At 69.3% G+C, this 225,774-nt stretch carries 210 protein-coding genes, 1 pseudogene and 1 riboswitch (2 of these 212 only partly in view); of the genes and pseudogenes, 108 read left to right on the top strand and 103 right to left on the bottom strand.

Features of this window, described 5'->3' with window-relative positions; all coding sequences use genetic code 11:
* The 8 genes from fliP to ACLF6J_RS06820 all read right to left on the bottom strand — a co-directional run.
* A protein-coding gene (gene fliP, locus ACLF6J_RS06855; protein WP_134353118.1) for a flagellar type III secretion system pore protein FliP crosses the window boundary here: on the bottom strand, positions 1 to 510 show its 5' portion. Its footprint begins 306 nt before the window's first position; 510 of the gene's 816 nt are visible here — the first part of the coding sequence; the start codon lies at positions 508 to 510; its stop codon lies off the left edge, out of view.
* Positions 507 to 980, bottom strand: a complete 474-nt coding sequence (fliO, locus tag ACLF6J_RS06850; protein ID WP_261812675.1) for a flagellar biosynthetic protein FliO — start codon at positions 978 to 980, stop codon at positions 507 to 509. The genes fliP and fliO overlap by 4 nt, the downstream gene beginning before the upstream one ends.
* A 23-nt stretch (positions 981 to 1,003) precedes the next feature.
* On the bottom strand, positions 1,004 to 1,663 hold the full coding sequence (fliN, locus tag ACLF6J_RS06845; RefSeq protein ID WP_134353119.1) for a flagellar motor switch protein FliN: 660 nt from the start codon (positions 1,661 to 1,663) through the stop codon (positions 1,004 to 1,006).
* Positions 1,660 to 2,592 carry a flagellar motor switch protein FliM gene (locus ACLF6J_RS06840; protein ID WP_134353120.1) on the bottom strand — a complete coding sequence of 311 codons (933 nt, stop codon included), beginning with the start codon at positions 2,590 to 2,592 and terminating at the stop codon, positions 1,660 to 1,662. Before ACLF6J_RS06840 ends, fliN begins: the two co-directional genes overlap by 4 nt.
* 48 nt (positions 2,593 to 2,640) lie before the next feature.
* A complete protein-coding gene (locus ACLF6J_RS06835; protein WP_047524795.1) occupies positions 2,641 to 3,450 on the bottom strand; it encodes an OmpA/MotB family protein in 810 nt (269 codons plus the stop codon).
* Positions 3,447 to 4,259, bottom strand: a complete 813-nt coding sequence (locus tag ACLF6J_RS06830) for a motility protein A (protein WP_131491838.1) — start codon at positions 4,257 to 4,259, stop codon at positions 3,447 to 3,449. The genes ACLF6J_RS06835 and ACLF6J_RS06830 overlap by 4 nt, the downstream gene beginning before the upstream one ends.
* A complete protein-coding gene (locus ACLF6J_RS06825) occupies positions 4,259 to 4,510 on the bottom strand; it encodes a flagellar FlbD family protein (RefSeq protein ID WP_134353121.1) in 252 nt (83 codons plus the stop codon). The genes ACLF6J_RS06830 and ACLF6J_RS06825 overlap by 1 nt, the downstream gene beginning before the upstream one ends.
* Positions 4,511 to 4,650: 140 nt before the next feature.
* Positions 4,651 to 4,992 (bottom strand): ArsR/SmtB family transcription factor, encoded by a 342-nt coding sequence (locus ACLF6J_RS06820; protein WP_244093601.1) that lies wholly within the window; start codon positions 4,990 to 4,992, stop codon positions 4,651 to 4,653.
* An 84-nt stretch (positions 4,993 to 5,076) separates the two neighbouring features.
* Between ACLF6J_RS06820 and ACLF6J_RS06815 the strand changes: the two genes are divergently transcribed.
* Positions 5,077 to 6,414: an FAD-dependent oxidoreductase gene (locus ACLF6J_RS06815; protein WP_134353123.1), complete on the top strand. Its 1,338-nt coding sequence runs from the start codon at positions 5,077 to 5,079 to the stop codon at positions 6,412 to 6,414.
* On the opposite strand, the gene ACLF6J_RS06810 is transcribed toward ACLF6J_RS06815, so the two are convergent.
* From ACLF6J_RS06810 to ACLF6J_RS06800, 3 genes are read right to left on the bottom strand one after another with little or no spacing between them, the layout of a single operon-like run.
* Positions 6,365 to 7,165 carry an ABC transporter permease subunit gene (locus ACLF6J_RS06810; RefSeq protein WP_134353124.1) on the bottom strand — a complete coding sequence of 267 codons (801 nt, stop codon included), beginning with the start codon at positions 7,163 to 7,165 and terminating at the stop codon, positions 6,365 to 6,367. The genes ACLF6J_RS06815 and ACLF6J_RS06810 overlap by 50 nt on opposite strands.
* Entirely contained in the window at positions 7,158 to 8,096 is a 939-nt protein-coding gene (locus tag ACLF6J_RS06805; protein WP_134353125.1) for an ABC transporter ATP-binding protein, read from the bottom strand. Before ACLF6J_RS06805 ends, ACLF6J_RS06810 begins: the two co-directional genes overlap by 8 nt.
* A 50-nt stretch (positions 8,097 to 8,146) precedes the next feature.
* Positions 8,147 to 8,836 carry a TetR family transcriptional regulator gene (locus ACLF6J_RS06800; protein WP_134353126.1) on the bottom strand — a complete coding sequence of 230 codons (690 nt, stop codon included), beginning with the start codon at positions 8,834 to 8,836 and terminating at the stop codon, positions 8,147 to 8,149.
* Positions 8,837 to 8,916: 80 nt separating this feature from the next.
* Here ACLF6J_RS06800 and ACLF6J_RS06795 point away from each other — a divergent pair, with 80 nt between their 5' ends.
* The 3 genes from ACLF6J_RS06795 to ACLF6J_RS06785 are packed head-to-tail and all read left to right on the top strand — an operon-like array spanning position 8,917 to position 10,999.
* Positions 8,917 to 9,474: a TetR family transcriptional regulator gene (locus ACLF6J_RS06795; RefSeq protein ID WP_166804704.1), complete on the top strand. Its 558-nt coding sequence runs from the start codon at positions 8,917 to 8,919 to the stop codon at positions 9,472 to 9,474.
* Entirely contained in the window at positions 9,471 to 10,235 is a 765-nt protein-coding gene (locus tag ACLF6J_RS06790) for an ABC transporter ATP-binding protein (RefSeq protein ID WP_244093602.1), read from the top strand. The genes ACLF6J_RS06795 and ACLF6J_RS06790 overlap by 4 nt, the downstream gene beginning before the upstream one ends.
* On the top strand, positions 10,232 to 10,999 hold the full coding sequence (locus ACLF6J_RS06785) for an ABC transporter permease (protein WP_134353128.1): 768 nt from the start codon (positions 10,232 to 10,234) through the stop codon (positions 10,997 to 10,999). Before ACLF6J_RS06790 ends, ACLF6J_RS06785 begins: the two co-directional genes overlap by 4 nt.
* An 81-nt stretch (positions 11,000 to 11,080) precedes the next feature.
* Here ACLF6J_RS06785 and ACLF6J_RS06780 read toward each other — a convergent pair whose 3' ends face one another.
* From ACLF6J_RS06780 to nhaA, 3 genes are all read right to left on the bottom strand, one after another.
* Entirely contained in the window at positions 11,081 to 11,653 is a 573-nt protein-coding gene (locus tag ACLF6J_RS06780) for a PIN domain-containing protein (protein ID WP_134353129.1), read from the bottom strand.
* Positions 11,654 to 11,688: 35 nt separating this feature from the next.
* On the bottom strand, positions 11,689 to 12,222 hold the full coding sequence (locus ACLF6J_RS06775) for an excisionase family DNA-binding protein (protein WP_244093604.1): 534 nt from the start codon (positions 12,220 to 12,222) through the stop codon (positions 11,689 to 11,691).
* A gap of 116 nt (positions 12,223 to 12,338) precedes the next feature.
* The gene (gene nhaA, locus ACLF6J_RS06770; protein WP_134353130.1) at positions 12,339 to 13,637 is read right to left on the bottom strand and encodes a Na+/H+ antiporter NhaA; all 1,299 of its coding nucleotides are present in this window, start codon (positions 13,635 to 13,637) and stop codon (positions 12,339 to 12,341) included.
* Positions 13,638 to 13,855: 218 nt separating this feature from the next.
* Between nhaA and ACLF6J_RS06765 the strand changes: the two genes are divergently transcribed.
* Both ACLF6J_RS06765 and ACLF6J_RS06760 read left to right on the top strand, forming a co-directional pair.
* Positions 13,856 to 15,241 (top strand): TrkH family potassium uptake protein, encoded by a 1,386-nt coding sequence (locus ACLF6J_RS06765; RefSeq protein WP_244093606.1) that lies wholly within the window; start codon positions 13,856 to 13,858, stop codon positions 15,239 to 15,241.
* Between the two features lie 127 nt (positions 15,242 to 15,368).
* On the top strand, positions 15,369 to 15,854 hold the full coding sequence (locus tag ACLF6J_RS06760; RefSeq protein ID WP_134353132.1) for a hypothetical protein: 486 nt from the start codon (positions 15,369 to 15,371) through the stop codon (positions 15,852 to 15,854).
* Here ACLF6J_RS06760 and ACLF6J_RS06755 read toward each other — a convergent pair.
* On the bottom strand, positions 15,847 to 16,251 hold the full coding sequence (locus ACLF6J_RS06755) for a MerR family transcriptional regulator (protein ID WP_372492645.1): 405 nt from the start codon (positions 16,249 to 16,251) through the stop codon (positions 15,847 to 15,849). The genes ACLF6J_RS06760 and ACLF6J_RS06755 overlap by 8 nt on opposite strands.
* 164 nt (positions 16,252 to 16,415) lie before the next feature.
* Here ACLF6J_RS06755 and ACLF6J_RS06750 point away from each other — a divergent pair, with 164 nt between their 5' ends.
* A complete protein-coding gene (locus ACLF6J_RS06750) occupies positions 16,416 to 17,939 on the top strand; it encodes a SulP family inorganic anion transporter (RefSeq protein ID WP_134353133.1) in 1,524 nt (507 codons plus the stop codon).
* Between the two features lie 32 nt (positions 17,940 to 17,971).
* On the opposite strand, the gene ACLF6J_RS06745 is transcribed toward ACLF6J_RS06750, so the two are convergent.
* From ACLF6J_RS06745 to ACLF6J_RS06665, 17 genes are all read right to left on the bottom strand, one after another.
* Positions 17,972 to 19,438: an alanine/glycine:cation symporter family protein gene (locus ACLF6J_RS06745; RefSeq protein WP_134353134.1), complete on the bottom strand. Its 1,467-nt coding sequence runs from the start codon at positions 19,436 to 19,438 to the stop codon at positions 17,972 to 17,974.
* Positions 19,439 to 19,498: 60 nt separating this feature from the next.
* Positions 19,499 to 20,659, bottom strand: a complete 1,161-nt coding sequence (locus tag ACLF6J_RS06740; protein WP_134353135.1) for a flagellar hook protein FlgE — start codon at positions 20,657 to 20,659, stop codon at positions 19,499 to 19,501.
* Between the two features lie 31 nt (positions 20,660 to 20,690).
* A complete protein-coding gene (locus ACLF6J_RS06735; RefSeq protein WP_134353136.1) occupies positions 20,691 to 21,128 on the bottom strand; it encodes a flagellar hook assembly protein FlgD in 438 nt (145 codons plus the stop codon).
* Positions 21,129 to 21,143: 15 nt separating this feature from the next.
* Positions 21,144 to 22,544 (bottom strand): flagellar hook-length control protein FliK, encoded by a 1,401-nt coding sequence (locus ACLF6J_RS06730; protein WP_134353137.1) that lies wholly within the window; start codon positions 22,542 to 22,544, stop codon positions 21,144 to 21,146.
* Positions 22,541 to 22,963, bottom strand: coding sequence for a hypothetical protein (locus ACLF6J_RS06725; protein ID WP_131492584.1), 423 nt, complete (start codon positions 22,961 to 22,963; stop codon positions 22,541 to 22,543). The genes ACLF6J_RS06730 and ACLF6J_RS06725 overlap by 4 nt, the downstream gene beginning before the upstream one ends.
* Entirely contained in the window at positions 22,960 to 24,255 is a 1,296-nt protein-coding gene (locus tag ACLF6J_RS06720) for a FliI/YscN family ATPase (protein ID WP_134353138.1), read from the bottom strand. Before ACLF6J_RS06720 ends, ACLF6J_RS06725 begins: the two co-directional genes overlap by 4 nt.
* Positions 24,252 to 24,857: a FliH/SctL family protein gene (locus ACLF6J_RS06715; RefSeq protein ID WP_134353139.1), complete on the bottom strand. Its 606-nt coding sequence runs from the start codon at positions 24,855 to 24,857 to the stop codon at positions 24,252 to 24,254. Before ACLF6J_RS06715 ends, ACLF6J_RS06720 begins: the two co-directional genes overlap by 4 nt.
* Positions 24,847 to 25,851 (bottom strand): flagellar motor switch protein FliG, encoded by a 1,005-nt coding sequence (gene fliG, locus ACLF6J_RS06710; RefSeq protein WP_134353140.1) that lies wholly within the window; start codon positions 25,849 to 25,851, stop codon positions 24,847 to 24,849. Before fliG ends, ACLF6J_RS06715 begins: the two co-directional genes overlap by 11 nt.
* Positions 25,848 to 27,473, bottom strand: coding sequence for a flagellar basal-body MS-ring/collar protein FliF (fliF, locus tag ACLF6J_RS06705; RefSeq protein ID WP_134353141.1), 1,626 nt, complete (start codon positions 27,471 to 27,473; stop codon positions 25,848 to 25,850). Before fliF ends, fliG begins: the two co-directional genes overlap by 4 nt.
* On the bottom strand, positions 27,473 to 27,775 hold the full coding sequence (gene fliE / locus ACLF6J_RS06700) for a flagellar hook-basal body complex protein FliE (protein WP_047524145.1): 303 nt from the start codon (positions 27,773 to 27,775) through the stop codon (positions 27,473 to 27,475). The genes fliF and fliE overlap by 1 nt, the downstream gene beginning before the upstream one ends.
* A complete protein-coding gene (locus ACLF6J_RS06695) occupies positions 27,775 to 28,167 on the bottom strand; it encodes a flagellar basal body rod protein FlgC (RefSeq protein ID WP_047524146.1) in 393 nt (130 codons plus the stop codon). The genes fliE and ACLF6J_RS06695 overlap by 1 nt, the downstream gene beginning before the upstream one ends.
* Positions 28,164 to 28,505, bottom strand: a complete 342-nt coding sequence (flgB, locus tag ACLF6J_RS06690) for a flagellar basal body rod protein FlgB (protein WP_047524147.1) — start codon at positions 28,503 to 28,505, stop codon at positions 28,164 to 28,166. The genes ACLF6J_RS06695 and flgB overlap by 4 nt, the downstream gene beginning before the upstream one ends.
* 112 nt (positions 28,506 to 28,617) lie before the next feature.
* Positions 28,618 to 28,908 (bottom strand): hypothetical protein, encoded by a 291-nt coding sequence (locus tag ACLF6J_RS06685; RefSeq protein WP_231555080.1) that lies wholly within the window; start codon positions 28,906 to 28,908, stop codon positions 28,618 to 28,620.
* A gap of 2 nt (positions 28,909 to 28,910) precedes the next feature.
* Entirely contained in the window at positions 28,911 to 29,297 is a 387-nt protein-coding gene (fliS, locus tag ACLF6J_RS06680; protein ID WP_047524149.1) for a flagellar export chaperone FliS, read from the bottom strand.
* A 2-nt stretch (positions 29,298 to 29,299) separates the two neighbouring features.
* Positions 29,300 to 30,688 carry a flagellar filament capping protein FliD gene (gene fliD, locus ACLF6J_RS06675; RefSeq protein WP_047524150.1) on the bottom strand — a complete coding sequence of 463 codons (1,389 nt, stop codon included), beginning with the start codon at positions 30,686 to 30,688 and terminating at the stop codon, positions 29,300 to 29,302.
* A gap of 75 nt (positions 30,689 to 30,763) precedes the next feature.
* Positions 30,764 to 31,594, bottom strand: coding sequence for a flagellin (locus ACLF6J_RS06670; RefSeq protein WP_047524151.1), 831 nt, complete (start codon positions 31,592 to 31,594; stop codon positions 30,764 to 30,766).
* Between the two features lie 109 nt (positions 31,595 to 31,703).
* A complete protein-coding gene (locus ACLF6J_RS06665; protein ID WP_047524152.1) occupies positions 31,704 to 32,504 on the bottom strand; it encodes a sigma-70 family RNA polymerase sigma factor in 801 nt (266 codons plus the stop codon).
* A 196-nt stretch (positions 32,505 to 32,700) separates the two neighbouring features.
* Here ACLF6J_RS06665 and ACLF6J_RS06660 point away from each other — a divergent pair, with 196 nt between their 5' ends.
* Genes ACLF6J_RS06660 through ACLF6J_RS06615 form a run of 10 tightly spaced genes read left to right on the top strand, consistent with a single transcriptional unit; the run spans position 32,701 to position 40,899 of the window.
* A complete protein-coding gene (locus tag ACLF6J_RS06660) occupies positions 32,701 to 33,183 on the top strand; it encodes a flagellar protein FlgN (RefSeq protein WP_047524153.1) in 483 nt (160 codons plus the stop codon).
* A 13-nt stretch (positions 33,184 to 33,196) separates the two neighbouring features.
* Complete coding sequence (gene flgK / locus ACLF6J_RS06655; RefSeq protein WP_047524154.1) at positions 33,197 to 34,606, top strand: flagellar hook-associated protein FlgK; 1,410 nt, start codon at positions 33,197 to 33,199, stop codon at positions 34,604 to 34,606.
* A gap of 13 nt (positions 34,607 to 34,619) precedes the next feature.
* The gene (gene flgL, locus ACLF6J_RS06650; RefSeq protein WP_134353142.1) at positions 34,620 to 35,501 is read left to right on the top strand and encodes a flagellar hook-associated protein FlgL; all 882 of its coding nucleotides are present in this window, start codon (positions 34,620 to 34,622) and stop codon (positions 35,499 to 35,501) included.
* Entirely contained in the window at positions 35,498 to 35,869 is a 372-nt protein-coding gene (locus tag ACLF6J_RS06645) for a flagellar assembly protein FliW (protein WP_047524156.1), read from the top strand. The genes flgL and ACLF6J_RS06645 overlap by 4 nt, the downstream gene beginning before the upstream one ends.
* A gap of 60 nt (positions 35,870 to 35,929) precedes the next feature.
* A complete protein-coding gene (tsaB, locus tag ACLF6J_RS06640) occupies positions 35,930 to 36,547 on the top strand; it encodes a tRNA (adenosine(37)-N6)-threonylcarbamoyltransferase complex dimerization subunit type 1 TsaB (RefSeq protein WP_047524157.1) in 618 nt (205 codons plus the stop codon).
* Positions 36,544 to 37,032 carry a ribosomal protein S18-alanine N-acetyltransferase gene (rimI, locus tag ACLF6J_RS06635; RefSeq protein WP_131492569.1) on the top strand — a complete coding sequence of 163 codons (489 nt, stop codon included), beginning with the start codon at positions 36,544 to 36,546 and terminating at the stop codon, positions 37,030 to 37,032. The genes tsaB and rimI overlap by 4 nt, the downstream gene beginning before the upstream one ends.
* The gene (tsaD, locus tag ACLF6J_RS06630; protein ID WP_134353144.1) at positions 37,029 to 38,096 is read left to right on the top strand and encodes a tRNA (adenosine(37)-N6)-threonylcarbamoyltransferase complex transferase subunit TsaD; all 1,068 of its coding nucleotides are present in this window, start codon (positions 37,029 to 37,031) and stop codon (positions 38,094 to 38,096) included. Before rimI ends, tsaD begins: the two co-directional genes overlap by 4 nt.
* Positions 38,093 to 38,581 carry a hypothetical protein gene (locus ACLF6J_RS06625; protein WP_134353145.1) on the top strand — a complete coding sequence of 163 codons (489 nt, stop codon included), beginning with the start codon at positions 38,093 to 38,095 and terminating at the stop codon, positions 38,579 to 38,581. Before tsaD ends, ACLF6J_RS06625 begins: the two co-directional genes overlap by 4 nt.
* Positions 38,582 to 38,585: 4 nt before the next feature.
* Positions 38,586 to 39,740, top strand: coding sequence for a hypothetical protein (locus ACLF6J_RS06620; RefSeq protein ID WP_134353146.1), 1,155 nt, complete (start codon positions 38,586 to 38,588; stop codon positions 39,738 to 39,740).
* A complete protein-coding gene (locus tag ACLF6J_RS06615) occupies positions 39,724 to 40,899 on the top strand; it encodes a hypothetical protein (RefSeq protein ID WP_134353147.1) in 1,176 nt (391 codons plus the stop codon). The genes ACLF6J_RS06620 and ACLF6J_RS06615 overlap by 17 nt, the downstream gene beginning before the upstream one ends.
* A 7-nt stretch (positions 40,900 to 40,906) precedes the next feature.
* Here the strand turns inward: ACLF6J_RS06615 and ACLF6J_RS06610 are convergent, their stop codons facing one another.
* The gene (locus ACLF6J_RS06610; RefSeq protein ID WP_421076892.1) at positions 40,907 to 42,112 is read right to left on the bottom strand and encodes a THUMP-like domain-containing protein; all 1,206 of its coding nucleotides are present in this window, start codon (positions 42,110 to 42,112) and stop codon (positions 40,907 to 40,909) included.
* Positions 42,113 to 42,281: 169 nt separating this feature from the next.
* On the opposite strand from ACLF6J_RS06610, the gene groES reads away from it, so the two are divergent.
* From groES to ACLF6J_RS06595, 3 genes are all read left to right on the top strand, one after another.
* Positions 42,282 to 42,578 (top strand): co-chaperone GroES, encoded by a 297-nt coding sequence (groES, locus tag ACLF6J_RS06605; RefSeq protein WP_047524164.1) that lies wholly within the window; start codon positions 42,282 to 42,284, stop codon positions 42,576 to 42,578.
* A 110-nt stretch (positions 42,579 to 42,688) separates the two neighbouring features.
* A complete protein-coding gene (gene rarD, locus ACLF6J_RS06600) occupies positions 42,689 to 43,621 on the top strand; it encodes an EamA family transporter RarD (protein ID WP_134353149.1) in 933 nt (310 codons plus the stop codon).
* A gap of 144 nt (positions 43,622 to 43,765) precedes the next feature.
* Positions 43,766 to 45,019, top strand: a complete 1,254-nt coding sequence (locus ACLF6J_RS06595; RefSeq protein ID WP_047524166.1) for an ABC transporter substrate-binding protein — start codon at positions 43,766 to 43,768, stop codon at positions 45,017 to 45,019.
* A 121-nt stretch (positions 45,020 to 45,140) separates the two neighbouring features.
* Here the strand turns inward: ACLF6J_RS06595 and ACLF6J_RS06590 are convergent, their stop codons facing one another.
* From ACLF6J_RS06590 to ACLF6J_RS06575, 4 genes are read right to left on the bottom strand one after another with little or no spacing between them, the layout of a single operon-like run.
* The gene (locus ACLF6J_RS06590; protein WP_047524167.1) at positions 45,141 to 45,908 is read right to left on the bottom strand and encodes an ABC transporter ATP-binding protein; all 768 of its coding nucleotides are present in this window, start codon (positions 45,906 to 45,908) and stop codon (positions 45,141 to 45,143) included.
* On the bottom strand, positions 45,905 to 46,900 hold the full coding sequence (locus ACLF6J_RS06585) for an ABC transporter ATP-binding protein (protein ID WP_052193800.1): 996 nt from the start codon (positions 46,898 to 46,900) through the stop codon (positions 45,905 to 45,907). The genes ACLF6J_RS06590 and ACLF6J_RS06585 overlap by 4 nt, the downstream gene beginning before the upstream one ends.
* Positions 46,890 to 47,867, bottom strand: a complete 978-nt coding sequence (locus ACLF6J_RS06580) for a branched-chain amino acid ABC transporter permease (RefSeq protein WP_131492557.1) — start codon at positions 47,865 to 47,867, stop codon at positions 46,890 to 46,892. The genes ACLF6J_RS06585 and ACLF6J_RS06580 overlap by 11 nt, the downstream gene beginning before the upstream one ends.
* A gap of 3 nt (positions 47,868 to 47,870) precedes the next feature.
* A complete protein-coding gene (locus ACLF6J_RS06575) occupies positions 47,871 to 49,157 on the bottom strand; it encodes a branched-chain amino acid ABC transporter permease (protein ID WP_134353964.1) in 1,287 nt (428 codons plus the stop codon).
* Positions 49,158 to 49,476: 319 nt separating this feature from the next.
* Here ACLF6J_RS06575 and guaB point away from each other — a divergent pair, with 319 nt between their 5' ends.
* The 16 genes from guaB (at position 49,477) to ACLF6J_RS06495 (ending at position 69,117) form a co-directional block, all read left to right on the top strand.
* Complete coding sequence (gene guaB / locus ACLF6J_RS06570) at positions 49,477 to 50,979, top strand: IMP dehydrogenase (RefSeq protein WP_047524169.1); 1,503 nt, start codon at positions 49,477 to 49,479, stop codon at positions 50,977 to 50,979.
* A 150-nt stretch (positions 50,980 to 51,129) separates the two neighbouring features.
* Positions 51,130 to 51,444: a DUF2277 domain-containing protein gene (locus ACLF6J_RS06565; protein WP_134353150.1), complete on the top strand. Its 315-nt coding sequence runs from the start codon at positions 51,130 to 51,132 to the stop codon at positions 51,442 to 51,444.
* Positions 51,445 to 51,587: 143 nt separating this feature from the next.
* Positions 51,588 to 52,631: a response regulator gene (locus ACLF6J_RS06560; protein ID WP_131492552.1), complete on the top strand. Its 1,044-nt coding sequence runs from the start codon at positions 51,588 to 51,590 to the stop codon at positions 52,629 to 52,631.
* Positions 52,631 to 53,620, top strand: a complete 990-nt coding sequence (locus ACLF6J_RS06555; protein ID WP_134353151.1) for an ATP-grasp domain-containing protein — start codon at positions 52,631 to 52,633, stop codon at positions 53,618 to 53,620. Before ACLF6J_RS06560 ends, ACLF6J_RS06555 begins: the two co-directional genes overlap by 1 nt.
* On the top strand, positions 53,617 to 54,333 hold the full coding sequence (locus ACLF6J_RS06550; protein WP_134353152.1) for a PHP domain-containing protein: 717 nt from the start codon (positions 53,617 to 53,619) through the stop codon (positions 54,331 to 54,333). The genes ACLF6J_RS06555 and ACLF6J_RS06550 overlap by 4 nt, the downstream gene beginning before the upstream one ends.
* On the top strand, positions 54,330 to 55,817 hold the full coding sequence (locus ACLF6J_RS06545) for a glycosyltransferase family 2 protein (RefSeq protein ID WP_134353153.1): 1,488 nt from the start codon (positions 54,330 to 54,332) through the stop codon (positions 55,815 to 55,817). The genes ACLF6J_RS06550 and ACLF6J_RS06545 overlap by 4 nt, the downstream gene beginning before the upstream one ends.
* Complete coding sequence (locus tag ACLF6J_RS06540; protein ID WP_165875444.1) at positions 55,814 to 55,957, top strand: hypothetical protein; 144 nt, start codon at positions 55,814 to 55,816, stop codon at positions 55,955 to 55,957. Before ACLF6J_RS06545 ends, ACLF6J_RS06540 begins: the two co-directional genes overlap by 4 nt.
* A complete protein-coding gene (locus ACLF6J_RS06535; RefSeq protein WP_047524175.1) occupies positions 55,954 to 56,301 on the top strand; it encodes a response regulator in 348 nt (115 codons plus the stop codon). Before ACLF6J_RS06540 ends, ACLF6J_RS06535 begins: the two co-directional genes overlap by 4 nt.
* Positions 56,298 to 58,103, top strand: coding sequence for a sensor histidine kinase (locus tag ACLF6J_RS06530; protein ID WP_134353154.1), 1,806 nt, complete (start codon positions 56,298 to 56,300; stop codon positions 58,101 to 58,103). Before ACLF6J_RS06535 ends, ACLF6J_RS06530 begins: the two co-directional genes overlap by 4 nt.
* Positions 58,104 to 58,190: 87 nt before the next feature.
* Positions 58,191 to 59,879: an ABC-F family ATP-binding cassette domain-containing protein gene (locus tag ACLF6J_RS06525; RefSeq protein ID WP_047524177.1), complete on the top strand. Its 1,689-nt coding sequence runs from the start codon at positions 58,191 to 58,193 to the stop codon at positions 59,877 to 59,879.
* Between the two features lie 103 nt (positions 59,880 to 59,982).
* A complete protein-coding gene (locus ACLF6J_RS06520) occupies positions 59,983 to 60,498 on the top strand; it encodes an adenylyltransferase/cytidyltransferase family protein (protein WP_134353155.1) in 516 nt (171 codons plus the stop codon).
* Positions 60,499 to 60,592: 94 nt separating this feature from the next.
* Complete coding sequence (locus ACLF6J_RS06515; protein WP_047524178.1) at positions 60,593 to 61,708, top strand: GuaB3 family IMP dehydrogenase-related protein; 1,116 nt, start codon at positions 60,593 to 60,595, stop codon at positions 61,706 to 61,708.
* A gap of 58 nt (positions 61,709 to 61,766) precedes the next feature.
* A complete protein-coding gene (locus ACLF6J_RS06510) occupies positions 61,767 to 62,525 on the top strand; it encodes an SURF1 family protein (RefSeq protein WP_131492589.1) in 759 nt (252 codons plus the stop codon).
* Between the two features lie 267 nt (positions 62,526 to 62,792).
* Positions 62,793 to 67,382 (top strand): ExeM/NucH family extracellular endonuclease, encoded by a 4,590-nt coding sequence (locus tag ACLF6J_RS06505; RefSeq protein WP_244093608.1) that lies wholly within the window; start codon positions 62,793 to 62,795, stop codon positions 67,380 to 67,382.
* 179 nt (positions 67,383 to 67,561) lie between these two features.
* Complete coding sequence (locus tag ACLF6J_RS06500) at positions 67,562 to 67,843, top strand: helix-turn-helix domain-containing protein (protein WP_134353157.1); 282 nt, start codon at positions 67,562 to 67,564, stop codon at positions 67,841 to 67,843.
* Complete coding sequence (locus ACLF6J_RS06495) at positions 67,840 to 69,117, top strand: HipA domain-containing protein (RefSeq protein WP_134353158.1); 1,278 nt, start codon at positions 67,840 to 67,842, stop codon at positions 69,115 to 69,117. The genes ACLF6J_RS06500 and ACLF6J_RS06495 overlap by 4 nt, the downstream gene beginning before the upstream one ends.
* A gap of 10 nt (positions 69,118 to 69,127) precedes the next feature.
* Here the strand turns inward: ACLF6J_RS06495 and ACLF6J_RS06490 are convergent, their stop codons facing one another.
* Positions 69,128 to 69,751 carry a glyoxalase gene (locus ACLF6J_RS06490; RefSeq protein ID WP_134353159.1) on the bottom strand — a complete coding sequence of 208 codons (624 nt, stop codon included), beginning with the start codon at positions 69,749 to 69,751 and terminating at the stop codon, positions 69,128 to 69,130.
* A gap of 68 nt (positions 69,752 to 69,819) precedes the next feature.
* A complete protein-coding gene (locus ACLF6J_RS06485; protein ID WP_131492536.1) occupies positions 69,820 to 70,626 on the bottom strand; it encodes a DeoR/GlpR family DNA-binding transcription regulator in 807 nt (268 codons plus the stop codon).
* 230 nt (positions 70,627 to 70,856) lie between these two features.
* On the opposite strand from ACLF6J_RS06485, the gene ACLF6J_RS06480 reads away from it, so the two are divergent.
* The 11 genes from ACLF6J_RS06480 (at position 70,857) to ACLF6J_RS06430 (ending at position 82,749) form a co-directional block, all read left to right on the top strand.
* Positions 70,857 to 72,155: an ABC transporter substrate-binding protein gene (locus tag ACLF6J_RS06480; RefSeq protein WP_131492534.1), complete on the top strand. Its 1,299-nt coding sequence runs from the start codon at positions 70,857 to 70,859 to the stop codon at positions 72,153 to 72,155.
* A gap of 180 nt (positions 72,156 to 72,335) precedes the next feature.
* Positions 72,336 to 73,259 carry a carbohydrate ABC transporter permease gene (locus tag ACLF6J_RS06475; RefSeq protein WP_131492533.1) on the top strand — a complete coding sequence of 308 codons (924 nt, stop codon included), beginning with the start codon at positions 72,336 to 72,338 and terminating at the stop codon, positions 73,257 to 73,259.
* Positions 73,260 to 73,261: 2 nt separating this feature from the next.
* Positions 73,262 to 74,107, top strand: a complete 846-nt coding sequence (locus tag ACLF6J_RS06470) for a carbohydrate ABC transporter permease (RefSeq protein ID WP_131492531.1) — start codon at positions 73,262 to 73,264, stop codon at positions 74,105 to 74,107.
* Positions 74,108 to 74,156: 49 nt separating this feature from the next.
* The gene (locus tag ACLF6J_RS06465) at positions 74,157 to 75,020 is read left to right on the top strand and encodes a ketose-bisphosphate aldolase (protein WP_131492529.1); all 864 of its coding nucleotides are present in this window, start codon (positions 74,157 to 74,159) and stop codon (positions 75,018 to 75,020) included.
* Between the two features lie 37 nt (positions 75,021 to 75,057).
* The gene (locus ACLF6J_RS06460) at positions 75,058 to 76,266 is read left to right on the top strand and encodes an ADP-dependent glucokinase/phosphofructokinase (protein ID WP_134353160.1); all 1,209 of its coding nucleotides are present in this window, start codon (positions 75,058 to 75,060) and stop codon (positions 76,264 to 76,266) included.
* On the top strand, positions 76,263 to 77,240 hold the full coding sequence (locus ACLF6J_RS06455; RefSeq protein ID WP_134353161.1) for a class I mannose-6-phosphate isomerase: 978 nt from the start codon (positions 76,263 to 76,265) through the stop codon (positions 77,238 to 77,240). Before ACLF6J_RS06460 ends, ACLF6J_RS06455 begins: the two co-directional genes overlap by 4 nt.
* Before the next feature lie 53 nt (positions 77,241 to 77,293).
* Complete coding sequence (locus tag ACLF6J_RS06450) at positions 77,294 to 77,806, top strand: DUF3817 domain-containing protein (protein ID WP_047524182.1); 513 nt, start codon at positions 77,294 to 77,296, stop codon at positions 77,804 to 77,806.
* Positions 77,803 to 79,389, top strand: a complete 1,587-nt coding sequence (gene guaA, locus ACLF6J_RS06445) for a glutamine-hydrolyzing GMP synthase (protein WP_134353162.1) — start codon at positions 77,803 to 77,805, stop codon at positions 79,387 to 79,389. Before ACLF6J_RS06450 ends, guaA begins: the two co-directional genes overlap by 4 nt.
* Before the next feature lie 8 nt (positions 79,390 to 79,397).
* A complete protein-coding gene (locus ACLF6J_RS06440) occupies positions 79,398 to 80,786 on the top strand; it encodes a glycosyltransferase (RefSeq protein ID WP_244093610.1) in 1,389 nt (462 codons plus the stop codon).
* Between the two features lie 226 nt (positions 80,787 to 81,012).
* Positions 81,013 to 81,438, top strand: coding sequence for a YciI family protein (locus ACLF6J_RS06435; protein WP_047523649.1), 426 nt, complete (start codon positions 81,013 to 81,015; stop codon positions 81,436 to 81,438).
* 15 nt (positions 81,439 to 81,453) lie between these two features.
* Entirely contained in the window at positions 81,454 to 82,749 is a 1,296-nt protein-coding gene (locus ACLF6J_RS06430; RefSeq protein WP_134353164.1) for an RNA polymerase sigma factor, read from the top strand.
* 64 nt (positions 82,750 to 82,813) lie between these two features.
* Here the strand turns inward: ACLF6J_RS06430 and ACLF6J_RS06425 are convergent, their stop codons facing one another.
* The gene (locus ACLF6J_RS06425) at positions 82,814 to 83,740 is read right to left on the bottom strand and encodes a Bax inhibitor-1/YccA family protein (protein ID WP_047523646.1); all 927 of its coding nucleotides are present in this window, start codon (positions 83,738 to 83,740) and stop codon (positions 82,814 to 82,816) included.
* Positions 83,741 to 83,830: 90 nt separating this feature from the next.
* Between ACLF6J_RS06425 and ACLF6J_RS06420 the strand changes: the two genes are divergently transcribed.
* A complete protein-coding gene (locus ACLF6J_RS06420; RefSeq protein ID WP_134353165.1) occupies positions 83,831 to 84,817 on the top strand; it encodes a glycerophosphodiester phosphodiesterase family protein in 987 nt (328 codons plus the stop codon).
* A 26-nt stretch (positions 84,818 to 84,843) separates the two neighbouring features.
* Here ACLF6J_RS06420 and ACLF6J_RS06415 read toward each other — a convergent pair whose 3' ends face one another.
* Positions 84,844 to 85,242 carry a YccF domain-containing protein gene (locus ACLF6J_RS06415; protein ID WP_131492512.1) on the bottom strand — a complete coding sequence of 133 codons (399 nt, stop codon included), beginning with the start codon at positions 85,240 to 85,242 and terminating at the stop codon, positions 84,844 to 84,846.
* An 89-nt stretch (positions 85,243 to 85,331) separates the two neighbouring features.
* Between ACLF6J_RS06415 and ACLF6J_RS06410 the strand changes: the two genes are divergently transcribed.
* The 6 genes from ACLF6J_RS06410 to ligD all read left to right on the top strand — a co-directional run bounded on the left by ACLF6J_RS06410 (position 85,332) and on the right by ligD (position 95,491).
* Positions 85,332 to 86,327 (top strand): ABC transporter ATP-binding protein, encoded by a 996-nt coding sequence (locus ACLF6J_RS06410; RefSeq protein WP_134353166.1) that lies wholly within the window; start codon positions 85,332 to 85,334, stop codon positions 86,325 to 86,327.
* Positions 86,324 to 87,346 carry an ABC transporter permease gene (locus ACLF6J_RS06405; protein ID WP_047523644.1) on the top strand — a complete coding sequence of 341 codons (1,023 nt, stop codon included), beginning with the start codon at positions 86,324 to 86,326 and terminating at the stop codon, positions 87,344 to 87,346. The genes ACLF6J_RS06410 and ACLF6J_RS06405 overlap by 4 nt, the downstream gene beginning before the upstream one ends.
* Before the next feature lie 141 nt (positions 87,347 to 87,487).
* Positions 87,488 to 90,562: a lamin tail domain-containing protein gene (locus ACLF6J_RS06400; protein WP_134353167.1), complete on the top strand. Its 3,075-nt coding sequence runs from the start codon at positions 87,488 to 87,490 to the stop codon at positions 90,560 to 90,562.
* A 102-nt stretch (positions 90,563 to 90,664) separates the two neighbouring features.
* Positions 90,665 to 93,142: an ATP-dependent helicase gene (locus tag ACLF6J_RS06395; protein WP_134353168.1), complete on the top strand. Its 2,478-nt coding sequence runs from the start codon at positions 90,665 to 90,667 to the stop codon at positions 93,140 to 93,142.
* A gap of 63 nt (positions 93,143 to 93,205) precedes the next feature.
* Positions 93,206 to 94,348 (top strand): SseB family protein, encoded by a 1,143-nt coding sequence (locus ACLF6J_RS06390; RefSeq protein WP_165875442.1) that lies wholly within the window; start codon positions 93,206 to 93,208, stop codon positions 94,346 to 94,348.
* A 69-nt stretch (positions 94,349 to 94,417) separates the two neighbouring features.
* Positions 94,418 to 95,491 (top strand): non-homologous end-joining DNA ligase, encoded by a 1,074-nt coding sequence (ligD, locus tag ACLF6J_RS06385; protein ID WP_134353169.1) that lies wholly within the window; start codon positions 94,418 to 94,420, stop codon positions 95,489 to 95,491.
* A gap of 6 nt (positions 95,492 to 95,497) precedes the next feature.
* Here the strand turns inward: ligD and ACLF6J_RS06380 are convergent, their stop codons facing one another.
* Together ACLF6J_RS06380 and ACLF6J_RS06375 are read right to left on the bottom strand one after the other, a co-directional pair.
* A complete protein-coding gene (locus ACLF6J_RS06380) occupies positions 95,498 to 96,541 on the bottom strand; it encodes an ATP-dependent DNA ligase (protein WP_134353170.1) in 1,044 nt (347 codons plus the stop codon).
* Positions 96,542 to 96,690: 149 nt separating this feature from the next.
* Entirely contained in the window at positions 96,691 to 98,142 is a 1,452-nt protein-coding gene (locus ACLF6J_RS06375) for a phytoene desaturase family protein (protein WP_134353171.1), read from the bottom strand.
* Between the two features lie 72 nt (positions 98,143 to 98,214).
* Here ACLF6J_RS06375 and ACLF6J_RS06370 point away from each other — a divergent pair, with 72 nt between their 5' ends.
* Positions 98,215 to 98,703: a hypothetical protein gene (locus tag ACLF6J_RS06370; RefSeq protein WP_134353172.1), complete on the top strand. Its 489-nt coding sequence runs from the start codon at positions 98,215 to 98,217 to the stop codon at positions 98,701 to 98,703.
* 1 nt (position 98,704) lies between these two features.
* Entirely contained in the window at positions 98,705 to 99,238 is a 534-nt protein-coding gene (locus ACLF6J_RS06365; RefSeq protein ID WP_208526517.1) for a GNAT family N-acetyltransferase, read from the top strand.
* Between the two features lie 21 nt (positions 99,239 to 99,259).
* Here ACLF6J_RS06365 and ACLF6J_RS06360 read toward each other — a convergent pair whose 3' ends face one another.
* Entirely contained in the window at positions 99,260 to 100,495 is a 1,236-nt protein-coding gene (locus ACLF6J_RS06360) for an acyl-CoA dehydrogenase family protein (protein WP_134353173.1), read from the bottom strand.
* Positions 100,496 to 100,558: 63 nt separating this feature from the next.
* Entirely contained in the window at positions 100,559 to 101,221 is a 663-nt protein-coding gene (locus tag ACLF6J_RS06355; protein ID WP_134353174.1) for a TetR/AcrR family transcriptional regulator, read from the bottom strand.
* A gap of 59 nt (positions 101,222 to 101,280) precedes the next feature.
* On the opposite strand from ACLF6J_RS06355, the gene ACLF6J_RS06350 reads away from it, so the two are divergent.
* From ACLF6J_RS06350 to sucD, 3 genes are all read left to right on the top strand, one after another.
* Positions 101,281 to 101,634: a DUF2510 domain-containing protein gene (locus tag ACLF6J_RS06350; RefSeq protein ID WP_134353175.1), complete on the top strand. Its 354-nt coding sequence runs from the start codon at positions 101,281 to 101,283 to the stop codon at positions 101,632 to 101,634.
* A gap of 115 nt (positions 101,635 to 101,749) precedes the next feature.
* Positions 101,750 to 102,916 carry an ADP-forming succinate--CoA ligase subunit beta gene (gene sucC / locus ACLF6J_RS06345; protein WP_047523104.1) on the top strand — a complete coding sequence of 389 codons (1,167 nt, stop codon included), beginning with the start codon at positions 101,750 to 101,752 and terminating at the stop codon, positions 102,914 to 102,916.
* An 18-nt stretch (positions 102,917 to 102,934) separates the two neighbouring features.
* On the top strand, positions 102,935 to 103,837 hold the full coding sequence (sucD, locus tag ACLF6J_RS06340) for a succinate--CoA ligase subunit alpha (RefSeq protein ID WP_047523105.1): 903 nt from the start codon (positions 102,935 to 102,937) through the stop codon (positions 103,835 to 103,837).
* Between the two features lie 94 nt (positions 103,838 to 103,931).
* On the opposite strand, the gene ACLF6J_RS06335 is transcribed toward sucD, so the two are convergent.
* Positions 103,932 to 104,507, bottom strand: coding sequence for a TetR/AcrR family transcriptional regulator (locus ACLF6J_RS06335; protein WP_134353176.1), 576 nt, complete (start codon positions 104,505 to 104,507; stop codon positions 103,932 to 103,934).
* 74 nt (positions 104,508 to 104,581) lie between these two features.
* Between ACLF6J_RS06335 and ACLF6J_RS06330 the strand changes: the two genes are divergently transcribed.
* On the top strand, positions 104,582 to 104,983 hold the full coding sequence (locus ACLF6J_RS06330; RefSeq protein ID WP_134353177.1) for a VOC family protein: 402 nt from the start codon (positions 104,582 to 104,584) through the stop codon (positions 104,981 to 104,983).
* 186 nt (positions 104,984 to 105,169) lie between these two features.
* On the opposite strand, the gene ACLF6J_RS06325 is transcribed toward ACLF6J_RS06330, so the two are convergent.
* Entirely contained in the window at positions 105,170 to 106,645 is a 1,476-nt protein-coding gene (locus tag ACLF6J_RS06325) for an NCS2 family permease (protein WP_047523108.1), read from the bottom strand.
* A gap of 90 nt (positions 106,646 to 106,735) precedes the next feature.
* On the opposite strand from ACLF6J_RS06325, the gene ACLF6J_RS06320 reads away from it, so the two are divergent.
* From ACLF6J_RS06320 to purH, 3 genes are all read left to right on the top strand, one after another.
* On the top strand, positions 106,736 to 108,136 hold the full coding sequence (locus ACLF6J_RS06320; RefSeq protein ID WP_134353178.1) for a DUF6350 family protein: 1,401 nt from the start codon (positions 106,736 to 106,738) through the stop codon (positions 108,134 to 108,136).
* Between the two features lie 63 nt (positions 108,137 to 108,199).
* Complete coding sequence (gene purN, locus ACLF6J_RS06315) at positions 108,200 to 108,787, top strand: phosphoribosylglycinamide formyltransferase (protein WP_047523110.1); 588 nt, start codon at positions 108,200 to 108,202, stop codon at positions 108,785 to 108,787.
* A gap of 35 nt (positions 108,788 to 108,822) precedes the next feature.
* Positions 108,823 to 110,430, top strand: coding sequence for a bifunctional phosphoribosylaminoimidazolecarboxamide formyltransferase/IMP cyclohydrolase (gene purH, locus ACLF6J_RS06310; protein ID WP_047523111.1), 1,608 nt, complete (start codon positions 108,823 to 108,825; stop codon positions 110,428 to 110,430).
* A 154-nt stretch (positions 110,431 to 110,584) separates the two neighbouring features.
* On the opposite strand, the gene ACLF6J_RS06305 is transcribed toward purH, so the two are convergent.
* The 10 genes from ACLF6J_RS06305 to ACLF6J_RS06260 are packed head-to-tail and all read right to left on the bottom strand — an operon-like array spanning position 110,585 to position 121,144.
* Positions 110,585 to 111,109 carry a hypothetical protein gene (locus ACLF6J_RS06305; protein ID WP_134353179.1) on the bottom strand — a complete coding sequence of 175 codons (525 nt, stop codon included), beginning with the start codon at positions 111,107 to 111,109 and terminating at the stop codon, positions 110,585 to 110,587.
* A gap of 1 nt (position 111,110) precedes the next feature.
* On the bottom strand, positions 111,111 to 112,202 hold the full coding sequence (locus ACLF6J_RS06300) for a C45 family autoproteolytic acyltransferase/hydolase (RefSeq protein ID WP_134353180.1): 1,092 nt from the start codon (positions 112,200 to 112,202) through the stop codon (positions 111,111 to 111,113).
* Positions 112,199 to 112,876 carry an FMN-binding negative transcriptional regulator gene (locus tag ACLF6J_RS06295; RefSeq protein WP_134353181.1) on the bottom strand — a complete coding sequence of 226 codons (678 nt, stop codon included), beginning with the start codon at positions 112,874 to 112,876 and terminating at the stop codon, positions 112,199 to 112,201. Before ACLF6J_RS06295 ends, ACLF6J_RS06300 begins: the two co-directional genes overlap by 4 nt.
* A complete protein-coding gene (locus ACLF6J_RS06290; protein WP_244093611.1) occupies positions 112,846 to 113,865 on the bottom strand; it encodes a P1 family peptidase in 1,020 nt (339 codons plus the stop codon). Before ACLF6J_RS06290 ends, ACLF6J_RS06295 begins: the two co-directional genes overlap by 31 nt.
* Positions 113,862 to 114,632 carry an ATP-binding cassette domain-containing protein gene (locus tag ACLF6J_RS06285; protein ID WP_131494456.1) on the bottom strand — a complete coding sequence of 257 codons (771 nt, stop codon included), beginning with the start codon at positions 114,630 to 114,632 and terminating at the stop codon, positions 113,862 to 113,864. The genes ACLF6J_RS06290 and ACLF6J_RS06285 overlap by 4 nt, the downstream gene beginning before the upstream one ends.
* The gene (locus ACLF6J_RS06280; RefSeq protein WP_081996984.1) at positions 114,629 to 115,624 is read right to left on the bottom strand and encodes an ABC transporter ATP-binding protein; all 996 of its coding nucleotides are present in this window, start codon (positions 115,622 to 115,624) and stop codon (positions 114,629 to 114,631) included. Before ACLF6J_RS06280 ends, ACLF6J_RS06285 begins: the two co-directional genes overlap by 4 nt.
* Positions 115,621 to 116,505, bottom strand: coding sequence for an ABC transporter permease (locus ACLF6J_RS06275; protein ID WP_134353183.1), 885 nt, complete (start codon positions 116,503 to 116,505; stop codon positions 115,621 to 115,623). The genes ACLF6J_RS06280 and ACLF6J_RS06275 overlap by 4 nt, the downstream gene beginning before the upstream one ends.
* Entirely contained in the window at positions 116,502 to 117,467 is a 966-nt protein-coding gene (locus ACLF6J_RS06270) for an ABC transporter permease (protein ID WP_131494453.1), read from the bottom strand. The genes ACLF6J_RS06275 and ACLF6J_RS06270 overlap by 4 nt, the downstream gene beginning before the upstream one ends.
* Before the next feature lies 1 nt (position 117,468).
* Positions 117,469 to 119,079, bottom strand: coding sequence for an ABC transporter substrate-binding protein (locus ACLF6J_RS06265; RefSeq protein ID WP_134353184.1), 1,611 nt, complete (start codon positions 119,077 to 119,079; stop codon positions 117,469 to 117,471).
* Between the two features lie 37 nt (positions 119,080 to 119,116).
* Positions 119,117 to 121,144: a primary-amine oxidase gene (locus tag ACLF6J_RS06260; protein WP_134353185.1), complete on the bottom strand. Its 2,028-nt coding sequence runs from the start codon at positions 121,142 to 121,144 to the stop codon at positions 119,117 to 119,119.
* A 141-nt stretch (positions 121,145 to 121,285) separates the two neighbouring features.
* Between ACLF6J_RS06260 and ACLF6J_RS06255 the strand changes: the two genes are divergently transcribed.
* Together ACLF6J_RS06255 and ACLF6J_RS06250 are read left to right on the top strand one after the other, a co-directional pair.
* On the top strand, positions 121,286 to 122,305 hold the full coding sequence (locus tag ACLF6J_RS06255) for a LacI family DNA-binding transcriptional regulator (RefSeq protein WP_165875511.1): 1,020 nt from the start codon (positions 121,286 to 121,288) through the stop codon (positions 122,303 to 122,305).
* Positions 122,302 to 123,453: a CaiB/BaiF CoA transferase family protein gene (locus tag ACLF6J_RS06250; protein WP_134353186.1), complete on the top strand. Its 1,152-nt coding sequence runs from the start codon at positions 122,302 to 122,304 to the stop codon at positions 123,451 to 123,453. Before ACLF6J_RS06255 ends, ACLF6J_RS06250 begins: the two co-directional genes overlap by 4 nt.
* On the opposite strand, the gene ACLF6J_RS06245 is transcribed toward ACLF6J_RS06250, so the two are convergent.
* Complete coding sequence (locus tag ACLF6J_RS06245; RefSeq protein ID WP_134353187.1) at positions 123,450 to 124,787, bottom strand: PucR family transcriptional regulator; 1,338 nt, start codon at positions 124,785 to 124,787, stop codon at positions 123,450 to 123,452. The genes ACLF6J_RS06250 and ACLF6J_RS06245 overlap by 4 nt on opposite strands.
* Positions 124,788 to 124,876: 89 nt before the next feature.
* On the opposite strand from ACLF6J_RS06245, the gene gabT reads away from it, so the two are divergent.
* The 8 genes from gabT (at position 124,877) to ACLF6J_RS06205 (ending at position 136,017) form a co-directional block, all read left to right on the top strand.
* A complete protein-coding gene (gene gabT, locus ACLF6J_RS06240; RefSeq protein WP_134353188.1) occupies positions 124,877 to 126,202 on the top strand; it encodes a 4-aminobutyrate--2-oxoglutarate transaminase in 1,326 nt (441 codons plus the stop codon).
* A complete protein-coding gene (locus ACLF6J_RS06235; protein WP_134353189.1) occupies positions 126,199 to 127,377 on the top strand; it encodes an acyl-CoA dehydrogenase family protein in 1,179 nt (392 codons plus the stop codon). Before gabT ends, ACLF6J_RS06235 begins: the two co-directional genes overlap by 4 nt.
* Complete coding sequence (locus ACLF6J_RS06230; RefSeq protein ID WP_134353190.1) at positions 127,377 to 128,828, top strand: aldehyde dehydrogenase family protein; 1,452 nt, start codon at positions 127,377 to 127,379, stop codon at positions 128,826 to 128,828. Before ACLF6J_RS06235 ends, ACLF6J_RS06230 begins: the two co-directional genes overlap by 1 nt.
* A gap of 175 nt (positions 128,829 to 129,003) precedes the next feature.
* Complete coding sequence (locus tag ACLF6J_RS06225) at positions 129,004 to 130,524, top strand: DNA-3-methyladenine glycosylase 2 family protein (RefSeq protein WP_134353191.1); 1,521 nt, start codon at positions 129,004 to 129,006, stop codon at positions 130,522 to 130,524.
* On the top strand, positions 130,521 to 131,018 hold the full coding sequence (locus ACLF6J_RS06220) for a methylated-DNA--[protein]-cysteine S-methyltransferase (protein ID WP_134353192.1): 498 nt from the start codon (positions 130,521 to 130,523) through the stop codon (positions 131,016 to 131,018). The genes ACLF6J_RS06225 and ACLF6J_RS06220 overlap by 4 nt, the downstream gene beginning before the upstream one ends.
* A gap of 319 nt (positions 131,019 to 131,337) precedes the next feature.
* Positions 131,338 to 133,269 (top strand): ABC transporter ATP-binding protein, encoded by a 1,932-nt coding sequence (locus ACLF6J_RS06215; RefSeq protein ID WP_131492481.1) that lies wholly within the window; start codon positions 131,338 to 131,340, stop codon positions 133,267 to 133,269.
* The gene (locus tag ACLF6J_RS06210) at positions 133,266 to 135,080 is read left to right on the top strand and encodes an ABC transporter ATP-binding protein (protein WP_047519850.1); all 1,815 of its coding nucleotides are present in this window, start codon (positions 133,266 to 133,268) and stop codon (positions 135,078 to 135,080) included. Before ACLF6J_RS06215 ends, ACLF6J_RS06210 begins: the two co-directional genes overlap by 4 nt.
* 121 nt (positions 135,081 to 135,201) lie before the next feature.
* Entirely contained in the window at positions 135,202 to 136,017 is an 816-nt protein-coding gene (locus ACLF6J_RS06205; RefSeq protein WP_047519848.1) for a hypothetical protein, read from the top strand.
* 102 nt (positions 136,018 to 136,119) lie between these two features.
* Here the strand turns inward: ACLF6J_RS06205 and ACLF6J_RS06200 are convergent, their stop codons facing one another.
* Positions 136,120 to 136,578, bottom strand: a complete 459-nt coding sequence (locus tag ACLF6J_RS06200; protein ID WP_131492478.1) for a GNAT family N-acetyltransferase — start codon at positions 136,576 to 136,578, stop codon at positions 136,120 to 136,122.
* 176 nt (positions 136,579 to 136,754) lie between these two features.
* Between ACLF6J_RS06200 and ACLF6J_RS06195 the strand changes: the two genes are divergently transcribed.
* Positions 136,755 to 138,974, top strand: coding sequence for an NADP-dependent isocitrate dehydrogenase (locus ACLF6J_RS06195; protein ID WP_134353193.1), 2,220 nt, complete (start codon positions 136,755 to 136,757; stop codon positions 138,972 to 138,974).
* 247 nt (positions 138,975 to 139,221) lie between these two features.
* Here ACLF6J_RS06195 and ACLF6J_RS06190 read toward each other — a convergent pair whose 3' ends face one another.
* Both ACLF6J_RS06190 and ACLF6J_RS06185 read right to left on the bottom strand, forming a co-directional pair.
* Positions 139,222 to 140,718 (bottom strand): L,D-transpeptidase family protein, encoded by a 1,497-nt coding sequence (locus ACLF6J_RS06190; RefSeq protein WP_134353194.1) that lies wholly within the window; start codon positions 140,716 to 140,718, stop codon positions 139,222 to 139,224.
* Between the two features lie 99 nt (positions 140,719 to 140,817).
* Positions 140,818 to 141,222 (bottom strand): RidA family protein, encoded by a 405-nt coding sequence (locus ACLF6J_RS06185; RefSeq protein WP_134353195.1) that lies wholly within the window; start codon positions 141,220 to 141,222, stop codon positions 140,818 to 140,820.
* Positions 141,223 to 141,247: 25 nt separating this feature from the next.
* On the opposite strand from ACLF6J_RS06185, the gene ACLF6J_RS06180 reads away from it, so the two are divergent.
* From ACLF6J_RS06180 to nagB, 5 genes are all read left to right on the top strand, one after another.
* The gene (locus ACLF6J_RS06180) at positions 141,248 to 142,465 is read left to right on the top strand and encodes an alanine racemase (protein WP_244093612.1); all 1,218 of its coding nucleotides are present in this window, start codon (positions 141,248 to 141,250) and stop codon (positions 142,463 to 142,465) included.
* On the top strand, positions 142,456 to 145,722 hold the full coding sequence (locus ACLF6J_RS06175) for a family 20 glycosylhydrolase (RefSeq protein ID WP_134353196.1): 3,267 nt from the start codon (positions 142,456 to 142,458) through the stop codon (positions 145,720 to 145,722). Before ACLF6J_RS06180 ends, ACLF6J_RS06175 begins: the two co-directional genes overlap by 10 nt.
* 79 nt (positions 145,723 to 145,801) lie before the next feature.
* Positions 145,802 to 146,989: an ROK family transcriptional regulator gene (locus ACLF6J_RS06170; RefSeq protein WP_134353197.1), complete on the top strand. Its 1,188-nt coding sequence runs from the start codon at positions 145,802 to 145,804 to the stop codon at positions 146,987 to 146,989.
* 43 nt (positions 146,990 to 147,032) lie between these two features.
* A complete protein-coding gene (locus ACLF6J_RS06165) occupies positions 147,033 to 147,998 on the top strand; it encodes an ROK family protein (protein WP_208526518.1) in 966 nt (321 codons plus the stop codon).
* Positions 147,991 to 148,770, top strand: coding sequence for a glucosamine-6-phosphate deaminase (gene nagB, locus ACLF6J_RS06160; protein WP_047519835.1), 780 nt, complete (start codon positions 147,991 to 147,993; stop codon positions 148,768 to 148,770). The genes ACLF6J_RS06165 and nagB overlap by 8 nt, the downstream gene beginning before the upstream one ends.
* A 15-nt stretch (positions 148,771 to 148,785) precedes the next feature.
* On the opposite strand, the gene ACLF6J_RS06155 is transcribed toward nagB, so the two are convergent.
* The 6 genes from ACLF6J_RS06155 to ACLF6J_RS06130 all read right to left on the bottom strand — a co-directional run bounded on the left by ACLF6J_RS06155 (position 148,786) and on the right by ACLF6J_RS06130 (position 156,304).
* Positions 148,786 to 149,193, bottom strand: coding sequence for an NUDIX hydrolase (locus ACLF6J_RS06155; protein ID WP_047519834.1), 408 nt, complete (start codon positions 149,191 to 149,193; stop codon positions 148,786 to 148,788).
* Complete coding sequence (locus tag ACLF6J_RS06150) at positions 149,186 to 150,550, bottom strand: FAD-binding oxidoreductase (protein ID WP_134353198.1); 1,365 nt, start codon at positions 150,548 to 150,550, stop codon at positions 149,186 to 149,188. Before ACLF6J_RS06150 ends, ACLF6J_RS06155 begins: the two co-directional genes overlap by 8 nt.
* Before the next feature lie 24 nt (positions 150,551 to 150,574).
* Positions 150,575 to 150,946, bottom strand: coding sequence for a YrdB family protein (locus ACLF6J_RS06145; protein ID WP_047519832.1), 372 nt, complete (start codon positions 150,944 to 150,946; stop codon positions 150,575 to 150,577).
* A gap of 9 nt (positions 150,947 to 150,955) precedes the next feature.
* Entirely contained in the window at positions 150,956 to 152,929 is a 1,974-nt protein-coding gene (locus ACLF6J_RS06140) for a sigma-70 family RNA polymerase sigma factor (protein WP_134353199.1), read from the bottom strand.
* A gap of 697 nt (positions 152,930 to 153,626) precedes the next feature.
* The gene (locus ACLF6J_RS06135; protein WP_134353200.1) at positions 153,627 to 154,796 is read right to left on the bottom strand and encodes an N-acetylglucosamine-6-phosphate deacetylase; all 1,170 of its coding nucleotides are present in this window, start codon (positions 154,794 to 154,796) and stop codon (positions 153,627 to 153,629) included.
* Complete coding sequence (locus ACLF6J_RS06130) at positions 154,793 to 156,304, bottom strand: family 20 glycosylhydrolase (protein ID WP_134353201.1); 1,512 nt, start codon at positions 156,302 to 156,304, stop codon at positions 154,793 to 154,795. The genes ACLF6J_RS06135 and ACLF6J_RS06130 overlap by 4 nt, the downstream gene beginning before the upstream one ends.
* 106 nt (positions 156,305 to 156,410) lie before the next feature.
* Positions 156,411 to 156,495, top strand: a riboswitch (ZMP/ZTP riboswitch).
* Between the two features lie 40 nt (positions 156,496 to 156,535).
* Between ACLF6J_RS06130 and glyA the strand changes: the two genes are divergently transcribed.
* Together glyA and ACLF6J_RS06120 are read left to right on the top strand one after the other, a co-directional pair.
* On the top strand, positions 156,536 to 157,810 hold the full coding sequence (gene glyA, locus ACLF6J_RS06125; RefSeq protein ID WP_047522668.1) for a serine hydroxymethyltransferase: 1,275 nt from the start codon (positions 156,536 to 156,538) through the stop codon (positions 157,808 to 157,810).
* A complete protein-coding gene (locus tag ACLF6J_RS06120; protein WP_131492459.1) occupies positions 157,807 to 158,685 on the top strand; it encodes a bifunctional methylenetetrahydrofolate dehydrogenase/methenyltetrahydrofolate cyclohydrolase in 879 nt (292 codons plus the stop codon). The genes glyA and ACLF6J_RS06120 overlap by 4 nt, the downstream gene beginning before the upstream one ends.
* 46 nt (positions 158,686 to 158,731) lie before the next feature.
* Here ACLF6J_RS06120 and ACLF6J_RS06115 read toward each other — a convergent pair whose 3' ends face one another.
* From ACLF6J_RS06115 to ACLF6J_RS06075, 9 genes are all read right to left on the bottom strand, one after another.
* Positions 158,732 to 159,295, bottom strand: a complete 564-nt coding sequence (locus tag ACLF6J_RS06115; RefSeq protein WP_134353202.1) for a phage holin family protein — start codon at positions 159,293 to 159,295, stop codon at positions 158,732 to 158,734.
* A 32-nt stretch (positions 159,296 to 159,327) separates the two neighbouring features.
* A complete protein-coding gene (locus tag ACLF6J_RS06110) occupies positions 159,328 to 160,050 on the bottom strand; it encodes a DUF6882 domain-containing protein (protein ID WP_047522678.1) in 723 nt (240 codons plus the stop codon).
* 22 nt (positions 160,051 to 160,072) lie between these two features.
* On the bottom strand, positions 160,073 to 161,320 hold the full coding sequence (locus ACLF6J_RS06105) for an MFS transporter (RefSeq protein WP_134353203.1): 1,248 nt from the start codon (positions 161,318 to 161,320) through the stop codon (positions 160,073 to 160,075).
* Between the two features lie 111 nt (positions 161,321 to 161,431).
* The gene (locus ACLF6J_RS06100) at positions 161,432 to 162,232 is read right to left on the bottom strand and encodes an HpcH/HpaI aldolase family protein (protein WP_134353204.1); all 801 of its coding nucleotides are present in this window, start codon (positions 162,230 to 162,232) and stop codon (positions 161,432 to 161,434) included.
* Positions 162,217 to 163,002, bottom strand: coding sequence for a fumarylacetoacetate hydrolase family protein (locus ACLF6J_RS06095; protein WP_134353205.1), 786 nt, complete (start codon positions 163,000 to 163,002; stop codon positions 162,217 to 162,219). The genes ACLF6J_RS06100 and ACLF6J_RS06095 overlap by 16 nt, the downstream gene beginning before the upstream one ends.
* A gap of 9 nt (positions 163,003 to 163,011) precedes the next feature.
* Positions 163,012 to 164,178 carry a 3,4-dihydroxyphenylacetate 2,3-dioxygenase gene (gene hpaD / locus ACLF6J_RS06090; protein ID WP_047522686.1) on the bottom strand — a complete coding sequence of 389 codons (1,167 nt, stop codon included), beginning with the start codon at positions 164,176 to 164,178 and terminating at the stop codon, positions 163,012 to 163,014.
* A 93-nt stretch (positions 164,179 to 164,271) separates the two neighbouring features.
* Positions 164,272 to 165,771 carry a 5-carboxymethyl-2-hydroxymuconate semialdehyde dehydrogenase gene (gene hpaE, locus ACLF6J_RS06085; RefSeq protein ID WP_131492449.1) on the bottom strand — a complete coding sequence of 500 codons (1,500 nt, stop codon included), beginning with the start codon at positions 165,769 to 165,771 and terminating at the stop codon, positions 164,272 to 164,274.
* Complete coding sequence (locus tag ACLF6J_RS06080) at positions 165,768 to 166,454, bottom strand: GntR family transcriptional regulator (RefSeq protein WP_134353206.1); 687 nt, start codon at positions 166,452 to 166,454, stop codon at positions 165,768 to 165,770. The genes hpaE and ACLF6J_RS06080 overlap by 4 nt, the downstream gene beginning before the upstream one ends.
* Complete coding sequence (locus ACLF6J_RS06075) at positions 166,451 to 167,920, bottom strand: fumarylacetoacetate hydrolase family protein (RefSeq protein ID WP_244093614.1); 1,470 nt, start codon at positions 167,918 to 167,920, stop codon at positions 166,451 to 166,453. The genes ACLF6J_RS06080 and ACLF6J_RS06075 overlap by 4 nt, the downstream gene beginning before the upstream one ends.
* A gap of 141 nt (positions 167,921 to 168,061) precedes the next feature.
* Between ACLF6J_RS06075 and ACLF6J_RS06070 the strand changes: the two genes are divergently transcribed.
* A complete protein-coding gene (locus tag ACLF6J_RS06070) occupies positions 168,062 to 169,441 on the top strand; it encodes an MFS transporter (protein WP_131492443.1) in 1,380 nt (459 codons plus the stop codon).
* Between the two features lie 145 nt (positions 169,442 to 169,586).
* Here ACLF6J_RS06070 and ACLF6J_RS06065 read toward each other — a convergent pair whose 3' ends face one another.
* On the bottom strand, positions 169,587 to 170,297 hold the full coding sequence (locus ACLF6J_RS06065) for an IclR family transcriptional regulator (protein WP_134353208.1): 711 nt from the start codon (positions 170,295 to 170,297) through the stop codon (positions 169,587 to 169,589).
* A 145-nt stretch (positions 170,298 to 170,442) separates the two neighbouring features.
* Here ACLF6J_RS06065 and ACLF6J_RS06060 point away from each other — a divergent pair, with 145 nt between their 5' ends.
* The 6 genes from ACLF6J_RS06060 to ACLF6J_RS06035 all read left to right on the top strand — a co-directional run bounded on the left by ACLF6J_RS06060 (position 170,443) and on the right by ACLF6J_RS06035 (position 176,701).
* A complete protein-coding gene (locus tag ACLF6J_RS06060) occupies positions 170,443 to 172,314 on the top strand; it encodes an FAD-dependent monooxygenase (RefSeq protein ID WP_134353209.1) in 1,872 nt (623 codons plus the stop codon).
* Positions 172,315 to 172,652: 338 nt separating this feature from the next.
* Positions 172,653 to 173,627, top strand: a complete 975-nt coding sequence (locus ACLF6J_RS06055; RefSeq protein ID WP_081996988.1) for an ABC transporter ATP-binding protein — start codon at positions 172,653 to 172,655, stop codon at positions 173,625 to 173,627.
* 1 nt (position 173,628) lies between these two features.
* Positions 173,629 to 174,384 (top strand): ABC transporter permease, encoded by a 756-nt coding sequence (locus ACLF6J_RS06050; protein ID WP_047522701.1) that lies wholly within the window; start codon positions 173,629 to 173,631, stop codon positions 174,382 to 174,384.
* Between the two features lie 28 nt (positions 174,385 to 174,412).
* A complete protein-coding gene (locus ACLF6J_RS06045) occupies positions 174,413 to 175,615 on the top strand; it encodes a sensor histidine kinase (RefSeq protein WP_047522703.1) in 1,203 nt (400 codons plus the stop codon).
* A complete protein-coding gene (locus ACLF6J_RS06040; RefSeq protein ID WP_134353210.1) occupies positions 175,612 to 176,241 on the top strand; it encodes a response regulator transcription factor in 630 nt (209 codons plus the stop codon). Before ACLF6J_RS06045 ends, ACLF6J_RS06040 begins: the two co-directional genes overlap by 4 nt.
* Positions 176,242 to 176,326: 85 nt before the next feature.
* A complete protein-coding gene (locus ACLF6J_RS06035; protein WP_047522708.1) occupies positions 176,327 to 176,701 on the top strand; it encodes a VOC family protein in 375 nt (124 codons plus the stop codon).
* A 27-nt stretch (positions 176,702 to 176,728) separates the two neighbouring features.
* Here ACLF6J_RS06035 and ACLF6J_RS06030 read toward each other — a convergent pair whose 3' ends face one another.
* Together ACLF6J_RS06030 and ACLF6J_RS06025 are read right to left on the bottom strand one after the other, a co-directional pair.
* Positions 176,729 to 177,583 carry a PhzF family phenazine biosynthesis protein gene (locus ACLF6J_RS06030; RefSeq protein WP_134353211.1) on the bottom strand — a complete coding sequence of 285 codons (855 nt, stop codon included), beginning with the start codon at positions 177,581 to 177,583 and terminating at the stop codon, positions 176,729 to 176,731.
* A gap of 27 nt (positions 177,584 to 177,610) precedes the next feature.
* Positions 177,611 to 179,260 carry a thiamine pyrophosphate-binding protein gene (locus ACLF6J_RS06025; protein WP_134353212.1) on the bottom strand — a complete coding sequence of 550 codons (1,650 nt, stop codon included), beginning with the start codon at positions 179,258 to 179,260 and terminating at the stop codon, positions 177,611 to 177,613.
* A 163-nt stretch (positions 179,261 to 179,423) separates the two neighbouring features.
* Between ACLF6J_RS06025 and ACLF6J_RS06020 the strand changes: the two genes are divergently transcribed.
* The gene (locus ACLF6J_RS06020) at positions 179,424 to 179,933 is read left to right on the top strand and encodes a phosphoribosyltransferase (RefSeq protein ID WP_134353213.1); all 510 of its coding nucleotides are present in this window, start codon (positions 179,424 to 179,426) and stop codon (positions 179,931 to 179,933) included.
* Positions 179,934 to 179,940: 7 nt separating this feature from the next.
* Here ACLF6J_RS06020 and ACLF6J_RS06015 read toward each other — a convergent pair whose 3' ends face one another.
* The 8 genes from ACLF6J_RS06015 to ACLF6J_RS05980 all read right to left on the bottom strand — a co-directional run bounded on the left by ACLF6J_RS06015 (position 179,941) and on the right by ACLF6J_RS05980 (position 186,610).
* Positions 179,941 to 181,464 carry an ATP-dependent DNA ligase gene (locus tag ACLF6J_RS06015; RefSeq protein ID WP_134353214.1) on the bottom strand — a complete coding sequence of 508 codons (1,524 nt, stop codon included), beginning with the start codon at positions 181,462 to 181,464 and terminating at the stop codon, positions 179,941 to 179,943.
* A 76-nt stretch (positions 181,465 to 181,540) separates the two neighbouring features.
* Positions 181,541 to 182,311 (bottom strand): enoyl-CoA hydratase/isomerase family protein, encoded by a 771-nt coding sequence (locus ACLF6J_RS06010; RefSeq protein ID WP_134353215.1) that lies wholly within the window; start codon positions 182,309 to 182,311, stop codon positions 181,541 to 181,543.
* Positions 182,312 to 182,324: 13 nt separating this feature from the next.
* Positions 182,325 to 183,488, bottom strand: a complete 1,164-nt coding sequence (paaE, locus tag ACLF6J_RS06005) for a 1,2-phenylacetyl-CoA epoxidase subunit PaaE (RefSeq protein ID WP_047522723.1) — start codon at positions 183,486 to 183,488, stop codon at positions 182,325 to 182,327.
* A gap of 1 nt (position 183,489) precedes the next feature.
* Entirely contained in the window at positions 183,490 to 183,984 is a 495-nt protein-coding gene (gene paaD, locus ACLF6J_RS06000; RefSeq protein WP_134353216.1) for a 1,2-phenylacetyl-CoA epoxidase subunit PaaD, read from the bottom strand.
* Positions 183,978 to 184,829 carry a 1,2-phenylacetyl-CoA epoxidase subunit PaaC gene (gene paaC, locus ACLF6J_RS05995; protein WP_134353217.1) on the bottom strand — a complete coding sequence of 284 codons (852 nt, stop codon included), beginning with the start codon at positions 184,827 to 184,829 and terminating at the stop codon, positions 183,978 to 183,980. Before paaC ends, paaD begins: the two co-directional genes overlap by 7 nt.
* Positions 184,826 to 185,131: a 1,2-phenylacetyl-CoA epoxidase subunit PaaB gene (gene paaB / locus ACLF6J_RS05990; protein WP_029262355.1), complete on the bottom strand. Its 306-nt coding sequence runs from the start codon at positions 185,129 to 185,131 to the stop codon at positions 184,826 to 184,828. The genes paaC and paaB overlap by 4 nt, the downstream gene beginning before the upstream one ends.
* On the bottom strand, positions 185,131 to 186,105 hold the full coding sequence (paaA, locus tag ACLF6J_RS05985; RefSeq protein ID WP_134353218.1) for a 1,2-phenylacetyl-CoA epoxidase subunit PaaA: 975 nt from the start codon (positions 186,103 to 186,105) through the stop codon (positions 185,131 to 185,133). The genes paaB and paaA overlap by 1 nt, the downstream gene beginning before the upstream one ends.
* A gap of 85 nt (positions 186,106 to 186,190) precedes the next feature.
* On the bottom strand, positions 186,191 to 186,610 hold the full coding sequence (locus ACLF6J_RS05980; RefSeq protein ID WP_421076843.1) for a pilus assembly protein CpaE: 420 nt from the start codon (positions 186,608 to 186,610) through the stop codon (positions 186,191 to 186,193).
* Positions 186,611 to 186,671: 61 nt separating this feature from the next.
* Between ACLF6J_RS05980 and ACLF6J_RS05975 the strand changes: the two genes are divergently transcribed.
* Complete coding sequence (locus ACLF6J_RS05975; protein WP_134353220.1) at positions 186,672 to 188,795, top strand: RecQ family ATP-dependent DNA helicase; 2,124 nt, start codon at positions 186,672 to 186,674, stop codon at positions 188,793 to 188,795.
* Between the two features lie 20 nt (positions 188,796 to 188,815).
* Here ACLF6J_RS05975 and ACLF6J_RS05970 read toward each other — a convergent pair whose 3' ends face one another.
* A complete protein-coding gene (locus tag ACLF6J_RS05970) occupies positions 188,816 to 189,583 on the bottom strand; it encodes an IclR family transcriptional regulator (RefSeq protein WP_047522738.1) in 768 nt (255 codons plus the stop codon).
* 158 nt (positions 189,584 to 189,741) lie between these two features.
* Between ACLF6J_RS05970 and dhaK the strand changes: the two genes are divergently transcribed.
* The 8 genes and pseudogenes from dhaK (at position 189,742) to ACLF6J_RS05930 (ending at position 197,902) form a co-directional block, all read left to right on the top strand.
* A complete protein-coding gene (gene dhaK, locus ACLF6J_RS05965) occupies positions 189,742 to 190,734 on the top strand; it encodes a dihydroxyacetone kinase subunit DhaK (protein WP_047522754.1) in 993 nt (330 codons plus the stop codon).
* Positions 190,734 to 191,375, top strand: a complete 642-nt coding sequence (dhaL, locus tag ACLF6J_RS05960; protein WP_047522755.1) for a dihydroxyacetone kinase subunit DhaL — start codon at positions 190,734 to 190,736, stop codon at positions 191,373 to 191,375. Before dhaK ends, dhaL begins: the two co-directional genes overlap by 1 nt.
* A pseudogene (locus ACLF6J_RS05955) lies at positions 191,375 to 192,109 on the top strand (HPr family phosphocarrier protein); the annotation flags it as partial. The gene dhaL and the pseudogene ACLF6J_RS05955, both read left to right, overlap by 1 nt.
* Positions 192,110 to 192,217: 108 nt before the next feature.
* Positions 192,218 to 193,888: a phosphoenolpyruvate--protein phosphotransferase gene (ptsP, locus tag ACLF6J_RS05950; RefSeq protein ID WP_421076891.1), complete on the top strand. Its 1,671-nt coding sequence runs from the start codon at positions 192,218 to 192,220 to the stop codon at positions 193,886 to 193,888.
* A 146-nt stretch (positions 193,889 to 194,034) separates the two neighbouring features.
* Positions 194,035 to 195,321 (top strand): sensor domain-containing protein, encoded by a 1,287-nt coding sequence (locus ACLF6J_RS05945; RefSeq protein ID WP_134353222.1) that lies wholly within the window; start codon positions 194,035 to 194,037, stop codon positions 195,319 to 195,321.
* 113 nt (positions 195,322 to 195,434) lie between these two features.
* On the top strand, positions 195,435 to 195,863 hold the full coding sequence (gene paaI / locus ACLF6J_RS05940) for a hydroxyphenylacetyl-CoA thioesterase PaaI (RefSeq protein WP_134353223.1): 429 nt from the start codon (positions 195,435 to 195,437) through the stop codon (positions 195,861 to 195,863).
* Positions 195,864 to 195,887: 24 nt separating this feature from the next.
* A complete protein-coding gene (paaK, locus tag ACLF6J_RS05935; RefSeq protein ID WP_421076842.1) occupies positions 195,888 to 197,213 on the top strand; it encodes a phenylacetate--CoA ligase PaaK in 1,326 nt (441 codons plus the stop codon).
* 80 nt (positions 197,214 to 197,293) lie between these two features.
* Positions 197,294 to 197,902, top strand: a complete 609-nt coding sequence (locus ACLF6J_RS05930) for a TetR/AcrR family transcriptional regulator (RefSeq protein ID WP_081997108.1) — start codon at positions 197,294 to 197,296, stop codon at positions 197,900 to 197,902.
* A gap of 265 nt (positions 197,903 to 198,167) precedes the next feature.
* Here the strand turns inward: ACLF6J_RS05930 and paaZ are convergent, their stop codons facing one another.
* The 8 genes from paaZ to pdhA all read right to left on the bottom strand — a co-directional run bounded on the left by paaZ (position 198,168) and on the right by pdhA (position 208,196).
* Complete coding sequence (gene paaZ / locus ACLF6J_RS05925; RefSeq protein ID WP_134353224.1) at positions 198,168 to 200,252, bottom strand: phenylacetic acid degradation bifunctional protein PaaZ; 2,085 nt, start codon at positions 200,250 to 200,252, stop codon at positions 198,168 to 198,170.
* Between the two features lie 14 nt (positions 200,253 to 200,266).
* Complete coding sequence (locus tag ACLF6J_RS05920) at positions 200,267 to 201,133, bottom strand: 3-hydroxyacyl-CoA dehydrogenase family protein (protein ID WP_134353225.1); 867 nt, start codon at positions 201,131 to 201,133, stop codon at positions 200,267 to 200,269.
* Complete coding sequence (locus ACLF6J_RS05915; RefSeq protein ID WP_208526520.1) at positions 201,130 to 201,885, bottom strand: enoyl-CoA hydratase/isomerase family protein; 756 nt, start codon at positions 201,883 to 201,885, stop codon at positions 201,130 to 201,132. Before ACLF6J_RS05915 ends, ACLF6J_RS05920 begins: the two co-directional genes overlap by 4 nt.
* The gene (locus ACLF6J_RS05910) at positions 201,885 to 203,075 is read right to left on the bottom strand and encodes an acetyl-CoA C-acyltransferase (protein ID WP_134353226.1); all 1,191 of its coding nucleotides are present in this window, start codon (positions 203,073 to 203,075) and stop codon (positions 201,885 to 201,887) included. Before ACLF6J_RS05910 ends, ACLF6J_RS05915 begins: the two co-directional genes overlap by 1 nt.
* 130 nt (positions 203,076 to 203,205) lie before the next feature.
* Positions 203,206 to 204,525, bottom strand: coding sequence for an MFS transporter (locus ACLF6J_RS05905; RefSeq protein WP_047521704.1), 1,320 nt, complete (start codon positions 204,523 to 204,525; stop codon positions 203,206 to 203,208).
* A 133-nt stretch (positions 204,526 to 204,658) separates the two neighbouring features.
* Positions 204,659 to 206,056: a dihydrolipoamide acetyltransferase family protein gene (locus tag ACLF6J_RS05900; RefSeq protein ID WP_134353227.1), complete on the bottom strand. Its 1,398-nt coding sequence runs from the start codon at positions 206,054 to 206,056 to the stop codon at positions 204,659 to 204,661.
* A complete protein-coding gene (locus tag ACLF6J_RS05895; RefSeq protein ID WP_134353228.1) occupies positions 206,053 to 207,081 on the bottom strand; it encodes an alpha-ketoacid dehydrogenase subunit beta in 1,029 nt (342 codons plus the stop codon). The genes ACLF6J_RS05900 and ACLF6J_RS05895 overlap by 4 nt, the downstream gene beginning before the upstream one ends.
* Positions 207,078 to 208,196, bottom strand: a complete 1,119-nt coding sequence (gene pdhA / locus ACLF6J_RS05890) for a pyruvate dehydrogenase (acetyl-transferring) E1 component subunit alpha (RefSeq protein ID WP_134353229.1) — start codon at positions 208,194 to 208,196, stop codon at positions 207,078 to 207,080. The genes ACLF6J_RS05895 and pdhA overlap by 4 nt, the downstream gene beginning before the upstream one ends.
* A 152-nt stretch (positions 208,197 to 208,348) precedes the next feature.
* Here pdhA and ACLF6J_RS05885 point away from each other — a divergent pair, with 152 nt between their 5' ends.
* The 3 genes from ACLF6J_RS05885 to ACLF6J_RS05875 all read left to right on the top strand — a co-directional run bounded on the left by ACLF6J_RS05885 (position 208,349) and on the right by ACLF6J_RS05875 (position 212,342).
* Positions 208,349 to 208,786, top strand: a complete 438-nt coding sequence (locus ACLF6J_RS05885; RefSeq protein ID WP_194239192.1) for an Lrp/AsnC family transcriptional regulator — start codon at positions 208,349 to 208,351, stop codon at positions 208,784 to 208,786.
* A gap of 649 nt (positions 208,787 to 209,435) precedes the next feature.
* Entirely contained in the window at positions 209,436 to 210,875 is a 1,440-nt protein-coding gene (locus tag ACLF6J_RS05880) for an aldehyde dehydrogenase family protein (protein ID WP_244093615.1), read from the top strand.
* A gap of 3 nt (positions 210,876 to 210,878) precedes the next feature.
* Positions 210,879 to 212,342, top strand: coding sequence for a GMC family oxidoreductase (locus ACLF6J_RS05875; protein ID WP_134353230.1), 1,464 nt, complete (start codon positions 210,879 to 210,881; stop codon positions 212,340 to 212,342).
* A 92-nt stretch (positions 212,343 to 212,434) separates the two neighbouring features.
* On the opposite strand, the gene ACLF6J_RS05870 is transcribed toward ACLF6J_RS05875, so the two are convergent.
* Positions 212,435 to 213,046, bottom strand: a complete 612-nt coding sequence (locus ACLF6J_RS05870; protein WP_047521698.1) for a TetR/AcrR family transcriptional regulator — start codon at positions 213,044 to 213,046, stop codon at positions 212,435 to 212,437.
* A 150-nt stretch (positions 213,047 to 213,196) separates the two neighbouring features.
* Here ACLF6J_RS05870 and ACLF6J_RS05865 point away from each other — a divergent pair, with 150 nt between their 5' ends.
* Genes ACLF6J_RS05865 through ACLF6J_RS05845 form a run of 5 tightly spaced genes read left to right on the top strand, consistent with a single transcriptional unit; the run spans position 213,197 to position 218,923 of the window.
* Complete coding sequence (locus ACLF6J_RS05865) at positions 213,197 to 214,201, top strand: ABC transporter substrate-binding protein (RefSeq protein ID WP_134353231.1); 1,005 nt, start codon at positions 213,197 to 213,199, stop codon at positions 214,199 to 214,201.
* Positions 214,202 to 214,206: 5 nt separating this feature from the next.
* Positions 214,207 to 214,986, top strand: coding sequence for an ABC transporter permease (locus tag ACLF6J_RS05860; protein ID WP_208526521.1), 780 nt, complete (start codon positions 214,207 to 214,209; stop codon positions 214,984 to 214,986).
* Complete coding sequence (locus ACLF6J_RS05855; RefSeq protein ID WP_134353232.1) at positions 214,986 to 215,822, top strand: ABC transporter permease; 837 nt, start codon at positions 214,986 to 214,988, stop codon at positions 215,820 to 215,822. Before ACLF6J_RS05860 ends, ACLF6J_RS05855 begins: the two co-directional genes overlap by 1 nt.
* A complete protein-coding gene (locus tag ACLF6J_RS05850) occupies positions 215,819 to 216,607 on the top strand; it encodes an ABC transporter ATP-binding protein (protein ID WP_134353233.1) in 789 nt (262 codons plus the stop codon). Before ACLF6J_RS05855 ends, ACLF6J_RS05850 begins: the two co-directional genes overlap by 4 nt.
* Positions 216,608 to 218,923 (top strand): arylsulfatase, encoded by a 2,316-nt coding sequence (locus tag ACLF6J_RS05845; protein ID WP_134353234.1) that lies wholly within the window; start codon positions 216,608 to 216,610, stop codon positions 218,921 to 218,923.
* Between the two features lie 72 nt (positions 218,924 to 218,995).
* On the opposite strand, the gene ACLF6J_RS05840 is transcribed toward ACLF6J_RS05845, so the two are convergent.
* The 5 genes from ACLF6J_RS05840 to ACLF6J_RS05820 are packed head-to-tail and all read right to left on the bottom strand — an operon-like array spanning position 218,996 to position 223,770.
* Positions 218,996 to 219,379: a DUF202 domain-containing protein gene (locus ACLF6J_RS05840; protein ID WP_166804707.1), complete on the bottom strand. Its 384-nt coding sequence runs from the start codon at positions 219,377 to 219,379 to the stop codon at positions 218,996 to 218,998.
* A gap of 13 nt (positions 219,380 to 219,392) precedes the next feature.
* Positions 219,393 to 219,749: a YidH family protein gene (locus ACLF6J_RS05835; protein WP_134353235.1), complete on the bottom strand. Its 357-nt coding sequence runs from the start codon at positions 219,747 to 219,749 to the stop codon at positions 219,393 to 219,395.
* 27 nt (positions 219,750 to 219,776) lie between these two features.
* Positions 219,777 to 221,420, bottom strand: coding sequence for an amidohydrolase (locus tag ACLF6J_RS05830; protein WP_134353236.1), 1,644 nt, complete (start codon positions 221,418 to 221,420; stop codon positions 219,777 to 219,779).
* 1 nt (position 221,421) lies between these two features.
* Positions 221,422 to 222,261, bottom strand: a complete 840-nt coding sequence (locus ACLF6J_RS05825) for a molybdenum cofactor biosynthesis F family protein (protein WP_134353237.1) — start codon at positions 222,259 to 222,261, stop codon at positions 221,422 to 221,424.
* A 51-nt stretch (positions 222,262 to 222,312) separates the two neighbouring features.
* Positions 222,313 to 223,770 carry an APC family permease gene (locus ACLF6J_RS05820; RefSeq protein WP_047521683.1) on the bottom strand — a complete coding sequence of 486 codons (1,458 nt, stop codon included), beginning with the start codon at positions 223,768 to 223,770 and terminating at the stop codon, positions 222,313 to 222,315.
* Positions 223,771 to 224,014: 244 nt separating this feature from the next.
* Between ACLF6J_RS05820 and ACLF6J_RS05815 the strand changes: the two genes are divergently transcribed.
* Together ACLF6J_RS05815 and ACLF6J_RS05810 are read left to right on the top strand one after the other, a co-directional pair.
* A complete protein-coding gene (locus tag ACLF6J_RS05815; protein WP_134353238.1) occupies positions 224,015 to 224,761 on the top strand; it encodes an SDR family NAD(P)-dependent oxidoreductase in 747 nt (248 codons plus the stop codon).
* A 53-nt stretch (positions 224,762 to 224,814) separates the two neighbouring features.
* Positions 224,815 to 225,630, top strand: a complete 816-nt coding sequence (locus tag ACLF6J_RS05810; protein ID WP_047521679.1) for an SDR family NAD(P)-dependent oxidoreductase — start codon at positions 224,815 to 224,817, stop codon at positions 225,628 to 225,630.
* Between the two features lie 12 nt (positions 225,631 to 225,642).
* On the opposite strand, the gene ACLF6J_RS05805 is transcribed toward ACLF6J_RS05810, so the two are convergent.
* On the bottom strand, positions 225,643 to 225,774 hold the final stretch of the coding sequence (locus ACLF6J_RS05805) for an HAD-IA family hydrolase (protein ID WP_208526522.1). Its footprint extends 519 nt past the window's final position; the window shows 132 of its 651 coding nt (coding positions 520-651); its start codon lies beyond the right edge, outside the window — the gene reads right to left on this strand; it ends in the stop codon at positions 225,643 to 225,645.

Genomic DNA, 225,774 nt, shown 5'->3' with positions numbered 1-225,774 from the left:
GTCCTCCTCGCGCGTGAACCGCAGCATCCACTCCTGCAGCGGCAGTTGGCCGAAGTCGATGGCCTGGGCGAACGTGTACGTGCCGTCGATGTACGGCTGCACCGCGACGGTGTTGATCTCGGTCAGCACCGGCCACATGATGAACAGCGACAGGAACAGCGACAGTCCTGCCAGCACCTGGTTCGGCGGGATCGTGGGCAGGGACAGGGCGTTGCGTGTCATCGCGAGCACGACGAAGATCTTCGTGAACGACGACATCATCAGCAGCAGCGCAGGCGCCACCGAGAGCAGGGTGATGCCGAGCAGCGTCAGGATCGAGCCCGAGGGGGAGCCGTCGACACCGTTGATGTCGATCGTGACGCCGTCGCCGGGATCGTCGGGGGTCACGGCTGCGTGTGCCGGGCTGCCGGCGGCCAGCGTCAGCACGAGCACCAGAGCGAAGGCGACGGCGAGGAGCAGCGCGACCCGTCGCAGCGCGCGGCCGTCGGCGGCCCCACCGGGCATGCTCATCGCGTGCGCCGGATGGCCTCGGCGGTCTGCCGCCAGGTTTCGGGGGAGAGGATGGAACCGCGCAGCGGATCGTTCCGGTGGCGCACGCGTCGCTGCGGCACCTGCGCCGCGACGGCGGAGGTCGTGTCCTCGGTGCGCGCGGTCGCGGCGAGGATGCGGTCGAACTCGGCCGCGTCGGAGGCCGCTTCGGACGTCGCGGCCGACCACACCGGTGTCGCCGGATCGTCGGGCAGGGCCGCGGGCTTGACGGGCAGACGGTCCACCACGTTGACGCCGTGTTCGGTGACGCCCAGCACGTAGCGGGCGTCTTCGGTCTGGACCACGACGATCTGCGCCTTCGGGCCCACTCCCTGGCGGCCCAGCACCGTGATGACCTCACCGTCGCGTCGCCGCGCGGCGGTGCGCGAGACCCGGCGCTGCAGGAACCAGAGCAGCCCGAGCACCGCTGCGAGGGAGAGCGCGACCCGCAGCCCGAGCAGGAGGTCGTCCAGGATCAGGCCTCGACGTTCTCGAGGATGCGGGTGATCCGCACCGCATAGTCCTGGTCGACGACGACGACCTCACCGTGCGCGATGACCCGGCCGTTGAGCTTGACGTCGGCAGGTGCACCGGCCGAGCGGTCGAGTTCGACGATGCGTCCCGGCTCGAGGCCGAGCACGTCGCGCACGGCCATCCTGGTGCGGCCGATCTCGACCGTCAGCTCCATCTCGACGCCGGCGATGCGGTGCAACCGGCGGGAAGAGCTCGCGGTGCCGGCCGGCGCGCGCGTGACGATCACGGCGAGGCGCCCGATCGTCCGGTCGGCGTCGTCCTGCAGATCGAAGAGCTGGGCGGCGGGGTCGGCGAACAGCGCGGAGGCGTCGCCGATCGTGGCGTCACCGAGGGCGCCGGCCCCCAGCGCGCTCGCTGCGGCTTCGAGGGCATCGCGCAGCCGATCGCTCAGAGACGCACCCCCGAGGCCGTCGACCAGGGCGTCGGGGTCGAACACCTGCACCGCCAGCTGCGCGCTGGCCTCGCCCACGAACGGGACGATCACGGCGTCGCCGGTGTCTCCCGACACCTGGGAGGCACGCGCGGAGGTCGCCGCGGCGGTCGGCAGCTTCGCCGCGAAAGCGGCGGCGACGGCGGACTCATAGGTGGTGGTGCTGGTCACGCGGGCTCCTCGGCGATGGCGGGATCGGGGATGGTGGTGGCGACGACGCAGGCCAGACGCGCCCCGGCGCTGCCCACGGCCGCGGTGGCGACGGTCTGATCGCCCACCGCGAGGATCATCGGTCGATCGGCGGAGTGCGGGAAGGAGACGATGTCTCCGACGGCGAGATCGAGCACCTCGCGGGGCAGCACGGCACGCGGGGCGAGCCGGAGCGCCACCTCGACGGGGGAGACCTCGACCTGACGGCGGACCAAGTCCGGCGCAGCCGAGCGATCCGCGTCCGAGGTGCGCACCGTGAAACCGGCGAGGACCGAGGCGGGCAGCATCACGCTCGCCGGGACGGCCCGACCGGCCAATCGCATCGAGAACCGCGCGACGATCACCGGTTCCCCCGAGGCCGCGACCTGCGCGAACTGGGAGCTGTACTGGATGCCGCTCACCGTGATCCCGGCGGGCAGCAACCCGTCCAGGGCACCGGTGAGGTGATCGAGGGCATCGACGATCAGGGAGCGGATCAGCGCCTGCTCGATCGGGGTGAAGGTGCGGTCTTCCGAGGCGCTGGACGAGCGTCCGCCGACCATCTGCACGATCCAGGTCGTGGCGGCGGAGGTCGGCAGCTGCACGATGAGGCGTTCGTCCGAATCGGGTAGCGCGCACACGATCATGGTGGTCGTGGTCGGGAGCGACTGCGCGTACTCGCCGTACGTCAGCATGCCGACATGCTCGACGGCGATGGTGGCGCGGACGTGGATCTTCGCCGAGAGCTGGGTCGACCACTGCCGGGAGAACGTCTCGAAGGCCAGTTCCAGGGTGCGGGTGTGCTCGCGCGAAAGGGTCGCCGAACGGCCGAAGTCGTACACCTCGACTTCGGCGGTCTTCGTCGCCGTCGCTGCGCGCGCTTCGGAGCGCACGCTGTCCTGGATCACCACGAACCCGACTATCGGGCGGCGACCTGCGTGCGTTAGGAGAGGAGGGGGTCAGGAGGACGGCTGCGCCGCCTGCGCTTCGGGAAGGAGGGCACGCACCTCCTCGTTCGCATCGGACAGGACGACGATGTCGACCCGCCGGTTCTGGGCCAGAGCCTCGCTGCTGTTGCCGGCGGCGATCGGCCGCGTATCACCGAACCCGACCGACTTCAGGTGGCTCGGCGGCAGCCCCGACGACTCGACCAGGTGCCGCAGCACCTGGGTGGATCGTCCGGCCGACAGTTCCCAGTTGGTGGGGTAGGGAGCGACGGAACCGCGCACGTCGGCATGACCCTCGACGGAGATCTCGTTCGGTGCGGTGACCAGCACCGAGCCGAGCGCGTCGAGGACCAGCACGGCGGTGGGGCTGAGTGCGGTGCTGTTCGTGGTGAAGAAGGTTTCCGCACTGACGAGACCGATCGTGAGCCCGCGCTCGTCGATCGTGAAGGTGACGTCGGCCTCGAGACCGTTGTCCGCGAGCACCCGCCGCAGCTTCTCCCGGAGAGCGGAGAGTTCGCTGAATTCGGTCTGTGCGGCGGCCAGGTCGACATCGGCGAAGTCGTCGCCGTCTTCGTCGACCAGTTCCGGAGGGACCACGACACCCGTGACCGCATCCACGTCGTCCGACGGTTCCTGACCGAAGCCGGTCGCGAGGGAAGCGCTGAGGGCCTCGAACTTCTCCTGGTCGACGGTCGACATCGCGAACAGCACGATGAACATGCACATGAGCACGGTGACCATGTCGAGGTACGAGGCCATCCAGCGCTCGTCCGGTCCGCTGTGCTCCTCTTGCGGCACCCGACGGCGGGCGCGCACGCTCATGGGGCGGGCTCCGTCTCCTCCGCGGCGCGAGTGCGGGTGCGCGACCGGGCGGATCGCGCCGAGGGGCGTTCGGCGACGAGTGCACGCAGGCGTTCTCCGACGAACTGCGGCGGGGCGCCGGCCTGGATCGCGAGCATCCCCTCCATGAGCACGGTCATGCGTTCCAGCTCGAGTTCGCCGAGGCGCTGGAGCCGTCCGCCGATGGGGAGCCAGATGAAGTTCGCGGACAGCAGCCCCCACAGTGTCGCGACGAACGCGGCGGCGATCATCGGGCCGAGCGTGTCCGGCTTGTCGAGCTTCTCGAGCACGTGGGTCAGCGAGACGACGGTGCCGATGATGCCGACGGTCGGCGCGAAGCCACCGAGGGTCATGTAGAAGCGCGAGGCGGTGCGGTTGCGGGCGGCGGTCGAGGTGAGTTCGTCTTCCAGCAGGGTCCGCAGGTCTTCGGCATCCGTGCCGTCGGCGATGCTCTGCAGCGCCTGGCGGAGGAACGGGTCCTTCTCCTCGTCCAGACCCTGCTCGAGGGCGAGCAGACCTTCCGCGCGCGCCTTCTCGGCGTATCCGACGACCGTGTCGATCGTGCTCGCGGCGGTGCGGCGTTCCCCGCGGAACGCCCGGGGGAGGGACTTGAGTGCGTGCAAGGCGTCGCGCAGGGTGCCGCTCGCGAGGCCGACCGCGATGGTCGCGCCGAACACCAGCACCATCGGGGCCGGCAGCAGCAGGGAGCCGACGGTCGCGCCTTCGATGTTGATCATGGCGACCAGTGCGCCGAAGGCGAGGACCAGGCCGAGGATGAGGGACGGATCCATCAGAGGCCCGCCTCGGTGTCGGCGGCGATCGCGGGATTCTTCTCCTCCGCGGCGATCAGGGTGGCGGCGGTCGCGAGCACTCCGGCGCGGAACCGGGTGATCTGAGCGATCACGTCGTCCATCGTCTCGGTGACGACGAAGGTCGCGCCGTCGACCATGATGAGCGTCGTGTCCGGCGTGGCCTGGACACGTTCGATCAGGTCGGGATTCACCGCGAACCGCGAACGGTTCAGGCGCGTGAGGACGATCATGGGCTCCATCCTGGAAAGATCCGTCCGCGTTCCGGGGAACACGGACCCGACGGCCCGTCCTGGGCTGTCGGGGGTGACTGTCGGACGGAGGGCGCCGGTCGTTAGCCGGGAGGACCAGCGACGTCTGCCGGTGTGCGCGCTCAGACGGCGCGAAGGGCGTCGGCCGCGGCCGCCATCACGTTCGCATCGAGCGCGAAGTACGCCCACTTCCCCCGCTGTTCACGAGTGACCAGGCCGGCCTCCGTCAGGAGTTTCATGTGATGGGAGACCGTTCCCTGGGAGAGGCCCACGGGTTCGGTGAGGTCGCAGATGCAGGCTTCGCCGTCGGGTCCGGCGGCGATGAGGGACAGCAGTCGGACCCGCGTGGGATCGCCCAGTGCCTTGAACACCCGCGCGATGCGCTCCGCGTCCTCGACGCTCACCGAAGGGGTGAGCGGAGGGACGCAGCACGAGGGCGCTTCGATCGTCGTCGGCAGGGTCACGAATCCATTGTGCCACGTATTGACAATCTTCGATAGATGCGCGACAGTCGCCATATTGAAGATTTTCGATTTGAGGAGAGTGTGATGTCCGAGCTTCCCGTCGTCGTCATCGGAGCGGGCCCGCAGGGGCTCGCCGCCGCGGCGCATCTCGTCGAACGCGAGCAGGACGTGATCGTGGTCGAGCGCGGGCGCGGTCCTGCCGCCGCCGTCTCCGAATGGGGACACGTCCGCCTGTTCTCGGCGTGGCCGGAGCTCACGGATGCCGCCGGCCGTCGGCTGCTCGAGCCGACCGGGTGGACCGCGCCCGTCGCGGGATATCCCACCGGCGCGGAGTGGGTCAGCGCCTACCTCGCGCCTCTCGCAGAGGTCCTCGATGAGTGGATCCGCTACGAGACGACTGTCACCGGAGTCGCTCGGCAGGGCCGCGACAAGGTCGTGGACGGAGGGCGGCGGAGTCAGCCGTTCGTGGTGCACACCGTCGACGCCGACGGCCGGGAATCCCGCCTTCTCGCTCGTGCCGTCATCGACGCGAGCGGCACCTGGGCGCTTCCCAATCCGGCAGGCGCCGACGGCTTCCCCGCGATCGGGGAGTCCGCGTCGAGCCGACTGATCTCGTATCGCATCCCGGCGGATGTCTCGGAGCTCGCAGGCGCGCATGTGGTCGTGGTGGGATCAGGGCACTCCGCCACGCACACCGTCCTCCGGTTGAGTGAGATGGCGCGACGGAACCCGGGCACGCGGGTGACGTGGGCGCTGCGCCGGGGGAGCACCGCGAACATCTTCGGAGGGGGCGCCGGAGACGATCTGCCGGAGCGGGCCGTGCTGGGCTCTCGTGCGCGCACGGTGATCGATGACGGGGCCGTGGATCTCGTCACAGGATTCCGAGTCGCCGAGTTCCGCCAGGAGGGGTCCGATCTGACGATCCTCGCCGAGGACGGGCGTGAGATCAGCGGGGTCGGACGCGTGTTCGCGCTCACCGGGTTCCGGCCCGATACGGAGATCCTCCGAGAAGTGCGGGTCGATCTCGATCCGGCGCTCGAGGCCGTCGCCGGCATCGCATCCGAGATCGACCCGAACATCCACTCCTGCGGGTCCGTGGGGGCGACCGGTGCGAGAGAGCTCACGCACCCGGAACCCGGGCTCTTCATCGTCGGGGCGAAGTCCTACGGCCGGGCGCCGACCTTCCTCGCGATGACCGGATACGAGCAGGTGCGCAGCGTCGTCGCCCATCTCGCGGGCGATCAGGAGGCGGCGGCTCGCAACGAACTGGTCCTCCCGGCCACCGGAGTGTGCGGGGGATCCGGTGATTTCGATGCTGCTGCGGGTGGGTGCTGTGCCGCTCCCTCCGTGCTGCAGATCGGGGCGCCACCACTCAGCCGATCACGTCACGTCGCTGCAGCGCCCATGCGCTCCCCGCGATGAACGCGAGGCTCAGCGCCCACAGGGCGACTGCCCCGCTCGGGCTGAGCCCCTCGGCGAGCGGAGGCTGGTGGAAGGCCCAGGAGTAGGGCGAGATCGTGCGCAGCCATTCGACCGCCTCGACCTGGTTGGCAATGGCGTTGAAGGCGTATCCGGCGAGCGCGATGCCCGCACCCGCTGCCACCGCCCAGGAGCGGCGACCGACCAGCGCGCCGACGAACAGCGCGGTGCTCCCCGCCAGCGCGGTGAGCCCGACGAAGACGACCGTGGCATCGACGATGTGGATCGGCGTGATGTCGAGTGCGGCGGAGTCGTTGAGCAGCGCGACGACCGCCCCGGCGAAGACGCCCAACCAGGCGAGCCTGACCAGGATCGCGGCGGCGGACTCCAGTGCATACCTCATACGCCCGACCCCGTGGGCGAGATCGAGTTCGAGTCGGCCGGACTCCTCCGCGCCGGCGATGGCGCCCGCGCCCCAGGATGTGGCGGCGATGGTCAACAGCAGGAAGCCGATGAGCCCGTAGAACGTGCCCTGCGCGTATCCCGCACCGGTACCGATCTGGTCGTAGCCGAGTGCTCCGACCAGCTCAGGCGGGAGGCTGTCGATGATCTGCTGCATCTGGCCGTTGCCGCCGATGCTGGGGAAGAGTGGCAGGTACATGAACAGCACGGCGGCGACGCCGATGGTCCAGCCCAGGGTCCCGCGCCAGTCCTCGCGGAGGGAGCGCCGGAAGACGGGGAGTGCATCACGCATCGCGACCACCTTCCTCCGACTGCGAGGGTTCGCCGTAGAGCCTCAGCACGGACTCCTCCAGGTCTGGTTCCTCGATCGCCAGGTCGATGACGCGGTGATGGGCGAGCACCTTCACCAGCGGATCGATGTCGCCTTCGACGGTGGCGCTCACGCGCACGGTCTCGGCCGCGCCGCGCGCCTCGAGATCCGTGACCTGCGGCAGTGCGCCGAGCTGCTCGCGGATCGTCGACTCGTCCGTCGCGAGGAGGCCGGCCCGCACTCGACGGACGGCCCCCAGTCTCAACGACGCCACGTCGCCTTCCGCGACGACCTTCCCCTGACTGAGGACGGCGACGACGTCGGCCGTCTGTTGGATCTCGCTGAGGACGTGTGAGCTCAGCAGCACGGTCTGGCCCCGATCCCTCGCGTCGGTGATGAGGTGGAGGAACTCGCGCTGCACGAGGGGATCGAGTCCGCTGGTCGGCTCGTCCAGCACCAGCAGCGGCGGCTCATGCATGAAGGCCTGGACGACACCGAGCTTCTGCTTGTTGCCTTTCGAGAGTGCGTGCACCGGGCGGCTCAGATCGAGGTCGAGTCGGTCCGCGAGTTCGCCGATCATGCCGGGCCTCACGGGTCCGGACACCTCGGCGTAGAAGTCCAGCATGCGCCGTCCGGTCGCTCGGCCGTCGAGTCGGAGTTCACCCGGGATGAACCCGATGCGCCGTCGAAGGGCAGGGCCTCCTCGGCGCGGGTCTTCTCCCAGGACCCGGATGGTCCCCTCGGTGGGGCGGATGATGTCGAGGATCATGCGCAGCGTCGTGGTCTTGCCTGCGCCGTTGGGGCCGATCAGGCCGAACACGGTGCCGGGCTCGATGCTCAGATCCAGGGAGTCGACGGCCGTGTGCCGGCCGTATCGCTTGCGGAGGCGGGTCAGTTCGATGGCAGGGGTCATTTCCCTGCTCCTTTCGGATGGGTGGAGAGGAATCGGGTTCGGTCTGCGCGTCAGCGCGGCGGATCCGGATCCTGATTCGGGTCGTTCTCTCCTTTGTCGGACCGAGGGCCGCTGCGTCTGGACAGCGCTTCCTTGGCGGCGACGAGCAGCCGATCGTCGGCGTAGAGGCCGTGCGTGTACAGCTCCAGGACGGGGATGGTCGAGCGTTCCAGCAGGGAGGTCGTCAGCGTGGTCTCGCCGAAGGCGCGGGCGAGTTGGCGTCGCAGGATGACGGGGCCGAGGCCGTAGAGGGTCATGTACACGGCGGTCGCTTCGAGGTCGGATTGTGGGCGCATCGTCCCCTCGGCGATCTGCTCGCGCAGCATCTCCCTGGTGCTGGAGAGGAACGTATCGAAGAGCCGGTCGGACGCGCCGGAGTCGTCGACGAGCATCCGAGCGAGGTAGTCCAGACCGGCGTTGCGCTCCTCCAGCGAGTCCAGGGCCTGGCGCATCAGCCGGGAGGCGTCAGCGCCGGTCATGCCGTCGCGCTCGGCCACGAACTCGTTCACGACGTGGGCGTCGCACACTTCCCTCAGCCCCTCTTTGCTGCCGAAGTGGTGGAGGATGAGCGCCGGGCTCACGCCGGCATCCTGTGCGATCTGTCGCACGCTCGTGCTCGCGAAACCCTGCTGACCGAACCGCGATATCGCGGCGTCGCGAATGCGCGCCCGTGTCGTGAGGTCCTCGGATGCTGAACGCATAGTCAGGATGCTAAACGGTTGTTCAGTCACGCGCAAGAGGTGATTGCATGCCAGTGATGTTAGTGACTAACATGACTGGCATGGCCCGCACCTCCGCCACCGCCGAACGCCTGCGGGCGTCCGCCCTGCGATTGTTCTCCGAGCACGGCTTCGACGACGTCACGGTCGAGCAGATCGCTCGCGATGTCGGAGTGTCGCACATGACCTTCTTCCGGCACTTCCCGACGAAGGAGGACGCGATCCTCGACGATCCCTATGATCCGTTCATCGCGGAGGCGGTGGCGGCACAACCCGCCGACCTGCCCTCCGTGGAGCGGGTGCGAAGGGGCCTGTTGCGCGCGTGGGATTCCGTGCCGGCGGCAACCCCGGAGGAGACGCGCACCCGAGTGACGATCATCGCGGGTCACCCGCGGCTACGTGCCAGGGCCTGGCAGAACACGCAGCAGACGGAATCCCTCATCGTCGAGGCCCTGACCGCTCAGGGGACGCCGAGGCGCGAGGCGGTCGTCGCCGCGGGCGCCTGTCTGGGGGCAGTGATGGCGGCGCTTCTGGAGTGGGGGTCGGAAGCGTCCGATGCACCCCTCGGCCCGACGATCGTCGATGCGCTCGGCCTGCTCGCCACCGGGGCGAAGCCGTGACCGCGACGAGAGCGCTGCCGGTGATGATCGCCGCCCGGCAGGTGCACAAGCGGTACGGAGACGAGGTCGCGCTGCGCGGGGTGAGCCTCGACGTGCACGGCGGCAGCATCCACGCGCTCGTCGGCTTGAACGGGGCGGGAAAGACCACGCTCATGCGCTCGATGCTGGACATGATCCGCCTCGATGCCGGACGGGTGAGTATCCGGTGCGAGGACGACCTGGTCCCGGTGGAGAGGCTGCCGCGACGGGAATGGCGTCACGTCGGCCACATGATCGAGACGCCCTTCACCTACGCGGAACTCACGGTCACGGAGACGATCGTCGCTGCGGCCCGACTGCACGGGGTGTCGCGTGCGGATGCTCCGAAGGCCGCGCAGGCCATGATCGATCAGCTCGAACTCGGTCAGTGGGCGCATCGGAGAACGCACTCCCTGTCGCTCGGGAACAGGCAGCGCCTGGGGCTGGCCGGAGCGCTGGCACATCGACCCCGGCTGCTGATCCTCGATGAGCCGGCCAACGGTCTCGACCCCGCAGGGGTGCACGTCGTCCGCAGGATGCTGCAGCAGGCCGCGGCGAGCGGTGCCGCGATCCTGATCTCGAGCCATCACCTCGACGAGATGGCCCGCATCGCCGACACCATCAGCGTGATGCACCGCGGGTCGCTCATCGGAACCCTCCCGCCGCAGGGTGTCGACATCGAACGGCAGTTCTTCGACATGGTCTCCGTCCAGGACGGCGTCGACGGGGGAGGAGCAGGATGAGGGCTGCGCTCGCCGTGGAATGGATCAAGTTCCGCAGGGCGACGACGGTGCGTGTCGCGACCGTCCTCATCACGCTCCTCGTTCCCGCGATGAGTGCGGGTTTCCTCGTCGTGGTGCGTTCCGACTCGGACGGCGCGCTCGCGATCAAGGCTGCGGCACTCTTCACCGATGTGGGGTGGACGGGCATCACCGGTTTCTCGGCGCAGATCATGTCGGTGGGCGCCCTGCTCGCGGTCGGCGTCGTCGTCGCCTGGGTGTTCGGACGGGAGTTCACCGACCGCACGTTCGGGGCGCTCTTCGCCGCTCCGACATCTCTCGGCGCCCTCGCCTCCGCCAAGATGCTCATCACGATGGTGTGGGGCATCCTCGTATCCTGTGTCGCCGCGACGCTCACCCTCGTGGCCGGCGCGCTGATCGGACTCGGTGTCCCCGACGCGGACGCCGCGGCCGGGGCGGGGCGGATCGCCGTCGTCGGAGCGCTCACCGTCGTGCTCACGCTGCCGCTGGCACTGGTCGCCAGCGCTGCCCGGGGCTATCTCCCCGCGATCTCCGCGCTGCTCGCCGTGGTCGTGATCACTCAGGTCGTTGTTGCGCTGGGCGCCGGGGCGTGGTTCCCGTATGCCGCTCCCGGCATGTGGTCCGGGTTGGGCGGGGCGAGTCTCGCCGAAGCGGTCACACCGCTCCAATTGCTCCTCGCGCTGCCGATCGGAGCAGCCTCGGCCGCCGCGACCTGGTGGTGGTGGCAGACGGCCGAGGCGCGGTGACGCCACGCGGTCCACGCTGTCGGGGTGCAGCCCCGTAGGTCCGTGGCCTTGCATCCGAGGGGGGATTGCTGTGCCGGCGACTCAGAGTAGCGGGCGGAGGATCTCATCGACGCCCGTCATGCGATAGCCGTCGCGAAGGTCGTCGAGGATATCTGTTGGTGTCGTGCTGCGTCGCGAAGCGATCTCCTGGAGCGCGCTCACACCTGCTTCAGGGTGAGCAGCGACGGTGTTCGTGGCGAACTCGATGGGGTGGACGGTCTCGATGTTCGCCTCGAGCAGCACGTGAGAGGTTCTGAACCCCGCGCGCCCGTCGTTCGTGACGATCGCGTCTGCCTTGCCGATGATCGCCGTGTGAGCGACGTGTCCGTCGTGAAGGTCGTTCAGCGCGTACGTGTAACTACCGTCTTTCGGCGCGTTCACGGTCGCTCCGGGGAACGCCTTGTGCATCTGCTCGAACAGGCGCACGCGATAGCGATCGCTGGGCGCCTGCTCGACGCCCCGTTTCCTGTCGATCCGTTCGAGCACGTAGTCGAGTTCGAACAAGATGCCGGTCCCCCAGCGCGGTGCGTAGGCTCGCTCAGCGGCAAGTTGCAGCAGCAAGTCGCGCTGGAGACTCGGGACGAGAGCGCAGGTGTCGAGGACAGCCGTGTACACCCGATGAGTGTGGCACACGCATCGTTGCACTCGAGCTACTGGGCCTCGCGGGCCTCAGCGACGAGCGCGTCGACATCTTCGAGATCCGCGTCGCCGTAGCGTGCGGAGCTTTCGGCGATGAAGGCGTTTCGACGGGCCCGAATCTCGTCTCGGTACGTCAGTACATCGGAGAGGTACAACTTGCGGCGTACAGTGCCGGGTACGTGAGCGGGAATCTCGCCGGATTCGATGAGGTGCACGACCGTTGGTCGGCTGATGCCGAGAATCTCGCCGGCCTGTTGAGTGGTGATCTCCTGATCCCTGGCGGACAGGCTCACGGACTGGCCGCGGCTGAGAGCCTCGACAGCCTGCTTCAGTACGTCGTACAGCTGCTCGTTGAGTTCGACGCGGTCGTGCTCGCCAGCTCCGCTGAGGAAGAATCCGGCTGCGGGTACGGTGCCGCGCTTCGCTTCGTGAGCTTCCATGAAGCTCAGCAGCGTGGCGATGTTCTCCGCCTGTTCAGGCGCGGGAGAGACAGTGACGTCCTGTGCTCGCGTGGCGGTCATCGCTTCGTCCTCCTTTTGGCTCATCCATCGCGTCTGCGAGGAGCGGTACCTACACAGCCTAAACGAGAAACGAAAGATGCGAAAGAATCGAAGGAAGCGAAACCCGACTTTGCGCGGGTCGTCCTGACGGGGTCCGAAGGTCAGGACTGAGCGTCCGCAGCGTCGAGTCGGCGGTAACGGCGGTTGCGGATGCCGAGCAGCACCGAGGCGGCGAGGGCCGCGACGACGGATGCCGTGAGGATGGCGACCTTGGCGTGGTCGTGGTGCTCACTGCCGGCGGCGAAGCTCAGCTCCGCGACCAGGAGGGAGACCGTGAACCCGATCCCGGCGAGAAGGCCGACACCGACGATGTCCATCCACCGCAGTGAGGGATCGAGGTTGATGCGCCGGATCCTGGTGATGATCCAGGTCGCCGCCGTGATGCCGAGGGGCTTTCCGACCACGAGGGCCACGACGATCCCGACGACGACGGGGTCCGTGAAGGCCGAGACGAAACCTTCGCCTCCACCGATCGCGACGCCGGCGGAGAAGAACGCGAACACCGGTACCGCGAACCCTGCGGACAACGGACGGAAGCGGTGCTCGAACACCTCGGCGAGACCAGGACCCGAGTCGGGTCCTCGGTCGGCCTTCTTGTGGAGTACTGGGATGGTGAAGCCGAGCAGCACGCCCGCGATCGTCGCGTGGACGCCGGACGCGTGGACCAGTGCCCAGGCGACCAGGCCGATCGGCAGGAGGATGAGCCAGGCCGCAGTGGGGCGCAGGTGGAAGAAGTCGCGATACCGCTGCGCGATCACGCCGTAGACCGCGATCACGACGAGGGCGAGCACGAGGGGGAGGACGTCGATCGTCTCGGTGTAGAACAGCGCGATGATGCCGATCGCGATCAGGTCGTCGACCACCGCGAGGGTGAGCAGGAAGATCCGCAACGCGCTCGGCAGGTGGGATCCGATGATGGCGAGCACGGCGACGGCGAACGCGATGTCGGTCGCCGTCGGGATCGCCCACCCGTGTGCGGCTTCCGGCGAGCCTGCCACCACGGCGAGGTAGATCACCGCGGGCACGATCACGCCGCCCACTGCAGCGACGATCGGAACCACAGCCGTGCTGAACCTGCGCAGATCGCCGGCCACGAACTCCCGCTTGAGCTCGAGACCGACGAGGAAGAAGAAGATCGCGAGCAGGCCGTCCGCGGCCCAGGCGCCGAGACTCAGACGCAGATGCCAGGGCTCGTATCCGATCTCGAAGTCGCGCAGCGCGAAGTACGACTCCGCCCAGGGCGAGTTCGCCCAGAGCAGCGCGATCGCGGCGAGCGACACGAGGAGGATGCCGCCGACGGTCTCCTTGCGCAGGATCTCGCCGATGCGGCGGGACTCGTCGCGGGAGGAGGAGGGGAAGACGGCGCGGACTTTGGCGAGTCGCGGGGAGGGCTTGACCATGCGGGAGCTTTCGGGTCGATGAGCGTGTGTTCGTCGACCAGGCTTCCCGACACTCCGCCTCCCAGCTTACCCGAACGGTGGAAGCCGGCGTGCGCACCCAGGAGCCTTCCCGGGGCGCGCAGCCCCGTGTCGCCACCCGTTTCCGCGTCCGACCGCTGCTGTACTGTGAATGGTCGGTGCGCCGGGAGTCGGCTCGGCGACCCGACAAGGAGCCCGTGGTGACCACCAGTCAGCCGAACGTCCGGACCGCGCGATTGTGGGCGCCGATCCGCTGGATCGCCGACTTCCCCCGTCGTTCGCCGGCCCGTGCGTCGATCGCGGTGTTCGTGCTCGCGGCGGTGCTCTTCACCGCGCTGTTGCGCCTGCCGTTCGCCGCGGCGGACGGTGTCGCCGCGCCGTGGGAGGATGCGACGTTCACCGCGTCGTCCGCCGTGACCGTGACGGGTCTGACCTCCGTCGACACCGGGACGTCCTGGTCGCTGTTCGGGCACATCGTGATCCTGCTCGCCATCCAGACCGGCGGGCTCGGCATCGTGACCGTCGCGCTGCTGCTCACCCAGGCCGTCACGCGCAGGCTGGGGCTCGGCGGACGCGTCTTCGCCCAGCAGGTGATGGGGGCGACGCCCCTGGGCGACGTCAAGCGGCTCCTCAAGATCGTCGTGCTGACCACGTTCATCATCGAGGGTGCGCTCTGCGCGCTGTTGCTGCCGGCGTTCATCGTCGAGGACGGCTGGGTGCGAGGCCCGTGGCACGCCCTGTTCTACAGCATCTCGGCCTTCAACAACGCCGGGTTCGTCCTCGATCCGGGCGGTCTCGCGGTCTACAGCCACAACGTCTGGATCATGGGGGTGCTCATGGTCGGCGTGATCGCGGGCAGCCTGGGATTCCCGGTGTACCTCGCCGTCATCGCTCATCTGTGGGGGCGCGGACGGTGGTCGCTGCACACCAAGCTGACCGTCACGACGACCCTCGTGCTGTTCCTGGTCGGCGCGGTCAGCTGGGGGGCGAGCGAGTGGAACAACACCGCGACCATCGGCACCCTGAATCCGCTCGATCGGATCCTCCATGCGCTGTTCGCGTCGACGATGATGCGCTCCGGGGGGTTCGCGATCGTCGACACGGAGCAGTCCACCTCGACGACCCTCCTTCTCACGGACGCGCTCATGTTCGTCGGCGGCGGTTCGATCTCGACCGCCGGGGGTATCAAGGTCACCACGCTCGCCGTGCTGTTCCTCGCCATCGTCGCCGAGGCCCGAGGCACCAGGGACATCGCGATCTTCGAACGACGACTCCCCGAGAGCGTTCTCCGTGTCGCGATCTCCGTCACCTTCCTCGGGGCGTCCCTCGTCCTCGCGGGGACGGTGCTCCTCACCCTCACGAACAGGGCGCCGCTCGACCACATCCTGTTCGAGGTCATCTCCGCGTTCGCGACCTGTGGGCTTTCGGTCGGACTGTCCGCCGACCTCGACCCCTTCGGCAAGTTCGTCCTGTCCGCACTCATGCTCGCGGGACGAGTGGGCCCCATCGGTCTCGCCGCCGCCCTCGCCGTGCGACAGCGCACCGAGCACTTCACCTATCCCACCGACCGTCCGATCCTCGGGTAGTCGCCGACACGCCTGAGCGCGATGAGGCGTCCGATGCATCCGGCCTAGACTTCCGTGCAAGCCCGCAGGTCGGGCCGGAGAGCCGGGAAGCCTGGTCGGCACCACTCTTCGACGACCGGAAGACCTGATGCACACCACGATCGCGTACAGGGGCGACATCGCAGACGCCCATCCCTCGCCGTCCGCCGCGCCCGAGGTGACTGACGCGCGCTGTCTCGTGTGGTCGATCGACCTGACCGGCGTCGAACGCCGTCGCGAGGCGGGACGCCTGCTGCGTGCGGGGGCGGCCGAGGCGCTCGCGGCCAGCGGCGCGTACGGAGACCTGAGGCACCTCGTCCTCACCTATCGCGGCCCCGACGCGAGGCGCCGATCGCTGCGCTTCACCGCTCGGGGTATCGCGCGGCGGCTGCACAGCGAGCTCGAACGAACGCGGGGGCGCTACGTCGACGTCGTCGTCATCGACCTGTCAGGGATCGATCGTCGCGGGCTGCTCGCGCAGCGCGTCGACGAGCTCGCGAGCACCGGCCGAGGCATCGTCGGGTACGCCGCCATCCCCTGGGAGGACCTGCGCGGCGAGAGCATCCGCGACACCTGCACGCGCGACGTCATCTAGCGGGGCGCGGCGGGCTCTCGGCCGCCGAGAACTGCGCGAGCTGGGCGAGGAATTCGTCCGCCATCCCCACCTGGTTCGCGAGGCGTTCGCGCCGGGCTGTCGCTTCCTGGCGAAGCGCGCTGAGCCGTTCCTGGAGATCTTCGCTGTCCGGCTCGTCGGCGAGGGCGTCGACCACGTCCAGGACCGCTCGCATCTCATCCAGCGTGTAGCCGAGCGGCTTCATCCGTCGGACGATCATGAGGCGGCCGACGTCTTTCGGGGTGTAGAGCCGGAAGCCGCCGTCCGTGCGGCCGGTCGGGGTCACCAGCCCGACATCCTCGTAGTGACGGAGGGTGCGGAAGGACAACGACGTCTGGTCGGCGACCTCGCCGATGCGCATCGTCTCTTCGTGCTCCACGGATCGGCGTCCTTTCCCTGACTCGACAGCAAACCTCACGTTACGTTAGAGTCTGCGTGCGCGCATTTCTGCGCATCCCCCATTCTTCCGTGCCGAGCTCCGTGGCGCATGCGCACGGTCCGTGCGCGCCCTCCGCTCCTTCGCAAGCCCTTCCAGGAGAGCACATGACTGCTGTCGTCCCCGCCCCGGAACGCCCGTCTCGCTACCGCATCGAACCCACCGTCATGCAGGCGCTGCGGAACCCGCGTCTGCTCACCCGTGAGGTCCTCGCCGGGCTCGTCGTGGCCCTCGCGCTAATCCCCGAGGCGATCGCCTTCTCGATCATCGCCGGGGTCGACCCCCGGGTCGGCCTCTTCTCCTCGTTCGTGATGGCCGTCGCGATCTCCTTCCTCGGCGGACGCCCCGCGATGATCACGGCGGCCACTGGGGCCGTCGCCCTGGTGATCGCGCCGGTCGCGCGGGAGTACGGGATGGACTACTTCATCGCCACCGTGCTCCTCGGCGGCGTCATCCAGATCGGCCTCGCCCTGCTCGGTGTCGCCAAGCTCATGCGATTCATCCCCCGCTCGGTGATGGTGGGTTTCGTGAACGCGCTGGCGATCCTGATCTTCACCGCGCAGCTGCCCCAGCTCTGGGACGTGCCGTGGCTGGTGTATCCCCTCGTCGCCGCGGGCCTCGCCATCCTGTTCCTCATGCCGCGCATCACCAAGGTCGTGCCGGCCCCGCTGGTCACGATCGTGCTGCTCACGGGCGCCGTCGTCGTCTTCGGGTGGACCGTGCCGAACGTGGGCGATCAGGGTGAGCTTCCCCAGAGCCTGCCCGAGCTGTTCATCCCGAACGTCCCCTTCACCCTCGAAACGCTCGGGATCATCGGCCCGTTCGCTCTCGCCATGGCGGCGGTCGGCCTGCTCGAGACGCTCATGACCGCCAAGCTGGTCGACGACATCACGGACACCCACTCGCGCAAGACCCGTGAAGCCTGGGGCCTGGGCGTCGCGAACGTGCTCTCCGGAGCCTTCGGCGGGATGGGCGGATGCGCCATGATCGGCCAGACCATGATCAATGTGAAGGCGTCCGGTGCGCGCACGCGCATCTCGACGTTCCTCGCCGGTGTCTTCCTGCTCATCCTCGTGCTCGCACTCGGCGACGTGGTGGCGGTGATCCCGATGGCGGCCCTCGTCGCCGTGATGATCCTCGTCTCGATCTCGACCTTCGACTGGCACAGCATCCGCCCGTCGACGCTGCGCCGCATGCCGAAGAGCGAGACCGCGGTCATGGTGATCACCGTCGCCGCGACCGTCTGGACCCACAACCTCGCGATCGGTGTCGTCCTCGGAGTGCTCACGGCGATGATCATGTTCGCCCGGCGGGTTGCGCACTTCGTCACGGTGACCCGCACCGTCGCCCCGTCGGAGTCGGGGGACATCGCGCACTACGAGGTCGTCGGGGAGCTGTTCTTCGCCTCGAGCAACGACCTCACGACCCAGTTCGAGTACGCGGACGACCCCGAGCACGTGGTCATCGACATGACGCGCTCACACATCTGGGACGCCTCGACGGTGGCTGCGCTCGACGCGGTGGCCACGAAGTACGAGCGTCTCGGGAAGACGGCCACCATCCAGGGGCTCAACGACACCGCAGCAGCGTTCCGTCGCCGTCTGAGCGGGAACCTCGGCGCCGGGCACTGAGCAGGGGCGTCCCCTATCCGGCCTTCCGCCCCTCAGCGCCGACGAGCCCGGGGCAGGTCGATCGGACCCGTCACCGACAGCTCGTTCTCCCAGACCTCGATCCCGCGCACCCCGGGCAGTCGCGCCTGGGTGAAGACGGGATCCAGTCCCTCTCGTCGTTGCTGCGTGTAGTCCTTGAGGAGCTTGAAGGCGACGCCGGAGAGCAGAGCGATCGCGACGAGGTTCACGATCGCCATGAAGCCCATCGCGCCGTCGGCGAAGTTCCAGACGACGTCGGCCGAGACCAGCGCACCGGCGAACACCGCGGCGATCGCGAAGAGACGGTAGCCGAGCAGCACACCGGGGTTCGAGGTGATGAACTCGATGTTGGTCTGTCCGTAGTAGTAGTTGCCGAGGATCGAACTGAACGCGAGCAGGAAGATGATCACGATCAGCAGGATGTTCGACCAGCTCCCGAGGGCGCCGACGATCGCCCCTTGCGTCAAGTCGATGCCGCGCTCCGCGTTCGCGAGGTCGGGGACCGAGACGAGGATGATGAACGCGGTGATCGAGCACACGAGGAACGTGTCGAAGTAGACGCCCAGCGTCTGCACGAGGCCCTGCTTGACGGGGTGCGTCACGGCGGCGCTCGCGCCGGCGTTCGGCGCGGAGCCGAGGCCGGCCTCGTTGGAGAACATCCCGCGCTTGACGCCGGTGAGGATGATGTAGCCGAGGGCTGCTCCGACGATCTCGTTCGGCCCGAAGGCCTGGGTGAAGATCAGGGAGAAGACCTCGGGGAGTCGCTCGATGTGCATCGCCACGATCACCAGTCCGAGCAGCAGGTACAGCAGCGCCATGACCGGCACGAGCGTCTGGGTGACCGACGCGATCCGGCGCACACCACCGAAGATGACCAGACCCATGAGCAGCGCGAGTGCCGCGCCGATGACGACGGGCAACCAGGCGGCGGACTCGTCGCCGAAGCTCCCCGAGATGGTCGCCTTGATGGTGTTCGCCTGCAAGGAGCTGAAGGCGATGGGGAAGCAGATGATGAGGATGACGGCGAACAGCACGCCCATCCATCGGGCACCGAGTCCGCGCTGCATGTAGTACGCGGGTCCGCCCAGGAATCCGTCCTTGTCACGCGTCTTGTACAGCTGCGCCAGGGACGACTCGATGAATGCGGATGCACCACCGATGAAGGCCATCAGCCACATCCAGAAGATCGCCCCGGGACCACCGATCGCGATCGCGGTTCCCACTCCGGCGATGTTGCCCACTCCCACTCGGGAGGCCGCGGAGATGGTGAAGGCCTGGAACGCGGAGACCGATTGCGGCTCGCCGGTGTCGGTGCGTGGCGTCCGATCCCTCAGGGTGCGGAACATCTCCGGGATCAACCGGAACTGTACGACGCCGGAGCGCACCGTGAAGTACAGGCCGAGGAGGACCACGATCGGCAGGACGAGCCACGTCCACAGGTTGTCGCCCCAGGTCAGCAGCCACTCATTCACAGCATCCATCCGCACAGTATGGCAGGGCGGCGACCCGCGATGTCACGGGCCGCCGCGCTTGCCCGCCGCTCAGCGCTTGAGGTTGGTGAGCTCCTGCAGCACCTCATCGCTGGTGGTGATGATGCGGGCGTTCGCCTGGAAACCGCGCTGCGCGACGATCAGGTTGGTGAATTCCTGCGACAGGTCGACGTTCGACATCTCGAGTGCACCGCTGATGATGCCGCCCAGGGCCTCGGTTCCGGCCTCTCCCAGCGTCGGCTCCCCGGAGTTGCCGCTGGGGCGGAACTGCGAGGATCCGGCCTTCTCGAGTCCGCCCGGGTTGACGAAGCCGGCCAGTGCGACACGAGCGAGCACCTCGGTGTCTCCGTTGCTGAAGGTACCGACGAGGCTGCCGTCGTTCAGGAGCGCGTACGAGCTCAGCGTGCCGGCCGGCTTGCCGTTCTGCTCCTTGATCGCGACATCGCTGACGTCCGCGAAGCCGGTGACCGCCGAGAGGTCGACCGTGACGCCCCCGGACACGATGGAGGACGCGGCCGTCTGCGCGCCGTCGGTGAATGCGAGGGCGGTGGTCGCACCGCCGGGCTCGGTGACGTCCCAGCCCGTGGCGGTGCGGGTGAAGGTGAGGCGCAGCGACGTGGCTGCGCCCTCGGCGTCGTAGGTCTTGATGTCGCGCACCAGCTGCTCGCCGACGGCGGCACCGGAGGGCAGGTTGCCGGTGACGCGGGCGGTGGTGGTGGCGGTGGCGGGGCTCAGGGCTCCGACGGGGAGCCGGATGTCGCCGATGCCCTGGCCGGGGACGATCGCGCCGTTCTGAGCCGTCCATCCCTGCACGAGCGCGCCGTCGGCAGAGACCAGCTTGCCGCTCGCGTCGAACGAGAACCCGCCGTTGCGGGTGTACAGGGTCTCGCCCCCGGAGCGCACGACGAAGAAGCCATCGCCCGCGATCATGAGGTTGGTCGGTACTCCGGTGGGCTGCGGGGCGCCGGAGGCGAAGTTCGTGCTGATTCCCGCGACCTGCACGCCGAGGCCGACCTGCGCGGGGTTCTGACCGCCGGAGGCCTGCTGCGGCATCATCGAGTTGCGGACGAGCTGCGAGAGCGAATCCTGGAACTGCACGGCCGAAGCCTTGAACCCGGTCGTGTTGACGTTGGCGATGTTGTTGCCCGTGACGTCGAGCATGGTCTGGTGCGAGCGCAGACCCGAGATTCCGGCGAAGAGGGAGCGGAGCATGATGATGCCTTTCTGGGATGTGCGGGGCTGGTCAGGACTGGGGGCGGGAGACGAGGGAGACGCCGGAGACGGCATCGAGCGGGATGGACGCTTCGCCGATGGTCACGAGCGGGACCGGGCCGGCGTACGACACCGACGTGACGATGCCCTTCTGCGTGACACCCTCCTCGTCGACGTACTGCGCCTCGTGGCCGATCAGCGCGGCGGCCGTCTGGCGCATGCTGAGCGCGAAGTTCTCGGTCGACGTCGCGGAGAGTGCGGTGAGCTGCTCCATCGAGGCCAGCTGGGTGGTCTGCGAGATCATCTCGTTGGTGTTCATGGGGGAACTCGGGTCCTGGTTGGTCAGCTGCGTCACCAGCAGCTTCAGGAAGACCTCGGAGTCGAGCGTCTTCTTGCGCTCCGCCGGGGGTGTGGTGCTCCCGGTGTGCACCCCGGACGCGGGGAGGGTGCCGGAAATCGGGTCGGTCATGGGATTCCTCTCGGATCAGGCGAAGACGTCGATGCCGCCGTGCGGCGAGCGGAGGGGGAGGGGGCCGGGTCGGTCGGCCAAGGCGGTGGGCGGCTCCGGGGTCGCGCGAGCCTCGGCGGCTTCCCGGTCGTCGGGGGCATCGCCACGGGAGTGACCGCCGCCCGCGCTCGCCGCGTTGCCGTTCGAGGTGCCCCCGTTCAGAGCGCCTCCGTTCGGCGCGCTCTGCGGGTGCAGGGGGCCGGGTCCGTCGTCCGCGGTCGAGAGCATGAGTGTCGCGTGCGGGGCGGCAGCGGCCAGGTCCCGGCGGAGGTCGGCGAGAATCACGCGCAGAGCCTCGCGCCCGAGATCGTTCGGCGCATGCAGCTCGATGTGGATGGCGCCGCCGGAGATGTGCGCCCGCACGGTCACGGGACCGAGGTTCTCCGGGGACACCGTGAGGGTGAGGCTGTGATCGCCGTCTGCGGCTTGCGCGAGCGAGACCACCGGTGCGGCGAGCTGGGGGAGCAGGACGGGTCGGGCGATCGCTGCAGCCGCCGCCGGGGTCGTGGGGGCGAGCGGGGGCGGGATCGACGGGGACCCCGTGAGTGCCGGCACGACCGCTTCCCCGGCCGAGGGCGTGGAGGCGGGCGCTGGGGTGGTCGATACCGGAGGCGCGGGTGAGGGTGACACGCGCGGGGCATCCGGCATCGGCTCCTCCGCAGCAGGGAGAGGGGGAGCCGCCTTCGCGTCTGCGCCCGACACGAGTTCCGTAGCGGGCGGGGAAGCCGGCACCGGGGGCATCGCCACGGACGCAGACGCGCCGCCCTCGACCCCCGTGCGCGCGGAAGCGGCAGCCGAGACGCCCGCGGTGGTGTCTGCGTCTCCCGAGGAATCGACGACGGCTGGAGCCGGTACGCCGAGGGGGACGGCCGCCGCCGAGACCCGCGACGACGATGCGACGGCCGGGGCGGTCGATTCGCGCACGGCCTCGACGACCTGCGCCGCGACGAGCGTCCCCGCGGCGGCGGGCTCCTGGCTGCTCTGACCGAGCGGAACGGACGTGCTCGCGATCGTAGACGTCTCGGTGGTCGCCGCCAGAATGCCGTCGGCCACGGCCGATGCCGCCTCCGGTCCGTCGGCGGGGGTGGGCGGAGCGGACGGGACGAGCCCGACCGTCTCGGGAACGACGAGAGCGCCGTGGAGCGGCGCGGTCGGTGGAGGATCGGAGAGCGTGCTCTCCGGAGAGGCTTCGTGCTCCGGGGCGCCCTCCGCTGCGGCGTCCACCGGCAGATCCTGCGCGCGCTCTGCGCGTGAGGCATCGTGGATCACATCGGCGAACGCGGCGGCGCCTGCCGTCGCGGTGCGGGCGGGCGCCGTGCCGCCGCTGGGCCGCGCGGCACGCGGGTCGAGGACGTCGATGATGCCGAGAGCTGTCATGACTGCCCCTCCGTCGTGGTCCGTACGCCGATCTCGTCCAGCTCGGCCTGCTCGGCGTGCAGCTCGGCGGTCCGCGTCTTCTCGGCATGCGCTTCGGCGAGGCGATCGAGTCCGCGCATCGCTCTCCGCGCCTCGGCATGCTCCGCGCGGGCCTGTGACACCGTCTGCTCCTGCAGCTCCGAGAGCGTCGTCAGATCGGCGAGCAGCGTCCGGCCTGCCACGCGCGCCGCAGCGAGGGCCGCGAGGGAGCGGACGTCGACGGCCTCGTTCCCGCTCCCCGCCAGGTGCGCACGCAGCGACCGGTCGCGGGCTTCGGTGTGCTGTGCGTCGATCACCGCCCGGGAGAGCCGCTGCGCAGCGGCTCTCTCCTGGATCTCGCGCACGCGCAGCAGACCCGCCAAGGAGAAGGACCGGCTCATGCGACAGCTCCGAACGTCGAGACGAGCTCCTCGAGTCGACGCCAGGACTCGTCGATCCCGCTCGTCTCATCGAGGGACTGGGTGAGGAAGGCGGAGATCGCCCGCTCATGGGTGATCGCGGCGTCGATGCGCGCGTCCGCTCCCGCCTGGTAGGCGCCGATGTCGATCAGGTCGTTCGCCCGTCGACGCGCGGCGAGCACGGCACGCAGGGTCGCCGCATCCGACCGTTGTCCGGCGGCGGTGATCTTGCCCGCCACGCGGGAGACCGAGCCGAGCACGTCGATCGCCGGATGATGTCCGGACAACGCGAGCGCCCGATCCAGCACGACGTGACCGTCGAGGATCGATCGCACGGTGTCCGCGATCGGTTCGTTGTGGTCGTCGCCGTCCACGAGCACGGTGTAGATGCCGGTGATCGAACCACCGCGATCGGTGCCCGCGCGTTCGAGGAGGCCCGCGAGGAGCGAGAAGGTCGACGGTGGATACCCGCGGGTGGCGGGGGGCTCGCCCGCGGAGAGACCGATCTCACGTTGCGCCATCGCGACGCGGGTGAGGGAGTCCATCATGAGGATCGCGTGCGCGCCGTCGTCGCGGAAGGCTTCGGCGATCCTCGTCGCCGTGTAGGCGGCACGGATGCGCGCCATGGCCGGTTGGTCGGAGGTGGAGACGACGACCACCGAGCGGGCGAGGCCTTCGGGACCCAGATCGTCCTCGATGAACTCGCGCACCTCGCGACCGCGCTCACCGACCAGGGCGATCACCGTCACCTCGGCGTCGGTGCCGCGCGCGATCATGGACAGCAGCGAGGACTTGCCCACACCGGAGCCCGCGAAGAGCCCGACGCGCTGCCCTCGGCCGACGCTGACGAGGGTGTCGAGCGCCCGCACCCCGAGCGGAAGCGGGGAGTCGATCCGATCGCGGCCCATGATCGACGGCGGAGCATGATCCAGGCTCACCTCGGTGGCGCCGTGCAGCGGCCCCTTCCCGTCGATGGGACGGCCAAGCCCGTCCAGGACACGTCCGAGCAGGGGCGTTCCGGTCGGCACGCGCAGGGGTCCGCCGCGACCGCGCACCGGTGCCCCCACCGTGAGCCCGCTGACGGCGCCCAACGGCATGCACCGCAACCCGCCCTCGCCGACCGCGACCACCTCGGCGTCCATCCCGCCGAGGGTCACCACGTCGCCGACCGCGCCGTCGAGGCCGCGCACCTGCACGCTCAGTCCGCGCACCTGCGAGACGACCCCGACGCGTTCGGGCCGCACGGCCTCGCGCACCGCCTCCCAGGCCGTCATGATCCGGCCTCGGCGAGTGCGCGACGAGCACGTTCGAGCGCGCTCCCGACCCGGGCATCGATGCGGCCGTGGTCCAGGGTCGCGACGGCGTCTCCGCGGTCGAGCGTGTCATCGGCGATCAGCAGGAGACCGGCGATCGTGCCTTCCGTGCCTTCCAGCGTGCGGAGGTCGTCGGGGTGCAGGCGCACTTCGCGGATCTCGTCGGGCTCGCCGACCTCGAGGGCACGACGTGCCGCGGCGGCGGCGGCGGCACCGGCATCCGTGAGTTCGCCGAGCAGGATGAGCTCCGCGAGCTCGATCGCGCAGCGCAGCACGTGGTCCTGTGCGGCGGAGGTCAGCTCCCGCTCCCGCTCGCCGAAGGAGCGCGCCGCTGCGTGGAGTGCGGAGACGGCGTCCTCGACGCGGCGGGCGGATGCCTGCTCGCGGGCGGCGCGTTCCGCATCTGCGACGCGCTGGGCGGATGCGGCCTCCGCGAGCCCGGCGCGATATCCCTCCGCGTGACCGTCCGCGTAGCCGCGCAGCCGCGCCCGCGCATGCTCCGAGCCGTCCTCGCGTCGGTCGAGACGAGGGAAGAGCACGGGAGAGAAGGCGTCAGTAGACATATTCGTCCTCGTCGGTGCGCTGCACCGTGATGTCGCCGGCGGCTTCGAGCGCGCGGATGGTGCGCACGATCTCGGCCCGGGCCTCCTCGACCTGCGACATCCGCACGGGGCCGAGTGTCCGCGCCTCCTCGTCGAGGTTCTCGCGGTTGCGCTCGGAGACGTTGCGACGGATGAGGTCCGCGATCCCTTGATTGGCACCCTTCAGAGCGAGTGCGAGGGAGCGGATGTCCATGCCGCGCAGCACGCGCTGCGTGTCTCGATCGTCGAGCTTGACGATGTCGGCGAAGGTGAACATGCGTGAACGGATGTCCTCCGCGAGCGCGCTGTCCCGATCTTCGATGCTCGCCAGCAGAGCCTTCTCGACGGTCGCTCCGGAGCGGGCGATGATCTCGACCAGCGGCTCGACGCCGCCGAGGGTCTCGGGCGCATCACGGCTCGCGAAGGTCCCGGTGCGGGTCTTCAGCGCATCGGCCACGATCGCGATCGCCTCCTGGGACGCGGTCCCCATGGTGGCGATGGCGTGCGCCACGTCGGTGCGGGTCGGGTCGGGGAGAGCCGCCAGTACGGCGGCGGCGCGTTCGGTGGGCAGGTGCGCGAGCACGAGGGCCACGGTCTGCGGGAGCTCTCCGTCGAGCAGCGTCGCCAGCTGGGCGGGGTCGGCGGAGCCCAGGAAGTCGAACGACGAGTTCATCGCCGTCGAACCGACCCTGCCGAGGACGGCGGCCGCGCGTTCTGCGCCGAACGAGGCCTCGAGAAGTCCGGCGGCGATGTCCCGACCTCCGCGCGCGGGAGGGAGGTGCCCGCTCGCGATGCGGTGGAACTGGCCCAGCGCCTGCGCGGTGGTGGCGGCATCCAGGTCTTGGAGGCCGATGATCTCGGCGGCGACGGCCTCCGCCTCCGACTCCGAGAGGTGCTTCATGACCTCGATCGCCTGTGCACGATCGAGGTTCATCAGGACGACGGCCGCGGTCTGCCGATCGGTCAGCCCGCTCATACGTGCTGCCTGTCGTCGATGAGGGTGCGCAGCAGCTCGGCCGTGCGCTTCGGGTCCTGCCGGGTGAGGGAGTCGATCTCGGCACGACGACGCTCGAGGCTGACCTGCGCGGGTTCCGGATCAGGCTCGGGCTCGGGGTCGGGGGTCGTCTCGAGGAAGGCGAGCGGGGTCGTGGCAGCCTGGTCGATCGCTGCCGTCGTGGCGCCGGCGCCGATGGCCGAGAGCGGCGCCGGGCGGTCGCCGAAGAGCTGGTCGAACTCGGTCGCCGAGTTCGCGCGGCGGCGCATGCGCACCAGAGCGGCGATGACGGCGAGCAGCAGCGGCAGGGCGATCGCGGCGGCGATGATCAGCGTGTTCAGCAGGACCGCCTGGCGCTCGGCGGCCTCCGTCTCCTTGGCGGCCTGCAGCGCGGCCTGCGCTGCTTCGGAACTGGTCTGGTTGAACGAGACGAGTTCGACCGCGATCGAGTCGCCGCGCTCGGTGTCGATCCCGGCGGCGGTCTCGACGAGGTCGCTCAGCTGTGCGGCGCTCAGGTCACCGCCTGCTCCCGCATCGACCGCGACGGAGACCGACTGGCGAAGCAGCGAGCCGGCGGGCGTGGAGGTGCTCTGCGTGCTCTTGTTGACCGCGTTGGTCTTCGAGGTCTCCGTGGACTCGGAGGTGCCGTCGCCGTCCGTGGACGGCACGGCGATGTTGTCGGGGCCGAGCACTCCCGCGTTCGAGCTCGATCCGTCCTGCCTGTCGGTCCTGGTCTGCTCGGTGAGCGGCGGAGCGCCCTCGGCCGGGGTGTAGGTCTCTTCGACGCGCTCGTTGACGGAGTGATCGATCTCGGCGACCACGGTGACCTTGGCGTTGCCGGGCCCGACCACGGTGTCGAGCATCTGCTGGACGTTCGCCGTGACCCGAGCCTCGTAGTCGCTGGCCTGCTGGTCCACGCCGCCGGTGGTCCCGACTCCCGCGGCCGAGAGCGTCTGTCCGCTCTGGTCCACCACGGCGACGTTCTCGGGCTTCATCCCGCTGACGGCCGCGGAGGTGAGATGCACGATGGCCTCGACCTGCTTCGGGGTCAGCGTCGCGTTACCGGATGTCTCCACGAACACCGAGGCCGTGGCGTCGACGGTCTCCGAGACGAAGACGCTCTCCTCCGGGATGGCCAGCTGCACCGAGGCCGCCGTCACTCCCTCGATCGACGAGATCGTGGCCGCGAGCTCGCCCTCGATCGCACGCTTGTAGGTCACGGACTGCTGGAACTCGGAGGTCGTCACCCCCATGTCGTCGAGCAGCGAGTAGCCGCCCGAGCTCGCGCCGGGAAGGCCGGCGGACGCCGCGGCGAGCCGCTGGTCGTAGACGTCCTTCTCGGGGACGAGCACGGTCGCGCCGCCGTCCGCCAGCTCGTAGGGCACCGACGACGACCGCAGCTGCTCGACCACGGCGTTCGCGTCGGAGGCGCTCATGCCGGAGAAGAGCGGGGTGTACGTGGGGCGGGTGAGCCAGCTGGAGAGCGCGACGATACCGAGGGCGAGCACGGCGACGCCGATGATCGCGATCGTGCGCTGCGCGAGCGAGAAGCCCGCGATCACGCGTCCGATCCGCTGGAACACGGTGGTGACGGCCTGGGGCATCAGGCTTGCATCCGCATGATCTCATTGAACGCGTCGACGCCCTTGTTGCGCACGGCGGCGACCAGCTCGAGCGTCACCGAGGCGCGGGAGGAGGCGATCATCGCGGCGTGGATGTCGTCGAGGTCACCGGTGACCGCGGCGACCTTGAGGGCATCGGACTCCGACTGCAGTGAACGCAGCTCGTCGATCGCCCCGGTGACGCTGTTCGCGAAGGCGGTGTCGTCGGTGCCCTTCGTGGGGGCGACGGGTGGCGTGAGCGTGAAACCCGAGGAGATGCCCTCGATGCCGGCGAGCGGGTCCATCAGTTGCGTCCGATCTGGAGAGCTGCTTCGTAGGCGTTGCGCGCACGATCGACGATGCCGGCGCTGGCCTGGTAGCCGCGCTGAGCGAGGATGAGCTGGCTCATCTGATCACCCAGGTCGATGTCCGGGTAGCGGACGTAGCCGTCCGCGTCGGCGAGCGGGTGGTCGGGCTGATGGACGACCCGTCCCACGGCGCTGCCCTGCACGGTGCCCGCAACGTACACACCGGGCGACTGATCGCTCGGCTGGGCGAGGATGTACCGTGCCCGGAACGCCGCACCGTCGGTCGAGGTGGCCGTGTTGATGTTCGCGATGTTGTCGCTGATGGCGTCGAGCCACTTGCGGTGCACGGTGAGTCCGGTGCTCGCGATCCCGATCGCATCGAAGGTCATGAGGTCCTCATCGCCGTGCGCATCGAAGAGAACGAGCCGTTCACGGCCTGCGTCGCGAACTGGTAGCGCAGCATCGTGTCGACGCTGGAGAGGGTCTCGGTGTCGAGGTTGACGTTGTTGCCGTTCAGCCGGGTCGGTTCGAGCGAAGTGCCGACCGTCGCGCCGACCCGACCGTCGCCGGCATCGACCGAGCGGGCGAGGGCCTCTTCGAACTGCACGCGCTTGGCGTGATAGTTCGGGGTGTTGATGTTGGCGATGTTGTCCGCGATGGCCCGCTGACGCAGCGCGAGGCCGTCGAGCGCACTCGTCAGTGCGGTGATGGTCACAGAATCGAACACGAACCGGCTCCCCGTGTGTGGCTGGTGTGGCCGATCCCTGGCCGAGTCATGCGAGCCATCCGTGCTCTCCCTGCTCTATCGGCAGGTTCGTGCGTGGCGTTAGGGAGCGGTTTCAGCCGTCCACATCGAGGTAGGCGGGCTCCTCGGGGCGCCGGGTGCCCGGGATGCGGCTCACGGCGCCGAGGTGCTGCCGGAGACCGTCGAGGTCGGTGCGGGTTCGTTCCATCGCCGTGCGCTGCAGCTCGACGACCTGTCTGGCGCGATCCGCGAGCGCGGGGGGAAGCGGAGCGGCGGGCGGTGTCCAGGGGGCCAGGTCCGCCGCATCCGCGGTGCCGGGGGCAGCGGCGAGGATCCGTTCGGCGTCGTGCTCGAGCCGATCGAGCAGCGCGGTCCACTCGTCCATGCTCACGCCCGGCTCTCCGCCACGGTGCGGGCGGCCTCGTGCCAGGCATCGCGCAGCGGGGCGACGATGCCGTGGCAGGCGCGGGTGCGCTCGGGATCGCGGCCGATGTTGGCCCCGATGAGCGTCTGAGAGAGGAAGACGTAGACCGAACGCAGTCCGGCACTGCCGTTCCAGTCGTCGGTCAGCGAGGAGGACAGCTCCGAGACGATCGCCTGCGCGTGCTGCAGCTGCGCGTTCGCCTCGGCCCAGTCCTCGGCCCGCTGAGCGGTCTCGCCACGCTCGATGTCCAGCAGCAGCCGGTCGTAGAGCATGGTCACCAGGCGCTCCGGGGGTGCCGACAGCACGGCATCCTCGCGGTAGCGCTGCTGTGCGCGCAGGGCGGCGTTCATGCTCACTTCCCCCCGTTCGAACTCGAGCCCGGGAGCGCGGCGATCTGCGACGAGAGGTACGTCGACTGCGACTGGAGCTGCGACAGCATGACTTCGAGTCGTGCGTACGTGCGCTCCAGAGAGGCCTTGCGCTGCGCGAGCCGCACGTCCCAGCGCTCCATCTGCTCGCCGAGCCCCTTGACCTCGCTCTCCTGTCCCGTGATGCGGGAGGTGAGGAGCCCGTCGTACTTGTCCGAGTAGATCTTCGCGGTGTCCTGCACGCGCGCGGCGACGTCGGAGAAGAGGCCGGCCACGGCATCCGGATCCTTCGCGAGCGCCTCGGCGAACTTCTCCTCGTCGAAGCTCAGGACGCCGTACATGTCGGTCGAGATGCCGATGGATGAGGGGGAGACCCCGTCGACGGGGTGCTGCACGGCGTCGGCGAGCGCATTGCGCAACCCGCGGACGGTGCTGTCGCCCGTGAAGACGCCGAGGGTGGTCTTGTCTCCCGGCTTCGCGGCGACGGTCGTCTTCGAGCCGTTGTCGATGCGGGTCAGGATGTCCTTGACGGCGGCGATGAAGTCCGCCGACGCCTTCGTCCGTGCTTCGGTGTCGACGGCGACGCCGATCGTGACGGGATCGGCGGAGCGTGCGGTGACCGTCACGTCCACACCGTCGAACAGATCGGTGAACGTGTTGCTCGACGAGGTCAGCACCTGTTCGGCGCTCGTTCCCGCCCAGAGGCGCAGACGGGCGTCGGCGCCGGTGGCGATGACGGCGGCTCCCGCTTCGGTGGAGAGGTCGGATGCCGTGCCGCTCTCGACGGCGGCGATGTCACCGCGATAGGCGCGGAACTGTCCGGCCTCTCCCGAGTCCGCGGCGCGCAGCTGCAGGCGGTGCATCACGTTCCCGTCGGCGTCACGCCCGGCGGGGACGGCGGCGGCGACGATACCCGCGCCCGCTTCGTTGATCGCCTGGGCGACGTCCTGCATCGACGCGGAGTCGGCCGTGACCTGCACGCGCTCGCCCGTGGCGTTCTCGAGCGTGATCACGGGGGGATCGACCGGCCAGCCCTGTGTGGCGGCGGAGACGATCGTGTGGTTCGTGGCGACCTGATCGACGACGATGTCGGCGGAGAGCGGAGCAGCGCCGGCGCGCGTGGCGACGGTGACCGAGGGCGACGAGGAGGTGGTGGTGAAGCGGGCGAGTCCATCGGGGACCGCGGCTTTCTCGGCTGCGGTCGCGAGGTTCTGGATCGCGGTGTTCAGGGTCTGCAGCTGGGAGACGATGCCGTTCTTGTCGTCCATCTTCGCCTTGAGCAGCGAGCGCGGGATGGCGTGCACGTCCATCAGCGCCTTGATGACCTCCGTGGTCTTCAGGCCGGAGACGAGACCGTCGAGCGAGAGGGACATGATCGCCTTTGCGGATCGGGAGCGGACGGTGTCCGGGCGACGGGCGGAACCGCCGCCCGGACACTACGGCGTGGGTCAGCGCAGGAGCTGGAGAACGCCCTGGTTGGACTGGTTCGCCTGGGCCAGCATGGCCGTGCCCGCCTGCGACAGGATGTTCGCCGACGTGAACTTGACCATCTCGGACGCCATGTCGGTGTCGCGGATCCGGCTCTCGGCGGCGGCGAGGTTCTCCGCCGACACGTTGAGGCTGTTGATGGTCGACTCGAAGCGGTTCTGCAGCGCACCGTAACCGGCACGTGCGGTCGAGACCGCCTGGATCTCGGTGTCGATGTCGGCCAGCGCGGCACCGTAGGTGGCAGCGTCCGTCATCGTGGCCGCGTATCCCTTGATGTCGGCGCCGAGGCTGGCGAAGTCGGTCAGGGCGACCGAGATCTGGTCCTCGGCGGCGACCGCGCCCGCACCGACCTGGAACGTCAGCGTCGTGCCGCCCGAGAGCAGCTTGATGCCGTTGAAGTTGGTGCTCTCGGCGATCCGGGTGAGCTCGTCGCCCAGGGCGCCGATCTCGGTCTGGATCGCTTCGCGCGACTTCGCGTTGTTCGAGTCGTTCGCACCCTGAGCGGTCAGGTCGCGAACGCGCTGAAGGATCGAGTGGACTTCGGTCAGGGCGCCTTCTGCGGTCTGGATGACCGAGATGCCGTCCTGGGCGTTGCGTGCCGCGACGTTCAGGCCGTTGACCTGCGAACGCAGACCCTCGGAGATCGCCAGGCCCGCCGCGTCGTCCGCCGCGCGGTTGATCCGCAGGCCGCTCGACAGCTTCTCGAGCGACTTCGACAGGTCGTTCTGCGTGTTGGACAGGTTGCGGTAGGCGTTGAGCGCCGACACGTTGGTGTTGATCTGCATACCCATAAGGGTTCTCCTCCGTGAATGGTGTTGTACGGGTGACCATCCGTGGTCTCCCGCCCACACCTATCGGCGGAGGTGGCGTGCCCGTTAGCCGGGCGATGAGAAGCGCGGGTCAGGCGGGGGCGGCTTCGCGGAAGATGTCCGCGATCCGCGGACTGCTCGCATCGGCGATCCGCGAGAAGTAGGCGTCGCGGGCGCCGGCAGACACGCGCGTGGTCGTCGTCGGTGCCGCGCCCTCGGCGAAGTACCGATCCAGAGCGTCGCGGAGGAGCCGGATGGCTTCCGAGCGCTGCTGCGACACCGCCGAGTGGGTCACCCCCAGTTCCTCGGCGATCTCCTTCACGGGCCGCTCGTCGAAGTACACGGCCTGCACGATCCGGCGCATACGTTCGGGGAGCGCCGCGACGGCCTGCTCGAGGATGTCGCGGCGTTCGCCGACGAGGGCGGATTCTTCGGGCAGGGGGATCTCGGTGGCGACGTCACGGGCCGCGGGATCGTCCAGGGTGGTCACGGTCCGCGCGGCATCGCCGAGTGCTTCGACGACGACGTCCTTCGTGACGCCCATGGCTGTGGCGACCTCGGTCGGGGTCGCGGTCCGGCCGAGACCGGCGGTGAGCGTCTCGCGGACGGCGACCGTCTCTTTGATGCGCTTGCGGATGCCGCGCGACGCCCAGTCCATGGAGCGCATCTCGTCGGCGAAGGCGCCGAGGATGCGACGACGCGCGTAGGCGCCGAAGGGGACGCCCAGGTCAGGATCGAACGCGTCGGCAGCGGTCACGAGCGCGAGCGCGCCGACGGCCGCCAGCTCGTCACGGGGGATGTGGGTGGCGCGGGAATGGGTTTCGGCGGCGAGGTATCCGACCAGGGGGAGGTTGCTCTCGATGAGGAGATTGCGCTCAGCGCGCGAAGGCATGGGGGATGATCCACCTCTCTGGATGCACTCCGGAAGATCCGAGGAGATGAGCAGATGTATATATCACAAGGAGCGAGATATGTACATGGGGAGAACTACCCATCGCCGTTCCACATAGTAACCTTAGGGGCGCGGCAGCCGATAGTGACCTTTGGCCGCGTTATGAGGCGTGGCGATCACTGGGGAAAAGGGGATCATGGGAGCCAACGAACTATCGATACAGCTGTGGCGAGAGCGTGAACTGCTCGAGATGCTGCTCTTCAAGCTCGACGAGCAGCAGTTGCTGCTCGCCGCCGGGCGATCCCAATGGATACAGTTTGCCGCGCGTGAGATCGATCAGGTACTCGACAGGCTTCGTGGCGCGGGACTCGCACGCGCCGTGGAGGTCGCGACCGTCGCCGAGGAGTGGGGGGCTCCCGAGGGCGCGACGATTCGCGAACTGATCGCACACGCGCCGGAGGGTGCGTGGCAGGAGGTCTTCGCGGACCACATGCGGGCGCTGACCAAGCTCGCCGCCGAGGTGGAGCAGATGCGCGACGCCAACGCGGAACAGCTCAGCGGAGTGCTCCGCGCGACCCAGGAGACGATCGCCGCATTGGGGCACGACACCGGGGAGTACACGACGACGGGTGATCGCGCTCGCGACGACGCTGCGCGCATCATCGACACCGAGATGTGACCGGAAGGGGATCATGTCGACCTTCAGTGGATTGAACACCGCGGCCAGCGGCCTCGCGGCGGCCCGACGGGGCATGGACGTGGTGGGACAGAACATCGCGAACCAGAAGACCGAGGGGTACACGCGTCAGCGTGTCCAGACCTCGGCCATCGCCGCCATCGCCCAGACCGGCCGCTTCAGCGTCGGCGCACAGCCGGGGCACGGTGTGTCGATCGACGGCGTGGCCCGTCTCGGCGATGCCCTGCTCGATGCCCGCGTCCGCGATTCCCTCGCCGCGTCCGGCTTCTGGTCCACCCGTGCCGTCGCCGCCACCACGATCGAGGCCTCCCTCGCCGAACCGACCGAGAACGGGCTCGCGGCCCGACTGTCGAAGTTCTGGTCGGGATGGCAGGACCTCGCGAACACCCCCGACTCGGGGGCCGCGGCGTCCAGCATCCTGGAATCCGCGAAGGAACTCGCCTCGCAGATCGCGGGTGGGTACCGGACGGTGGCCGGACAGTGGAACGATGCCCGCGCCGCGGCCGACCGGACGATCACCCAGGTGAACGCGGCGGCGGACCAGATCGCCGTGCTCAACGGCGAGATCCGTGATGCCCTGGCCTCGGGGCGCTCGGCGAACGAGCTCATGGACCAGCGCAGCGTGCTCGCGCAGAACGTCGCCCGCATGTCGGGTGCCGCCGCCACCCTCGAGACCGACGGCACGATGACCGTGCGCATCGGCGGCAACGCCCTCGTCGCAGGCTCCGACGCGCGCCATCTCGTCCTGGACGGACCGGCCACCATCGACGCCGGCCAGCGCTTCACGGTCTCCTGGGCGTCCGCTCCCGGTCTGACGGCATCGATCGACGGCGGAGAGCTCGGCGGTTCGCTCGCCGTCCTCGCCCCGGCCGCGGATGGAGGGATGCTCGCGCAGCTCGCTTCCACCTACGACGCGGTGGCGACGCGGCTGGCAGAAGCGCTGAACACCCAGCATCGCGCGGGGGTCACATCGTCGGGACAGCCCGGCGGCGACTTCTTCACGATCCCCCCGACCGGTTCCGCCGCACTCGGGCTGAGCGTCGCCATCACAGCACCGTCGGACCTGGCGCTCGCCGCCCCGGGCGCCGGTGCCTGGGACGCGAGCAACGCCGACCTGATCTCCCAGATCGGGCGGAGCGCGACCTCGCCCGACGCGCTCTGGTCCGACCATGTCACCCGGTTCGGTGTGGCGACGGCGGCCGACGTGCAGCGCGCGAAGGTGTCCGACGCGGCCGCGGTCGCGGCGGTCGGCGCGCAGCAGTCCGTCGCCGCCGTCGACGGCGACGAGGAGACCATCAGTCTGCTCACCTACCAGACCGCCTATCAAGCCGCGGCCCGGGTGATGACCGCGGTGGACGAAGCGCTCGACGTGCTCATCAACCGCACGGGTCTCGTCGGACGCTGATCGAAGGAGCATCATGATCTCTCGAGTCACCTCCTCGGCCATGACGCAGACGGCCATGCGGCAGCTGCAGTCCAACCTCTCCGAGCTCGCGCGTCTGCAGGAGCAGGCCACCTCGCAGCGTGCCTTCGCCGCGCCGTCCGACGATCCGGCCGCCGCGGCAGCCGCGCTCGCGCTTCACGCCGAGCAGCGACGCAACGACCAGTACGCGCGCAACATCGACGACGGGCTCGCCTGGGTCACGGCGGCCGACGGTGCGATCACCGCGAGCACCTCACTGCTCGGGCGGGTCCGCGACCTCACCGCGCAGGGTGCGAACGACGGCGCGCTCGACGCCGTGGCCAAGGAAGCACTGGCCGTGGAACTCGAAGGCCTCCGCGAGGAGCTCTTCGCCCAGGCGAACACCCGGCTGCTCGGACGCTCCGTGTTCGCGGGAACGTCGGACACGGCAGCCTTCGCCGCTGACTACAGCCACAGTGGCGTAGCGGGCGCGGAGGTGACCCGACGGGTCTCCGACGGTGCCTCCGTGCGCGTCGACACCGATGGCGCCGCCGTCTTCGGAACCGGGGACGACTCGGTGTTCGCGTTGGTGGACCGGATCGTCGCCGATCTCCGTTCCGGTACCAACGTCGGACCGCGACTCGCGGAGATCGATGCGCGTCGCACGGCCATCCTCGGGGTCCAGGGGTCGGTGGGCACCCGTCAATCTCAGATCGAACGCGCCAAGGAGGCGGCAGTGCAGAATTCCGTGTCCCTCGAGTCCCGCCGCACGGCGGTCGAGGACGTCGATTCGATCGAAGTGCTCGTGCGCCTCCAGGCGCAGGAACTCGTGTATCGCTCCGCGCTCGCGGTGAACGCGCGGGTGCTCCAGCCGTCGCTGATGGACTTCCTCCGATGACCGCGGCGCTGACTTTCCTCGCCCCGCCTCCCGGACTCGCGCCGCATGTCGACTTCGCCCTGGCCCCGGTCGACGGCGCCGACGGACTGTTCGCGATGCGGGCCGTGCAGGACGCGGAGCTGCGGCTCTACCTCGTCGATCCGCGGACGGTGCTGAGCGAGTACGCGCCGATCCTCACCGACGAGCAGGCCGACGCACTCGCTCTCCGCGACGCCGAAGACGCACTGATCCTCGTGGTCGCCCACCCGTCGGCGGAGGGCGTGAGCGTGAACCTGCTCGCGCCGGTGATCGTGAACCGCACGACGGGGGCCGCGTCGCAGGTGATCCTGGAGGACCAGGACTACCCGTTGCGCGCACCCTTGGGCTGAGCCGTCGTTCCCGGCCGGTCCAGGCCGTTCTCCCAGCGGAACCACGGCTAATCTGGAAGGGTGATCCTCGCCGTCGACACCTCCCTGGGTACCGCTGTGGCCCTCATCGATGCCGACGGAGACCTCCGCGCCGAGGCGAGTGCAGCCGACCCGCTCGGCCATGCCGAGATCATCGGCGACCTGCTGGTCGAGGTGCTCGCACAGGCCGGAGCTGGAGCGGTGACCCACGTCGTCGCCGGCATGGGACCCGGACCGTTCACCGGACTGCGGATCGGCATCGCCGCGGCACGAGCCTTCGCGCTCGGACGCGACATCCCCGTGATCGCGGTGCCCAGCCATTTCGCGGCCGCGCTCACCGCGACCGAGACCGAGACGGGGCCGTTCGCCGTCGTCACCGACGCGCGCCGACGCGAGGTCGCGATCACGGTCTTCGACGGGATCGACGCCGACGGGATTCCGCACGTCGTCGCCGAGACGGTCCTGGTGCGCGCGGCGGACGCCGACGCACACCTCGACGGCATCCGACGCATCGACGTCGCGACGCTCTCCGCGCGGGACCTCGCCCGGGTCGGCGCGCGCGCCCTCGCCGCCGGTCGTGTGTTGACGGACGATGAGCCCCTCTATCTGCGGAACCCGGATGTGACGCTGCCCGGTGCCCCGAAGAAGGTGGGGACGTGACCCTCCGCGACGCCGTGCCCGACGACCTCGACGCGATCATGATGATCGAGAACCGCTCCTTCCCGACCGATGCCTGGAGCCGGGAGACCATGGCGTCCGAGCTCGCCAGCCTGCACGGCCGGTACCTGGTCGATGAGCACGAGGGGAGTGTGATCGGCTACGGCGGGGTGCGGGCCCTGCGCGGGAGCGCCGACGCCGATATCCAGACCATCGCGCTCCTCAGCGGATATCGCGGCCAGGGCCGTGGCCGGGCGCTCCTGCGTGCGCTGCTCGCCGCCGCGGCGGAGCGCGGTGCCGGCGAGGTGTTCCTCGAGGTCAGGGCCGACAACCCCGCGGCCGAGGGTCTCTACCTCGCCGAAGGCTTCACCGAGATCGGCCGTCGTCCCCGCTACTATCAGCCGGATGATGTGGACGCGATCGTGATGCGCCTGGACCTGCGCCGCCACCCGATCGCGCGAGACCAGTCCGAGGAGGCGACGGCATGAACGAGCCTCTGGTCCTCGGCATCGAGACGAGCTGCGACGAGACCGGCATCGGAATCGTCCGCGGGCGCACCCTGCTGTCGAACACGATCGCGTCGAGCATGGACGAGCACGCCCGCTACGGCGGCGTCGTGCCCGAGGTCGCGGCCCGGGCGCATCTCGAGGCGCTCCAACCCGCCATCGATGCGGCGCTCGCCGAAGCGGGTGTGGGCCTGGATGAGCTCGATGCGGTGGCCGTCACCAGCGGGCCTGGTCTCGCGGGCGCGCTGATGGTGGGCGTGGGCGCGGCGAAGGGCCTCGCTGTCTCGATCGACAAACCGCTCTATGCCGTCAATCACCTCGTCGGCCACATCGCCGCCGACATCCTGACCGGCGGCTCCGCACCGCTCGAGTGTCCGACGATCGCCCTGCTGGTATCCGGTGGGCACACCTCGCTGCTGCATGTCCGCGACCTCACGACCGACGTCGAACTGCTCGGCGAGACCATGGACGACGCCGCAGGCGAAGCGTTCGACAAGGTCGCCCGGCTCCTCTCGCTGCCCTACCCGGGTGGTCCCGAGATCGACCGCGCGGCGGCCGACGGCGATCCGGAGGCGATCCGCTTCCCCCGTGGCCTCTCCCGGGCCTCCGATCTGGCGAAGCATCGCTATGACTTCTCGTTCTCCGGACTGAAGACGGCCGTGGCCCGCTGGGTCGAGCGCTGCGAAGCGGAGGGTGTGGAGGTTCCGGTGGCCGACGTCGCCGCGAGCTTCCGTGAGGCCGTCGTCGATGTGCTCGTGACCAAGGCGCTCGCCGCCTGCGCGGATCTCGGCGTGCCGAGACTGCTCCTCGGCGGCGGGGTGATCGCGAACCGGCGCCTGCGCGAGGTCGCCCTCCGACGTGCCTCCGAGGCCGGCGTCACCGTCCGCATTCCCCCTCTCTCGCTGTGCACCGACAACGGCGCCATGATCGCGGCCCTGGCGTCGGAGCTGATCTCCTCGGGACGTCCGCCGTCGCGCTTGACGTTCGGCGCGGACTCGACCCTTCCGGTGACCGAGATCCAGATCGCGGAGGGGGCGCCCGCATGAGCGACACCTCGGGTGGGGCCGAGGCGAAGGCCTCGCCCACGCCGCCGACGCGCATCGAGAGCCCGAGCGAGCAGGTCGAGCAGCATCCGGCTGCGGCCGCGCGGCTTCCCGGAGCCCGCCGGGAGGGGTATGCCAAGTTCCCCACCGGCCCTGTCGGCATCGAACCCGTGGTCGCGAGCGGTCCCGACATCGACGCGCGAGACGACGTGGAGTGGGAGCCGTCGACCGATGCCTCGCCCATCGACGACACTCGACTCGCTCCGTGGGCGCTGCTGGCGGCGATCGTCGCGCTCGGAGCCTCGTTCTTCGTCGGCTGGGGGATCCCCGTCGCGATCGTCGCGGTCATTGCCGCGGCCATGTCGTTGCGTCGTCCGGTCGAGAGTCGGGCGATCGCGCGGTGGGCGCTCGTGCTGGGTCTCTGCGCGACCGTCTACAGTCTGGGGTGGCTGGTTTGGGCGGGCATGCAGTTCGAGAAGCTCGGGTGACCGGATGCTCGACGCCGAGGAATCGGAGGAGCTGCGCTCCCTGCACGCACGGGCCTATGGCCGCGACTCCGCACTGACGGCCGCTGAGGCGGTGCGGCTCCGCGAACTCGAGGACCGCCGGCGGACCACGGCCGCTGCGCCGAAGAGCGAGGAGCCGACGCAGGTCGAGGAGCCGACGCAGCTCGAGGAGCCGGCGCAGCTCCAAGGCGCGGCGCACGTCGATGGGACGGACTCCGTCGGGCCGTCGCCGGGTGAGCGCCGCGATGAGCCATGGCCGGCGGATCGGTCGGGAGGCGAGATGTCCGAGCCGATCGCGGAGGCACACGCCTCGCCGGGATCGTCGCTGCGGTCGTTGCTCGCCGTGACGCGGTCGCACTGGCGACCGGTCGCCCTCGCCACCGTGGCCGTACTTCTGGTCGGGTTGGGCGTGGGGTGGCTCGCCTTCGGTCGGTCCCACGACGCACCCGTCGCGCTGTCCCCTGAGCAGCAGCAGTGGGAGGACGACCTCGTCGCGGGTGGGGACTACGATCCCGGCTCGGTCCGTGCGCTCGGGGTGGAGGAGGGAGCGGTCATCTGGACCGCGACGAAGGACGGTCGCGAGCGCACCTGTCTGATTCTGAGCACGGGCGATGTGACCCTGCCGAACTGCGACGAGACGGAGTCCGTGTCCGCGCAGGGCATCTACGGTTCGATCACGGTGCGCTCCGAAGAAGACCTGCAGCGGCAGATCAGCGCGCAGATGCTCTTCACCGCGTCGGGTGAGCCTGCCGTCGCGGTGAACTCGTACGACTACGATCCGACGCAGAACGGGATCACGTATGCGAACGAGGAGGAGTCGCAGACCGCGGCGCGCCTGACGCGCGAGGGGTTCGACGCCGGTTCCCTCTGGGTGGTCGGCTACGACGGTGACGTCCCGCTCTGGACGGCCGTGCAGAGCGACACGCAGAGCTCCTGCCTGATCTATGACGGATCCACCGACGATTCCCCGCAGACGTGCCTCGATCCCGAGACGATGCAGGAGCAGGGGGCGAGTCTGGTCCTCAACGTCGTCGACGCCGATTCCGGTGCCGTCACGCACTTCGAACTGGCCTCGAGCACGGGCCCCGGCTACCTCGTCATCACCCACGAAGCGGACGCCACCGGTGCAGCCGAGGACTGACGCCGAGGAGCTTCGGGCGCTGCAGCAGCGGGCCTACGGCCGCGGGACACGGCTGACGGAGGGGGAGGCCGAGCGCCTGCGCGAACTGGAGGAGCAGCGCCGCTCTCCGATCGAGCCCCCGCCGTCGGCAGTCGACGAGGCCGGTGCAGATCCCTCGGCGGACGACGAGGATCCCGCTGCGGAACTAGCGCCTGCGGACGCGTCGGTCGAACCTTCCGTGCCGGTTGCGCCTGCCGTCAGCGACGAACCCCTGCCTCGCCGGGGCGCGCTGCGGCAGCACGTCGTGGCTGCGATCGCGGGGGTCGCCGTCGTGCTCTCGGTCGGCATCGGAGCCGGCTGGGCACTGTTCTCGCCGCGGGTCGCGAGTATTCCCCTGACCGGAGAGCAGCAGCAGCGACGTGCCGAACTCTCGGCCTCGACGTTCGATCCCGGCTCCGTCCGTGCGGTCGCCGCGTCGGACGACGCCCTGGTCTGGTACGCGACCAGGGAGGACGGCGCCCTGAGTTGCATGGTCCTCGATGTGAGCGGTCGGGAGCAGACGGACTGCCTCCCGGTCGACGAGGTCGACAACGGGTTGACCGCGGTTCTCCCCGTGGAAGCGGACGGGACGATCGGCGAGGAGTCTTCCGGCGAGGGGGCCTTCGGCGTGGAGACGGTCATCGCCACGTTGCGCCTGTCGGTCGACGGTGAGCCGATGGTGGGGATCCAGCGCTGGGGCGGACCGTCGTCGCTGGCGGCGGAGTTCCCGGAAGAGGTGCGCGATCGCGCCGAGGAGCTGGCGGCAGACGGCTTCGGCTTCGGGCTCTCATTGATCACGATGTTCCGCGGGGAGCCGGTCTGGCTCGCCGACCGCCTCTCGGCGCAGGGCACGACGGACAGGTGCCTGATCGTCGACGCGGGCGGACCCATGGCGTGCGTACCGTTCGAGACGGCGGTGGAAGGAGGGCTCGCCACGCAGGTCGTCGACGACGACACGCGCGACGGCAGGGCGACGATCACGGCGCTCGAGCTGAGGTTCACGGGGCAGCAGAACGCGTATCTGGTGGTCGCCGAGGGCGTGCCCGTCGCCACCGTCCCGCCGGGCGAGTCGTTCTTCGTCGAGGCGCCACCCGGAGACCCGATCGAGATCGCACCGCCGGGGGCGGGAACCGGCGGCTGAAAACGGATCAGCTCGCGGCGGAGACCCGGTCGGCGAGGATCGCCACGCGTCGATCGCCGATGCGGGCGAGGATCAGCGTCGCCTCCTGGTCTCCCCGCAGCGTGAGCTTCTTGCGGAAGGCCGCCGGGTCGACGTCGACGCCGCGCTTCTTGATCTCGAGTCGCCCGATGTCGTGCGCCTTCAGCGCTGTGCTGATCGCCTTGGGGTTCGCCGGCATCGTCTCGCGCACGCGGAAGGACTGCACGAAGGGGCTCGTCAGCGCCGAATCGGAGGTCAGGTAGGCGATGTGCTCGTCGAGCATCCCGGCGTCGAGGCTCCTGGCCACATCGCCGATCAGACGCGCACGGATGACGGCACCGTCGGGTTCGTGCAGGAAGGCGCCGAGCTCACGCACCGGCTCATCGGCGGCATCTGCGGGTGCGGTGAGCTCGTGGGACCGGTCGTCGCGGATCACCAGGGCCGCGCGGCGGACCCCTTCACGGGCGAGGGCGCCGCTCCACACCACGAGCTCGACGACACTGCCGTCGGCGCTCACCCACTGCGACTCCGCGTCGGCGGGCAGCGCATCTCGGTCGTGCGCGGGGCCGAGCTTGATGCCCGTGGACACGCGGCGTGCGACGTCGAACGCCCAGTCGAGGGAGGGGGAGTAGTCGTCGGCCGACACGCGCCGCGTCTCACCGTGACCGGAGGTGCGTCGGGCGGGATCCATCCAGATCGCCCGGTCGTCCGCGGCGGGCATCGTCTCGAAGGCGTCTTCGGCGGTGTCGTGGCGCACCCTCGCGCTGTCACCGAACGGCGCGAGGTTGTAGGCGGCGATCGCGGCGGTGACCTCATCGGCGTCGACCGCCAGCACGTCGAGCCCGGCCCCGGTGAAAGCCAGAGCGTCGCCGCCGATCCCGCAGCCGAGGTCGGCGACAGCGGTGAATCCCGCGCCGCGGATCCGCTGCGCGTGGCGAGCGGCGACTCCGAGCCTGGTGGCCTGCTCCATGCCCGCCCGGGTGAACAGCATGCGTCCGGCGAACGGTCCGAACTTGGCGGAAGCCTTGGAGCGCAGGTGAGCCTGCCCGACGACCGCGGAGACCAGGTCGGGGGAGTGGCCGGCGGCGCGCAGCCTCGAGACCGCGCGAGCGACGTCGGCACTCGATCCGACCGTCCCGACCGCGTCGAGGAGTTCGAGACCGGCGGGGGTCAGCAGGGCGCGCAGCTCGGACATCTCCACGCCCTCAGCCTAATTCCCCGCCACGCGCGGAGCCGTGTCGAGCGGGTGTGCTGGCACTCGCATTGCGTGAGTGCCAGCACACCGCCTACACTGGCATTAGCACTCTCGGGTTGAGAGTGCGAACAAGTCTTTCGTGTCAGCGTCAAGAAAGAAGAGGTAGACCGTGTCGGTTTCCATCAAGCCGCTCGAGGACCGGATCGTCATCAAGCAGGTCGAGGCCGAGCAGACCACCGCGAGTGGCCTGGTCATCCCCGACACCGCCAAGGAGAAGCCCCAGGAGGGCGAGGTCGTGGCGGTCGGCCCCGGCCGTATCGACGACAACGGCAACCGTGTTCCGATCGACGTCGCCGTCGGCGACCGCGTGCTCTACAGCAAGTACGGCGGCACCGAGGTGAAGTTCGGCGCAGACGAGTTCCTCGTCCTGTCCGCTCGCGACGTCCTGGCGGTCGTCGTCCGCTGATCTGCGGAACCTGATCCGGCCCCTCCGCGGGGCAGGGTCGAGGTCCTCGAAGGGGCCCGGATGCATCGGCATCCGGGCCCCTTCTGCATTCCCGGCGCTAGTGTTGTGCGGTGACCCCTGAGACGACCCGCGCCACCCGGACCGCGGGGGTCGCGTACGCCGGAGCCGCCTACCTGCTCTGGGGCGTGCTTCCGCTCTACTTCCTCCTGCTCGCGCCGACCGGGCCGTGGGAGGTCGTCGCCTGGCGGGTGCTGCTGTCGTTCGTGTTCTGCCTCCTGCTGCTCACCGTCACCCGCGGGTGGGCCGCGTTCCGAGCGATCCTCCGGCAGCCCCGGCTGCTCGGCTGGACGGCGCTCGCCGGGCTCCTGATCTACGTCAACTGGCAGGTGTTCCTGATCGGAACCCTCAGCGACAACGTGATCGAGACGAGCCTGGGCTACTTCATCAATCCGATCACCACGGTGCTGCTCGGGGTCTTCGTCTTGAAGGAACGCATCCGCCGGCTGCAGTGGGCCGCGATCGCCATCGCCGCGATCGCCGTCGTCGTGATCATCGTGGCCTACCGTGCCTTCCCGTGGATCGCGCTCTCGCTGACCGCATCCTTCGGTATCTACGGACTCATCAAGAAGAAGATCGGTCCGGCGGTCGATGCCGTCAGCGGGCTCACCCTCGAGTCGTTCTGGCTGATCCCGATCGCCGTCGCGCAGCTGATCGTGGTGTCGATGACCCCGGCGGGCATCACGATGGGCGCGAACGGAGGGGTGCACGCTCTGCTGCTGGCGTTCGCGGGAGTCGCGACGGCGGTACCGCTGCTGTTGTTCGCCGCGGGAACCCGGCGGATCAACCTCACGGTGATCGGCATGATCCAGTTCATCACCCCGGTGATGCAGTTCCTCATCGGCGCCGTCGTCCTGCACGAGCCGATGCCGCCGGAGCGCTGGGCGGGATTCATCCTCGTCTGGATCGCCATCGCCGTGTTCCTCGTCGATCTGCTGCTCGCCGGGCGCCGCGGACGTCGGATCGCCGCGACCGAACTCGTCTGAACCCGGGTCTCTTCTCCGCCCGAACCCGGTCTCGGATCGTTAACGCACCGAGATACTTGCGATCCCTGCGCGCGCGTATCACGGCCTAGTGTTAGAGCACCCGCCTGTGGTCACAATCCACGTTCAGTTACGCAAGGGAGCATCATGAACGCACTGAAGGGCTCGCGCACCGCGAAGGTCTTCGCCGGGATCGCTTTGATCAGCGCATCCGCCATCGTCGTCGCCGGCTGCAGCAGCACGCCGAACGCCGAGCCGAGCGAGGGTGGTGAGAAGCCGGCCGTCGATCTGACGCTCAAGCTCGGCTCGCTCCTGCCCGCGACCGGTTCGCTCGCGTTCCTCGGCGCTCCGATGGAGGCCGGTGTCCAGCTGGCCGTCAACCAGATCAACGAGGCCGACGCCGGCGTGACCATCGACCTCACCACCGCCGACGAGGGCGACCTCGACAACAAGGCGTATGAGACCTCGATCACCAACCTGCAGAACGCCGGCATCACGGCCATGGTCGGTGCCGCATCGTCGAGCGTCACCAAGCTCATCCTCGACGGCAACGCCGGTGCGGGCATCCTCACCGTCTCGCCGTCGAACACGTCCCCGGACTTCACGGGCATCAACCCGCTGTACTTCCGCACGGCGCCGAGCGACAACCTCCAGGGCGAGGTCCTCGGCAACGAGATCGCCGAGGACGGTCACAAGACGCTCGGCATCATCTACCAGAACGACCCGTACGGCACCGGTCTCTTCGAAGCCATCAAGGCGACGTTCGAGAGCACCGGTGGCGAGGTCGTCGCGGATGCGTCCTACAACCAGGGCGACGGCCAGTTCAACGCGCAGGTCTCGGAGATCGCTGCGGCGAACCCCGACGCCGTGGCCGTCGTGTCGTACGACCAGTTCGCGACCATCGCGCCGCTCCTCGGCAACGCCGGGGTCGACACCGGGTCGCTGTACCTCGTCGACGGCAACCTCAAGGACTGGGGAACCGACATCCCGGTCAGCCTCGAGGGCTCGAAGGGCACCCGCGCCGGCGCCGAGCTGCCGCAGGACTTCCTCGACCAGCTGAACGAGGTCTGGACGGCTGACGGCAACGACCCGATCGACGCCGTGACGTACTCCGCCGAGGCGTACGACGCCGTGGTCCTGATGGCGCTGTCGGCTCTGGCCGCCGGCTCGGTCGAGGGTGCGGACATGGCGGAGCAGATGCGCACCGTCTCCGGTGGCGACGGCGATGGCGAGAAGTGCTCCACGTTCGCGGAGTGCGCCGACATCATAAACGGCGGCGGCACGGCGGACTACGACGGCCTCTCGGGCGAGATCACGTTCGACGAGAACAACGACCCGAAGGGCGCCGCGATCGGCGTCTACGAGTTCGACGCCGACAACGTCACCTCGCGCATCAAGTAATCGCGCAGAAGAAGGCCCCGGATGCACGCCATCCGGGGCCTTCTTCTGTGCGGTCACCCTGCTCCGGTCGCAAAAAGGCTCGGTATCCACGCGGATACCGAGCCTTTTCGCGACCGGAACGTCAGGCGGCGTCGGTCCCGAGCGTCCCCAGGTAGAGGCCGATGACCTTCGGATCGTTCAACAGCTCGCGACCGGAACCCTCGTAGGCGTCCTTGCCCTGATCGAGCACGTAGCCGCGGTCGCAGATCTGCAGGCAGCGCCGGGCGTTCTGCTCCACCATGATCGTCGTCACGCCGGCCTTGTTGATGTCGGAGACCCGGATGAAGGCATCGTCCTGCCGCACGGGGGAGAGGCCGGCCGACGGCTCGTCGAGCAGCAGCACGGAGGGGTCCATCATGAGCGCCCGGGACATCGCGACCATCTGCCGCTCACCGCCCGAGAGCGATCCGGCGCGCTGCTTGAGGCGCTTGCCGAGCTCGGCGAAGATGCTGCTCACGAACTCGAGGCGCTCGGCGAAGATCTTCGGGTTCTGGTAGAGCCCCATCTCCAGGTTCTCCTGGATCGTGAGCGAGGGGAACACGTTGTTCGTCTGCGGCACGAAGGCCACACCGCGGCGGACGAGCTTGTCGGCCTTGAGGCCCACGATGCTCTCGCCCTTCACCGTGACGTCGCCCGAGCGGATCTCGACCATGCCGAAGATCGCCTTGAGCAGGGTCGACTTGCCGGCGCCGTTCGGTCCGATGATGCCGATCAACTCGCCCTTGTGGGCCACAAGGTTGGCTCCGTTGAGGATGTTCACTCCCGGCAGGTAGCCGGCGTGCACATCGGTCAGCTCGACGATGACGTCGTCGTTCTTGATCTCGTTGCGTTCGACGGGGGCGTCGGTCATGACTTCTTCTCCTCGATGTCCTCGGCCTCTTCTTCGGCCTCGACCTCGGTCTCGATCTTCTCCCGGATGCGGATCGCGTCCTCCTCCGAGATCACGGGGAGGCGACCGGTGACGGCACCGAGATCGAGATCCTGGTGCGCCCCGAGGTAGGCGTCCACGACGGCGGGGTCCTCCATGACCTGGTCGGGCGGCCCCTCGGCCACGACCCGCCCCTCGGCCATCACGACCACCCAGTCGGCGATGTGCCGGACCATGTGCATGTCGTGCTCGACGAACAGCACGGTCATCCCCTGCTCCTTGAGGTCGAGGATGTGCTCGAGCAAGGACTGCGTGAGGGCGGGATTGACGCCGGCCATCGGCTCATCGAGCATGACCAGGGTCGGATCGCTCATGAGCGCGCGGGCCATCTCGAGGAGCTTGCGCTGACCGCCCGAGAGCGATGCCGCGAAGTCCTGCTCCTTCGCATCGAGCTTGAAGCGGGTGAGGAGTTCGTGCGCGCGCGCCTCGATCTCCTGGTCCTGCGTGCGCCAGAGGAAGGGGAACAAGCCCGCCCAGAACCCTTCGCCGCGCTGGTCCTTCGCGCCGAGTTTCATGTTCTCGAGCACGGTGAGCAGCGACAGCGACTTGGTCAGCTGGAACGTGCGCACCTGTCCCATCCTCGCCACCTTGAAGGAGGGGATGCCCGAGAGGTTCTTGCCGTCGAACGACCAGGTGCCGGCGTTCGGCTTGTCGAAGCCGCACAGCAGGTTGAACAGGGTCGTCTTCCCGGCACCGTTCGGACCGATCAGGGCGGTGATCGCCCCGCGAGGGATCTCCAGGTGATCGACGTCGACCGCGGTGAGGCCGCCGAAGCGGCGCTCCACGGCATCGGCGATGAGGATCGGGTCGACCTTCTTGACCCCGGGGGCTGCGGGACCGGCGGCGAGACCGCCGGTCTTGGCGCGGGGTGTGGTCTTCGCGGGCGTGACCGCCGCGTCGTCGTTACTTGACAAAGGTCATCTCCCTCTTGTTTCCGAGGATGCCCTGGGGGCGGAAAATGACGATCAGCATCAGCACGACACCGATCACGATGTACCGCACGACGTCGGCTTGCGCGCTGGACATCGGGAGGTAGCCGGCGTTCGCCATCGCGGGGAGGAGCGCGCCGAGGAAGGCGAACACCACCCAGAACAGCACGGCGCCGAGTGTGGGTCCGAGCACGGTCGCCGCACCTCCGAGGAGGAGGATCGTCCACAGGAAGAACGTCAGCGACGTGGAGTAGCTGCCGGGGATCACCGCGGACGGCAGGATGAACACGACGCCGCCGAGGGCACCGATCACGCCACCCACCACGAGGGCCTGCATCTTGTAGGCGAAGACGTTCTTGCCGAGCGAGCGCACCGCGTCCTCATCCTCGCGGATGCCCTTGAGCACACGACCCCACGGGCTGCGCATGAGCGCCCACACCACGAGCACCGCCACCGCGAGGCTGATCAGACCGACGACTCGGACCCAGAGGTCCGTCGCGTTGTAGGTCCACGGTCCGAAGCCGTAGGTGCCGGGAGGGAACGGGTTCGCATCGCGGAAGCTCTGGTGATAGCCCGAGAGTCCGCCCGCCGAGTTCGTCCAGTCCTTGAACAGCTCGGTCACGAACAACAGGCGCACCACCTCGGCGGTCGCGATGGTCGCGATGGCCAGATAGTCGGCGCGCAGACGGAGGGTGGGGATACCGAGCACGAGAGCGAACACCGCCCCGCCGAGCAGGCCGACCAGAAGCGCCGCCCACCAGGGGAAGCCGAACGTCAGGATCGAGATCGCATAGCCGTAGGCGCCGATGGCCATGAAGGCCGCCATGCCGAAGTTGAGCAGTCCGGTGTATCCGAAGTGCACGGCGAGGCCCGTTGCCGCGAGCGCGTAGGCGATCGTCGTCGGGCTGAAGAGATAGGAGGCGGTGTTGCCGAAAATACTGCCGAAGTCCATGCGTCAGCCCAACCTTTCCTTGCGCCCGAGGATGCCCTGCGGTCGCACCAGCAGGATCACGATCAGTGCGACCAGTGCTGTCGCGTACTTGAGGTCTGTCGGTACGCCGAACAAGGTCGACACCTCGACCGCGAGGCCGACGATGATCGAGCCGATCAGGGCGCCGATCGCGGAGCCGAGACCGCCGAGCGTGATCGCACAGAACATCAGCAGCAGCATCTGCATGCCCATGTCCCACTTGACCCCGGGGCGGAAGTACGCCCACAGGATGCCGGAGATCGCCGCGAGCGTGCCGGCCAGGATCCACACCGTGCGGATCACCTTGTCGACGTCGATGCCCGATGCGGCGGCCAGCTGCGGGTTGTCCGAGATCGCTCGGGTCGCCTTTCCGGTGCGGGTCCTGGTGAGGAAGAAGGCCACGCCGAGGATCACGATGATGCTCGTCGCCATCGCGATCATGTCGATGTAGGAGAGCGAGATGGGCCCGAGCTTGATCGGCTCGGGACTCGCGCCCGGCAGCTGGTAGGTGCTCCCGCCGATCATGTACTGCATGCCGTAGCGCAGGGCGAGGGAGAGGCCGATGCTCACGATCATCAGTTGGACGACACCCAGGCCTCGGCGGCGCAGAGGCTTCCAGATCCCCGCATCCAGGGCCCAGCCGAGTGCCGCACCGCCCACGACCGCGGCGAGGATGCCGAGCCAGGGCGGAAGGTTCCAGAACGTGGTGAAGAGCAGCATGACCACCGCGCCCCACGTGACCATCTCACCGTGGGCGAAGTTCGACAGGCGGGTGGTCCCGTAGATCAGCGCGGCGCCCATCGAGGCGAGGCCGAGCAGGAGACCGAAGTTCAGTCCGCCCACCATGCGCGAGAGGAGCTGATCGAGGAAGGAGACCGTCACCCGTTCGCCGGCACCGAGGAAGAAGTTGACGATCTTGGTCCCGGTGAGGCCGAATTCGAGCTCGAACGAGGCCGTCGTCCCCGACACGGGCTGGATGCCTTCGGGGAGCTGGGTCGCGTCGACGATCACTCCGTCCGGAAGCGTGGATTCGTCGACCGTCAGGGTGTACGTCTCCTTCTCGGGCACGTACAGGCGCCACTTGCCCTCGTCGTCGGTCTCGGTCTCGGCCTCGAAGCCGTTGCCCTCGATGGACATGACGACGCCTTCGACGGGCTCGTCCGCGTTGGTGACGACGCCGGCGAAGTAGAAGTCGGTGATCTCCTGTCCGTCGTCCGTCGTCTCGGCCGAGGCCGATGAAGGGGGCAGGAGCAAGACGGCGCTGAGCGCCATGAGGATACCGAGGAAGGCGACCAGCCAGGGGCGCTTTCGATGCACGGCGATTGTTGTGGGTCCCACGCAACCTCCACTTTGAGTGCTGTGTCTCCGCGGTGTCGGGTTCGACCGCGGGGATGGACGACGCACTTGAGCGTAATGCGCGATCGGCGAATCACCTACCGTCGGGGCCAACGGTCCGGTAACGACGGGGATCTGGGAATGTTCTCGGGCGTGTCTCGCTTAGAATCTTCATACGGGCCGCTGCCCCGCGAACGGCCGACGTCGACCACCCCCTCGCACTCGGACATGCGCGACACGCGCAGAAGGAGACTCCATGGAACAGCACGATCCCTTCGGCTTCGTCGGACTGACGTACGATGACGTGCTGCTCCTGCCCGGGCACACCGACGTGATCCCCAGCGAGGCGGACACCTCGTCGCGGATCACGCGACGCATCTCGGTCGCCACCCCGCTGCTGTCGAGCGCGATGGACACCGTGACGGAGTCGCGCATGGCGATCGCGATGGCGCGTGAGGGCGGCATCGGCATCCTCCACCGCAACCTCTCCATCGCGGATCAGGCCGCGCACGTCGACCGCGTCAAGCGCAGCGAGTCGGGCATGATCACCGATCCCATCACGACCACGCAGGACGCCACGGTCGAAGAGGTCGACAACCTGTGCGCGAAGTACCGCATCTCGGGTCTCCCCGTCGTGGACGACGAGGGCAAGCTCGTCGGCATCATCACCAACCGCGACATGCGCTTCGTCTCCGGCTTCGAGCGTCAGAGCACCTTCGTCAAAGACGTCATGACGCGGGAGAACCTCGTGACCGCTCCGGTCGGCGTCGCCGCCGGCGAGGTCATCGCCCTGTTCGCCAAGCACCGTGTCGAGAAGCTGCCGCTGATCGACGGCGACGGCAAGCTCGCAGGACTGATCACCATCAAGGACTTCGACAAGAGCGAGAAGTACCCGCTCGCGACCAAGGACGACCAGGGGCGACTCCGCGTCGGTGCGGCCATCGGCTTCTTCGGAGACGCATGGGAGCGCGCGGAGGCGCTGCGTGACGCGGGGGTCGACGTGCTGGTCGTCGATACCGCCAACGGACAGTCCCAGGGCGTGATCGACCTCGTCCGCCGCCTGAAGGCCGACGCATCGTTCGAGCACATCGACGTCATCGGCGGGAACGTGGCGACCCGGGAGGGCGCGCAGGCTCTGGTCGACGCCGGCGTCGACGCGGTGAAGGTCGGCGTCGGACCCGGATCCATCTGCACCACGCGCGTCGTCGCGGGCGTGGGCGTGCCCCAGGTCACGGCCGTCTACGAGGCGTCGCTCGCCGCTCGTCCCGCCGGTGTCCCGGTGATCGCCGACGGTGGTCTGCAGTACTCGGGCGACATCGCGAAGGCCCTCGTCGCCGGCGCCGATGCGGTGATGCTCGGTTCGCTCCTGGCCGGCACCGACGAGTCGCCCGGCGAGATCGTCTTCCAATCGGGCAAGCAGTTCAAGCAGTATCGCGGCATGGGCTCGCTGGGTGCGATGCAGACGCGCGGCAAGCAGACCTCGTACTCCAAGGACCGCTACTTCCAGGCCGACGTCCCGAGCGACGACAAGCTGATCCCGGAGGGCATCGAAGGGCAGGTCCCGTATCGCGGGCCGCTCGCCGCCGTGGCCTATCAGCTGGTCGGAGGCCTCCGGCAGTCGATGTTCTACGTCGGCGCGCGCACCATCGAAGAGCTCAAGACGCGGGGCAAGTTCGTCCGCATCACCTCGGCGGGGCTCAAGGAGTCGCACCCGCACGACGTGCAGATCGTGGTCGAAGCGCCGAACTACAAGAAGTAACCCCTGCAGACGAGGAGGGACCGGATACCGCGGTATCCGGTCCCTCCTCGTCGTGGTTTACCCGCGGTCGGCGCCCGCACCATCCCCTCCGGACGCGGCACGGTCGCACGGACTCTTCCGCCCACGCGGCCCCAGGCGTAGCGTGCGGGTATGTGCCGAAACATCGTCCCGCTCAACAACCTCGAGCCTGCCGCGACCGACGACGAGTGCCACGACGCAGCCCTGCAGTTCGTGCGCAAGATCGCCGGGACGACGGCACCGTCCCGTGCCAATCGAGCCGTGTTCGATCGCGCTGTCGCCGAGATCGCTCAGGCGACCCGGGTGCTCCTGGACGAGCTCGTCACGACGGCGCCCCCGAAGAACCGCGACGAGGAGGCGGCCAAGCGTCGGGCTCGGTCCGCAGAGCGCTACGAGGCGATCCGGGTGTATCAGCAGGAGAAGCGCGCGGCACGTGCGACCTCGTGAGAACGAAGTCGCGGGGAAGACGGCCGTGTATGCCAGAATCGACATACCCCGCTCGACTTTCCCGGCGGTTCCGGTGATGAAGGCACCGAGATCGCAGGCCGATCCCCATCGGTCAGGGAACCTCCCCAAGGAGAGCTGTATCCATGCCTGAGGATTCTCCTCGCGTTCTCGTCGTCGATGACGATCCGGACGTCGCCCTGCTCGTCAAGACCGTGCTCGAGCGGCGGGCGGGCTGCATCGTCGATGTCGCGGAAGACGGTCAGGTCGCCGTCGAGCGCGTCGGGGCGCAGCGCCCCGACGTCGTCGTGACCGACATCGAGATGCCGGGGCTGAGCGGCCTGGAGTTGCTGGCCGAGCTGCGTCGAACGGTTCCGACCGTGCCCGTGCTGGTGATGACGGCCCACGTCTCCGTCGAGTACGCGGTCTCCGCGCTGCGTGCGCAGGCGGACGAGTTCCTCACGAAACCGCTCGACAACGCCAAACTCGTCGAGTCCGTCACCCGGCTGATCGAGGAGGGGCGTCGGCGCCGGGAGGGGGCCCGCCAACCGGAACGGGTGCTCGCGATCGGCGCGCACCCCGATGACGTGGAGATCGGCGTCGGCGGACTTCTCGCGGCCCACGCCAGGGCGGGCGACGAGATCACGATCCTCACCCTCTCCCGCGGTGCCAGGGGCGGTGACGCCGACAGCCGACAGGACGAGTCGCTGGCCGCGGCCGAGTTGCTCGGCGCCCGGCTCTTCCTCAAGGACCTCGTCGACACCGAGATCCCCGGCGGCGGATCGACCGTGCGCCTCATCGAAGAGGTGGTGCAGGAGATCCGCCCCACCATCGTCTACACGCATTCGGGTCACGACAGACACCAGGATCACCGGGCCGTGAGTGAGGCCACGATCGTGGCCACCCGGCGCGTCGGCACGGTCGCCTGCTATCAGAGCCCGTCGTCGACGATCGACTTCCGCCCCACGCGGTTCGTGCGGATCGACCAGTACCTGGACGAGAAGCTCCGGCTCCTGGAGAGCTTCCACTCGCAGACCGCGAGCCGGGAGTACCTCGCACCCGAGTTCGTCACGGCGACCGCACGATACTGGTCGCGGTTCGGGGGTGGGACAGCCGTCGAACCCCTCGAGGTCGTGCGTGAGACGGCGGAGTTCATCGGTGCCCACGAACTCAGCCGACGGGAGAGCTGATGACGACGCGCGTACTGGTGACCGGCGCGGGAGGCCCGGCGGGCGTGGCCGTGATCCGCTCCCTCCTCCGCCGAGCCGATCTGACCGTGTTCGCCGCCGACATGGACGGGTGGGCGAGCGGCATCTATCTGGTGCCCCCGGCGCAGCGTCGTCTGGTGCCACCGGGGCGGGACGTGGACTTCGTGCCGGCCATCGCGCGGATGGTCGAAGCCGACGCCCTCGACCTCGTGATCTCCACGGTCGATGTCGAGCTCATCGCCCTCGCCGGACGACGGGACGAGCTGGCCCCCGCGGTCCTGGCCGCGCCCTCGGCGGACACGTTGAACACCGCGCTCGACAAGCTCGCCCTCGCCGAGCGATGCGCCCCGACCGGTCGCACGCCCCGCACGGTCCTCGCCGGCCCCGAGGCGGAGGCCGTCGACTGGGAGTTCCCGGTCTTCGCCAAGCCTCGCCAGGGTGCGGGAAGCCGTGGCGTCCGACTCGTGCCGGATCGTGCCGCCCTCGAGGCGCTGCCCACGGACGAAGACCTGATCGTGCAGGACTTCCTCCCGGGGGAGGAGTACTCGGTCGACGTCATCGCCGATGCTGCGGGTGCCGTGGTCGCCGCCGTGCCGCGCACCCGTGCCAGGGTCGACTCGGGGGTCGCGATCGCCGGACGCACCGTGCGTGACCCCGAACTCGAGGAGACCGCCGCATCGATCGCGCGGGCCATCGGACTCGTGGGCGTCGCGAACGTGCAGCTGCGTCGTGACCGCACCGGCCGTGCCGTGCTGCTCGAGGTCAACCCGCGCTTTCCGGGGGCTCTGCCGCTCACGATCGCGGCCGGGGTCGACATTCCATCGCTCGTCGCGGATCTGTTCCTGGGGCGTGAGCTGCCGGTGAGCATCCCGTTCCGAGAGGTCGCTTCGGTGCGCTTCCTGGAAGACGTGATCGTCGAGGTCGAGGACGTGCTGGTCTCCGACCACGCGGGGCACCAGGAGGAGCTGTGAGCCACCCCCTGCTTCGCGGCGATCACCACGTCCATTCGACCTTCTCCGACGACGCCATCTCGACGCTCTCCGAGAATGTCGAGGCCGCGGCGGCGGCGGGCCTGAGCACGGTGCGGCTGGTCGACCATGTGCGTGAGAGCACCACCTGGGTGCCCGAGTACCTCTCCGCCGTGCGCGCTCTCCGGGTGCCGGACGGACTCGTGGTGCTCACCGGTGTGGAAGCGAAGATCCTCGACAGCTCCGGGTCCCTCGACATCCCGGCTCTGCCGGACGGCATCGACCGGATCCTGATCGCCGACCATCAGTACCCCGGTGTCGACGGTCCGCTCGGCCCGCCCGTCGTGCGCGAGCGGATCGCCGCAGGGTGGGCGGTGGACGACGTGCTCGACCAGCTCGTGAACGCCCTGATCGCCGCGATGCGCCGGTACCCGGGAAACCAACTCGCCCACTGCTTCTCCCTCCTGCCCAAGATCGGGCTGTCCGAGCAGGATCTCGGGGCGGAGCGGACGCAGGCCTGGGCACGTGCCGCCGTCGAGACCGGGACACGGGTGGAGGTCAACGAGAAATGGGCGTGCCCCGGGCCTGAAGCGCTGTCGGCCCTGCGCCGGGCGGGTGGAGAGCTCGTCGCCTCCACGGACAGTCATGAAGCGGCGGATGTCGGCCGATACTCCCGCGTGATCCCGCTGCTCGACGCGATCGAGGCCTCCTCATGACGGATCTGACCTGGCTCCAGACGGTGCTCGTCGTCGTTCTCCTGCTCTGCGTGCTGGTCGGCACGCTGCCCGTCGTCAACACGGGGTTGCAGTTCCTCGTGCTGCCGCTGCACGCGTTCCGCAACCATTACGGCAAGGCGGCCCCGTATCACCCGAACGTCGCGGTCATCATCCCGGCGTGGAACGAGGGGCTCGTCATCGGCCCCGCCATCGAACGGCTGCTCCAGCTGGAGTACCCCGGCGAGCGACTGAGGATCTTCGTCGTCGACGATGCGTCCACGGACGACACACCCACCATCGTCGCCGCGAAGGCGGCAGCACATCCTGGACGCGTCGTGCACCTGCGGCGCGAGAAGGGCGGCGAAGGCAAGGCCCACACGCTCAACCACGGACTCGAGATCGCGCTCGCGGACGAGTGGACCGAAGCCGTGCTCATCATGGATGCGGACGTCATCTTCGCACGCGACTCCCTCCGCAAGCTCAGCCGGCATCTCGCCGACGACGAAGTCGGTGCCGCGACCGCCTACATCGCCGAGGGCAGTCGCGACCGCAACTACCTCACGCGCTTCATCGCGATCGAGTACGTGATCGGGCAGCTCTCCGCGCGCCGGGTGCAGAACGTCGGCGGCGCGATCGCGTGCCTCGCCGGCGGGGCGCAGCTGCATTCCCGCGCGAACCTCGAGGCGATCGGCGGACGCATCCCGACGGGGACCCTCGCAGAAGACACCATGACCACGTTCGAAGGTCAGCTCAAGGGGCGGCGCATGGTCTTCGAGCCGCACGCCGTCGTGCTGGCCGAAGAGCCGCGGACGATCGACAGCCTGTGGAAGCAGCGCCTGCGCTGGGCGCGGGGCAACGTGCAGCTGACATCGATCTACCGGAAGCTGTGGTTCCGTCCGAGCCCCACCCATCGCCTGGGGAGCTTCTCATTCGGTCTGGCCTGGTTCACTATCCTGCTGCTGCCGGCGTTCATGCTCCTCGCCGCGGCGGGAATGCTCGCGCTGCTGGTCCTGCACAGCGACATCGCCGAGTTCGTGTTCCGCTTCATGTGGATCTCGGCGGCCTGCATCTATCTCTTCTCGATACTCTTCTCCGTGCAGCTCGACCCGCGAACGGGAAGGCATTCCTGGCGTGAGGCGATCATGTTCCCCGGGCTCGGGGCGCTCCTCCTCATGGCCATCGCCCTCTTCCCGTGGCTGTTCCAGGCGCTTCTGCAGGCGCTCGGCCAGCGCGCCACCGAGCAGACGTTGTTCACCTGGGCGGTGATCTTCTATCTGTGGGGTCCGATCTCGATGCTGGGGATCTGGCTCGCTCGCGCGGTGGAACCGCTCCCTGCCGGCCGCTTCTTCGCCGGCCTGCTCCTGTACATCTGCGGCTACGGGTCCCTGCTCTGCGCCATCACGGTGGATTCGTACATCAAAGAATGGCGTCGCGCCGACGCCTCCTGGATCAAGACCGAGAAGATCGGACGTGTGGACTCATGACCGCAGCACCGTCACACGACACCGAAGCGGAGGAGATCGCCGAGGATGCGCGCCGCGAGCGGCGACTGATCCCGCAGGCGATCATCGCTCTCGTCGTCGTCGTCGCCGTCGTCATCGTGCGAGAGCTGTTCCTTCGATGACCGGGAGGCCGTTGGCCCTGGTCGTGGAAGACGCCCCCGATCAGGCGGCGCTGCTGCGCCGCTATCTCGATCGCGAGGGCTTCGACGTGTTCATCGCCCGCGACGCCGAGTCGGCGATCGCCGCCTTCGATGAGATCGATCCGGTCCTGGCGGTGCTCGACCTGCTTCTGCCCGGGATCTCGGGGCAGGAGTGCGCGCGTCTGGTACAGGACCGGTTCCCTCGCTGCTTCCTCGTGATCAGCTCGGTGCTCGACGCGGCCGACTACCCGCCGGCGGATGCCGCCCTGCCGAAGCCCATCACCGGGGCCGACCTGCACGCCATCGTGGGGCGGGTCGAGCGATGAGGGCCACGCCGCTCGACCGGGCCGAGAACCGGTGGTATCGGATCTTCGACGACCCGAGCCCGTTGCTCAAGCAGGCACCGACGGTCATCGCAGCCGTCCTCGCGGGGCTGCTCACCTGGTGGGTGCCGGACCTGCCGGTCACTCATGCCGCGTCGGCGGTCGGCGGTATCGCTCTGGTTCTCGGGGCCACCGTCCTCGCCGCGGTGCTCACCGCACGGGGGATCCACGATGGGTGGGCCGTCCTGCTCATCCCGATCCTCGACATCGTCGGTCTCGGCCTCTTTCGCACCGGCACGGGAGGCCCCGGTGCTCTCTTCTCCGCTCTCATCCTCCTTCCCGTGGTCTGGTTGGCGGCGGCACCCGGCATCCGCTGGGTCTTCGTGGTCGCAGGCCTCACCTGCGTCGCGCTGCTCATGCCGTATCTGACCGATCCACCCCACACCTCGACCGAGTGGCTCCGTGGTGTCGTGGCCCCTCTGGTCTTCGCCGCGGTGGCGGCGGTCATCAACCAGCTCTCCCGACAGCAGCGTCTGCGCATCGAGCAGGCGGAGGAACTGGTGGCCGAGCGCACCAAGGCGCTGTCGGAGAACGTCGCGATGATCGTGCAGCTGCGCGACAAGGAGCGCCAGTACCGCGAGCTCCTGGATACGTTCGAGAGCGTCTGGTCGTCGATCACCGCGCAGGCCGTGATCGTCACGACGCGCGCGGGTGTCGTCACGGCCTGGAACCCCGGGGCCGAGCGCCTGCTGGGGCTCTCGGCCGGGGAGGCGCTGAAAGATGTGCGCGTCGATCGCTTCTTCTCCACCGCCGTCCTGTCGATGCTGGCGGCGGAGCACGCCGACCGCCTGCCGCCGTCCGATGACCGCCGCTCGGGGGAGAACGAGCTCTCGCCGGGGATCCAGGCCTTGTTCGCGCAGGCCGATGCAGGACTCACGGTCGACGGTGACATCGAGGTGACGACCGCGGGCGGCACGACCGTTCCCGCCCGCGTGACCGTGAGCCCCCACAAGGACGGCGCCGGTGCGCAGCAGGGCTACCTGTTCGTGCTCACCGACGAGACCAGGGCGGTCGAGGTCGCCCGGATGAAGGACGAGTTCGTCGGGATGATCTCGCACGAGCTGCGCACCCCGCTCAGCGCGATCATCGGATTCCTCGATCTGCTCCAGAACGATCCCGGTCAGCCGCTCACCGGCGACCAGCAGGAGTTCGTGTCCATCATCGAGCGCAATGCGCAGCGCCTGCTCAACCTCGTCGGCGACCTCCTCTTCACCGCACAGGTGGAATCCGGGCGGTTCCCGCTCGATCGCGAGGAGGCCGATGTCGCCGAGCTCGTCCGTTCGGCGGTGGTGTCGGCGGGCCCGCACGCGCAACGAGAGGGTATCGAGATCGACGCCGAGGTCGGCCCTGACCCGGTCCGCCTCGTGGTCGACTCCGGAAGGATCGGCCAGGCGCTCGACAACCTCCTCTCCAACGCCATCAAGTTCACGCCGAGCGGTGGTCGGGTCACGGCGCGGGTGCGCCTGGTGGACGGGGGAGTGGAACTCTCGGTGAGGGACACCGGGGTCGGGATCCCCGAGAACGAGCAGGGGATGCTGTTCACGCGCTTCTTCCGCGCGTCGACCGCGACACGCAACGCCGTACCGGGGGTGGGGCTCGGACTCACGATCACGCGAGCGATCGTCCTGGCGCACGGCGGCACCATGGACGTCACGAGTCAGGAGGGCGTCGGCACCGAGTTCCGGTTCGTCCTCCCCGTCGCCCCTCGCACTGAAGCGCTCACGGGCCTGGGTCACGTCGACTGACGCGGCCGGCCGCGGTTCGTGCCCGGCCGCTCGCGCTGATAGCCTGGTCGGCTCGGCACATGCGGGGCGGAAGGACGGCCACGCACCGTGGGCTACATCGATGTCTCCAGCGTCTCACTGACGCTCCCCGACGGCAGACCGCTTCTCGACGAGGTGACGTTCCGTGTCGGCTCCGGGTCGACGAGCGCGCTCATCGGCCCCAACGGCGCGGGCAAGACGACGTTGCTGCGCATCATCCGCGGCGATCAGTCCGCCGATGACGGGGTCGTGACGATCGAGGGCGGCCTGGGCGTCATGGACCAGTTCGTCGGTCACGGCGAGGCCGGGGAGACGGTCCACCACCTGCTCGTGCGCGTCGCGCCCGCGCGCATCCGTACCGCGGCCGAGACGCTCGAAGCTGCGGAGAACGCGCTGATCGAGCGCGACGAGCACGACACGCAGATGGCGTATGCGTCGGCGATCGCCGAATACGCCGATGCCGGTGGATACGAGCACGAGACCGTCTGGGATCAGTGCACGGTCGCGGCGCTCGGGGTGCCGTTCGAGCGGGCGCGGTTCCGCGAGCTCACGACGCTGTCCGGGGGCGAGCAGAAGCGGCTCGCACTCGAAGCGCTGCTGCGCGGACCCGACGAGGTGCTGCTGCTCGATGAGCCGGACAACTACCTCGACGTCCCGACGAAGCGCTGGCTCGAGGAGCAGCTGCGGGCGACGCCGAAGACCGTGCTGCTCGTGTCGCACGACCGGGAACTCCTGGCGCGCGCGATCGATCGGCTGATCACGCTCGAGCCCGGTGGCGCGGGTGCCACGGCCTGGGTCCACGGCGGTGGATTCGGTACCTATCCGCAGGCGCGGGCGGACCGGATGGAGCGGCTCGACGAACTGCGTCGTCGCTGGGATGAGCAGCACGAGAAGCTGCGCACCCTCGTCGCGAACCTCAAGGTGAAGGCGTCGGCGAACGACGGCTTCGCGTCTCGGTACCAGGCGGCGCAGACGCGGTTGCGGAAGTTCGAAGAGGCGGGTCCGCCCGAGGAGCGCCCGCCCGCGCAGGATTTCGACATGCGCCTGCGGGGAGCGCGCACGGGCAAGCGCGCCGTGGTGGTGCAGCGCCTGGAGCTGACCGGGCTGATGCGGCCGTTCGACACGGAGATCTGGTACGGCGATCGCGTCGCCGTGCTCGGCTCGAACGGATCCGGCAAGTCCCACTTCCTGCGCTTGCTCGCGCGTGGTGGCAGCGACCCCGACACCACGCTCGGTCACGTCACCTCGTCGGGGGAGCAGCTGAGTGTGGTCGAGCACACCGGCGCAGCGACGCTCGGAGCGCGGGTCGTGCCCGGTCTGTTCGCGCAGACGCACGCGCATCCGGAGTTCGTCGGACGCACGCTCCTCGACATCCTGCACCGGGGTGACGATCGTCGCACCGGGATGCCACGCGATGCCGCGAGCTCGGCGCTCGACCGCTATGGGCTCGTGCGTCAGGCCCTGCAGACCTTCGACTCGCTGTCCGGTGGACAGCAGGCACGTTTCCAAGTCTTGTTGCTCGAGCTCTCCGGGGCGACGCTGCTGCTCCTGGACGAGCCGACCGACAACCTCGACCTGGAATCGGCCGAGGCACTGGAACAGGCACTCGCGCGATTCGAGGGCACGGTGCTGGCCGTGACACACGATCGATGGTTTGCGCGATCGTTCGACCGGTTCCTGGTGTTCGGCTCGGGCGGGGACGTGTACGAGTCCGACGAACCGGTCTGGGATGAGCGCCGCGTGGCCCGCGCCCGCTGACGATACGGAGGCCGGAGGGGCGGGTACGGACACCGGGACTCGTCGGTACGGCAGATCATGCTGTCAGTGCTCGCCCGGACGCCGGCGAGGTTAGCGTCATCCGATGACTGTGCAGACCATCCAGAGCATCCATCCGCCCGACCGCGCCGACGCCACGCAGGCCAGACGCCACGACGACAACCCGGGTCCGCGCGTGGGGATCACCTTCTCCACGTTCGACCTGCTGCATGCGGGCCACATCATGATGCTGGCCGAAGCCAAGCGGCAGTGCGACTACCTCATCGTCGGCCTCCAGATGGATCCGACCTTGGATCGTCCGGAGAAGAACGCGCCGACGCAGACGGTGGTCGAGCGCTACATCCAGTTGCGTGGCTGCCAGTACGTCGACGAGATCGTGCCCTACTCGACGGAGCAGGACGTGGAGGACATCCTCCGCTCGTTCACGCTCGACGTGCGCATCGTCGGCGACGAGTACCGGGAGAGCGCGTTCACGGGGCGTGACTACTGCGAGGAGAGTGGGATCGATCTGTACTTCAACGGCAGGGACCACCGGTTCTCGAGCTCGGGACTGCGCAGGATCGTCGCTGCGAAAGAGGCCGGGCGCGTGGCCCGGGCCTGACCCTGTCGTCTCGGTCGTGGGCGAACATCAGCAGCCGGGCGGCGTGCGTCCGCCCGAGCCGACCCCCGCTCCCGGGTAGGCTGGACGGGTGACCATGGAGATCGAGCTCGGCCGAGGAAAGCGCGCACGTCGCGCGTACACGTTCGACGACATCGCGGTGGTGCCATCGCGGCGCACGCGCAACCCGGAGGACGTGTCGACCGCATGGACGATCGACGCCTTCGGCTTCGACATCCCGGTGCTGGGAGCGCCGATGGACTCGGTCGTGAGCCCGCAGACGGCGATCATGCTCGGACAGCTCGGCGGCCTCGGCGTCCTCGACCTCGAGGGTCTGTGGACGCGTTACGAAGACCCGGAGCCGCTGCTGGCGGAGATCGCCGGACTCGACGAGGGCGAGGCCACCGTCCGGATGCAGCAGCTGTACTCGGAGCCGATCAAGCCCGAGCTCATCACCCGCCGACTCGCCGAGATCCGCGAGTCCGGCGTCACGGTCGCCGGTTCGCTGACGCCGCAGCGCACCCAGGAGTACTACGACACGGTCGCCGCAGCGGGCGTCGACCTGTTCGTGATCCGCGGCACCACCGTGTCTGCCGAGCACGTCTCGAGCGTCGCGGAGCCCCTCAACCTCAAGAAGTTCATCTACGACCTCGACGTCCCCGTCATCGTCGGTGGCGCGGCGACCTACACCGCGGCCCTCCACCTCATGCGCACGGGCGCAGCAGGTGTGCTCGTCGGTTTCGGCGGCGGGGCGGCATCCACGACGCGTGCCACTCTCGGCATCCACGCGCCGATGGCGACCGCGGTCTCCGACGTCGCCGCGGCTCGCCGCGACTACCTCGACGAGTCCGGGGGCCGCTACGTCCACGTGATCGCCGATGGGGGCGTCGGCACCTCCGGCGACATCGTCAAGGCGCTCGCCATGGGGGCGGACGCCGTCATGCTCGGTGTCGCGCTCGCTCGGGCCACCGATGCGCCCGGCCGCGGCTTCCACTGGGGTCCCGAAGCCCACCACTCGAAGCTGCCGCGAGGCCGTCGTGTCGAGGTCGGGGGAATCGGCACGCTCGAGGAGATCCTCTACGGCCCGGCCCCGGTCGCCGACGGCACCGCGAACCTCATCGGCGCGCTGCGCAAGTCGATGGCGACCACCGGATACTCCGACCTCAAGGAGTTCCAGCGGGTCGAGGTCGTGCTCGCGCCGTACGAGGCCTGAGGCACAGCGCTCGACCGTGACGACTCCTGCTCTGTTTCCCCCGACCCTCCGCGAGGTCATGCTCCGGGGGCGCTGGATCGGGGTGCTGCTGCTGTGCCTCCTCGTCGCCGGGGTGTTCGCCTGGCTCGGTCAGTGGCAGTTGGAACGCGCGATCGACACCGATCCGCCTCCCGCCGGCCAGACCGAGCAGGTGCAGCAGCTCACCGATGTCGTCGAGCCGGGTGAATACCTCCCCGAGCCGCTCGTGGGCCAGCGCGTCGAGACCTCGGGGCGCTGGATCCCCGAGGACTTCATCGTCGTGTCGAGCCGTTTCAACGACGATGTCCCGGGGTACTGGGTGACCGGACAGCTGCGGGTCGCAGAGCGCACGTCGATCGCCGTCGCGATCGGGTGGACCCCCGATCGGGAGACCGCGGATGCGGCCGTGCGAGAGCTCGAAGCCGACGCGGACGGGTCGGAGGTCGAGGTGACCGGTCGGGTGATCTCGGACGAAGGACCCCGTGTCCCCCCGCACTCCGCTCCCGAGCAGTTGGACCGGATGTCGCCCGCCGCCCTGCTCAGCCGATGGCACGACATCGAGCAGCTTCACGTGTACCGCCCCTACCTCGCCTCGACCACGGCGTCCGCGGGGCTGGTCGACATCTCGTCGCCCGCACCCGAGGAGATGTCGCCGGTCAACTGGCTGAACGTCTTCTACGCGGTCGAGTGGGCCATCTTCGCGGGCTTCGCCTTCTACCTCTGGTACCGCCTGGCGAAAGATGCCTGGGAGCGCGAGGTCGAGGAGTTCGAAGACGCTCTCGGTCGGGAAACCACCTGATCATCGCGCGCATCCGCGCGCTCGACGGTGCGCAATTGTGTGCTCCCGTGCGGCGATAGCGACCTTCGTCAGGGGTCCCTCGGGCCATCCGGTGAGCGCTCGGTGACGAATCGGGAAACTCCGTTGAGGATGTCCTGACCGCTCCGTATGCTCGCACCATGTGAGCGCGCTGGGAGTTTTCCCTGTGTGCCGTGACAGTCCTGAGAAGTGTCGAACCCGACCGAGGAGACAGCACCGATGATGTCCGCCCCAGACGAGAGGAACCGCATGGTTCCGGTCTCGCACCGTAGAAGTCGGGGGCGCATCGGCGCTCTCGCCGTGACCTGCGTCGCCGCGCTGAGCTTCGGCTCGCTGGCCGCCGTTCCCGCCGCAGCCGACACCACGGGCACGGGGGTGGTGATCAACGAGGCGTATCTCTCCGGCGGCAGCGCGGGGGCGGCCTTCAAGAACAAGTTCGTCGAGCTCTACAACCCGACGTCCGCCGCGATCACCCTCGATGGCATGTCGCTGCAGTACCGGTCCGCCACCGGCACAGGCGCCTTCAACGGTGTGGCCGCCCTCACCGGGGAGATCCCCGCCGGCGGCTACTACCTGGTGCAGGGCAACAGCAACGGCGCGAACGGTGCCGAGCTCCCCACGCCCGATGCCGTCACCACCCTCACTCCGAGCGGTACCAACGGCACACTCGCTCTCGTCGAGGGCACCGCCGCCGTCACTCTCACGCCGGGTTCGACGGTGGGTGTGGACGGTGTGGTCGACCTGCTCGGCTACGGCTCGTCGAACACCTTCGAGACGAAGGCGGCCACGGCGCCGTCGGGGAACACCGACGTCAAGTCGTTGAACCGCACGGTCGCTGTCGACACCGACGACAACAGCGCGGACTTCACGCTCTCTGCGACGATCACCCCGCAGGGCTCCGGCGGCACCGACCCCGGAACAGACCCGGGTGAGGATCCGATCGCGGCGACGATCGCCGAGGTCCAGGGCACGACCGATGTCTCCCCGCTGAACGGCCAGACGGTCGAGGTCGAGGGCGTCGTCACGGCGGACTACCGCACGGGCGGCTACAAGGGCATCGTCATCCAGACCCAGGGCTCCGGCGGAGCGACGGATGCCACGCCGGGCGCCTCGGACGGGGTGTTCGTCTTCCTGAACGCGCTGTCCCCGACACTCGAGATCGGCGACCTCGTCTCGGTGACCGGTGCGGTGAGCGAGTACTTCGGGCAGACCCAGATCACCCCGGCCGCGGCCGGTGACGTCGCGGTGCTGACCGCGGGAGTCGGCGTCCCCGCCGTCACACCGCTGCCGGACTCGGTGCGCGGTGCCGATCGGGAGCAGTACGAGAACATGTACGTGGCACCGGAGGGAAGCTACCGCCTAGCCTCCAGCCACCAGCTGTACAACTACGGAACGCTCTGGCTGAACGCCGGTGAAGACCTCGCGGTGAAGAGCACGGAGACCACGCGCCCCGGCGACGAGGCCACCGCGATCGCCGCGGCCAACCGCGCTAACCGCATCCTCCTGGATGACGGCTGGTCGATCCAGGTCACGAACAGCGGCCACCCCGGCGAGCAGCCGTACTTCACGAAGGACACCGTCGTCCGCAACGGCGACGTCGTGGACTTCAGCGACAACGGCTACGTGCTGCAGTGGGGATTCGACGACTGGCGTCTGCAGCCGGTCGTGCCGATCGACGATTCCTCGTCGGCCGACCTCAAGGTCGGATTCGAGGCGACGAACCCGCGGACCGCGTCGGCTCCGGAGGTCGGCGGTGACGTCCAGGTGGCCTCGTTCAACGTCTACAACTACTTCACGACGCTGAAGAGCGAGAACTCGAACGCCCGGGGTGCGGCGAACGCCGCGCAGTTCGCGATCCAGAAGTCGAAGATCGTCGCGGCGATCAACGACCTGGACGCCGAGATCGTCTCCCTCATGGAGATCGAGAACTCCGTGAAGCTGGGCAAGCCGATCGACTCGGCACTCGAGGATCTGGTCGCCGGCCTCAACGACGACGCGGGCGCCGAGGTGTGGGACTACGTGCCCACGCCCGACGCGCTGAACGACGCGGCCACCACCGACTACATCACGAACGCCATCATCTACAAGAAGGATGCCGTCACGACGGTGGGCGACAGTGCCACCGTCACGGATGAGAGCGTGTGGGGCAACGCCCGCGAGCCCATCGCCCAGGCGTTCGACGTCGACGGCCGTGTGGTCACGGTCGTGGCCAACCACCTGAAGTCGAAGTCGCCGCCCCAGGGCGCGGGCGCTGAGCCGGCCGACGGGCAGGGCTTCTTCAACGCCGACCGCGTCGCGCAGGCGAACGCGATCCTCGCCTTCACGGAAGACCTGGAGGAGACGACGGGCAGCGGCGACATGCTGCTGATCGGCGACTTCAACGCCTACAGCGAGGAGGACCCGATCGACGTGTTCACCTCGAAGGGGTGGAGCGACCTGGTCGCCGATACGGCATCGGGGCAGTACACGTACACGTTCGACGGTGAGCTCGGTTCCCTCGACCACGTGATCGCGTCGCCGTCGCTGGCCTCGTCGATCACGGGCGCCGGAGTCTGGGGCATCAACTCTCCGGAGTGGAGCGACCGCGGCTACGCGTTCGGCGCCACCGAGGAGGGCACCCCGTACCGCTCCAGCGACCACGACCCCATCATCGTCGGCGTCTCCGCGGAGATCCCGCCGGTGAGCATCGACGTCGTCACGGTCAACGACTTCCACGGAAGGATCGAAGCCGACGGCGCCGCCGCGGGAGCCGCGGTGCTGGCAGGGGCTGTGAAGCAGTTCCGTGAGGCGAACCCGAACACGATCTTCGCCGGTGCCGGCGACCTGATCGGCGCCTCGACGTTCACCTCGTTCATCAACGACGACAACCCGACGATCGACGCCCTCAACGCGGCCGGTCTCGACGTCAGCGCAGCGGGTAACCACGAGTTCGACCAGGGCTGGGAGGACCTGCGCGATCGGGTGCAGGACCGCGCGGACTGGGAGTACATCGCCTCGAACGTGTTCGTCACCGAGACCGGTGAGCCGGCGCTCGCCCCCGCCTGGGTCAAGGAGCTCGACGGTGTGAAGGTCGGCTTCATCGGAGCCGTCACGGAGGACCTCGACTCGCTCGTCTCGCCGGAGGGCATCGCGGACCTCGAAGTCCGGAGCATCGCCGATTCCGTGAACGCGGTGGCCGACGACCTGCGCGACGGCGACGAGTCCAACGGTGAGGCGGATGTCATCATCCTGCTCGTGCATGAGGGCGCTTCCAGCGTCGAGCTGTCGAGCATCACCCCGGATTCGCCGCTCGGCGAGATCGTGTACGGGGTCGATGAAGACGTCGACGCCATCGTGTCGGCCCACACCCACCTCGCCTACAACCACGTGATCGACGGCCGCCCGGTCGTCTCCGCGGGGCAGTACGGCGAGAACCTGGGTCTGATGAACATCCAGGTCGACGCCACCACGAAGGACCTGATCTCGATCACCAACGAGATCAAGCCCCTCACCGAGGCCGGCAGGCCGCTCTATCCGGCAGTGCCGGAGGTGCAGACGATCGTCGACAAGGCGAAGGCCGAGGCCGATGTCCTCGGAGCGATCAAGGTCGGCGACATCACGGCGGACTTCAACCGCGCGCGTCAGACCAACGGCTCGGAGAACCGCGGTGGAGAGTCCACCATCGGCAACTTCGTCGCCGACGTGCAGCAGTCGTCCACCGGCGCCGACCTGGCTCTCATGAACCCGGGCGGCATCCGCGCGAACCTCACGTACGCGTCCTCCGGAGCATCCGATCCCGACGGCAACGTCACCTACCGAGAAGCGGCGACGGTCCAGCCGTTCGCCAACACGCTCGTGACGCTCACGCTCACGGGTGCGCAGCTGAAGAGCGTGCTCGAGGAGCAGTGGCAGCCGGCGGGTTCGGCACGTCCGTTCCTGAAGCTCGGGGTCTCGAAGGGGCTGGTCTACACGTACGACCCCGCAGCGGCACAGGGTTCGCGGATCACCTCGATGACGCTCGACGGCACGCCGGTGGATCCTGCGGCGGACTACACGGTCGCGGCCAACTCGTTCCTCGCTGCGGGAGGAGACAACTTCTCCACCTTCAAGGAGGGCACGGGCAAGCGCGACACCGGCAAGATCGACCTGCAGTCGATGGTCGACTGGTTCGACGCGAACAAGACCGCCAGCCCCGATTACGCCCAGCGCGCGGTCGGTGTGTCGGTCAGCCCGGCGGACGCCGACGGGTACAGCGCCGGTGACCAGGTCACGGTGTCGCTCTCGTCGCTGGCGTTCAGCGCGGGCGAGCCGGCTCCGGGAGAGGTGTCGCTCTCGCTGGGAGACACCGTCCTGGCGACGGGTGCGGTGGATCCGACGATCGTCGACACCACGGATGAGGGCGGTCGTGCCGCTCTGACCTTCACGGTTCCGTCGGGTGTCTTCGGCGAACAGGTCCTTTCCGTCGCGGTCGCCGGGACGGGGACCACCGCGCAGGTGCCGTTCACGATCGCCGGCGAGGAGGAGTTCGCGGGCACGATCGCCCTGGGCTCGTCCAAGGTGTCGGCGGGCAAGAACCTCAAGGTCGCCGGCCAGGGGTACGAGCCCGGTGAGACGGTCACGATCGAGCTGCGTCCGAAGAAGGGCAAGCCGGTCGAGGTCGGCACGGTCCAGGTGTCCGCGGACGGCACCTTCAGCACGCAGGTGACGGTGCCGAAGAGCGCTCCCTCGGGCAAGTACACCGTCGCGGCGGCTCAGGCCGATGGCGACGAGGCGACCGCCACGGTCAAGGTCAACCGCGCCGGCGGCATCATCGGTGCGATCCTCGACTGGCTCTGGGAACTCCTCACCAGGTGGTTCTGATCCGTTAGTCGGATGACACGCACGAAGGCCGTCGGGAGTGCTCCCGGCGGCCTTCGTCGCGCCATTGCCTGGAGTGTTCAGACCGCAGGTCCGAAAAGTGCGTTCACGCACACAATGTGGAGTGTTACTTTTACGACACAGACAAGATAGTGTGTTCAAACACACAGCTCGGAGGTGTCATGAGGAGTCAACCATTTCATTCGGCGCGGCAGCTGGGGGCCGTCATGCGGGCCGCGCGTCTGCGTCGCGGCTGGAGCCAGACAGAGCTCGCTGAACGGGCGGCCGTTGACAGGCCCTGGTTGGTGAAGTTGGAGACCGGGCGCCTCGACAACCCGACACTTCGTCGAGTTCTGCAAGTCGTGGAGTCTCTCGAACTGCAACTGAGCGTTCAGGAGCCCGTGGAAGGCAGCTCCGCGTTCGACCTGGGTGCGCTGTGGGATGAGGGGGAGCGCGGACGATGACCGTCGCACCCTCCTCTGCTCGCGTCGAGCTGGTCGCCTATGTCGACGGCCAACGCACGGGCGTTTTCTCTCAGAATGCGCACGGCGGGATCACCTTCACCTACGACGACGATCTGTCGCCCGTGGCGACGCCCCTCTCGATCTCGATGCCGCTCGTGGCCGGAGCGGAGTATGGCAACCGGGTCGCGCGACCGTTCTTGCAAGGCCTTTTGAGCGACAACCCCGCCACGCTGGAAGCCATTGCTGCGGCGCACCATACGAGTCCCCGGAACCCGATGGGGCTTCTCCGACATGTCGGACGCGATACAGCCGGTGCGCTCCAGCTGCTGCCACCGGGCGAAGCCTCCGACGATGCTGCGGCGCGCACGGGTGACGTGCATTTCGTCGACGACCTCGGCGAACTCGTTGCGTCCGTGGTCGACTCCGATGGCGATCGGTCGGAACGGTATGACGAGTTCCGGTGGAGCCTGGCCGGTGCCCAGCCGAAGCTTGCGCTGTACCGTTCAGACGACGGGCGATGGGGTGTTCCGCGCGATTCGACGCCGACCACTCACATCCTCAAGCCTGCAGCGCCTGGTGGCCGCCACGATGTCAACGAGTTCCTGACCATGAGGGCCGGGCGTGTTCTGGGGCTGCGGGTCGCCGACCACGGGCTCATGATCACGGACCGCGGTGACTTCGTCTTCGTGGCGAAGCGCTACGACCGCGTCCACGTCGGTGACCGGCTCCACCGGCTTCACCAGGAGGATTTTGCGCAGGCGCTCAGTGTCGACCCCGCCTTCAAGTACCAATCCGACGGCGGCCCCGGGCTCGAGAAGTTCGCTCAGGTGCTGCGGGCGTTCGCGCCGTCCGAGGGGAGGCGCGCGTCGCACGAACTCTTCGAAGCGCTCGTCTTCACCTGCGCTGCCGCGAACACCGACGCGCATGCCAAGAACTACTCGGTCATCCACGCCGGGGCGCAGATGCGGTTGGCGCCCCTCTACGACCTCGGGAGCAATGCGCTCTACAGAGGCGATCAGCCGATGCCTTCAGCGGTGTCCATCGGTGGGGAGCGCGTGATGGGACGCATCGGGATGACGCACTGGCTGAAAGCGGCCAAGACGCTCGGCGTCGATGCGCAAACGGCGCGGGATGCCGTCGAACGCATCCGAGGCGGAGTCGCCGCGGCCTTCTCGGCCGCGCGCGACGACCTCCTTGCGGACGACGACGGTCTGGCGTACGCCGATCGACTGGTCGAGGCGGTCGGGGAGCGCGCTCAGCGACACGGGTGGTGAGTGCGGGTGCTCAGGCGGTCACCGTGACCGGAGCCCACACGAACCCGTCGGGGTCGACGGCCGTGCCCAGCGCGCCGTGGACCGTGAGTCGATGCGAGCCCGACCCGGCCGCCGGAACACCCGCATCCTTGGCGAGCGAGGCATACCGGTACAGGCCGAGGCCGATCGGGCTCGCGCCCGTGTCGAACTCCACGTAGCTGCGGCCGAAGCTCTTCGCGACCGCGACGCCGCGATCCGTATAGAAGTTCTTCGACGCGACCACATCCTTCGCGCCGAGCAGGAGGATCATCTCGTCGATCGTGCGGCTCGGGGGCGCAGTGTCCTTCTTCGCCGATGTCGCGACCTTCCAGATCGCGCCGTCCGGTGCCTGGATCGTGCCTCCGACACCCCAGAGGGACTTCGAGACGGGGCTGATCACGCGGGCGCCGGCGGTGACGGCCGCGTCCACGAGGGCGCGGACGTTCGCCGGCTGCGAGACGACGAGTGACAGCGTGTACCCGCGGAAGCCGGAGGTCTCGGCATCCGCGGTGCGGAAACGCAGGCGGTCGCCGAGGTCGAAGGCCTGCGTGTAGAACGAGCGGGCGGCGTCCACGTCCGGGACGTCGAGGGTGAGGGAATCGATCGTGGTGTTCATGCAGGAGACGCTACGGAGGCTCCGCGGGGGCCGCTTCTCGATTCCTGATCGATGTGCGGAGGCCGATGTCAGGGGGTCAGGACCTGCACGTCCGCCTGCGCGAGCGCAGTGGCGATGCGCGGGGGTGGGGGAGCGTCCGTGATCAGGTAGTCCGCGCGCTCGAGCAGGGCGATCTGGGCGAAGAACCGGCGTCCGAGCTTGGTGGAGTCCGCGAGGATCGCGGTGCGCTCGGCACGCTGGATCATCTCCGACATCATCGCGGCATCCCCGAGGTTCGAGGTCGAGTACCCCGCCTCGTCGACGGCACCGACCGCGATGAGAGCGAGATCGCAGCGGATGTCGACCTCGGGGCCGCCCGGTGTCATCGTGAAGGTCACCGGTCCGGTCGTGGCCTGGGTGATCGAGCGCACAGCTCCGCCGAAGACGTAGAGATCGCGGAACGCCGAGGGGGAGAGCTCGCCGGGGATGCGCAGATTGTTCGTCGCGATCGTCAGGTCGTGGTGGTTGCGCAGGGCCCGTGCCACGGCGAGCGTCGTGGTGCCCGCATTCAGCATCACGACAGAGCCGTCCTCGACGAGGCCCGCGGCGACCCGGGCAATGCGCTCCTTCTCCTCGGTCTGCATGCGCAGTCGCACATCCAGGGCCCGATCCTTGAGCTGTCCGTTCGCTGCGCTGACCGCCCCGCCGTGGGTGCGGATCAGTACGCCTTCACGATCCAGTTGATCGAGGTCGCGGCGGATCGTGTCGATCGAGACCGCGAAGTGCTCGGCCAGATCGCTCACCGTCACCTGACCGGTCTGCTCGACGTACGTCGCGAGATCCGCCTTCCGTCCGGCGGGCAGTCGGCGTCGCTGTCCGGTTGCTGATGCGTCCATGCAGACATATTTAGCACAGGAACGCGAAGAACGCGGCAGACTCATGCACAAAACTGCACATCGACTTCCTGCGAGATATCGGCATCGACTCAACGATTCGCGCGGTATTCGTCGTGCTCGCGGGAAATCTGACGCTTGACGTTTCGGCAGATCACGGCATAACATGGCTCAAAACCGCATGAACAAGCATTGAAGCGCGTGATGCGGCACGATCTCAACGAGGAGAAGCGATGAGCACAGTGGGACGCGGGCAGCGACGAACCCGAAAGATCGTCGGCGCCGGAACCGCGGCGGTTGCCCTTCTGGCCCTGGCGGGTTGCGCGCCCGGCACGGACGGCGACAGCGGTGGCGAGGGCGGAGACGTCACGATCGAATTCGCGCAGTGGTGGGAGCCGGAGCTGCCCGACGGCGAGTTCCGGGCACTCATCGACCAGTTCGAAGAGGAGAACCCCGGTATCACTGTCGAGCTGGTCAGCGGTCCGTATGCATCGACCAAGGAACAGCTCTTCGCCGGCGCGGCCTCGGGCACGATGCCCGACGTCGTCGGCCTCGACGGTGCGTGGGTGAACGACTTCGCCTCCCAAGGCGTCATCGCCGACCTGAGCGCACTCATGGACGAGTACGACTACGACGACAGCGAACTGGCGAGCCAGATCCAGGTCGACGGCAGCACCTACATGATCCCGGTCGTGAACTTCGTCTACCCGATGTTCACGAACGACGATCTGCTCGCTCAGGCGGGTGTGACGGCGCCACCGTCCACGCGCAGCGAGTTCGCGGACGCGGCGTCGAAGGTCGCTGCGCTCGGCGGCGACGTGTCCGGCTGGGTGCTGCCGCTGTCGCTGGAGTCGCCGAACGGCGTGCAGAACGACGTCATGTCGTGGGTGTGGGCCTCGGGCGGTTCGATGCTGAAGGACGGGCAGCCCGACCTCACGAATGACGACGTCACCTCCGCCGTCGAGTACATCGGCGGGTTGTGGGACGACGGTGTCATCGCCTCGGGCTCCTTCACGATGAAGGAGCAGGACAAGGTGGAGGAGTTCACCAACGGTCGTGCGGGCATGATGATCGACTCGCTCGCGCACATCAACCTGATCCGTGAGACGAACCCCGACCTGAAGTTCTCGATCTCGGCGATTCCGGCTGAGGACGGCTATGACGGCGAACGCGGCATTCCCTACGCTTCGTGGGGCATCGGCGTGGCCGAGAACTCCGAGCACAAGGAAGCGGCCTTCAAGCTGGTGTCGTTCCTGATGAGCGAGCAGACCAACTCCGAGCTCTCCACGATGGCCAAGGCCTTCCCCGGGAACTCGACCTCGGTCCCGGACTTCGTCAACGACGATGAGCTCTTCAAGACGGCGTTCGACATCTACCAGGCGGGATACCCGGCGAACGAGTTCACGGGACTCCCGGTCGCGGAAGACCTGATGCGCCAGTTCGGCGAGCAGCTCCAGGCGGCGCTCGACGGGCAGCAGTCGATCCCCGACGCGCTCAAGAAGGCGCAGGCCTCCTGGGAAGCGGAGTTCTGAGCACCCGCCTCCCCGCCTGAACGGGGTGCCGCATCGCGGTCGCGATGCGGCACCCGACCAACCAAGGAGCTCGCGTTTCCATGAGTCTGAGAACGTCCGACGACACCGAGGTGATCGTCACCGGAGTCGCCCTCTCGCNTCGCGGGGCGCCACCCGACCAACCAAGGAGCTCGCGTTTCCATGAGTCTGAGAACGTCCGACGACACCGAGGTGATCGTCACCGGAGTCGCCCTCTCGCGGCGGCGACGGCAACTGCGCAAGACCACAGAGTCCTACGCCTTCCTCTCGCCGACGGTCATCCTGCTGTTCGTGCTGATGATCGTGCCGATCGTGATGGTGATCGGCTACTCGTTCCAGGACAACGTGATCCTGAACAAGTCGCCCGAGTTCGTCGGCGTCGCGAACTACGTCGAGATCCTCTCCGACCCGCGCTTCTGGAAGGCGACGGGCAACACCATCCTCTTCACGGTCACGAGCGTCGCCGCCCATCTCGTACTCGGGCTCGCCTTCGCAATGATGCTCAACAGTCCGCTGCTCGGGCGGGTCTCGCGGTCGCTCTTCCGGGCTCTGTACGTTCTCCCGTGGCTGTTCACCGTCGCCGTCATCGCCGTCCTCTGGCGCATGCTCCTCGCCCCCAACGGCGTGGTCAACTTCCTGCTCAACACCGACATCGAGTGGCTGGCCTCGCCGCAGCTCGCGCTGGGCACGATCATCTTCATCAACATCTGGGCCGGCTACCCGTTCTTCATGGTCAGTCTCCTGGCCGGGCTGCAGGGGGTTCCCGCCGATCTGCACGAAGCGGCACGCGTCGACGGCGCGAGCGCGGTGCAGCGCTTCTGGAACGTCACGATCCCGCAGCTGCGGCCCATCATCGTCAGTCTGGTGCTGCTCGACCTGATCTGGACCTCGCAGCAGTTCGCCCTCATCTGGATGACCACGGGCGGTGGCCCGATCGACGTCACCGAGGTGCTCAGCACCTTCACCTACAAGCTGGCATTCGCCAAATACGACTTCTCGCTCGCGTCGACCTCGGCCGTGCTGGTCCTGCTCATGTCGATGGTGCTCGCCGTGTTCTACGTCCGTCACCAGAAAGCGAGGGACTGACCATGGCTCTCACCGCGCGCACCCAGCGTCGGGTCGGCAAGACCGGCCTCATGATCGGCCTCCTCATCGGTGCGGTCTTCGCCGCAGGGCCGGTGCTGTGGATGCTGTCCAGCTCGTTCAAGTCGAACACGCAGATCTTCGAGTTGCCGCCGCGTCTGGTCACCGACACGTTCTCCTTCGACGCCTACATCGCGATCTTCACGAACCCCGAGACGATGCGGTTCTTCCTGAACAGCTACATCGTCGCGGGCTCGGTCACCATCCTCACGCTGATCGTCGCGATCCAGGCCGCCTACGCGTTCAGCCGCTTCGAGTTCCGGGGCAAGCGCATCCTGAACGTGGTGATCGTGAGCGTGCAGGCTGTGCCGCCCATCACCCTGCTGATCCCGTACTTCGGGCTCATGGTCGCGCTGGGTCTCTACAACTCCTACGCCGGTCTGATCCTCACCTACATGGTCTTCACGCTGCCCTACGCGATCATCATGATGACGGGCTACTTCAACACGCTGCCGAAGGAGCTCGACGAGGCTGTGCGCGTGGACGGTGCCGGATCCATGACGGCACTCTGGCGCATCCTCGTGCCGATCTCGGTTCCAGGAATCGTCTCCGTCGGCATCTACACGTTCATGATCGCCTGGAACGAGTACCTGTTCGCGCTGACGCTCACGCGCACCATCGACATGCGCACGGTGCCCATCGGTATCCAGCTCCTCATGGGACAGCACTCCTACGAGTGGAACCAGATCATGGCCATGAGCGTGCTCGGCTCGATCCCCGTGCTCATCCTCTTCCTCTTCTTCCAGCGGTACTTCATCAGCGGCCTCACGGCCGGCTCCGTGAAGAGCTGACACTCGTCCCGTCCCGGGGCTCCGACCACCACGAAAACAGGAGAATCACGTGCTCTACACCGGCAAATCCATCCTCGATGTCGCGAACGCGAACAACTTCGCCATCCCCGCGTTCAACATCAGCGACTGGGCGATGTTCAACGGCGTCATGGACATCAGTGAGGAGAAGGCCGCTCCGGTCATCATCGCCATCCACCCCGACGAGGTCGCGCACATCACGACCGACCTGATCGCCGCGATGCACTCCCGCGCGCATCGATCGAGCGTGCCGGTCGCGATCCACTGGGACCACGGAGGCAGCTACGAGCAGATGATCACCGCCATCAAGGCCGGCTTCACCTCGGTCATGATCGACGCGTCGCTGCTGCCCTTCGAGGAGAACGTCGCCCTGACCCGCAAGGTCGTCGAAGCCGCACACGCCGTCGGCATCCAGGTCGAGGGCGAACTGGGCACGATCGGCGCGAACGACAGCTACGGCGAGTCCGGCGCTGCCGAGATCATCTACACCAACCCCGCCGATGCCGTGCGCTTCGTCGAGGAGACCGGCGTCGACAGCCTCGCCATCGCGATCGGCACCTCGCACGGTCTGTACCCGGCGGAGAAGAACCCCGAGCTCCGTCACGACCTCCTGCAGGAGATCAAGGCCGCGGTCGGGATCCCGCTGGTGCTGCACGGCGGCTCGGCCAACCCCGACGCCGAGCTGCGTCGCGCGGTCGAGCTGGGCATCAACAAGATCAACATCTCCAGCGACATCAAGGTCTCGTACCACAACCGCATGCGCGAGATCCTCGGCACCGACGAGCGTCTGCGCGAGCCCAACGCGATCCAGCCGGAGCCGATCGCCGCGCTCAAGGCCACGGCGGCTGAGAAGATCGAGCTGTTCGGGGCGGACGGCAAGGCCGACCTGTACTGACCGGACGACGGACCTCGAAGGGGCGGGCGATCGACGGATGATCGATGCGAGAAGGCGGCAGCTCGTCCTGGGGCTCGGCGGCACGGTCGACTACGAGCTGCGGTGGGACGCGGCCGTGTTCGACCGGCTCGTCGCCGAGCACGGGGCGCGGCGCGCGGAACTGACCGAGAACGCCCCCATCGTCGATGAACGGTCGCTGCTGATCGCGGTACTCGCCTTCGTGGCGACCGGGGCGGGAGCGGAGCGCTTCGTCGCGTCGTCCGCGGTCGTCGAGGCCTTCGCCGCGCACTTCCCCCACGCGGTGACCCTCGGGGGCACCGGAGTGCGGGCCGGCCTCGTCCTCGACGGCTTGGGCATCCCCAGCCTGCAGCACCTCGTCAGCATCGACGACACCGTGCGGCGCCTGCTTCCACCGAGGATGTCCTTCGTGTGCTCCGCCATGCGGGACACCCTCGATCCGCACCTGATCGTGCAGTATCCCGCGGGTGCCCGTATCCGTCTTCCGGACGGCGACATCGTGGCCCCGAGCGCCAACCGGTTGATCTTCGCCAATGACCCTCCGAACCGGGACATGCGCCTGGCGGCGGAACTGGGCGACGAGCTGGCGTCGGCGTCGGCGTTCCTCATCTCCGGCTTCAACACCATGCAGGACGAGGACCTGCTCTGGCACCGGCTGGACACCCTGCAGCAGGCGATGCGCAGCCTCCCCTCCGACGCCCTGGTGTTCTACGAGGATGCCGGCTTCTACACACGGGCGTTCGCCGAGACCGTGCGCGAGCGGTTGCTGTCGCGCATCGACGTGTACAGCCTGAATGAGGATGAACTGCAGGAGTATCTGCGGCGCCGCGTGGATCTGCTCGATCCGGACGACGTGATCCTGGCGCTGGAGGAGATCCGCGCGCTCATCCCTGCGCCCGCCCTAGTGGTGCACACGCGGTACTGGGCACTCGCGGTCGGTGCTGAGGCAGCCCGGCACCGTGCGGCGCTGGAGAGTGCCGTTCGCGTGGCCGCGACGCGATTCCGGCTCGGCGACGGCTTCACCGCGGTGCAGGCCGCCGAGACCGAGGGAATGCCTCGACACGGTGCCGGCGCCGACCTCGTCCGCACAGTGGAGGCAGCGGTGCGCGATGCCGTGGGTGTCGCGGCTTTCGCGCTCGACATCGCGAACCCGACCACGATCGGACTCGGTGACACCTTCGTCGGGGGATTCCTCGCCGTCCACGCCCCGCAGGAAGAGCACCCGTGAAACCGATCCGACTCGCATCGAACCGCCCCGCGGAACGCTTCTACCGCGGGGGCGCACGCATCGCCGCCTTCCGCGGCGAGCCGGGGACCGCGCCGCGGGAACCCGAGGACTGGGTCGGATCGACCACGACGATCCGGGGCGAGAGCACCCTCGGACTGACGACCCTCCCGGACGGGCGTCTCCTGCGCGAGGCGATCGCGGATGACCCCGTGTCCTGGCTCGGACGATCCCATGTCGAGCGCTGGGGGGATGACGCGCGTCTGCTCGTCAAGCTGCTCGACGCTGGGCAACGGCTGCCCGTGCACGCGCACCCGCATGATGGGTTCGCCGCCTCGCACCTCGGTCGCCCGCACGGCAAGGCGGAGGCCTGGTACATCCTCGAGGGCGGCACCGTGCACATCGGACTGCGCGAGGAGGCGTCGACGGAGGAACTCGGTGAACTCGTCGCCCGGCAGGATGTGGTCGCCCTCCTCGGTCTGCTGCACGAGGTCGAGGTCGCGCCCGGTGATGTGGTGTGGGTGCCGCCGGGCGAGCTCCACGCGATCGGGGCCGGAGTGCTCCTGCTCGAACTGCAGCAACCCGAGGACCTGTCGATCCTCCTCGAATGGGAGAGTTTCGCGATCGACGGTGCTGTCGAAGGCCACCTCGGGCTGGGGTTCGACCTCGCCCTGAGCGCGGTGACGACGAAAGCGAGGAGCACTGCCGAGATCGAGGCGCTCGTGCACCCGGCGCCGCCGTCCGGCTCCGTGTTCCCCCGTGCCGCCGACGAGTACTTCCGCCTCGAACGGCTGCCGGTGCGCGGAGCCGCGGTGCTCGACCCCGGTTTCTCGATCGTGGTCGTCATCGACGGCGCCGTCGACCTCGCGGGACTGCCGCTGTCGGCAGGAGCGACGGTCCTGGTCCCCGCGGCAGCCGGACGACTCGAGGTGAGCGGTGCCGGAGAGCTCCTGATCGCGCGCCCGCCCGCGGCGTGAAGGGTGATCCGGCGACGGCTCAGGCCCCCATCGACGCCGACTAGACTGGACGCATGCCCGAACCGAAAGTCGCCAGCTTTCCGGCGATCCGCGGTGCGCTGAAGTTCTACCAGATCGCGTCGATCATCACAGGAGTCATGCTGCTCCTGCTGCTGACCGAGATGGTGCTGAAGTACACGCCGATCCACCTCGAGCTCTTCCTGGGCGGCTCCGGAGGACCGCTCTGGTTCGCCGGCGTGCTCGCCGGGCCCGACTGCCAGTGGTGGTCGCTCTTCGCCCCGATGACCAACTCCTGCGAGATGACCTCGTTGGGTGACGGGTTCAACCTGTCCCTGTTCATCCTCGTGGCGCACGGCTGGTTCTACGTCGTCTACCTGTTCGCGTGCTTCCGCATGTGGAGCCTGATGCGCTGGCGCTTCCCGCGCTTCATCATGCTCGCGCTCGGCGGTGTCGTGCCGCTGCTGTCGTTCTTCATGGAGGCGGTCGTCGCCCGTGAGGTCAAGACCTATCTCGCCACCCGAGAGGCCGCCGAGGCCTCCGCCCCCGCCCCGGAAGGTGTCCGTTGACCGAACAGTCCGAGACCCAGCAGCGTCCTGCGCTCGTCGTCGACTTCGGCGCGCAGTACGCGCAGCTGATCGCGCGCCGGGTCCGTGAGGCGGGCGTCTACAGCGAGATCGTGCCGCACACCGCCACGGCTGCCGAGATCGCCGCCAAGAACCCGGTCGCGATCATCCTCTCCGGCGGACCCTCGTCCGTGTACGAGGAGGGGGCGCCGCGCCTCGACCCCGCGGTCTTCGAGCTCGGTGTCCCGACCCTCGGCATCTGCTACGGCTTCCAGTACATGGCCCAGACCCTGGGCGGCGAGGTCGCCCACACCGGCCTGCGTGAATACGGCGCCACCGATGCCGTCATCACCGGCGACGGCGGAACCCTGCTGGGCGGCCAGCCCGCGGAGCAGAACGTCTGGATGAGTCACGGCGACCAGGTCGCCAAGGCCCCCGAGGGCTTCGACGTGCTCGCGACAACCGAGGCCACCAAGGTCGCCGCGTTCGCACACGAGGAGCGCGGCTTCTACGGCGTGCAGTGGCACCCCGAGGTCAAGCACTCCGACCACGGCCAGCGTGTGCTCGAGAACTTCCTCCACAAGGGGGCGGGTCTGGCCTCCGACTGGAACAGCGGCAACGTGATCGCCGAGCAGATCGAGCGTATCCGTGAGCAGGTCGGCGATGCCCGCGTGATCTCCGCGCTCTCCGGTGGCGTCGATTCCGCGGTCTCCACCGCCCTCGTGCACAAGGCGATCGGCGACCAGCTGACCGCGGTCTTCGTCGACCACGGCCTCCTCCGCAAGGGCGAGCGCGAACAGGTCGAGAAGGACTACGTCGAATCGACGGGTGTGCGGCTGATCACGGTCGACGCGGCCGACACGTTCCTCGGCCACCTGAAGGGTGTGACCGACCCCGAGGAGAAGCGCAAGATCATCGGACGCGAGTTCATCCGCGCGTTCGAGAAGGTGCAGCTCGACCTCGTCGCCGAGGCCAAGGCATCGGGCGGCGCTCCGGTGAAGTTCCTCGTGCAGGGCACTCTCTACCCCGACGTCGTCGAGTCCGGCGGCGGAGCGGGGACCGCGAACATCAAGTCGCACCACAACGTGGGCGGCCTCCCCGACGACCTCGACTTCGAACTGATCGAGCCGTTGCGCGCGCTGTTCAAGGACGAGGTCCGGACGATCGGCCGCGAACTCGGCATTCCCGAGGCCATCGTGGGGCGTCAGCCGTTTCCGGGGCCCGGTCTCGGTATCCGGATCATCGGTGAGGTCACCGCTGACCGTCTCGAGATTCTGCGTGAGGCCGACGCCATCGCCCGCGAAGAGCTGACGAAGGCCGGACTCGACCAGGAGATCTGGCAGTGCCCGGTCGTGCTTCTCGCCGACGTGCGCTCGGTGGGTGTGCAGGGCGACGGTCGCACCTACGGCCACCCGATCGTGCTGCGTCCGGTGTCGAGCGAAGACGCCATGACCGCCGACTGGACGCGCCTGCCCTACGACGTGCTGTCGAAGATCTCGAACCGCATCACGAACGGCGTCCGTGACGTCAACCGCGTCGTGCTCGACGTCACGTCGAAGCCGCCGGGGACGATCGAGTGGGAGTAGGGGGCTCGGTGCTCCCCGATGCGGCGGCGGCTCTGCCCGACGCCGAGTACCTGGTGCTGTCGAGCCGGTTGATCCCGGGACTCGATGGCGGGTACACGATCGCCACGCTCGCGCGCGCCAGGCAGCTTGCCGGGGCCGGAGTCGCCGACGGGGCGGGACCACAGATCCTCACGTTCGACCCCGGGACCGCTGCGGACCACGCTGCGCATCGGCGTGCTTTCGTCGAGCACGGGGCGCTCGGGGACTCGTCGCGCCTGCGAAATCTGTTCGACGAGGCGGTGGAGCCCGGCGGCGGCGCGGCGGGATGGCTGAGGGTGGCCGCCGACTCCGCGGTGGCCGCTGACCCCGGAGTCGAGTACCGGGTCCTCCGGGACACCGAAGACCGTCCTTTCGTGGCGCTCCCGGTGATTCCCGGCAACCCGGACTGGCACCTGACCGACGAGCCGGTGCCGGTGTTCGACGCCGACGGTGAGGCTGTCGGAGCTCTGCACGGGTTCCGCGGTCTGTACCGGGCCTGGCTCGACCACGTCACCGCTGCCTTCGGTGATCGCCCCATCGTCGTGATCTGCGAGTCTCGCCAGCTCGGTGAGCTCATCGCGGACTGGTCCGACCCGCGGGTGCGCATCGTGCACACGATCCACACCATGCACGTCGAAGCGCCGTACACCCCGGACTCGACCATGAACACGCTCTGGACGCGCTGGTTCCGGCTCGCCGACCGGTTCGATGCCGTGATCTGGCCGACCGCGACCCAGCGCGACGACGTGGTCGCCCGGTTCGGGGACACGGCTTTCCACGCGGTCGTCCCCAATCCGATCGCCCCCGTCGCTCCGCGCCCGGATCTGCGGGAGGACGGGCTCGTCGTCGTGCTCGGGCGCCTCGCTCCCGGAAAGCGCGTCGACCATGCGATCCGCGCCTTCCTCGCCGCCGATGTGCCGGGTGCGCGGATGGAGATCTGGGGCGGCGGGCCGGAGCAGGAGCGTCTGCAGGCGCTGATCGATGAGCTCGGCGCGGGGGATCGCATCGTGCTCGCCGGGTACTCGGACGCCCCGGGGACGGTGCTCGACCGCGCGTCCGTCCTGGTCACGTCCACGGCTTTCGAAGGCCAGCCGCTCGGCGTGGTCGAGGCGCTGCTGCACGCGACTCCCGTCATCTCGTACGACGTGCGCTACGGCATCCGTGATGTGCTGCAGCGCGGTGGCGGGATGCTGGTGCCGAGCGGCGACATCGATGCGCTCGGCCGAGCGATCCGCACGCTCCTGACCGACTCCGAGCGTCTCGCGGCGTTGAGTGCGGAGGCACCTTCGGTCGCCGCGGCCTGGAGTCCCGAATCCTCGCTCGAGGCCCTCGCCGCCGCGATCGCCGCCGCGGTAGCCGCTCCGCCCCGTCGCGCCTGACCCCGCCGCGTCGCGCCTGAGCCTCCGCTCCGCCCGACCCGCACACCCGTGCTCCCGTCGCGATATGACAACCAAAACGGCTCATTCGGGTGTCATATCGCGACGGGAGCACGGGAGCGTGCGACGGGAGCAGAAAAAAGTGGCGGCGGATGTCGATCTGAGGCATTCTCGTTCGACGCCAGAGGTGAGAGGGTCGAGAGACGGCCCCGCGAACAAGGAGAACATCATGAAGTTCATGCTCATCATGCGTGCGAACGACGACGCCGTCGAGGCATACAAGGAGATGCCGTTCGAGCAGGTCATCGAGGCCATGGGCAAGTACAACGAGTCGATGATGAAGGCCGGTGTGCTCGTCGCGGGAGAGGGCTTGACCGACGCCGCCGAGGGCTTCGTGGTCGACTTCAGCGCAGAGAAGCCCCTGATCACCGACGGCCCCTACGGCGAGACGAAGGAGCTCTTCAACGGCTTCTGGATCATCGAGGTGTCGTCCCGCGAAGAAGCCGCCGAGTGGGCGAGCCGTGCACCCCTGGGCGCGGGTTCGTTCCTCGAGGTGCGTCGGGTCACGGGCGTCGAGGACTTCCCGGCCGACAACGAGTGGATCGCGAAGGAAGCCGGCTGGCGCGAAGAGCAGGCGCAACGCGCGCAGCAGTGACGACGACACACGGTGATGGACGCATCCGAACACGGTGAGACGACCCGTTCCGCCCCCGAAGACGGGTCAGCGGAACGCGCCGTCGCCGCGGTCTGGCGTATCGAGTCCGCGCGCATCGTCGGTACCCTGACGCGGACAGTCGGCGACTTCAGCCTGGCGGAGGACCTCGCCCAGGAGGCATTGGTCGACGCGCTGAGACAGTGGCCGGAGGAGGGGGTTCCCCGCAACCCCGGGGCATGGCTCACGGCGGTCGCGAAGCGCAAGGCCATCGACGGGTGGCGCCGCGCGGAGCGTTTGGATGCCAGGGTCGCGACGCTCGCCCACGACCTGGAGCAGGAGCAGGCCGCCGCGCCGGAGCTGCTGTGGGATCCGGACGCCCTCGACGACGATGTCCTGCGGCTGATCTTCATCGCGTGCCACCCCGTTCTCTCGAAGGAGGCGCAGGTCGCCCTCACACTGCGGGTCGTGGGTGGCCTGTCGAGCGAGGAGATCGCGCGGGCCTTCCTCGTGCCGACGGCGACCGTGCAGCAGCGCATTGTGCGGGCGAAGAAGACGCTGAGCGCCGCCAACGCTCCCTTCGAGATCCCGCCGCGCGAAGAGCGGGCGGAGCGGATCGGGGCGGTCCTCGGTGTGCTGTATCTGATCTTCAACGAGGCGCACGCCGCGAGCGGTGGTCCGGACTGGATGCGACCGGAACTGAGCGATGAGGCGATCCGGCTGAGCAGGGTGCTCGCGGCACTGATGCCGCGTGAGCCCGAGGTGCACGGTCTGCTCGCGCTGATGGAGCTCACCGCCGCCCGGTTCGGAGCGCGTGTGGACCGGAACGGCGATCCGGTGCCTTTGGCTGACCAGGACCGGGGCCGGTGGGATCGCGGACGCATCACCCACGGTCGTGCCTCGCTCGCGACGGCTGATGGCCTCGGGCGCGGACGCGGCGCGTACTGCCTCCAGGCGGCGATCGCGGAGTGCCATGCGGTGGCTTCGAGCGTCGATGACACGGACTGGGACAGGATCGTGCTGCTCTACGAGGCACTCGGTCGGATCGCCCCATCTCCGGTCGTCGAGCTCAACCGAGCGGCGGCGGTCGCGATGGCCACGGGCCCGGCGTCCGCATTGCGGATCATCGATCAGCTCTCGGCGTCGGGAGTGCTGCCCGGCTATCACCTTCTTCCGGCCACCCGGGGGGAGCTGCTGCGACGGCTCGGACGCGAGGAGGAAGCGCGGAGCGAGTTCGCAGTGGCCGCAGGCCTCGCCGGCAATGATCGTGAGAGGTCACTGCTGGAGCGGAAGGCGAGCGGAGCCGCGAGCTAGAGTCCCGTCGAAACGCGAAGTGGCCCGCCTCCCTGGGGAGACGGGCCACTTCGATGAACGGCGGTCAGTTGCTGCCGCGGACGATCGCGATGATGCGCAGGATCTCGACGTAGAGCCAGACCACGGTGACCATGATGCCGAAGGCTCCGAGCCAGCCGTACTTGCGCGGTGCGCCGTTGCGGACGCCCTGCTGGATCTGGTCGAAGTCGAGCACGAGCGAGTACGCCGCCATGATCACGACGAGGACACCGATGATGAGGCCGAGCGGGATGCCCATGATGCTGGCGCTCAGCATGCCGAACGCCTGGTCCTGCGGCAGCACGCCGGTCCACATCAGGACGACGTTCAGCAGCGAGAAGACCAGGTAGCCGATCATCGCGATCATGAAGATCTTGGTCGCCTTCTTCGACGCGCGGATCTTGCCGCTCGCGAAGAGAGCCAGGGTCACGCCGACGACCGAGACGGTCGCGAGCGTCGCCTGGAAGACGATGCCGGGGTAGATGACCTCGAAGAACGCCGAGATGCCACCGATGAAGAGGCCCTCGAACGCCGCGTACGCGAAGATGAGTGCGGGGCGCACCTTCTTGCGCGAGGTGAAGGTGATGACCATGGCGAGCACGAAGCCGCCGAGCGCACCGACGATCCACGGCAGCATGTTCGGCTGGAAGGTGCTCTCACGGCTGAACGCGGGAACGTCGACACCGCCGAGCGTCATGACCCAGCCGATGGCCGCGGTGACGAGCAGGATGCCGAACAGGCCGGCCGTCTTCCAGACCGTGTCCTCGACGGACATGCGATCGGTCTCGATGGCACCGGCCGGCGGGGCGGCGTACATGCCCTCGAGCTGTGCGTTGGCCGCCGCGTCCATCGCCCCGTGCTGGAGCGAGGCACTCTGCGCGCCCTGAGCAGCCTGAGGTCCGCCCGGGTAGGTCGCGACGTTGCGCGGGTCCTGCTGCTGGAAAGCAGGGTTGTTGAAAGCGAAGTTGCTCATTGGTGGGCCTCACTCCAAAGGGGGGTAGTAGGTCTCTTGCCTCTACGATACTCGGGAGGTACCCCTCCTGGGGTGTTCTACGCTGAGAGCGTGCCCAGGAAATCGCCCCTCGTCATCGGGCATCGCGGTGCGCCCGGCTACCGTCCGGAGCACAGCCGCTCCTCCTACGAACTCGCACTCGCGATGGGGGTGGATGCCGTCGAACCCGATGTCGTCGCCACGAAGGACGGCGTGCTGGTCGTGCGACACGAGAACGAGATCTCCGGGACGACCGACGTCAGCGCGCGTCCGGAGTTCGCCGACCGCAAGACGACCAAGCGCGTCGACGGGCAGGCACTGACCGGGTGGTTCACCGAGGACTTCACCTGGGCCGAGCTGTCGACGTTGCGCGGACGTGAGCGGCTGCCCGAGGTGCGGGCGTCGAGCGCGAGCTTCGACGACACCCAGTCCATCCTCCGTCTCCGCGACGTGCTCGACCTCGTGCGGGAAGGCTCTGCCGAGCACGGCCGCGAGATCGGCGTCGTGCTCGAGGTCAAGCACGCCACCTACTTCGCGAGCATCGGCCTCGCGCTCGCGCCGCTCATCGCGCAGGAGCTGCGTGCGGCGGGATGGGCCGACGGCGAGCTGCCTCTCGTGATCGAGTCCTTCGAGTCGACGGTGCTCGGGGAGCTTCGGGAGCGGGGCATCGCCGCGACCTCCATCTACCTGATCGAGGCGACGGGCCGGCCGTACGACCGCAAGGCAGTCGAGGGCGCGCAGGCGATGACCTACAAGGCGACCGTCACCCCTCGCGGGCTCGATGGCCTCGTCGGCCTCGTCGACGGCATCAGCGTGAACAAGAAGATGCTCCTCGATCACGGCAACACCATCGTCGCGGACGCCCATGCACGTGGCCTTCTCGTGTACACGTGGACCTGCCGTCCCGAGAACGCCTTCCTGGCCGCCGAGTTCCGCGGTGCGGGCGGCCGGGGCGCGTACGGCGACTACGAGTCGGAGTGGGGTGTCCTCGCGCAGCAGGGCATCGATGGGGTGTTCGTCGACCACCCCGACCTCGGCGTCGCCTTCTTCCGCGGCTGAGCCGGTGCCGATCGCCGGTCGACGGCTCAGAGCGTGCGATCGAAGGAGCCGCGACGCGTGGAGACGATCTCCTTGCCGAGCGGCATGAGCGAGATCGGGACCATCTTGAAGTCGGCGATGCCCATCGGGATGCCGATGATCGTGACGCACAGCAGGATGCCGGAGACGATGTGGCCGATGGCGAGCCACCAGCCGGCCAGGATGACCCAGAGGACGTTGCCGAGGAACGACCCGACCCCCGCGGTCGGCTTGCTCACGACCTCGCGTCCGAACGGCCAGATCGCGTAGGCGGCGATGCGGAACGAGGCGATCGCCCACGGGATCGTGATGATCGGGATGCACAGCAGGATGCCGGCCAGGACGTACCCGAGGAACAGTGCCCAGCCGGCCAGGATGACCCAGATGATGTTGAGGATCGTGCGCATGAGCTGATTGTGTCACCCGCGAGACGCGATGTCTGAGCATCCGCCCCGAGGTCCCGGGGGCCCCGTGTTCCGGATGCCAGACTGACCGCATGACCGGAATCGTGGTGCAAGACGTCAGCAGAGCGTTCGGGACGGTGCAGGCGGTGCGAGCGGCCTCGCTCCGCGCGGACCCCGGCAGAGTGACCGGACTCGTGGGGCCGAACGGGGCGGGCAAGACGACGCTGTTGCTGATGCTCGCCTCGCTCCTCGCCCCCGACACCGGGACGATCAGCATCGGGGGCGTCGATCCCGCGATCGATCCTCTCGCTGCGCGACGGATGCTCGGCTGGATGCCCGATGCACTGGGAGCCTGGCCGTCGCTCACCGCCCGCGAAACCCTCGTCACCACCGCTCGTCTCTACGGCATCGAGAAGGCGGACGCTCAGGCCCGTGCCGAGCACCTGCTCACGCTCGTCGGGCTCGCGCCGCTCGCGGACTCGCCCGCGAAGGTGCTCTCGCGCGGGCAGAAGCAGAAGCTGGGTCTTGCGCGCGCTCTCGTGCACGACCCGCAGGTGCTGCTCCTCGACGAGCCGGCATCGGGTCTCGACCCGGAAGCGCGCGTGCAGCTGCGCGGTCTGCTGCGTCGTTTCGCTGCGGAGGGGCGCACCGTGCTGATCTCGAGCCACATCCTCTCGGAGCTGGAGGAGGTCGTCGACGATGCGGTGTTCCTCGTCGCCGGCTCCGTGGTGGATGCGGTTCCCTCCCAGAGCACGGTGCGACCGTGGCGGGTCCGTCTCGCCGGCGCGACGCCCGAGCGGATGAATGCCGACACCTGGCAGGTGGCCTCGAACCTCGGGCTCGCTCCGGAGTCGCTCGCCAACGACCGCGGCGCGGTGCTGGTCGGGTTCGCGGGGGAGGACGCAGCGGCCCAGTCGCTGCGCCGCCTCGTCGACGCGGGCCTTCCGGTCTCGGAGTTCGCTCCTGCGCAGAGCGACCTGGAGCACACGTTCCTGAACCTGCCGCAGGCGCCGACGCCACAAGCCGCACCTCGGCCCCCTGCACCCCCTGCACCCCCGGCGCCGACCGGAACGGAGGCGGGAGCATGAGCCTCGCCAACATCGGGATCATCGCCCGACTCGAACTGACCCAGCGCCTGCGGAGTGTCGGGTGGTACGTCCTGCTGGGCGTGTTCGCGCTCATCCTGCTCGGGGTCACCGGGCTCGCATTCGCCGTGTACTCCTGGGGCGACTTCATCGGGGCCGGCGTCTACTCGATCGTCGTCAACATCGTCCTTCTGCTCGTGGTGCTGGTGTCGCCGACGCTCAGCGGCAACGCGATCAACGGCGACCGCGATGCCGCCACCCTCGGCGCGATCCAGGTGACCGCGGCTTCGACCGGCGACATCATGCTCGGCAAGCTCCTCGCTGCCGTCGCGACCGGCGGGGCGTTCCTCCTCGTCGCCGTTCCCTTCCTCGCCCTGTCTCTGCTCGGCGGGGGAGCGAACCCCCTCGTGCTGCTCGTCTCGCTGCTCGTGCTCGCGGCGGAGATCATCGTGGTCGCCGCGATCGGCGTCGGATTGAGCGGACTCATCGCGCGCCCGCTGTTCTCGGTTGCAGCCACGTACCTCGTGGTCGCCGCGTTCGTGTTCGGCACGCTCATCGCGTTCGGGCTGGGCGGGATGGCGGTACGCAGCGAGGGGACCAGCTACTCGCGACCGTACGACGCGAACGGCAACGTCGACTGCGATGAGTGGCAGGTCAGCACGATGTACGAGGTGCCCAGGTTCGACCTGGTGTGGTGGGCGCTCGCGGCCAATCCCTTCGTGGTGCTCGCGGATGCGACGCCGACCGAGTTCACGCCCGACGGCTACCCGGTCGACCTGTTCGGCCAGATCAAGACGGGCGTGCGCGGGGCGCAGCAGTCGCCGCTTGAGCAGCGCTGGGACGACTGCGACCGGGACGGCAGCGGCTATCCCACGCCGCAGGAGGTGATCGAATCGTCGGTGCCCAGCTGGTTCGTGGGCCTCGGTGTGCAGGTCGTGATCGCGGGGTCGCTGTTCGCCGGGGCCTGGGCGCGCACGCGGACGCCTGCCCGGCGCCTCCCGCCGGGCACTCGTATCGCCTGACACTGGCACCGGGTGACGCGGGGGTGGCGGTCGCGGCAGATCGCCATCCCCCGTTCACCTCCCGTGCACCCGGGGGATTCTCCGCGGCCACGCGGTATCGGTGGTCTGGTCGGGTACCCGACTGAGACCCCAGGAGTTTCCATGCCCCGCCTGCACCGCGCAGCGGCGGTCACGATGGTGTGCGCCTTGAGCGCCGCTGCCCTGCTCGCCACCCCCATCGCCGCGATCGGTTCGACCGCTCCGAGTCTCGTCCTGAACGAGATCGTCTATGACGACGCCGCGACCGGCCTCGCCGACCAGGTCGAGATCTACAACGCCGGAACCGAGACGGTCGACCTCGCAGGGTGGACCATCGCGGATGAGAAGCGCGACAGCTTCGGAGCTGCGCCGGAAGGCACCTCGCTCGCACCGGGCGAGTTCCTGGTGCTGGAGAAGGATGTCGACTTCGACTTCGGGCTCGGCAAGGGGGACGAGGTCGTGCTCTTCGACCCGAGCAGCACCGAGGTCGACGCGTACGCGTATGAGAACACCGCGCCGCTGTCGGTGTGGGCGCGCTGTCCTGACGGCTCGGGGGCATGGGCACCGGCGACGACGGTGACTCCCGGCGCTCCCAACGATTGCGCCGTCGCTCCCGTCGCGGGCTCCATCCTCATCAACGAGGTCGACTCGCAACCCGCCGACTGGGTGGAGTTCCACAACCCCGGCACCGAGGCGCTCGACATCTCGGGCTACGAGATCCGCGACAACTCCGACGATCACCGCTGGCAGTTCCCGCCGGGCACGCAGATCGCGGCGGGGCATTTCCTCGTCGTCGAAGAGGGGACGATCGGACTCTCCGGAGGCGTCGAGGCCGCATTCCGCGAGCCGATCGGTATCGGCAGCGCCGACCGTATCCGTCTCTACGACGCCTCGGGGGCGATGATCGACGACACGCTCCCGTGGCAGGGGCACGCGGCGATCGATGGCGACTTCGCTGCAGCCACCCTGGCACGCTGTCCCGACGGCGTCGGTTCCTTCGTGCTCGCGCATCCGACCCCCGGTGCCGCGAACTCGTGCGTCCTGCCCGACGTCGTGATCAACGAGATCGAGTCGAACGGTGACAGCACCGACTGGGTCGAGGTCGTGAACACGGGCACGTCTGCGGTGGACCTCTCGGGCTGGACCGTCATGGACAACGATCCGACCGGTCACGCGGACGACACCACACCGCTCCCCGCCGGTACGATGCTGCCGCCCGGGGGCTACTTCGTCTTCGACCAGCCGGCGAACTTCGTGTTCGGACTCGGCAACGGCGACACCGTGACCATCCGTGATGCGAACGGCAACACGGTCGACGAGCACGTCTACACCGCGCATGCCGCCGGCGTCCTCGCGCGCTGTGCCGACGGTACCGGCGACTTCGTCGACATCGCGGTCTCGACCAAGGGTCTCCGCAACGCCTGCGGCAACCCGGTGCGCATCAACGAGGTCGAATCCGACGGCGGCTCCCCGGACGACTGGGTGGAGCTCGTGAACCCGACGAGCACCGAGCTCGACGTGTCGGGCGTCGTGGTGAAGGACGACGACGACACCCATGCGTACGCGATCCCAGCCGGAACCCGCCTCGGTGCGGGGGAGTACCTCGTGATCGAGCGGGCACAGCTCGGGTTCGGTCTCGGTTCCGGCGACGCGGTGCGCGTGTTCGACGGCGACCTGCTCATCGACGAGACCACCTGGGGGTCCGGCCACGCCGCCACCACCTGGGGCCGTTGCCCCGACACGAGCGGCGCGTTCGCCGTGACCGCGGAGTCCACGAAGGGCGCCACGAACGTGTGTGCCGGCGAGGTCGCCGTGTCGCCGTGGCCCGGTTCCGCCGAGGTGCGCGTGGTCGACAGCATCCCGACGTTCCTCGAGGACAGTTCCGGACTCGACGTGCAGGAGACCGCTGACGGTGCGTTCCTGTGGGCGGTCGACAACGGCGAGGGTCGCATCTGGAAGCTCGAGGCGCGCGCCGACGGCTCGGTCGAGAAGGCCGACGGCTGGGATGCGGGCAAGCGCGTGCGCTTCCAGAAGGACGCCGCGGATCCGGGGGCTGCGGGCCCCGACACCGAGGGCATCACGGTCGACCGAGACGGCTTCGTGTACGTGGCCTCCGAGCGGGACAACAGCGCCAAGGGCGTCAACCAGAACGTGGTCCTCAAGGTCGATCCCGAGGCGTCGAGCGGTGACCTCATCGCTCAGCAGGAGTGGGATCTGACCGCCCTGCTCCCTGCTGTGGGGGCGAACCTCGGCATCGAGGCCGTGCAGTGGGTGCCCGATGCCGCGCTCGCCGGGAAGCTCTTCGACGACACGTCGGGCACGGTGTATGACCCGAAGGATCATGCAGGTCACGGCGACGGGCTGTTCTTCGTCGCGGTCGAGGACAACGGCCACGTCTACGCGTTCGCGCTCGGATCCGACGGGTCGGCGACGCTGGTGACGGAGATCGCTCCCGGCCTCCCCGGAGTGATGGCGCTCGACTACGACACGGTGCGCGACACCCTGTGGGCCGTGTGCGACGACGGCTGCCAGGGGCGCTCGGCCGAGATCACGCTGAACGGCACGGCACAGCCCGACATCGCGCACTACGCCCGTGCCGCCGGCTTGCCCGACATCAACAACGAGGGTTTCGCGACCGCGCCGGCCTCACTGTCGGTCGACGGGCAGCGCCCGGTGTGGTGGTTCGCCGACGGCTTCGCCTCCGAGTCGCTGCGCACCGGGACGCTGCCGGGAACAGGCGGCGGTACTCCCGGCGGCGAGACCCCGCCGCTCCCCGGCACAGGGCTCGTGGACGACAATCGCAACGGGCTGACGGTGAACCCGTCGGTCGCGGCCCGGGGGCAGGAGGTCACGATCACGGTCGGTTCCGCAGGCGCAGGCACGGACGTGTCGGTGTGGATGTACTCCGAGCCGATGCGGATCGCGTCGGGGACGCTCGCGACCGCGGGGACCATTACGGCGACCATCCCGGCCGATGCGCCGCTCGGCGCCCACCGGATCGCCGTGTTCGATGCGAGCGGTGGGCTCCTCGGCTGGGCGGACCTCCGTATCGCGGGAGCGGCAGGATCGGGATCTGAGACGGGTGCGGGTGCGCTGGCGACGACCGGCTCCGAGCTCCCGGTCGCCGCCGTCGCGCTGGCGCTGCTGCTCCTCACCGCCGGCGCGGCAGCAGTCCGCCGTCGCAGGCGCGACGCCTGAGCGCGCAGGGGTGCACGGGTCGACCGTGCACCCCTGCGTCACCGCCGATGCCCCCGCATCCCGTGCCGCGGTGTCTGTGCCGACGCCTAGACTCATAAGGCCATGACCGAAGCTCCTCTCATCGTCCCCGGATCCGCCGGCCCCCGCACCTCCGGGGCGGAGGGACAGGACGAACTCCTCGCCGGACTGAACCCGCAACAGCTCGAGGCCGTCACCTATCGCGGCCCCGCTCTGCTCATCGTCGCGGGCGCGGGGTCGGGCAAGACCAGCGTGCTCACGCGACGCATCGCCTCGCTGCTGCGCTCACGCGAGGCCTGGCCGAGTCAGATCCTCGCGATCACCTTCACCAACAAAGCCGCCGGCGAGATGCGCGAGCGCGTCGAAGGACTGATCGGGGACGCCGCCCGGGGCATGTGGATCTCGACGTTCCACTCGGCCTGCGTCCGCATCCTCCGCCGCGAGGCTCAGCAGTTCGGGTACACGAAGTCCTTCACGATCTACGACTCCGGCGACTCGCGCGCTCTGCTCAAGCGGCTGGTCAAGGAGCACGAGGCGGATGCGTACGGGCTGACCCCGGCCTCGGTGCAGTCGCGCATCTCGAAGCTCAAGAACGAGCTCTCCGACGCCGAGTCCTACTCGCGTCAGGCCAACATGAGCGATCCCGCCGAGCGCGTGTTCGTCGAGGTGTTCGCCGACTACCAGCGTCAGCTGCAGAAGGCCAACGCGTTCGATTTCGACGACCTCATCGGTCAGACGGTGTACCTGTTCCGCGCTTTCCCGCAGGTCGCCGACACCTACCGTCGTCGCTTCCGGCACATCCTGGTCGACGAGTATCAGGACACCAACCACGCGCAGTACGCGCTGATACATGAGCTGACGCGACCCGTGTCGGGTGCCGGAGCAGCTCCCGACCCGTATGCCTCGAACGGCATGATGATCTTCGAGCCCGATCCCGCCCCCGCTGCCGATGCCGGCGAGCCCGGTGCCTCGCTCACGGTGGTCGGCGACTCCGACCAGTCGATCTACGCCTTCCGCGGCGCCGACATCCGCAACATCAGCGAGTTCGAACGTGACTTCCCCGGCGCCCGCGTGGTGCTGCTCGAACAGAACTACCGTTCGACGCAGAACATCCTCTCCGCCGCGAACGCCGTGATCGGCAACAACTTCGACCGCAAGGACAAGAAGCTGTGGAGTGACAAGGGCGACGGCGACCCGATCATCGGCTTCACCGGCTACTCGCAGCACGACGAGGCCCAGTTCGTCGCCGACGAGGTCGAAGCACTGCACCGTGCCGGCATGCCGTACTCCGAGATGGCGGTGTTCTATCGCACCAACTCGCAGTCCCGTGCGCTGGAGGAGATCTTCATCCGCTCGGCGGTGCCCTACAAGATCATGGGCGGCACGAAGTTCTACGACCGCGCCGAGATCAAGGATGCGCTCGCCTATCTCGTCGCGGTGGCGAATCCGGCCGACGAGATGTCGGTGCGCCGCATCCTGAACAAGCCACGCCGTGGCATCGGCGACGTGACGGAGACGGCCATCGCGCGTTTCGCCGAGGAACACGGCATCAGCTTCCGTGACGCGTTGTCGATGCCGGCCCAGCTCGGCGTCGGCCCGAAGATCCAGGCGGCGATCGGTCAGCTCGACGCCGTGCTGACCGAAGCCACCGCGATCCTGATCCCGGCCAGCGGCGAGCTTCCGCCCTCCACGGCGGTGGCTGACGGGCTCAGTCTGCTGCTCGGCAAGAGCGGCTACCTCGACGCCCTGCGTGCGAGTCGTGATCCGCAGGACGAGGCGCGCGTCGAGAACCTCGACGAGTTCGTGGCCGTGGCCCGCGACTTCGCGCGCAACAACCCCGAAGGCACGATCGTCGACTTCTTGACCGAAGTCGCCCTGGTCTCGGACGCCGACGACCTCGACGACGAGTCCGGCTCGGTCTCACTCATGACGATGCACACGGCGAAGGGACTCGAGTACGACGCCGTGTTCGTCACGGGCGTTGAAGAAGACCTGATCCCGCACCGGATCTCGGCCGGAGAGCCTGGAGGGCCGCAGGAGGAGCGCCGGCTCTTCTACGTCGGCATCACGCGGGCGCGCAAGCGGCTGCACCTGTCCCTCGCGATGACCAGAGCCCAGTTCGGCGAAGTGACCGTGGCGATGCCCAGCCGCTTCCTGCAGGAGATCCCGTCGGGACTCATCGACTGGCGTCAGTCGCCGGGTGACGTGAACTCACGCGGCGGGATGCAGTCTCGCGCCCTCAATGCGCGACGCCAGGGCGGTTTCGGCGGTTCGAGCTCCGGATCGGGCGATCGCTTCGCGGTCAAGGCGCTTCCCGGTCGCGATTCCCTCAAGCCCCTGTCGACGGCGATGGACAAGTTCCCCAACCGCGTCACGGCCAAGATGCGCGACAACGGCGATCTCGAGCTCGCCGCGGGCGACCGCATTCGCCACGTCGATTTCGGCGAAGGGCGGGTCGATGCGGTGACCGGCGAGGGAGCCAAACGCATCGCCCACGTGCGCTTCGACTCGGCAGGGCAGAAGAAGCTCCTCATCAAGGTCGCGCCGATCGAGAAGATCTGACGTCACCGCGGGTGTTCACGCTTCGGCGGATCACGGGCCGGAATGGCGGTTAGGCTGGCTCATATGGCCCTCTTCTCCCGCCGCAAGAAGTCCGGTGACGATGCCGTCGCCCCCACCACCGACGTCGTAGAGACGGACGCGGGGGCGCCCGGATCCGACTCCGTCGCCGCCGACGACGCCTCAGACGCCGGCAGCGTCGACGCTCCCTCGATCGGCATCTCCGTGCAGGCCTTCCGGGGCGTCGGCGCCGAGGCCGGTCCGGAGGTGGCGCTGCCCAGCGCGGAGACAGCGCCCGCGGCGGCGGCCCCTGCCGCCCCTCGCGCCCCACAGGCACCGACGGCGCAGGAGGAAGAGCCCCCGCAGCGGCGTCTGCCTCTCGCCTCGCCGCTGCCGCCCGAGCAGACCGAGACCGTCGCCGGGATGAAGGACAACGTCCTGCTCCGTGAGGCGCTCACCGAGATCGAAGCGGGGGCGACCAACGACCAGCTGCTGGGCGTGATGCGTCAGGCGCTTCAAGGGCACCTCTATATCCGCGTCAACGGAGACGCCCGCGCGCAGATCAGCGAGGGCAAGCCGCTCTCCGTGGCGGTCGTCCGCGACAACGACGACCGCCAGTTCATGCTCGCTTTCAGCTCGGCGGCCGCCGTGCGTGATTCCGTGCAGCTCGAGCCGGATCCCGCGGCCACCTCCGCCGTCGCGCAGCCCGTGACGTCGGTGCTGCAACAGGTCGTGGCAGGAGACTTCGCGGGGCTCATCGTCGACAACGCGTCTGCACCCCACCGCGTGGTCTTCCCGACCGAGCTGTTGCAGAAGACGCTCGACCAGGCCGACGTCGACATGACCGTGAAGTCGATCCTGGCCGCTCCCCGTGCGCAGGATTCGGCTGTCAAGGTCGGAGAGGCCCTGGCGACCACGCGCATGTGGGTGGCGGTCAACGACGGCTCCGGCAGCGGTCAGGTCGGCATCGCCGAGGCCCAGACCCCCGACGGGCGACGGTTTCTGCAGCTCTTCTCGCACCCGCTCGAGGTCATCGCGCTCGGCCGGGGTGATCGTCCGCTCCCGTTCGAGCCGATGCAGCTCGCCAAGGTCCTCACGAGCCACTCCGAGATGGGCGGTGTGATCGTCGACCCCGCCGGCCCGTCCATCATCGTCGAGCGTGACGCCCTCACGCCGGTCCTGGTGCTCGCGGTCGATCTCGGCGACTGACCGGGCTCCGTCGCTCCTGCCGGCGCGCGCGGGGTTCCGTCCGTCCGGGCATCGCTCTAGGGTCGGAGCATGGCCTCAGAACGTGTGACCCTGACCGTGGTCGACTCCGACGGAGAGCGTGAGGTCGCGCTCTCCAGCCCCAACAGAGTCGTGTGGCCGGACCTCGGGATCACGAAGGCCGAGCTCGCGGAGTACGTGCAGCGCGTCTCGGTGCCCTTCCTCGCGGCGAACGGCAATCGGCCGGTCTCGCTGGAGCGCTTCCGCGACGGTATCGGCCCCTCGGGCGGGCCGAAGGCGGAAGGGTTCTTCTCGAAGAACCCGCCCAAAGGCACCCCCGACTTCGTCGATGCGGTGACAGTGACGTACAACAGCGGACGCCGGCATCCGCAGATCGTGCTGAACCGCTCGAGCGCGATCGTCTGGGCGGTGCAGATGAACACGATCGTGTTCCACCCCTGGGCATCGCTCGCGACCGACGCCGACGACCCGGTCGAACTGCGCATCGATCTGGACCCGCAGCCGGGGACGGATTTCGCGGATGCGGTGACGGCTGCGCACACGCTGCGCGAGGTGCTGCGTGAGGCGGGCCTGGAGGCGTTCGCCAAGACCAGCGGCAACCGCGGGCTGCACGTGTTCGCGCCGATCGAGCCGACCCACGAGTTCCTCGATGTGCGCCATGCCGTGATCGCAGCGGGGCGGGAGCTGGAGCGTCGGATGCCGGATCAGGTCACGACGAACTGGTGGAAGGAGGAGCGAGGGGAGCGGATCTTCGTCGACTTCAACCAGGCGAATCGCGACCGCACGATGGCCGGAGCATACAGTCCTCGCGCGCTGCCGGGAGCGACGGTGTCGACGCCCGTGACCTGGGACGAGCTCGACGGTCTGGATCCGCGGACCTTCACCGTGCGCACGATCCCGAAGCGCCTGGATGAGATCGGCGACCCGTGGGCGACCATGCAGGAGGCCCCGGGCCGGATCGACACCCTGCTGGCCTGGTGGGAGCGCGACAAGGAGAACGGGCTGGGGGAGCTGCCGTTTCCTCCGGAGTTCCCGAAGATGCCGGGCGAGCCGCCCCGCGTGCAGCCCAGCAAGAAGGTCGCGGCCAACTGGGACGACGACGGCACTCCCGCCGAGAAGGACTGACCGCGTTCAGCGGAGGACGTCGGCGAGGTCGTAGCCTGCGACGGTGTCGAGCTGGTCGTACGTGCACGACCGGGCGTCGCGGTCCGGCCGCCAGCGCTCGAACTGCACGGTATGGCGGAACCGAGCGCCCTCGAGCTGGTCGTAGCGCACCTCGAGCACCCGCTCCGGGCGCAGCCGGACGAACGAGACGTCCTTGCCGCCGCTGAATCGCGAACGCTCGCCTTCCGCGGTCAACGCTGCCCCGGAATCGTCCCTCTCCACCCAGGGGTCGAGTTCCTCGACGAGCTCTTGCCGACGGGCATCGCTCCACGCCGCGACGCCGCCGACCTGGCGGAGCACACCGTCGGCTCCGTACAGTCCCACCAGCAGCGAGCCGACGCCCGAACCCGACTTGTGGACCCGGTAGCCGAGTGCGACCACATCGGCCGTGCGCGCGTGCTTGATCTTGAACAGCGTGCGCTTGCCCGGCGCGTAGGGCTGAGTGAGCGGCTTGGCGATCACCCCGTCGAGCCCGGCGCCCTCGAACTCGGCGAGCCAACGGACGGCCGCGTCCTGATCCCTCGTCGTCCGGGTGATGTGCAGCGGATGCTCCACGGATGCCAGGAGTGCCTCCAGGCGCGTTCGCCGGGACTCGAACGGCGCGGCGAGGAGGTCGTCGTCGCCGACGGCGAGCAGATCGAAGGCGATGAACATCGCCGGGGTCGAGGCGGCGAGCGTGGCGACGCGGGAAGCGGCGGGGTGGATGCGCTGACTCAGTGCCTCCCAGTCCAGGCGCTGGGACCCCTGCGGGCCGGTGGCGACGACGATCTCGCCGTCGAGCAGGCACGGACCGGGGAGCAGCTCGGGAATCGCCTCGACCAGCTCGGGGAAGTAGCGCGTGAGAGGTTTCGCTCCGCGGGAGCCGATCTCGACGGTCTCCCCGTCCCAAGCGATCAGTCCGCGGAAGCCGTCCCACTTCGGCTCGTACAGGAGCCCGCCGGGAACCTTCTCTGCAGGAGGAACCGCGGGGACGGCTTTGGCGAGCATCGGCGCGGGGATCTCGTAGCGCATGCTCCCATCCTGGTCCTCGGCCGTGTGGGGCGGAAGAGCGGGCCGGTGTTCACAACTCCGCAGAAACGGGCGGCGGGTGCGGCGGTCCTCCCGTGATTCGCAGGGCTACGGGGGCAGCGCGTCCCGTCCTTGAGGAGTAGTGAGCGCGGTCAGTCGAACAGGTCGGACAGCGTCGCGGGCGAACCGGCGTCCTGCAGCGCCGTGCGGGCGGCATGCCACCCCGCCATGCCGTTGACGGACGGACCGGGAGGGGTGGAGGCGGAAGCCAGGTAGACGCCCGGCATCGGCGTGCGCCACGGCGTCGGCGAGAGGATCGGTCGGCGGAGGGCCTGACGCATGTCGAACACCCCGCCGGAGATGTCGCCGCCGATCTCTGCGGGATTGATCGCCTCGCGCGACGATGCCGGCACCGCGTGGTGGGCGAGGATGAGGTCGCGGAACCCCGGGGCGAACCGTTCGACCTGCGCGGTGATGAGCTCCGTGGGGTCGAGGTCGGAGCCCGGGGGCACGTGGATGTACGCCCAGAACACGGCCTTGCCCGCGGGAGCACGGGAGTCGTCGAGCACGGACGGTTGCACGGTGAGGACGTAGGGGCGCTCGCTCACTCGTCCGGCGGCGACGGCATTCTCGCTGGCCCACACCTCGGCTCTGGTCCCGCCGAGGTGCACGGTCGCCGCCTGCCCGACCTCGGGGTGGGTCCAGGGGACGGGGCCGTCGAGGGCGAAGTCGACCTTCGCCGCACCGGGTCCGTAGCGGTAGACGCCGATGGCCCGGGCGTAGCGGGGCGGGACGTCGCGGTGCGTGAGGGCGAGCCGGGGAGACGTGTTCAGGATCAGCAGGTCTCCGCGGCGCGGGTCGCCCCAGTCCAGCGTCTCGAGGGCGGTGACCCGCACGCCGGTCTCGACGGACCCACCGTGCGCCGTGATGTCGGCGACCAGGGCATCGGCGATCCCTTGCGCACCACCGCGTGGATACGGCCAGCCTCCGGCGTGTCCCAGGGCGGCCAGCAACAGGCCCGCAGCGGCCCCCGCGAGGGAGGGGAGAGGCGCGTTGCCGTGAGCGACGGCTCCCGCCAGGAGCGCGGCCGCTTCCTCGGTGCGGAAAGCCGAGGCGGCCAGAGGAGTGCCCTGCTCCAGCATCCTGATCGCATAGCGCAGGGCGGTCAACGGATCCCGGGGGACTCGGAGCAGTTGATTGCCCGTGAAGTCCACCACACCGTCGATGTGCGCGGTCAACGGCCGGATGCGGGTGCGCCAGGCGTCACCGTCTGCCCCGAGCGCGGTCGCCGTGCGGTCGAGGTCGCGCCAGGCGATCGCGGCCCTTCCGCCATCGAGCGGGTGTGCATAGGAGGCTTCGGGGCGGATCCAGTCCAGACGCCGTTCGAGGCCGAAAGCACGGAAGAAGGGTGAGGCGAGGGCGGTCGGATGCACGGTGGAGCAGACGTCGTGCCGGAACCCCGGAAGCGTCGACTCGGCCGTGCGGAGGCCGCCACCGACCGTGTCGGCCGCCTCGAGCACCCGCACGGCATAGCCGGCGCGCGCGAGCGTCACCCCGGCGGCGAGCCCGTTGGGGCCGGAACCGATGATCGTCGCCCGCGCCATTCAGTCAGTCTGGCATGCCGCCACCGGTGAAACGGTCGAGAGCGGCCCTCCGGGCGTGCGATCCTGGAAAGGATGAAAGAAGTTCAGGGGCCGACCCCCGCAGGCACCTCCCGTCCATACCGCTCCCTCGCCGAGGCGCTGCGCGCGCACCGGATCGATCCGTCGAACCATGCGTTCATCACGGCCATCGTCGAGGCGATCGGAATCAGCTCGTTCATCGACCGTGGGCGCTACATCGAGGCGATCCGTCGAGGCGAGGGCGCGTCCCTGCACATCGGGCGCACCTACACGAACGGCTTCACCGAAGACGAGCGGATCGTGGTGGGCGCAGCACCCCTGCGCCTGCAGCCGAGCGAGGGGCGCGCACCGTACTTCTACGTGAGCCACCCGAGCGAGTTCATCCCGCTCGCGCCGACCCGCGCCGCCAAGCGCACGACGACTCCACGCGTCGCCGCGCCCCGCGCCGAGAAGGCACCGAAGCCCGTCGAGGAACGCGACTACGGCGTGTGCGACGAGTGCTTCATGGTGAAGACCCCGTCCGGCGGCTGCGGCTGCGGCTGACGTGAGCATCGATGCGCACGAGGTGGGTGATCGTCCGCTGATTCGGGCGGCGGATCTCTCCGGCTCCGACGCGGACGAGGTCGGCGCCGCTGTCCGCGCCTACCTCCAGCAGACCGAGCGCGAGAAGCTCCAGCAGGGCGGCGTCCTCGGCCCGGATGTTCCGATGTTGCCGGAGCACTACCTCCGCGAAGTCGAAGACCCGGCCGCTGCCTACGCCGGCCATATGGTCCTGGTGGCGGAGCTCGCGGATCGCATCGTCGGCGTGGTCGTGCTCGCGGGGAACGACGGGTTCGCCGAGGTCAAGCGCCTGTGGGCCGTCCCCGAGGTCCGCGGTCGCGGCGTGGGGTCGGCGTTGCTCGATGCCGCCGTGCGAGCCGCGACGACTCTTCGGGCAGCCGAGGTCCGCCTGTCGGTGTGGGAGTGGCGGGAACGCGCCATCCGCCTCTATGAATCCCGCGGGTTCGTGCGCGTGCCGAGCTGGGACGCGCGCGAGCGACTCGTGTGCCTGTCCCGCCCGATCACCGGGCGCATCTGATGCGGCCGCGACCTCCGCGCCTCAGGCGAACGCGCTCATCCCGGTGATGTCGCGGCCGAGCAGCAGGGCCTGCACGCTCTCGGTGCCCTCATAGGTGTGGATGGCCTCGATGTCGGCCATGTGCTGCATGACGCCGTTCTCGAGCAGGATGCCGTTGCCGCCGAGCAGGTCGCGGGCGGTCGCGGCGATGCGGCGCGCGGCACGCGTGTTGTGGAACTTCGCGAGCGAGGCCTGGGTCGGGCGCAGCTCGCCTGAGGTCTCGAGGTCGGCCATCCGCCGGCAGTACAGCTGCATGGCCGTGAGGTCTTCGAGCATGTGGGTGAGGCGCTCCTGGACCATCTGGAACTTCGCGAGCGGCTTTCCGAACTGCACCCGCTGCATCGCGTAGGCCAGTGCTGCCTCGTAGCAGGCCGTCGCGTGTCCGAGCGCCGACCACGCGACGCCCGAGCGGGTCGCGTACAGCACGGTCGAGGCGTCCTTGAAGCTCATGGTGCCGGGCAGGACGGCGTCCAGCGGCACCCGCACGTCGTCGAGGACGATGTGCGCCTGATGGATCGCGCGCAGCGAGGCCTTGCCCCGGATCACACTGCCGGTGTATCCGGGCGTGTCCTGCTCGACGAGGAAGCAGCGCACAGCGCCGTGCTCGGCCGTGTCCGCGTCGTCGACGCGCGCCCACACGAAGGTGATCCCGCCGGATGCGCCGTTCCCGATCCACTTCTTCGTGCCTCGGATGACCCAGGCGTCCCCGTCGCGGCGGGCCACCGTCTCGAGCGAGACCGAGTCGGAGCCGTGGTCGGGTTCGGTCAGCGCGAACGAGCCGAGAACCGAGCCGTCGGCGAGTGCCGTGAGCCATCGGTCCTGCTGGGCGGGGGAGCCGAACAGGGCGAGGGTGCGCAGCGCGAGGCCGCCCTGCACCGCGAGGATGGTGCCCAGCGACCCGTCACCGCGCGAGATCTCCATGTTCACCAGGCCCGCGGCCAGCGGCGACAGATGCGTGAGGGCGGGATGCTGGATGCCGTCGACCACGAGGTCCATCTCGCCCATCCGACGGGCGGCGTCGAGCGGGTACTCCGCGCGGTCCCAGGCGTCCGCCATCTGCGGCGCGACCTCGTCGGTGTAGGACTTCGCCCGATCCCAGGCCGCGCGGTCGGCGGCGGGGATGTCGGCGAAGACGGCGTAGTAGTCGCTGTCCCGGCGCCCGGTGATGTCGTACGACGAGACGCGCTCGCCGGGGAAGGGGGAGGCTGCAGTGCTCATGATGCTCCTTCGTGGCACCAAGTATCGTACTCCTCGATACTCGGTTTCACGACCCTCGAGCGATCAGTCGAGCTCCGACTGCAGTCTGCGGGTCACCTCGGCGATCGGCATGGACCGCGGGAACACCGCGACGACCATGTCGTCCGGCGCATCGGGGGCCGCGTCTCCCGCGACGCCGTAGCGGCGGCGGACGTCGGCCAGCGCCGTCTGCAGCGTCGCGAGCGGCACCTTCTTGCGGCCCCGGAGCAACTGCCGCAGCACGTGATTGTGGACGGCCGTCACGAGGGCGGCGAAGCCGACGGCGTCGAGCGGGTCGACGCCGGGGAGGGCTCCGCGCAGGTACTCGTCGAACAGCCGCTCGTATCGGAAGACCGTGATGATCTCGCGCTCACGCAGCACCGGCACCTGGCGCACGATCTGGTAGCGGCGGCGTGCGAGCTCCGGGTCGTGCGCGAAATGCACGAAGACCGATTCGGAGGCCGCGCACACCGCAGCCCAGGGGTCGTCGTGCCCTTCGTCGAGGAACTCCCTGAGCTGTTCGAGCAGCACCTCGTGATCCGCGAAGACGACGTCCTCCTTGCCGCCGAACTGGCGGAAGAACGTCGATCTCGAGACACCCGCGGCCTTGGCGATCTGTTCCACCGACGTCTGATCGAACCCCTGGGCGCTGAAGAGTTCGAGCGCTGCGGCGACGACGCCCGTGCGCAGTTCTGCGGATTCGTGCATGGCGAAAGCCTAGACCTCGGCGGCCATCGGCGTCGGTGGCCGGGCGTCATAATGAGGGCGTGAGCGAACGCGGGAGAGCGGCCGGATGGTTCGAGACGCGGCGGCGCGGCACCCGTCGCTGGTGGGACGGCACGCGCTGGACCGAGCACCTCTCGGTGCGGGGGAGGGAGACGACCCTGGCGGAGGACCGCAGGGCTGTGCGCCGACAGCTGATCCTGACCGAGCTCGTGCTCGTGACCCTCCTCGTCGGTTCGATCCTCATCGCGCTGTGGAGCGCGCTCCCGGTGGTCGTGGTGCGGCCGATGATCGTCGCCACCGGCACCGCGCTGCTGCTCGTTCCGCTCGTGATCTCGCGGCAGCTCCGCCTGGTCGCGCTGCCGGCGCGGCGTCCGGGCGTGCCGACGCTCCGATGATCGACCGAGAGTCCGGGGCCGCGGGCGCGCCCAGGTCGAGGTAGTAGGCTGGGGGACTGGTCGATGTCTCGACATCGAGAGAATTACCAGACAGCAGCCCAGTGAAGGAACCACAGTGGATCTGTACGAGTACCAGGCACGAGACGTTTTCGAGAAGTACGGAGTGCCGGTCCTCGCCGGCATCGTCGCGGACACCCCGGAAGAGGTGAGGGCGGCGGCCGAGAAGATCGGTGGCGTCGTCGTCGTCAAGGCCCAGGTGAAGACCGGCGGCCGTGGCAAGGCGGGCGGCGTCAAGGTCGCCAAGACGCCCGACGAGGCGTACGAGGCAGCGAAGGCCATTCTCGGCCTCGACATCAAGGGCCACGTCGTCAAGCGCGTCATGGTCGCGCAGGGTGCGCGCATCGCCGAGGAGTACTACTTCTCCGTGCTGCTCGATCGTGCCAACCGCTCGTACCTGAGCCTCTGCTCGGTCGAGGGCGGCATGGAGATCGAAGAGCTCGCCGTCGAGCGTCCCGAGGCGCTCGCACGCGTCGAGGTCAACCCGCTCACGGGCATCGACAAGACGAAGGCCGTGGAGATCGCCCGCGCCGCGAACTTCCCGGAAGACCTGATCGAGAAGGTCTCCGACGTGTTCGTGAAGCTCTACGACGTGTACAAGGGTGAGGACGCGACCCTGGTCGAGGTCAACCCGCTGGTCCGCACCGAAGAGGGCGACATCATCGCGCTCGACGGCAAGGTCACGCTCGACGACAACGCCTCCGAGATCCGTCACCCCGAGCACGAGGCGCTCGAGGACAAGGACGCCGCTGACCCGCTCGAGGCCAAGGCCAAGGAGTCGGGCCTCAACTACGTGAAGCTCGACGGAGAGGTCGGCATCATCGGAAACGGCGCCGGACTCGTCATGTCGACCCTCGACGTGGTCGCCTACGCCGGGGAGAACCACAACGGCGTCAAGCCGGCCAACTTCCTCGACATCGGCGGCGGCGCGTCGGCTGAGGTCATGGCTGCCGGCCTCGACGTCATCCTCGGCGACCCGCAGGTCAAGAGCGTGTTCGTCAACGTCTTCGGCGGCATCACGGCCTGCGACGCCGTCGCCAACGGCATCAAGGGCGCGCTCGAGACACTGGGCGCCACGGCCTCCAAGCCGCTCGTCGTGCGCCTGGACGGCAACCGCGTCGACGAGGGTCGTGCGATCCTCGCCGACTACGCGCACCCGCTTGTGACCCTGGCCGCCACCATGGACGAGGGCGCCGACAAGGCCGCCGAGCTCGCCAACGCCTGAGACTGAAGGACGAGAAGAATGTCGATCTACCTCAACAAGGACTCCAAGGTCATCGTCCAGGGCATCACCGGCGGTGAGGGCACCAAGCACACCGCGCTGATGCTCAAGGCCGGCACCCAGGTCGTCGGTGGCGTCAACGCCCGCAAGGCCGGCACCACGGTCTCGCACACCGACAAGGACGGCAACGCCGTCGAGCTCCCCGTCTTCGCCTCGGTCGCCGAGGCCATGAAGGAGACCGGCGCCGACGTGTCGATCGCCTTCGTCCCGGGAGCCTTCACGAAGGACGCGATGATCGAGGCCATCGACGCCGAGATCCCGCTGCTCGTGGTCATCACCGAGGGCGTCCCCGTCGGCGACTCCGCCGAGGCCTGGGCATACGCGCAGAGCAAGGGCAACAAGACCCGCATCATCGGGCCGAACTGCCCCGGCATCATCACCCCGGGCGAGGCGCTCGTAGGCATCACGCCGGCGAACATCACGGGCAAGGGACCGATCGGCCTCGTGTCGAAGTCGGGCACCCTGACCTACCAGATGATGTTCGAGCTGCGCGACCTGGGCTTCTCCACCGCGATCGGCATCGGCGGCGACCCGGTCATCGGCACCACGCACATCGACGCGCTCGCCGCGTTCGAGGCCGACCCCGAGACCAAGGCCATCGTCATGATCGGTGAGATCGGTGGCGACGCCGAGGAGCGCGCGGCCGACTTCATCAAGGCGAACGTCACGAAGCCGGTCGTCGGCTACGTGGCGGGCTTCACGGCTCCCGAGGGCAAGACCATGGGTCACGCCGGCGCGATCGTCTCCGGCTCGGCCGGTACCGCGCAGGCGAAGAAGGAGGCCCTCGAGGCCGCCGGTGTCAAGGTCGGCAAGACGCCGTCCGAGACCGCTGACCTGATGCGCGCGATCATCGAGTCGCTCTGATCTGAGCTACGCTTGAGCTGAAGGCCCCGGACTCCACTCCGGGGCCTTCTTTCGTGCCCGGGACCGGAAGTCCGCCGCCACGGACCGCGACAGGTCAGGTCTGGGGCGCGACGGAGTCCAGCAGGGTGTCGAGCGCGCGGTGGGCCTGACGGCGCGCGGCGGCGTCGGGATGGGCGGCCAGCCAGAGGGCGAGCTCGTTCATCGCTCCGGAGAGCACCGCCGCAAGCGGGTCCAGGAGGGCCGGAGAGACACCGGCCTCGCGCAGTCCGGCACGCAGCTCCTGCTCGGGGCCCTCGGCATCGAGTCGGCGCCACTGCTCCCATCCGAGCACCGCGGGGCCGTCGACGAGCAGGACGCGCGAGGCGGCGCCCCGGGTGATGGCGTCGAGGAAGGCGTGGCTGCCGTCGCGGAGAGCGGCGTCGGGCGCGCTGCCCGCCGTGGCTTCGACGATCGCGTCGGCGACGATCTGCTGCTGCGCGGAGGCGACGGCGGCGAACAGCAGCGGCTTCGAGGTGTAGTGGTGGTAGACGGCGCCACGGGTCACGCTCGCGGCCCGGGCGAGTTCGTCGACCGACACGGCCGCATAGCCGTGCTCGGCGAAATGTGCGGTGGCGACATCGAGGATCCGCCGTGCGGTCTCGGCGGCGTCGGCTGCGGATGCTCGGGGCATGGGTTCCTTTACGTGCGGCGTGTATGTATTCTAGCCCCACCGATACAAACACACTGCATGTAAAAGAGGTCAGGATGGACATCACGAGTTTCTACCCGGTGCTGATGGTGGACGACGTCTCCGCCGCCGCACGGTTCTATCGAGAAGAGCTCGGCTTCGAGGTGACGTTCGAGGCCGACTGGTACGTCAGTCTGCGCTTCGACGGCGGCGAGCTCGCGATCCTCGACCGCGCGCACGAGACCATTCCCGAAGGGTTCCGAGAGCCCGTGCGGGGACTCCTGCTCAACGTGGAGGTCCCGGATGCGACCGCCGAGCACGCGCGGCTGGTGGGGGAGCGGAGGCTTCCCGAGCGCCTGACGCTGCGCGACGAGGACTTCGGGCAGCGGCACTTCATCGTCGAGGCGCCCGGCGGCGTGCTGATCGACGTGATCGAGCCGATCGAGCCCGCGCCGGAGTTTGCGGCGGCCTACGCCTGATCTCCGCCCCCGATTCGTCCGCCGACACGCCAGATGTCGGACCGTTTCCCTCACGTCGTCCGACGTCTGGCGTGTCGCCCTGAGAGTGGGGGCGGAAAGCAGGAGGGGGCGGAGAGGCGGGGAAGGGGGAGACGCGAGAGGGGCGGATGCCGCAGCATCCGCCCCTCTTGTGATCTCTGCCCGTCGTCAGATCCCGACGCCGAAGAGGGCCTCGATCGGACCGCGGGCGAAGAAGATCAGGAAGCCCGCTCCGACGACCCACAGCAGCGGGCTGATCGTCTTGGCCTTGCCGGAGAATGCGTGGATGAGCACCCAGCTCACGAAGCCCGCACCGATGCCGTTGGCGATCGAGTAGGTCAGCGGCATGACGGACACGGTGAGGAACACCGGCAGCAGCACGCGGAAGTCGGAGAAGTCGATGTACCGGATCTGCGCCATCATCATGGCACCGACGATGATCAGCGCGGCTGCGGCGATCTCGGTCGGGACGATCGACGTCAACGGGGTGAGGAACATCGCGACGAGGAACACGAAGCCGGTGACGACGTTCGCGAGGCCCGTGCGTGCACCTTCGCCGATGCCGGCACCCGACTCGATGAAGACCGTGCTCGACGACGAGGAGGTCGCGCCACCTGCGATCGCGCCGACGCCCTCGACCACCAGCGCCGACTTGATGCGCGGGAAGTCACCGTTGTCGTCGGCGAGGTTCGCCTCTTTCGCGAGGCCCGTCATGGTGCCCATCGCGTCGAAGAAGTTCGTGAAGAGCAGTGTGAAGACGATCATCACGATCGCCACGAGGCTCACCTTGCTGAGGTCGAAGCTGAAGTCCACGGCACCGATCAGGCTCAGGTCGGGGACACCGACCGGCGAACCGTCGAGCGCGGGCACGGTAAGGCCCCAGCCGCCCGGGTTGACCACGTTGCCCTCATCATCGAAACCACGGGGCCCGATGTGCCAGATCGCCTCGACGATCACGGCCAGCACGGTGCCGCCGATGAGGCCGATCAGCATGCCGCCCTTGATCTTGAGGGCGACGAGGATGCCGGTGAGCAGGAGCGTGATCACGAAGAGCAGGCTCGGCACGGTCGCGACCGAGCCGTTGACGCCGAGCCCGACCGGCGGCGACGATGCACCGGTGGCCGTCACGAAACCGGAGTTCACGAAGCCGATGAACGCGATGAACAGGCCGATGCCGACGGTGATCGCGATCTTCAGCTGGAAGGGCACGGCGTCGAAGATCGCCTTGCGCAGGCCGGTCGCGGCCAGCAGCACGATCACGACACCGTTGATCATCACGAGCGCCATGGCTTCCGGCCAGGTCACCTGACCCACGACCGAGAACGCCACGAAGGCGTTGATGCCCAGTCCTGCGGCGAATCCGAACGGCAGTCGTGTGACCAGCCCGAACAGGATCGTCATCACTCCGGCGGTCAGCGCGGTCGCTGCCCCCACGGCGTTGAACTCGAGCATGTTGCCGGCGACATCCGGCTTGCCGGACAGGATGATCGGGTTCAGGATCACGATGTAGGCCATCGTGACGAAGGTCACCAAGCCCCCTCGGATCTCGGTGCCGATCGTGGATCCGCGCTTGCTGATCTCGAAGAAGCGGTCGACGGCGTTCTTGGGCTCGGTGGATGCCGGGGCGGGCGGGGCAGTTGTCATCGGGAAACCTCCGGAGAAACGCTATCGTGTCGCCGACCTCACGCGCGCCCCAGGGGCTTCGTCGGGAACTCGTCGTAGTCTCGAATCGCTATGCAACGCCTCCTCGTCGCGCTCCTCGCCGCCTTCGATGCCGCCATCGCCGCGGCGGTCGGTCTCGTCGTGCTGCTCGCGCCGTTGACGCTGCTGTGGACGCTCGCCTTCGGTGTCACCGCGGACTGGGGTGCGCTCTGGCCGCTCACCGGAACGCTCTGGCAGTTCGGCCACGGGGTGCCGCTCGAGGTCACGATCCCGGATGCACTCCTGGTGGCTCTCGCCATCCCCGCGGAGGCCGCGAGCTTCGCGGTGTCGATCACGCCGCTGGCGTTCCTGTTCTTCACGCTGCTCTTCGCGGCGCGTTCGGGAGACAGGGCGGCGAAGGCGGGCGCATGGCTGCTGGGGCCCCTGACCGGCACCGTGGTGTTCGCCGTCATCTCGGCCGGCGTCGCACTGACGACCCGTTTGGAAGCCGCCGCGACCTCGTTGCCCCTCGCCATCATCCTTCCCACCGCGGTCTACCTCGTCGGCGCGCTCTGCGGAGCCGTGCGCATCGCGTGGGAGGACGGGGACGGCGGCATCCTCGACCGTCTGCACGATCTGATCGACGCCCGCGAGGACTGGGCGCCGGTCCCGGTCGCGATCGTGCGCGGCGCGGCCTTCGCGCTCGTCGCCGTGGTCGGCGCCTCCGCGTTGGCTCTCGCCGTCACGACCCTGTTCCGCGGGGGCGAGGTGGTGGCGCTGTTCCAGGCGGCCCGCGTCGACGCGCTCGGGGCGACCGTGCTGACGCTTGCCCAACTCGCCTACCTGCCGAGCCTGATCGTGTGGGCGGCTTCCTGGCTCGCCGGTCCCGGCTTCGCGGTCGGGTTCGGGACGGCCGTGTCGCCCGCCGGCACCCAGCTCGGTGTGGTGCCCGGCATCCCGGTGTTCGGTCTGCTGCCCGAGAACAGTTCGATCTGGATGCTGATCGTCGTGCTCCTCCCCGTCGCCGCCGGAGCCTTCGCCGGATGGGCGGTGCGCTCTCGCCTCGTGTGGGAGGGCACTCCGCTGCGGATGCCGCAGCGCGCGGTGATCGCACTCGGCATCGCCGGTGTCACCGCGGGGATCGCCGGGCTCGCCGCTGCCCTGGCGAACGGGTCGATGGGGCCGGGCCGGATGGCGGTGGTCGGACCGGCCGTGGTCCCGTTCGTCCTCGCCCTCGGCGCGGAGGTCCTCGTCGGCGCCGCAATCCTGCTGCTCTCGCCGCGGCACCGCGATGAGCTCGCGGAAGAGCGGACCGACCGGTGGATCGCCGAGATGACGGCGTACGATCCGGGGTACGCGCCCGCCGGTGCGGAGGCAGGAGTCCCCGTGGCCGGAATGTCGGTCGACGCCTCCGGGCCCGACGACACGGCACCGTTCGACGATCTCCGACGGTTCGAACGGCCGAAGGACGAACCCGCCGAACCGCGAGACTGACCGCTTTCGCGCGGCCGCGGAGGCCGGAAGAGAGCCGGTCGCGCACCCCGGTAGACTGGGCGCGTGCTCACGGTCGCCGTTCTCATCTCGGGCACCGGCTCGAACCTTCGCGCCCTCCTCGAGGCCGCTCGTCATCCCGATTTTCCCGCCAGGATCATCGTCGTGGGTGCCGACCGCGAAGCAGACGGGCTGGCGCACGCCGAGGAGTTCGGCATCCCCAGCTTCACGGTGCCCTGGCACGAGCACGAGAGTCGTGAGGCCTGGGGTGAGGAACTCGCCCGGCAGCTGGATGTCTGGAAGCCGGACCTCATCGTGCTCAGCGGACTCATGCGCCTCCTGCCGCCGACGCTCGTCGCCCGGTACTCGCCGCGCCTCATCAACACCCACCCCGCGTACCTGCCGGAGTTCCCCGGTGCACACGGTGTGCGGGACGCGCTCGCCGCAGGGGTCTCCGAGACCGGCGCCAGTGTGATCGTCGTCGACGACGGGGTCGACACCGGGCCGATCCTGGCCCAGGAGCGCGTGCCGGTCCTCGCCGACGACACCGAGCACAGCCTGCACGAGCGCATCAAACCCGTCGAACGTCGACTGCTCATCGACGTCGTCCGCGGGATCGCCACCGGTGATCTCGCCCTGACGCCTTCTTCCTGACCTCCACCCGACGCCCCCGCACGAAGGAGCCCATCATGGCCGGCCCCCGCCACGACCCCACGCTCTACCGCGACCGCGACACCGTGCCGATCCGGCGCGCGCTCGTCTCGGTGAGCGACAAGACCGACCTGCTCGTCCTCGCCGAGGCGCTCGCCGGAGCGGGGATCGAGATCGTGTCGACCGGATCGACCGCCGCGACGATCCGTGACGCGGGTTTCACCGTCACCGACGTGGCCGCCGTCACCGGCGTCGCCGAGATGCTCGACGGCCGCGTGAAGACGCTGCACCCGAAGGTCCATGGCGGCCTGCTCGCGGACCTCCGCCTCGAGGAGCACGAGCGTCAGCTCGAGGAGCTCGACATCGCGCCGTTCGAGCTCGTCGTGGTGAACCTGTATCCGTTCGTCGAGACCGTGGCCTCGGGCGCGATCGGCGATGACGTCGTCGAGCAGATCGACATCGGTGGACCCGCCATGGTGCGCGCCGCGGCGAAGAACCACGCCAACGTCGCCATCGTCGTCTCGCCGCAGTCCTATCCCGCCATCATCTCCGCGATCGAGGCCGGCGGGACGTCCGTGGGTCAGCGCCGGGAGCTCGCGGCCCGCGCGTTCGCTCACACCGCGGCGTATGACACGGCCGTCGCCCAGTGGTTCGCCGAAGGGACGCTCACCGAGCCGGGCGACCTCCCCGCGCACCTCACCATCCAGGCCGAGCGCCTCGCGACCCTCCGCTACGGCGAGAACTCCCATCAGCGCGGCGCGATCTACACCCGCGCCGGTGGCCACGGCATCGCGCAGGCCACGCAGTTGCAGGGCAAGGAGATGTCGTACAACAACTACGTCGACGCGGATGCCGCACTGCGCGCCGCCTACGACATGATCAAGCCCGCCGTCGCGATCATCAAGCACGCCAACCCCTGCGGCATCGCGACCACCGCTCCCAACGCCCTCGACCCGATCGCCAGCGCCCACCTGCGGGCCCACGAGTGCGACCCGGTCTCGGCGTACGGCGGGGTGATCGCCGCGAACGGCACCGTGACCCTCAAGATGGCCGAGAACCTCAAGGACATCTTCACCGAGGTCATCGTCGCACCGGCGTTCGAGCCGGCCGCGCTCGAGGTGTTCAAGGCGAAGAAGAACCTGCGCCTGCTGCAGCTTCCGCAGGACTGGCGGCAGGAGCGGATGGACGTGCGTCTGGTCTCGGGCGGGCTCCTCCTCCAGGACGCCGACCGCTTCCCGGACGACATCGGCTCGGTCGCGAAGAACTGGGAGCTCGTGTCGGGTGAGCGCCCGAGCGAGGCGGAGATGGAGAACCTGATCTTCGCGTGGAAGGCCTGCCGCGCGGTGAAGTCGAACGCGATCGTGCTCGCGAAGGACAACGCCACGGTCGGTGTCGGCATGGGCCAGGTCAACCGTGTCGACTCGTGCCGCCTCGCGGTCGAGCGTGCGGGGGATCGGGCGGCCGGTTCTGTCGCCTCCTCCGACGCGTTCTTCCCGTTCGCGGATGGCGCTCAGGTGCTGATCGATGCCGGTGTCACGGCCATCGTGCAGCCGGGCGGATCGGTGCGCGACGAGGAGGTCGTGGATGCCGCGCGCAAGGCCGGCGTCACGATGTTCTTCACCGGGGAGCGTCACTTCTTCCACTGAGCGACTGTCTCCCGCCGAGACCCCCGTTCCTTGCCGAGACCCCCGCCTGCCGACGTGTGCAGGCGGGGGTCTCGGCGTTGCGCGGGGGTCTCGGCAGCACTGGAGGGACGGGGGACGGGGGACGGGGGGACGGGGGGACGGGGGACGGGGAGGGTCAGGTCGCGACGATCGCGCACATCGCGACGGTCGACACCGCCATGGTCGCGTGGTGGACCCGATGCGGCCAGGCGCGCTCGGTCCGCAGCGCGACCACCGCGAGGATCACCGTCCCCAGCGCCAGCCCGGCACTCACCAGCAACGGCATCGTGTCGACGGCTCCGTGCACGTGCGACGTGATGATCGGAGACGCCGCGGGCGACGGGATCCCCGGCATCATGAGGACGAGCACCGCGGTCGTGATGACGCCGAGAGCCAGATGCGTCGACACCATCGCCTCCGGACGAGCGGTGGGGACCGGCGCCGCCCGGCGCACGGCGGCGAGCACGATCCCGACGATGACGAGCACCGCGAACCACAGCACCGGCGGGAGCAGCGACACCGTCATCACATCGGCCATGCCGGCGAGCATCAGGGCTGCGACGAGGAGCTCCGGGCGTCCCGCATCCCGCCGCATGCCGACGAGCGCGCCCACCCCGACCGCGGCGGGGAGGAGTGCGACGACATGGAGGACCGCGTGCACGTCAGCTGGGCACGCGCTCGTCGAGCACACCGACGCGCCGCCACGGGGCCGTGGCGACCTCGGACGGCGGTGCTGCGGCGAATGCGATCGCTCCGTGCGCGACATCGAGCGCCACGGTGAGCTTCGTCTCCCAGCGCAGGTGCTCCGGCTCCTCCGGCCGTGCGCGGACCGAGATCGGGGCGTCCGGGATCGCACCGAAGGCGACCGCCCGCTCACGGTCGTCGACGATGCGGGCGAGGTCGGCCGCGTCGGTCAGACAGCGATACCGGGGCACGCTCGTCGTCTCGTAGGGGGAGTACTCGCCCGCGGCGAGCGTCTCGTCGAGGAAGTGGTTCGTGTGTGCCAGGGCCTTTCCGCGCGGGGCGGGGAGCACGGCGACTCCCGCGGGTGAGACCTCGACGGCCGCGGCCTCGGGGGTCACGCCATCGAACGACACCACCGTCAGGACGCTGGACGCGGCGAGGGGCACGGACTCGGCGATCGCGACCGCGCCGGCCACGTCGTGCGCTCCGTCGAGCATCATCCGTGCCAGCACGTGCACCGGCACACCCGCCTGCGACCCGTCGCTGCGATGGTGGAGGATGTTGAAGTGCACGCCGAGACCGCGGTCGTTGACACCGATCTTGGCCGGCTGTCCGAACTCGGAGAACGTCACGACGCGGGCTCCGGATGCCGCGCGCAGCCGCCGGACGACCGTCTCGTTCGAGAGCGTCTCATGCCAGTCCCACGTCTGCAGTGTGCGTGGAGGATTCGCGTCGTCGGGCACGTAGACGATCGTGGAGCATTCCATCGACGGGGTCATCCGGGCGAGGATCTCGGTGCGGGCGGTGAGCAGATGCACGTCGGTGAGCGCCAGCCCACTGCCTTCCGCGACACCACGGAACTCGTCCGCGACCTCGGGCGCGAAGGACTCGACCATGCCCCGGCACTCGTCGGCGATGCTCCTGGCCTGCTCCGCGGAGACCCCGGACTGCTGGAACAGCCGGAGGTACGAATCGCGCGCCGCGCGCAGCTGCGGTGCCCAGTGCTGGCCGAAGCGGTGGCCCTCTTCGCGCAGGTCGGCGGTTTCGGATGTCCACTCGTGGATGATCATGCTTCTCCTCCGATGCGCTCGACGAGTTCGGCGACGTCTCCGTAGGGGCAGCCTCGGGCGCGCGAGGCGGCGGCGACACGTCGTCTGACCTCGAGCGGCTTGTCCTGGCTGACCTTGAACACCGCGCGCTGCTCGATGATCTCGAAGCGGAACGAGACGATGCCGCCGACGATGCGCTCGAACGTGGGGAGCGAACTCGTCATGTCCCAGCGCGTGGGCTCCAGTCCTTCCAGCTCCTCGACGGTCCGCGTGACGACGTGCATGCCGTCTGCGGAGTCCTCCAGCACGGTCACCCGTGCCGTCAGGTGCACCGCCGCATAGTCCCAGGTCGGGACGTTCGGGTCATCCGCGTACGTCGTGGGCGAGACGTAGTCGTGGGGGCCGGAGAACACGAGGAGCACGGCGTCGCCATCGGAGATGTGCTGCCACTGCGGGTTCTTGCGGGCGACGTGTCCGAGGAGCTCGCCTCCGACGAAGCCTCCGTCATCGGCCAGGCGCTCGATGATGACCGGCGTGTGGGTGACGGTCGGGGCACCGGACTCGCCGCCGCCGTTGGACACGATGAGTGCGAACGGATGTCGCCGGACGAGCTCGTTCACCTCGTGCTGCGACGGGGCGAGGTACTTCTCGAACTCGTACACGGTCAGCCCGCCGCGCAGAGGATCGCGTCCCACGCGGTCTCGCCGGCGAGGGTCGCGACCGCGGTCGAGTTCAGCGAGAGCCGCCCGCGGGAGGACCCGGGGTCTTCGGGCAGCGCGACCTCGTCGGTGGTGAGGGCGAACAGCGTGTCGCCGTCGAGCGGGGTGTGGAACGGCTGGATGCCGCGGTGCATCGAGCTGTGCACCTGGAGCCCGAACTGCTTCAGCTCGACGTCGGACAGCTGCACGTTGGTGACCGCGGCCGTGATCGTGGTGTTGCCGGCCATGGAATCCAGCAGCCGTGATTCGCCGATGGCCTCTTCGTAGTCCCGTGCGGGGTGGCGGCGTTCTCCGGTCGCGTCGTCGTAGTTGCCGCGGATGATGCGCCCTTCCCGGTCGAGGATCACGCCGTAGGGGTTGAGCACCGTCACGACGAGGACCTTCACATCGCCGACCTGGCGGAAGGTGACGCCCTGTCCGGTGAACTCGACCCGCGCGGGGTCGACCTTGCCGGACGACGCCGACGCCCCGCCGCCGACGCGTCCGACCTCCACGACACCCTCGCGCGCGGCCCGCAGTGCGGCCTTGCCGAGCGCGGCGTCGGGGAACACCGAGTTGTCGCGGACCGAGTAGTCGTAGATGATCGCCCCCGACACCAGCTGGAGCTGGTCGAAGCCGGACCGGTGGTCCACACGCGCGAACAGCTCCTCGGACACTCCCGCGACGGCGGAGAGCCCGTACACGGACCCGCCGGCGAGGCAGATCGCGTGATTGTAGCCGTAGAGACCGCTCGCACCGACGGCGCCTCCGCGTCGGTCGGTGAAGGTGCGAGCGCCCGCCGGGATCGAGACGACCGTCGCGCCGGTCGGTCCCTCCGCGTACTCGGCGGTCCCGAGGAGGACCCCGGGGAAGTCGTACTCGACCAGACCGCGGTCGGTGCCGTGGACGGGGGAGAGGGCGAAATCGTCGTTGGAGAGGCGCGGCCCGGCGGAAAGGACGGGGGCGAGGCGGTGGGTGTTGGTCACGATGAGAGCTCCTGGAAAAGTTGACGCGAATAGGGATGGCTGGGCAGGTCGTAGAACACGTCGGTCGGCGCGTGCTCGACGATCTCACCGGCGCGCATCACCGCCACGTGGTGGGAGATGTAGCGGACGGCGGCGAGGTCGTGCGAGATGAACAGGGCGGCGAAGCCGTGCTCGGCCTGCAGATCCTGGATGAGGTTCAGGATCTGCGCCTGCACGGAGACGTCGAGCGCGCTGACCGCTTCGTCGAAGACGATGAACGCCGGACGGGTGACGAGGGCACGGGCCACGCTCACACGCTGCAGCTGACCACCGGAGAGCTGATGCGGTCGGCGGGCGGCGAAGGAGGCGGGGAGCCCGACCTGTTCGAGCATCGCGATGGCACGGTGCTCGACCGCGGGGGTGCGCCGCTCGTGCACGAGGAGCGGTTCGAGGACCGAGGACAGGACGGTGGAGCGTGGATCGAGCGCCCAGCGAGGGTGCTGGAGGACCGCTTGCATGCGACCGGCGCGGGAGCGCAGACTGCGGGCGAGCGGCGCGCCTTGGAACCGCACGGTGCCGGTGTCGGGGCGCTGCAGGCCCAGGACCACCGAGCCCGTCGTCGTCTTGCCCGAACCGGATTCGCCGACGAGGCCGAGTGTCTCTCCGGGGGCGACCGAGAACGACACGTGTGCCATCGCTGTGACCGTGCGCCGACTCGCACCGATACCGGAGGAGAAGGCGAGGCTGACGTCGTCGAGTTCGATCGCGGGTGCGGTCGCGTCGCTCATACGATCACCCCTTCGTCCGGCACCAGGCCGGCTCGGCGGTCCGCTTCACCGAGTTCGGCGGCGCGAATGCACAGGCTGTGCCGTGGGGGCACGGGATCGGGGCGGACCACCTCGCACGCGTCGATGCGGTGAGCGCAGCGCGCGGCGAAGGCGCATCCCTCGGCCTCGCCATGCAGGACCGGCGGGGAGCCGGGGATGCTGGACAGGCGCTCGCCGCGTCGTGCCCGGGAGGGATCGGTGGCGGCGAGGGCGCGGGCGTAGGGGTGGACGGGACGACCGAGCACGGCGGCGGCGGGACCGCGCTCCACGACGCGCCCGGCGTACATCACGGCCACCTCATCACACCAGCGCGCGACGGCGGGCAGGTCGTGGCTGAGCCAGAGGATCGTCGTCTTCTGCTCCCGTGCCTGGGTGAACAGCAGCCGGATGACCTCTTCGCGGACCTGGCTGTCGAGCGCCGCGGTCGGCTCGTCGGCGATGAGCAGTTTCGGCCGGCGACACATCGCCATCGCGATCGCCACGCGCTGCGCCATGCCACCGGAGATCTGGTGCGGGAACAGTCTCACCACCCGCGCGGGGTCGCTGATCCTCATCGACTCCAGCAGCGCGAGCTGCCGGGGCAGGCCGTCGTCGTCGCCGATGGCCCGCAGCACGAGCCTCAACTGCGCACCGATCCGCATCGTCGGGTCGAGGGAACCGATCGGATCCTGGGCGATGTAGGCGAGCGTGTCGCGGCGGTAGGCGCGCAGCGCATCGTGGTCGAGGCTCCGCACGTCGATGCCGTCGACCTCGAGCTCTCCGCGCACGATCTGTGCGGACTTCGGCTGGAGCCGTCCGATCACGGCGGCGAGGGTGGACTTGCCCGACCCGGACTCGCCGACGATGGCCATCGAGCTCCCGGCGGCGACGTCGAGGTCGACGCCGTCCAGCGCGCGGACGGTGGTGGTCCCGGTGAAGTCCAGGGCCAGGTCGCTGATGCGTACGGCGGTCATCGGAGGGACCTCGTCTCTCGCGGTTCGAATCGGTCTCGGAGGCCGTCGCCGATGATGTTGATGCACAGGATCGAGATCACCAGCACGATGCCGGGGATGATGAGGAGTTGCGGCGCCTGTGTCATGTAGAGCATCCCCTGCTGGATGAGCAGTCCGAGAGAAGCCTCCGGTACCTGCACGCCGAAGCCGAGGAAGCTCAGTCCGCCCTCGACGAGGATCGCGACGGACAGGGCATAGCTCGCCTGCACGGCGATGGTGCCCGCGATGTTCGGCAGCAGCCGCCGGGCGAAGATCACGGGGGTCCTCACGCCGCTGATGCGCGCCGACACGATGAAGTCGCGGTCGGCGACTCCTCTCGTCGCGATGCGGACGACGCGGGTCATGAGAGGGATCGTGATCACGACGATGCTGATGATCGCGGCGGGCCGACCAGGGCCGATGAGCGCGGACACGAGGATCGCGAGCACGAGCGCGGGGAAGGCGTACAGGACGTCCGCGACGCGCATGACCGCTTCGTTGACGGCGCCTCCGTAGTATCCCGCGAGCATTCCGAGGATCGTGCTCACCACCGCGGAGCAGAGGACCGCGATGAGGGAGACCACGAGTGTCGTCGCGGTTCCCTGGAAGAGCCGAGGCAACAGCGAGCGGCCGAGGTTGTCGGTGCCGAGCGGAGCGATCGCGGAGGGGCCTTCGAGGCGCCCGGCGACCGTCGCATCGGTGGAACCGGTCAGGCCGGAGAGGACCGCGATCACGGTGGCGACGACGATCACCCCCAGCACGATCACGGCCGTGCGCAGGACGGCATCGCTGCGTCGCCACACGCCTCGGGATGACTGTCCGGCTGCGCGGATGCGATGGGCGGCTGTGGGTGCGATGGTCATCGGCGGCTCCCTCCGGTCAGGCGCAGGCGCGGATCCAGCGCGTTGGCGATCAAGTCGACGATGAGGCTCGCGGCGATGAAGACGACCGCGGCGAGGAGCACGGCGCTCTGCACGATCGCGTAGTCGCGTCGACCGAGGGCGGTCTGCAGATACGAGCCCATGCCGGGGATGTCGAAGACGAACTCGACGATCACGGTGCCTCCGAGCAGGACGGCGACCAGTGCCCCCACGATCGTGAGGATGGGAGCCGCCGCGTTGCGCAGCACGTGGTGCCGCACGATGAATCCGGGTGTCTCCCCGCGTGCGACGGCTGCCTGCACGTGCGGCTCGACGAGGACGTTCATGACGGCATCCCTCGTGTTCCGGGCGACCACGGCCACGCAGCCGACGGACAGAACCGTGACCGGGAGCACCAGCGATCCGAAGAAGCGTGCCGGATCGACGGCGAAGGGGGCGAAGCGTCCGAGCGACACCCCGAGACCCAGGGTCGACACGGCGAAGACCACGAGTCCCGCGAGGAGGAACTCGGGGATGCTGATGCCGAGCGCGCTGACGATACGACCCGCCGCGCCGGCCGAACCCTCCGAGCGGAGCGCGGCGATGAACCCGAGCGGGATGCCGACCAGGAGGGTCACGATGATCGTCAGCAACGCGATCGTCGCCGTGACCGGGAGTCTCGCACCGAACTCCTCCGACACCGAGACGTTGGACACGAAGGAATACCCCAGGTCGCCGGTGAAGACGCCGAAGAGCCAGTGGAAGTACTGGGCGACGACCGGATCGTCGAGCCCGGATGCGGCCACCGCCTGGGCCCGCTGCGCCTCGGTGGCGAGCGGACCCAGGACGAGGTCGATGTAGTCGCCGGGCATGAGGCGCACGGAGGCGAAGATCAGCACCGAGACGACGAGCAGCGTCAGCAGCGCGGCGCCGATGCGCCGGAGCGACCACAGAGCGACGGCCATGTCAGTTGGCGCGGAACTCGGTGAGGTAGCGCAGGAAGTTGCCGTAGCCCTCGTCGCTGCTGAGCGTCGGGGACAACGACGCCGTGTTCCAGCCGATGGTGGAGGGGCGCAGCACCAGGGGCACCATCTCGCTCTGCTCGTCGGCGAGGGTGCAGAGGTCTTGGAAGACGGCGGCCCGCTCCTCACCCGGCGCGGTGGTGTACCCGTCCTCGATGAGGGCGTCGAGCTCGTCGCTCCCCTTCATGAAGACCGCGGAGAATCCGGCGACCTCGGGGTTCCACCACGTCGTGACCATGGCGGGATCGGCGTACCCGGCGAACCAGCTCAGCGCGAGGTCGAAGTCCGCGGGGCTGCCGTAGACCTTGGCGGAGTACGTGGCGAAGTCGACCTGCTGGATCTCGACCTTGACGCCGATCTCCGCCAGATTCTGCTGCATCACCTGAGCGATCTGTGCGAGCACCGGCTCGTCGGTGTAGACGAAGAGGTCGAGATCGAGTCCGCCGACCTCGTCGATCACGGACTTGGCCGCGGCGACGTCCCGGGCCGCGGAAGGCAGATCCTCCGCGCGGCAGGCATCGGGCAGGACGGCGGGGGTGATGCCGGTGGAGGCGGTCGACCCCCCGAACGCGAGCTCGTTGATCGCGTCACGGTCGATGGCGGAGTTGATCGCGAAGCGCACGTCCTCATCCTGCAACGCCTCGTCGCCGGTGAGGGAGTTGATCATCAGGTAGTGGAAGTCGGTGTTCCGCTGTCCCACCACGGTCACGTCCGCCGCGTTGGCGAGGAGTTCCGCGGAGTCGATCGAGTTGAGCACCGCGAAGTCGGCGGATCCGTCGCGCAGCGCCGCCGCCCGCGTCGCCTCGTCGCCGACGATGTCGACCGTGAGGGTGGAGAAGCCGAGGGCATCGGCATCCGGGTGGTGGACGTTCGGCTCGAACGTCCACTCCTCGTCCTGACGGTGAGCGGTCGCGACGAGCGGGCCCGTGCCGAGCATCTCCGTGGTGATGTCGACCTCGCCGGACTCGATCTCCGCCATCGGCAGGATCGCGGCGGGGGTGTTCGCGAGAGCCGCGAGGAAGGGCGCATAGGGGCTGGACAGCGTGACCGTGACCTCGAGGTCTCCGGTCTCCTCGATCGAGGCGACCGGGCCGAGCTGTCCGGTCCAGGTGGTGGGGATGTCGATCAGCCGCTGGAGGCTGCCGACGACATCGGCGGCGGTCATCGGGCGTCCGTTCGAGAACACGGCGTCATCGGCGAGGGTGAAGACGTACTCGGTGTCGCTCGGAGTCTCCCAGGACGTGGCGAGCTTCGGCGCCACGTCGAGGTTCTCATCGATCGTCGTGAGCGTCTCGTAGGAGAGCCCTTCGAGCATCCAGGAGCGGGCGGTGGCGGCCCCCTGCGGGTCGAGGCCGCTCGCCTCCGCGGTGTCGTAGTCGACCTGGACGACGAGGTCGCCGCCCCCGTCGAACGCCTCATCGGCGACGGCGAGGAAGCCGGGTGCGGCTTCGTCCTGAGTGGGTTCGGTTTCGGGTGAGGCGCCGGCGGCGCACCCGGTGAGGGCGAGGAGGGCGACGGTGGCGACGGCCACCCCCGCACGAGCTGCTTTGTGCATGTCGGTGTTTCCCTTCGGGATGTCGGGCGACGGCCGGTCAGGCGTCGGACGACGACGGGCGGACAGAGAGGTGATGCAGGTGGTGCTCGGTTCGGGCTGTGCCGGCGTCCTCGTGAGCGCAGGCGCAGGCGGTGGGGGAGGCCGGAACGTCGAGGGTCGGGTTCCGGTCGAAGAAGTCGTGGGGTTTCAGCGTGAAGCCGCAGCTGTCGACCGGCATGATGGGCCAGTCCTCCGTGCGCGGGAAGTGCGTGAGGCCGAACGTGTGCCACAGCACCAGGTCTGCGCCGTCCAGCGAGGCGTCCTCGGCGACGAAGGCCGGCAGCCCCTGCTCCGGTGCGCTCTGGTTGACGACGTCGCCGGCCGGATAACGCTCCTCAGGGTCGTACGCGGTGACCCACAGATCGGCGGTCGCGAAGCGGGCGCGTGAGGCGATCACGGATTCGGGGCGTGCGAGGAGGACGGGCTTCCCCTCCGGTGTCAGGACGTAGGAGGTGGGACGACCGAGCCGGTTCGTGGCCGTCGCGCTGCTCACACGCCATGTGCGGTCGACCGACGCGTCGGCCCGGCGCCGCCCCTCGAGCTCGCTGCGAAGCCGGGTCCGGGTGAAGCCGATCGCGCTGCCGTGCAGATTGTCGTCGGAGATCGGGAGCGACCGCACGTCGACTTCGTCGATGACGGCAGGCCCGTCGTCGACCGCCATGTCCAGCCGCGCGCAGAACAGGTGCTGGTGGTACGGGGCCGCGAGGCCCGGGGCCAGCTCGCTCGCAAAGCGGCCGGTGCGCTCGTCATAGGCGGCGGTGAACACGAGTCCGGTGGCCTTGGCCTCGAACTCGATCTTGCCGTCCAGGTAGAAGTACCAGTAGAAGCCGTAGTCGTAGTTGCCCACCGTGACGAAGAACGAGATCACGAGTCGGCGCTGGCGGCGGACGTCGCTCGATCCCGTGAACTGCTCGGTGTGCTTCCACAGCACCCCGGCGTCCTCCTCGTGGACGCAGATCACGTTCGGGAGCACCTTCACGTTGCCGCGGGCGTCGGCGATCGGGACGTCGAGGTAGGTGATGTCGCCGACGCAGTCGCAGCCGAGTTCCAGCGAGTTCGCGAGTCTGCCGAGGAGATACTCACCGGTGTCGAAGTAGTTCTGCCAGAAGCGCACGGGCCCCGGGTCGCCGTAGGGCACCAGCATCTCGGCGATCGAGGCGCGGTGCACGATGGGGCGGACCCGACCCTCGTCCTCGAATCCGATGCCGTGCAGGATGAGTCCTTCGCGCATGTCGTAGCCGATGCGCAACGACCACTTCTCCCAGGTGATCACGTCTCCCTCGAAGGCGAAGCTCGGTCCTTCGGGCTGGGTGATGACGATGGGCTTCTGCGTGGTCCGCTCCGGGCCGAAGGTGCCGGGCACGTGATAGTCCGCGGTCTCCTGTGGAATCGGCATCGCGCCCACGTCGATGACATCGACCACGGTGCGCGCAGCGACGTCGACGTATGCCACCAGTCCGTCGATCGGATGTGCCCAGGGCATGGTCTGCGGAGTGGGCTGATGGTGTCCGAGCACCCGTGCGAGTCGGCGCCCGCTCTCGCCCTCGATCGGGAAGCGCCCTGCTGACAGCCCGGCCAGAGCGACCGTGCTCGGGTCGTCGATGCCCCGGGCGGCGAGTGCTTCGGCCCAGCGCTCGTCGGCGCCGATCAACTCGCGGATGATCGCGTGCTCCTCCTGGAGCAGGGGGACCTGGCCGTCGTGCTCCGGGTCGATGTCGACGTCCGTGACGATCTCGCCGGTGCCGATGTCGACCGAGAGGGCACGAGCGCGTCCGGTGTCGGTCTCGAGCAGCTGGACACGGGCGCGGCGGGGGACGGGGCGCCCGGCGGCGACCTCGGTGCGGTCCGGCTCATCGAGTCCGACGTAGGCGATCCGCTGCGCCTCACCCAGTGCGCCGTGGGCACGCAGCGTCTCGGAGACCCGCTGCAGCTCGTCCGCGGAGAGCGTCGCGTACGGCGCGCCGGATTCGTCTCCGAGCGGGCGCGAACGCTGGACGTGGTCGGACGGGGAACAGCTGCAGTTCATGGAGTCTCCATCGGATGTGAGTTCGGGAACGTCTGCGTGCCGGAACGTTCCGGCAAAAGTATGCGATGAATGTGTTTCAGCGCAAGACCTGATGTGTTTCGAGTGGATTACGACGTGCTCCGTGTGGTTAGACTCGGCCGCATGCAAGAGCCACGACGGGTCAGATTGATCGACGTCGCACGGCGCGCGGGGGTCGGGAAGACCACGGCGTCCGATGCGCTGAGCGGCGTCGGGCGCGTCTCGCAGCCCACCAGGGAGGCCGTCCTGGCCGCGGCGGCGGAGCTCGGCTACTCGGTGAACACCGCGGCCCGGCATCTGCGCGGCGGCAGCATCGGCACGATCGGCATCGTGCTTCCTGAGGTCGTGTCGCGGTCGGCGTACTACATGGCTTTCACGTTCGGTATCGTCACCAGCGCGGCCGCGCACGACATCGACGTGACGATCGTGAGCCCGTCCGTCTCGTCGGGCCGCTCACGTCCGATCCGTGCCGACGGGCTCATCATCGGCGACCCGCTCTCCGGTGACCCCGGGCTGCCGGCGCTGATGGCGTCGGGGATCCCCGTCGTCACCCAGGAGCACCTTCCGGACGACGTCGACGGCGCGCCGGCGGGTGTCGTGTGGTCCTCGCATGAGGCGGGCATGCTCCGGCTCCTCGACGAGATCGATGTGACCGGCGCCCGGCACCCCGTGCTGCTGGTCGCGCCCGACGCCACCGACTGGTCGCGCCAGCTGGTCTCCGGCTATCGGAAGGGGTGTGCGACACGCGGATTCGATCCGGTCATCGCCCCCGTCTCCTTCGAAGCATCGTGGCCCGACGTCAGGGTGGCGACGGAGCGGGTCCTCCAGGCGCATCCGGACACGGACGTGATCATCTGCGGTCCGGACTCCAGTGCGATCGAGGTCGCCGCCGTTCTCGGACGACAGGGGCGGACGGTCGGTCAGGACATCACGGTGGTCTCGTGCGTGGACCATCCCTCGCTGCCCTTCCTGACCCCGTCGATCACGTCGATCGATCTGCGGCCTCGAGACTCCGGGGTCGCCTGCGCCGAGCTGCTCATCGACCTGATCGAGGGGCGTGCCGCGCCGGGCACGGACGTCGAGTTTCCGATCTCCGTCGTCGCGCGGGACTCCACCGCCCACCCGCTGCGGGTGCACGCATGACCGCACCGCTCGACGGCATCGTGGTCGCCGATTTCTCCCGTGTGCTCGCCGGGCCCCTGGCGACGATGACGTTGGCCGACCTCGGGGCGCGCGTGATCAAGGTCGAGCGCCCGGGCACGGGAGACGACACCCGGGCCTGGGGGCCGCCGTACGCGGAGTCCGGCATGACGACGTACTTCGAGTCCGCCAACCGGGGCAAGGAGTCGGTCACGCTCGACCTCACCGACGCCGGAGATCGCGACAGAGCGCTCGAACTCATCGCCCGCAGCGACATCGTGATCGAGAACTTCCGGCCGGGACTGTTCGCCGCCCTGGGATTCGATGAGGAGAAGCTCGCGGCGGCCCATCCGCGTCTCATCTCGGTGTCGGTGAGCGGCTTCGGTCTCGGCGCAGGGGCATCGCTTCCCGGCTACGACTTCGTCGCGCAGGCGGTGGGCGGTCTCATGCACATCACCGGTGAGACCGACGGCGAGGCCATGAAGGCGGGGGTCGCGCTCGTCGACGTGCTCACCGGCAAGGACGCGGTGATCGGCATCCTCGCCGCGCTGCGTCGACGCGAACGGACCGGGCACGGATCGAGGATCGAGGTGAACCTGCTCTCGAGTCTCCAGGCGGCCCTGGTGAACCAGATGTCCGCGCACCTCGGAGCGGGCGCGGAACCGGGGCGGCTCGGAAACCGACATCCGTCGATCGCCCCCTACGAGTCGCTGCGTTGCGCCGATGCGCCGATCGCGGTTGCCTGCGGCAACGATGCCCAGTTCGCGAAGATGGTCACCGCGCTCGGTCGGCCGGAGCTCATCGACGACGAGCGCTTCCGTCGCAACCCGGACCGTGTCGCGAACCGGGAGGATCTCGTCGTGGAGCTGGAGGGCGCGCTCGTCACGGATACGGCTGCGGCCTGGGCGGAGCGGCTGAACGAGATCGGCGTCGCCGCGGGGGTCGTGAACTCCGTGGGCGAGGGCGTCGAACTCGCCACGCGTCTGGGCCTCGACCCGGTCCGGGAGCTGATCGGGGAGGACGGTCGGCGTTCGCGCCAGATCCGGTCACCGCTCACCTGGAAGCCGGAGATCCCCGTGTCGGTGGCGCCTCCGCCCCGGCTGGGCGAACACGACGACCGCGTGCGGGCCTGGCTCGACGGCCGCGACTAGACGGATCGATCCCGGATCGCCAACCACAGTTCGGCGGCGACATCGGGATCGTCCAGCGTGACGCCGAGCAGGCTCTCTGCGGCGGCGATGCGGGGGCGGACGGTGTTGCGATGCACCCCGAGCTCCCGGGCGGTGCGCTCCGCCTGGTGGCGATGCCGGAGATACGACGTCACGGTGCGCAACAGCATCGGGTCCGTCGCCGCGAGCAGGTCCGCCCACCCTGCGGCGCGCGACTCCGGTTCGATCACGAGAGCGGTGTCCGGCGCGCGACGGTGCAGGGCCAGCGCACGAGCGGCCGCGGCGGGGACGTCGTCGAGGGTGACCGGAGCGCTGAGCACTCCGGACCCGGCGGACGGGTGCTCAGCGGGGTCGAGGAGTGCGACGACCACGCCGTCCGACTCGGCCGAGAAGATGCTCGGATCCGGGGCCCCCACGAGGACGCGGAACTCCCGCGGGAGGTCGAGGTCAGCGACGGCCGCCAGAGCGCGCGCCGCGGCTGTGTCTCCCCGCAGCGCCAGGGCGGTGAACCACCCTTCGGCTCGTCGGGTGCCGGCCGTCGGCGAGGTGACCAGGCGCAGGAGTGCGCTCGCGGTGAGGGCGAGCTGACGGTCCGCCCGTGCGAGGGGGCGGCCGGCTCCGATGGCGAGGGCCCCGCGCGTGTGCTCGCCGTCCGTGACCGCGTGAGCCACGACCGCGGACCCCTGGGACACGAAGGAGGCGGCCTCGACTCCGGATCGGAGGAGCGATCGCTCGACATCGACCCGCACCGCGGGCAGGAGGCCTTCGAGGGAGGGCGGATGCAGTGTTCCGAGCGACGCCCCCGGTCCGAAGGGGAGCCAGGCCACCCATCCGCCGATCGCCTGCGACATCTGGCGCAGGATCGAGGCGACGGGATCGCGGCCGGCCGCGGCTTGGACCAGTCGCGTGTGCGTGTGGGCGGTACGCAGCGCCTCATCCTGTCCGCCCCGTCCGGTGATCGACCAGAACGCCCGCGAGACATCGAGGAAGGGCGCTCCGTCCGGGACGGCGAACACCGGGATGCCGAGCGTCCGACATCGGTCGACGAGCGCGGCCGGAGGATCGTCCCAGCCCTCGCCGAGGCCGATCCCGATCGCACCGACGTCCTGCGCATCGAGTCGATCCACATAGGCGTCCATCGGTCGGCTGCGCAGCGGGATGCCCGTGGTGAGCAGCAGCTCTCCGCCGTCCAGGTAGCGGCCGGGATCGTCGAGCTCCGACACGTGCACGCCCGTGATCGTCCGCGCGGCGTCGAACGGCGCGAGCGGGCGCAGCGCGGTGCCCGCCGTGCTGACCAGCTCGCCGAGGGAGACCATGCATCCAGTGTGCGGGATGCACAGTGACTCTGCCAAGACTGGGCGAAGTGTTCGTCCGCTCGGGCGTCTGAGCTTCTAGCGTCGAGCCCATGACGACTGTTCCTCACCTGCGCACCGAGATCCCCGGACCCCGGTCACGCGAGCTCCATGCCCAGCGCGAAGCCGCCGTCGCCTCCGGCTTCGGCATCACCCTCCCGGTCTTCATCGAGCGAGCCGGCACCTCGACGCTCGAGGACGTCGACGGGAACACCCTCATCGACCTCGCATCCGGCATCGCGGTGACCAGTGTGGGGGCGGCGAATCCGGCCGTGCGCGCCAAGGTCGCCGCGCAACTCGACCGGTTCACGCACACGTGCTTCATGGTGACCGAGTACGAGGGCTTCGTCCGCGTCGCGGAGTGGCTGAACGAGCACACCCCCGGTGACTTCGACAAGCGCACCGCACTGTTCAGCACCGGCGCCGAAGCCGTGGAGAACGCCGTCAAGATCGCGCGGGCCCACACCGGTCGTCCTGCCGTGCTCGTGATCGACGAGGCGTACCACGGTCGATCGCTCCTGACGATGGCGATGACCGCGAAGGAACACCCGTACAAGACGGGCTTCGGGCCCTTCCCCGAGGCCGTGGTCCGCGCCCCCAACGCGAATCCGCTGCGCGGGCAAGGGGCGGATGCGGCCCTCGCCGAGATCGAGCGGCTCATCGCGGAGCACGGCCCGGAGCACTTCGCCGCCCTGGTCGTCGAACCGATCCAGGGCGAGGGCGGCTTCGTCGTTCCGGCTCCCGGGTTCCTCCCCGGCCTCCGCCGGATCGCCGACGCCTACGGGATCGTCCTCGTCGTCGACGAGATCCAGTCCGGACTCGGCCGCACCGGGACGCTGTTCGCGAGCGCGCACGAGGGCGTCGCCGGTGACATCACCCTCACCGCGAAGGCGCTCGGAGGTGGCCTGCCGTTGAGCGCCGTGACGGGGCGCGCGGACATCATGGACGCCGCCCATCCCGGCGGGCTCGGCGGCACCTACGCGGGCAATCCGCTGGCGTGCGCGGCTGCGCTCGCCGTGTTCGAGGTGCTCGACGATCCGGGGCTCCTGCCGGGGGTGACCGGCATCGAGCGCTCGATCCGTCGGCATCTCGAGCCCCTGGTCGATGAGCTCGCCGTGGTCGCCGAGGTCCGCGGGCGCGGTGCGATGATGGCCGTCGAGTTCGCGGATCCGGGAACGCTCGCCCCTCGTCCCGACCTCGCCCAGCGGGTCGCTGCGGCATGCCATGCGGCGGGCGTGATCGCCCTCACCTGCGGCACGCACGGCAACGTCATCCGGTTGCTCCCGCCTCTGGTGATCGAAGAGGCTGTTCTGGAGGCCGGCCTGGACATCCTGACCGCATCCATCCGCACCGTCGTCGCCGAGGAGGCCGCCGCATGACCGTTCCCGACCTGCTCGACTTCGACGAGCTCCTCACCGAGGACGAACGGGCCACGCGCGACCGCGTGCGCGCTTTCGTCGACACGCGCATCCGCCCCCACATCGCCGACTGGTACGACCGCGCCGTCTTCCCGACCGAGCTCGTCCCGGAGCTCGCCGAGCTGGGCGTGCTGGGCATGCACCTCGACGGATACGGATGCGGCGGCCGCAGCGCCGTCGAGTACGGGATCGCAGCGATGGAGCTCGAGGCGGGCGACTCCGGTCTGCGTACCTTCGTCTCCGTGCAGGGCTCGCTCGCGATGAGTGCGATCCACAAGCACGGCAGCGAGGAGCAGAAGCAGGAATGGCTCCCGCGGATGGCGCGGGGAGAGGTCATCGGCTGCTTCGGCCTCACCGAGCCCAACTCCGGATCCGACCCCTCCAGCATGACCACCTTCGCCCGTCGCGACGGAGACGGCTGGGTGCTCAACGGTGCGAAGCGCTGGATCGGGCTCGCCTCCATCGCCCAGGTCGCGATCATCTGGGCGCAGACGGACGAGGGGGTGCGCGGCTTCCTCGTCCCGACGGACACGGCGGGCTTCGTGGCGACGCCCATCGCCCCGAAGCTGTCGATGAGGGCCTCGATCCAGTGCGACATCACGATGACGGATGTGAGGCTGCCCGCCGATGCCTTGTTGCCGGGGGCGCGGGGGCTGCGTGCGCCGTTCTCGTGCCTGAACGAGGCGCGGTACGGCATCGGCTGGGGGGTGATCGGTGCCGCACGCGACAGCTACGACGCGGCGCTGACATACGCCCGGTCGCGCATCCAGTTCAATCAGCCCATCGCCGCGTTCCAGCTCACCCAGCAGAAGCTGGTCGACATGGCGGTCGAGATCGAGAGGGCGCAGTTGGTCGCCCTGCGACTCGGACGGCTCAAGGACGCCGGGCGACTGGAGCCGCATCAGATCTCGGTCGCGAAGCTCGGCAACACCCGAGCGGCCATCGCGATCGCGCGCGAGGCGAGGACGATTCTCGGCGGCAACGGCATCTCCGGCGACCACTCGCCACTGCGTCACGCCGCGAACCTCGAGTCCGTCCGTACCTACGAGGGCACCGACGAGGTGCACACGCTCGTGCTCGGGGCGCACATCACCGGATTCTCCGCGTTCCGCAGCACCGACTCCGAAGGAGCATGATGGCCACCACGTACGATCTCCGACACTTCATCGACGGGACCTGGGTCACCGGCGAGGGACCGCTCCTGGTCGATGTCAACCCGAGCCGGCCCGGCGACATCGTCGGGCGGGGACCCGGCGCGTCCGCGGCCGACGTCGACCGTGCCTTCGCCGGTGCACGAGCCGCACTCGACGGATGGCGCCGGACTCCCGCCAGGGCGCGGGCCGCGATCCTGCTGCGAGCGGCCGACATCATCCACGCGAATCGCGAGGAGTGGGGGCGCGAGCTCGCGCGGGAGGAAGGGAAGACACTCGTCGAGGCGATCGGCGAGACCGGGCATGCCGCGAACATCCTCCGCTTCCACGCGCAGGAGGTCGAGCGTCAGAGCGGCGGCCTGTTCGAGTCGCCGAGTGCCGGAGAGCGCATCCTCGTCATCCGTCGTCCGGTCGGGGTGATCGGGGCCATCACCCCGTTCAACTTCCCGATCTCGATCCCGGCCTGGAAGCTGGCCCCCGCCCTGGTCTGGGGGAACACGGTGGTCTGGAAGCCGGCGACCTTCGTCCCCCTGCTCGCGATGCGGTTCGCCCAGGCGCTCGAGCAGGCCGGGCTTCCGCAGGGCGTCCTGAACCTCGTGAACGGCGACGCCGGCGTGGGGGAGGCCATCGTGTCGCATCCCGACGTGGATGCCGTCACGTTCACCGGTTCCACGAAGGTCGGCAGAATCATCGCCGCGCAGCTCGCCGCGCGCGGCATCCCGTTCCAGGGGGAGCTCGGCGGGAAGAACGCGGCTCTCGTCCTCGCCGACGCCGACCTCGACGTCGCGGTGGAGCAGGTGGCGGTCGGAGCCTTCCGCGCGGCCGGACAGAAGTGCACCGCGACCTCCCGAGTGATCGTGCACGAGGCTGTGGCGGACGAGTTCCTGCGACGACTCGCGATCCGCACCGAGCAGATGGTCGTGGGTGACGCGCAGGTCGAGGGCGTCGAGGTGGGGCCCGTGGTCGATGCCCGAGCGCGTGATCGCGTGGCCGCCGCTCTGGTGCGCGCCCGGACCACGGCGAGAGCGGTCGTCGACGCCGGGCCGTACTCCTCCGGTGAGCTCGCCGAGGGGTACTTCATCCCCCCGTCGATCTTCGAGCTGAACGAGGAGGATCCGGGCGAACTGTGGACCGAGGAACTCTTCGGCCCGGTCATCGGGGTCCGCCGTGTCTCGTCCACCGCGGAAGGCATCGCGCTCGTGAACGACAGCGAGTACGGACTCTCGACCGCCGTGTTCACGACCGGACTGGCCGAAGCGCTCAGCGCGATCGAGGACATTCGCGTCGGGGTGGTGCACGTCAACTCGGCTTCGGCCGGCGCCGACCTGCACGTGCCGTTCGGGGGGAGCGGTGCCAGTGCCCTCGGCCCGAAGGAGCAGGGCGGCGCGGCCCGCGAGTTCTACACCGAGACCGCGACGGTGTACCTGCGCGGCTGACCCCCACCGCCCGCCCGCCCCTTCGCCGAGACCCCCGCTGCCCGCCGAGACCCCCGCCTGTCGACGTGTGCAGGCGGGGGTCTCGGCGGTGCGCGGGGGTCCCGGCAACGGAGTGTTCCACAGCCATGTCCGATTTCCGCCAGTCGAGGTCGGTGGGTCGTGACAGGGTGGAGGCATGAGCTTCCCCGTGACCGACTTCGACGAGCGCTATCGTGCGATCAGCGCCCGAGACACCCGCTTCGACGGGCAGTTCGTCACGGCCGTCCGCTCGACCGGGATCTACTGTCGCCCGAGCTGCCCCGCGCGCACGCCCCGACCGCAGAACGTGACGTTCTATCCGACCAGTGCAGCTGCACACGAAGCGGGCTATCGCGCGTGCAAGAGGTGTCTGCCCGAGGCTGCTCCCGGATCACCGGACTGGAACCTGCGCGGCGACACCGCGGCACGGGCGATGCGGCTGATCTCCGACGGTGTCGTGGAACGGGAGGGCGTCCCCGGTTTGGCCGCGCGTCTCGGATACTCGAGCAGGCACCTCACCCGTCTGCTCAGCGCCGAACTGGGGGCCGGACCTCTGGCCCTCGCGAGGGCGCATCGCGCGCACACGGCGCGGATGCTGCTGGTCGGCACCGACATGCCGATCTCCGATGTGGCCTTCTCGGCAGGCTTCGCCAGCATCCGGCAGTGCAACGAGACGATCCGTGAAGTGTTCGACCTCACCCCCGGCGAGCTCCGCGCACGACGCCGGACGCCGGCCATGTCAGCCCCGGGGGCGATCGACCTCGTGCTGCCGTACCGTGGTCCGCTCGACGCGAGCGGCATCTTCGCGTGGATGGCGGCGCGCGCGGTGCCCGGCGTCGAAGCGGTCTCCGAGTCGTCGTTCTCCCGGCACCTGCGCATGGCCGGAGGCGCGGCCTGGTTCGAGGTGCGGCAGGATCAGCGATCGGGCGTGCATCTGCGTGCTCGGGTGGCCCGGCTCGGGGACCTGGCACCGCTGGTCTCGACCGTGCGTCGCCTCTTCGACCTGGACGCAGATCCGCTGGCGATCGATCAGGCGCTGTCCGCACATCCCGAGCTCGCCCCGCTCGTGGCCCGCACACCGGGCATCCGGGTGCCTGGATCGGCCGACCCCCATGAGATGCTCATCCGCGCCATGATCGGGCAGCAGATCACCGTGGTCGCCGCCCGCACAGCGCTGACGGCGCTGACCGAGGCCCTGGGGGAGCGGACCGACGACGGGCTGCTGTTCCCGACCATGGCGGCCATCGCGGAGCACGGCGCCGAGGTGCTCCGTGGCCCGGCCGCGCGCATCCGGGCGATCACGGGTGCTGCCGCCGCCCTCGCCGACGGCTCGCTCACCCTCACGGTCGGCGACGACGGTCCGATGCTGCGTGAGCGGCTCCTGGCGCTGCCCGGCATCGGACCCTGGACGGCCGACTACGTGCGCATGCGGGTTCTCGGTGACCCCGACATCCTTCTTCCCGGCGATGTCGCGTTGCGGGCGGGCGCGGCGGCCTCCGGCATCCCCGGAGAGGCGCGGGCGCTCACCGCCTGGGCGGAGCGCGCGGCTCCCTGGCGCAGCTACCTCAGCGCACACCTCTGGCGCGCCGCGCCGGTGCGCCCGGCGAGCACCCGGCGTGCGGTACCCCCGACGCGTCCCCCTCGCACCGATCACACGACCTCGAAGGAGACCTCATGACCGCTCTCATCCAGACCATCGACACCCTGGACGGGGCCTTCACGATCCTCACCGACGACCGGCAGCGCGTGCTCGCCTCCGGGTGGACCTCCGATGTCGAGGCGATCCTCGGGCGGCTCTCGGCGGCGAACCGTCCCGTGCACGTGCGCGAGGGCGAGACCGACGCTGCAGCCGCGGCGCGGGCCTACTACCGCGGCGATCTGTCGGCGATCGACGCGGTCGCGGTCGCGCAGACCGGCACCGCGCTCCAACTCGCGGGATGGTCGGCTCTGCGTGCGATCGAACCCGGCGCTCCGCTCACCTACACCGGCTTCGCTGCACGGCTCGGCAACCCGAACGCCGTCCGGGCGGCGGCGTCGATCTGCGCACGCAACGCCCCGGCGCTCTTCGTGCCCTGCCACCGGGTGCTGCGGACGGACGGCAGTCTCGGCGGATTCGCCTGGGGACTGAGCGTGAAGGAGAGCCTGCTGGCGCGGGAGTCGATCGGCGTGTGAGTCGACGGCGGTCGCGGGCTCTTCCCGGTTCGTCGAACCTCCCTCGACGAATCGGGAATGACTCTTGCTTTCAGCTGGTTCACAGCAATAGGCTGGTGGGCTGTCGCGCCGACCGGACGACACCGCCGAGCCCTGAGGAGGACACCATGACATCGATCGCCACCGCGCGGATCGCAGCTCTCGGCTCGAACCCGGCACGGCCGCTCCTCTAGCGCCGCCCCGCTCCCTTTCTTCCGCACCGGATGCCGGACTCCAGGAGTCCGCTCTCGCATCCGACCCCATTCGCACTCGCTTTCCATACGAAACTCATCTGAGAGACATGTCCTCCTCGCCTTCCGCGCAGAACTCCTCGCCTTCCTCCACTCTTTCCACCCCGGCTGCACTGTGGCGCCTGAAGCCCTTCGTGAAGCCCGTCATCTGGCGGCTCGCCGGCGGTGCCGCCAGTGCGCTCATCGCCGCGCTCATCGCCCTGATGATCCCGATCGTCCTCGAACAGATCATCTCCGGTCCGGTCCGGTCGGGAGAGATCAGCGCGATCGTCTGGGGCGCCGCGGCCGTCTTCGCGCTCGCCCTCGGCGAAGCGCTGATGGTCTGGCTGCGTCGTCAGTTCGTGCTCAATCCCTCGACCGAGGTCGAGTACAAGATGCGCACGGAGCTCTACTCGCGCCTGCAGACCCTTCCGGTGTCGTTCCACGACCGCTGGGGCTCCGGCCAGCTGCTCAGCCGCATGATGCAGGACATCGGTCTCATCCGCCGTTGGCTCGCCTTCGGGCTGGTCCTGCTCGTCGTCAACGTGCTCACGATCATCATCGGTTCGATCCTGCTGTTCCGGTGGCACTGGCTGCTCGGTGCGATCTTCCTGGTGACCGCGATCCCGCTGTGGATCCGCGGCTACCTGTTCGAGAAGCGCTACGGCGCCCTGACCCGTCGCAGCCAGGATCAGGCCGGCGATCTCGCGACCAGCGTCGAGGAGAGCGTGCACGGCATCCGTGTGCTGAAGGCGTTCGGGCGCGGAAAGCATGCGCTCAGCCGTTTCAGCCGCCAGGCCGAGACCCTGCGCGAGACCGAGATGAGCAAGGCCGGCGCGATCGCGTCGATCTGGTTCTGGCTCGACCTCATGCCGCAGATCGCGTTCGGTCTCAGCCTGATGTCCGGGATCTGGCTGATCTCGCAGGGGCAGATCGATGAGGCTCAGCTGTTCGCCTTCTTCGCGATGGCCGTCGTTCTGCGCTGGCCCATCGAGTCGATCGGCTTCCTGTTCTCGTTCATGCTCGACGCCCGCACGGCCACCGATCGCGTGTTCGACATCTTCTCCGAGACCAACACCATCACCGACCCGGAGAACCCGGTGCACATCGCGCATCCGCGCGGAGAGCTCGCGTTCGAGAACGCGCACTTCCGCTACCAGGACGCCGGTTCGCACGAGCGGGATCTGCTCGACGGCATCGACCTGGTGCTGCGTCCCGGTGAGACCATGGCGCTGGTCGGGCTCACCGGCAGCGGGAAGACCACGCTCACCACGCTCCCGACGCGTCTGTACGACGTGACCGGGGGGAGGGTCACGCTCGACGGCGTCGATGTGCGAGACCTCCCGCTCGCCGAGCTCCGCCAGCACATCGCCATGGCGTTCGAGGACGCGACGCTGTTCTCGGCGACCGTCCGCGAGAACGTGCTGCTCGGCCGCGCCGAACTCGATGTGCACAGCGAAGAGGGGGAGCGGGTGCTCCGCGAAGCCCTCGAGGTCGCTCAAGCGTCGTTCGTCGATGCGCTCCCCGAGGGCGTCGAGACCGTGATCGGTGAGGAGGGGCTCAGCCTCTCCGGTGGTCAGCGTCAGCGGCTCGCCCTCGCCCGCGCGGTGGCGGCGAAGCCGAAGGTGCTGGTGCTGGACGACCCGCTGTCGGCGCTCGACGTCGACACCGAGGCACTCGTGGAGGAGGCGCTCCGGCACGTCCTCGCCGACACCACGGCCCTGATCGTCGCGCACCGCCCGTCGACGGTGGCACTCGCGGACCGGGTCGCCCTGCTCGAGGGTGGCCGCGTGACCGCGGTCGGCACGCACTCCGAGCTTCTGAAGACGAGCCGGCACTATCGGCATGTCATCTCCAGCCTGGAAGCGGAGGAGGCGGCGCGGACCGGAGCGATCCCGATCATCCGTGACGAGCAGCTCGCGGTCGCCGAAGAGGTCCGTGAGGGACTCGCGAAGCAGGCCGCGGACGAAGACCCGATCATCGAGAAGGAGGTGCAGCGATGAGCTCCGCCATCACCGGAACCCAGAACGAGGACCGTTCCGAGTACACCCGCGAGGAGAGCAAGGAGATCCGTCGTCGGTCCCTCCGACTGCTCGGTTCCCTGGTCCGCCCGCTGAAGCTGCAGATCGTGCTGGCCGCTGCGGTGCTGATCGTCTCGACCGCGCTGCAGGTCGCCGGACCGATCCTGATCAGCATCGGGCTCGACCGTGCGCTGCCGGCCGCGGTGAAGCAGGCCGACTGGATGCCGACCTTCATGATCGGCGGCATCTACCTGCTCGCCGGAGCGCTGGCCGCGGTGTTGATCGCCTGGTACGTGATCATCGCCGCCAAGCTCACCCAGGCGGTGCTGCTCGATCTGCGCAAGCGCATCTTCCTGCACACTCAGCGCCTGAGCCTGGAGTTCCACGAGTCCTACACGTCCGGCCGCATCATCTCGCGCCAGACCAGTGACCTGGACTCGATCAAGGAACTCCTCGACGGCGGCCTGAACGAGCTCGTCTCCGGCGTCCTGTTCGGTGTGTTCACCTTCATCGCCCTCTGCATCTGGGACTGGCAGTCGGGATTGATCCTCGCGATCGGTGGCGTGCCGCTGTTCTACCTGATGCGCTGGTTCTACTCGCGCTCGCAGCTCGTCTACCGCGAGTCGCGCGTGATCAGCGCGAAGGTCATCGTGCAGTTCGTCGAGACCATGACCGGTATCCGCGCCGTGAAGGCCTTCCGCAAGGAGCCGCGCAACGACAAGGCGTTCCAGGAGATCGCGGGCGACTACCGCGATGTGAACCGTCGATCGATGCTGCTGTTCGGGACGTTCGAGCCCGGGCTGATGGGCGTCGCCGCGCTGGTCCTCGGCATCGTGGTGCTCTGGGGTGGGATCCGTGTCTCCGAAGGCGCACTCACGGTGGGCGTGCTGCTGTCAGCGGTGCTCTACGTGCGCAACTTCTTCGCGCCGATGCAGGAGATCGCGATGTTCCTGAACTCCTACCAGTCGGCGACGGCTGCGCTGGAGAAGGTGTCGGGTGTGCTCGAAGAGGTGCCGACGGTGCCGGACCCCGAGAAGCCGGTCGACCTCTGGGAGTCCCGCGGCCACATCCGGTTCGACGAGGTGACCTTCGGCTACAACGGCGAGAAGACGATCCTCCCGAACTTCTCGCTCGACATCCCCGCCGGCGAGACGATCGCTCTGGTGGGCACGACGGGCGCGGGCAAGTCGACGCTCGCGAAACTGATCTCGCGGTTCTACGACCCCTCGGAAGGACGCGTCACACTCGACGGAGTGGACCTGCGCTCGCTGCACCCGAAGGACCTCCGCCGCGCGATCGTGATGGTCACGCAGGAGGCCTACCTGTTCAGCGGCACGGTCGCCGACAACATCGCCCTCGGCAAGCCGGATGCCTCGCTCGAGGAGATCCGTGCGGCGGCGAAGGCCGTCGGGGCGGACGAGTTCATCTCGTCGCTTCCGGACGGGTACGGCACCGATGTGAACAAGCGCGGTGGACGGGTCTCTGCGGGACAGCGTCAGCTCATCTCGTTCGCGAGGGCGTTCCTGGCCGACCCGGCGGTGTTGATCCTCGATGAGGCGACGGCATCGCTGGACATCCCGTCGGAGCGTCTCATCCAGGACGCGCTGCAGACGCTGCTCAAGGACCGCACGGCGATCATCATCGCGCACCGCCTCTCGACCGTCGCGATCGCCGACCGGGTGCTGGTGATGGAGCACGGGAAGATCATCGAGGACGACAGTCCCGAGGCGCTGATCGGAGGCACGGGCAAGTTCGCCCAGCTGCATGCAGCGTGGCAGGGCACACTGGTCTGATGATGTCGTCGCTTCCTCCGTTGCGGACCCGGGCGCGCCCCGGGCCCGCAGCGGGGGAGGTCCGTCTCGGAGCCTCCGCGCAAGGGGTTCGGTGGACGCGCAGGCTCGGTAGCATCGAATCATGGACCCGTTGCTGCTCGCCGCCGAGTGGTGGTGGCTCGCGCCGACCGCGGCCGCGGCAGGAACGGTCGGCTGGATCGGCCTGCGCAGGCGGAGCACCATGAGCGGCCGGCGCCTCGAGGTCGATGCGGCGCGGCACGACCTCCGGATGGCCCAGGCTGCACTCGTCGAGAGGCGCGCGGCGCTCAAGGTCGCCCGCGCCGATCATGCCAGGGTCGTGGCGGAGCGTGCGGCGCGGCGGGCGTCCCCCGATCAGGTCGCGAGCTCCCGGCGCATGCTACGTGACGTCGAGCGTGACACCAAAGCGTGTGCAGCCGACGTCAAGGCCAAGCAGGCGAGGCTCCACGCCGCAAGAGCCGCTGTTCCCGCGGCTTCCGCTCCCCGTCCCCTCGACCGGTTGCGCTCCACGCATGATGCGGTGGTCGCCCGGTGGATGGTCTATGAGACTGACCCCGCGCGCCAGATCGCCTATCCCGAGATGACCGACGTCAAGCAGCCGGCGACGGTCGCGTATCTGCGGGCATCGGAGCGGGCGAGCGAGCTCCGACGCGGGCTCGGGGATCGGCCGACACCCGCCGAGTTCGCCGCGTACCGGGATGCGGTGGCGGCGCTCGCGAGTGCCTTCGAGGTCGCCGAGCACGCGGCCCGGGTCAAGGCGGGAGAGGTGCCGGCGGCGCCCGCCTGGCAGGACGCGGCTCAGGATGCCATCGCTCGTTCGACCGAGGCGATCGAACGAGCGGCGGCCTCTGCGGCTTCGGCGCTGACCAACTGGGCCTCGCGAGGGCGCCGCGGAGACCCGCCCCGCAGCGATCGCTGACCACGCGAGGCGCACGCGGCCCCGAAGGTGCGTGGGAGCGGTCCCGCAGCCGAGGGCGACGAGGTCTCGATGGGGGAGGGGATTCGAGACCCCGCCGCCGGTCTAGGGCGTGACTCGGATCTCGGCGATGACCTCGCCGTAGGCGGTCTCGCCGACGGGCGTGAACCCGACGCGGTGGAAGAACGTCTCCGGACCGCCCTCTCCGGCCTCGTAGATCACGTTGACGTGGTCGACACCACGGGCGCGGGCTTCGTCGATGAGAGACTCGACCGCATACCGGCCGACGCCGCGTCCCTGATCGTCGGCGTCCACGTTGATGCGCCACAGCACGGAGCGGAAGTGCTCCTCCGGCGCTTCGTCGTCGAAGTTCGCGCTGACGAAGCCGACGACCTCGTTGCGGTCGAGGATCACCCGCTGCCAGGACGTCTTCGGATTGATGACCGTGGCCGCGATCCCGTACGAGACGGGAGCGAGGAACTGCTCCTGTCCGGGCTTGAGCGACAGGTTGTTCACGGCGACGATCGTCGCAGCGGAGAGTTCGACCATGCGCAGTTCGGACATGCACCCAGGCTAACCCCTCCGGCGCGGAGGCACACGTCCCCGCGGAACATTTCACTTCGGCGTGCTCGCGCATCATGCCCGGGAGGCGTCGGCGGCACCGGTCCGGCCACGCGGTCAGAGCCACTCAGGTATCTTGGTGTCGAGACAAATTGACTATCAGAGCGGAGAACCACCTGGTGACCGACGACGCCATCATCTACACGCACACGGACGAAGCGCCGGCGCTCGCCACCGCCTCGTTCCTGCCGATCATCCAGGCCTACACCGGCCAGGCAGGCATCGAGGTCGAGACTCGCGACATCTCGCTGGCAGGACGCATCCTCGCTGCCTTCCCCCAGAAGCTCTCGCCGGAGCAGCAGGTCGGCGATGCGCTCGCGGAACTGGGCGGACTCGCCACGCTCCCCGAGGCGAACATCATCAAGCTGCCGAACATCTCGGCGTCCATTCCCCAGCTCAAGGGCGCGATCGCCGAGCTGCAGGCGCAGGGCTACGACATCCCGGACTTCCCCGACGAGCCGTCGTCCCTCGAGGAGAAGGACGTCCGGGCCCGCTACGACCGCATCAAGGGCTCCGCCGTGAACCCGGTGCTGCGTGAGGGGAACAGTGACCGCCGCGCTCCTCTCGCGGTGAAGAACTACGCGAAGAAGCACCCGCACCGCAACAAGCCGTTCGCTGCGGGATCGAAGACCCGTGTCGCGACCCTCGGCCACGACGACTTCAAGCACAACGAGCGTTCCTGGGTCGCGGCCCACGACGACGTGCTCAGCTTCCGTCACACCGCGGAAGACGGCACGGTCACGGTGCTCAAGGAAGGACTGAAGGTCCTGCCGCGAGAGATCATCGACGCGACCTTCCTCTCAGCCACGGAGCTCGACGCGTTCCTCGCCGACACTCTGGCGGCCGCGAAGGCCGACGACGTGCTCTACTCGGTGCACCTCAAGGCCACCATGATGAAGGTCAGCGACCCGATCATCTTCGGTCACGTGGTGCGGGCCTTCTTCGCCGACGTGTTCGCGCAGTACGGCGATCAGCTCGCCGCTGCCGGGCTCAGCGCGAACGACGGCCTCGGATCGATCCTCAGCGGGCTCGCGAACGTCGCGGGGGGCGAAGAGATCGCCGCGGCCTTCGACAAGGCCATCGCCGAGGGGCCCCGCCTCTCGTACGTGAACTCCGACAAGGGCATCACGAACCTGCACGTGCCGAGCGATGTGATCGTCGACGCGTCGATGCCCGCGCTCGTCCGCAACGGCGGCAAGCTCTGGGGCAAGGACGGGGAAGAGGCGGACACTCTCGCCGTCATCCCCGACTCCTCCTACGCGAGCGTCTACCAGGCCGTGATCGACGACGTGATCGCCAACGGTCCGCTCGACCCCGCCACGATCGGCACCGTTCCCAACGTGGGGCTGATGGCGCAGGCGGCCGAGGAGTACGGCAGCCACGACAAGACCTTCGAGATCGCGGCGGACGGCATCGTCCAGGTGCTCGACAGTGAGGGCACCGTCGTCATCGAGCACACGGTCGGCAAGGGCGACATCTGGCGCGCGACGCAGACCAAGCACATCCCGGTGATGGACTGGGTCCGACTCGCGGTCTCGCGTGCCCGTGCCACCGGCGACCCCGCGGTGTTCTGGCTCGACGCCAACCGCTCGCACGACGCGCAGATCATCGCCAAGGTGCACCAGGGGCTCGCGACGCTCGACACCAAGGGGCTGACGATCACGATCCTCGCGCCCGAGGAAGCCACGCGCTACACGCTCGCGCGCATGCGCCACGGCCTGGACACCATCTCGGTGACGGGCAACGTGCTGCGCGACTACCTGACCGACCTGTTCCCGATCCTCGAGGTCGGCACGAGCGCCAAGATGCTCTCGATCGTGCCGCTCCTCGCCGGCGGTGGACTGTTCGAGACGGGGGCGGGAGGCTCCGCACCCAAGCACGTGCAGCAGCTGGTGGAGGAGAACTACCTGCGCTGGGACTCGCTGGGCGAGTTCTTCGCGTTGGCCGCCTCGCTCGAGCACTTCGCCGACCGTACGGGCAACGAGAAGGCGCGGGTGCTGGCCGAGACCCTCGACGCCGCGACCGGAACCTTCCTCGAAGAGGACCGTTCGCCGGGACGCGCGCTCGGAACGATCGACAATCGCGGGAGCCACTTCTACCTGGGCCTGTACTGGGCGCAGGAGCTCGCGAAGCAGACGAAGGACCCCGAACTTGCTGCGGCCTTCGCCCCCATCGCCGCGACGCTCACCGAGAACGAGGAGAAGATCGTCTCCGAGCTCAACGCGGTGCAGGGTGCGCGGGTGGAGATCGGCGGCTACTACCGTCCCGATGACGCCCTCGTCTCCGCTGTCATGCGCCCGTCCGTGACGCTGAACGGCATCGTCGACGCCCTGCGTTGATCCACGGGAAAGGGGGCGGATGCGTCGGCATCCGCCCCCTTTTGCTGTCCCTGCTCCCTGGTGCCGCTCCGTCCGCCGCCCCGGCTCCCTTCCGGATGCATGATCCCCGACCACGTGCATGACCCGGTCCGGGGGCGGGGTCATGCACGTGTGGTTCGGCCATGCATCTGCGCGGCCGGCGCGCACAAGGCGGGCGAGGGGGCTGAGGAGGCACAGGCGTACCGTGCGGATCAGCGGTGCGTGCGGATCAGTAGTAGACGGAGATCTCGAGGCCCTCGGGGGACCAGTCGTAGACGTACTTGGCCAGATCGATCGGCAGGTTGACGCAGCCGTGGCTCATCCGCTGACCGAAGTTGTTGTGCCAGTAGGTGCCGTGGAAGCCGATGTTCGGGGCGAACCAGGTGATCCACGGCACGTCTTCCGTGCAGTAGGGCGCGCCCTCGAAGCAACCCATGTCCTGCATCGCCGTGTGTGCGAACACCCGGAAGTTGCCCGCCGGGGTCAGGGTGCCCGGAAGACCGGTGGAGACGGCCCAGGACTTGACGACCTCGTTGTTCTCGAAGAGGTACGTGCGCTGCTGGCTCAGGTTGATCTCGATACGACGGAAGAGGTTGACCGTCTCGAATGCGGTCTCGGTGACCGTGAGCTTGTAGACGCCGTCGCCCGCGGCGAGCTGCTGAGCGAACTCCGCCGCGACGTCTGAGGTGTCACCGAGCGCGCGGCCTGCGACGCCCTCCCGCTCGGCGCGGAGCACGGTGCCGCCGGAGTCGACGATGTTCGTGGCGTTGACCGGAGCGCGGTCGACGAGTCCGGGAAGCGTGTCGACGGTCGCCTGGATGGTCGCGGGGTCGGCCTCGATGCGCAGCTGGCCGTCTTCATCGATCACGGTGAGCCAACTGGCGGCGACCGCCGGCGCGACGGGAACGGTGCGTTCGTCGCCCACGTAGAAGCCGACGGTCGACAGCATGGTGTTGAGGGAGGCGGCCGTGGCCGTGGCGTCGTCGTCGGAGACGGCGGGCAGGGCTTCGGCAGGACCACCCGGGTAGTCGAACGTCGCGCTCCCGCCGGCGACCGCGTCGGCGAAGGCGGCATTGAGATCGTCGACATCGATTCCGGTGCCGGCTTCGGACGGGGTGATGACGTAGGTGCCGGCGGCCGCGTCGAACACGACACCGGCGTCCACCGGATCGTCGAAGCTCGTCGGGACGGCGCTGCGCAGCGCCGCGGACGCGGTGTCGGCATCGAGGGTGATCTCGCCCGGGACGGGATCGCCCATCCACATGCCGAGATTCCAGAGCGGACGCTCTGCGAAAGCGGTGTCGGCGAGCGCGGTGGCGTCGACCGTGGCGCCGAGGTCTGCGCCGGTGAGCACGGTGTCTTCTCCCGCACCCGTCAGGGTGACCTCGGTCTGAGCGATCTGCGTGCTGACGGCCTCAGCGGCAGCGCCCGGCGTCATCCATCCGACCGGCACTCCGGCGACGGTGGTGCCCGGTGCGATGAGCACCAGGGATGCGGCGCCTGCGGCCAGAGCGACGGCGCCGAGACCGATGCCGATCCAGAGGCCGAGGTGCCGCTTCTTGGGGGCCGGTTCGATCGGAGCCCAGGCCAGCGGCTGCTCGCCGGTGGTGGGCGGCACGGCGTCGGTCGGCGCGTCTGACGGCGTGAGCACGGCCGTCGGGGCGGAGTCGTCTCCGTGCGCCTCGGCTGCGCCCGGCGCAGAAATCAGATCGGTCACGAACTTCACCCCCCGGTTCTCAAACGTGTCCTGGGGATCAATGGTACGGGATGGGAGGTAACGGGGAGGCAACGGTCCGTGGTATCGTCACCCCCCGCGCTCCGGGGGTCAGTCGATGATGGCGATGCCGTCGATCTCGACGAGCATCTCCTCCCGCGGCAGGCCGGTGAAGACGGTGGTGCGCGAGGGGAGCACGCCGCTCGTGGTGTGTGCCGTGACGAACGCACCGTAGGCGTCGTTCATGATCGGGAAGTCCTCGCGCTTGGTGAGGTAGACCCGCAGCATCACGACGTCATCGAAGGTCGCGCCCGATGCCTCCACGATCGCCTTGACGTTCTCGAGGGTGCGAGTGGTCTGCGCGGCGACGTCCCCCGGGTAGAGGTATTCGTTCGTCTGCGGGTCGACGGGGCCCTGCCCGGAGACCTGCACGAACGGACCCTTGCGGATCCCCTGGGAGAAGGTGTGGGCGGGGGCGGGGGCGGCGTCGGTGGAAACTCGGATCTTCGCGGTCATGCCGCCAGCCTAGTAGCCTTGTTAGATGCCTCTACAAATTCCGGATCCCGTTCTCGGCGCCTGGACGAAGGGCTTCCCGGCACGCGCCGCGGGACTCCGTCTCTCGCAGGTGCCCGACGCCGGACTGCGCCTCTCCGATCTGGTCACCCCGGTGCTCACGGTGCACGAAGGGGCGCTGGGCCACAACGAGGAGACCGTGTTCGCCTGGGCGAAGGAGCAGGGGGTGATGCTCGCCCCGCACGGCAAGACCACGATGGCGCCGGCGCTCTGGCAGCGGCTTCTCGACGCGGGGGCATGGGGCATCTCGGTCGCCACGCCGTGGCAGGCCGAGGTGGCGATCGACGCGGGCGTCCCGACCGTCCTGATCGCCAACGCCGTCACCGACCGCGCCGCCGTGCGTCGACTCGGTGAGATGCTCGCCGCCGACGAGGATCTGCGTGTCCTGTGCGGGGCGGACTCGCTCGCCGGGGTCGAGATCCTGGCGGCGGGGATGGGTGATGCGGCACGACCGCTCGATGTCCTCGTCGAGCTGGGCGGCGCCCACGGCCGTACGGGCGCGCGGACCGTGGCGGAGGGGGAGCGGATCGCTCAGGCGATCTCGGACGCCCCCGGTCTCCGGCTCGCCGGTGTCACGGGTTACGAGGGACCTTTCGGACCGGATCGCAGTGACGCGTCCATCGAGGCTGTCGACGCCTACCTCCGGACCCTGGTCGCGCTGCATACGAGGGTGGAGTACCCCGAAGGTGTCCGGCCCGTGCTCAGTGCCGGCGGCAGCGCGTTTCCCGACCGCGCGGCGGCTGTGCTTTCCTCCGCGGGGGCCGGGGCGGATGTCGTCCTCCGCTCGGGCGCGTTCCAGATCCACGACGACGGCTTCTATTCACGGATGTCCCCGTTCGGCCCCGTGACCGGCACCGCGCCGCTTCGCTCCGCGATGCACGCCTGGTCCCGCGTCGTGTCGCAGCCGGAGGACGGACTCGCCCTGCTCGATGCGGGTCGGCGGGATGTGCCGTTCGATCTCGACCTGCCCGTGCCGCAGTCCGTCGAGGGGGAGATCACCGCCCTGAACGACCAGCACGCCTTCCTCCATCTCGCGGACGGCGCGGCGGTGGCCGTCGGCGACGTCGTGCGTCTCGGTCTCTCACACCCGTGCACGGCGTTCGACAAGTGGCGGGTGGTCGCGGTCATCGACGATCCCGACGCCGCTGATCCTCGCGTGATCGGAGCGGTCGCGACATGCTTCTGAGCGCGGAGAAGGCTGCGGTCGGGCTGGTGCGGGTGTATCGCTCAGCGACGGTCGTCGATGGGACGGGTGCCGCCCGCTTCATTGCCGACGTGGCGGTCGAAGGGGCCCGGGTCGTCGCGGTCCTGCCGGTCGCCGAGCCGGACGATGTCCTCGACCTTCCGGACGGGGCGATCGAGATCGACGCGCGCGGTCTCGTGCTCGCCCCCGGATTCATCGACATGCACGCCCACAGCGAGCTCGCGGTGCTGAGCGGCACCGCCCACGACGCGAAGATCCGGCAGGGCGTGACGACCGAGGTCCTCGGCCAGGACGGTCTCGGCTATGCGCCGCTCGACGACGCCACCGCCGCGGTCATCCCGGGCCAGATCGCCGGATGGAACGGGATGCCCGCCGACACGCCCTGGCGCACCATGGACGACCTCCTCTCCGCGATCGACGCGGCGACGGTCGCGAACGCCGCTGTCCTCGTGCCCCAGGGGAACCTCCGGATGATGGTGGTCGGTCACGAGAACCGTCCGGCGACCGCCGAGGAGATCACCGCGATGGCGGAGCTGCTGGGCGCTGCTCTCGACGCCGGCGCCTTCGGGATGTCGAGCGGCCTCACCTACACGCCCGGGATGTATGCCGACGTGGCCGAACTCGAGGCGCTGTGCCGGGTCGTCGCCGAGCGCGGCGGATACTGGGCGCCGCACACCCGCAGCTACGGCGGGGGAGCGCTCGATGCCTACCGGGAGGCGCTCGACATCGGTCGCCGCACCGGCTGCCCCGTGCATCTCACGCACGCCACCATGAACTTCGCTCCGAACAGGGGACGCGCCGCGGAACTGCTGGCAGTGATCGACGGGGCCATCGCCGACGGTGTCGACGTGACCCTGGACACCTACCCCTACCTGCCCGGTGCGACGACGCTCGCGGCTCTGCTGCCGAGCAGGCTGGCAGCGACGGGCGACCTGCTGCGTGTCATCTCGGACCTCGACGCCGCCGGCCGCGAAGCCGTGCGCGTAGAGCTCGAGGACATCGGCTGCGACGGGTTCCACGGCGAGACGGCGGACTGGACGCAGATCCAGATCTCCGGCACCGCCAACCCCGCACTCGCCGATCTCGTCGGTCGCACGGTGGCGGAGATCGCCGAGACGACCGGACGACGGGCCGTCGACGTCGTGCTCGACACGGTGCTCGCCGATGCCGGTGCGACCGGGATCCTGATGCACATCGGTGATGAGGAGAACGTCCGCGCGATCATGCGCCATCCGCAGCACTCGGGAGGAAGCGACGGGATCCTGATCGGCGCCCGGCCGCACCCGCGGGGCCGTGGCACCTTCCCCCGGTACCTCGGACACTACGTGCGCGAGCTCGGAGTCCTCACGCTGGAGGAAGCTGTCCAGCACCTTTCCGCGACGCCGGCGCGTCGCTTGGGCCTCGACCGCGGAGACGCCCCGCGCGGCGTCATCCGGCAGGGAGCGATCGCCGACCTGGTGCTGTTCGATCCGGAGACGATCGCCGCGGGCGCCACCTTCGACAGCCCCTTCACCGCTCCGCAGGGCATCGTCGAGGTGCTGGTCGACGGCGTGGCCGTGGTCTCCGACGGCGAACCCACGGGGGCCGCGCCGGGGCGGGCGCTGAGGAGGCCACCGGCGGCACATCGGTCGACGGTACCCCGCGTCCGGTCGCGCATCGATGCTGCGGAGCCCGGCTTCGTCTGGACGAGCGGGACACCGATCGCCGGGTCACCGGAGGTCGCCCCCGCGATCGCGCGGCTGGGCGGTGGAGGGCACGATGCCGCCGCCGCACCCATCCGGCTGCTCATCGACGGTGATCTCGGCGCCGCGGCGGCGTCGAACGGCCGCATCGCCGACGAGGCCTTCCGCGTGCGCGTGGACGCCGACGGCATCGAGGTCCGGGGCGCGAGTGCGGCCGGGGTGTTCCGGGGCGCCACGGTGCTGCGGCAGCTGCGCGATCCGGATGCGGAGTCGGCGCTGATCCCTGCCGGTGCGTGGGAGGGGGCGCCCGCATACGGCTGGCGCGGGGTCATGCTCGATGTGGCGCGGCACTTCCGGCCGGTCGACGAGGTGCGTCGGGTGATCGACCTCCTCGCCGAGCACCACCTCAACGTCCTGCATCTGCACCTCACCGATGACCAGGGGTGGCGCTTCGAGGTTCCCGGCTACCCGCTGCTCACCGAGGTCGGCTCGCGCCGAGAAGCGACGCAGCGCGGTCATGGTCCGCTCGCCACCGTCGAGCCGGGCGTGCATGAGGGGTATTACACCACCGCGGAGCTGCGCGAGCTCGTCGCCTACGCGGCCGATCGCTTCGTGACGCTCGTGCCGGAGGTCGAGCTGCCCGGCCATGTCCAAGCCGCGCTCGCCGCCTACCCGCAGCTCGGCAACGTCGATGTCGCCGGCCCGGCTGTCTCCGCGTGGGAGCGCTTCGGGGTCAATCCCCGCACCCTCGCGCCGACGGAGGCCGCGCTGGCGTTCGGGCGCGCGGCGATCGATGCCCTGTGCGAGGTGTTCTCGTCGGAGTGGATCGGGATCGGCGGCGATGAGGTCCCCGTGACCGAGTGGGCGGAGAGCCCGGCGGCCGCCGCGCGGATGACGGAACTCGGACTCGCCACCCCGTACGACGTGCAGCCGTGGTTCACGGCGCACTTCGTCGCGCACGTCCGGGCCAGAGGGCGCACGGCGCTCGCGTGGGACGAGGTGCTCGAGGGCGAGGTGCCGGAAGGCGTGCGGATCCTCGCCTGGCGGGGGCCGGTGGCGATGCGCGCTGCCCTGTCGCGCGGGATCCCCGTCGTGGCCTGTCCCGACCTCGAGGCCTATCTCGACTACCCGCAATCGGAGTCGGCGGAGGAGCCGATCAGGGTGGGTCCGCCGTTGACGATCGAGCGCGCGTACACGCTTCGCGTCGAGGAGGGCGCGGTGGGCGGTCAGGCCAACGTGTGGAGCGAGCATCTGCCCACCCGTGACCGTGTCGACTTCGCGATGTTCCCGCGGCTCGCGGCGATCGCCGAACGGCTCTGGGAGGGCGGCGAGCCGGCACCGTACGCCGACTTCGCTCGGCGCCTTCCGACCCATCTGCGCCGTCTGCGCGCCGCGGGTGTGCGGTATCGTCCCTTGGACGGGCCCACGCCCGATCAGCGTCGCCCGGGAGTGCCCGGCAAGCCCCTCACGATCGAGGCCAGGGAGGGGATCGTCGCCGGCCTGGTCGCCCGTCTCAGGGAGCGCTCGGAGAGCACTCCCGTCGAGCATCGAAAGTAATGTAACGTTTCGGTAACCCTCCTCGCGGGTCTGCGGGGAGAGGTTGCACAAATTTTGTTCGTAAGGTCTACTAACAAACATGTCCGTTTCGGATGAACAGCGTCCCACCTCGCCGGTGGAGTACCTCGGCGTGAACACGCATGCCTTCGGCCCGGGGCGCCACCTGCGGTCCCGCTCGAAAGTGCTTCCGGAGCACGCGCGCGGACACAACCGCGCCCTGGTCCTGCAGACGCTGTACCACGCGGGAGCCATGAGCCGCGCTGACCTGTCCCGCGAGACGGGGCTGACGCGGGTGACGATCTCCGACCTGGTCGCCGAGTTCATCGCAGACGGCATCGTCATCGAGATGGGCGTCCGCGAGGCCGTCGGCCCCGGCAAGCCGCCGATCCTCATCGACATCGACCGCTTCGGTCACCAGATCCTCGGTCTCGATCTCTCCGGCCCCAGCGCCTTCACCGGTGCCGTCCTGAGCCTCGACGGCGACGTGCTCGAACGTCGTGAGGTGCCGCGTCCGGAGTCGCCCGACGGCGAAGCCGCCTACGCCGCGCTGCGCGAGCTCGCGCAGACGCTCATCGCCGCCTCCACCCAGCCGTTGCTGGGCGTCGGGATCGGCACGCCCGGTGTGGTGCGGCCGGACGGGGTCGTGCTGAGCTCACCGAACCTCGGATGGACGAACTTCCCGCTCGAAGCGAAGCTCGGGGTCGATCTCGACCTTCCCGTGCTCGCCAGGAACGATGCCAACGCCGCCGTGTTGGCCGAGTACACCTTCGGCGAAGCCAAAGCCGACTTCATGCTCATCAAGATCGGACGCGGCGTCGGTGCCGGTCTCATCACCGGAAGCCAGCCGCTGCTCGGGAGCCGCTTCGCCGCGGGGGAGATCGGACACGTCGTCGTCGGCACCGACGGCGGGCCGCGATGCGCCTGCGGAAAGGACGGCTGCCTCGAGGCCTGGCTGAGCGTCAGCCGCCTGGGTGCCGCGATCGCTGCCGACCCCGACTCCCGCGACGACATCCTCCGTGATGCCGGAACCCGCATGGCGATCGCCATCGCCCCCATCGTCGCCGCGCTGGACCTCTCCGAGGTCGTCCTGTCCGGACCGGCCGACCTGCTCGACGGCATCCTGATCGACGCCGCCATCGAGACCCTCCACGCACGGACCCTCGAGGGCGTGTTCGAAGACGTCATCGTGCGCCTGACGCACCAGGACGACATCGTCCTGCGCGGTGCTGCGGTGATGGTGCTCTCCGGACAGCTGGGAGTGTCGTGACGTCCGCCAGCACCGACGCCGACACCACGGGGAGCCGCATCCGATGAAGGGTGCAGGAGCCGCCGACCGAGCCGGTCGGCAGATTCGAGTGGGCCTGGATGTCGGCGGCACCAAGATCGACGCGGTCGCCGTCGACGCCACCGGCGAGATCATCGGTCGCCACCGCCGGCCGACCGGATGGGGCGAGGAGGCGGTCGTCGAGAGCATCGTGGCGTCGGTCGCCGCGCTCGCCGACGAGGCCGGTCTTCCGATCTCGCGCATCGGCTCCGTCGGCATCGGCATTCCGGGGCTGGTCGACGCCGAAGCGGGGCGCGTCGTCCACGCGGTCAATCTCGGCGTGGAGTCACTCGATCTCGCGGATCGGGCCGAGCGCGCCCTCGGAGTACCCTTCCGCGTCGAGAACGACGTGAAGGCGGCTGCCCTCGGGGCGGCCGTGCTCAGCAGGGTCACCGGGTCGATGGCATATCTGAATCTCGGTACCGGCGTCGCGGCCGGGATCGTGCTCGACGGACGCATCTGGCGCGGCGCCCGCGGGACGGCCGGTGAGGTCGGACACATCTCGGTCGATCCGCACGGACGGCTCTGCGGCTGCGGGCAGCGCGGCTGTGTCGAGACCTTGTGCGGTGGGGGAGCACTCGCCAAGGCCTGGGGGCGGCCGGGGGCGCTGCCGATCAGGGACATCTTCGATGCCGCCGACGCCGGCGATCCCCTGGCGTCCGCCCTTCGCGATGATCTGTACCACGGCGCTGCGGCCGCGGTGCGTGTGCTCGTGCTCTCGGCGGATGTCGAGACCGTCATCATCGGGGGCGGGCTCACCGCGCTCGGTGACCGTCTCGAGAACGGTGTCCGCGCGGCGCTGCATGCGGGGGCGGAGGCGTCACCGTTCATGCGGTCGCTCCGCTTGGATGAGAGAATCGAACTGCTCCCCGCGGGATCTCCCGCTGCCGCTTTCGGCGCCGCACTCGTCGGCGCATCCATCACCGAGAAGGAGATCGTCCCGCATGGCTGAGGTCGTCATCGTCGAGAATGCCGAGGCCGCCGGCGCATTGGTCGCCACCGAGATCGTGGAGCTGATCGAGCGTCGTGCCGACGCCGTCCTCGGCCTCGCAACGGGATCGACTCCGCTGCCCGTGTATCAGGCTCTGCGCGCCCAGCTCGCCGGTCGTGATCTCTCGCAGCTGCGAGGCTTCGCCCTGGACGAGTACGTCGGCATCGATCCCGCGCACCCGGAGAGCTACCGGTCGGTCATCTCGCGCGAGGTCGTGGAGCCGCTCGGCCTCGATCCGGAGCGGATCCATGTGCCCAACGGTGCGCTCGCGACGATCCAGCACGCGGGTGACGACTACGAGGCCGCGATCGACGCCGCCGGCGGTGTCGACCTGCAGATCCTCGGGATCGGCACCGACGGGCACATCGGCTTCAACGAGCCGGGTTCCTCGTTCGCCTCGCGCACCCGTGTCAAGACCCTCACCGAGCAGACCCGCGAAGACAACGCCCGTTTCTTCGACTCGATCGACGACGTGCCGATGCACTGCATCACGCAGGGGCTCGGCACCATCCTGAAGGCGCGCCACCTCGTGCTGCTCGCGTTCGGCGAGGGGAAGGCCGACGCCGTCGCCCGCGCGGTCGAAGGGCCGCTCACCGCGCTCCTCCCGGGTTCTGCGATCCAGCTGCACCCGCACGCCACGGTCGTCGTCGACGAGGCCGCGGCGTCTCGCCTCGCCCTGGCCGACTACTACCGCTACACCTTCGCGAACAAGCCGGCCTGGCAGGGCATCTGACGCCGGAGGAGGCGGTCAGTCCGCGAGCGGGGGCCAGGCGATCGGCAGCAGGTGCTCGATGCTCAGGGGCGCCAGCGGAAGTGTCGCGACATCGCTCGGGGTGATCCACCGCAGCTCGGCCAGCTCCGCCTGGACCGTCACGGATCCGGGATCGAGGGAGGCGGCGAAAGCCTCGGCCACGACACGGTGACCTGGCTCGTTCGCGGCCGCGGAGATGAAGGTGCCGAGGGGGCGGAGGTCGGACTCGTCGAGCAGCACCCCCAGTTCCTCGTGCAGCTCGCGGATCAGGGTCTGCGCCGCGGTCTCACCCTGCTCGGGTTTGCCGCCCGGCTGCATGAACCGGGTCGTCCCCTGTTTGCGCACGACCAGGACCCGGCCCTCGTCATCCGCGATCACGGCCGCGCTCACGTGGATGTCAGGCATCGGGGCTGAAGACCTTCCCGGGGTTGAGGATGCCGAGCGGGTCGAACACCGCGGCGATCTGACGCTGCAGCTGCCACTGGTCATCGCCCAGCTCGTCGGCGAGCCAGCGGCGCTTGAGGACCCCGATGCCGTGCTCACCGGTCAGGGTCCCGCCCAGCCGGATCGCTGCGCGGAACAACTCGTCGGCCGCGGCCCAGACCTCCGGCGGTGCCTCAGGACCGTCGAAGAGGAAGTTCGGGTGCAGGTTTCCGTCGCCGGCGTGCGCCACGGTCGGGATCGTCAGCGCGTACTCCTGCTCGATGCGCGCGATCTCGTCGAACATCGCGGGCATCGCACTGCGCGGCACCGAGACGTCCTCGATGAGTGTGGTGCCGAGCGACGCCATCGCGGCGTGCATGGACCGGCGGATCGCGAGCAGCCGTTCCCCTTCGGCGCGGTCGCGCGAGACGACCGTGACCCCCTCGTGGGCGCGGAGGATCTCGGCGATCGTGGCGGCCTCGGCGACGGCCGCGGGGCCATCGGTCTGGATGGTCAGCTGGGCCGCCCCTGACGTGGGGGCGGGGAGCGAGAGCAACGCGTGCACGGCCGCGAGGCTGGCCGCGTCCATCAGCTCCATGATCGCCGGTTGCACGCCTGCGGCGGTCACCGCGGCGGAGGCCGCCGCAGCGGCGCGGACGCCGGGGAAGGTGGCGGTGATCGTGCAGGTCTCGCCCGGGACGAGCCTGCGCAGTTTCAGCGTCGCTCCGACCACCACGCCCAGAGTGCCCTCGGAGCCCACGACCAGCGCGGTGAGGTCGAGGCCCGTCACGCCCTTGACGCTGCGATGCCCGAGATGCAGCAGCCTGCCGTCGGCGAGGACGAGGTCGACGCCGAGCACGGCATCGCGCACGACACCGTACTTAGCGCACAGCAGTCCGCCCGCGCCGGTGGCGATGTTGCCGCCGACCGTGGAGATGTCGCGGCTCGCGGGGTCGGGCGCCCACCAGAGCCCGTGCCGTGCGAGTTCGGTGTTGAGGTCGGCGTTGAGGATGCCCGGCTCGACGACGGCGAGCAGATCGTCGGGACGCACCTCGTGGATCTTGGTCATGCGCCGCAGGGACAGCACGATCTCGCCGCTGCCGGCGTTCGCCGCGCCGGCCAGACCGGTCCCGGCACCGCGGACGACGACCGGCGTATGAGTCTCGGTGGCGATGCGCATCGTCTTCTGGACGTCTTCGACGCATTCCGCATGCACGACGGCGAGAGGGCGTCCGGGTGCCGCGTGACCCGATCGATCGGCTCTGGCCTCCTCGAGCGAGGCCTCGTCGGTGTCGATGAGCGCGCCGAGCGACTCGCGCAGAAGCGTCAGAACAGTCACGACAGGGCACTCACGACAGGGCACTCACGACAGCGCGCGCCGACCGCTGAGCACCCCGGACACCACGGCCACGAGCGCGAAAGCCGTGCCGATCAGGGCCTGTCCCATCGACCACCACGCGATGGTCACACCGACGTAGATGAGCAGCTCGACCGCGGCGCGAAGGAACGGGTGCACACGGAGCACCGCCCGTGGCGAGAGGAACAGCGCCCAGATCACGACCACGATGACGGGTGCCCCGATGCCGACGATGATGTTCCACGGGAGGTCCCAGCTGGCGAAGCCCCACAGCGCGAGCGAGGCCACGGCGACGACCAGGACGACGGCGCGGACGATGTCGAGGACGGAGAAGGTCGGGCGGTCGACACCGGGGACGGGGGCGGAATCCGAGGGCATGGATCCAGTCTATTCGTCGGCGGGAGCGTCCTCGGTCGGGGCCGTGGAGTCATCCGCTGCTCCGGTGCCGGGCGCAGCGGATTCGGGAGCCGTCGACGCGGCAGGCTCGACCGCGGCGGGGTCCGTCTCCTGCGGGGTAGCCTCCGTGGGCCCCTCGTCGGCAGGCGTCGTGTCGTCCGTCGGCGTCGTGTCGTTCGTGGACTCGTCGACCGGCGTCTCTTCTGCCGGGGGCTCCTCTGCCGGGGGCTCCTCGGCGTTCGGTTCCTCGGTCGCGGGGTCCTCGGTGTCCGGCTCCTCCGTCGGCGGGATCTCCCAGTCGCCCAGGAACTGGATCCCCGTGTAGCCGCCCTCGCGGCTGAAGTCCAGGAGCGTCAGACCGTTCGATCTCATCCATTCTCCCGAGGGGAGCGTGTGGATGACGGTGACCGTCGTGTCTTCGGGCGCGGCGTTCTGAGCGACGCTCGGCGAGAAGACGAGCGTCCCCTGGCCGAACTCATCGAGGACGATGGTGTCGCCGCCGTCCGGGCTGTCGTCGAGCAGTCCCTCGACGGTCGCGCCCGGCGCACCGAAGATGATCACGGGATACTCCGCGACCTCGGGGTCCGGGGGATCGACGGGAGGCACGGGGTCGACCGGCTCGGGAGGCACGACCGGAGCCACAGGGGCCACCGGGGTCACCGGGGCGACCGGAGGGGTCTCGACCGGCGGGGCCGCGTCCGCGGCGGGCGTCCTGGTCTCCTCCACAGGAGGGACCGGCGCAGGCGGAGGGGTGACCGGCTCGTCGATCACGACAGGTTCGTCGAGCGTCATCGACTCATCGGGTCCGACGTCCGAGGTGATCGACGACGGGTCGGTGTCGCCGGCACTGGGCAGCGACGTCTCCGGGTTCGCTCCGGCGAGTCCGGGGAGGATCGTCGCCGCAGCGACGACGCCGGCCACGACCAGAGCCGCGGATCCCGCTCCCACGAGTGCGCCGATCCCGGTGAAGACTCCGCCGGAGGCACCCGCGCCACCGGCACCGCCACCTGCGGCGCCGCCCGAACCTGCGCCGCCGCCGGGACCCGTGCCCGCGCCGGACGCGGCCGTGCCTGCGGCAACGGCCCCGGCTCCTCCGTCGCCGCCGAAGACGGCACCGGGAATGCTGGACGGCATGGCCGCGAGAGCGACGATCGGGGTGCCTGCGCCTTGCAGGGTCGCGAGGTAGCCCGAGGCGCCGGCGACACCCAGCACGAGAGGAAGCAGAACGAGGGCGAGACGCTGCGAGACATCCTTGGCCTCGGCAGCGACGATCATGCAGCGCGCGCAGTCATCGAGATGCAGTTCGAGTCGCTTGTGGTCGCGCGTGCTGAGGTTGCCCCGCGAGTAGGCGCCCAGATGCTCGATGGTCCACTGGCATTCGGAGCCGTCTTCGGCGCTGCGCAGATGCGCCTGGATCCACGCTTCGCGGAGACCCTCACGCGCACGGAACGCCAGTTGCGACACGGCACCGGACTTCATCCCGAGGAGGTGACCGACCTCCTGCGGCTTCATCTGCTCGATCTCGGTGTACCACAGCACTTCCTGCCAGCGCGTGGGAAGACTGCGGAACGCCTGCGCGGTGAGGCTCCGGTCGAGCGCCTCGTTCGCCGCCTGGTCGGTGGTCTCGGGGTCGGCGACGGTGTCGAGCTCGTCGATCGCGGTCTCGCGACGGGCGCGTCCCCAGCCGGCCGCGGTGTTGCGGATACTCGTGAACAAGTAGGCACGGAACGATCCGTTCGGTCCGCCGCCCTTGATGATCGCCTGGTAGATGCGTGTGTACGCCTCCTGCACCAGGTCATCCGGGTCGATCGATGATGTGATGGATCGGGCGACCGTGATTCCCGAGGGGTAGTGGCGTCGCCAGAGTTCGCCGAAGGCCCCCGTGTCGCCCGAACGGGCGCGGAGGATCAGGTCGGCATCACCGATCAGTTCGTCGTGACTCGAGTTCTCTTCGTGCACAATCATCCATCTGTCGCTGGGCGCGGTTGCGCCTCTACAGGGTGAGACGCGTGGAGGCGCCGCTCATCACGCGACTTTTCCAGTCTCTCGCGAATTTCCCAGGGAAGCCACTCTTTCCCACGAAGTACGCAGACTTCCGGGGGCGCACGTCGGCGGATCCGGTCCGCGCCCGAGCATGGAAACGCTGTTTCTCGAAGAATTTCGCGAAGTCGCGTAATGAATCCGTGGTGCGACCGTCTCATCGTTAGGACAGCCGAATCGGACTCCGGGGGCGGAGTCCAGGCGCCGGTGCGAGCGGTATTCGCTTCGGTAGGGCGGTCGGGGCCTCGGGGGAGGTACCCCGCCCGTCCGTCTCAGGAGGGGGGAGCGAGGCCGCCGTTCGGGGGAACGGCGGCCTCCCGCCCGCACTGGGTGAGCGACGGAAGGAACTTCTCGAAGATTTTCACGAAGTCGCGTAATGAATCGATGAGACCGTCGTCTCATCACAGAGAGACAGCCACGAAGAACTCCTCCGGGGGGCGGGGTTCAGGCACTGGTGCGAGGGGTGAGTGCACCGGTGGGCCGGTCGGGAGCCTCGGGGGAGGAGTTCCCGGCCGCCCGTCTCTGCAGGGGACGGGGCCGCCGATCTGGGGAACGGCGGCCCCCCGCCCTGTGCACGCACGACCGGAGAGCGCAGAGCTGTGCGTCGCGCGCGACGCAGGACCTAGGAGAGTCGGGGTCCTGACCAGACGCGCGCGACGCGCAGTTCCGCATCCAGCAGCACGACGTCGCCGAGCATGCCGGGGCGCAGGCCACCGAGCACAGCGCCGCGTCCGATCGCCCGTGCCGGAGTCTCGGTGAGTGCCCGCACGGCCTCTTCGAGGGTCACGCCGGCAGCGACCGCGCGCTGCAGTGCGACGTCCTGGGTGAGCGTCGAGCCGGCGATCGAACCGGTGTCATCCGCCCTGGCCACGCCGTTCTTCACTGTGACGCTGACCGCGCCGAGGTCGTAGTGGCCGTCGGCGCTTCCCGCCGCGGCCATCGCATCGGTGACGAGCGCGACCCGACCGGGGGCCGCGTCGAACACGAGCTTGACGACGTGCGGATCGAGGTGCACGTCGTCGGCGATCGCCTCGAGCACGACTCGGTGATCCGCTGCAGCGGCCAGCACCGGGCCCGGCGCACGATGGTGGATGCCCGGCATCGCGTTGAAGGCGTGGGTGAGGATCGATGCACCGGCCTCGAAAGCGGCGACAGCCGTCGCAGCATCCGCGTCGGTGTGACCCACCGCGGCCGCCGAGCCTGCGGCCACGATCTGCCTGATCGCGTCGAGCCCGCCGGGGAGCTCCGGTGCGATCGTCACCTGGCGGACCGTGCCTCGCCCGGCATCCAGCAGTCGTGCGACGTCCGCGGCGACCGGATGGCGCAGCAGCGACGGCTCATGAGCGCCGTGGTGGCCGGGGTCGAGGAACGGGCCCTCGAGGTGGGAACCGAGGATGTCGGCGTCCGTCTCGGTCAGGTCGGCGATCAGGGCGACGTTCCGTGCGAGCGAATCCACCGATGCGGTCACGAGGGACACGACGGCGCGCGTGGTGCCGTGGGCGCGATGCAGGTCGCGACCGATGCGGATGGCGTCGACGCCGTCGTCGAACGACGCTCCGGCTCCGCCGTGCCCGTGGATGTCCACGAAGCCGGGGGTGAGCAGGGCTCCTGCCCCGGCGACGGACGTGGCATCGACGATCACATCCGCCGATGCCCAGTCCGAACCGGTGCCGCCGGCTGCGACGGTGCCCTCCTCGATCCGGACCCAGGCGTCTTCGGTGATCGCGCCGCCGTCGACGATGCGCGCCGAATGGATGACCAGCGAGCCGGTCGCGGAGGAGTGGGTGCTCAACGTTCGCTCCAGGGGATTTCTTCTGCGGGGTGGAAGTCGACCCCCTCAGCTTTCCACAGCGGCGCGAGCGCCCCGACCCGGACGCGGAAGGACTCCCAGGTGCGTTCCGGGCCCTCCTGCGGCGACCAGGCCACTTCGGCCTGCGCCGCCGCCCGGGGGAAGACCAGCTGTTCGACCTCGGCGAGGGTCCGGGTGGTCTCGGACCAGAGCGGAGCCTCCACGCCGAGGATCGCGGCGTCTGGCACGTCGAGGACGGAGGTCGGTTCCCACTCATACGCGGAGCGGACGTCGATGATGGCCGCCCAGGTGAGGCCGAGGGGGAAGTCCTCGGAGTACTTCATGTCGAGGTAGGTGACGTTCGCCGCCGACATGATCAGCGCGCCGCCGCGCTCGACGAAGTGGGCGGCCTCTTCGGCGTGCGTGCCCTCGGGGGTGGTCTTGCCCCAGTACTGGCCGACGGTGCCCTCGGCGATGTCTGCGGCCGAGCCCATCTCGTGCCAGGCGACCGGGATCTTGCCGGCCTCGACGACGATCGCGGTGGCGCGCTCGGCGAACAGGTCGAAGTCGGCCTGCGGGGTGCCGAGCGATTCGTCGCCTCCCACGTGGATGTACGGCCCCGGGGTCATCTCGGCGAGCTCGCGGACGACGTCGCGCACGAACGCGTAGGTGCGCTCGTCGTGGATGCGGACGCTCGAGTGACCGACGCCCCAGCCGAGGTACGTCTCGCCGGCGACGGGCAGCGGCTGGCCGAGGCGAGCGGAGTCCGCGATCAGGTTGTCGTTCAGCACGGGTGCCTCGACGAGCTCGGGGTAGGCGACGCCGATCGCGTGGGTGTGGCCGGGCAGATCGATCTCGGGGATCACGATCATGTGATGCGAGGCGGCGTAGGCCACGATCTCGCGGTAGTCGTCCTTCGTGTAGAAGCCACCCGGGTCTCCGTTCGCGGAGGTGCCGGCCGCCCGCTCGGTGAGCAACGGCCAGGAGTCAATGTGCACGCGCCATCCCTGGTCGTCGGTCAGGTGCAGGTGCAGGTGGTTGAACTTGAGGGCGCTGGTGCTGTCGATGAACTTCTTCACGTCGTCGACGCCGAAGAAGTGCCGAGCCACATCGAGCATGACACCTCGTCGGGCGAAGCGCGGGGAGTCGGCGACGTCGGCACCGAGCAGCGCCCAGCCGGAGTCCTCCTGGCGCAGCAGCTGCAGCAAGGTCTGGACGCCGTAGAAGAGCCCGGCCTCGTCGGCGCCGACGAGGATCGCCCGCTCTCCAATCTCGAGCGTGTAGCCCTCGGGCGCGGAGGAGGCGGGGTCGACGAGGAGCTCGATTTCGGCGTCGGCCTCATCGACGAGGGCGAGGCGGATTCCGGTGCGGCGTTCGATCGCGTCGACCAGCTGTGCGGCGGCCGGGGAGGAGCCGAGCACGCGCGTCGTCGCGGTGAGCGGCATCCGTTCCTCCCGTGCGACGGCGGACACGGGCGCAGGGACGAGCGGAAGAGGATGAGGAAGGACCATGAACAAAACCTACCGGTCGTCGTGGCAGGAGGGAATGGGGGAATCGAAACGATTCTGCGCCGTCGTCGTCGCGACCGCGTGCGACGGCTCCGGCATCGGCTATGCTCGTAACCGTCGCGACTGGCGTCTGGGTGGACTACCACCGGGGAGCGACTGACCACGGAATTCGACCGCGCGCCTGGGCCGATAGGAACACCCCTTTCGAATCCGTTGTCAAAGGAGCACGTCATCATGACCGACCGTTACTTCAACGCCCCGCTCGCCGAAGTCGATCCGGAGATCGCTCAGGTCCTCGACCGTGAGCTGAAGCGTCAGCAGACCTTCCTCGAGATGATCGCCTCCGAGAACTTCGTTCCCGTCTCGGTGCTGCAGTCGCAGGGCTCGGTGCTCACGAACAAGTACGCCGAGGGCTACCCCGGGCGTCGGTACTACGGCGGCTGTGAAGAGGTCGACGTCGCCGAGTCCCTCGCGATCGAGCGGGCGAAGAGCCTGTTCGGTGCCGAGTTCGCGAACGTGCAGCCGCACTCCGGCGCCTCCGCCAACGCCGCGGTCCTCCATGCCATCGCCCGCCCCGGCGACACCCTGCTCGGCCTCTCCCTCGACCAGGGTGGTCACCTGACGCACGGCATGAAGATCAACTTCTCGGGTCGTCTGTACGACATCGTCGCGTACGGTGTCGACCCCGAGACCTCGACGATCGACATGGCGGAGGTGCGCCGTCTCGCGATCGAGCACCGACCCAAGGTCATCATCGCCGGCTGGTCGGCCTACCCGCGCACGATGGACTTCGCGGCGTTCCGCGAGATCGCCGACGAGGTCGGGGCTCTGCTCTGGGTCGACATGGCACACTTCGCGGGTCTGGTGGCCGCGGGCCTGCACCCGAACCCGGTGCCCCACGCCCACGTCGTCTCGTCGACCGTGCACAAGACGATCGGCGGGCCGCGCTCGGGCTTCATCCTCACCAACGACGCCGACATCGCCAAGAAGATCAACTCCGCCGTGTTCCCGGGCCAGCAGGGCGGGCCGCTCATGCACGTGATCGCCGCCAAGGCGACCGCGTTCAAGCTCGCAGGCACGCCCGAGTTCAAGGAGCGCCAGGAGCGCGTGCTGCGCGGTGCCGCGCTCATCGCCGAGCGTCTGTCGAAGCAGGACCTGAAGGATGCCGGTATCGCCGTGCGCTCGGGCGGCACCGATGTGCACCTGGTGCTGGTCGACCTGCGTGATGCCGAGATCGACGGCAAGCAGGCAGAAGACCTCCTGCACGACATCCACATCACCGTGAACCGCAACGCGGTCCCGAACGACCCGCGCCCGCCGATGGTCACCTCGGGTCTGCGCATCGGCACGCCCGCACTCGCGACCCGCGGTTTCGGGGACGCCGAGTTCACCGAGGTCGCCGACATCATCGCGCTCGCACTGCTCCCCGGTGCGGACGTGGAGTCGCTGCGTGCCCGCGTCGACGCCCTCGCCGCCGCGTTCCCGCTCTACCCGGACCTGCAGCAGTGACCGCGAAGATCCTGGACGGGAAGGCCGCATCGGCCGCGATCCGTGCGGAGCTCACCGAGCGGGTGGCCGCGCTGAAGGCGAAGGGGATCACCCCGGGCATCGCGACGGTGCTCGTCGGCGCCGACCCCGCCTCGCAGCTCTACGTGGGCATGAAGCACCGGCAGTCCGAGAGCATCGGGATGAACTCGATCCAGCGCGAGCTCCCGGCGGACGCCACGCAGGCCGAGGTCGAGGCGCTGATCGACGAGCTCAACGCCGATCCCGCGTGCCACGGGTACATCGTGCAGCTGCCTCTTCCGAAGCACCTCGACACGGACGCCATCCTCGAGCGGATCGACCCGGCGAAGGACGCCGACGGCCTGCACCCGACCAACCTCGGCCGCCTGGTGCTCAACGTCAACGGTCCGATCCACACGCCGCTGCCCTGCACACCGCGCGGCGTGATCGAGCTGCTGCTGCGCAACGACTACGACCTCAGGGGCAAGCACGTGGTCGTGGTCGGCCGCGGGGTCACGATCGGCCGTTCGATCGGGCTCCTGCTCACCCGTCGCGACCTGAACGCCACGGTCACGCTGACCCACACGGGCACGGTCGACATGCCTCGCTACCTGCGGGAGGCCGACGTCATCGTCGCGGCCGCGGGCGTCAAGCACCTCATCCGTCCCGAAGACGTCAAGCCGGGGGCCGCAGTGCTCGACGTCGGCGTGACCCGGGAGACCGACCCGGAGACCGGGAAGAACCTGGTGTTCGGCGACGTGGCGCCCGGCGTCGCGGACGTCGCCGGGTACCTTTCCCCGAACCCGGGTGGCGTCGGCCCGATGACCGTCGCCCTGCTCATGACGAACGTCGTGGAGGCCGCAGAGCGGCTCGCCTGATCGCTTCCGGAGGGGTGCCCGCGTGGCGCACCCCTCCGGACGACGGTCAGCCGAGTTCGTCGAGCATCCGACGCTGCTCGGGGGTCAGGCCGTCGCGGAGCTCTTCGCGTGCGGCCGCCGTCTCCGGCGACTCCGACGCCGCGGTGTTCGTGGCGGGGGCGGGCTTCGACCGGCTGCCGCCCCTCACCTTCGCCTGCACGGAGTCGTAGATCTCTGCGGTCTTGGCCCGCATCCTGTCATCGATCCGGTCGTAGATCACCCAGCCGAGGAGCAGAGCGACCGGCGGGAGCACGAAGCCCCAGAATCCCGAGGCGCGGACGCCGCTCAGCCACACCGTGAGCACCCAGATGATGAGCTCGACGACGTACACGAGCACGTACTGTACGACCTTCTCGCCGGCCTTCGTGCGCTCGGAGGCGGACTTCGCCGCCGACTTGCGGAACGCACGTGCCAGCAGAGGCTTCACGAAGAGGGCGGCGAGGGTCAGGACGACCGAAGCCCACAGGGCGTTCAGGCCCACCGAGACACCGGGCAGCAGCACGCCGATCAGCAGCAGCACGGCGACGTTGAACACCGCGAGCGCGACGAATCGCACGATTCCGTTCTTCATGCGACCAGAATCCCACATCCGCCTTCGCGGACTCACCCCTGTGCGGTGAGCGTGCTCTCGATGCCGCTGATGCGGGCCTGCTCGTCGAAGCGGAACGTCGCCGTCCCCGAGGCATCCGTGACGATCGCGCCCGAGAAGGACTCGTCGGTCCAGGTGAGGGTCCAGCCTGCGAGCCGCGCGAGGTCCCACACCGCCGTGCGGGCGTCGGAGAGATCCATTCCCGAGAGCACGCGGGGCAGCGCGACGACGGCCACCGCGACGGTGAGCGGCGCGAGCGGAGCGTCGAGCAGGAACACCGCCCGGGTGCCGTTGCCGACGGGGGCCGAGTAGTAGGGCGAGCGGCCGGTGAGCTCGACCGCGGCGCCGCCGACCGTGTGCGCGGCCTGCGCGATCCACTCGTCGTCGCCCGAGGCTTCGGCGGGGAAAGGCACCTCCGGCGTGGTCAGTTCGGTGATGCCGTGCGCGGTGCCGTAGGTGTGCAGCTGCGTCGCGATGCCCTGCGGGTCTCCACTGGGATGAGCCCAGGCCCAGAGCAGCGAGCGGGGGCCCGGTGCGATCGTGGCGATGAGGTGCGCGCGTGTGACGAGCTGGCGCGACGGGTCGTCGTTCGCGGTGAAGGTGAGCGTTCCCTGCGCCATGTCCGCGTCCCAGCGGTGCTCGCCGAGGGCATCGGCGGCGGCGGAGAGGGCGTCCTGGCGGAGCGCGACGAACAGAGCGGCACGGTCGGCGAGGGGCTGGAGCGCGGCGTAGGTCATGCCGACAGTCTCCCCGGAGATGCTATGAATCCGCTAGTTCGGCCGGGGTCTTCGTGACCGCTTCCGGTCGACCCATCCGCCAGACACTCGGCACCATCAGGGTGACCAGTGCGATCGACGCGTAGACGACACCCGAGGTCACGAGCACGGTCGCAGGATCCGCATGCGTGATCAGCCAGCCGTAGATCAGCGTGCCGATCGGCATCACGACGAAACTGCCGAGCATGTCGTAGCTCGCGACCCGGGAGAGTTTCTCGCCGGGGATGTTCTCCATCATCGCGAGGTTCCACCCGGTGCTGAAGACCTCGGCGCCGGCACCCGCGATGAAGGCGGCCATCGCGAGGAGGACCACGGCGGGATGGACGCCCAGTATCGTCACCGGGATCGCGAACGCGGCGATGCCGATCATGCCGTAGCGCAGCGGCCTCCGCAGCGGGAACCACATCAGCAGCAGTGTCATCAGCAGCACGCCGGCACCCTCGGCGCTGAGCACCCATCCCCACCCCGTGATCCCGAGGAGGTCGTTGTTCTTCGCGATGTAGGGGCCGACCACGCCCCAGGCACCGATGTGGATCGCGTTCATGACCATGAAGGCCAGCACGACCGTCCACAACCAGGAGCGGCTCCAGAACTCCCGCCACCCGATCCGGAGGTCATGGAACATCGTGGTGCCGCCGGCATGCGAGGGCGGCGGCAGCTTCACAAGCGCGAGCACCGGGATCGCGACCGCCCAGCCCGCGGCCTGGACCACCATCGCCCACGCGGGGCCGGCCGTGGCCACGAGGATCCCGGCCAGGACCGGACCGCCGATCGTGACGGCGGAACGGACGAACGACAGCATCGCGTTGGCCTGTTGCAGATGCTCGGGGGTCGTGAGCTGCGGGATGATGCCCTGCATCGCGGGGAGCACGAAGGCGGTCGAAGCACCGTTGACGATCGAGAGCAGCACGAGTAGCGGAATCGTCGCATTGCCGGTGAACAGGAGGGCCGCGATCGCGCCGATGGACAGGATGTCCACCACGTAGCAGGCCTGGATGATCAGAGCGCGCGGCAGACGGTCGGCGATGACGCCGCCGAACAGCACGAACACGATGTTGCTGACGGTGAAGGCGGTGAGGACGAAGGACAGCGAACGGGCGTCGTTGTCGATCTCCAGCACGGCGAACGCGAGTGCGATCGACGACATCGACCCGGTGATCATGGTGATCGCGCGTGCCAGGAAGAACCAGCGGAAGTTCCGGTCCTGCATCGCGGCGAGGCCGCGGATCATCTCCTGGACTCGCTCGTGCGCATCCGATCATCTTGCCACGGCGGGCACCTTCGAATCGCGCACATGCTCCCCTCCAGGCCGCCGAAGCAGCCGGTTGCGCGATTCGAGGCGTCAGTAGCTGGCGCGTGCGGTCCCGTCGGCACGGATGAAGCGTGCGGCGAGGGCCTCGGAGGCACGGGCGAGCAGTGCGACGTCCGCGCCGACCGCCACGAAGTCGGCACCGGCGGCGAGGTAGGCGTCCGCCGTGGCGGGGTCGAAGGCGTTGACACCCACCGGTTTCCCGGCGGCCGTGACGGCATCGAACACGGTCCTGACCGCGGCCGTGACGTCGGGATGGGTCTGCTGACCGAGCAGGCCCATCGAGGCGGAGAGGTCGGACGGACCGACGAACACCGCATCGACACCGTCGACCGCGGCGATCTCGGCAGCGGCTTCGACCCCGGCGGTCGTCTCGATCTGGACCGTGAGGGAGGTGTGCTGCGCGGACTCCTGAAGGTAGTCGTCGACGCGGTTCCACCGGGCACTGCGTGCGAGCGCACTGCCCACCCCGCGGACGCCGGCCGGGGGATAGCGGGTGGCGGCGACCGCGGCGCGTGCCTCCGGGGCGGATGACACCATCGGGACGATCAGGTTCTGCGCCCCGAGATCGAGGACCTGTTTGATCGCGACGGTGTCGTTGGAGGGGACGCGCACGACCGGGGTGATCGGGTACGCGGCGACCGCCTGGAGCTGCAGGAGCACCGCGTCGAGGGTGTTCGCCGAGTGCTCCATGTCGATCAGCAGCCAGTCGAGTCCTGATCCTGCGGCGACCTCGGCGAGGAGCGGGCTGCCCGAGCAGACCCACATCCCCACGGACGGACGATCGGTGGCGGCGAGCTGCTCTCGGAACGACGGATCTAGACGAAGCGACATGCGACAGTTCCCATCGGTCCGTAGTCGCACAGCACGTCATCGCCGCGCGACACCCACATCGGGCGCGTGAACGATCCTGCCAGGATGATCTCGCCCGCCTCGAGACGCGCGCCGTGCTGATGGAACTTGTTCGCGAGCCACGCCACTCCGGTGGCCGGGTGGCCGAGCACTCCGGCGGCGACCCCGGTCTCCTCGATCTCGCCGTTGCGGGAGAGGACCCCCGGCACCCATCGCAGATCGATCTCGTCCGGACGACGGCGGACCGTTCCGAGAACCATCGCGCCGTAGGCGGCGTTGTCGCTGATCGTGTCGACGATCGTGCGCCCCTCGAGCTCGATGTGCGAGTTCAGCACCTCGAGTGCCGGGACGGCGTAGTCGATCGCCTCCAGGGCATCCTCGAGGGTGCAGTCCGGCCCCTCGAGCGGTTTCTTCAGCACGAACGCCAGCTCGACCTCGATGCGCACGTTCGAGAAATGGTCGACCGGGATCTCTGCGCCCGACTCGTGGACGGTGTCGTCGAACATCACCCCGTAGTCCGGCTCGGTGATACCCGTCGCCTGCTGCATCGCCTTCGACGTCAGACCGATCTTGCGCCCGACGAGGCGGCGACCCGCGGCGATCTGGGTGTCGCGCCAGACGCCCTGGATCGCGTACGAATCCTCGACCGTGGCCTCCGGGTATCGCGCTGTGATCCGGGGGATCACCGCGTGCGTGCGATCGGCTTCCGCGAGTTCTGCGGCGATCTGCGCGATCGTCTCCTCTGACAGCATCCGTGCCTCCTAGAGCTGGTGGCCCAGCTTGTACTCGCCCTGCTTGTACTCGGGCATCGACTTCTCGCCTTCGTCGGCACGCGTGTACGAGAAGCCGTCGGCGCCGATGGTCACGGCCATCTCGCTGGAGTCGGTTCGCGCGGTCACGGGCTGCGGGTTGCCGTCGAGGTCGAGCACGAGGGAGGCGTCGGTGTACCAGGAGGGCACGACCGGGGTGCCCCACCAGTCGCGGCGCTGGTTGTCATGCACATCCCACGTCACGACCGGGTTGTCGGGGTCGCCCGTGTAGTAGTCCTGCGTGTAGATCTCGACGCGGTGGCCGTCGGGGTCGCGCAGGTACAGGTAGAACGCGTTCGAGACGCCGTGACGACCCGGGCCTCGCTCGATCGCGTCCGACCGGCGCAGAGCACCGAGCTTGTCGCAGATCGCGAGGATGTTGTGCTTCTCGTGCGTGGCGAAGGCCACATGGTGCATGCGCGGACCGTCGCCTCCGGTGGTCGCGGTGTCGTGGACGGTCGGCTTGCGGCGCAGCCAGGCGGCGTAGACGGTGCCTTCGTCGTCCTGGATGTCCTCGGTGACCCGGAAGCCCAGGTCCTGGTAGTGGCGCACCGCGCGCGGCACATCGGGGGTGACCTGGTTGAAGTGATCCAGACGCACGAGCTCACCGGGGGTGTGCAGGTCGTAGCGCCACGACAGACGCTCGACGTGATCCGTGGCGTAGAAGAACTCGTAGGGGAAGCCGAGCGGGTCGACGACACGGACGGAGTCGCCGATGCCCTTGACGAAGCCGTTCTCGTTGCGGCGGACGTCGCAGCCCAGTTCGGTGTAGAACTCGACGGCGCGGTCGAGGTCTTCCGGCGTGCGCACCCGGTAGGAGAACGCGGCCACGGCGGCGATCGGCCCCTGACGCAGGATCAGGTTGTGGTGGATGAACTCCTCGGTCGAGCGCAGGTAGATCGCCTGCTCGTCCTCCTCGGTCACGTACAGGCCGAGGATGTCGACGTAGAACTGTCGCGAGGCGGCCAGGTCGGTGACCACGATCTCCATGTACGCGCACCGCAGGATGTCCGGTGGCGTGCTCTTCGGGGTCGTGACGGGGTTGTCCGATTGGATCGGTGCCTCCTGGCTCACGTAGTAGCCCGAGGAGGTCAGGGTCTTTGCGGTCTTGTCGGTCATGTCAGCGTCCTTGCTTTGGGGGTTCCGGTCGCGATATGTCAGCGTTCTGAGCCGAATAGGGTGACATATCGCGACCGGAGCGCGGGGAGAGGGTCAGTTCTTGCCGAAGGTCGGGTTGTGCGAGTGAGCCGCGAGCGTGATGTGCACGCTCTGCTGGTCGGTGTAGAAGTCGATCGAGCGGTAGCCGCCCTCATGGCCGAGACCCGAGGCCTTCACACCGCCGAACGGGGTGCGGAGGTCGCGCACGTTGTTGCTGTTCAGCCAGACCATGCCGGCCTCGACGGACTGCGCGAAGTTGTGTGCGCGCTTGAGGTCGTTGGTCCAGATGTAGGCGGCGAGCCCGTACTTCGTGTTGTTCGCGAGCGACAGTGCCTCCTCGTCGGAGTCGAACGGCGTGATCGCGACGACCGGCCCGAAGATCTCCTCCTGGAAGATGCGGGCGTCGGGGGACACGTCGGCGAACACGGTGGGGGCGACGAAGTTGCCCTCCTCGAAGCCTTCCGGACGACCGCCACCGGCGACCAGGCGCCCCTCCGTCTTGCCGATCTCGACGTAGCTCATCACCTTGTCGTAGTGCTCGGGGTGGACGAGCGCGCCGACCTCGGTGGCCGGATCGTGGGGGTAGCCGACCTTCACGCGCTTCGCCTGCGCCGCGTAGCGCTCCACGAACTCCTCGTAGATCGAGCGCTCGACGAGGATGCGGGATCCTGCCGTGCAGCGCTCGCCGTTGAGGGAGAACACACCGAAGATCGTGGCGTCGACGGCCGCTTCCAGGTCGGCGTCGGCGAAGACCACGGCCGGCGACTTTCCACCGAGCTCCATCGACAGGCCCTTGAGGAACGGGGCCGCGTTGCCGAAGATGATCTGTCCGGTGCGGCTCTCGCCCGTGAAGGAGATGAGAGGCACGTCGGGGTGCTTGACCAGCGCGTCGCCCGCGTCTTCGCCCAGGCCGTTCACGAGGTTGAAGACGCCCTGCGGAAGACCGGCCTCCTCGAAGATGCCCGCCCACAGCGAGGCGGACAGCGGGGTGAACTCGGCGGGCTTGAGCACGACCGTGTTGCCGGTCGCGAGCGCGGGGCCGAGCTTCCACGACTCGAGCATGAAGGGCGTGTTCCAGGGCGTGATGAGGCCCGCGACGCCGATCGGCTTGCGGTTGACGTAGTTCATCTGGCGGCCGGGCACCTTGAACGCATCGTCCGACTGCGCCACGATGAGGTCCGCGAAGAAGCGGAAGTTCTCGGCGGCGCGACGGGCCTGACCCAGAGCCTGAGTGATCGGGAGGCCGGAGTCGTAGGACTCGAGCTCGGCCAAGCGGGCGTCGCGCGACTCGACGATGTCCGCGATCCGGTGCAGCACGCGCGACCGCTCGCGGGGGAGCATCCGCGGCCAGGGGCCCTCGTCGAATGCACGCCTCGCGGCGGCGACCGCGAGGTCGATGTCGGCCTTCTTCCCGGCGGCGGCGGTCGTGTAGGCCTGGTTGGTGACCGGGTCGAGGACATCGAACGTGTCGCCGTCGACGGAGTCGACGAACGCGCCGTCGATGTAGTGCTGGATGTGGTCGGGAAGGTCGGCGGGGATGCGCGAATCAGTCATGACGGTTCTCCTGTGGCGTGAGCGGTACGGGTGTGCAGCGCATCGAGGAACGCGTCCCTCGTGCGCCAACGGTGGTTGCGGGCGGCGAGCTCGATCTCGAGCGGGTCGGCCCCTTCGCGGATGAGTTCGAGGATCTGCGTGTGCTCGTCGACCGAGTGGTGGGCGCGCCCCGGGACGTACGCGAACGTGGTGTCGCGGATGCCGGAGAGCCGGGCCCAGCCGCGATGGACGAGGTCGAGCAGATGCGGGTTCGGGCACGGGGCGAACAGCACGGAGTGGAACTGACGGTTCAACTCCGTGAAGCTGTGTGCGTCGAAGTGGTCGAGCAGTCGCGTCATGCGCTCGTTCACCTCCGCGGCCTCGGCGAGGGCGTCGGCGTCGAGCAGCGGAGCGGAGAGCGCGGTGGCGGCGCCCTCGACGAGCCCCAGGGTCTGCATGGTGTGCGCGTACTCGCTCTCGTCCACGAGCGTCACCCGCGCGCCGACGTTGCGTTCGAACGTGACGAGACCTTCGGCTTCGAGACGGCGGATCGCTTCCCGGACCGGGACCACGCTCATGTCGAGCTCCTCGGCGATCGCGCCGAGCACCAGGCGGTATCCCGGGCCGAAGACGTGTGCAGAGATGCGGGAGCGGATCCAGGTGTATGCCTGCTCCGACTTGCTGGTGCTGGCGACCGTGGTCATCGCTGACCCCGGTCGGACGTGGCGGCCTCGTAGCGGGCGCGCCACTCCGCGTTGAGGGGGAACAGTCCGTCGACCGGATGCCCGGCGGCGACCTGCTCGGCGATCCAGGCGTCCTCGATCTCCTGGGCGACCGCATCGGCGGCCACCTCTTCCGCCAGGCCGGGAGGGATGACGATCACGCCGTCGCTGTCGCCGACGATGATGTCGCCGGGCTGCACGGTCGCCCCGCCGCAGGAGATCGTGACATCCACGTCCCACGGCACGTGTTTGCGTCCGAGGACCGACGGGTGCGCGCCCTGGGAGAACACCGGCAGACCGATCTCGGCCACGGCATCGAAGTCGCGGACCCCGCCGTCGGTGACCACACCGGCCGCCCCGCGGGTCTTCGCTCGGAGCGCGAGGATGTCGCCGAGGGTGCCCGTGGTGGCGTCGCCCCGTGCCTCGATGACGATGACCTCATCTTCGTCGACCGCGTCGAAGGCGCGCTTCTGGGCGTTGTACCCGCCGCCGTGGGTCGTGAAGAGATCTTCGCGGAACGGCACGAACCGCAGCGTCTTCGCGGTGCCGACGATCTTGCGACCCGGGATGTTGACCGACACCCCGTCGATGAAGCAGGAGTGGTGGCCACGCTTGCGGAGCTGCGCCGAGAGCCCGGCGGTCGGGGCTTCGAGGAGCAGCGTCCGCAGCTCGGGCGAGAGCGCGGGAGCCTTCTCGACAGGGGGGAGGCCGGCTTCCTCGCGTGACCCCCAGGCCTCGGTGCGCTGCAGATCGTCCACGGCGGGGAGTGAGCCGAGGTCGCCGTCGAACGGGACATCGCCCTGCGTCACGGTGGTGATGAGTCGGCCCGAGGTCGGGGCGCCGGGAGCGGTAGGGGCGTCCACCTCGACCTCGACGACGTCGCCGGGGACGATGACGGAGGAGCCGGCGGGGGTGCCGGTGAGGATCACGTCGCCGGGTTCGAGGGTGAAGTGCTGGGAGAGGTCGGCCACGAGCTGCGCGAGGGGGAAGATGAGGCCCGCCGTGGTGTCGTCCTGGCGGAGTTCGCCGTTGACCCAGGTGCGCACGCGGAGGGCTTCGGGGTCGACCGAGCGGGCGTCGATGACGTCCGGGCCGAGCGGTGTGTAGCCGTCGCCGCCCTTGGAGCGGACGTTCGAGCCCTTGTCGTTCGCGCGGAGATCGTACAGGCCGAGGTCGTTCGATGCGGTGACCCCGCTGACGTGCGACCAGGCCTCGGCGAGCGGGACCCGACGCGCCGCCGTGCCGATCACGAGGGCGATCTCCCCTTCGAAGGCGAGCAGCTCGGTGCCGGCAGGGCGTTCGACCGTGCCTCCCGAGGCGGCGACGGAACTCGCCGGCTTGAAGAAGTAGGAGGGGGAGGCGGGGCGCCTGCCGCGCTGATCAGCACGGGACGCGTAGCTCAGATGGATCGCGATGATCTTGCCGGGGCGGCTGATGGTCTCCGTCACGGGGCGCCTCCTCGCGCTCGTCTGCGACGCCTTGTGCGTCGTATTCGAAATCATATATCATCGGTTCACCCCTCGGCAAGCATTTGGATCCGTCCCGCTGCGCGCCGTGACAATGCGGTCACAACCAGAAGGAGACACCCCATGAGCGGGCAGTCACAGGATGGGTTCACGCCCACCGGAACCATCGCGACATCGGCCGATCGGCGCCGCGTCGTCTTCGCAACCGTCGTCGGAACCACCGTCGAGTGGTACGACTTCTTCATCTACGCCACAGCGGTCGGACTCGTGTTCGGGCAGCTGTTCTTCGAGCCTCTGGGTGCGAACAGCGCGCTGGTCGCCTTCGCGACGGTCGGCGTCAGCTTCCTCTTCCGCCCGCTCGGCGCCTTCCTCGCGGGGCACTACGGCGACAAGCTCGGGCGCAAGGCCGTGCTCATGTGGACACTCATCCTGATGGGCGCCGCGACCGCGCTCATCGGGATCCTGCCCACGTATGAGACGATCGGGATCACGGCGCCGATCCTGCTGGTGCTGCTCCGCATCATCCAGGGCATCTCCGCCGGTGGTGAGTGGGGCGGCGCGGTGCTGATGGCCGTCGAGCACGCTCCGCGCAAGAAGCGCGGCATCTTCGGCGCGTCGCCGCAGATCGGTGTTCCCCTCGGCCTGCTCCTCGCCTCGGGCGTGATGGCGCTGATGACCGTGATCGCTCCCGGCGAGCAGTTCATGGCCTGGGGCTGGCGGGTGCCGTTCCTGCTCAGCGTGGTGCTGATCCTCGTCGGCTACTACGTGCGTCGCAAGGTCGAGGAGAGCCCGGTCTTCACCGAACTCGCCGCGCGCAAGGAGAAGGCGCAGATGCCGATCGCGCAGCTGTTCCGCAAGCACCTGCTGCTCGTCATCATCGCGGCCTTGGTCTTCGCCGGCAACAACGCCGTCGGCTACATGACCACCGGCGGATACATCCAGGGCTATGCGACCAACCCCGAGGGCTCCATCGGTCTCGAGCGCGGACCGGTCCTCTGGGCTGTCGCGGGTTCTGCCGTCACCTGGCTGCTCACGACCCTTCTCGCCGGATGGCTGTCCGACCGCATCGGCCGTCGTACGACGTACGTCATCGGATGGGTGTTGCAGCTGATCGGTGTGTTCACCCTGTTCCCGCTCGTGAACACCGGCGAGATCGGTCTGCTGTTCGCCGGTCTCGCGATCCTGACCATCGGTCTCGGCTTCACCTACGGCCCGCAGGCGGCGCTGTACGCCGAACTGTTCCCTGCGAGCATCCGCTTCTCGGGAGTGTCGATCTCCTACGCGATCGGCGCGATCGCCGGAGGGGCGTTCGCACCGACGATCGCCACCGCCATCGTGAGCGCGACCGGCTCGACGGACGCCGTCACGTGGTACCTCGCCGGGATGACGGTTCTCGGACTGATCGCCACGCTGCTGCTGCGCGATCGCTCCGGCATTCCGCTCGGACCGGACCACGAGGCGGAGCAGTCCGTCAGCCCCATCCACGGACTCGCGAAGGCCTGACCCGCTCCGGTCTCGCTCTTCGCCCCGTCTCGCTCTTCGCCCCGGTCTCGCTCTTCGCCCCGTTGCGGGATCGAAAACGCGCGTCTACTCACTCGTAGGCGCGCGTTTTTGATCCCGCACGCGCTGTTGTGGTCGGGAGGGGAGGTCAGCCGGCGAGGGAGTCGCGGATGGCCTCGGCCGAACGCTGGAGGCGCGCGGCGATCGCGGCATCATCGAGCGCGGTCGCCACGTGCACGACGGCGATCGCGGCGGGGCGCTGACCTCGGAGCGCGAGCGGTACCGCCACCGACTGCACGGTGGGGATGACCTCGTCGTGGCTGGTCGCGAAGCCGCGGTCCTTCGTCGTCTCGACGTCTGCGGGGAGGGAGGAGGGGGCGCCCGCCGGCCACTCGGCAGGCGGGAGCTGCGCCAGGATGGCCTTGCCCGGTGCGCCGACGGTGACGGGATGCCGGGCGCCGGGGCGCTGCGCGACACTGGCGACCGCATGGCGGGGCTCGACACTCGCCAGCGTGATGCACTCCCCGCCGTCGAGCACGGCGAGGAAGCATGTCATGCCCAGCTCGTTGGCGATCGCGGTGAGCTCGGGGAGCGCTTCGGCCTGGAGGTCATGCGCGACACCGGCCGCGAGCGCCGCCATCCGGGCGCCGAGACCCACGGCCCCCGCGGCATCGCGCGTCACCAGGCGGTGGTCTTCGAGTGTGCGCACCAGGCGGTAGGCGATCGAGCGGTGCACCCCGAGGCGGGCGGAGATCTCGTCGATCGTGAGCGCCCCGCGCGCGTCGGCCAGGACTTCGAGGATGCGGATGCCGCGGCTCAGGGTCTGCGAGGCGGGGGAGGTCTTCGTGTTCTCGGGCATGCGGGTGCTCCCTTGCGATGTGCGGCGCCGCGGGCTACGCTGTGTTCAATAGTAGAACAGGATGTTCTAATATAGAACACAGCGTTCGACGAAAGCAAGACCCGCAGGCAAGACCGACGAAGAAGTCCGGAAGGAATCGACGACGATGCAGTTCCACCACCACGGCTATGTCTCCGCTGACCCGCGCGTGCAGGACGCCGCCGGAATCGGTGCAGACCGGCCCGCCGACATCCCGGACGAGATCGACGTGCTCATCGTCGGCTCCGGTCCCGCAGGCATGCTGCTCGCCGCTCAGATGTCGCAGTACCCCGGCATCTCCACCCGGATCATCGAGAAGCGCGGCGGACGTCTCCCGCTCGGTCAGGCGGACGGCATCCAGCCCCGCAGCGTCGAGACGTTCCAGGCGTTCGGATTCGCCGAGCGGATCATCGCCGAGGCGTACAACATCGGCTGGATGAACTTCTGGGGCCCGAATCCTGACAAGCGCGACGAGATCGTCCGCACCTCCCGGACGTCCGACTACGCCTACGACATCTGCGAGTTCCCGCACCTGATCGTCAACCAGGCGCGCGTCCTCGACTACTTCGCCGAGTCCGCTGCGCACGGCCCCGGCAGGATCGTCCCCGACTACGGCGTGGAGTTCACCGGCCTCACCGTCCACGACGACGGCGCGTACCCGGTCGAGGTGGGAATCCGCTACGTCGCGGGGGAGCGCGTCGGCGAGGAACGGACCATCCGTGCCCGGTTCGTCGTCGGCTGCGACGGCGCGCGCAGCGGTGTGCGACAGGCGATCGGGCGGACGCACGTGGGAGCGTCCTCGGCGCACGCATGGGGCGTGATGGACGTCCTCGTCAACACCGACTTCCCGGACTGGCGCACCAAGTGCGCGATCAACTCCGAAGCGGGCAACATCCTCCACATCCCGCGTGAGGGCGGGTACCTCTCGCGCATGTACATCGATCTGGGTGAAGTCGCCGACGACGATGACCACCGGGTGCGGCAGACGCCCATCGAGGAGATCATCCGCCGGGCCAACGAGATCCTGCACCCGTACACGCTCGACGTACGCGAGGTCGCCTGGCACAGCGTGTACGAGGTCGGTCACCGGGTCACGGACGGCTTCGACGACGTGATCGACGAATCGGGACGCACCCCGCGGGTGTTCCTGACCGGTGACGCCTGCCACACCCACAGCGCCAAAGCAGGCCAGGGCATGAACGTCTCGATGCAGGACGGCTTCAACCTCGGCTGGAAGCTCGGCTCGGTCCTCACGGGGCGCGCCCCCGAGACGCTGCTGGCGACGTACGGGGCGGAACGGCGACCGGTGGCACAGCAGCTCATCGACTTCGATCGGGAATGGTCGACACTGATGGCGCGCAAGCCGGAGGAGATCTCCGACCCCAACGAGCTGGCGACCTACTACCTCGCCACCGCCGAGTTCCCCTCCGGGTTCATGACGCAGTACACCTCGTCCATGATCACCGGAATAGACGCCCATCAGGCGCTCGCGACCGGCTATCCGCTCGGCAAGCGCTTCAAGTCGGCCGAGGTCGTGCGGGTCGGCGACGGCAACGTCATCCACCTGGGGCATCACGCGAAGGCCGACGGACGCTGGCGTGTCTATGCGTTCGGCGACCGCACCGGTGACGCGCTCGCCGCCTGGGCGGAGAAGGCCGAGCCGCTGTTCGCCCGCTTCACCCCGGCCGATGCCGACGTGGATGCACTCTTCGACGTCAAGGCGGTCTACCAGCAGCCGTTCGAAGAGGTGGAAGTGACTTCGGCTCCCGCGCTGTTCCAGCCGAAGACCGGCCCCCTCGGGCTCACCGACTGGGAGAAGGTCTACGCAGCGGGCCCCAGCAAGTGGTGCGAGACCGACATCTTCGCGGCGCGTGAGCTGTCGCGCGACGGAGTGGTGGTCGTCGTGCGACCCGACCAGTACGTCGCGGCGATCTTCCCGCTCGATGACACGGCTGCGTTGGCGGACTTCCTCGACGGCGCGTTCCTTCCCGCGGGGTGAGGCACCGGAGCCTTGCGCTCCGTTGCCCTCTCCGCCTCCCTCTCCGCCTCCAGCGGCAGGCTCCAGCGGCAGGGCGGGCCGCTCCTCCTGAAGGAGAACACACGAAAAGAAGGAGCGTTCAGGCCATCTGCTCCTTCATGTCGTGAGTTCTCCTTCATTCCGGGGGGGGCGGGGGCGAGCGGGGACGGGGGCGTGAGGGAAGGGGGGCGGGGGCGAGCGGGGACGGCGAGCGGGAGCGGGTACGGGTGCAGGGACGGGGCGTGGACATGACACGTGTCATGTCCAGGAGATGACACTGCCCTCCGGACTCCGTTGCCGCGACGGGCGAGGCTGGAGGCATGAACAACTCCTCCGTGGACGAGTCGGCGACGCGGGTCACCGCGCGACCGGCATCCGAGGTCCCGAACGATGATCCCGTGGTGCTCGAACTGCGCGCCGTGAAGCGACACTTCGGCGTGGGCGACCGCCGCGTGCACGCGGTCGACGGCGTGGACCTGTCGATCCGACGCGGTGAGGTGGTCGCGCTGCTCGGCCCCAACGGCGCGGGCAAGACGACCACACTCGACATGCTGCTCGGACTCACCGAGCCCAGCAGCGGTACCGTGCGGGTGCTCGGTGTCACGCCCGAACGCGCGACGTCGAGTGGGGCGATCGGGGCCGTGCTGCAGACCGGCGGCCTGCTCGGCGACCTGACCGTGGGGGAGACCGTGCGCCTCATCGCCTCCTTGCACGGATCCGACGCGCTGGGACGGGTTCCCGAGGTGATGGCTCGCGCCGATCTGGATCACCTCTCCCGTCGCCGCGTCGCGAAGTGCTCCGGCGGCGAGCAGCAGCGGGTGAAGTTCGCGCTCGCGATGGTCTCCGACCCGGACATCCTCGTGCTCGACGAGCCCACGGCGGGCATGGACGTCACCGCACGTCGTCACTTCTGGGACGTGATGAGGGCGGATGCGGATGCCGGTCGCACGATCATCTTCGCCACCCACTACCTCGAAGAGGCAGAGCAGTTCGCTCGTCGGACCGTGGTGATGCACCGCGGCACGGTCGTCGCGGACGCTCCCACCGCGCTGCTGCGTGCAAGCCTCGGAGAGCGCACCGTGTCGGCGACCGTCGCCGAGACCTCGACGGCCCTCGTCGCCACGTTGGTGGCCACGGAGGGCATCGCGGACGTGCGCCTGGACGGTGACCGGGTGAGCCTGCGAGCCGCGGACTCCGATGCCGTCGCCCGCCTCCTCCTCGACCACGGCGCTCACGATCTCGAGATCGCCGCTCCCACCCTCGAAACCGCCTTCACGGCGCTGACGGAGAACTGACATGCTCGTCTCACCCACCATGCTGCGCATCGAAGGCGTCCGCCAGCTGCGCAATCCCTACACGCTCGCGTTCACTCTGGCCATGCCGGTCGCGATGTACCTGCTGTTCGGTGCTGGCATGGGCTACGGCTCCCTGTCCGCCGGCAACGGCAACGTCTCCTTCTACGTGATGACGTCGATGGCCGCCTACGGCACCGCCGTGGCGATGAGTTCGCTCACCTCCCTCGCCGCGACCGAGGCGAAGCAGGGGTGGGGGCGCCAGCTGGCGATGACCCCGCTCACCACTGCCGGCTACGCGGTGACCAAGCTCCTCACCGCCGTCTCCTTCGCGACGCTGGCCCTGCTGGCGGTCTTCACCGCAGGCATGATGACGGGGGCTCAGGTCGAGGATGCCTGGCGCTGGGTCGCGACCGCCGGCATCATCCTCGGGATCGGCTTGATCTACGGACTGTTCGGCCTCGGTGTCGGGCTCTTCTTCAGCTCGGACTCCGCGGCGGCGCTCGCCTCCATCTCGATGACGTTCTTCGCGTTCTTCGGCAACGTCTTCATGCCGCTCGACGGCGTGATGCTCGACATCGCTCGGTTCACCCCGCTGTACGGTTTCGTCGCGCTGAGTCGCTGGCCGCTCACGGAGGGCGTGCTCACCACGGGGCAGACCGATGAACTGTGGATGCTGTTCCTCAACGTCGCCGTGTGGCTCGCGCTGTTCGTCCTGCTGGTGACGATGGGAATCAAGCGCTCGCGGGCGCGCCAGTAGCGGTGCGCACCGACAGTAGGTTGGACGGATGACGCAGCACACGAATCCGGATCGCCCGGAGTCACCGGGGCCCTCCCACGAAGCCGCGACCTTCGCGGCGGCGGGTGCGGCCCCGGCGGCCTGGTCGGCTCCCGGCGCACGCCGCGCCACCGGGAAGGACCCGTGGGCGCGGTTCGGCTGGCTGATGGCCGTGATCTGGCTCGTGTTCCTCGTGTACCCGGTCATAGCGCTGGTGCACTCCGAGGCGGCACCGGCCTGGGTCGTCGTCGGCTGGATCGCTCTGTTCGTCTTCGTCGTCCTCTACATCACCGGCTTCATCCACGGCATGCGCGGGGGCGGGGGACTGGGACGCCCACCGTCGAGGCGGCAGTGGGCCACCTTCGCCGCGCTGATCGGTTGCGCGCTGATCTCCGTCCCGGCTGAGGGTGGATCGGCCCTGAGCTTCCTGCCGTTCATCATGTCGTTCGCCTCCTATGGCCTGACCCGTGTCTGGCACTGGATCACGACGATCGGCGCCGTCGTGGTCACCGTGGCCTGCGTCTTCCTCATCCCCGGCGGCTTCACCTACCTCTCCGTGCTTGCCATCGTGGTCCTGCTCGGTGTCGTGAACACCGTGTCGACCTGGCTCATCATCCGTTCCGCGGAGGCGGAGCGACTGGGCCTCGAGTTGGCGACCAGCGAAGGACGCGAAGCCGTCGCCCGCGATGTGCACGACCTGATCGGCCATTCGCTGACGGTCGTCGGGCTCAAGGCGCAGCTGGTGCGGCGCCTGATGGACTCCGATCCGGAGCGGGCGAAGGTCGAGCTCGCCGACATCGAGCGACTCACTGCCGAGGCGATCGCGGGTGTGCGTTCGACGGTGGCGGGAGCGCGTGCGACGACGCTCGTGGAGCAGCTCGCGTCGTCGCAGGATTCCTTCCGCGCGGCCGACATCGAGGTGCGGGTCGACGGTGAGCCCGGCGCGCTGTCTCCCGCCCAGGCGCTCACCGCGAGTTGGATCCTGCGCGAGGCGACCACCAACACGCTCCGCCATTCGCGGGCGCGCACGGTGCTGGTACGACTCGCGCCCGGACGCATGATCGTGGAGGACGACGGGGTGGGCATCAGCGGGAGCGAAGGGAACGGCATCCACGGAATGCGCGAGCGCGCGGCGGCCGCGGGCGCAGGATTCGTCATCGGGCCGGCGGGTGCCTCCGGAGGCTCCGGCACACGGGTGGAGGTGACGTGGTGAGCACGTCGCAGGACGGCGGCACGATCCGTCTGCTGATCGCCGACGATCAGGCGCTGGTGCGCGGGGCGCTCGGAGCTCTGCTGGATCTGGAGCCCGACCTCGACGTGATCGGCATGGCCTCCGAGGGAGCAGACGCGGTGCGGCTCGCGACGGAGCTGCGACCGGATGTGTGCCTGATGGACATCCAGATGCCGGGGATGGACGGTGTGGAGGCGACGCGCCGCATCCGCGAGGCGAGTGCCGGGACGCGGGTGCTCGTCGTCACGACCTTCGCCCGACCGGGCTACCTGCGCTCGGCGTTGGACGCCGGGGCGAGCGGCTTCATCGTGAAGGACACGCCAGCAGAACAGCTCGCGGAGGCCGTGCGTCGGGTGCATGCCGGGCTTCGCGTGCTCGATCCCGTGCTCGCGGCGGACAGCCTGTTCGAGGGAGCCAACCCGCTGAGCGATCGGGAGCAGCAGGTGCTCCGCCTCGCGGCGGACGGACGCTCGGCGGCGGCGATCGCCGCCGAGGTGTTCCTCTCTGCGGGCACCGTGCGCAACCACCTGTCCGCGGCGATCGGGAAGACCGGGGCGGGCAACCGGGCCCAGGCGGTGCGGATCGCACTCGACAAAGGATGGATCTGACGAGCCGGACCCTGCTCTGCGGCGATGTCGGTGCCCGCGCGTACCGTGGATGCCGACGGGCGAAGGTGCCCGAGAGGAGGGTGTGATGGACTGGAAGATCGAACTCATCTTCGTGCCGGTGACCGATGTGGACCGGTCGAAGGCCTTCTACGAAAAGGTCGGCTTCCACGCCGACTGGGACCAGACTCCGGTCGAAGGACTCCGCTTCGTGCAGATGACGCCGCCCGGATCGGCGTGCTCGATCGCTTTCGGCACGGGATTGGGCATCGACCTCGAGCCCGGGAAGCAGAACACGATCCAGGTCGTGATCCCGGATGCGGACGAGGCTCTTGCTCACCTCAAGGGGCTCGGCGTCGAGGCGCGAGGGGTCGACGAACTCGCGTGGGGGCGTTTCGTGTCCTTCGACGATCCCGACGGCAACTCCTGGACGTTGCAGGAGCTGCCCGACTACGGCGCCTAGCGTTCCGCGACCACCAGAGCTCTCGGATCACTCGATGCGGGTGGCGCCTCCGGAGACGACGATGCCGCCCCACTCCGGGATCGTGACCAGGAGTTCGCTGGGGCGCCCGACGTGCGCGCCCTGGCGGATGCGTGTCGTGGACAGGGGGACGCCTCGGTGCCTCAGATAGGCTCCTGTCGCTGCGGCCGCGGAACCGGTAGCCGGATCCTCGGTGATGCGTCCGACCGGGAAGAGGTTCCTCGCCTCGATCTCGGCGGGGTCGTCGGCATGGAGCACCGTCACTGTCCCGAGCCAGCCCTGATCCCGCATGAGGGCAGCGACGTCGGCCGGGGCGAAGCGGAACTGATGGAACAGCTCCCGGTCCGCCAGGAAGACGATCGGATGCCAGTTGCCCGCGAACGCCTCCTGCACCGGGAATCGCGGATCCAGGTCGGAGGGGAGGAGCCCGAGCAGCGCCAGCAGCCGGTCGCGCACGCCCACTTCGAGATCACGCACCTCCGGCTCCACGCTCGTGAACGACACGGTGACGGTTCCGTTCGCATCCGTCTCCGAGTGCAGCGTCACCCTCCCCGCCGCGGTGTCGAAGACCACGGTTCCCGGCCCATCCCGTTCAGCGAGAGCAACCGCGGTCGCCACGGTCGCATGACCGCAGAAGGGCACCTCCGCAGCCGGGGACCAGTACCGCACCCGAACCCGAGGTGCGCCGTCGTGTGAGTCGGTGCCCACCAGGAACGCCGTCTCGGAGAACCCGACGTCCGCGGCGATCCGCTGCATCGTGTCGTCGTCGAGGGCAGATGCGTCGAGGACGACTCCGGCGGGGTTTCCGCCGCCGGGCGTGGCTGCGAAGGCGCTGTATCGCAGGACCTGCGTGTGATCGGGCATGGCGAGGAGCCTACTGGACCGCCGTGGTCAGGAGTTCACGCGGATGATCTCCTGCTGGTACGGGGCGATGACATCCCCGGAGATGCGCAGGTCGAGCAGCAGGAACCGACGCGACGAGGGGTCTTCGGCGGTCCATGCCCCGAGTCGATCGAGGTCGGCGAGGGTGCGCACGACGACACCTTCTGCGCCGACGGCGGCACCGAACGCGGCGAAGTCGACCTCCGGGATGCGCATCGGGGCCTCTGCCAGCCCCTTGAGGCCGTACAGGTTCACCTCGGCACCGTACGCCGCGTCGTTCCACACGACGGCCATCCCCCGGCCGCCGGCTGCGCGGACCGCGGATTCCAGATCGGCGATCGCCATCAGTCCGCCGCCGTCCCCGGAGGTGAGGACGATGGTCGACTCGCGCCGTGCCAGTGCGGCACCGACGACGCTCGGCCAGCCCTGACCGATCGACTGGAATGCGGTGCCGACCATCATCATGCGATCGGGCGCGGCGACCGGCCAGTACATGTTCGCCCATCCGATGAAGTGCCCGCCGTCGGAGACCACGATCCGATCTTCGGGGAGCATCTCGGCGATGCGCCGCGCCGCGGAGCGCGGGTCGAGGCGCCCGTCGGGAGCGAGGTCGTCCCCGTCGTCATAGGCGCGGGCGGAGGCGACATCGACGCTCTCCCGCCAGGGGGCCGCGACCGTGATCGTGCCGATGCGGTCCACGAGTGCTTCGGCAGCGACTCGTGCGTCCGCGCGGACGAAGCCGCCGACGTGTGCGTGCGTCGCCGCAGGCGCGATGTCGATCTGGAACACCGTCGTGCCCGGCGCGAACAGCTCTCCGAATCGCATCGTGAACTGGTTCAGCGACGCGCCGAACACGACGGCGACGTCGGCAGTGTGAATCAGTTCCATCGCGCCGTCCGCACCGAAGCCGCCGGTCACACCCAGGTCGTACTGCGTCTCGGGGAACACTCCACGACCGAGGGCGGACGACGCGGTCAGCGCTCCGGTGGCCTCGGCGAGCTCGCCCAGGGCCGTGCTCGCGCCGGAGAGCCAGGCACCGCGGCCGGCGAGCAGGAACGGGCGTTCGGCACCGGCCAGGGCGGCGGCGATCTCGTCGAGCATCCCCTCGGCGAACGCCCCGCGCGGCGCGAGGGGTGCCGGAACGCGCGGCGACGGAGCAGCGGGCACCTCTCCGGCTTCGAGAGAGGCCACGTCATAGGGGATCGCCAGCACGACGGGAACCCGATACGTGAGGGCATGCTCGATCGCGATGACGGTGGTGGCCGCGGCGTCCGCACGACCGACGGTATACGTGCGCGCACCGACGGCCGACGCGAGCGCGATCTGATCGACGTCCCACGGACGGGGGCCCGAGGTGGGTTCATCGCCGACCACGAGCACGAGCGGCACGTGCGCCTGCACGGACTCGGCGAGGGCGGTGAGCGTGTTGGTGAAGCCGGCACCGTACGTCGAGGTGCCCGCGGCGATCCGCCCGGATGCGCGGAAGTGGGCATCGGCGGCGACCACGGCGCCCTGCTCGTGGCGGACGGCGGTGAACGTGGCCTCCGTCTGCTTCTCGAGCGCATCGAGGAAGTAGGCGTTGCCGTTTCCCATCACCCCGAAGACGGCGTCGATGTGCTGGGCGAGGGTGAGGGCGACGTGCGCGGACACGGTGGGCATGCGAAAGCCTTTCGAGACAGGGACGGAGGAACTGCGGGATCCGTATGTGTCTCGCCTCCGCGTCGTCGTGGAGTGCTTCGTGCCTCTTTTTCAGGCACCGGCGTGGCCGGACCCGCCCATTCTACCGGCGGAGGGGTGCCGGCCGATGCGGGAGAATGCTCAGATGACAGATGCATCGATCGAGCGCGAGACGCTCACCTGGGATGGCTTCGGAGCGGCGACGCGTGATCTGGCACGGGACATCCTCGCCAGCGGCTTCGAGCCGGAGGTGATCGTGGCCATCGCGCGAGGCGGTCTGCTTCCGGCCGGTGCCATCGCCTATGGTCTCGGCGCGAAGAACTGTGGTGCGATCAACGTCGAGTTCTACACCGGGATCGGCACCGTGCTCGATGCGCCCGAGGTGCTTCCGCCGGAGCTCGACATGGCGTACCTCGACGGACGCCGGGTGCTGCTCGTGGACGACGTCGCCGACTCCGGGCGTACGCTCGCGCTCGCCGTGCAACTGCTGAAGGACAAGGGTGCCGACGTGCGGTCCGTCACGATCTACACCAAGCCGTCGACCATCATCCAGCCTGACTTCGCCTGGAAGGACACCGACCTCTGGATCAACTTCCCGTGGTCTTTCCGCGGCACCGTGCGCGAAGAGGATCTCGGGCTGGCGCCCTCGGCCTGATCGCGCGTCACCCGCGCAGCAGCGCCCGAAGCGCCTGGATCGTGTCGGCTTCACTCGGCGACTTGTCGTCCCGGTACCCCTTGACCCGTGCGAAGCGCAGGGCGAGACCCCCCGGATAGCGCGGGGAGCGCTGCACGCCGTCGATCGCGATCTCCACGACGATCTCCGGGCGCAGGAACACGGTCGACGCCGTGCGGTGCGATTCATGCTCGGGGAAGTGCTCGGTCTGCCACTTCAGCAGCTCATCGGTGAGGCCCTTGAACGTCTTGCCGACCATGACGAACCCGCCGGGGTCGCCGAACTCGCCTTCCGGGTCGCGGGCGCCCAGGTGCAGGTTCGAGAGCCAACCGCGACGGCGGCCGGAACCCCACTCCGCGCCGAGGACCACCAGATCGAAGGTCAGCACGGGTTTGACCTTGACCCAGGACTTGCCTCGGCGACCGGCCGCGTAGGGGGCGTCGATCGCCTTGACCACGACTCCCTCATGGCCCGCGGCGAGGGCGTCGCGCGAGAGACGCTCGGCGGCCTCCGGATCGGCGGTGACGAGCCCGGGCATCCGCCAGTCGCCGGCCACGCGTTCCAGCTCGGCCAGCCGCACGGAGAGCGGCTCGTCGAGCAGGTCGCGCCCGTCCACGTGCAGCACGTCGAAGAACCACGGCCGCAGCACGAGGTCTCTCGACACCTCGGCCCCGAACCGCGACATCGTCTCTTGGAACGGGCGCGGCCCTCCGTCTTCGTCGAGCGAGAGCGTCTCGCCGTCGAGGATGACATCGTTCACCGGAAGCGCACGCACGATCTCGACGAGCTCCGGCACACGGTGCGTGATGTCGGCCAGACTCCGGGTGTAGACGCCGACGTCGTCTCCCTGACGGTGCACTTGGATGCGGGCGCCGTCGAGCTTGTACTCGACCGACGCCTCACCCGTGATCTCGAGCGCCGCAGTCGTCGTCGCCGCGGTCGCCGCGAGCATCGGGAGCACGGGGCGCCCAACCTGCAGTCCGACGGACTCGAGGTCTTCTGCGCTTCCCGTGAGGGCGATGCGGGCGGTCTCACCGAGGTCGCCCGACAACATCGCCGCGCGGCGCACGACGGCGGCCGGACGGTCGGAGGCCCGCGCGATCGCATCGAGGAGCACTCCCGACAGGGCCCCGGTGCGCAGCTCGCCGAGCATCGCGCGAACCAGGAAGTCCCACTCGGCGGCGGTGGCACGCGCAGCCAGATCGACGAGGATGCCGGTGCGGGCGGCGGCCGAACCGGAACCGGAGGTCGTGGCGAGCACGTCGAGCGCGGCATCGACGTCTCCGACGCTCAGCGAGGGATCGTCGGCATGCGTGATGTCGAGAGCCGTGAGTCCGCGCCATCCGACGCCGAGCCGGCCCTGCCGCGGCGAGGCGAGCAGCAGTCCCATCAGCGCGGGCAGCTCGGATGGATCCGCGCGCGCGAGCAGCTCGGCCAGGGCGTCGATCTTGGCGAGCCTCGACGACGTGGCCCCGACGCGATCGGCCGTGGTGACCAGCTCTGCGAGCATCATCTGGGCATTCTCGCACCGGCGTCCGACATCGGTGCCGGTCGGTCACGACGTTCCGAGTCCGCGCTGACCGGCGCGCTCAGTACCCGCGGAACTCCGGCTTCCGCTTCTCCTGGAAGGCGGCGAACCCTTCACGGTAGTCGGAGGTGTCGCAGAGGGCGGCCTGCGCGGCGTTCTCGATGCCCACCGCATCCCACAGCGTGAGCCGCTCGTCTCGGATGCGGGCGACCAGCTCCTTGCTCGCGAGGAAGGCTGCGGTGGCTCCGCGCGCGGCGGCGGCAGCGGCATCGGTCGTCGCCTGCACGACCTCGTCGTCGGGGAAGACGCGGGCGAAGAGGCCGGACGCCACGGCCTCGGCCCCGCTCATCAGGCGCCCCGTGTAGATCAGGTCGAGCGTCTTGTGCGCGCCGAGCCGGTCGAGGAAGAGTGCGTGGCCGCCGGAGTCGAGCGTCGCACCGAGCGCCGCGAACGGGGAGCCGACCTTCGCCGACTCGGCCACGTACACGACATCGGTCGCGATCAGGAGACCGAGCCCCACGCCGAGGCAGGCGCCGTGGGCGACCGCGAACGTCGGGGCGGGGAACCGGGACATGCGCTGCAGCAGCGGCGTCACGAGGCCGCCGAGGTAACCGAGCACATCGTCGTCCCGGGGGTCGACCCCGGAGATGTCACGGCCGGCGCAGAAGGCGCGCCCCTCTCCGCGGAGCACGAGCGCCCGCACCCCTGCGCCTTCCGCCTCGATGTATGCGGATTCCAGTTCGGAGAGGGCCCGCTCGTCGAGCGCATTCAGCTTCGACGGCGCGTTCAGCACGATCGTCGCGACGTCGTCGGCGATGGCGAGGTCGATCATGGGGGCCTCCGGGTCAGACGTCGTAGTCCACGACCACGCGGTCGCTGGTCGGATGGGACTGGCAGGTGAGCACGAATCCGCGCTCGAGTTCGTCGGGCTCCAAGGCGTAGTTCTCGGTCATGGTGACGCTGCCCTCGAGCACCCGGGCGCGGCAGGTCCCGCAGACGCCGCCCGCGCAGGCGAACGGGGCATCGGGGCGCACGCGCAACGCCGCGTTGAGCACCGACTCATGCGCATCCACCGGACTCTCCACCGTCGAGGAGACGCCGTCGAGGGTGACTTCGATGCGTACGGTCTTCTCACCGGCACGCACCTGCACTGGCCGGGCCGCACGTGCCGGTTCGTCACCGGTCGTGAACAGTTCGAACCGGATGTGGGAGCGATCGACTCCGACGTCGGCGAGCACCTCGCGACAGAGATCGACCAGGGCGAGCGGCCCGCACAGGAACCACTCGTCGACGGTCGAGGGCGGGATGAGCGTGCCGAGGATCGTGCGGAGCTTCTCTTCGTCGATCCGCCCGGAGAGCACCGGCGCCGCGCGCTGCTCACGGGACAGCACGTGGTGCAGTACGAGCCGGGTCGGGTAGCGGTCCTTGAGGTCGGCGAGGTCTTCCAAGAACATCACGTCGAGCGTCGCCCGGTTCGTGTACAGCAGGGTGAACCGCGACGAGTCGGACCGGTTCAGCACCGTGTGCGCGAGCGCCATCAGCGGTGTGATGCCGGAACCGGCGGCGATCCCCACCACGTGACGGTCATCGAGGTCGTCGAGCGCCGAGGTGAAGGTGCCCTGGGGGCTCATCACGTCGATCTCGAATCCGGCGTGCAGGCCGGTCTGGGCCCAGGTGGAGAAGAGCCCGCCCTCGTCACGCTTCACGGCGACGCTCAGCCGGGTGTCCTGTCCGTCGTCACGGTGCTCCGGGGCGCGGCACAGCGAGTAGGAGCGCCGCACCTCGGTGCCGTCGAGGGTCGTGCGCAGCGCCACGTACTGACCGGGAAGGTGGTCGTACTCGTCGGCGAGGGCCGCCGGCACGGTGAAGGTCACCTCGACCGAGTCGTCAGTGAGCGGACGCACGTCTTCGACGACGAGCGTGTGGAACCGGGCGCGCGTGCGGGGTGCGGCGGCGCGGGGCGCAGCTGCGCGCGGAACGGGCGGCGGAGCGGAGGTGAAGAGCGACATGTCAGTGCACCTTGAAATGGTCGAAGGGCTCGAGGCAGGCACGGCATTCGAACAGTGCCTTGCACGAGGTCGAGCCGAAATGCGAGACCTCACGGGTGTCGAGCGAGCCGCACCGGGGGCAGCGCACGCTCAGCGAGACGCGGATGGGACCGGTCGACACGGCGGCGCGGCCGGAGGGCGGCGCGATGCCGTATTCCGCGAGCTTGGTCTTGCCGGCATCCGTCATCCAGTCCGTCGTCCAGGCGGGGGAGAGGACCAGGCGCACCTCGACCTCCTCGAAGCCGGCCGCGGTGAGGGCGAGCACCACGTCGTCGCGGATCGTGTCCATCGCAGGGCACCCGCTGTAGGTCGGGGTGATGTCGACGTGGACCCGCGTGCCGTCGACCTCGACCGCACGGAGCACACCGAGGTCCTCGATCGTGAGGACGGGCACCTCGGGGTCGGGGACGGCGGCGGCGATGCGCCAGGCAGCCTGCGTCGGAGTGAGCGTCACCATGTCGCCCCCGGATGCCGTCGTGCGAGCACCTGCATCTCGGCGAGGATGTGACCGAGCGGGGTGGCGTGGGCGCCGTGCCTCCCGCCGGCCGAGGACGGCATGACGGCAGGGACCGACAGTTCCGCCTCGGCGAAGACGGTGTCGACCACGCCGTCGAAACCGGCACGGAGACTCGACGGACGCACGGCCGCAGCGCCGAGCCGGTCGATCAGGTCGTCGTCGCGGAACAGCTCGTCGACATACGGCCAGACATCCCCGAGTGCCCGGATGATCCTGGCGCGCGACTCCTCGGTGCCGCCGGCGAGGCGCAGGACCCACTGGACGGCGTGATCGCGATGGTAGTCGACCTCTTTGAGGGACTTCTCGGCGATCGCCGCGAAGGTCTCGTCGCTGCTGGCGCGCAGTGCGGAGTAGAGCTCGAACATGAAGGTGGCGACGACGAACTGCCGGGCGATCGTCTGGGCGAAGTCACCGTTGGGCTGCTGCACGATCCACGCACAGCGGAACTCGGGCTCATCGCGGAAGAAGGCGAGCTCGTCTTCGCTGCGGCCGTCGTACGACCCCGCGTAGTGAAGGAAAGACCGCGCGTGGCCGAGGAGGTCGAGGGCGATGTTGCCCAGCGCGACATCCTCCTCCAGCTCCGGCGCCCGGGAGATCCAGGCGCCGAGCTGCTGCGACAGGATGAGCGCGTCGTCGCCGAGGCGGAGCGCGTACTCGGCGATGTCGGCGGAGGCGGCGATCGCGCCTGTGCCGGAGAGCTCCTGCGAAAGGCGGAGCTCGTCGACCGAGACGTCGCCGTGGACGTCGATCTCCTCGTGCGCGGTTTCCGGGTGCGGGGCGCTCACAGGTGCGGCACTCCTTCGGAAGCCGTGTAGTACACGGCGTGCCGGTAGTTCTTGCCGGCCGGGCTCTCGAAGTAGGCGCCCTTGGCGTCGGGGTCGCTCGTGGTGATCGCCTCCGCCGGTGCGACCCAGATCGAGACGCCCTCCCCGCGGCGCGTGTACAGGTCACGCGCGTTGCGGATCGCCATCTCGGCATCCGGCGCATGGAGTGAGCCGACGTGCACGTGGCTCAGCCCGCGGTTCGCGCGGACGAACACCTCCCACAGCGGCCACGGCTCCCGCTCGTCCGCTCCCGGCGTCGCCATCATGCCACCGCCTTGGTCTTGAGAGCCTGCTTGCGTGCGTACTCCGCCGCGGCCTCACGGACCCATGCGCCCTCTTCGTGCGCGGTGCGCCGGCGCTCGAGGCGCTCGGCATTGCACGGGCCGTTGCCGCGCACGACCTCGAAGAACTCGTCCCAGTCGATCTCGCCGATCACGTACTGGCCGGTCTCCTCGTCGAAGCGCAGGTCGGGGTCGGGCAGGGTCACTCCGAGGATCTCGGCCTGAGGCACGAGCATCCCGACGAAGCGCTGGCGCAGCTCATCGTTCGAGAACCGCTTGATCTTCCACTTCATCGACTGGGCCGAGTTGGGGGACTGGTCGTCGGGCGGTCCGAACATCGCGAGACTCGGCCAGTACCACCGGTTCACGGCGTCCTGGGCCATCTCGCGCTGCTCCTCGGACCCCTGCATCAGGGTGAGCAGGATCTCGAAGCCCTGCCGCTGGTGGAAGGACTCCTCCTTGCACACGCGCACCATCGCACGGCCGTAGGGGCCGTAGGATGCGCGGCACAGTGGCACCTGGTTGCAGATCGCGGCACCGTCGACCAGCCAGCCGATCGCGCCCATGTCGGCCCAGGTCGGCGTGGGGTAGTTGAAGATCGAGGAGTACTTGGCCTTGCCGCTGATGAGCTGATCCATCATCTCGTCGCGGGTGGTGCCCAGGGTCTGGGCGGCGGAGTACAGGTAGAGACCGTGGCCGGCTTCGTCCTGGACCTTCGCCATCAGGATCGCCTTGCGCTTCAGACTCGGGGCGCGGGTGATCCAGTTGCCCTCGGGCTGCATCCCGATGATCTCGGAGTGCGCGTGCTGCGAGATCTGGCGGACGAGAGTCTTGCGGTAGGCGTCCGGCATCCAGTCGCGCGGTTCGATGCGCTGTTCGTTCGCGATGAGTTCGTCGAAAAGACGCTCCTCATCGGAGAGGTCGCCCACCAGGGACAGGTCTGCAGGACTGGTCATCGTCGACTCCTCAACATCCGGTCATCTTTACTGACCGATCGTTAGGTAATTCTGACACAGAGGAGCATCGGATTCAAGACGGTGCTCAGTGCGAGCGCGAGATCAACGTGAGCAGTGCGCGCCCGTACGCCTCGGCCGGATCCGGATGCTCGAACGAGAGCGCGGCGTCGGCGATCTCGATGTCGACGCGGAAAGCGTCGTCGAGGCGCACCAGCGCGCGGAACGTGCCACGCAGCAGCTCGCGCAGCTGGTCCTCCCTCGGCAGCCACACGGCGTCCGCGAGCGTTACCGCATCGAGCGCCCACTCCGTCGTGCCGTTGAACGCCAGATCCGTGCCACTCGGCGTCTGTCGGGCCTCGATCGTCATCTCGCTGACCGTGAAGACGTCGGCCTCGGCGTCGAGTTCGACCTCGTCCGGCAGGTCGAGTTGGAAGCGGTCACCCTCGGCGGGATGCCAGACGAGCCCGGCCTCTCGCAGGGCGACGGCGAGCTCGCGTGTGATCATCTCCCCACGCTAGACGACGGGACCGCCGACCGTGTCGGCGGCGTGGGGCAGAGTGGGGGATATGACCTCCTCCGTCTCCGCCGACACCCGCGAGGCCGCACTCGCCGCCCTGCGCGAACTCGTCGGCCGCCCCGACGCCGATTTCCACGACGGCCAGTACGAGGCGATCGAGGCCTTGGTCGAGGCGCGCCGTCGGGCGCTCGTGGTCCAGCGCACGGGGTGGGGGAAGTCGGCGGTGTACTTCGTCGCGACGCTTCTGCTGCGCAGGCAGGGGGCCGGACCGACGGTGCTCGTCTCGCCGCTGCTGGCACTCATGCGCGACCAGATCGCCGCCGCCGAACGGGCCGGCGTCCGGGCCGTCGCGATCAACTCCACGAACGCCCATGAATGGACCGATGTGCTCGCGCAGCTCGACCGCGACGAGGTCGACGTGCTGCTGGTCTCACCCGAGCGGCTCAACAATCCCGCGTTCCGCGAGCAGCAGCTCCCCGCGCTGGTGCGTCGCATCGGCATGCTCGTGGTCGACGAGGCGCACTGCATCAGCGACTGGGGGCACGACTTCCGTCCCGACTACCGACGCCTGCGTGACCTCATCGCGCAGATGCCCGCCGATGTGCCGGTGCTCGCGACCACCGCCACGGCGAACAGCCGCGTCGTCGCCGACGTCGCCGAGCAGCTCGGCGCCCTCCAGCCCTCGGGCGAAGCGGCCGCCGAACCGGTGCTCACGATCCGCGGACCGCTCGCGCGCACATCGCTGCGGTTGGGTGTGCTGCGCCTACGCGATTCGACGAGCCGCCTCGCCTGGCTGCTGAGCCACCTCGATGACCTCCCCGGCTCCGGCATCATCTACACGCTGACCGTCGCGGCCGCCGTCGACACCGCCCGCCTGCTGCGCGACCACGGTCACGACGTGCGCGCCTACACCGGGCAGACCGACACCGAGGAACGCGCCGAATCCGAAGGCCTGCTCAAGCGCAACGAGGTCAAGGCGCTGGTGGCCACGAGTGCACTGGGCATGGGGTTCGACAAGCCCGATCTGGGCTTCGTGCTGCACCTCGGTGCTCCGTCGTCACCCGTGGCGTACTACCAGCAGGTCGGCCGTGCCGGTCGTGCGAGTGAGAGCGCCGACGTGCTGCTGCTGCCCGGCGTCGAAGACCGCGACATCTGGCACTACTTCGCGACGGCGTCGATGCCCGACCGTGAGCGCGCGGAGCGGGTCATCGGCGCCCTCGGAGACACCCCGATCTCGACACCGGCGCTCGAGGCGATGGTCGACATCCGCCGCACGCCTCTCGAACTGCTGCTCAAGGTGCTCGACGTCGACGGAGCGGTCCGGCGCGTGCAGGGCGGGTGGGTGTCCACGGGCGAACCATGGAGCTATGACGCGGAGCGCTACGAACGGATCGCCGCCGAGCGTCTCGCCGAGCAGCAGCACATGATCGAGTACGAGCAGACCGACGGGTGCCGCATGGAGTTCCTGCAGCGGGCGCTGGACGATGACACGGCTGCGCCGTGCGGGCGGTGCGACAACTGTGCAGGCGGATGGTTCCCGAAGGAGGTCGGGGAGTCCGCGAGCTCGCAGGCCGCGGAGTCCCTCGACCGGGTGGGTGTCCCGATCGAGCCCCGTCGTGCCTGGCCGACTGGCGCCGACCGGCTCGAGGTGCCGGTCAAGGGGAGGATCCCCGCCGACGAGCAGGCGAGTGAGGGGCGGGCGCTGGCGCGCCTCACCGATCTGGGTTGGGGAGGGGCTCTGCGTGAGATCTTCGCCGCGGGCGCCCCCGACACCGAGGTCACTCCTCAGCTGCTCCAGGCGTGCATCCGTGTGCTCGCGGGGTGGGGGTGGGCCGAGCGGCCGGTCGCCGTCGTCGCTCTGCCATCGCGCTCGCACCCCGTGATGGTCGATTCACTCGCCCGCGGTCTCGCCCAGGTCGGGCGCCTGCCGTACCTCGGTGCGCTCGAGCCCCTCGGCGGCGGTCCCTCCGGCGGACCGGGCGGGAACAGTGTCTTCCGTCTCGCCGGACTCTGGGATCGCTTGAGCGCTCAGCACCTCGAGGTGCCGTCGGGGCCCGTGCTGGTCGTGGATGACCTGGTGGACAGCCGGTGGACGATGACGGTCGCGGCCCGCGTGCTCCGACAGGCCGGGGCGACCGAGGTGCTGCCCTTCGCGCTGGCGCTGCGCGGATGACGCGGGCCCGTCGGCGGCGGTCAGTCGTCGGCGGGCGCGACGCGCGGCGGCCAGGTGGTGGCACCGAGTTCGCGTGAGATGTTGCGGGCCGTCTCCCGGAGGGCGTTGAGGATCGCGTCCGAGGCCGGGGTCTGCGAGGTGGGCAGCACCACGGCGACGGCTGCGACGATGTCGTTCGAGGCATCGGCGACCGGTGCGGCGAGCGAGGATTCCCCGAGCACGGCTTCGTCGAACTCACCGGCGGTCCCGCGCTCGGCGATCGACGGCAGTTCCAGGGTCAACCGTGCGACATCGGTGATCGTGTCGCCGGTGAGGCTGCGCAGTGGCTGTTCGAAGACGCTCTGCTGGAAGCCCTGGTCGTAGGCGAGCAGGACCTTGCCCATCGCCGAGGCGTGCGCGGGAATCGCGACCCCGGTCTCCAGCATCTGCTGGCTGTCGTCGGGGCGCAGGTTGTGGTGGATCACGAGCACATCGGTGAAGTGCGGGGCACCCAGCCGCACCGAGAGGTTCGTGCGCCGTGCGAGTTCCTGCGTCCATCGCATCGCCCGCGCGCGCACATCGAGGGTGTCGAGGTACACGTTGCTCAGGCGCAGGAGCGTCGGCCCGAGCATGTAGCGCTGGCCCCCGCGTTCCTTCGCGACGAGCCCGTGCGCGCGCAACGACTTGACGATCCCGTGCACGGTCGACGGCGGCAGGCTGAGCGCTGCGGCGAGGTCGGTGATGCCGAGATGGCGTGCTCCTTGGAGCAGTTCGAGGATCTTCGCCGCGCGGTCGATCGCCTGGATCACGGGGAGCCCTCCTTCCGGTGCGTCGTCGAGCCGGTGTCAGTGGAGCCGGGCTTCACGAATGATCTTGACAACCCGGCTGGCTCCGAGCATATTCGACATTAACGAATTCCTTTCGGATTTTGCGAAAGAGACCACGAAGGATCAAAGGAGATCGAATGATGAAGAAGCTCATCAACGCCCCGCAAGATGTTCTCGTCGAATCTCTGAGAGGGGTCGCGCTCGCTCATCCCGAGCTCTCCGTCGACCTCGAGAACCACGTGATCACTCGCGCGACGCCGAAGGCACAGGGCAAGGTCGCGATCGTCTCCGGGGGCGGCTCCGGTCACGAGCCGCTGCACGGCGGCTTCGTCGGAACCGGGATGCTGGATGCCGCGGTCGCCGGAGAGGTGTTCACCTCCCCGACGCCGGACCGCGTGCAGGTGGCCACCAAGGCCGTGGATCGCGGGGCCGGTGTGCTCCACATCGTGAAGAACTACACGGGTGACGTGCTGAACTTCGAGATGGCCGCCGAGCTCGCCTCGATGGAGGGGATCGAGGTCGGCAGCATCACCGTGGACGACGACGTCGCGGTGCAGGACTCCCTGTACACGGCGGGGCGTCGCGGTGTCGGTCTGACCGTGCTGCTCGAGAAGCTCGTCGGAGCCGCTGCGGAGGAGGGCCGCGATCTCGCCGCCGTCGTCGCGCTGGCCGAGAAGATCAACGGGCAGGGCCGCTCGATGGGCATGGCGCTCACCAGCTGCACCGTGCCCGCGGCAGGGAAGCCCACCTTCGATCTGCCGGACGACCAGATGGAGATCGGCATCGGCATCCACGGCGAGCCGGGCCGTCACCGTGAACCGCTGGCTCCCGCGGCGGACATCGCGCGGCAGCTCGTCGAGCCGATCCTCGCCGACCTCGACGCCACCGGCCCCTCGATCGTGATGCTCAACGGCATGGGCGCGACACCCCTCATCGAGCTCTACCTGATGTACGGCGAGGTGGCGGCGATCCTCGAGAAGTCCGGGGTCCAGATCGCCAGGAACCTCGTGGGCAACTACATCACCTCGCTCGACATGGCGGGATGCTCGGTCACCGTGCTCAAGGCGGACGACGAGCTGCTGCGTCTGTGGGACGCGCCGGTCAACACCCCCGGTCTGCGGTGGGGCGCCTGATGGCTGCTGTCGACACCGCCGTCCTCGCCGACTGGGTCTCGCGGTTCGGCACGGCCGTCACCGAGAAGCGTGACTGGCTCACGGAACTCGACTCGGCCATCGGCGACGCCGATCACGGTGCGAACATGGCCCGAGGGATGAGTGCCGTCGGCGAGAAGCTCGCAGGGGGCGCACCCGGAACGATCGATGAGCTGCTGAAGACGGTCGGCATGACCCTGGTGAGTTCCGTCGGTGGGGCCAGTGGGCCGCTCTACGGCACCTTCTTCCTGCGGATGGGGATGACCGCGGGCGCGGTGTCCGAGCTCGACGGCCCTGCCCTCGCGACCGCGCTGCGTGCGGGGCTCGACGGCATCGTCGCGCGGGGCAAGGCCGAAGCGGGGGACAAGACGATGTTCGATGCGATGGCACCGGCCGTCGACGCGATGGACGCCGCGCTCGCCGAGGGCTCGACCGTCGCGGACGCCGTCACCGCCGCGGCCGATGCCGCAGAGAAGGGCCGAGACGCCACGTTGCCGCTGGTCGCACGCAAGGGACGGGCGAGTTATCTCGGCGAGCGCAGCGCCGGTCACCTCGACCCCGGGGCGGCGTCCACGGCGATCCTCTTCGACACGCTCGCCGCGGCGGTCGCGGGCAGCGCCTGATGATCGGTATCGTCGCCGTCTCCCACAGCGCACGGCTCGGGGAGGCGGCACTGGAGCTTGCCCTGCAGATGGTCCAGGGGCCCGCTGTGCGCGTGCGGGTGGCCGCGGGCGCTGGCTTGGACGGCGACGGCGTGCCGGTCCTCGGAACGGATGCCGTGGCGGTGGCCGCGGCGATCGACGAGCTGGCTGCGGACTGCGAGGGAGTCCTGGTCCTGATGGACCTCGGGTCGGCGGTGCTGAGTGCGGAACTCGCGCTCGAACTGCGCGCGAGCGACGTACCGGTCCGGCTCGCTCCCGCGCCGTTCGTGGAGGGGCTGCTCGCCGCCGTCGTCTCGGCCGCGGCGGGGAGCGACCTGGATGCGGTGGCTTCCGAGGCGACCTCCGCGCTCGGGGCGAAGACCGGGCAGCTCGGGGTCCCGGAAAACGCCGCGCCCGCACCCGATTCCGCGACGGATTCATCGGATGCTGCGTCGTCCTCCACGGTCGAGGACGCAGGCGAGGCGCTCGTTCGTCGTGTGCGGGTGCGCAATCCGCAAGGGCTCCACGCACGCCCCGCCGCCCTGATCGCCGAGGCGTCCGCAGGGGCGGAGGTGCGGCTGCGACGACTTCCCGACGGACCCGATGCGTCGGCGGCGAGCCTCTCGCGTCTCCTCATCCTCGGCGCGCGGCAGGGCGATGAGATCGAACTGACGGTGAGAGGGGCGCAGGCCGCCACCGTGGCGGAGCGGCTGTCCGCGCTGTTCGACGACGGGTTCGGCGAGGGAACCGACGCGGCAGCGCCCGCCCCCGCCCCGGCTGCCCCCACCGAAGGCTCCGCCGCTGTCGAGGACGCCCCGGTCACGATCGCCTCCGGTGCCGTGCTGCGCGGACGCGGGGTGAGCCCCGGTCGGGTCGCGGCCCCCGTCGTGCACCTCGCGCCGGCCGTCGCCGAACCCGATGCGGACACCGTCATCGCGGTGGAGGAGCGCGATGCCGAAGTGTCGGCGATCGAATGGGCGGCCGTGGCGGTGGCGGATCAGCTGCGGACGCGCACCGCGCAGGCCACGGGGGAGGCGCGGGCGATCCTCGATGCGTCGCGGCTGCTCGCCTCCGATCCCGAGCTGGTCTCCGAGGCGACCGCGCTGGTCCGCGCGAAGGGGCGCAGTGCCGCGCGCGCCGTGTGGGAGACCGGCCTGGCGCACGAGAAGGGCCTCACGGCACTGGGCGGTCGCATGGCGGAGCGCGCGGCGGACATCCGTGACGTGCGCGACAGGATCATCGCCGAGATCCTCCAAGTCGATATGCCGGGGGTGCCGGAGCGTGAGGAGCCGTTCGTGCTCGTCGCGACCGACCTGTCGCCTGCCGACACGGCGACGCTCGGCGAGGGGCGGTGCGTCGGCCTCGTGACAGAGCAGGGAGGTCCGACCTCCCATACGGCGATCATCGCTCGCTCGCTCGGGCTTCCCGCGGTGGTCGGTGTGGCCGGCGCCGTCGGCATTCCTGTCGGGGCGACGCTTCTCGTCGACGGCGGCCGCGGCACGGTCGAGGTCGACCCGCCGGAGTCACGGGTCGCGGAAGCTGCGGCAGCGGCGACCGCGGTGGATTTCGACGGGACCGGGCGTCTCGCAGACGGACACCGCGTCGCGCTGCTCGCGAACGTCGGAGGGGCCGCGGACGCCGTGAACGCGGCGGCAGCGCGCGCGGAGGGCGTGGGGCTGTTCCGGACGGAGTTCTGCTTCCTGGACAGGGCGGACGCCCCGTCGGTCGAGGAACAGACCGCCGCATACCGCGGCGTGCTCGCTGCCTTCCCCGGCCGCAAGGTGGTCGTTCGGACGCTGGATGCCGGAAGTGACAAGCCTCTCCCGTTCGCGAATGCGGATCACGAGGACAACCCGGCCCTGGGGGTCCGCGGTCTGAGGATCGCGCGTCGTCGTCCGCAGCTCCTCGACGATCAGTTGCGGGCGCTCGCCCGGGCCGCAGAAGCGGAGTCGGCGCAGGTCGACGTGATGGCTCCGATGGTCGCGACGGTCGAAGAAGCGCGGGAGTTCGCCGAGCGGGCTCGCGCTGCGGGGATCGAGCGCGTGGGCATCATGATCGAGACTCCCTCGGCCGCGCTGCTCGCCGCGGAGCTGTTCGAGGTGGTCGACTTCGTGAGTCTGGGAACGAACGACCTGGCCCAGTACACGCTCGCGGCCGACCGCCTCCTGAGTGATCTCGGCGACTTGAACGACCCGTGGCAGCCGGCCGTCCTGCGCCTGATCGGCATCGTCGGCGAGGCGGGGAGGGCGGCCGGGAAGTCCGTCGGAGTGTGCGGGGAAGCCGCGAGCGACCCCGCACTCGCCCCGGTTCTCGTGGGCCTGGGTGCGACCTCGCTGTCGATGACTCCGCGGTCGCTCGGCCGCGTCGCCGAGGCCCTCTCCGTGGTGAGCGAGGAGGACTGCCGCCGGGCTGCCGAAGCGGTGCTCGGCGCACGCACCGTCGACGAGGCGAGGGCGGTGGCGAGGACGGGGGAGACCCACGCCGAGCTTCTCTGACCCCGGATTCATGCCCGGCGGGGAATGTTCACCGTCTCATTCCGATATCGACATCCCGGGCGCTCGTCGCCGGTCGGCGGCCTCGCCCTAGGCTCGTCGGAAACAGGGTGTCGGATCGGACGCCGAAGAGGAGTCGGAGGGGACACATGTCGCAGAAGCTGTCGGTCGGAAAGAGCGTGATCGGTGCTCTGGCGGCGGGTGTCCTGGTGGCGCTCGCCGGCTGCGCGCCCACTCCGCAATCGACGCCGGAGCCCAGCACCGCTCCGGTCGCTCCGACACCCGATCCCTATGCGGGGCCGATCGCCTTCGTCGGAGACGAGCTGGACTGGTTCCTCCTGAGTGCCGACGAGATCGCGGCCATGCTCCCCGATGTCGGAGAGGTCAGCCCGGCGGTCTCCTCCCTGATCCAGGTCTCCGATGGAGGTGGCCCCGAGCCTGTTCCCGCGATCTGCAGCGCGCTCGCGGCCGAGACCTCGTTGGGGTCGATCGGTGCGCGCTCCGTCACCTGGACGACGGCGGAGGAGGGGAGTGACGGGTGGCTCCACGTGCTCCAGTTCGCCGACGAAGAGGCCGCGAAGGCCCGAATGGATCAGTATGTCGATGCGGCGGCGCAGTGCGTCGAATTCGAGTTCGGCGGACCGGCCACTTTCGCGTCTTCGACAGCAGAAGGCGACGGCGGCATCCGAGCCCTTGCCGGCTCGCTGATCATCACCTACTCGACCGGTGGTGGCCACAGCCTCTACAAGAGCTACGTCTCGGTCGGGAACGTGATCGTCGAGGTGTGGCAGCCGTTCACCGGCGAGCCGGCGTTCGACACCGAGGCCGCCGCCGCACTGTTGCGCGACCGGGCGGAAGAAGCGCGGCGGATGCTGATCGACGAGCTGACGGCGAACCCTCCTGCGCCCGTCGACACGCCCGCGGCAGCCGACCCGGCCGCGCCGTGGAGCGCCTGGGAGATCACTTCGGCGGGTGTCGGGCCGGTGCGGCTGGGCGTCGACCTCGACGAGGCGATCGCGGCGGTGCCCGGAGCCCGCATCCAGGAATCCGAGTGGGAAGGGGGACCGACGCGACTGATCGCCGCAGATGATTCCGCGTCGCTGCTGCTCGAAACGCAGGAAGGCGGGACGCTGGTCTCCGCCCTCACCGTGGGGATCGCGAACACCGTCGGCGATCGGGCGGATGACGCAGCGGCACTTCCTTCCGCGGAGGGTGTGAAGGTCGGGGATCCCGTCTCCGTCGCCGTCGCCGCATTCCCGGAAGGCACGGACCTTCGTATCGTCTCGTCGGGGGAGTACTTCTACGAGTGGTCGACCCGAGAGGGTGTGACGCTGCGCTTCCGTCTCGACCGTGACTCGGTCGGCGACGACGGCGCCGTGATCACCGGGATCACACTGGAGGATGCCACGTTGCGCACCGCACTGATCTTCGGCTGAGACGCTTCCGCCGATCGATCTTCGCGTCGGGCTTCATTACTAACCGATCGTTCAGTTAGTATGAGCCTGTCGGGGCACCGCTGCCGCGACACCACGCGACGAGGAGGTCGACGATGACGGAAGCGATGGCGCGCACCACGGATGCGGTGCGGGCGAACCGCGCGATGATGGAGCGCGATCAGGCCTCGGCCGCACTCGGACTCGTCGTCGAGCGCGACGACCCCGGTCACGCCGTGGTCTCGATGCGCGTGCGCGACGACATGACGAACGGGTTCCACATCACGCACGGGGGCTTCGTGTTCGCCTTGGCCGACACCGCGTTCGCGATCGCCTGCAACGAGGACGACCGGGTCACGGTCGCCGCGGGCGCCGACATCTCGTTCCTGAAGTCCACGGTCGCCGGGCAGACGCTGACCGCGACGGCCGTCCGCCGCACCCGCACCGGCCGCTCCGGCATCTACGACGTCACCGTGGTCGATGAGCTCGGCGACACGGTCGCGGAGTTCCGTGGCCGTTCGCGCACCACCAACCAGACCTTCTGACCCCCCGATCCGATGGAGTCTCCCGTGTCGATGACGACCGCCGCATCCACCCGCATCCACCCGCCCTCGGCCGACGAGCTCGACGCCGAGGAACGCATGAGTCGAGCGGAGATCGAGCACCTGCAGCTCACCCGCCTGCAGCAGACCGTGCGGCACGCCTACGCGAACGTGCCCCTGTACACGCGCAAGTTCGATGACGCCGGAGTACACCCCGACGACATCCGCACCCTCGCCGATGTCGAGCGGCTGCCGTTCACGACGAAGGACGATCTGCGCGAGACCTACCCGTTCGGCATGTTCGCCGTTCCGATGGAGGACGTCGCTCGCATCCACGCGTCCAGTGGCACCACGGGGCGTCCGACCGTCGTGGGCTACACCCGCGGCGACCTCGATCGCTGGGGATCGCTCGTCGCTCGGTCACTGCGCGCCAGCGGCATCCGCCGGGGGATGAAGGTGCACAACGCCTACGGCTACGGCCTCTTCACCGGTGGGCTCGGTGCGCACGCAGGAATCGAAGCGCTCGGAGCCACGGTCATCCCGATGTCCGGCGGCCAGACCGCGCGACAGGTGCAGCTCATCCGCGACTTCGAGCCGGACGCGATCCTCTGCACGCCGAGCTATCTCCTGACGATCGCGGACGCGATGGTCGCGCAGGGCATCGACCCGCGCTCGACCTCGCTCCGGGTCGCGGTGCTCGGAGCGGAGCCGTGGACGAACGAGATGCGGCAGGAGCTCGAACTGCGACTCGGCATCGACGCCCTCGACATCTACGGGCTCAGCGAGGTGATGGGACCGGGTGTGGGCAACGAGTGCCTCGAGACCAAGGACGGCCCGCACCTGTGGGAGGACCACTTCCTGCCGGAGGTCATCGACGCCGAGACCCGGGCCGCGCTCCCGGACGGCGAACTCGGAGAACTCGTGTTCACCTCCCTCACCAAGGAGGCCTTCCCGGTCATCCGCTACCGCACCCGCGATCTCACCCGGCTCCTGCGCGGGACCGCTCGGCCCGGCATGCGGCGCATGGAGAAGGTGACCGGGCGCAACGACGACATGATCATCCTGCGGGGCGTGAACCTCTTCCCGACGCAGATCGAGGAACTGGTGCTCGGCATCGAGCAGTTGACCCCGCACTTCATCCTGGAGCTCTCCAAGGAGGGCCGGATGGACACGATGACCGTGCGTATCGAGCGGCACCCCGACCTCTCGGTCGAGACCTGCACCAGCGCGGCGAAGGTGCTGGCGCAGCGGATCAAGGTGTTCGTCGGCTCCACGGTCGCCGTCCAGCTCGAGGAGCCGGGCACCCTGCCGCGGAGCGAGGGCAAGTACAAGCGGGTCTACGACCTGCGCTGACGCGGGGGGAGCGGTGGCCGAGCACGCCTCGCGGCCACCGCTCCCGCCGCACGGCACGATCGGATGCGAGACTGTGCATGATGTCAGAGATGCAGAGCACACGACGCGGCCGCCCGGGATACGACCAGCAGGGCATCCTCGCGGTCGCGGTCGCCGCTTTCAACGAGCACGGTTATGACGCCACGTCGATCGGCATGCTCGCCGAGCGGCTCGGACTGTCGAAGTCCGCGATCTACCACCACTTCGGGTCCAAGGACCAGATCCTCGACCTCGCTCTCGATGCGGCGCTCAGCGGACTCGAGGCCGTGGTGGACGACCCGCTTCCTGCCTCGGCGGTCGAGGCCAGCGCCGTGGCACGACTCGAGCATGTGCTCCGCGGCGCCGTGCACGTCCTGATCGCGCAGCTGCCGGCGGTCACGCTGCTGCTCCGGGTGCGCGGCAACACCGAGGTGGAGCGCCGAGCGCTGACCCGTCGTCGCGCTTTCGATCGTCGGATCACGGCGTTGGTGTCCGAGGCGCAGGCTGAGGGCGCGCTGCGCGCCGACATGGACGCCAGCGTCGTCGCCCGCCTGACCTTCGGCATGATCAACTCGATCGTCGAGTGGTACCGACCCGGGGGCAGGGAAGGCGCGGATCGGCTGGCGGACGACGTCGTGGCCATCGCGCTCGACGGACTGCGTCGTCGCTGACTCCCGCCACCCCGCCACCCCGCCACCCCGCCACCCGCGCCGCCCCGCCACCCCGCCGCCCCGTCCTGTCGTCGACGCCCCGTCCTGTCGTCGACGCCCCGCTGGGGCGACGCGGACTCGAGGGGGCGTCGACGACGGAAGGGGGCCTCGACGACGGAAGGGGGTCTCGACGACGGAAGCGGGAAGGGGGCCTCGACGACGGAAGGGGGCCTCGACGACGGAAGGGGGAAGGGGGCCTCGGGGCGGGAGAGGGTGTCGAGCGGACTCAGGCAGCCTCCGCCTGCTGCTTCGCGACGAGGGTGAGCACGTCGTAGGTGGCGACGATCTCATCACGCTGGTTCTTCAGCACCGAGTCCCAGCGCACCTCGCCGTACTCGTCGGTCTCGCGCGGGGTGATCTGCTTCGCGGTGAGCTCGACACGGATCTCGTCGCCGGGGGAGACGGGCGTCACGAAGCGCAGGTTCTCCAGCCCGGAGTTCGCGAGCACGGGGCCGGGTGCCGGATCGACGAAGAGCCCCGCCGCCCACGACACGAGCAGGTACCCGTGGGCGACACGACCGGGGAAGAACGGGTTCGCCGCCGCCGAGGTCTCGTCCATGTGCGCGTAGAAGGTGTCGCCCGTGAAAGCGGCGAACGTCTCGATGTCGTCGAGGGTCACGGTGCGGGAACCGCTCACGACCTGGTCCCCGATGCTGAGCTCGGCCAGGGACTTGCGGAACGGGTGGATACCGCCGCTCTCCTGGTACGGACGCGCGTCCGCCCCCTGGTGCCACACCCCGGTCAGGGCCGTCATCATGGTGGGAGAGCCCTGCACGGCGGTGCGCTGCATGTGATGGAGGACGGCGCGGATGCCCCCGAGCTCCTCGCCGCCGCCGGCCCGCCCCGGCCCTCCGTGGACGAGGTTCGGGAGCGGGGAGCCATGACCCGTCGAGCTTCGGGCGTCATCGCGGTCGAGGAACAGGACACGACCGTTGTAGGCGGCCATTCCGGTGGTCAGGGCGACAGCGACCTCGGGGTCGTGCGTCGCCACACTCGTCACCAGCGATCCGCCACCGCGGGCGACCAGAGCACTCGCTTCGTCGAGGGTGCGATAGCCGAGGATGCTCGAGACCGGGCCGAACGCTTCGATCTCGTTGACCGCCGCGCTCTCGGGATCGGCGAAGCGGAGCAGCATCGGCGCGACGAATGCGCCGTCCGGAGCTGGTCCCTCACTGCCGTCGTCGTGACGGACGTTCGGTGCGTCGGTCGATCCGACCACCAGCTCGCCGCCGCCCTCCTGCAGGCGCGACACCTGGCGCAGCACCTCGTCGCGCTGGGCGGTCGAGGCGAGCGGTCCCATCGTGACCCCCTCGGCGCGCGGGTCGCCGAGGACGACGCGCTCCGAAAGGCGGGCCTGCACGGCGCGGATGACGTCGTCGACAGCTTCGGCCGGCACGATCGCGCGTCGGATCGCGGTGCACTTCTGCCCGGCCTTCGTGGTCATCTCGGCCACGAGCTGTCGGACGTAGGCCTCGAACTCGGGGGTCCCGGAGACCGCGTCCGTCCCCAGGATCGAGGCGTTGATCGAGTCGGTCTCGCTCGTGAAGCGCACGCCGCCGGTCTGCACCGCATCGTGGGCGCGCAGCCGTTCGGCGGTCGATGCGGACCCGGTGAAGGCCACGAGGTCTCCCAGCCGGAGCGCCTCGAAGAGTCCGGGGACGCCGCCGGAGACGAGTTGCAGCGAGCCCTCGGGCAGGAGCTCCGATTCGACCATGATCCGCACCATGGCCTCTGCCAGATACCCGGTCGGGGTGGCCGGCTTCACCACCGTCGGCACGCCCGCGAGGAAGGCGGGGGCGAACTTCTCCAGCGCCCCCCAGACCGGGAAGTTGAACGCGTTGATCTGTACCGCGACACCGGGGAGTCGGGTGTAGATGTGCCGACCGAGGAAGGAGCCGTCCTTGGAGAGGTTCTCGATGCCGCCGTCGACATAGACCTTCGCGTTCGGGAGCTCCCGGCGTCCCTTGCTGGAGTACGCGAACAACACCCCGATCCCGCCGTCGATGTCGACCCACGAGTCCTGGCGGGTGGCGCCGGTGCGGCTCGAGATCTCGTACAGCTCCTCCTTGCGCGCGGTGAGGGCGAGGGCGAGCTGCTTGAGGAGCACGGCGCGCTGATGGAACGTGAGCTCACCGAGCGAGGCCTGTCCTGCCCGGCGGGCATAGGTGAGCGCGCCCTCGAGGTCGATGCCCTCCGTCGAGACGCGGGCGACGACCCGGCCGGTCGATGCATCGCGCACCTCGGCCGCGTCGGTATCGGTGCCGGGCGTCCACCAGGCTCCCTGCAGATAGCTGGGGAGGATCTCCGTCATGTCTGTTCCCTTCATCAGGCGTCCCATTCGTAGAAGCCGCGTCCACTCTTGCGGCCCAGGTGTCCTTCGGCGACGAGGCGTCGCAGCAGAGTCGGTGGCTCGAAGCGCTCGCCGAGGTGGGCGGCGAGGTACTCGGCGATGCCGAGTCGGACATCGAGCCCGACGATGTCGGTCAGGCGCAGCGGACCGACCGGATGCTTGTAGCCCAGAGTCATCGCGGCATCGATGTCCTCGGCGGAGGCGACCCCCTCTTCCAGCATCCGGATCGCCTCGAGTCCGATCGCGACGCCGAGTCTCGACGACGCGAAGCCGGGGGCATCGGTCACCACGATCGGGGTCTTGTCGAGGGCGTGAATCCAGCCGCGGGCGGAGTCCACCCGCGTGGGGGCGGTCGCCGCGCCGCGGACGATCTCGACCAGCGTCGAGGCCGGCACCGGATTGAAGAAGTGCATGCCGAGGAAGCGCTCGGGGCGGTCCAATGTCGCCGCGAGCTCGTCGATCGAGATCGACGAGGTGTTGGAGGCGAGTGCGGCCTCGGGGCTGATCGCGGCCTCGACGCGGGTGAGCGCGTCGATCTTGAGGGCGAGATCCTCGGGCACGGCTTCCACGACGAGGTCGCAGGGAGCGAACAGCGCGGTGTCCGTCCCGGTCTCGAAGCGTGCCCGGTAGGCATCGCTGGCCTCGTGCGCCGTGCCGCGGGAGATCGATGCATCCACGGACGCGAGCACGCGCGCGGCGGCGGCGTCGGCGGCGATCTCATCGCGCTCGATCACGGTGACCCGGGAGCCCGCGAGGAGGAACGCGTGGGCGATGCCGGCGCCCATGCGCCCACCGCCGAGCACTCCGACATGGGCGGGAGCGCTGCTGCTGCTCTGGGTCATCGGTCTCTCCGTTCCAGGAAGTCGGTCATCCGTCGGAACTTCTCCGGGCTCTCGAAGAGCTCGGCCTGCGCTTCCAGGTCGACGGCGGGGTGGCGGTCGCGGGGAGCGCGGAACACGCGCTTGGTCGCGATGGTCGCCGCAGGATCGTTGCGGCCGATCCGATCGGCGATCGCCTCGGCCGCGGTCAGCAGGTCGGCGCTCTCGTGGATCGCCGAGACGAGGCCGATGCGCAGGGCCTCCTCCGCCTTCACGGTGCGTCCGGTGAGGAGCAGCTCGATGGCCCTGGCCTCGCCGACGATCTCCTTCAACCGCCAGCTCGCGCCGGCCGCGGCGATGATGCCGAGACCCGTCTCCGGGTTGCCGATCGCGAGGGCGGGCGTCGCGATCCGGATGTCCGCGGCATAGGCGAGTTCGGCGCCGCCGCCCAGGGCGTAACCGTCGATCGCCGCGATGACCGGCATCGGCAGCTCGGCGATGCGCACGAAGGCGTTCGCGTTGATGCCGCGCAGCGCGTCGGCGGCCCGGCGCTCGCGCAGCTGGGCGATGTCGGCACCTGCGGCGAAGACGCCGTCGGCTCCGGTGAGGATCAGGGTCCGCGGCGTCTCCTCGAGCTCGGCGCAGAGGAGGTGCAGCGCATCGATGGTCGCCTGGTCGATCGCGTTCCGTTTATGCGGCCGATGCAGCGTGGCGATCACGCGGTCGGGGCGGCGTTCGATGAGCACGGGCGTCTCCGGGTTGATCTCGGCGTGCATCAGACCTTCTCCAGGATCACGGCAGCGCCCTGGCCGACGCCGACGCACATCGTCGCGAGTCCGTGCACAGAACCTTCGCGCTCCATGCGACCGAGCAGCGTGAGGAGCAGCCGTGAGCCGGACGAACCGAGCGGATGGCCGAGCGCGATGGCGCCCCCGTCGGCGTTGACCCGTTCCTCATCGAGGCCGAGCCGGCGGATGCACGCGACCGACTGCGTCGCGAACGCCTCATTGAGCTCGATCGAGCCGATGTCGTCGATCGACAGGCCGGCGCGGTGCAGCGCTTTCTGCGTCGCCGGGACCGGGCCCAGGCCCATGACCTCGGGGGCGAGGCCGGCGCTCGTGCCGACGACGATCCGGGCGCGCGGCACGAGGCCGTAGCGTTCGACCGCGGCGGCGCTCGCCACCACCACCGCTGAGGCGCCGTCGTTGAGCGCACTCGAGTTGCCGGCGGTCACGACCGTGCCTCCGGCGACGACGGGACGCAGCCGCGCGAGTGCGTCGAGGGTGGTCTCGGGGCGCGGGCCTTCGTCGACCAGCACCTCTGCGGTGCCGACCGGGACGCCGACGATCTCGGGGGCGAAGCGGCCCGCGGCGATCGCCGCGATGGCGCGCTGCTGGGAGCGCAGAGCGAAGGCATCCGCCTCGTCGCGGGTGATCCCGTCGACGCGGGCGACCTCTTCCGCGGTCTCGGGCATCGTGAAGGTCGCCTTGTCCCGAGCCTGGAGCCGGGGGTTCGGGAAGCGCCAGCCGATCGAGGTGTCGAAGGCGGCCCCGGGCTTGGCCCATGCCTTCTCCGGCTTGGCCTGCACCCAGGGTGCTCGCGTCATGGATTCGACGCCGCCCGCGACGATGATGTCGGCGTCACCGGCACGGATCGCCTGCGCGGCCATCGTGACGGCGGACATCCCCGAGGCGCACAGCCGGTTCACCGTGATGCCGGGGACCGTGTCGGGGAGTCCGGCGAGCAGCACCGCCATCCGCGCGACGTTGCGGTTGTCCTCACCGGCCTGGTTCGCCGCACCGAGGATCACCTCGTCGATCTCGATCGAGGTGGCGTCGATGCCCGCCCGACGCACGGCTTCCGCGACGACGATCGCAGCGAGGTCGTCGGGGCGGACGGAAGCGAGGGAGCCTCCGTATCGGCCGACGGGGGTGCGTGCACCTCCGACGAGGAATGCCTCGGTCATGCGGATCTCCTGACTGCGTCGTCTCGGTGCTGGCCGTGCCATACGATCGGCCAGTGAATTACTGACCGATCGTATGGTAATTATGGCACAGGCGCGGAGTCCGCCGCGATGCCGGCGGGCCGATCCGTGGTCAGACCGACAGATCGATGCCCTTGGTCTCCTTCACCAAGGACACCCCGATGAGCGAGATCACGGATGCCACGGCGATGTAGACGCCGATCGTCCATGCCGCCTGGAACTGGTTCAACAGGGCCTCGGCGATCATCGGCGCGAACGCCCCGCCGAGGATGGCGCCGAGCGCGTACCCGATCGAGACGCCCGAGTACCGCACGTTCGCCGGGAACATCTCGGCGTACAGCGCCGCCTGCGGGCCGTAGGAGAGGCCGAGCGCGAACGTCATCACGAAGAGCGCCACGAAGTACCAGAGGATGTTCGCGGTGTCGATCAGGAACCACATCGGGACCGCCCACAGAGCGAGCGCCACGTAGCCGATCTGGAAGGTGCGGATGCGACCGAGCCGATCGGAGAGGTGTCCGCCCCACAGGGTGAAGATGAGCCAGCCGAACGAGGCGAGTGTCGTCGCCAGCAGCACCGGAGGGCGGTCCATGCCGAGCGCCGTGACCGCGTAGGTGGCGAAGAACGCGATCAGCAGGTAGCCGGCGGCATTGTTCGCGATGAAGATGACGGCGGTCAGGATGACCTGCTTGGTGTTCTGGCGGAACAGGCGGCCGAGCGGCGCGGAGGCCTCCTTGCGGCGACGCACCAGGTCTTCGAAGATCGGGCTCTCATCGACCGCGCGGCGGATGACGTACCCGACTCCGATCAGCACGATCGACAGCAGGAACGGGATGCGCCAGCCCCACTCGAGGAACGCCTCGGGGGACATCGAGCTCGTGAGCACCCACAGCGTGAAGGTCGCGAGGATCATGCCGACCGGCACGCCGATCTGCGGGAAGGCGCCGAACAGCCCGCGACGCCCGCGCGGAGCGTGCTCGACGGCCATCAGGGCCGCGCCACCCCACTCGCCGCCCGCGGAGAAGCCCTGCAGGATGCGGAGCAGGATCAGCAGGATCGGTGCAGCGACGCCGATCGCCGCGTAGGTGGGGAGGACGCCGATCAGCGAGGTCGACAGTCCCATCATGATGAGGGTGAAGACGAGCATCTTCTTGCGGCCGAGCTTGTCACCGAGATGCCCCGCGACGATGGCGCCCAGGGGGCGGAAGAGGAAGGAGATGCCGATCGTGGCGAACGAGAGCACCTGTGCGAAGCCGGGGCTGGACTCCGCGATGGGGGCGAGGAAGAGGGGAGCGAGCACCAGCCCCGCGGCCTGCGCGTAGATGAAGAAGTCGTACCACTCGATCGACGTCCCGACGAGGGTGCCGGCGAGTACTCGCCGTTCTTCGGCGGGCATCCTGCTCTTCTGAGTGGGACCGGAAACTGCTGTCGTCATGCGAACTCCGTTGTTCTGCGATTCGGGTTCGACGGCCGGGTGCCGTCGAGCATTCATGACCGAATGGTCGGTCAGTTAATCGCCGAGCGTATCGCATCAGAGCCGCCGCCGTGTAGGGGAAGCGGTATTCGGGTCAGATCCTCCCGTAGGCGCGCAGCGGATGCTCGATGAGCTCGGTCACGCGGCGCAGGAACCCTGCGGCGTATCCGCCATCGCACACGCGGTGGTCGAACACGAGCGACAGCTGCGCGATGCGCCGGACGACGATCGCACCCTCCACGACCCACGGGCGCTCGATGATCCGGCCGATGCCGAGGATCGCGACGTCCGGGTGGTTGATGATCGCGGCCGAGCCGTCGACGCCGAGGCCGCCGTAGTTGTTGAGGGTGAAGGTCGAACCGCGCAGGCGCTCCGGCGGCATCGATCCGGCTCGCGCTGTGGCGGCGAGCTCTCGCAGAGCGGTGTCGAGCTGATCCACGGTCAGCGCGTGCGCCCGCGGGAGGACGGGCACCAGCAGGCCGCGCTCGGTGTCCGCCGCGATGCCGAGGTTCACGCCGTCGAACGAGATCACCTCCTCGCCGCTCTCGCTGAGCCGCGATGCCAGCACGGGGAAGTCTTCGAGCGCGAGCAGGACGAAGCGCGCGAGCAGGGCCGTCACCGACGGGGCTCTGCCTCCCTCCGGCGCCATCCGTGCACGGAGGTCCCACAGCTCCGTCGCATCGACATCGACCCAGACGGTCGCCTCGGGAATCTCGGACCGGCTGCGGGTGAGCGTGGCGCTGACGGCTCGACGAAGGGGCGACATCCGCTCGCGCGACACCACGCCCAGTCCGTCGACGGTCTCGTCGCTCCCGGTGGTCACGCGGTGATGTGCCGCGGCGCCGTCCACGGCGTTCTCGACCGCGGCCTGCAGCACGTCGGCGCGGGTGATCGCCCCGTCCGGACCGGTCGCGGTGATCGAGTGCACGTCGAGTCCCAGATCCCGGGCGAGTCGACGCACGAGCGGTGACCGGACCGCGACCGGGCGACGGTCGCGCGCAGACCCCGGCGTCGTGCGCTCGGGGGCGGGGGGAGCGGGCGGAGTGGGCGTGGCCGCGGCGGATGGACGGCGCCGCCCCTTCGCAGCGGGGGCCGTGGTGCCATAGCCGATCAGGACGTTGCCCGAGCCGGCGCGCTCCTCCTCCCGGTACGCCTCGTGCTCGCTCTCCGGCGGGGTGGTCTCCTGTTCCTCGGGGGCGGAGACGTCGCCGGCGTGCGGGGCGGCTGTCGGGTCGACGACCTCGAGCACCGGGGCGCCGACGTCGATCGTTTCGCCGACCGTGCCGTGCAGTGCGGTCACGACACCGGCGAACGGGGACGGCAACTCGACGACGCTCTTGGCCGTCTCCACCTCGGCGATGGGCTGGTCGGTGACGATCGTGTCGCCGACCGCGACGAGCCATTGCACGAGGCCCGCCTCGGTCAGTCCCTCGCCCAGGTCGGGCAGGCGGAACACGTGAGTGGCCTGCGCGGACGTCGTCGGGGTGCTCATGCCTCGTCCTCCCAGTGCAGCGTGTCGATCGCATCGAGCACGCGGTCAACGTCGGGCAGATACCAGTGCTCGAACTTCGGCGGCGCATAGGGGGTGTCGAAGCCGGTGACCCTGCGCACGGGGGCGGCGAGATACTCGAAGCAGCGCTCGAACACGCGCGCCTGGATCTCGGATGCGACGCTCACATAGCCCGGGGCTTCGGCGATGACCACGGCGCGGCCCGTCGACTTCACGGCCGCGGTGACGGTCGCGTCGTCGAAGGGGGAGAGCGAGCGGACGTCGACGACCTGCACACTGCGTCCTTCCGTGGCGGCGACGTCGGCGACCTCGAGCGCGAGGGGAACGGAGGAGCCGTAGGCGAGGAGTGTCACGTCCGTCCCGGCCCGGGCGACACGGGCGGTGCCGAGCTGGGTGGTCTGCGTGGTGTCGACCTCGCCCTTGGCCCAGTAGAGCTTCTTCGGTTCCAGGAAGATCACGGGGTCGGGCGAGGAGATGGCCGCGCGCAGCAACGAGTACGCGTCCTGCGGCGTCGAGGGACTGACGACCGTAAGGCCGGGGGTGTGCGCGTAGTACGCCTCGGAGGAGTCGCAGTGGTGCTCGACACCGCCGATGCCGCCGCCGAACGGAATGCGGATCACCAGCGGCATCCGCAGGCCACCGCGCGTGCGGTTCCCGAGCTTGGCGACGTGGCTGACGATCTGCTCGAACGCGGGGAGCGCGAACGCGTCGAACTGCAACTCGACGACGGGGCGCAGGCCGTTCATCGCCATGCCGACGGCGGTTCCCACGATGCCGGATTCGGCGAGCGGGGTGTCGAAGCAGCGATCCTCGCCGTAGCGGGCCGTGAGGCCGTCGGTGATGCGGAAGACACCGCCGAGCGCTCCCACGTCCTCGCCGAAGACCACCACGTCCGGATCGGACTCGATCGCATCGGCGAGAGCGCGGTTGAGGGCGGCAGCCATCGTCATGGTGGTCGTCGTCCCGACGTCGCTGTGCGTCGTGGTGTCGTCCTGCGCGATGGTCATCGGTGGCCTCCGTTCGTGGCGGTGCCCGCGTCGGCGAGCCGTGAGCGTTCGATCTCGTCGCGCAGCAGGTGCCACTGCTCGTCCAACTGCGGCGATCGGGTCGCGGTCACGTGGCGGAACAGGTCTTCGGGGTCGAGCTCGGCGTCGGTGTTCAGAGCGGCGCGCATGGCGGTCGCGATCTCCTCGGCGCCGGCGGCGAAGCGCTCCTCGGCGTCCGCGTCGAGAGCGCCCGTGGCGGTGAGGTGCGCGCGCAAGCGGGTGAGGGGATCGCGGGCGACCCAGGCCTGGACCTCGGCCCGCTCGCGGTAGCGGGTGTCGTCGTCGGCATTGGTGTGCGCCTGCATCCGGTACGTGTGGGCCTCGACCAGCGAGGGCCCTCCGCCGGTGCGGGCTCGCTCCACGGCCTCGCCGAGCACGGCCAGCACCGCGGCGACGTCGTTTCCGTCGACCCGCTGACCGGGCATCCCGTAGCCGATCGCCTTGTGCGCGAGGGAGGGGGCGGCGGTCTGCCGGGAGAGCGGGACGGAGATGGCGAACTCGTTGTTCTGCACGAAGAACACGACGGGGACGTGGAACACGGCCGCGAAGTTCATGGCTTCGTGGAAGTCGCCCTCGCTCGTGGCCCCGTCGCCGCAGAGGGCGAGCACCACGGTGTCCTCTCCCCGATGCTTCGCGGCCTGCGCGAAGCCGACCGCGTGCAGCAGCTGGGTCGCCAACGGGGTCGCCTGAGGGGCGACGCGGTGGGCGCTGACGTCGTACCCCGAGTGCCAGTCGCCCTTGAGGAGCACGAGCGCGTCAGCGGGTTCGACTCCGCGGGCGATGACGGCGACCGAATCGCGGTACGTCGGGAACAGCCAGTCCTCGGCTCCGAGGACCATCGCGGCTCCGACCTGGCACGCTTCCTGGCCTTGGGAAGAGGGGTAGACGGCGAGACGCCCCTGGCGCACGAGCGCGCCGGCCTGATCGTTGATCCGTCGTCCCTCGACGAGTCCGCGGTAGGCGGCCAGAAGGGTCTCGCCGTCGGGGAGCGGGTAGGGCGCGTCCGCGATGGGGGTGCCGTTCTCGTCGATCAGTTGCACCGCGGTGTCTCGCGGGAGCAGGTCGGTGTGCAGCATGCGTTCGCCCTCCTTGCCGAACTCGTTGGAGACAGCATGCCTCCGCGTGCGACAGTCATCCAAGATCATTCGCCGAATCCTGGATGAAAGCGCATCGAATAGGGCATTCTTGAACGAAGTGTCAGGATTCTCCCGCCGGCGGAAGGGGTCACATGATCGCGTTGGACGACACGGATCGAGCGATCCTCGAGGAACTGCGCCGCGATGCGCGCTCCTCGATGACGGCGATCGCGGACGCCGTGCACATCTCGCGCGCCGGCGCGCACGCGCGGATCAAACGGCTCACCGACGCGGGGGTGATCATCGGGTACTCGGTGCGCACCGATCCCGTCCTCCTCGGGCACCATGCGAGTGCGTACGTCACGCTCGCCATCGAGCAGGCCACCTGGCAGGCGGTGAGTGAGCGGCTGCGCGCGATCCCTGAGATCGAGCACATGGCGTTGGTCGGCGGCGACTTCGACGTGATCCTGCTCGTTCGGGCCAACGATGCCCGCGATCTGCGTCGCATCGTGCTGGAGGACATCCAGGCGATCCCGTCGATCCGTTCGACCAGGACCACACTGATCTTCGAGGACTACCCGCGGGCCTGAGCGTCTCACGCATGTCCGTGCCGCCCGGGTCCGGCCCGCCCGGGTCCGGCCCGCCCGGTCCGCCCCGCCCCGCCCGGTCCGCCCCGCTCGAAATGAAGGAGAACTCACGTTTCGAAGGACTGAATCCCGTGGATGCTCCTTCAAAGCGTGAGTTTTCCTTCAGGGTGTGAGTCCTCCTTCAAGGCGTGAGTTTTCCTTCAGGGTGTGAGTCCTCCTTCAAGACGTGAGTTTTCCTTCAGGGTGTGAGTCCTCCTTCAAGACGTGAGTTTTCCTTCAGGGTGTGAGTCCTCCTTCAAGACGTGAGTTTTCCTTCAGGGTGTGAGTCCTCCTTCAAGACGTGAGTTTTCCTTCAGGGTGTGAGTCCTCCTTCAAGACGTGAGTTTTCCTTCAGGGTGTGAGTCCTCCTTCGAGGCGTGAGTTTTCCTTCAGGGTGTGAGTTTTCCTTCAGGGTGTGAGTGCTCCTTCAGGGCGTGGGTTCTCCTTCGTGCGGGACAGGCGCGGGGCAGGCGCGGGGGCACGGCATCCTTCGCACTCGGACATCTGCGGCGCGCTCCGCGACAAGTGCCGGGAGGAACGCCGGTCGAGAATGAGAGGACGACCAGCTTCTCGACCGTCGCTGGCCCGCGTCACGCTCGAAGGAGAGTCCCCGATGTCCGATTCCGCCGCTTCCGCAGCCGCTGCGCTGCTCGACCGCATCCAGGCGCCGGAAGGCGCAGGCCGGGAGATCCCGGACGCCGCGACCCGGGAGGTCATCGGTCGTGCACCTGTCGCCACGGTCGACGACCTCGACGCAGCGATCGCCCGTGCGAAGGCGGCCCAGCCGGCGTGGGAGGCCCTCGGGCACGAGGAGCGCAGCGCGCTGCTCCTCGCCGCGGCCGACGCCATCGACGCGAATGCCGAGGGACTGGCGTACCTGCTCTCGCGCGAGCAGGGGAAGCCGCTGAACGGCCCGAACGCCCGCTTCGAGCTCGGAGCCTGCTCCGCCTGGCTGCGCACGAACGCCACGACGACGATCGAGCCGCAGATCCTGGTCGACGACGAGACGCTGCATGCCGAGCTCGTCTACAAGGCAGCCGGCGTCGTCGGTGCCATCGGCCCGTGGAACTGGCCGCTCATGATCACGGTCTGGCAGATCGGGCCCTCCCTGCGGATGGGCAACACCGTCGTCGCGAAGCCGAGCGAGTACACGCCGTTGAGCGTGCTCGCGATGATCGCGGTGATCAACGACGTGCTGCCCGCGGATGTCCTGATCGGCGTCTCCGGCGACCGTGAGGTCGGCGCCCGGCTCGCCTCGCACCCCGACATCGCCAAGATCATGTTCACCGGCTCGACCGCGACCGGGCGTCGCATCATCGAGAGTTCCGCCGGCAACCTGGCGCGCCTGACGCTCGAGCTCGGTGGCAACGACGCCGGCATCGTGCTCCCGGGCACCGACCCGGCAGCGATCGCGGAAGACCTCTTCTGGGGCGCGTTCATCAACACCGGGCAGACCTGCGCCGCGATGAAGCGCCTGTACGTGCACGACTCGGTCTACGACGAGGTCGTCGCCGCGCTCTCCGCCATCGCCGGATCGGTGCCGATGGGGAACGGGCTCGACGAGAACAACGTCCTGGGTCCGCTGCAGAACCGCGCCCAGTTCGACATCGTCAGCCGCTTGGTCGACGATGCGAAGAGCCGCGGCGCCCGCATCGTCACCGGTGGCGAGTCCGCCCCTGAGCTGGGTGAGCTCTTCTACCGGCCCACCATCGTCGCCGACATCGACAATGACGCGGCACTGGTGCAGGAGGAGCAGTTCGGTCCCGCGCTCCCGGTGATCCGCTACACCGACGTGGACGAGGCCTTCACCTGGGCGAATGCCCTGGACGCGGGGCTCGGCGCCTCCGTCTGGTCGAGCGACCCCGAGGCGGCACGGGAGGCGGCCTCGCGGATGCAGTCCGGCACGGTGTGGATCAACTCCCACGGCGGGCTGCACCCGATGGTGCCGTTTGGTGGAGTGAAGAGCTCGGGCTACGGGCTGGAGTTCGGGGTCGAGGGACTCAAGTCCGTCGCCGTGACCCAGGTCGTGTCGGGACCCGGCCGGAAGGGCTGACCCGTGCGCTCTGCCATCGTCGTCGGAGCAGGAACCTCGGGATCGATCGTCGCGCGTCGCCTCGTGGATGCCGGTGTCGCGGTGACCCTGGTCGAGGCCGGCGGATACGACACCAACCCGGCCATCCACGACCCCTCCCGGGCGGGCGAGCTCTGGCATTCCGCGGAGGACTGGGACTACTTCACCGTGCCGCAGGAGCACGCGGGCGGCCGTCGGTTGCACCTGCCTCGCGGCAAGGTCACCGGGGGATCGCACGCGTTGAACGCGATGATTTGGGTGCGTGGCGCGGCGTCCGACTACGACGCCTGGGAACGCGGAGGTGCGACCGGGTGGAGCTGGGCCGACGTCGAGCCCGTCTACGACGCGATCGAGAACGATCTGCTCCCGGTGACCGACGACTACGCGCTCTCGCCGATCCAGGCCTCGATCATCGATGCTGCGGTGCAGGAGGGGCTTCCGCGCAATCCGGACTACAACAGCGGCACGCTCGACGGGGTCTCGCAAGAGCAGGTGACCATGCACGACGGTCGCCGGGTGAACACCTGGACGGCCTACGCGCAGCCCATCGCCGACCGGCTGACGATCCTCACCGGACGCGAGGTGCACTCGGTGATCATCCGGGACGGAAAGGCGGTCGGCGTGCAGCTGGGGGAGGGGGAGGCGTCCGAGGAGGTCCTCGCCGACGAGGTGATCCTCGCAGCCGGCGCGATCGGCTCGCCCGTGATCCTGCTCCGTTCGGGAATCGGCCCCGCGGCCGACCTCACCGCGCTCGGCATTCCGGTCGTGCAGGACTCGCCCGGGGTCGGGCAGAACCTCCACGACCATCTGCTCTCACCGGTGATCTTCACGACGGGGCGTCCGGTCGGGCCTCCGCAGGCCGGGGTGTCGGTCACGCAGAGCCACCTCTTTTGGCGCAGCCGCGACGACCTCGCGGAGCCCGACACCCAGCCGATCCACTTCTCCGTTCCCATGTGGGGGGAACTCGAGCCGCGCGGCGACGACGGGTTCACCCTGATGGCCGGGCTGGTGACGCCGCACAGCCGCGGAGCCCTCCGCCTGTCCGGCCCGGGGCTCGCCGACCTTCCGGAGATCGACCTGGCGGCGCTCGAAGACGATCGCGATGTGGCCTCCCTCGCCGCGTCCGTGCGGCAGGCGCGTCGGATCGGAGCACGCCCGGCACTCGCCGAGGACTGGGGTGCGGTCGAGGCCTATCCCGGGCCCGAGGTGTCGGACTCCGGCGTCGAGGACTGGGTGCGACGCACCGCCATCACCTACCACCACCAGGTCGGCACGTGCCGCATGGGGACGGACCCGGAGGCTGTCGTCGATCCCCGGTTGCGCGTCCACGGTGTCGCGGGGCTGCGGGTGATCGATGCCTCGGTGATGCCGACCGTGCCCACCGGCAACACGAACGCCCCCGCCGCGATGATCGGCGAACGCGGCGCCCAGTTCTTCCTGGAGGGCTGAGTGTGATGTCGAGACCCCCGCTCGTCGTCGAGACCCCCGGTTGCGGTCGCCTGCAGCGCGGGGTGTCGACGATGAGCGGGGGCGTCGACCGCTCAGCTCGGGCGTGGAGGGGAAGGGCGGCGGAGCGTCGACAGCAGGGCGTCGAGTCCGTCGTTCAGCCGGCCGTCACCCGCCGAATCCGGCATCAGCACCGAGATCATCTGCCAGCCCGCGTTGCGCGAGGCGATCTCGTTGACCGCGGTCTCGATGTCGACGTCGTCGGCGAGCTCGCCGTCGTCCCGCGCCTCGACCAGGCACTGGCGGAACAGATCGCGCCAGTGCAGGTTGTTCACCCGGTGGATGCGGGTGACCTCGTCATCCTGCGACGCGTGGTCCCAGAAGGCGATCACCACCTTGGCGTACAGCGGTCCGTTCGGGCTGTAGGGGAGGATCTCGCGGCAGATCCGTTCGAGTGCCTCCAGCCCGCGCACGCCTTCGATGCGGGCGTGGATGCGGTCGTTCGCGAGCGTGTACAGGCGCAGGAATGCGGCGGTGAGGATGCTTCTCTTGTCGGGGAAGTATCGCGCGATCGCGCCGTGGGCGTAGCCCGCTTCCGTGGCGATCTCCCGCATCGTGAGGCTGTCGAACCCCACCCGGATGATCACCTGCGTCGCAGCGTCCGCGATGTGCGTGCGCCGCTCCTCATGGTCGACGATCTTCGGCATGCTGTTTCCCCCTCACCTCTCAAAATATCTGTTTGCTGTTTTTAGTCACCATCTGGTGACTAATGTAACCCGATCGTAATCAATCAAAAGCAAGGCACGAGTACGATCTTTAAAATCACCAACTGGTGACTAACTCGCAGAGGAGTTCTCATGAACGTCACACGTCTCGCACGTCGGGCATCCGGAGTCGCCGTGGCGGCCGGCGTGCTCGCCCTCGCCGCCTGCACGTCTGCACCCGCCTCCTCGCCATCGGGTGGCGGCGGTGAGCTGACGACGCTCACAGTGGCGACGATCGGCCTCGTCTCCGACGGCGCCCTGATCGTCGGTCAGGAGCAGGGGTTCTTCGAGGAGGAGGGGATCGCGCTCGAGACCTCGGTCGTGGCGAACCCGCCCGCCGGCCTCGCTGCAGCCCAGAGCGGACAGGTCGACGTGGCGTACGCGCCGAGCATCCCGCTGCTCAACGCCCTCTCCAGCGGCGTCCCGTTGAAGGTCATCGCCCCGGCCGACGGTTTCGTGGGCGGGGCCGCGGAGGGGGAGGACCCCGCCTCGATGGATGACACCGGACTGTATGCGTCCGCCGCGAGCGGCATCACCTCGGTCGCCGATCTGGAAGGGGCGACCATCGCGGTGCCCGCGCGCAAGGCGCAGCTCGAGGTCGTCATCTCCGACACGCTCGACCGGGAAGGCGTCGACCCCGCCTCCGTGGAGTGGGTCGTCCTGGACTTCACCTCCGCCGTGGCCGCGCTCCAGAGCGGCAACGTCGATGCAGCGGGTCTCGTCAGCCCGTTCACGGGCGAGGCGGACGCCGCCGGTGCCGTCTTCCTCGCCGCGCCGTCGGTCGGATTCTTCGAAGAAGGCGCCGTCGGGCTCTGGACGGCCGGCGACAGCACGATCGCCGCGAAGGCGGATGCGATCGCCGGGTTCCAGCGTGCCGTGGCGAAGAGCAACGCCTACGCGAACGAGCACCCGGAGGAAGCCATCCAGGCCGGCATCGATGCCACCGGCTCGACCCTGAGCGTCGACGACGTGAAGCTGCCCTTCTGGCCCGCGGAGGTCGCTCCGATTGACCTCGACCGGGTCAACGAGAAGCTCGTCGCCCTCGGGTACCTGCCTGCACCGGTCGACCTCGAGGGCGTCATCGTCGGAGTCGAGTGACCACCATGATCCGTTCCACGCTCCTTCCTCCGCTGATCGGGGCCGTCGGCGTTGTCTCGGCGCTGGCGCTCTGGGAGTGGTCGGCGACGACGGGGCCGCTCGCCGGGTCACCGCTCCCGGCGGCGACCGAGGCGATCGGCGAGGCTGTGCGCCTGCTCGGGACCCCGGCCACCTGGACGGCCGTCGGCGACACGCTGACGATGGCGTTGACCGGGCTCCTACTCGCCATCGTCATCGGCGTCGTGCTCGGGGTGGCCATCGGCACCTCACCGCTGGCGATGCACGCGACCCGCGTGCCGCTGGAGTTCCTCAAGCCCATCCCGCCGATCGTCATCCTGCCGATCGTGGTCCTCGTGCTCGGCCCCACACAGGCCATGGGGATCTTCCTGGTGTTCTTCGGCTGCTTCATCGCGATCGCCGTCCAGTCCTCCGCCGGCGTCTTCGACACGGACCCGGTCGCACGGGCGACGGGGCGGTCGTACGGCATGGGGCGCGCCGCGATCCTGGGGCGCATCGTGCTCCCCAGCGCACTGCCCTACATCGGAACCGCGATCCGCGTCGCCGCGCCGACCTCGCTCGTCGTGGCCGTCGTCGCCGGACTCCTCGGTGGCGGGCCCGGGCTCGGACAGAGCCTGCTGCTCTCTCAGATCTCCGGCAACCAGGCCCAGCTCTTCGCCTACGTGCTCATCCTGGGCACCCTGGGACTCCTCGTCCAGGGACTCAGTCAATGGGGCGAGCGGCGACTGCTGCACTGGCATCCGCAATACCGGAAGCAGGTCCTCTGATGACGCTCACCACCTCGATCCAGACCCCTGCACGTCTCGCGCGCCGTCGCGGGCAGGGCGCGCTTCCCCGCGGCGTCCTCGTCGGCGCCGAGATCGCGGTCCCGGTGCTGCTGCTGGCGCTGTGGTGGTTCGTCTCCGCCGCTTCCACCAACGCCTTCTTCCCGCCGCTCCAGGTGATCCTGCAGCGGCTGTGGCAGCTCGTGCAGACGCCCGCCTTCCTGGTGGACGTCGCCTCGTCGGCCGGGAATCTCGTGGTCTCCTTCCTGCTGGCGACCGTGATCGGCGTGCTGCTCGGCCTGGTGCTCGGACTGATCCGTCCGCTGAGCTGGTTGGTCGAGCCGACCATCCACTTCTTCCGTGCGATCCCGCCGGTGGCGCTCGTGCCGATCTTCGTATCGCTCATCGGGTTCGGCAACGAGACCCGGATCCTGTCGATCACCCTCGCCGCCGTCTTCCCCATCCTCATCTCGACGATCGACGGTGTGCGCGCCGGCGAGCCGACGCTCGGGATGGTGAGTCGCGTCTACCGACTGAGTGGACCGGAGCGGCTGTTCTCCGTGGTGCTGCCCTCTGCGGGCCCGCGCATCCTCTCCGGGATGCAGGTCAGTCTCATCACCGCGTTCGTGGTCATGATCGCCAGCGAGATGCTCGGGTCCTCCACCGGACTCGGTGCCGCGACCCTGCTCGCCCAGCAGTCCTTCGCGATCCCCGACATGTGGGCGGGCATCCTCGTCCTCGGGGTCATCGGCTACGCGGCCACCGCCGTGTTCACCCTCTTCCGGCGCCGCGTGCTGCGCTGGTACATCGCCTCCCAGCAACAGGAGAAGAACGCATGACCACCATCGAACAGGCCCCCGTCCGGCTCAGTGTGCGCGGGCTCGCGAAGTCCTATCCGACGAAGAACGGTCTCGTCCCCGTGATCGCCGACCTCACCTTCGATGTGCGCGTGGGCGAGGTGTGCTGCATCGTCGGGCCGTCCGGCATCGGCAAGACCACGTTGCTGAAGTGTCTCACCGGGTTGCAGAGCATCACGGCGGGCAGCGCGGCGATCGACGGGAACGTCATCGAGGGCCCGCCCGAGGAGATGGCGCTCGTGTTCCAGGAGTACACCCGGTCGCTGATGCCCTGGCTCACCGTCGAGAAGAACGTGCGGTTGCCGCTCAAGCACCTGCACCTGCCGGCCGCGGAACGCGAGGAGCGGGTCGCCTCCGCGCTCACCGCGGTCGGGCTCTCCGGGGCCGAGTCCAAGTTCCCGTGGCAGTTGTCCGGTGGCATGCAGCAGCGCGTCGCGATCGCGCGTGCCATCGCCTATCGGCCCGAGGTGCTCGTGATGGATGAGCCGTTCGCCTCGGTCGATGCGCAGACGCGGTTCGAGCTGGAGGACCTCTGCCTGCGCATCCGCGAGCAGTTCGGGATGACGATCGTGGTCGTCACACACGACATCGACGAGGCCGTCTACCTGTCGGACCGGGTCGCGGTGCTGGGGGAGCGCCCGGCGAAGGTGACCGAGATCGTCGAGATCGACTTCGGGGCCCCGCGCGACCAGCTGACGACGCGGGCGCTTCCGGCGTTCGCGGAGCTGCGCACGCAGATCTTCGGCCTGATCCGGAAGGCGGGCTAGATGTCGATGCCGACGGATGCGCGCGGCTATGAGAGCTTCGCGGGGCACGCGGCGGAATTCACCTCCGAGTCCGAGCCCTGGTGGCCGGAGCCGCAGCGGCCCGGGCCGAAGGCGCCCAACGTGATCGTGATGCTGATCGACGACCTCGGGTTCAGCGACCTCGGGCCGTTCGGGAGTGAGATCGAGACACCGCGCATCGACGGTCTCGCCGACGAGGGGTGGGTGTTCACGAACTACCGCACCGCGCCGATGTGCTCGCCGGCCCGGGCGGCACTGCTCACCGGGCTGAACCCGCATCGGGCCGGCTTCGGCTTCGTCGCGCACATCGACCCCGGCTATCCGGGATTCAGCTGCGAGCTCCCGGAGGACGCGCCGACACTGGCGGAGTCGCTGCGCGCCGGAGGGTACGCGACCTTCATGGTCGGGAAGTGGCACCTCACGCTCGAATCGCGCCTGCACGACGGTGCCGACCGGAGCACGTGGCCGCTGCAGCGCGGATTCGACCGGTATTTCGGGAGCATGGACGGCTTCACGTCGCTGCACCATCCGCATCGGCTGGTGCAGGACAACTCCGTCGTCGACCTCCGCGAGTACCCCGAGGGCTTCTTCCTCACGGACGAGTTGACCGACCGCGCCATCGGCATGATCGACGACCTGCGGGTGAACGATCCGGACAAGCCCTTCTTCCTGTACTACGCGCACACCTCCGTGCACGGGCCCATCCAGGCGAAGGACGCCGACATCGAGAAGTACCGCGGCCGCTACGAGGCCGGGTGGAACGCCCTGCGGGCCGAGCGGTTCGCCCGCCAGCGTGCGCGCGGCATCGTCCCGGATCACGCGGAGCTCCCCGGGGAGGCGATCGCCGACGGCGACCGGATCCCCGCGTGGGACGACCTCTCGGTCGAGGAGAGACGGTTGTTCGCCCGACACATGGAGGTGTACGCCGCGGCCGTGGACGAGATCGACCAGAGTGTGGGGCGACTGCTCGATCGACTCGACCGCAGCGGCGAGCGCGAGAACACCATCGTCGTGCTCGCCAGCGACAACGGAGGGACGGCCGAGGGGGGACCGACCGGAACCCGGAGCTACTTCGCCCAGTTCGGCGCGAACGGTGCGATGCCCGAGGGGTGGATCACCGACGTGCCGCGTCCACTGGAGGACCTCGGTGGTCCGCGCGTGTTCGGCCAGTACCCGACCGGATGGGCGCGGGTGTCCAACACGCCGTTCCGCTCGTTCAAGGCCACGACGTACGAGGGCGGCGTCCACGCCCCGCTGATCATCTCGTGGCCGGACGCCCCGATGGCGGGCGGTCTGCGCGACCAGTTCGTGTTCGTCTCGGACCTCGCACCGACGATCCTGGAACTGTGCGGCGTGCCGTCCCTGGACCAGCGGCGCGGCCGACCGGCACTCGAGATGGACGGCGGGAGCGTCGTCGACGTGCTCGCCCACCCCACCGCGCCGGGCCGGGAGGCTCAGTACTTCGAGTGCGTGGGACGACGGGCCCTCGTCGACGGGACGTGGAAGGCCCTCTCGACCGTGCCCCCGACGAAGGACGAGGGCCCCGCGGGCGGCGTCTGGGAACTCTACGACCTCGCGTCCGACCCGACCGAGACCGAGGACGTCTCCGCCGATCACCCCGAACGCGTCGCGGCGATGGCGGCACGCTGGCACGCGGAAGCCTGGCGCAACACCGTGTTCCCCCTCGATGACGACGGCGTGCTGTTCCGCCTGCGCCCCGACACCGAGGAACCGCTCTCCGCGGCGATAGACCTGGTGCCCTTCCGTCCTCCTCTGGAGCGCTTCCGTTCGGCGAAGCTCACGGTCCTCCGCTCCTTCGCGGTCGAGGTCGACCTCACGACCGAGGCCGACGCGGCAGGCGTGATCGTGGCCCACGGCGATCAGGGCGGCGGTTACCTGCTCGCCCTGGACCACGGGGCGCCTCTCATCGCCTACAACGCCTACGGCGCGATGCACCGTGCCCGCGGAGCGCAGCTGTCTCCGGGGGAGCACCGGATCGTGCTGCGCGTCGACGAGCACCCCGGACTGCGCTGGAGCCTGACGGTCGAGGTGGACGGCGACCGCGCGGCGGTGATCGACAGCGTGCCCATGCTCATCGGAATGTCACCGTTCACGGGCATCAGCGTGGGGTACGACTTCGGTGGCCCGGTCGATTGGGAGCTGCACGAGCAGCATCGCTCGTTCCCGTTCCGGGGCGGCGAGCTGCACCGCGTGCGCTACGTGCCCGGTGAGCGCTCGCCGCACGATCCGACCGTGCTGCGCGCCGTCGGACAGGCGGTTCTGGCGGTCGCCGACTGATCCGGTGAGCGGCTGAGGTCGGTGTCTGAGGGGTCGCCGACATCAGCCGCTCGCCCTGTCGATCCGTTGCGGTCAGACCGGGCTGTTCGCGCCCAGAGCGATCGCCACGAGAGCGAGGGCGACGACGCCGAACCCCGTGCCGAAAACCGTCAGGACGAGGAGCAGCCCGCCGCCCGGAGGGAGACCCGCTGCGGCGCCCGTCAACACGGCGGTGACCCGCCGTTGGCGGCGACGTGCGGCGAACCAGAGCAGGCATGCGGTCCCCAGCCCGATCGCGCCGGGAGCGAGCCCCCAGGTCCCGGCGCCGGCGGGGAGGACCAACGGCAGGATCCGCAGGGAGATCAGGGACCCGACGGCGATCGCGAGGGCCGTGCGGCGCCAGGCGAGCTCCGTGCGTTCGGGCTGCAACCCGGGATCGTACAGGCGGTCGGGCTCCGCGGCCGGACGTCTTCTCATGACCGGGGCTCTGTCAGCGCCACAGGATGCCGGCCAGCACGAGCAGTCCGACCAGGACGACGACCACGGCGAGGGCCACGGCGGAGAAAGCGCCCGGAAGTGGCCGCGACTGGCGCAGCGCCCGCTCCGCCCGCATCCACTCCCACCAGGCGAGCGGTGCGACCGCGGTCCCCGCGATCATGAGCAGCAGCGACGCGGCGAGCCGGAAACCGGGATGGAGGTCGAGGCCGAGGACCTCGAGCGCCACGCCACCGGCGATCAGGGCGAGTCCGGTCCGCGTCCACGCCAGGAACGTCCGTTCGTTGGCGAGCGAGAAGCGCGGATCGGGCTCCTCGCCGAGGGAGTAGACGGATGCCGGGAAACGCTTCATCGCCTCATCGTATCCGCGCGGCACCGCTCAGTCGCCGTGGACTCGACGGCCGGCGAACCAGGTCGACACGACCTCGGTGTGCACGATCTCGTCCGCCGGGCCGGCGATGGCGTCACGGGCGAGCACGACGAAGTCCGCGGACTTCCCGGGCGTCAGCGACCCGGTCTCGGCGTCGAGGCCCATCGCCGCGGCGGCGTTGATCGTGAAGACCTCCAGTGCCTCCTCGGCGGTGATGGCCTGTTCGGGCCATAAGGCGCCGGGGGCGCGCCCGAGCGGGTCCGCTCGCGTCACGAGACCCTGCAGGCCCTCCAGCGTGTTCGGCGACTCGCTCACGGGCCAGTCCGAACCGCCGGCGACCCGGGCACCCGCGTCGATCAGCGCCCGGTTCGGCTGGGAGTGCTCCGCGCGTTCGCCGAGCACCTCGGCCAAAGCCTGGGGGATGACGCCCGGATACCAGATGAACGGAGAGATGTCGGCCGAGACGTCGAGGGCCTCCAGTCGGGGGATGTCCGACTCCGCCAGGAACTGACCGTGCGCGATCTGAACAGGGGTGGTGAAGCCCTCGCGGCGCACCCGCTCCGTGGCGTCGAGCACGAGGCGCGCGGAGCCGTCCCCCGTGCAGTGCACCTTCGCCCCCAGGCCGCGCCGCGACACGGAGCGCAGCCACCCGGTGAGCTCGTCGAGGGTCATGGTGGTCTCGCCGTGGAAGTGCGCGCCGTGCGCGGCGTCGGCCAGATACGGCTCGAGGAACGACGCCGTGCGTGCCGGGGGGACTCCGTCGAGGAAGATCTTCACGAAGTCGGGACGGTGGTGCGCGGTGCGGAACTCCTCGCCGCGGTCGAGCAGCGGTTCGCCGATCGGGTCGAAGCCGAAGATCTCGTCGTTGATCAGCAGCGAGGACACGACCCAGGCGTCGAGCTCGTCGGCCCGGTCGAGGTCGGCCAGCGCGCCGAGGATCTCGACCGACACCCCCGCGTCTTGGAAGGCCGTGACGCCGAACGAGTTGAGGATCTCGATTCCGCGGCGTGATGCGGCGGCGTGCTGCGCAGGAGTGAGTCCGCCGCTGTGGTCGTAGGCCTCTTGCACGGGGATGCCCGCCGCTTCGAGGAGCACACCGGTCGGCGTGCCGTCATCCGGATCGAGAAGGGCGGTCCCGGACGGGGGGAGCCGGTCGGCGGTGATCCCGGCGAGCTCCAGTGCCCGGCTGTTCGCCCACCGGTTGTGACGCGAGTCCTCCATCAGCATGACGGGACGCCCGCCGCCCGCCTCGTCCAGGCGGAGTCGGCTCGCGGTGTCCGCGAGCGCGGGCAGCAGGGTGGTGGCCACGGCGCCACCCACGATCCATGCGTCCTCGGGGAGCTCGGCGGCCTTCTCCCGGACCCGGTCGAGGATCTCGTCCAGCGTCAGCGCGGGAGCCAGCGACAGCTCGAACAGCTCGGTCCGCCCCGCGAGGGCGTGGTGGTTGTGCACATCGACGAAACCGGGGTACACCGCTGCGTCGCCGACCTCGAGCGACTGCGTCCGGCGTCCGCGGAACGATTCGATGTCGGACCGGGATCCGACCGCGAGGATCCGCCCGTCGCGCACGGCGAAGGCCTCGACGATCGGGTTCGTCCGGTCCGCGGTGCGGATCACGGTGCCGGTGACGATGAGGTCGGCGACGTCGGTCATGTCAGCGGTCTCCGAACGTCGCGGGCTCGAGCTCGGGCGTGTGCATCGTGGTCGAGAGCAGACGTCCGTGTGCGCCGAAGGTGAAGTGCGTGGGGACCTCGCCGCTCTCGTCGAGGCCGAAGAGCACGCCGTGGGAGCGGATCGCGTTGACGTCGCGGTGGTCGGCGATCGTCACCGAGGCGCAGGGGATCACCTTCTCGCGCCAGGCGAACACGTAGATGCCGGGACGCACCTCCCAGACGCTGTTCTCGTCGGTGTCGGCCAGCCCGCGCTCGGGGCCGGCGAGGCACTGCCACGAGTACCACCGCGGCGAGAGGTACACGTGCTCGTACGCGTGCTCGGTGCTGTAGACCCACTCCACCCGGCGTCCGATGAGCGTCGTCGTGGGGGCGGGTTCGGTGCCGGTGACCTCGATCCCCTCGATCACGCCCGGCGCGAAGTGGTGCTGCACGCGCGTGCGTCCCTTCTCGGGAGCGGGGAGGATGTCGGAGATCACGGCCAGCGCGCGACCGTCGCGCAGGTCGAGGACCAGCGAGACCGCCTCGTTCGGCAGGTACCGGTGGTGGAACTGCACGAAGTAGAGGTCGCGATCGACCTCGAACGCCTCGTAGTCGTCGGTGTCGGTAGCCGCTTCCGTCGCATCGTCGGTCCCCGGCTGGTAGTCCCAGGTCACGGTGTCGTCGGCGAAGCGGTGCACGATCCGCGTGCCACGGCCGTCGACGACCGTGATCTCGCGGCCGCTCAGCGCGGTGCTGTGCGGAGCCTTGTTGGCGTCGAAGCCGGGGGCGAGGCCCTCGAGCGGCAGCCAGGTGGAGGTGTCGGCGGGGTTCAGCGTCGTCATGGTGTGGTTCGTTCCTTCGGTCGGTGCGGGGTGCGGGGTGCGGGGGAGCGGTCAGCGCGTGCTGAACCTCTCCAGGTCGGTGGCGAGGCCCTCGTACACGGCGGGCCGGGATCGCTTGAGATACGCGCCGTAGACGATGCCGCCGATCAGGGCGACCACCAGCAGCAGCGGCATCAGCCGAATGGCCAGTTCTTCGGAGCCCGCCACGATGTTGAAGTTCACGACGGCGAGGATCGAGATCGCGGCGATCCCGAGGAATCCGATGCCGGGGGCGATGAAGGTGCTCCACCAGCGCGGGTCACGGCGGCGGCGGAAGTACACGACGATCGAGATCGCCGCGAGGCCCTGCAGGATGAGCACGCTCAGGGTGCCGAAGCCCAGCATGGCGGGCACCAGGGTGAGGATCGGGTCCGCTCCGGCGATCGCGAAGATGATCGCGACGATGCCGGCGAACGAGGCCTGCACGATACCGGCGAGTTGCGGGGCGCCGTTCGCGCGGGTACGGGCCAGCGCCTGCGGCAGGATCTTCGCGCGCCCGAGGGAGTACAGGTATCGGGTCGCGGAGTTGTGGAAGGCGAGCATCGCCGCGAACAGGCTCACCAGCAGCAGGACCATCATCACGGTCGTGAGCGGACCGCCGAGATACTGCTGCGAGAGCGAGAAGATCAGGTCGCCGGTGGGCAGATGCTCGAGAGCGGTCGCTTGCGCCTGCGCGACGCCGGTCGCACTCACCACGGCCCACGTGGTGACACCGAGGATGACGCCGATCGCGATGATCGAGGTGTAGGTGGCCCGCGGGATCGTGCGCAGCGGCTGCTTCGCCTCTTCGCTGAACAGCGCCGTCGCCTCGAACCCGAGGAATCCGGTGGCCGCGAGCAGCAGGCCGATCGGCAGCGACCCGGAGAACACGGCTTCGGGGCTGAACGCCGCCACGTCGTAGCCGGTCTGCACGAGCACCGAGATGTCGAACACGACCAGCATCAGCACCTCCAGCACGAGGCACACGCCCAGCACCTTGGAGCTGAAGTCGACACCGATCCGAGCGAGCACGAAGCACACCACGATCGAGAGGAGGCCCCAGACCAGCCAGTTGACGTCGAGCCCGGTGAGGTCGCGGATGATCGTCTGCATGAAGAAGCCGCTCGTGCCGATCGTGCCGACGACGAAGAAGTTGTACCCGAGCGTCGCGATCAGCCCGGCGATCAGCCCTCCCGTGCGCCCGAGGCCCTTCACCACGAAGGCGTAGAAGCCCCCGGCGTTGACCAGCTGCTTCGACATCTGGGCGTAGCCGATCGCGAAGAGCAGCAGGATCGCCGCGACGAGGAAGAAGGACATCGGCGTGCCGCCGCCGTTGCCGAGGGCGATGGCCAGGGAAGCGACGACGACGATGCCCGTCAGGGGCGCGACCGCGGCGAGGACGAGGAAGACGATGCCGGCGACGCCGAGGGCGCCCGGACGGAGGGAGGTGTGGTTCTGCGTCGTCGTGGACGCAGATGTCGGTTCTGCCACGTCGGCTCCTTTGCTGGGTGACGGCCGTGCGGACACGGCATCGACGACGAGGGGAATCATCGATAGAGCGAGTCTGCTCGCGCCGTCGCCCCTGCGCTTGACCCTGAGCGAAAGACGGTGGTGTCACCGTGCACAGCCCGCGGACGGAGGTTCGCACGGCCGGAGAGGGAGAGCAGGATGACCGAGACGACACCGCCGTCCTCCCCCTGCACCACCGGGTGCCGGACGGCGCACGAAGGACGACATGGATCTGCAGCTGCACGGGACGACCGCCCTCATCACCGGGGCGGCCGGCGGTATCGGCCGCGCGACCGCGCTCGCGCTCGCCGCCGAAGGGGTCAGGGTCGCCCTCCTGGACCGCGACGAAGCCGCGCTCCAGGACGTGGCGGACGCCTGCCCGGATGCCGTGCTCCTCGTCGCGGATGTCACCGACGAGGTGCAGGTCGAACTCGCTGTGCGCACCGGCGTCGCCGCGCTGGGCCGACTCGACGCCGTCGTCTGCTGCGCCGGGGTGTCCGGTCCGGTGGGCTCGTCTCTCGAAGACACCGCGCTCGACGCCTGGAACCGGGTGCTCGCCGTCAACGTGACCGGGGCGTTCCTGGTGCTCAAGCACGCGCTGCCCGCGTTGCGCGAGGCGGAGGCCGCCGCGGTCGTGCTGCTCGCGAGTGATTCGGCGTTCGTCGCCTCACCCGGCATGGTGCCCTACTGCACGTCGAAGGCGGCCCTGCTGCAGTTCGGGCGTGCCCTCTCGGTCGACCTCGCCGACACGCGCATCCGGGTGAACGCGGTCGCTCCGTCGATCGTCGACACCCCGATGAGCCGGGGCGACCTCGGGGCCGACGCGTTCGACGAGCCGGACTTCCCGGTGCAGAGCGCGGCGGAGGTCGCCGCGCACGTGACCTACCTCGTGTCGCCGCGGGCCGGGGCCATCAACGGCACCAGCATCCTCAGTGACTTCGGGTACACCGCCCGATCCGGATTCCCCGCCTGACGCGACCGCATCGGGCACCCACCGCGCACGCGCGCCAACACACAGGAGCACACATGGGACTCGTGGTCGGATCGACCGTCTCCGGACGCGTCGTCGTCATCACCGGGGGCGGCACGGGCATCGGCGCCGCCATCGCCGAACGGTACGCGGCCGAGGGGGCGCACGTCGTGGTCGTCGGGCGTCGCCCGGAGCCGCTGCACGAGGTGGAGCGCGCGGTCGGTGCTCTGCCGATCATCGCCGATGCGGCGGACACCGCTTCGGCGAAGTCCGCCGTGGCCGAGGTGCTGGCGCGGTTCGGCCGCATCGACGTGCTGGTCGCGAACGCCGGTGGCCACGGCTTCTCTCCGGTGGGGGAGACCGACGACGAGAGCTGGGACGCGGCGATCCGCGCCAACCTCACGACGGCGTTCACGATGGCGAGGGAGGCGCTTCCCGCTCTGATCGAGGCGAAGGGGCAGATCGTGATCGTCTCGTCGCTCGCCGGGTTGTTCGCCGGGCCGTCGGTGGCCGGGTACACCGTCGGCAAGCACGCCCTGGTCGGCCTCACCCGCACGCTCGCGCGGGACTACGGTCGCCACGGTGTGCGTGTGAACGCGATCTGCCCCGGCTGGGTGCAGACGCCGATGGCCGACGAGGAGATGGACGAGTTCGCCTCGCACGCCGGGCTCGACTCCCGGGAGGAGGCCTACGCCAAGGTCACCGCCGATGTTCCGCTGCGCCGACCGGCGCGCCCCGCGGAGATCGCGTCGGTCGTGCGGTTCCTCGGCTCGGGCGAGTCGTCGTACATCACCGGTGCGGTGATCGTCGCCGACGGGGGGTCGCACGTGGTCGATGTGCCTACGATCGCCTTCGACCATGCCGGGATGTGACCCGGCGCGAGGTCAGCCGATGGTGAGGTCGAAGCCCTGGGCGGTCGGGACGATGCGCACCGCGGTGAGGTCGTCCACCCGGTAGGTGGGCTCGTGGGCGGCGGCGTGGCAGCCCACCCCGATCACCCGCATACCTGCGGCGAG

It is taken from the genome of Microbacterium sp. IO18 (assembly GCF_049099505.1).
Classification (GTDB): Bacteria; Actinomycetota; Actinomycetes; order Actinomycetales; family Microbacteriaceae; genus Microbacterium; species Microbacterium aurugineum.
Note: the sequence above shows the minus strand (reverse complement) of the source record. Positions and strands in the feature narration are given on the sequence as shown.

Bases quoted from the DNA above. Each gene is read 5' to 3' on its own strand.
- ACLF6J_RS06140 (WP_134353199.1), bottom strand. From the start codon at position 152,929: ATGATTGTGCACGAAGAGAACTCGAGTCACGACGAACTGATCGGTGAT.
- dhaK (WP_047522754.1), top strand. From the start codon at position 189,742: ATGAAGAAGCTCATCAACGCCCCGCAAGATGTTCTCGTCGAATCTCTG.
- ACLF6J_RS05900 (WP_134353227.1), bottom strand. From the start codon at position 206,056: ATGAGCACCCCGACGACGTCCGCGCAGGCCACTCACGTGTTCCGCCTG.
- ACLF6J_RS06430 (WP_134353164.1), top strand. From the start codon at position 81,454: ATGGACGCATCCGAACACGGTGAGACGACCCGTTCCGCCCCCGAAGAC.
- ACLF6J_RS06805 (WP_134353125.1), bottom strand. From the start codon at position 8,096: ATGACCCCTGCCATCGAACTGACCCGCCTCCGCAAGCGATACGGCCGG.
- ACLF6J_RS05910 (WP_134353226.1), bottom strand. From the start codon at position 203,075: ATGACCGAGGCATTCCTCGTCGGAGGTGCACGCACCCCCGTCGGCCGA.
- ACLF6J_RS06080 (WP_134353206.1), bottom strand. From the start codon at position 166,454: ATGACCACGGTCGCCAGCACCAGCAAGTCGGAGCAGGCATACACCTGG.
- ACLF6J_RS06015 (WP_134353214.1), bottom strand. From the start codon at position 181,464: ATGATGCTCGCAGAGCTGGTCACCACGGCCGATCGCGTCGGGGCCACG.
- ACLF6J_RS06560 (WP_131492552.1), top strand. From the start codon at position 51,588: ATGCCTGAGGATTCTCCTCGCGTTCTCGTCGTCGATGACGATCCGGAC.
- ACLF6J_RS06165 (WP_208526518.1), top strand. From the start codon at position 147,033: ATGAAGGGTGCAGGAGCCGCCGACCGAGCCGGTCGGCAGATTCGAGTG.
- ACLF6J_RS06105 (WP_134353203.1), bottom strand. From the start codon at position 161,320: ATGATCCGCGGCCTCGCCGCGATGCAGGACCGGAACTTCCGCTGGTTC.
- ACLF6J_RS05905 (WP_047521704.1), bottom strand. From the start codon at position 204,525: ATGACGACAGCAGTTTCCGGTCCCACTCAGAAGAGCAGGATGCCCGCC.
- ACLF6J_RS06285 (WP_131494456.1), bottom strand. From the start codon at position 114,632: ATGAGCGACGCGACCGCACCCGCGATCGAACTCGACGACGTCAGCCTC.
- ACLF6J_RS05930 (WP_081997108.1), top strand. From the start codon at position 197,294: ATGTCAGAGATGCAGAGCACACGACGCGGCCGCCCGGGATACGACCAG.
- ACLF6J_RS06775 (WP_244093604.1), bottom strand. From the start codon at position 12,222: ATGAGCCAAAAGGAGGACGAAGCGATGACCGCCACGCGAGCACAGGAC.
- ACLF6J_RS05830 (WP_134353236.1), bottom strand. From the start codon at position 221,420: ATGACCGACGTCGCCGACCTCATCGTCACCGGCACCGTGATCCGCACC.
- glyA (WP_047522668.1), top strand. From the start codon at position 156,536: ATGACCGACCGTTACTTCAACGCCCCGCTCGCCGAAGTCGATCCGGAG.
- ACLF6J_RS06275 (WP_134353183.1), bottom strand. From the start codon at position 116,505: ATGACCATCGCACCCACAGCCGCCCATCGCATCCGCGCAGCCGGACAG.
- ACLF6J_RS06545 (WP_134353153.1), top strand. From the start codon at position 54,330: ATGACGGATCTGACCTGGCTCCAGACGGTGCTCGTCGTCGTTCTCCTG.
- ACLF6J_RS06170 (WP_134353197.1), top strand. From the start codon at position 145,802: ATGTCCGTTTCGGATGAACAGCGTCCCACCTCGCCGGTGGAGTACCTC.
- paaB (WP_029262355.1), bottom strand. From the start codon at position 185,131: ATGGCGACGCCGGGAGCGGACGAGCGGGAGCCGTGGCCGCTGTGGGAG.
- ACLF6J_RS06175 (WP_134353196.1), top strand. From the start codon at position 142,456: ATGCTTCTGAGCGCGGAGAAGGCTGCGGTCGGGCTGGTGCGGGTGTAT.
- ACLF6J_RS06030 (WP_134353211.1), bottom strand. From the start codon at position 177,583: ATGCCCGATCACACGCAGGTCCTGCGATACAGCGCCTTCGCAGCCACG.
- ACLF6J_RS06825 (WP_134353121.1), bottom strand. From the start codon at position 4,510: ATGATCGTCCTCACGCGCCTGAACCGTTCGCGGTTCGCGGTGAATCCC.
- ACLF6J_RS06425 (WP_047523646.1), bottom strand. From the start codon at position 83,740: ATGAGCAACTTCGCTTTCAACAACCCTGCTTTCCAGCAGCAGGACCCG.
- nhaA (WP_134353130.1), bottom strand. From the start codon at position 13,637: ATGGTCAAGCCCTCCCCGCGACTCGCCAAAGTCCGCGCCGTCTTCCCC.
- ACLF6J_RS06610 (WP_421076892.1), bottom strand. From the start codon at position 42,112: ATGTCCGAGCTGCGCGCCCTGCTGACCCCCGCCGGTCTCGAACTCCTC.
- ACLF6J_RS06200 (WP_131492478.1), bottom strand. From the start codon at position 136,578: ATGTCCGAACTGCGCATGGTCGAACTCTCCGCTGCGACGATCGTCGCC.
- ACLF6J_RS06555 (WP_134353151.1), top strand. From the start codon at position 52,631: ATGACGACGCGCGTACTGGTGACCGGCGCGGGAGGCCCGGCGGGCGTG.
- paaZ (WP_134353224.1), bottom strand. From the start codon at position 200,252: ATGACGGAGATCCTCCCCAGCTATCTGCAGGGAGCCTGGTGGACGCCC.
- ACLF6J_RS06725 (WP_131492584.1), bottom strand. From the start codon at position 22,963: ATGAGCCGGTCCTTCTCCTTGGCGGGTCTGCTGCGCGTGCGCGAGATC.
- ACLF6J_RS06065 (WP_134353208.1), bottom strand. From the start codon at position 170,297: ATGCCCGAGAACACGAAGACCTCCCCCGCCTCGCAGACCCTGAGCCGC.
- ACLF6J_RS06255 (WP_165875511.1), top strand. From the start codon at position 121,286: ATGCAAGAGCCACGACGGGTCAGATTGATCGACGTCGCACGGCGCGCG.
- fliE (WP_047524145.1), bottom strand. From the start codon at position 27,775: ATGGACCCGCTCGCCGGCATCGAGGGCATCTCCTCGGGTTTCACGCTC.
- ACLF6J_RS06730 (WP_134353137.1), bottom strand. From the start codon at position 22,544: ATGACAGCTCTCGGCATCATCGACGTCCTCGACCCGCGTGCCGCGCGG.
- flgK (WP_047524154.1), top strand. From the start codon at position 33,197: ATGTCGACCTTCAGTGGATTGAACACCGCGGCCAGCGGCCTCGCGGCG.
- ACLF6J_RS06625 (WP_134353145.1), top strand. From the start codon at position 38,093: ATGAGCGACACCTCGGGTGGGGCCGAGGCGAAGGCCTCGCCCACGCCG.
- ACLF6J_RS06335 (WP_134353176.1), bottom strand. From the start codon at position 104,507: ATGCCCCGAGCATCCGCAGCCGACGCCGCCGAGACCGCACGGCGGATC.
- ACLF6J_RS06260 (WP_134353185.1), bottom strand. From the start codon at position 121,144: ATGAACTGCAGCTGTTCCCCGTCCGACCACGTCCAGCGTTCGCGCCCG.
- ACLF6J_RS06470 (WP_131492531.1), top strand. From the start codon at position 73,262: ATGGCTCTCACCGCGCGCACCCAGCGTCGGGTCGGCAAGACCGGCCTC.
- ACLF6J_RS06530 (WP_134353154.1), top strand. From the start codon at position 56,298: ATGAGGGCCACGCCGCTCGACCGGGCCGAGAACCGGTGGTATCGGATC.
- ACLF6J_RS06250 (WP_134353186.1), top strand. From the start codon at position 122,302: ATGACCGCACCGCTCGACGGCATCGTGGTCGCCGATTTCTCCCGTGTG.
- ACLF6J_RS05865 (WP_134353231.1), top strand. From the start codon at position 213,197: ATGAACGTCACACGTCTCGCACGTCGGGCATCCGGAGTCGCCGTGGCG.
- ACLF6J_RS06155 (WP_047519834.1), bottom strand. From the start codon at position 149,193: ATGCCTGACATCCACGTGAGCGCGGCCGTGATCGCGGATGACGAGGGC.
- ACLF6J_RS06460 (WP_134353160.1), top strand. From the start codon at position 75,058: ATGATCGATGCGAGAAGGCGGCAGCTCGTCCTGGGGCTCGGCGGCACG.
- ACLF6J_RS06835 (WP_047524795.1), bottom strand. From the start codon at position 3,450: ATGAGCGTGCGCGCCCGCCGTCGGGTGCCGCAAGAGGAGCACAGCGGA.
- ACLF6J_RS06380 (WP_134353170.1), bottom strand. From the start codon at position 96,541: ATGCGCTACGAGATCCCCGCGCCGATGCTCGCCAAAGCCGTCCCCGCG.
- ACLF6J_RS06220 (WP_134353192.1), top strand. From the start codon at position 130,521: ATGACCGCTCTCATCCAGACCATCGACACCCTGGACGGGGCCTTCACG.
- ACLF6J_RS06590 (WP_047524167.1), bottom strand. From the start codon at position 45,908: ATGACCGACGCCCCCGTCGAACGCAACGAGATCAAGAACGACGACGTC.
- ACLF6J_RS06450 (WP_047524182.1), top strand. From the start codon at position 77,294: ATGCCCGAACCGAAAGTCGCCAGCTTTCCGGCGATCCGCGGTGCGCTG.
- ACLF6J_RS06750 (WP_134353133.1), top strand. From the start codon at position 16,416: ATGACTGCTGTCGTCCCCGCCCCGGAACGCCCGTCTCGCTACCGCATC.
- nagB (WP_047519835.1), top strand. From the start codon at position 147,991: ATGGCTGAGGTCGTCATCGTCGAGAATGCCGAGGCCGCCGGCGCATTG.
- ACLF6J_RS05835 (WP_134353235.1), bottom strand. From the start codon at position 219,749: ATGAAGCGTTTCCCGGCATCCGTCTACTCCCTCGGCGAGGAGCCCGAT.
- pdhA (WP_134353229.1), bottom strand. From the start codon at position 208,196: ATGCTGCACACCGACCTGCTCCCGCGAGACACCGCGGTGCAACTGATC.
- ACLF6J_RS06795 (WP_166804704.1), top strand. From the start codon at position 8,917: ATGGCCCGCACCTCCGCCACCGCCGAACGCCTGCGGGCGTCCGCCCTG.
- ACLF6J_RS06735 (WP_134353136.1), bottom strand. From the start codon at position 21,128: ATGACCGACCCGATTTCCGGCACCCTCCCCGCGTCCGGGGTGCACACC.
- ACLF6J_RS06580 (WP_131492557.1), bottom strand. From the start codon at position 47,867: ATGGACTTCGGCAGTATTTTCGGCAACACCGCCTCCTATCTCTTCAGC.
- ACLF6J_RS06815 (WP_134353123.1), top strand. From the start codon at position 5,077: ATGTCCGAGCTTCCCGTCGTCGTCATCGGAGCGGGCCCGCAGGGGCTC.
- ACLF6J_RS05810 (WP_047521679.1), top strand. From the start codon at position 224,815: ATGGGACTCGTGGTCGGATCGACCGTCTCCGGACGCGTCGTCGTCATC.
- ACLF6J_RS05945 (WP_134353222.1), top strand. From the start codon at position 194,035: ATGTCGCAGAAGCTGTCGGTCGGAAAGAGCGTGATCGGTGCTCTGGCG.
- ACLF6J_RS06405 (WP_047523644.1), top strand. From the start codon at position 86,324: ATGAGCCTCGCCAACATCGGGATCATCGCCCGACTCGAACTGACCCAG.
- ACLF6J_RS06070 (WP_131492443.1), top strand. From the start codon at position 168,062: ATGAGCGGGCAGTCACAGGATGGGTTCACGCCCACCGGAACCATCGCG.
- ACLF6J_RS06670 (WP_047524151.1), bottom strand. From the start codon at position 31,594: ATGGGTATGCAGATCAACACCAACGTGTCGGCGCTCAACGCCTACCGC.
- ACLF6J_RS06025 (WP_134353212.1), bottom strand. From the start codon at position 179,260: ATGCCCACCGTGTCCGCGCACGTCGCCCTCACCCTCGCCCAGCACATC.
- ACLF6J_RS06515 (WP_047524178.1), top strand. From the start codon at position 60,593: ATGGAGATCGAGCTCGGCCGAGGAAAGCGCGCACGTCGCGCGTACACG.
- ACLF6J_RS06415 (WP_131492512.1), bottom strand. From the start codon at position 85,242: ATGCGCACGATCCTCAACATCATCTGGGTCATCCTGGCCGGCTGGGCA.
- ACLF6J_RS06270 (WP_131494453.1), bottom strand. From the start codon at position 117,467: ATGGCCGTCGCTCTGTGGTCGCTCCGGCGCATCGGCGCCGCGCTGCTG.
- ACLF6J_RS06280 (WP_081996984.1), bottom strand. From the start codon at position 115,624: ATGACCGCCGTACGCATCAGCGACCTGGCCCTGGACTTCACCGGGACC.
- ACLF6J_RS06265 (WP_134353184.1), bottom strand. From the start codon at position 119,079: ATGCACAAAGCAGCTCGTGCGGGGGTGGCCGTCGCCACCGTCGCCCTC.
- ACLF6J_RS06565 (WP_134353150.1), top strand. From the start codon at position 51,130: ATGTGCCGAAACATCGTCCCGCTCAACAACCTCGAGCCTGCCGCGACC.
- ACLF6J_RS06320 (WP_134353178.1), top strand. From the start codon at position 106,736: ATGCAACGCCTCCTCGTCGCGCTCCTCGCCGCCTTCGATGCCGCCATC.
- ACLF6J_RS06620 (WP_134353146.1), top strand. From the start codon at position 38,586: ATGCTCGACGCCGAGGAATCGGAGGAGCTGCGCTCCCTGCACGCACGG.
- ACLF6J_RS06720 (WP_134353138.1), bottom strand. From the start codon at position 24,255: ATGACGGCCTGGGAGGCGGTGCGCGAGGCCGTGCGGCCCGAACGCGTC.
- paaA (WP_134353218.1), bottom strand. From the start codon at position 186,105: ATGACCAGTCCTGCAGACCTGTCCCTGGTGGGCGACCTCTCCGATGAG.
- ACLF6J_RS05915 (WP_208526520.1), bottom strand. From the start codon at position 201,885: ATGCACGCCGAGATCAACCCGGAGACGCCCGTGCTCATCGAACGCCGC.
- ACLF6J_RS06045 (WP_047522703.1), top strand. From the start codon at position 174,413: ATGACGCAGCACACGAATCCGGATCGCCCGGAGTCACCGGGGCCCTCC.
- ACLF6J_RS05980 (WP_421076843.1), bottom strand. From the start codon at position 186,610: ATGATCACACGCGAGCTCGCCGTCGCCCTGCGAGAGGCCGGGCTCGTC.
- ACLF6J_RS06480 (WP_131492534.1), top strand. From the start codon at position 70,857: ATGAGCACAGTGGGACGCGGGCAGCGACGAACCCGAAAGATCGTCGGC.
- ACLF6J_RS05920 (WP_134353225.1), bottom strand. From the start codon at position 201,133: ATGACCCAGAGCAGCAGCAGCGCTCCCGCCCATGTCGGAGTGCTCGGC.
- ACLF6J_RS05860 (WP_208526521.1), top strand. From the start codon at position 214,207: ATGATCCGTTCCACGCTCCTTCCTCCGCTGATCGGGGCCGTCGGCGTT.
- paaI (WP_134353223.1), top strand. From the start codon at position 195,435: ATGACGGAAGCGATGGCGCGCACCACGGATGCGGTGCGGGCGAACCGC.
- ACLF6J_RS05870 (WP_047521698.1), bottom strand. From the start codon at position 213,046: ATGCCGAAGATCGTCGACCATGAGGAGCGGCGCACGCACATCGCGGAC.
- ACLF6J_RS06055 (WP_081996988.1), top strand. From the start codon at position 172,653: ATGAACAACTCCTCCGTGGACGAGTCGGCGACGCGGGTCACCGCGCGA.
- ACLF6J_RS06245 (WP_134353187.1), bottom strand. From the start codon at position 124,787: ATGGTCTCCCTCGGCGAGCTGGTCAGCACGGCGGGCACCGCGCTGCGC.
- ACLF6J_RS06010 (WP_134353215.1), bottom strand. From the start codon at position 182,311: ATGATCGACCTCGCCATCGCCGACGACGTCGCGACGATCGTGCTGAAC.
- ACLF6J_RS06520 (WP_134353155.1), top strand. From the start codon at position 59,983: ATGACTGTGCAGACCATCCAGAGCATCCATCCGCCCGACCGCGCCGAC.
- ACLF6J_RS06375 (WP_134353171.1), bottom strand. From the start codon at position 98,142: ATGGCGCGGGCGACGATCATCGGTTCCGGCCCCAACGGGCTCGCCGCC.
- ACLF6J_RS06395 (WP_134353168.1), top strand. From the start codon at position 90,665: ATGACCGAAGCTCCTCTCATCGTCCCCGGATCCGCCGGCCCCCGCACC.
- ACLF6J_RS06665 (WP_047524152.1), bottom strand. From the start codon at position 32,504: ATGCCTTCGCGCGCTGAGCGCAATCTCCTCATCGAGAGCAACCTCCCC.
- sucD (WP_047523105.1), top strand. From the start codon at position 102,935: ATGTCGATCTACCTCAACAAGGACTCCAAGGTCATCGTCCAGGGCATC.
- guaB (WP_047524169.1), top strand. From the start codon at position 49,477: ATGGAACAGCACGATCCCTTCGGCTTCGTCGGACTGACGTACGATGAC.
- ACLF6J_RS06110 (WP_047522678.1), bottom strand. From the start codon at position 160,050: ATGACCTACGCCGCGCTCCAGCCCCTCGCCGACCGTGCCGCTCTGTTC.
- ACLF6J_RS05975 (WP_134353220.1), top strand. From the start codon at position 186,672: ATGACCTCCTCCGTCTCCGCCGACACCCGCGAGGCCGCACTCGCCGCC.
- ACLF6J_RS06695 (WP_047524146.1), bottom strand. From the start codon at position 28,167: ATGACCTTCGATGCGATCGGGATCGCGAGCACCGGACTCACCGTGCAC.
- ACLF6J_RS05845 (WP_134353234.1), top strand. From the start codon at position 216,608: ATGTCGATGCCGACGGATGCGCGCGGCTATGAGAGCTTCGCGGGGCAC.
- ligD (WP_134353169.1), top strand. From the start codon at position 94,418: ATGGCCTCAGAACGTGTGACCCTGACCGTGGTCGACTCCGACGGAGAG.
- ACLF6J_RS06205 (WP_047519848.1), top strand. From the start codon at position 135,202: ATGGACCCGTTGCTGCTCGCCGCCGAGTGGTGGTGGCTCGCGCCGACC.
- fliF (WP_134353141.1), bottom strand. From the start codon at position 27,473: ATGCCCCAGGCCGTCACCACCGTGTTCCAGCGGATCGGACGCGTGATC.
- ACLF6J_RS06685 (WP_231555080.1), bottom strand. From the start codon at position 28,908: ATGGACGAGTGGACCGCGCTGCTCGATCGGCTCGAGCACGACGCCGAA.
- fliG (WP_134353140.1), bottom strand. From the start codon at position 25,851: ATGAGCGGGCTGACCGATCGGCAGACCGCGGCCGTCGTCCTGATGAAC.
- ACLF6J_RS06325 (WP_047523108.1), bottom strand. From the start codon at position 106,645: ATGACAACTGCCCCGCCCGCCCCGGCATCCACCGAGCCCAAGAACGCC.
- dhaL (WP_047522755.1), top strand. From the start codon at position 190,734: ATGGCTGCTGTCGACACCGCCGTCCTCGCCGACTGGGTCTCGCGGTTC.
- ACLF6J_RS06020 (WP_134353213.1), top strand. From the start codon at position 179,424: ATGACAGATGCATCGATCGAGCGCGAGACGCTCACCTGGGATGGCTTC.
- paaE (WP_047522723.1), bottom strand. From the start codon at position 183,488: ATGTCGCTCTTCACCTCCGCTCCGCCGCCCGTTCCGCGCGCAGCTGCG.
- ACLF6J_RS06390 (WP_165875442.1), top strand. From the start codon at position 93,206: ATGGCCCTCTTCTCCCGCCGCAAGAAGTCCGGTGACGATGCCGTCGCC.
- ACLF6J_RS06715 (WP_134353139.1), bottom strand. From the start codon at position 24,857: ATGTCTACTGACGCCTTCTCTCCCGTGCTCTTCCCTCGTCTCGACCGA.
- ACLF6J_RS06540 (WP_165875444.1), top strand. From the start codon at position 55,814: ATGACCGCAGCACCGTCACACGACACCGAAGCGGAGGAGATCGCCGAG.
- ACLF6J_RS06500 (WP_134353157.1), top strand. From the start codon at position 67,562: ATGAGGAGTCAACCATTTCATTCGGCGCGGCAGCTGGGGGCCGTCATG.
- ACLF6J_RS06145 (WP_047519832.1), bottom strand. From the start codon at position 150,946: ATGCCCTCGGATTCCGCCCCCGTCCCCGGTGTCGACCGCCCGACCTTC.
- hpaD (WP_047522686.1), bottom strand. From the start codon at position 164,178: ATGACCGACAAGACCGCAAAGACCCTGACCTCCTCGGGCTACTACGTG.
- ACLF6J_RS05850 (WP_134353233.1), top strand. From the start codon at position 215,819: ATGACCACCATCGAACAGGCCCCCGTCCGGCTCAGTGTGCGCGGGCTC.
- ACLF6J_RS06645 (WP_047524156.1), top strand. From the start codon at position 35,498: ATGACCGCGGCGCTGACTTTCCTCGCCCCGCCTCCCGGACTCGCGCCG.
- fliS (WP_047524149.1), bottom strand. From the start codon at position 29,297: ATGAACGCCGCCCTGCGCGCACAGCAGCGCTACCGCGAGGATGCCGTG.
- ACLF6J_RS06510 (WP_131492589.1), top strand. From the start codon at position 61,767: ATGCTCCGGGGGCGCTGGATCGGGGTGCTGCTGCTGTGCCTCCTCGTC.
- ACLF6J_RS06485 (WP_131492536.1), bottom strand. From the start codon at position 70,626: ATGGACGCATCAGCAACCGGACAGCGACGCCGACTGCCCGCCGGACGG.
- ACLF6J_RS06810 (WP_134353124.1), bottom strand. From the start codon at position 7,165: ATGCGTGATGCACTCCCCGTCTTCCGGCGCTCCCTCCGCGAGGACTGG.
- purH (WP_047523111.1), top strand. From the start codon at position 108,823: ATGGCCGGCCCCCGCCACGACCCCACGCTCTACCGCGACCGCGACACC.
- tsaD (WP_134353144.1), top strand. From the start codon at position 37,029: ATGAACGAGCCTCTGGTCCTCGGCATCGAGACGAGCTGCGACGAGACC.
- ACLF6J_RS05880 (WP_244093615.1), top strand. From the start codon at position 209,436: ATGTCCGATTCCGCCGCTTCCGCAGCCGCTGCGCTGCTCGACCGCATC.
- ACLF6J_RS06330 (WP_134353177.1), top strand. From the start codon at position 104,582: ATGGACATCACGAGTTTCTACCCGGTGCTGATGGTGGACGACGTCTCC.
- ACLF6J_RS06230 (WP_134353190.1), top strand. From the start codon at position 127,377: ATGGCCACCACGTACGATCTCCGACACTTCATCGACGGGACCTGGGTC.
- ACLF6J_RS06185 (WP_134353195.1), bottom strand. From the start codon at position 141,222: ATGACCGCGAAGATCCGAGTTTCCACCGACGCCGCCCCCGCCCCCGCC.
- ACLF6J_RS06225 (WP_134353191.1), top strand. From the start codon at position 129,004: ATGAGCTTCCCCGTGACCGACTTCGACGAGCGCTATCGTGCGATCAGC.
- ACLF6J_RS06060 (WP_134353209.1), top strand. From the start codon at position 170,443: ATGCAGTTCCACCACCACGGCTATGTCTCCGCTGACCCGCGCGTGCAG.
- ACLF6J_RS05840 (WP_166804707.1), bottom strand. From the start codon at position 219,379: ATGAGAAGACGTCCGGCCGCGGAGCCCGACCGCCTGTACGATCCCGGG.
- ACLF6J_RS06760 (WP_134353132.1), top strand. From the start codon at position 15,369: ATGCACACCACGATCGCGTACAGGGGCGACATCGCAGACGCCCATCCC.
- ACLF6J_RS06800 (WP_134353126.1), bottom strand. From the start codon at position 8,836: ATGCGTTCAGCATCCGAGGACCTCACGACACGGGCGCGCATTCGCGAC.
- ACLF6J_RS05895 (WP_134353228.1), bottom strand. From the start codon at position 207,081: ATGACCATCGCGCAGGACGACACCACGACGCACAGCGACGTCGGGACG.
- ACLF6J_RS05815 (WP_134353238.1), top strand. From the start codon at position 224,015: ATGGATCTGCAGCTGCACGGGACGACCGCCCTCATCACCGGGGCGGCC.
- ACLF6J_RS06830 (WP_131491838.1), bottom strand. From the start codon at position 4,259: ATGGATCCGTCCCTCATCCTCGGCCTGGTCCTCGCCTTCGGCGCACTG.
- paaD (WP_134353216.1), bottom strand. From the start codon at position 183,984: ATGGTGACGCTCACTCCGACGCAGGCTGCCTGGCGCATCGCCGCCGCC.
- ACLF6J_RS06785 (WP_134353128.1), top strand. From the start codon at position 10,232: ATGAGGGCTGCGCTCGCCGTGGAATGGATCAAGTTCCGCAGGGCGACG.
- ACLF6J_RS06095 (WP_134353205.1), bottom strand. From the start codon at position 163,002: ATGCTGTCAGAGGAGACGATCGCGCAGATCGCCGCAGAACTCGCGGAA.
- gabT (WP_134353188.1), top strand. From the start codon at position 124,877: ATGACGACTGTTCCTCACCTGCGCACCGAGATCCCCGGACCCCGGTCA.
- ACLF6J_RS06490 (WP_134353159.1), bottom strand. From the start codon at position 69,751: ATGAACACCACGATCGATTCCCTCACCCTCGACGTCCCGGACGTGGAC.
- ACLF6J_RS06050 (WP_047522701.1), top strand. From the start codon at position 173,629: ATGCTCGTCTCACCCACCATGCTGCGCATCGAAGGCGTCCGCCAGCTG.
- ACLF6J_RS06180 (WP_244093612.1), top strand. From the start codon at position 141,248: ATGCCTCTACAAATTCCGGATCCCGTTCTCGGCGCCTGGACGAAGGGC.
- ACLF6J_RS06100 (WP_134353204.1), bottom strand. From the start codon at position 162,232: ATGTCGCTTCGTCTAGATCCGTCGTTCCGAGAGCAGCTCGCCGCCACC.
- ACLF6J_RS06215 (WP_131492481.1), top strand. From the start codon at position 131,338: ATGTCCTCCTCGCCTTCCGCGCAGAACTCCTCGCCTTCCTCCACTCTT.
- ACLF6J_RS06740 (WP_134353135.1), bottom strand. From the start codon at position 20,659: ATGCTCCGCTCCCTCTTCGCCGGAATCTCGGGTCTGCGCTCGCACCAG.
- ACLF6J_RS06410 (WP_134353166.1), top strand. From the start codon at position 85,332: ATGACCGGAATCGTGGTGCAAGACGTCAGCAGAGCGTTCGGGACGGTG.
- ACLF6J_RS06115 (WP_134353202.1), bottom strand. From the start codon at position 159,295: ATGAAGAACGGAATCGTGCGATTCGTCGCGCTCGCGGTGTTCAACGTC.
- ACLF6J_RS06505 (WP_244093608.1), top strand. From the start codon at position 62,793: ATGGTTCCGGTCTCGCACCGTAGAAGTCGGGGGCGCATCGGCGCTCTC.
- ACLF6J_RS06745 (WP_134353134.1), bottom strand. From the start codon at position 19,438: ATGGATGCTGTGAATGAGTGGCTGCTGACCTGGGGCGACAACCTGTGG.
- ACLF6J_RS06575 (WP_134353964.1), bottom strand. From the start codon at position 49,157: ATGGCGCTCAGCGCCGTCTTGCTCCTGCCCCCTTCATCGGCCTCGGCC.
- ACLF6J_RS06360 (WP_134353173.1), bottom strand. From the start codon at position 100,495: ATGAGCACTGCAGCCTCCCCCTTCCCCGGCGAGCGCGTCTCGTCGTAC.
- ACLF6J_RS06400 (WP_134353167.1), top strand. From the start codon at position 87,488: ATGCCCCGCCTGCACCGCGCAGCGGCGGTCACGATGGTGTGCGCCTTG.
- ACLF6J_RS06300 (WP_134353180.1), bottom strand. From the start codon at position 112,202: ATGATCATCCACGAGTGGACATCCGAAACCGCCGACCTGCGCGAAGAG.
- hpaE (WP_131492449.1), bottom strand. From the start codon at position 165,771: ATGACTGATTCGCGCATCCCCGCCGACCTTCCCGACCACATCCAGCAC.
- ACLF6J_RS06035 (WP_047522708.1), top strand. From the start codon at position 176,327: ATGGACTGGAAGATCGAACTCATCTTCGTGCCGGTGACCGATGTGGAC.
- ACLF6J_RS06475 (WP_131492533.1), top strand. From the start codon at position 72,336: ATGAGTCTGAGAACGTCCGACGACACCGAGGTGATCGTCACCGGAGTC.
- ACLF6J_RS06595 (WP_047524166.1), top strand. From the start codon at position 43,766: ATGAACGCACTGAAGGGCTCGCGCACCGCGAAGGTCTTCGCCGGGATC.
- ACLF6J_RS06210 (WP_047519850.1), top strand. From the start codon at position 133,266: ATGAGCTCCGCCATCACCGGAACCCAGAACGAGGACCGTTCCGAGTAC.
- ACLF6J_RS06130 (WP_134353201.1), bottom strand. From the start codon at position 156,304: ATGGTCCTTCCTCATCCTCTTCCGCTCGTCCCTGCGCCCGTGTCCGCC.
- ACLF6J_RS06495 (WP_134353158.1), top strand. From the start codon at position 67,840: ATGACCGTCGCACCCTCCTCTGCTCGCGTCGAGCTGGTCGCCTATGTC.
- ACLF6J_RS06435 (WP_047523649.1), top strand. From the start codon at position 81,013: ATGAAGTTCATGCTCATCATGCGTGCGAACGACGACGCCGTCGAGGCA.
- ACLF6J_RS06355 (WP_134353174.1), bottom strand. From the start codon at position 101,221: ATGCACGAATCCGCAGAACTGCGCACGGGCGTCGTCGCCGCAGCGCTC.
- fliD (WP_047524150.1), bottom strand. From the start codon at position 30,688: ATGTCCCTCTCGCTCGACGGTCTCGTCTCCGGCCTGAAGACCACGGAG.
- ACLF6J_RS06535 (WP_047524175.1), top strand. From the start codon at position 55,954: ATGACCGGGAGGCCGTTGGCCCTGGTCGTGGAAGACGCCCCCGATCAG.
- flgL (WP_134353142.1), top strand. From the start codon at position 34,620: ATGATCTCTCGAGTCACCTCCTCGGCCATGACGCAGACGGCCATGCGG.
- ACLF6J_RS06660 (WP_047524153.1), top strand. From the start codon at position 32,701: ATGGGAGCCAACGAACTATCGATACAGCTGTGGCGAGAGCGTGAACTG.
- ACLF6J_RS05855 (WP_134353232.1), top strand. From the start codon at position 214,986: ATGACGCTCACCACCTCGATCCAGACCCCTGCACGTCTCGCGCGCCGT.
- ACLF6J_RS06370 (WP_134353172.1), top strand. From the start codon at position 98,215: ATGAAAGAAGTTCAGGGGCCGACCCCCGCAGGCACCTCCCGTCCATAC.
- ACLF6J_RS05885 (WP_194239192.1), top strand. From the start codon at position 208,349: ATGATCGCGTTGGACGACACGGATCGAGCGATCCTCGAGGAACTGCGC.
- ACLF6J_RS06235 (WP_134353189.1), top strand. From the start codon at position 126,199: ATGACCGTTCCCGACCTGCTCGACTTCGACGAGCTCCTCACCGAGGAC.
- ACLF6J_RS05825 (WP_134353237.1), bottom strand. From the start codon at position 222,261: ATGACGACGCTGAACCCCGCCGACACCTCCACCTGGCTGCCGCTCGAG.